This is a genomic window from Acidimicrobiales bacterium, assembly GCA_041394245.1.
Lineage (GTDB): Bacteria > Actinomycetota > Acidimicrobiia > Acidimicrobiales > Aldehydirespiratoraceae > JAJRXC01.
Genome location: JAWKIR010000004.1, coordinates 56,720 through 287,405 on the forward strand (window position 1 = coordinate 56,720; position 230,686 = coordinate 287,405).

207 protein-coding genes and 1 pseudogene (2 of these 208 cut by a window edge) are annotated in these 230,686 nt (G+C 68.5%); 109 read left to right on the forward strand and 99 right to left on the reverse strand.

What is annotated here, in order from left to right:
* Positions 1-1,348, forward strand: the 3' portion of a protein-coding gene (locus R2707_19075; protein ID MEZ5247197.1) for a RecQ family ATP-dependent DNA helicase. Its footprint begins 983 nt before the window's first position; the window shows 1,348 of its 2,331 coding nt (coding positions 984-2,331); its start codon lies beyond the left edge, outside the window; it ends in the stop codon at positions 1,346-1,348.
* Positions 1,349-1,354: 6 nt separating this feature from the next.
* Here R2707_19075 and R2707_19080 read toward each other — a convergent pair whose 3' ends face one another.
* From R2707_19080 to nifJ, 4 genes are all read right to left on the reverse strand, one after another.
* Positions 1,355-1,825: a hypothetical protein gene (locus tag R2707_19080; protein ID MEZ5247198.1), complete on the reverse strand. Its 471-nt coding sequence runs from the start codon at positions 1,823-1,825 to the stop codon at positions 1,355-1,357.
* A gap of 106 nt (positions 1,826-1,931) precedes the next feature.
* Positions 1,932-2,408, reverse strand: a complete 477-nt coding sequence (locus R2707_19085) for a CBS domain-containing protein (GenBank protein ID MEZ5247199.1) — start codon at positions 2,406-2,408, stop codon at positions 1,932-1,934.
* Positions 2,409-2,477: 69 nt separating this feature from the next.
* Complete coding sequence (locus tag R2707_19090; protein ID MEZ5247200.1) at positions 2,478-3,482, reverse strand: dihydroorotate dehydrogenase-like protein; 1,005 nt, start codon at positions 3,480-3,482, stop codon at positions 2,478-2,480.
* Positions 3,479-7,060 (reverse strand): pyruvate:ferredoxin (flavodoxin) oxidoreductase, encoded by a 3,582-nt coding sequence (gene nifJ, locus R2707_19095; GenBank protein MEZ5247201.1) that lies wholly within the window; start codon positions 7,058-7,060, stop codon positions 3,479-3,481. The genes R2707_19090 and nifJ overlap by 4 nt, the downstream gene beginning before the upstream one ends.
* Positions 7,061-7,143: 83 nt before the next feature.
* Between nifJ and R2707_19100 the strand changes: the two genes are divergently transcribed.
* On the forward strand, positions 7,144-7,596 hold the full coding sequence (locus R2707_19100; GenBank protein MEZ5247202.1) for a pyridoxamine 5'-phosphate oxidase family protein: 453 nt from the start codon (positions 7,144-7,146) through the stop codon (positions 7,594-7,596).
* Here the strand turns inward: R2707_19100 and ppdK are convergent.
* The gene (ppdK, locus tag R2707_19105) at positions 7,574-10,303 is read right to left on the reverse strand and encodes a pyruvate, phosphate dikinase (protein ID MEZ5247203.1); all 2,730 of its coding nucleotides are present in this window, start codon (positions 10,301-10,303) and stop codon (positions 7,574-7,576) included. The genes R2707_19100 and ppdK overlap by 23 nt on opposite strands.
* A 134-nt stretch (positions 10,304-10,437) precedes the next feature.
* Between ppdK and R2707_19110 the strand changes: the two genes are divergently transcribed.
* Positions 10,438-10,785, forward strand: a complete 348-nt coding sequence (locus tag R2707_19110; protein MEZ5247204.1) for a hypothetical protein — start codon at positions 10,438-10,440, stop codon at positions 10,783-10,785.
* 102 nt (positions 10,786-10,887) lie between these two features.
* Positions 10,888-11,394, forward strand: a complete 507-nt coding sequence (locus R2707_19115; protein ID MEZ5247205.1) for a hypothetical protein — start codon at positions 10,888-10,890, stop codon at positions 11,392-11,394.
* 46 nt (positions 11,395-11,440) lie between these two features.
* Here the strand turns inward: R2707_19115 and R2707_19120 are convergent, their stop codons facing one another.
* The gene (locus tag R2707_19120; GenBank protein ID MEZ5247206.1) at positions 11,441-12,640 is read right to left on the reverse strand and encodes an amidohydrolase family protein; all 1,200 of its coding nucleotides are present in this window, start codon (positions 12,638-12,640) and stop codon (positions 11,441-11,443) included.
* Positions 12,641-12,744: 104 nt separating this feature from the next.
* On the reverse strand, positions 12,745-13,071 hold the full coding sequence (locus R2707_19125) for an SDR family NAD(P)-dependent oxidoreductase (protein ID MEZ5247207.1): 327 nt from the start codon (positions 13,069-13,071) through the stop codon (positions 12,745-12,747).
* Positions 13,072-13,469: 398 nt separating this feature from the next.
* On the opposite strand from R2707_19125, the gene R2707_19130 reads away from it, so the two are divergent.
* The gene (locus R2707_19130; GenBank protein ID MEZ5247208.1) at positions 13,470-14,984 is read left to right on the forward strand and encodes a cryptochrome/photolyase family protein; all 1,515 of its coding nucleotides are present in this window, start codon (positions 13,470-13,472) and stop codon (positions 14,982-14,984) included.
* Between the two features lie 9 nt (positions 14,985-14,993).
* Here the strand turns inward: R2707_19130 and R2707_19135 are convergent, their stop codons facing one another.
* The 4 genes from R2707_19135 to R2707_19150 are packed head-to-tail and all read right to left on the reverse strand — an operon-like array spanning position 14,994 to position 19,159.
* The gene (locus R2707_19135) at positions 14,994-15,449 is read right to left on the reverse strand and encodes an SRPBCC family protein (protein MEZ5247209.1); all 456 of its coding nucleotides are present in this window, start codon (positions 15,447-15,449) and stop codon (positions 14,994-14,996) included.
* A 51-nt stretch (positions 15,450-15,500) separates the two neighbouring features.
* Entirely contained in the window at positions 15,501-17,417 is a 1,917-nt protein-coding gene (locus tag R2707_19140; protein ID MEZ5247210.1) for a DUF2867 domain-containing protein, read from the reverse strand.
* Between the two features lie 55 nt (positions 17,418-17,472).
* Positions 17,473-18,372 carry an alpha/beta fold hydrolase gene (locus tag R2707_19145; GenBank protein MEZ5247211.1) on the reverse strand — a complete coding sequence of 300 codons (900 nt, stop codon included), beginning with the start codon at positions 18,370-18,372 and terminating at the stop codon, positions 17,473-17,475.
* Between the two features lie 49 nt (positions 18,373-18,421).
* The gene (locus R2707_19150; protein ID MEZ5247212.1) at positions 18,422-19,159 is read right to left on the reverse strand and encodes a DUF2071 domain-containing protein; all 738 of its coding nucleotides are present in this window, start codon (positions 19,157-19,159) and stop codon (positions 18,422-18,424) included.
* 223 nt (positions 19,160-19,382) lie between these two features.
* Here R2707_19150 and R2707_19155 point away from each other — a divergent pair, with 223 nt between their 5' ends.
* On the forward strand, positions 19,383-20,090 hold the full coding sequence (locus R2707_19155) for a M23 family metallopeptidase (GenBank protein ID MEZ5247213.1): 708 nt from the start codon (positions 19,383-19,385) through the stop codon (positions 20,088-20,090).
* Here R2707_19155 and R2707_19160 read toward each other — a convergent pair.
* Entirely contained in the window at positions 20,087-20,479 is a 393-nt protein-coding gene (locus R2707_19160; protein MEZ5247214.1) for a hypothetical protein, read from the reverse strand. The two genes, R2707_19155 and R2707_19160, sit on opposite strands and share 4 nt — an antisense overlap.
* A gap of 108 nt (positions 20,480-20,587) precedes the next feature.
* Here R2707_19160 and R2707_19165 point away from each other — a divergent pair, with 108 nt between their 5' ends.
* The 3 genes from R2707_19165 (at position 20,588) to R2707_19175 (ending at position 24,145) form a co-directional block, all read left to right on the forward strand.
* The gene (locus tag R2707_19165; protein MEZ5247215.1) at positions 20,588-22,144 is read left to right on the forward strand and encodes an MFS transporter; all 1,557 of its coding nucleotides are present in this window, start codon (positions 20,588-20,590) and stop codon (positions 22,142-22,144) included.
* Positions 22,141-22,716 (forward strand): TetR/AcrR family transcriptional regulator, encoded by a 576-nt coding sequence (locus R2707_19170; GenBank protein MEZ5247216.1) that lies wholly within the window; start codon positions 22,141-22,143, stop codon positions 22,714-22,716. The genes R2707_19165 and R2707_19170 overlap by 4 nt, the downstream gene beginning before the upstream one ends.
* Positions 22,717-22,822: 106 nt before the next feature.
* On the forward strand, positions 22,823-24,145 hold the full coding sequence (locus R2707_19175) for an O-antigen ligase family protein (protein MEZ5247217.1): 1,323 nt from the start codon (positions 22,823-22,825) through the stop codon (positions 24,143-24,145).
* Here the strand turns inward: R2707_19175 and R2707_19180 are convergent.
* Positions 24,067-24,675: a hypothetical protein gene (locus tag R2707_19180; protein MEZ5247218.1), complete on the reverse strand. Its 609-nt coding sequence runs from the start codon at positions 24,673-24,675 to the stop codon at positions 24,067-24,069. The two genes, R2707_19175 and R2707_19180, sit on opposite strands and share 79 nt — an antisense overlap.
* A complete protein-coding gene (locus tag R2707_19185) occupies positions 24,672-27,551 on the reverse strand; it encodes a pentapeptide repeat-containing protein (protein ID MEZ5247219.1) in 2,880 nt (959 codons plus the stop codon). The genes R2707_19180 and R2707_19185 overlap by 4 nt, the downstream gene beginning before the upstream one ends.
* 184 nt (positions 27,552-27,735) lie before the next feature.
* On the opposite strand from R2707_19185, the gene R2707_19190 reads away from it, so the two are divergent.
* The gene (locus tag R2707_19190) at positions 27,736-28,743 is read left to right on the forward strand and encodes an endo-1,4-beta-xylanase (protein ID MEZ5247220.1); all 1,008 of its coding nucleotides are present in this window, start codon (positions 27,736-27,738) and stop codon (positions 28,741-28,743) included.
* Between the two features lie 15 nt (positions 28,744-28,758).
* Here R2707_19190 and R2707_19195 read toward each other — a convergent pair whose 3' ends face one another.
* Positions 28,759-29,169 (reverse strand): cyclic nucleotide-binding domain-containing protein, encoded by a 411-nt coding sequence (locus R2707_19195; GenBank protein MEZ5247221.1) that lies wholly within the window; start codon positions 29,167-29,169, stop codon positions 28,759-28,761.
* A 105-nt stretch (positions 29,170-29,274) separates the two neighbouring features.
* Here R2707_19195 and R2707_19200 point away from each other — a divergent pair, with 105 nt between their 5' ends.
* Entirely contained in the window at positions 29,275-31,554 is a 2,280-nt protein-coding gene (locus R2707_19200; protein MEZ5247222.1) for a CocE/NonD family hydrolase, read from the forward strand.
* 18 nt (positions 31,555-31,572) lie between these two features.
* On the opposite strand, the gene R2707_19205 is transcribed toward R2707_19200, so the two are convergent.
* A complete protein-coding gene (locus R2707_19205; protein ID MEZ5247223.1) occupies positions 31,573-32,091 on the reverse strand; it encodes a Rho termination factor N-terminal domain-containing protein in 519 nt (172 codons plus the stop codon).
* 143 nt (positions 32,092-32,234) lie between these two features.
* Between R2707_19205 and R2707_19210 the strand changes: the two genes are divergently transcribed.
* From R2707_19210 to R2707_19225, 4 genes are all read left to right on the forward strand, one after another.
* Entirely contained in the window at positions 32,235-34,277 is a 2,043-nt protein-coding gene (locus R2707_19210; protein ID MEZ5247224.1) for a hypothetical protein, read from the forward strand.
* An 89-nt stretch (positions 34,278-34,366) separates the two neighbouring features.
* A complete protein-coding gene (locus R2707_19215; GenBank protein MEZ5247225.1) occupies positions 34,367-37,720 on the forward strand; it encodes an AAA family ATPase in 3,354 nt (1,117 codons plus the stop codon).
* 20 nt (positions 37,721-37,740) lie between these two features.
* Positions 37,741-38,898, forward strand: a complete 1,158-nt coding sequence (locus R2707_19220; protein ID MEZ5247226.1) for a serine hydrolase domain-containing protein — start codon at positions 37,741-37,743, stop codon at positions 38,896-38,898.
* Positions 38,895-40,079: a serine hydrolase domain-containing protein gene (locus R2707_19225; GenBank protein ID MEZ5247227.1), complete on the forward strand. Its 1,185-nt coding sequence runs from the start codon at positions 38,895-38,897 to the stop codon at positions 40,077-40,079. Before R2707_19220 ends, R2707_19225 begins: the two co-directional genes overlap by 4 nt.
* A gap of 17 nt (positions 40,080-40,096) precedes the next feature.
* Here the strand turns inward: R2707_19225 and R2707_19230 are convergent, their stop codons facing one another.
* From R2707_19230 to R2707_19250, 5 genes are all read right to left on the reverse strand, one after another.
* Positions 40,097-41,230, reverse strand: a complete 1,134-nt coding sequence (locus tag R2707_19230) for a serine hydrolase domain-containing protein (protein MEZ5247228.1) — start codon at positions 41,228-41,230, stop codon at positions 40,097-40,099.
* 43 nt (positions 41,231-41,273) lie between these two features.
* Positions 41,274-41,915, reverse strand: a complete 642-nt coding sequence (locus R2707_19235) for a rhomboid family intramembrane serine protease (protein MEZ5247229.1) — start codon at positions 41,913-41,915, stop codon at positions 41,274-41,276.
* A 97-nt stretch (positions 41,916-42,012) separates the two neighbouring features.
* Positions 42,013-42,444, reverse strand: a complete 432-nt coding sequence (locus R2707_19240; GenBank protein ID MEZ5247230.1) for a hypothetical protein — start codon at positions 42,442-42,444, stop codon at positions 42,013-42,015.
* A gap of 93 nt (positions 42,445-42,537) precedes the next feature.
* Complete coding sequence (locus R2707_19245; GenBank protein MEZ5247231.1) at positions 42,538-43,365, reverse strand: TIGR03619 family F420-dependent LLM class oxidoreductase; 828 nt, start codon at positions 43,363-43,365, stop codon at positions 42,538-42,540.
* Complete coding sequence (locus tag R2707_19250) at positions 43,362-44,375, reverse strand: hypothetical protein (protein MEZ5247232.1); 1,014 nt, start codon at positions 44,373-44,375, stop codon at positions 43,362-43,364. Before R2707_19250 ends, R2707_19245 begins: the two co-directional genes overlap by 4 nt.
* Before the next feature lie 238 nt (positions 44,376-44,613).
* Between R2707_19250 and R2707_19255 the strand changes: the two are divergent.
* Positions 44,614-45,648 (forward strand): annotated as a pseudogene (locus R2707_19255) (CoA transferase).
* A gap of 25 nt (positions 45,649-45,673) precedes the next feature.
* Here the strand turns inward: R2707_19255 and R2707_19260 are convergent.
* The gene (locus R2707_19260; GenBank protein ID MEZ5247233.1) at positions 45,674-45,883 is read right to left on the reverse strand and encodes a hypothetical protein; all 210 of its coding nucleotides are present in this window, start codon (positions 45,881-45,883) and stop codon (positions 45,674-45,676) included.
* 217 nt (positions 45,884-46,100) lie between these two features.
* Here R2707_19260 and R2707_19265 point away from each other — a divergent pair, with 217 nt between their 5' ends.
* Both R2707_19265 and R2707_19270 read left to right on the forward strand, forming a co-directional pair.
* Positions 46,101-47,504: a wax ester/triacylglycerol synthase family O-acyltransferase gene (locus tag R2707_19265; GenBank protein MEZ5247234.1), complete on the forward strand. Its 1,404-nt coding sequence runs from the start codon at positions 46,101-46,103 to the stop codon at positions 47,502-47,504.
* 30 nt (positions 47,505-47,534) lie between these two features.
* Complete coding sequence (locus R2707_19270; protein MEZ5247235.1) at positions 47,535-48,740, forward strand: serine hydrolase domain-containing protein; 1,206 nt, start codon at positions 47,535-47,537, stop codon at positions 48,738-48,740.
* Positions 48,741-48,748: 8 nt separating this feature from the next.
* Here R2707_19270 and R2707_19275 read toward each other — a convergent pair whose 3' ends face one another.
* Complete coding sequence (locus tag R2707_19275; GenBank protein MEZ5247236.1) at positions 48,749-49,561, reverse strand: YihY/virulence factor BrkB family protein; 813 nt, start codon at positions 49,559-49,561, stop codon at positions 48,749-48,751.
* 183 nt (positions 49,562-49,744) lie between these two features.
* On the opposite strand from R2707_19275, the gene R2707_19280 reads away from it, so the two are divergent.
* From R2707_19280 to R2707_19290, 3 genes are read left to right on the forward strand one after another with little or no spacing between them, the layout of a single operon-like run.
* Complete coding sequence (locus R2707_19280; GenBank protein ID MEZ5247237.1) at positions 49,745-51,178, forward strand: cytochrome ubiquinol oxidase subunit I; 1,434 nt, start codon at positions 49,745-49,747, stop codon at positions 51,176-51,178.
* Positions 51,175-52,176, forward strand: a complete 1,002-nt coding sequence (locus tag R2707_19285; GenBank protein ID MEZ5247238.1) for a cytochrome d ubiquinol oxidase subunit II — start codon at positions 51,175-51,177, stop codon at positions 52,174-52,176. The genes R2707_19280 and R2707_19285 overlap by 4 nt, the downstream gene beginning before the upstream one ends.
* A 48-nt stretch (positions 52,177-52,224) precedes the next feature.
* On the forward strand, positions 52,225-54,057 hold the full coding sequence (locus tag R2707_19290) for a M3 family oligoendopeptidase (GenBank protein ID MEZ5247239.1): 1,833 nt from the start codon (positions 52,225-52,227) through the stop codon (positions 54,055-54,057).
* A 1-nt stretch (position 54,058) separates the two neighbouring features.
* Here R2707_19290 and R2707_19295 read toward each other — a convergent pair whose 3' ends face one another.
* Positions 54,059-55,201: a magnesium transporter CorA family protein gene (locus tag R2707_19295; protein MEZ5247240.1), complete on the reverse strand. Its 1,143-nt coding sequence runs from the start codon at positions 55,199-55,201 to the stop codon at positions 54,059-54,061.
* Positions 55,202-55,368: 167 nt separating this feature from the next.
* On the opposite strand from R2707_19295, the gene R2707_19300 reads away from it, so the two are divergent.
* Positions 55,369-55,809 carry a DUF4262 domain-containing protein gene (locus tag R2707_19300; protein MEZ5247241.1) on the forward strand — a complete coding sequence of 147 codons (441 nt, stop codon included), beginning with the start codon at positions 55,369-55,371 and terminating at the stop codon, positions 55,807-55,809.
* A gap of 54 nt (positions 55,810-55,863) precedes the next feature.
* On the opposite strand, the gene R2707_19305 is transcribed toward R2707_19300, so the two are convergent.
* A complete protein-coding gene (locus tag R2707_19305) occupies positions 55,864-56,937 on the reverse strand; it encodes a hypothetical protein (protein ID MEZ5247242.1) in 1,074 nt (357 codons plus the stop codon).
* A 2-nt stretch (positions 56,938-56,939) separates the two neighbouring features.
* Complete coding sequence (locus tag R2707_19310; protein MEZ5247243.1) at positions 56,940-57,776, reverse strand: DUF1932 domain-containing protein; 837 nt, start codon at positions 57,774-57,776, stop codon at positions 56,940-56,942.
* Between the two features lie 81 nt (positions 57,777-57,857).
* Here R2707_19310 and R2707_19315 point away from each other — a divergent pair, with 81 nt between their 5' ends.
* The 4 genes from R2707_19315 (at position 57,858) to R2707_19330 (ending at position 62,063) form a co-directional block, all read left to right on the forward strand.
* Positions 57,858-58,256 carry a hypothetical protein gene (locus R2707_19315; protein MEZ5247244.1) on the forward strand — a complete coding sequence of 133 codons (399 nt, stop codon included), beginning with the start codon at positions 57,858-57,860 and terminating at the stop codon, positions 58,254-58,256.
* 124 nt (positions 58,257-58,380) lie between these two features.
* Positions 58,381-58,539, forward strand: coding sequence for a hypothetical protein (locus R2707_19320; GenBank protein MEZ5247245.1), 159 nt, complete (start codon positions 58,381-58,383; stop codon positions 58,537-58,539).
* A gap of 44 nt (positions 58,540-58,583) precedes the next feature.
* Positions 58,584-60,668: a hypothetical protein gene (locus R2707_19325; protein MEZ5247246.1), complete on the forward strand. Its 2,085-nt coding sequence runs from the start codon at positions 58,584-58,586 to the stop codon at positions 60,666-60,668.
* A gap of 48 nt (positions 60,669-60,716) precedes the next feature.
* Positions 60,717-62,063 (forward strand): hypothetical protein, encoded by a 1,347-nt coding sequence (locus R2707_19330; GenBank protein MEZ5247247.1) that lies wholly within the window; start codon positions 60,717-60,719, stop codon positions 62,061-62,063.
* A 12-nt stretch (positions 62,064-62,075) separates the two neighbouring features.
* Here the strand turns inward: R2707_19330 and R2707_19335 are convergent, their stop codons facing one another.
* From R2707_19335 to R2707_19345, 3 genes are read right to left on the reverse strand one after another with little or no spacing between them, the layout of a single operon-like run.
* A complete protein-coding gene (locus R2707_19335) occupies positions 62,076-63,608 on the reverse strand; it encodes an AMP-binding protein (protein ID MEZ5247248.1) in 1,533 nt (510 codons plus the stop codon).
* Between the two features lie 47 nt (positions 63,609-63,655).
* The gene (locus tag R2707_19340; GenBank protein MEZ5247249.1) at positions 63,656-64,249 is read right to left on the reverse strand and encodes a hypothetical protein; all 594 of its coding nucleotides are present in this window, start codon (positions 64,247-64,249) and stop codon (positions 63,656-63,658) included.
* Positions 64,246-65,193 (reverse strand): carbon-nitrogen hydrolase family protein, encoded by a 948-nt coding sequence (locus R2707_19345; GenBank protein ID MEZ5247250.1) that lies wholly within the window; start codon positions 65,191-65,193, stop codon positions 64,246-64,248. Before R2707_19345 ends, R2707_19340 begins: the two co-directional genes overlap by 4 nt.
* A 24-nt stretch (positions 65,194-65,217) precedes the next feature.
* Between R2707_19345 and R2707_19350 the strand changes: the two genes are divergently transcribed.
* Entirely contained in the window at positions 65,218-65,601 is a 384-nt protein-coding gene (locus R2707_19350; GenBank protein MEZ5247251.1) for an RNA-binding S4 domain-containing protein, read from the forward strand.
* A gap of 204 nt (positions 65,602-65,805) precedes the next feature.
* Here R2707_19350 and R2707_19355 read toward each other — a convergent pair whose 3' ends face one another.
* The 5 genes from R2707_19355 to dinB form a co-directional block, all read right to left on the reverse strand.
* A complete protein-coding gene (locus tag R2707_19355; protein MEZ5247252.1) occupies positions 65,806-68,082 on the reverse strand; it encodes an MMPL family transporter in 2,277 nt (758 codons plus the stop codon).
* A gap of 74 nt (positions 68,083-68,156) precedes the next feature.
* Positions 68,157-69,578, reverse strand: coding sequence for an HAD-IG family 5'-nucleotidase (locus tag R2707_19360; protein ID MEZ5247253.1), 1,422 nt, complete (start codon positions 69,576-69,578; stop codon positions 68,157-68,159).
* A complete protein-coding gene (locus R2707_19365) occupies positions 69,575-70,027 on the reverse strand; it encodes a hypothetical protein (GenBank protein ID MEZ5247254.1) in 453 nt (150 codons plus the stop codon). The genes R2707_19360 and R2707_19365 overlap by 4 nt, the downstream gene beginning before the upstream one ends.
* A 2-nt stretch (positions 70,028-70,029) precedes the next feature.
* Positions 70,030-70,446 (reverse strand): PPOX class F420-dependent oxidoreductase, encoded by a 417-nt coding sequence (locus tag R2707_19370; protein ID MEZ5247255.1) that lies wholly within the window; start codon positions 70,444-70,446, stop codon positions 70,030-70,032.
* A 12-nt stretch (positions 70,447-70,458) separates the two neighbouring features.
* The gene (dinB, locus tag R2707_19375) at positions 70,459-71,736 is read right to left on the reverse strand and encodes a DNA polymerase IV (GenBank protein MEZ5247256.1); all 1,278 of its coding nucleotides are present in this window, start codon (positions 71,734-71,736) and stop codon (positions 70,459-70,461) included.
* Between the two features lie 73 nt (positions 71,737-71,809).
* Here dinB and R2707_19380 point away from each other — a divergent pair, with 73 nt between their 5' ends.
* Positions 71,810-72,361: a hypothetical protein gene (locus R2707_19380; GenBank protein ID MEZ5247257.1), complete on the forward strand. Its 552-nt coding sequence runs from the start codon at positions 71,810-71,812 to the stop codon at positions 72,359-72,361.
* 11 nt (positions 72,362-72,372) lie between these two features.
* The gene (locus tag R2707_19385; GenBank protein ID MEZ5247258.1) at positions 72,373-73,146 is read left to right on the forward strand and encodes an enoyl-CoA hydratase; all 774 of its coding nucleotides are present in this window, start codon (positions 72,373-72,375) and stop codon (positions 73,144-73,146) included.
* A 228-nt stretch (positions 73,147-73,374) separates the two neighbouring features.
* On the opposite strand, the gene R2707_19390 is transcribed toward R2707_19385, so the two are convergent.
* From R2707_19390 to R2707_19400, 3 genes are all read right to left on the reverse strand, one after another.
* The gene (locus R2707_19390) at positions 73,375-73,626 is read right to left on the reverse strand and encodes a DUF2277 domain-containing protein (GenBank protein ID MEZ5247259.1); all 252 of its coding nucleotides are present in this window, start codon (positions 73,624-73,626) and stop codon (positions 73,375-73,377) included.
* Positions 73,627-73,656: 30 nt separating this feature from the next.
* Positions 73,657-76,494 (reverse strand): ATP-dependent DNA helicase UvrD2, encoded by a 2,838-nt coding sequence (locus R2707_19395; GenBank protein MEZ5247260.1) that lies wholly within the window; start codon positions 76,492-76,494, stop codon positions 73,657-73,659.
* Positions 76,495-76,555: 61 nt separating this feature from the next.
* A complete protein-coding gene (locus R2707_19400; GenBank protein MEZ5247261.1) occupies positions 76,556-77,956 on the reverse strand; it encodes an MFS transporter in 1,401 nt (466 codons plus the stop codon).
* 56 nt (positions 77,957-78,012) lie between these two features.
* On the opposite strand from R2707_19400, the gene R2707_19405 reads away from it, so the two are divergent.
* Genes R2707_19405 through R2707_19415 form a run of 3 tightly spaced genes read left to right on the forward strand, consistent with a single transcriptional unit; the run spans position 78,013 to position 79,756 of the window.
* The gene (locus R2707_19405; protein ID MEZ5247262.1) at positions 78,013-78,750 is read left to right on the forward strand and encodes a 3-hydroxyacyl-CoA dehydrogenase family protein; all 738 of its coding nucleotides are present in this window, start codon (positions 78,013-78,015) and stop codon (positions 78,748-78,750) included.
* Positions 78,750-79,010 carry a GlsB/YeaQ/YmgE family stress response membrane protein gene (locus tag R2707_19410; protein MEZ5247263.1) on the forward strand — a complete coding sequence of 87 codons (261 nt, stop codon included), beginning with the start codon at positions 78,750-78,752 and terminating at the stop codon, positions 79,008-79,010. The genes R2707_19405 and R2707_19410 overlap by 1 nt, the downstream gene beginning before the upstream one ends.
* A 56-nt stretch (positions 79,011-79,066) precedes the next feature.
* Complete coding sequence (locus R2707_19415; GenBank protein ID MEZ5247264.1) at positions 79,067-79,756, forward strand: DNA alkylation repair protein; 690 nt, start codon at positions 79,067-79,069, stop codon at positions 79,754-79,756.
* Here the strand turns inward: R2707_19415 and R2707_19420 are convergent.
* The 8 genes from R2707_19420 to R2707_19455 form a co-directional block, all read right to left on the reverse strand.
* Positions 79,743-80,642 (reverse strand): hypothetical protein, encoded by a 900-nt coding sequence (locus R2707_19420; GenBank protein MEZ5247265.1) that lies wholly within the window; start codon positions 80,640-80,642, stop codon positions 79,743-79,745. The genes R2707_19415 and R2707_19420 overlap by 14 nt on opposite strands.
* Positions 80,643-80,667: 25 nt before the next feature.
* Positions 80,668-81,057, reverse strand: a complete 390-nt coding sequence (locus tag R2707_19425; GenBank protein MEZ5247266.1) for a hypothetical protein — start codon at positions 81,055-81,057, stop codon at positions 80,668-80,670.
* 102 nt (positions 81,058-81,159) lie between these two features.
* Positions 81,160-82,236 carry a hypothetical protein gene (locus tag R2707_19430; GenBank protein ID MEZ5247267.1) on the reverse strand — a complete coding sequence of 359 codons (1,077 nt, stop codon included), beginning with the start codon at positions 82,234-82,236 and terminating at the stop codon, positions 81,160-81,162.
* Complete coding sequence (locus R2707_19435) at positions 82,233-82,679, reverse strand: flavodoxin family protein (GenBank protein MEZ5247268.1); 447 nt, start codon at positions 82,677-82,679, stop codon at positions 82,233-82,235. Before R2707_19435 ends, R2707_19430 begins: the two co-directional genes overlap by 4 nt.
* A gap of 84 nt (positions 82,680-82,763) precedes the next feature.
* The gene (locus R2707_19440; protein MEZ5247269.1) at positions 82,764-84,602 is read right to left on the reverse strand and encodes a sensor domain-containing diguanylate cyclase; all 1,839 of its coding nucleotides are present in this window, start codon (positions 84,600-84,602) and stop codon (positions 82,764-82,766) included.
* Positions 84,603-84,675: 73 nt separating this feature from the next.
* Positions 84,676-85,593, reverse strand: coding sequence for a TIGR03564 family F420-dependent LLM class oxidoreductase (locus R2707_19445; protein ID MEZ5247270.1), 918 nt, complete (start codon positions 85,591-85,593; stop codon positions 84,676-84,678).
* Positions 85,594-85,619: 26 nt separating this feature from the next.
* The gene (locus R2707_19450; GenBank protein ID MEZ5247271.1) at positions 85,620-85,877 is read right to left on the reverse strand and encodes a DUF3039 domain-containing protein; all 258 of its coding nucleotides are present in this window, start codon (positions 85,875-85,877) and stop codon (positions 85,620-85,622) included.
* A gap of 57 nt (positions 85,878-85,934) precedes the next feature.
* A complete protein-coding gene (locus R2707_19455) occupies positions 85,935-87,416 on the reverse strand; it encodes an ATP-dependent DNA ligase (GenBank protein MEZ5247272.1) in 1,482 nt (493 codons plus the stop codon).
* Positions 87,417-87,554: 138 nt separating this feature from the next.
* Between R2707_19455 and rarD the strand changes: the two genes are divergently transcribed.
* A complete protein-coding gene (gene rarD, locus R2707_19460; GenBank protein ID MEZ5247273.1) occupies positions 87,555-88,445 on the forward strand; it encodes an EamA family transporter RarD in 891 nt (296 codons plus the stop codon).
* Here the strand turns inward: rarD and R2707_19465 are convergent.
* From R2707_19465 to R2707_19495, 7 genes are read right to left on the reverse strand one after another with little or no spacing between them, the layout of a single operon-like run.
* A complete protein-coding gene (locus R2707_19465; protein MEZ5247274.1) occupies positions 88,438-89,517 on the reverse strand; it encodes a phosphotransferase in 1,080 nt (359 codons plus the stop codon). The two genes, rarD and R2707_19465, sit on opposite strands and share 8 nt — an antisense overlap.
* 10 nt (positions 89,518-89,527) lie before the next feature.
* A complete protein-coding gene (locus tag R2707_19470; GenBank protein MEZ5247275.1) occupies positions 89,528-91,489 on the reverse strand; it encodes an acetoacetate--CoA ligase in 1,962 nt (653 codons plus the stop codon).
* Positions 91,482-92,480, reverse strand: a complete 999-nt coding sequence (locus R2707_19475) for a nucleoside hydrolase (protein MEZ5247276.1) — start codon at positions 92,478-92,480, stop codon at positions 91,482-91,484. Before R2707_19475 ends, R2707_19470 begins: the two co-directional genes overlap by 8 nt.
* A 59-nt stretch (positions 92,481-92,539) precedes the next feature.
* Positions 92,540-92,821, reverse strand: a complete 282-nt coding sequence (locus tag R2707_19480; protein ID MEZ5247277.1) for a hypothetical protein — start codon at positions 92,819-92,821, stop codon at positions 92,540-92,542.
* Between the two features lie 60 nt (positions 92,822-92,881).
* Positions 92,882-94,834, reverse strand: coding sequence for an ABC-F family ATP-binding cassette domain-containing protein (locus R2707_19485; protein ID MEZ5247278.1), 1,953 nt, complete (start codon positions 94,832-94,834; stop codon positions 92,882-92,884).
* Between the two features lie 6 nt (positions 94,835-94,840).
* Positions 94,841-95,665, reverse strand: coding sequence for a 5'/3'-nucleotidase SurE (locus R2707_19490; GenBank protein MEZ5247279.1), 825 nt, complete (start codon positions 95,663-95,665; stop codon positions 94,841-94,843).
* Between the two features lie 44 nt (positions 95,666-95,709).
* The gene (locus R2707_19495; GenBank protein MEZ5247280.1) at positions 95,710-96,435 is read right to left on the reverse strand and encodes a hemolysin III family protein; all 726 of its coding nucleotides are present in this window, start codon (positions 96,433-96,435) and stop codon (positions 95,710-95,712) included.
* Between the two features lie 93 nt (positions 96,436-96,528).
* On the opposite strand from R2707_19495, the gene R2707_19500 reads away from it, so the two are divergent.
* Genes R2707_19500 through R2707_19510 form a run of 3 tightly spaced genes read left to right on the forward strand, consistent with a single transcriptional unit; the run spans position 96,529 to position 99,964 of the window.
* The gene (locus R2707_19500) at positions 96,529-97,206 is read left to right on the forward strand and encodes a response regulator transcription factor (protein ID MEZ5247281.1); all 678 of its coding nucleotides are present in this window, start codon (positions 96,529-96,531) and stop codon (positions 97,204-97,206) included.
* A 25-nt stretch (positions 97,207-97,231) separates the two neighbouring features.
* Positions 97,232-98,629 (forward strand): HAMP domain-containing sensor histidine kinase, encoded by a 1,398-nt coding sequence (locus R2707_19505; GenBank protein ID MEZ5247282.1) that lies wholly within the window; start codon positions 97,232-97,234, stop codon positions 98,627-98,629.
* 21 nt (positions 98,630-98,650) lie between these two features.
* The gene (locus tag R2707_19510) at positions 98,651-99,964 is read left to right on the forward strand and encodes a sulfatase-like hydrolase/transferase (GenBank protein MEZ5247283.1); all 1,314 of its coding nucleotides are present in this window, start codon (positions 98,651-98,653) and stop codon (positions 99,962-99,964) included.
* Positions 99,965-99,968: 4 nt separating this feature from the next.
* Here the strand turns inward: R2707_19510 and R2707_19515 are convergent, their stop codons facing one another.
* Positions 99,969-100,628 carry a CoA pyrophosphatase gene (locus R2707_19515; protein MEZ5247284.1) on the reverse strand — a complete coding sequence of 220 codons (660 nt, stop codon included), beginning with the start codon at positions 100,626-100,628 and terminating at the stop codon, positions 99,969-99,971.
* A gap of 93 nt (positions 100,629-100,721) precedes the next feature.
* Positions 100,722-101,351, reverse strand: a complete 630-nt coding sequence (locus R2707_19520; protein ID MEZ5247285.1) for a hypothetical protein — start codon at positions 101,349-101,351, stop codon at positions 100,722-100,724.
* Positions 101,352-101,535: 184 nt separating this feature from the next.
* Here R2707_19520 and R2707_19525 point away from each other — a divergent pair, with 184 nt between their 5' ends.
* Positions 101,536-102,717, forward strand: coding sequence for a pyridoxal phosphate-dependent aminotransferase (locus R2707_19525; protein MEZ5247286.1), 1,182 nt, complete (start codon positions 101,536-101,538; stop codon positions 102,715-102,717).
* Positions 102,717-103,499 carry a nitrilase-related carbon-nitrogen hydrolase gene (locus R2707_19530; protein MEZ5247287.1) on the forward strand — a complete coding sequence of 261 codons (783 nt, stop codon included), beginning with the start codon at positions 102,717-102,719 and terminating at the stop codon, positions 103,497-103,499. Before R2707_19525 ends, R2707_19530 begins: the two co-directional genes overlap by 1 nt.
* 97 nt (positions 103,500-103,596) lie before the next feature.
* Here R2707_19530 and R2707_19535 read toward each other — a convergent pair whose 3' ends face one another.
* The gene (locus R2707_19535) at positions 103,597-105,318 is read right to left on the reverse strand and encodes a class I adenylate-forming enzyme family protein (protein ID MEZ5247288.1); all 1,722 of its coding nucleotides are present in this window, start codon (positions 105,316-105,318) and stop codon (positions 103,597-103,599) included.
* Positions 105,319-105,398: 80 nt separating this feature from the next.
* Positions 105,399-106,766, reverse strand: a complete 1,368-nt coding sequence (locus R2707_19540; protein ID MEZ5247289.1) for a sulfatase-like hydrolase/transferase — start codon at positions 106,764-106,766, stop codon at positions 105,399-105,401.
* A gap of 99 nt (positions 106,767-106,865) precedes the next feature.
* Here R2707_19540 and R2707_19545 point away from each other — a divergent pair, with 99 nt between their 5' ends.
* The 5 genes from R2707_19545 to R2707_19565 all read left to right on the forward strand — a co-directional run bounded on the left by R2707_19545 (position 106,866) and on the right by R2707_19565 (position 110,704).
* A complete protein-coding gene (locus R2707_19545) occupies positions 106,866-107,777 on the forward strand; it encodes a pseudouridine-5'-phosphate glycosidase (GenBank protein ID MEZ5247290.1) in 912 nt (303 codons plus the stop codon).
* Between the two features lie 71 nt (positions 107,778-107,848).
* On the forward strand, positions 107,849-108,316 hold the full coding sequence (locus R2707_19550; GenBank protein MEZ5247291.1) for a hypothetical protein: 468 nt from the start codon (positions 107,849-107,851) through the stop codon (positions 108,314-108,316).
* On the forward strand, positions 108,313-109,524 hold the full coding sequence (locus tag R2707_19555; GenBank protein MEZ5247292.1) for a cytochrome P450: 1,212 nt from the start codon (positions 108,313-108,315) through the stop codon (positions 109,522-109,524). Before R2707_19550 ends, R2707_19555 begins: the two co-directional genes overlap by 4 nt.
* Positions 109,525-109,543: 19 nt before the next feature.
* Entirely contained in the window at positions 109,544-110,380 is an 837-nt protein-coding gene (locus R2707_19560) for a thioesterase family protein (protein ID MEZ5247293.1), read from the forward strand.
* Between the two features lie 87 nt (positions 110,381-110,467).
* Positions 110,468-110,704, forward strand: coding sequence for a hypothetical protein (locus R2707_19565; GenBank protein MEZ5247294.1), 237 nt, complete (start codon positions 110,468-110,470; stop codon positions 110,702-110,704).
* Positions 110,705-110,711: 7 nt separating this feature from the next.
* Here the strand turns inward: R2707_19565 and R2707_19570 are convergent, their stop codons facing one another.
* Positions 110,712-111,551, reverse strand: a complete 840-nt coding sequence (locus R2707_19570) for an enoyl-CoA hydratase/isomerase family protein (protein MEZ5247295.1) — start codon at positions 111,549-111,551, stop codon at positions 110,712-110,714.
* A 62-nt stretch (positions 111,552-111,613) separates the two neighbouring features.
* Between R2707_19570 and R2707_19575 the strand changes: the two genes are divergently transcribed.
* The 5 genes from R2707_19575 (at position 111,614) to galK (ending at position 116,573) form a co-directional block, all read left to right on the forward strand.
* Positions 111,614-113,311, forward strand: coding sequence for a DEAD/DEAH box helicase family protein (locus R2707_19575; protein MEZ5247296.1), 1,698 nt, complete (start codon positions 111,614-111,616; stop codon positions 113,309-113,311).
* Positions 113,312-113,499: 188 nt separating this feature from the next.
* Complete coding sequence (locus tag R2707_19580; GenBank protein ID MEZ5247297.1) at positions 113,500-113,757, forward strand: hypothetical protein; 258 nt, start codon at positions 113,500-113,502, stop codon at positions 113,755-113,757.
* Between the two features lie 75 nt (positions 113,758-113,832).
* Complete coding sequence (locus R2707_19585; GenBank protein MEZ5247298.1) at positions 113,833-114,621, forward strand: VOC family protein; 789 nt, start codon at positions 113,833-113,835, stop codon at positions 114,619-114,621.
* A 16-nt stretch (positions 114,622-114,637) separates the two neighbouring features.
* On the forward strand, positions 114,638-115,399 hold the full coding sequence (locus R2707_19590; GenBank protein ID MEZ5247299.1) for an SDR family oxidoreductase: 762 nt from the start codon (positions 114,638-114,640) through the stop codon (positions 115,397-115,399).
* Complete coding sequence (gene galK / locus R2707_19595; GenBank protein ID MEZ5247300.1) at positions 115,389-116,573, forward strand: galactokinase; 1,185 nt, start codon at positions 115,389-115,391, stop codon at positions 116,571-116,573. The genes R2707_19590 and galK overlap by 11 nt, the downstream gene beginning before the upstream one ends.
* A gap of 6 nt (positions 116,574-116,579) precedes the next feature.
* On the opposite strand, the gene R2707_19600 is transcribed toward galK, so the two are convergent.
* From R2707_19600 to R2707_19610, 3 genes are read right to left on the reverse strand one after another with little or no spacing between them, the layout of a single operon-like run.
* Positions 116,580-119,336: an FtsX-like permease family protein gene (locus R2707_19600; GenBank protein MEZ5247301.1), complete on the reverse strand. Its 2,757-nt coding sequence runs from the start codon at positions 119,334-119,336 to the stop codon at positions 116,580-116,582.
* Positions 119,333-120,064: an ABC transporter ATP-binding protein gene (locus tag R2707_19605; GenBank protein MEZ5247302.1), complete on the reverse strand. Its 732-nt coding sequence runs from the start codon at positions 120,062-120,064 to the stop codon at positions 119,333-119,335. Before R2707_19605 ends, R2707_19600 begins: the two co-directional genes overlap by 4 nt.
* Positions 120,061-120,624 (reverse strand): PadR family transcriptional regulator, encoded by a 564-nt coding sequence (locus R2707_19610; protein MEZ5247303.1) that lies wholly within the window; start codon positions 120,622-120,624, stop codon positions 120,061-120,063. Before R2707_19610 ends, R2707_19605 begins: the two co-directional genes overlap by 4 nt.
* Positions 120,625-120,735: 111 nt before the next feature.
* On the opposite strand from R2707_19610, the gene R2707_19615 reads away from it, so the two are divergent.
* Positions 120,736-122,067, forward strand: a complete 1,332-nt coding sequence (locus R2707_19615; protein ID MEZ5247304.1) for an alpha-glucosidase/alpha-galactosidase — start codon at positions 120,736-120,738, stop codon at positions 122,065-122,067.
* Positions 122,068-122,125: 58 nt separating this feature from the next.
* On the forward strand, positions 122,126-123,688 hold the full coding sequence (locus R2707_19620; GenBank protein MEZ5247305.1) for an acyl-CoA synthetase: 1,563 nt from the start codon (positions 122,126-122,128) through the stop codon (positions 123,686-123,688).
* A 95-nt stretch (positions 123,689-123,783) separates the two neighbouring features.
* Here R2707_19620 and R2707_19625 read toward each other — a convergent pair whose 3' ends face one another.
* Together R2707_19625 and R2707_19630 are read right to left on the reverse strand one after the other, a co-directional pair.
* Positions 123,784-124,230, reverse strand: coding sequence for a gamma-glutamylcyclotransferase family protein (locus R2707_19625; protein ID MEZ5247306.1), 447 nt, complete (start codon positions 124,228-124,230; stop codon positions 123,784-123,786).
* Positions 124,122-125,453 carry a cytochrome P450 gene (locus R2707_19630; GenBank protein ID MEZ5247307.1) on the reverse strand — a complete coding sequence of 444 codons (1,332 nt, stop codon included), beginning with the start codon at positions 125,451-125,453 and terminating at the stop codon, positions 124,122-124,124. The genes R2707_19625 and R2707_19630 overlap by 109 nt, the downstream gene beginning before the upstream one ends.
* A gap of 65 nt (positions 125,454-125,518) precedes the next feature.
* Between R2707_19630 and R2707_19635 the strand changes: the two genes are divergently transcribed.
* Positions 125,519-126,052 (forward strand): MarR family transcriptional regulator, encoded by a 534-nt coding sequence (locus R2707_19635; GenBank protein ID MEZ5247308.1) that lies wholly within the window; start codon positions 125,519-125,521, stop codon positions 126,050-126,052.
* A gap of 10 nt (positions 126,053-126,062) precedes the next feature.
* Here the strand turns inward: R2707_19635 and R2707_19640 are convergent, their stop codons facing one another.
* Together R2707_19640 and R2707_19645 are read right to left on the reverse strand one after the other, a co-directional pair.
* On the reverse strand, positions 126,063-129,518 hold the full coding sequence (locus R2707_19640; protein ID MEZ5247309.1) for a UvrD-helicase domain-containing protein: 3,456 nt from the start codon (positions 129,516-129,518) through the stop codon (positions 126,063-126,065).
* Positions 129,519-129,520: 2 nt separating this feature from the next.
* Entirely contained in the window at positions 129,521-132,661 is a 3,141-nt protein-coding gene (locus R2707_19645; protein ID MEZ5247310.1) for a PD-(D/E)XK nuclease family protein, read from the reverse strand.
* A gap of 77 nt (positions 132,662-132,738) precedes the next feature.
* Here R2707_19645 and R2707_19650 point away from each other — a divergent pair, with 77 nt between their 5' ends.
* Entirely contained in the window at positions 132,739-133,980 is a 1,242-nt protein-coding gene (locus R2707_19650) for an MFS transporter (protein ID MEZ5247311.1), read from the forward strand.
* A 7-nt stretch (positions 133,981-133,987) separates the two neighbouring features.
* Here R2707_19650 and R2707_19655 read toward each other — a convergent pair whose 3' ends face one another.
* A complete protein-coding gene (locus R2707_19655; protein ID MEZ5247312.1) occupies positions 133,988-136,546 on the reverse strand; it encodes a penicillin acylase family protein in 2,559 nt (852 codons plus the stop codon).
* Between the two features lie 107 nt (positions 136,547-136,653).
* On the opposite strand from R2707_19655, the gene R2707_19660 reads away from it, so the two are divergent.
* Positions 136,654-137,028: a hypothetical protein gene (locus tag R2707_19660; GenBank protein MEZ5247313.1), complete on the forward strand. Its 375-nt coding sequence runs from the start codon at positions 136,654-136,656 to the stop codon at positions 137,026-137,028.
* Positions 137,029-137,038: 10 nt separating this feature from the next.
* Here R2707_19660 and R2707_19665 read toward each other — a convergent pair whose 3' ends face one another.
* The gene (locus R2707_19665; protein ID MEZ5247314.1) at positions 137,039-137,896 is read right to left on the reverse strand and encodes a DUF3097 family protein; all 858 of its coding nucleotides are present in this window, start codon (positions 137,894-137,896) and stop codon (positions 137,039-137,041) included.
* A gap of 119 nt (positions 137,897-138,015) precedes the next feature.
* Here R2707_19665 and R2707_19670 point away from each other — a divergent pair, with 119 nt between their 5' ends.
* The 9 genes from R2707_19670 (at position 138,016) to R2707_19710 (ending at position 148,817) form a co-directional block, all read left to right on the forward strand.
* Positions 138,016-140,082 (forward strand): isochorismate synthase, encoded by a 2,067-nt coding sequence (locus R2707_19670; GenBank protein ID MEZ5247315.1) that lies wholly within the window; start codon positions 138,016-138,018, stop codon positions 140,080-140,082.
* Positions 140,082-141,815, forward strand: a complete 1,734-nt coding sequence (menD, locus tag R2707_19675; GenBank protein MEZ5247316.1) for a 2-succinyl-5-enolpyruvyl-6-hydroxy-3-cyclohexene-1-carboxylic-acid synthase — start codon at positions 140,082-140,084, stop codon at positions 141,813-141,815. The genes R2707_19670 and menD overlap by 1 nt, the downstream gene beginning before the upstream one ends.
* Positions 141,812-143,716: a 2-succinyl-6-hydroxy-2,4-cyclohexadiene-1-carboxylate synthase gene (gene menH / locus R2707_19680; protein ID MEZ5247317.1), complete on the forward strand. Its 1,905-nt coding sequence runs from the start codon at positions 141,812-141,814 to the stop codon at positions 143,714-143,716. Before menD ends, menH begins: the two co-directional genes overlap by 4 nt.
* A 10-nt stretch (positions 143,717-143,726) precedes the next feature.
* The gene (locus R2707_19685; protein ID MEZ5247318.1) at positions 143,727-144,335 is read left to right on the forward strand and encodes a histidine phosphatase family protein; all 609 of its coding nucleotides are present in this window, start codon (positions 143,727-143,729) and stop codon (positions 144,333-144,335) included.
* Position 144,336: 1 nt separating this feature from the next.
* Positions 144,337-145,293: an alcohol dehydrogenase catalytic domain-containing protein gene (locus R2707_19690; protein MEZ5247319.1), complete on the forward strand. Its 957-nt coding sequence runs from the start codon at positions 144,337-144,339 to the stop codon at positions 145,291-145,293.
* Between the two features lie 15 nt (positions 145,294-145,308).
* Complete coding sequence (locus R2707_19695; protein ID MEZ5247320.1) at positions 145,309-145,986, forward strand: pentapeptide repeat-containing protein; 678 nt, start codon at positions 145,309-145,311, stop codon at positions 145,984-145,986.
* 27 nt (positions 145,987-146,013) lie between these two features.
* Positions 146,014-146,505: a VOC family protein gene (locus R2707_19700; protein MEZ5247321.1), complete on the forward strand. Its 492-nt coding sequence runs from the start codon at positions 146,014-146,016 to the stop codon at positions 146,503-146,505.
* A 25-nt stretch (positions 146,506-146,530) separates the two neighbouring features.
* A complete protein-coding gene (locus tag R2707_19705; GenBank protein MEZ5247322.1) occupies positions 146,531-147,376 on the forward strand; it encodes an NTP transferase domain-containing protein in 846 nt (281 codons plus the stop codon).
* 70 nt (positions 147,377-147,446) lie between these two features.
* Positions 147,447-148,817 (forward strand): VWA domain-containing protein, encoded by a 1,371-nt coding sequence (locus tag R2707_19710; GenBank protein ID MEZ5247323.1) that lies wholly within the window; start codon positions 147,447-147,449, stop codon positions 148,815-148,817.
* A gap of 13 nt (positions 148,818-148,830) precedes the next feature.
* On the opposite strand, the gene R2707_19715 is transcribed toward R2707_19710, so the two are convergent.
* Positions 148,831-149,481 (reverse strand): winged helix-turn-helix transcriptional regulator, encoded by a 651-nt coding sequence (locus R2707_19715; protein MEZ5247324.1) that lies wholly within the window; start codon positions 149,479-149,481, stop codon positions 148,831-148,833.
* A gap of 137 nt (positions 149,482-149,618) precedes the next feature.
* Between R2707_19715 and R2707_19720 the strand changes: the two genes are divergently transcribed.
* From R2707_19720 to R2707_19755, 8 genes are all read left to right on the forward strand, one after another.
* Positions 149,619-151,043, forward strand: coding sequence for an OB-fold domain-containing protein (locus R2707_19720; protein ID MEZ5247325.1), 1,425 nt, complete (start codon positions 149,619-149,621; stop codon positions 151,041-151,043).
* 2 nt (positions 151,044-151,045) lie between these two features.
* Entirely contained in the window at positions 151,046-152,239 is a 1,194-nt protein-coding gene (locus tag R2707_19725; protein ID MEZ5247326.1) for an acetyl-CoA acetyltransferase, read from the forward strand.
* A 39-nt stretch (positions 152,240-152,278) separates the two neighbouring features.
* Entirely contained in the window at positions 152,279-153,697 is a 1,419-nt protein-coding gene (locus tag R2707_19730; GenBank protein MEZ5247327.1) for an amidase family protein, read from the forward strand.
* A 90-nt stretch (positions 153,698-153,787) separates the two neighbouring features.
* Entirely contained in the window at positions 153,788-154,678 is an 891-nt protein-coding gene (locus R2707_19735) for an ABC transporter ATP-binding protein (GenBank protein MEZ5247328.1), read from the forward strand.
* A complete protein-coding gene (locus tag R2707_19740) occupies positions 154,675-155,466 on the forward strand; it encodes a hypothetical protein (GenBank protein ID MEZ5247329.1) in 792 nt (263 codons plus the stop codon). Before R2707_19735 ends, R2707_19740 begins: the two co-directional genes overlap by 4 nt.
* 126 nt (positions 155,467-155,592) lie before the next feature.
* Complete coding sequence (locus R2707_19745; GenBank protein MEZ5247330.1) at positions 155,593-157,560, forward strand: S-layer homology domain-containing protein; 1,968 nt, start codon at positions 155,593-155,595, stop codon at positions 157,558-157,560.
* 90 nt (positions 157,561-157,650) lie between these two features.
* Positions 157,651-160,035, forward strand: coding sequence for a CoA transferase (locus R2707_19750; protein MEZ5247331.1), 2,385 nt, complete (start codon positions 157,651-157,653; stop codon positions 160,033-160,035).
* Positions 160,036-160,896, forward strand: coding sequence for an alpha/beta hydrolase (locus R2707_19755; protein ID MEZ5247332.1), 861 nt, complete (start codon positions 160,036-160,038; stop codon positions 160,894-160,896).
* A gap of 8 nt (positions 160,897-160,904) precedes the next feature.
* Here R2707_19755 and R2707_19760 read toward each other — a convergent pair whose 3' ends face one another.
* Complete coding sequence (locus R2707_19760) at positions 160,905-161,861, reverse strand: DUF6174 domain-containing protein (protein MEZ5247333.1); 957 nt, start codon at positions 161,859-161,861, stop codon at positions 160,905-160,907.
* 109 nt (positions 161,862-161,970) lie between these two features.
* Positions 161,971-163,275, reverse strand: coding sequence for an inositol-3-phosphate synthase (locus R2707_19765; GenBank protein MEZ5247334.1), 1,305 nt, complete (start codon positions 163,273-163,275; stop codon positions 161,971-161,973).
* A gap of 82 nt (positions 163,276-163,357) precedes the next feature.
* On the opposite strand from R2707_19765, the gene R2707_19770 reads away from it, so the two are divergent.
* The 8 genes from R2707_19770 to R2707_19805 all read left to right on the forward strand — a co-directional run bounded on the left by R2707_19770 (position 163,358) and on the right by R2707_19805 (position 170,642).
* Positions 163,358-164,221, forward strand: a complete 864-nt coding sequence (locus R2707_19770) for a LysR family transcriptional regulator (GenBank protein MEZ5247335.1) — start codon at positions 163,358-163,360, stop codon at positions 164,219-164,221.
* Positions 164,222-164,267: 46 nt separating this feature from the next.
* Positions 164,268-164,738: a MaoC family dehydratase gene (locus R2707_19775; GenBank protein MEZ5247336.1), complete on the forward strand. Its 471-nt coding sequence runs from the start codon at positions 164,268-164,270 to the stop codon at positions 164,736-164,738.
* 31 nt (positions 164,739-164,769) lie between these two features.
* Positions 164,770-165,573 (forward strand): hypothetical protein, encoded by an 804-nt coding sequence (locus R2707_19780; protein ID MEZ5247337.1) that lies wholly within the window; start codon positions 164,770-164,772, stop codon positions 165,571-165,573.
* The gene (locus R2707_19785) at positions 165,570-167,117 is read left to right on the forward strand and encodes an alpha/beta fold hydrolase (protein MEZ5247338.1); all 1,548 of its coding nucleotides are present in this window, start codon (positions 165,570-165,572) and stop codon (positions 167,115-167,117) included. Before R2707_19780 ends, R2707_19785 begins: the two co-directional genes overlap by 4 nt.
* Before the next feature lie 20 nt (positions 167,118-167,137).
* Positions 167,138-167,926 (forward strand): SDR family oxidoreductase, encoded by a 789-nt coding sequence (locus R2707_19790; protein MEZ5247339.1) that lies wholly within the window; start codon positions 167,138-167,140, stop codon positions 167,924-167,926.
* Positions 167,923-168,522: an NUDIX hydrolase gene (locus R2707_19795; GenBank protein ID MEZ5247340.1), complete on the forward strand. Its 600-nt coding sequence runs from the start codon at positions 167,923-167,925 to the stop codon at positions 168,520-168,522. Before R2707_19790 ends, R2707_19795 begins: the two co-directional genes overlap by 4 nt.
* Before the next feature lie 282 nt (positions 168,523-168,804).
* A complete protein-coding gene (locus tag R2707_19800) occupies positions 168,805-169,464 on the forward strand; it encodes an MIP/aquaporin family protein (GenBank protein MEZ5247341.1) in 660 nt (219 codons plus the stop codon).
* Complete coding sequence (locus tag R2707_19805) at positions 169,461-170,642, forward strand: amidohydrolase family protein (GenBank protein MEZ5247342.1); 1,182 nt, start codon at positions 169,461-169,463, stop codon at positions 170,640-170,642. Before R2707_19800 ends, R2707_19805 begins: the two co-directional genes overlap by 4 nt.
* 25 nt (positions 170,643-170,667) lie before the next feature.
* Here R2707_19805 and R2707_19810 read toward each other — a convergent pair whose 3' ends face one another.
* Positions 170,668-171,546 (reverse strand): hypothetical protein, encoded by an 879-nt coding sequence (locus R2707_19810; protein ID MEZ5247343.1) that lies wholly within the window; start codon positions 171,544-171,546, stop codon positions 170,668-170,670.
* A 214-nt stretch (positions 171,547-171,760) separates the two neighbouring features.
* Between R2707_19810 and R2707_19815 the strand changes: the two genes are divergently transcribed.
* On the forward strand, positions 171,761-172,564 hold the full coding sequence (locus tag R2707_19815; GenBank protein MEZ5247344.1) for a hypothetical protein: 804 nt from the start codon (positions 171,761-171,763) through the stop codon (positions 172,562-172,564).
* Between the two features lie 91 nt (positions 172,565-172,655).
* On the forward strand, positions 172,656-173,396 hold the full coding sequence (locus R2707_19820) for a hypothetical protein (protein MEZ5247345.1): 741 nt from the start codon (positions 172,656-172,658) through the stop codon (positions 173,394-173,396).
* A 4-nt stretch (positions 173,397-173,400) separates the two neighbouring features.
* On the opposite strand, the gene R2707_19825 is transcribed toward R2707_19820, so the two are convergent.
* The gene (locus R2707_19825; protein MEZ5247346.1) at positions 173,401-174,618 is read right to left on the reverse strand and encodes a M20 family metallopeptidase; all 1,218 of its coding nucleotides are present in this window, start codon (positions 174,616-174,618) and stop codon (positions 173,401-173,403) included.
* Between the two features lie 36 nt (positions 174,619-174,654).
* Here R2707_19825 and R2707_19830 point away from each other — a divergent pair, with 36 nt between their 5' ends.
* The gene (locus R2707_19830) at positions 174,655-175,308 is read left to right on the forward strand and encodes a histidine phosphatase family protein (GenBank protein ID MEZ5247347.1); all 654 of its coding nucleotides are present in this window, start codon (positions 174,655-174,657) and stop codon (positions 175,306-175,308) included.
* A 44-nt stretch (positions 175,309-175,352) separates the two neighbouring features.
* On the opposite strand, the gene R2707_19835 is transcribed toward R2707_19830, so the two are convergent.
* Entirely contained in the window at positions 175,353-176,297 is a 945-nt protein-coding gene (locus R2707_19835) for a Gmad2 immunoglobulin-like domain-containing protein (protein ID MEZ5247348.1), read from the reverse strand.
* A 153-nt stretch (positions 176,298-176,450) separates the two neighbouring features.
* Here R2707_19835 and R2707_19840 point away from each other — a divergent pair, with 153 nt between their 5' ends.
* Genes R2707_19840 through R2707_19870 form a run of 7 tightly spaced genes read left to right on the forward strand, consistent with a single transcriptional unit; the run spans position 176,451 to position 182,020 of the window.
* On the forward strand, positions 176,451-177,629 hold the full coding sequence (locus R2707_19840) for an amidohydrolase family protein (protein MEZ5247349.1): 1,179 nt from the start codon (positions 176,451-176,453) through the stop codon (positions 177,627-177,629).
* 1 nt (position 177,630) lies between these two features.
* A complete protein-coding gene (locus R2707_19845; protein MEZ5247350.1) occupies positions 177,631-178,368 on the forward strand; it encodes a gamma-glutamyl-gamma-aminobutyrate hydrolase family protein in 738 nt (245 codons plus the stop codon).
* Entirely contained in the window at positions 178,365-178,772 is a 408-nt protein-coding gene (locus R2707_19850) for a hypothetical protein (protein MEZ5247351.1), read from the forward strand. Before R2707_19845 ends, R2707_19850 begins: the two co-directional genes overlap by 4 nt.
* A complete protein-coding gene (locus tag R2707_19855) occupies positions 178,769-179,389 on the forward strand; it encodes a DNA-3-methyladenine glycosylase I (GenBank protein ID MEZ5247352.1) in 621 nt (206 codons plus the stop codon). Before R2707_19850 ends, R2707_19855 begins: the two co-directional genes overlap by 4 nt.
* Before the next feature lie 55 nt (positions 179,390-179,444).
* Positions 179,445-180,422, forward strand: a complete 978-nt coding sequence (locus tag R2707_19860; protein MEZ5247353.1) for a glycosyltransferase family A protein — start codon at positions 179,445-179,447, stop codon at positions 180,420-180,422.
* Positions 180,415-181,116 carry a hypothetical protein gene (locus tag R2707_19865; protein MEZ5247354.1) on the forward strand — a complete coding sequence of 234 codons (702 nt, stop codon included), beginning with the start codon at positions 180,415-180,417 and terminating at the stop codon, positions 181,114-181,116. Before R2707_19860 ends, R2707_19865 begins: the two co-directional genes overlap by 8 nt.
* 19 nt (positions 181,117-181,135) lie before the next feature.
* A complete protein-coding gene (locus R2707_19870) occupies positions 181,136-182,020 on the forward strand; it encodes a DMT family transporter (GenBank protein ID MEZ5247355.1) in 885 nt (294 codons plus the stop codon).
* Here R2707_19870 and R2707_19875 read toward each other — a convergent pair whose 3' ends face one another.
* Genes R2707_19875 through R2707_19885 form a run of 3 tightly spaced genes read right to left on the reverse strand, consistent with a single transcriptional unit; the run spans position 182,021 to position 185,493 of the window.
* Positions 182,021-183,118, reverse strand: coding sequence for a hypothetical protein (locus R2707_19875; GenBank protein MEZ5247356.1), 1,098 nt, complete (start codon positions 183,116-183,118; stop codon positions 182,021-182,023).
* Positions 183,119-183,151: 33 nt separating this feature from the next.
* The gene (locus tag R2707_19880) at positions 183,152-183,946 is read right to left on the reverse strand and encodes an SDR family oxidoreductase (GenBank protein MEZ5247357.1); all 795 of its coding nucleotides are present in this window, start codon (positions 183,944-183,946) and stop codon (positions 183,152-183,154) included.
* Entirely contained in the window at positions 183,943-185,493 is a 1,551-nt protein-coding gene (locus tag R2707_19885; GenBank protein MEZ5247358.1) for a long-chain fatty acid--CoA ligase, read from the reverse strand. The genes R2707_19880 and R2707_19885 overlap by 4 nt, the downstream gene beginning before the upstream one ends.
* A gap of 89 nt (positions 185,494-185,582) precedes the next feature.
* On the opposite strand from R2707_19885, the gene R2707_19890 reads away from it, so the two are divergent.
* The 6 genes from R2707_19890 to R2707_19915 all read left to right on the forward strand — a co-directional run bounded on the left by R2707_19890 (position 185,583) and on the right by R2707_19915 (position 189,678).
* Positions 185,583-186,206, forward strand: a complete 624-nt coding sequence (locus R2707_19890; GenBank protein ID MEZ5247359.1) for an HAD family phosphatase — start codon at positions 185,583-185,585, stop codon at positions 186,204-186,206.
* Positions 186,207-186,218: 12 nt separating this feature from the next.
* Positions 186,219-186,986 carry an enoyl-CoA hydratase gene (locus tag R2707_19895; protein MEZ5247360.1) on the forward strand — a complete coding sequence of 256 codons (768 nt, stop codon included), beginning with the start codon at positions 186,219-186,221 and terminating at the stop codon, positions 186,984-186,986.
* Between the two features lie 80 nt (positions 186,987-187,066).
* The gene (locus tag R2707_19900; protein MEZ5247361.1) at positions 187,067-187,519 is read left to right on the forward strand and encodes a glycine/sarcosine/betaine reductase selenoprotein B family protein; all 453 of its coding nucleotides are present in this window, start codon (positions 187,067-187,069) and stop codon (positions 187,517-187,519) included.
* A gap of 24 nt (positions 187,520-187,543) precedes the next feature.
* Positions 187,544-188,221, forward strand: coding sequence for a hypothetical protein (locus R2707_19905; GenBank protein MEZ5247362.1), 678 nt, complete (start codon positions 187,544-187,546; stop codon positions 188,219-188,221).
* 8 nt (positions 188,222-188,229) lie between these two features.
* The gene (locus tag R2707_19910; protein MEZ5247363.1) at positions 188,230-188,835 is read left to right on the forward strand and encodes a TetR/AcrR family transcriptional regulator; all 606 of its coding nucleotides are present in this window, start codon (positions 188,230-188,232) and stop codon (positions 188,833-188,835) included.
* Positions 188,836-188,847: 12 nt separating this feature from the next.
* Positions 188,848-189,678: a ribonuclease Z gene (locus R2707_19915; protein ID MEZ5247364.1), complete on the forward strand. Its 831-nt coding sequence runs from the start codon at positions 188,848-188,850 to the stop codon at positions 189,676-189,678.
* A gap of 27 nt (positions 189,679-189,705) precedes the next feature.
* Here the strand turns inward: R2707_19915 and R2707_19920 are convergent, their stop codons facing one another.
* Positions 189,706-190,836 (reverse strand): acyl-CoA dehydrogenase family protein, encoded by a 1,131-nt coding sequence (locus R2707_19920; GenBank protein ID MEZ5247365.1) that lies wholly within the window; start codon positions 190,834-190,836, stop codon positions 189,706-189,708.
* Positions 190,837-190,930: 94 nt separating this feature from the next.
* Between R2707_19920 and R2707_19925 the strand changes: the two genes are divergently transcribed.
* Positions 190,931-192,397, forward strand: coding sequence for an OB-fold domain-containing protein (locus tag R2707_19925; protein ID MEZ5247366.1), 1,467 nt, complete (start codon positions 190,931-190,933; stop codon positions 192,395-192,397).
* Between the two features lie 114 nt (positions 192,398-192,511).
* On the opposite strand, the gene R2707_19930 is transcribed toward R2707_19925, so the two are convergent.
* The 5 genes from R2707_19930 to R2707_19950 are packed head-to-tail and all read right to left on the reverse strand — an operon-like array spanning position 192,512 to position 196,351.
* On the reverse strand, positions 192,512-193,144 hold the full coding sequence (locus R2707_19930) for an MBL fold metallo-hydrolase (GenBank protein ID MEZ5247367.1): 633 nt from the start codon (positions 193,142-193,144) through the stop codon (positions 192,512-192,514).
* 2 nt (positions 193,145-193,146) lie between these two features.
* A complete protein-coding gene (locus R2707_19935) occupies positions 193,147-194,232 on the reverse strand; it encodes an S-(hydroxymethyl)mycothiol dehydrogenase (protein ID MEZ5247368.1) in 1,086 nt (361 codons plus the stop codon).
* A 46-nt stretch (positions 194,233-194,278) separates the two neighbouring features.
* Positions 194,279-194,953, reverse strand: coding sequence for a class I SAM-dependent methyltransferase (locus R2707_19940; GenBank protein MEZ5247369.1), 675 nt, complete (start codon positions 194,951-194,953; stop codon positions 194,279-194,281).
* 25 nt (positions 194,954-194,978) lie between these two features.
* Complete coding sequence (locus R2707_19945; protein ID MEZ5247370.1) at positions 194,979-195,809, reverse strand: TylF/MycF/NovP-related O-methyltransferase; 831 nt, start codon at positions 195,807-195,809, stop codon at positions 194,979-194,981.
* Positions 195,810-195,820: 11 nt separating this feature from the next.
* Positions 195,821-196,351 carry a GNAT family N-acetyltransferase gene (locus R2707_19950; GenBank protein MEZ5247371.1) on the reverse strand — a complete coding sequence of 177 codons (531 nt, stop codon included), beginning with the start codon at positions 196,349-196,351 and terminating at the stop codon, positions 195,821-195,823.
* 40 nt (positions 196,352-196,391) lie between these two features.
* On the opposite strand from R2707_19950, the gene R2707_19955 reads away from it, so the two are divergent.
* Together R2707_19955 and R2707_19960 are read left to right on the forward strand one after the other, a co-directional pair.
* Positions 196,392-197,213 carry a thioesterase family protein gene (locus R2707_19955; protein ID MEZ5247372.1) on the forward strand — a complete coding sequence of 274 codons (822 nt, stop codon included), beginning with the start codon at positions 196,392-196,394 and terminating at the stop codon, positions 197,211-197,213.
* 63 nt (positions 197,214-197,276) lie between these two features.
* Positions 197,277-198,137 carry an LLM class F420-dependent oxidoreductase gene (locus R2707_19960; GenBank protein MEZ5247373.1) on the forward strand — a complete coding sequence of 287 codons (861 nt, stop codon included), beginning with the start codon at positions 197,277-197,279 and terminating at the stop codon, positions 198,135-198,137.
* A 7-nt stretch (positions 198,138-198,144) separates the two neighbouring features.
* Here R2707_19960 and R2707_19965 read toward each other — a convergent pair whose 3' ends face one another.
* Genes R2707_19965 through R2707_19980 form a run of 4 tightly spaced genes read right to left on the reverse strand, consistent with a single transcriptional unit; the run spans position 198,145 to position 201,980 of the window.
* Complete coding sequence (locus R2707_19965; GenBank protein ID MEZ5247374.1) at positions 198,145-199,029, reverse strand: alpha/beta hydrolase; 885 nt, start codon at positions 199,027-199,029, stop codon at positions 198,145-198,147.
* 10 nt (positions 199,030-199,039) lie between these two features.
* Positions 199,040-200,221 (reverse strand): MFS transporter, encoded by a 1,182-nt coding sequence (locus R2707_19970; protein MEZ5247375.1) that lies wholly within the window; start codon positions 200,219-200,221, stop codon positions 199,040-199,042.
* Between the two features lie 17 nt (positions 200,222-200,238).
* Positions 200,239-201,153 carry a tRNA glutamyl-Q(34) synthetase GluQRS gene (gene gluQRS, locus R2707_19975; protein ID MEZ5247376.1) on the reverse strand — a complete coding sequence of 305 codons (915 nt, stop codon included), beginning with the start codon at positions 201,151-201,153 and terminating at the stop codon, positions 200,239-200,241.
* A gap of 26 nt (positions 201,154-201,179) precedes the next feature.
* Positions 201,180-201,980 (reverse strand): Cof-type HAD-IIB family hydrolase, encoded by an 801-nt coding sequence (locus R2707_19980; protein MEZ5247377.1) that lies wholly within the window; start codon positions 201,978-201,980, stop codon positions 201,180-201,182.
* A gap of 89 nt (positions 201,981-202,069) precedes the next feature.
* On the opposite strand from R2707_19980, the gene R2707_19985 reads away from it, so the two are divergent.
* The 4 genes from R2707_19985 (at position 202,070) to R2707_20000 (ending at position 208,512) form a co-directional block, all read left to right on the forward strand.
* Entirely contained in the window at positions 202,070-204,388 is a 2,319-nt protein-coding gene (locus R2707_19985; GenBank protein ID MEZ5247378.1) for a CoA transferase, read from the forward strand.
* Positions 204,389-204,432: 44 nt separating this feature from the next.
* Positions 204,433-205,164: a VIT1/CCC1 transporter family protein gene (locus R2707_19990; protein MEZ5247379.1), complete on the forward strand. Its 732-nt coding sequence runs from the start codon at positions 204,433-204,435 to the stop codon at positions 205,162-205,164.
* A 112-nt stretch (positions 205,165-205,276) separates the two neighbouring features.
* Entirely contained in the window at positions 205,277-206,677 is a 1,401-nt protein-coding gene (locus R2707_19995; GenBank protein ID MEZ5247380.1) for a DUF1800 family protein, read from the forward strand.
* Positions 206,678-206,688: 11 nt separating this feature from the next.
* A complete protein-coding gene (locus tag R2707_20000; GenBank protein MEZ5247381.1) occupies positions 206,689-208,512 on the forward strand; it encodes an S-layer homology domain-containing protein in 1,824 nt (607 codons plus the stop codon).
* Here R2707_20000 and R2707_20005 read toward each other — a convergent pair.
* The gene (locus R2707_20005) at positions 208,509-209,294 is read right to left on the reverse strand and encodes a hypothetical protein (GenBank protein MEZ5247382.1); all 786 of its coding nucleotides are present in this window, start codon (positions 209,292-209,294) and stop codon (positions 208,509-208,511) included. The two genes, R2707_20000 and R2707_20005, sit on opposite strands and share 4 nt — an antisense overlap.
* Before the next feature lie 85 nt (positions 209,295-209,379).
* Here R2707_20005 and R2707_20010 point away from each other — a divergent pair, with 85 nt between their 5' ends.
* Genes R2707_20010 through R2707_20020 form a run of 3 tightly spaced genes read left to right on the forward strand, consistent with a single transcriptional unit; the run spans position 209,380 to position 211,870 of the window.
* Positions 209,380-209,778 (forward strand): hypothetical protein, encoded by a 399-nt coding sequence (locus R2707_20010; GenBank protein MEZ5247383.1) that lies wholly within the window; start codon positions 209,380-209,382, stop codon positions 209,776-209,778.
* Positions 209,779-209,808: 30 nt separating this feature from the next.
* Positions 209,809-210,951: a CaiB/BaiF CoA-transferase family protein gene (locus R2707_20015; GenBank protein ID MEZ5247384.1), complete on the forward strand. Its 1,143-nt coding sequence runs from the start codon at positions 209,809-209,811 to the stop codon at positions 210,949-210,951.
* The gene (locus tag R2707_20020) at positions 210,905-211,870 is read left to right on the forward strand and encodes a pyridoxal-phosphate dependent enzyme (protein MEZ5247385.1); all 966 of its coding nucleotides are present in this window, start codon (positions 210,905-210,907) and stop codon (positions 211,868-211,870) included. The genes R2707_20015 and R2707_20020 overlap by 47 nt, the downstream gene beginning before the upstream one ends.
* Here the strand turns inward: R2707_20020 and hrpB are convergent, their stop codons facing one another.
* The 5 genes from hrpB to R2707_20045 form a co-directional block, all read right to left on the reverse strand.
* Positions 211,871-214,351 carry an ATP-dependent helicase HrpB gene (gene hrpB, locus R2707_20025; GenBank protein ID MEZ5247386.1) on the reverse strand — a complete coding sequence of 827 codons (2,481 nt, stop codon included), beginning with the start codon at positions 214,349-214,351 and terminating at the stop codon, positions 211,871-211,873.
* Positions 214,352-214,361: 10 nt separating this feature from the next.
* Positions 214,362-215,030 carry an alpha/beta fold hydrolase gene (locus R2707_20030; GenBank protein MEZ5247387.1) on the reverse strand — a complete coding sequence of 223 codons (669 nt, stop codon included), beginning with the start codon at positions 215,028-215,030 and terminating at the stop codon, positions 214,362-214,364.
* A 16-nt stretch (positions 215,031-215,046) separates the two neighbouring features.
* Complete coding sequence (locus R2707_20035; GenBank protein MEZ5247388.1) at positions 215,047-215,814, reverse strand: enoyl-CoA hydratase-related protein; 768 nt, start codon at positions 215,812-215,814, stop codon at positions 215,047-215,049.
* 57 nt (positions 215,815-215,871) lie between these two features.
* Positions 215,872-219,018: an EAL domain-containing protein gene (locus R2707_20040; protein ID MEZ5247389.1), complete on the reverse strand. Its 3,147-nt coding sequence runs from the start codon at positions 219,016-219,018 to the stop codon at positions 215,872-215,874.
* 330 nt (positions 219,019-219,348) lie between these two features.
* Positions 219,349-220,080, reverse strand: coding sequence for a hypothetical protein (locus R2707_20045; GenBank protein MEZ5247390.1), 732 nt, complete (start codon positions 220,078-220,080; stop codon positions 219,349-219,351).
* 188 nt (positions 220,081-220,268) lie between these two features.
* Here R2707_20045 and R2707_20050 point away from each other — a divergent pair, with 188 nt between their 5' ends.
* The 4 genes from R2707_20050 to R2707_20065 all read left to right on the forward strand — a co-directional run bounded on the left by R2707_20050 (position 220,269) and on the right by R2707_20065 (position 222,781).
* Complete coding sequence (locus R2707_20050; GenBank protein MEZ5247391.1) at positions 220,269-220,610, forward strand: hypothetical protein; 342 nt, start codon at positions 220,269-220,271, stop codon at positions 220,608-220,610.
* A gap of 243 nt (positions 220,611-220,853) precedes the next feature.
* Complete coding sequence (locus R2707_20055) at positions 220,854-221,309, forward strand: MaoC family dehydratase (protein ID MEZ5247392.1); 456 nt, start codon at positions 220,854-220,856, stop codon at positions 221,307-221,309.
* A gap of 16 nt (positions 221,310-221,325) precedes the next feature.
* Positions 221,326-222,270, forward strand: a complete 945-nt coding sequence (map, locus tag R2707_20060) for a type I methionyl aminopeptidase (GenBank protein MEZ5247393.1) — start codon at positions 221,326-221,328, stop codon at positions 222,268-222,270.
* Positions 222,271-222,370: 100 nt separating this feature from the next.
* On the forward strand, positions 222,371-222,781 hold the full coding sequence (locus R2707_20065) for a DUF4332 domain-containing protein (protein MEZ5247394.1): 411 nt from the start codon (positions 222,371-222,373) through the stop codon (positions 222,779-222,781).
* On the opposite strand, the gene R2707_20070 is transcribed toward R2707_20065, so the two are convergent.
* From R2707_20070 to R2707_20080, 3 genes are read right to left on the reverse strand one after another with little or no spacing between them, the layout of a single operon-like run.
* Positions 222,771-224,225 carry an RNB domain-containing ribonuclease gene (locus R2707_20070; GenBank protein ID MEZ5247395.1) on the reverse strand — a complete coding sequence of 485 codons (1,455 nt, stop codon included), beginning with the start codon at positions 224,223-224,225 and terminating at the stop codon, positions 222,771-222,773. The genes R2707_20065 and R2707_20070 overlap by 11 nt on opposite strands.
* Positions 224,226-224,247: 22 nt before the next feature.
* Positions 224,248-225,753, reverse strand: coding sequence for a DUF3048 domain-containing protein (locus R2707_20075; GenBank protein MEZ5247396.1), 1,506 nt, complete (start codon positions 225,751-225,753; stop codon positions 224,248-224,250).
* 17 nt (positions 225,754-225,770) lie between these two features.
* Positions 225,771-226,229: a cupin domain-containing protein gene (locus R2707_20080; protein ID MEZ5247397.1), complete on the reverse strand. Its 459-nt coding sequence runs from the start codon at positions 226,227-226,229 to the stop codon at positions 225,771-225,773.
* Positions 226,230-226,257: 28 nt separating this feature from the next.
* On the opposite strand from R2707_20080, the gene R2707_20085 reads away from it, so the two are divergent.
* On the forward strand, positions 226,258-226,743 hold the full coding sequence (locus R2707_20085) for a hypothetical protein (protein MEZ5247398.1): 486 nt from the start codon (positions 226,258-226,260) through the stop codon (positions 226,741-226,743).
* Between the two features lie 4 nt (positions 226,744-226,747).
* On the opposite strand, the gene R2707_20090 is transcribed toward R2707_20085, so the two are convergent.
* The 5 genes in view from R2707_20090 to R2707_20110 are tightly spaced (at most 37 nt apart) and all read right to left on the reverse strand, a layout consistent with a single transcriptional unit that may run on beyond the window.
* Positions 226,748-227,146, reverse strand: a complete 399-nt coding sequence (locus tag R2707_20090; GenBank protein MEZ5247399.1) for a hypothetical protein — start codon at positions 227,144-227,146, stop codon at positions 226,748-226,750.
* A complete protein-coding gene (locus tag R2707_20095) occupies positions 227,143-227,862 on the reverse strand; it encodes a hypothetical protein (protein MEZ5247400.1) in 720 nt (239 codons plus the stop codon). The genes R2707_20090 and R2707_20095 overlap by 4 nt, the downstream gene beginning before the upstream one ends.
* Before the next feature lie 4 nt (positions 227,863-227,866).
* Positions 227,867-228,796, reverse strand: a complete 930-nt coding sequence (locus tag R2707_20100; protein ID MEZ5247401.1) for a nucleoside hydrolase — start codon at positions 228,794-228,796, stop codon at positions 227,867-227,869.
* Positions 228,797-228,833: 37 nt separating this feature from the next.
* Entirely contained in the window at positions 228,834-229,742 is a 909-nt protein-coding gene (locus tag R2707_20105; GenBank protein MEZ5247402.1) for a ribokinase, read from the reverse strand.
* 7 nt (positions 229,743-229,749) lie between these two features.
* Positions 229,750-230,686, reverse strand: partial view of a phosphotransferase family protein gene (locus R2707_20110; protein ID MEZ5247403.1) — the 3' portion only. The gene runs 110 nt beyond the window's last position; 937 of the gene's 1,047 nt are visible here — the last part of the coding sequence; its start codon lies off the right edge, out of view; the stop codon is at positions 229,750-229,752.

The following is a 230,686-nucleotide window of genomic DNA, read 5'->3' on the forward strand; positions in this document are numbered from 1 at the left end:
GAACCTGCCGGGCAGTGGGATCGTCTATTGCCTCACGCGGCGTGATGTCGAGGTCGTGGCCGCCTTTCTGCGCGACCACGGCATCCGCTGCGCCCAATACGTCGGCGGTGGACCCGAGGACGAGGTGGCCGAGAAGCGCGCCGTGCTCGACGCGTTCCTCGGCAACGAGATCAAGTGCGTCGTCGCCACGTCGGCGCTGGGCATGGGCTACGACAAGCCCGACGTGGGGTTCGTGGTGCACTTCCAGATGCCGCAGAGCCCGATCGCCTACTACCAGCAGGTGGGTCGTGCCGGTCGTGCGCTCGACGAGAGCTACGGCATCCTCCTCAGCGGATCGGAAGACCGTGACATCCAGGACTGGTTCATCGGCCAGGCGTTCCCGGCCGAGGAGGAGGTCGACAGCATCCTCGCTGCAGTCGAACAATCGGAGGAACCGGTGCGTCGCGGTCAGCTCGCAGCCCGGGTCAACATCGCGACCGGTCGACTCGACAACCTGATGGTGCAGCTCGAGGTCGAGGGCATCGTCGCCAAGGACGGCACCGGCTGGGTGCGCACCGCCACGCCATGGGTCTACCCCCGCGAACGCGTCGACCAGGTCAACGGGTGGCGGCGCGCCGAACAGGCCGCGATGGAGGAGTACCAGCGCATCGACAGCTGCCGCATGCAGTACCTGCGGGCCCAGCTCGACGACCCCGCCGGCGAGCCGTGTGGCGTGTGCGACAACTGTCGTGCCGCCCGGTTCGGCACCGCACCCGATCCTGGCGTGGTGACCGAGGCCGGAGTCCGGCTGCTCCACGACCATGTGGAGATCCCGCCACGCAAGCAGTGGGCTGCGGAGGTCGATGGCGTCTCGGGACGGATTCCGGCCGACGAGCAGGCGGCCCCCGGCTGGTGTCTGGCCCGCTGGGGTCAGTCCGGATGGGGTCCGCTGATCCGGCAGGGGAGAGACGACGGCGAGTACGCCGACGAGCTGGTCGATGCGTTGGCCGCGGCCTGTGTGTCGCAGATCTCGCCGATGCCGGCCTGGTTGACCTTCGTGCCGTCGGAGCGGCGTCCCGAATCGGTGTCTTCGCTGGCCCAGCGCCTCGGGGAGCGGCTGTCGGTGCCGGTGGTCGAAGCGGTGAGGCAGATCCGGCCGACCGAACCTCAGGCGAGCATGCACAACTCGACGGCCCAGCTCCGCAATCTGTGGGGCGCCTACGCGGTCGGTGAAGTACCCGAGGGTGACTGCCTGCTGCTCGACGACCTGATCGACAGTCGGTGGACGGTCACCGTCGTGGCTCGCGAGTTGCGGCGGGCCGGATGCGAACGGGTCGTGCCGATCGCCCTCGCCGCCATGGGGCAGTGAGGCGAGTCAGCCGGTTGCGATGTAGGTCGCGGCGAGTCCGAGCACGCCGGCGAACAGCAGGACGACCGACACGACCACGAGCCGTACTGCTTCGGTGAACCGCAACGACAACCGGCCTTCGAGCCCGACCAGCTCATTGGAGATGTAGCGCTCCATCTGATCGAAGCGATTGTCGTGTTGGCGGAAGCGCCCATCGATCAGATCGAGTCGACCGTCGATCTGATCGAAGCGATCGTTGACCTGTTCGAAGCGATCGTTGACCTGTTCGAAGCGATCGTTGACCTGTTCGAAGCGATCGTCGACCTGTCGAAAGCGGGCGTCGATGCGCTGTTCGAGCGTGGTCAGGTCGCTCTTGGTGGCGATCTCGGACCACGGGATGGGCGGCATGGACTCCATGATGGCATCTGCCAGCTCTTCGTTCATCAGTTCGACGAAGTGCTGTCGGATGAGAAGGCGGGTGCGTTCGTCGGCTGGCATCTCGTACTCCCTCGGGTTCGCCCTGGAGGCGGGTGACGAAGGCTCCTGAGAGGCCGGGAGCGAGCTGAGACGAGCGTAGCGAGGGGGTGTGACGCGGGGAGTGGACTCAGATGTCGGTGTCGATCAACAATGCGGCGAGGTCGAGGGCGCTCAGGATGCCGACGAGCTTGCCGCCATCGGTGACGAGCACCCGGTGGAGGCGCCCGGAGACCATGGCCTCGGCGGCAACCGAGATGTCGTCGGCGGGAGCGACCGTGACAGGGAGCTCGGTCATGGCCTCGGCGACGGTCATCTCGACCATCCGGTCGGCGATGGCGGCACGGTTGCGGGAGATCTCGGCGAGGGCCGGCAGCGGGATGGGGAACGGGCTCAGCAGGAACTGCGATACCTCGGTGGTGGCGACCTGATGGTCGTAGAGCACCCGCACCACGTCGGACTGCGAGATCACGCCGACGACGATCCCGCCATCGAGCACCGGTGCGCCCGAGATGCCGTGGGTGGTGAAGAGGTGGTCGACATCCTTCAGCGTCATCTCGGGTGACGCCGTCACCACCTCGTCGGTCATCAGGTCGGCTACCAGCATGAGAGAACCTCCGGTTCCCTTCCGACACTAGGCACGCGAGGCGTCGTCGACCCGGGACCAAGGGCCCGATCAGCTCGGTGGTGCGTAGCTCGTGAGCGTCTTCATGTAGTTGGCCCGCTCGAATGCGACCGGGTCCGGTACCGACGCCTGGCTGACACTGCCCCGAGCCTGCTGCAGCGAGTCGTAGTCGCGTTCGGTGAACCACCGTTGAACCTCGTCGAGGACGGCCGTCAGGTGCGTCGGTCCATGGCGCAACAGCGCCGAGGTCATCATCGTCACCTGGGCGCCGGCCAGCAGGAGCTTGACCACGTCGTCGGCAGTGTGGACACCGGTGGTCGCCGCGAGGTCGGCGTCGACCCGGCCGGCCATGATGGCGATCCAGCGGAGCGTGAGGCGCATCTCGCTGCTCGTGCTGAGCTCGAGGTCGGACGCGACGTCGAGGGTGCGCAGGTCGATGTCGGGTTGGTAGAAGCGGTTGAAGACGACGAGCGCATCGGCCCCGGCTTCGGACAGCCGCCGGGCCATGTTGGCCGGTGAGCTGAAGTGCGGCCCGATCTTGACGGCCAGGGGGAGATCGACCGCCGCCCGCACCCCGTCGACCAGGCGGAGATAGCGATCCTCGACCTCGCGGCCGGTGGCGTCGGGGTCGGCGGCCACGAGATAGATGTTGAGCTCGAGTGCATCGGCGCCACGATCCTGGAACGCCTTCGCATAGGCGGTCCAGCCGCCGTCGGTCGTGCCGTTGAGGCTGGCGATGACAGGGATGCGGAGCTCGTCCTTGGCGCGTGTCACCAGATCGAGGTGGTCCTCGACCCCGGACTCGTCGCCGCCGATGTCGGGGAGATAGCCGCCCGATGCCTCGACATTGAAGTCGGCCCCGGCGACCGAAAGGTGGTCGAAGGCCCAGGCGTGGTGCTCGATCTCCTCCTCGAACAGCGACGGCAGGACCACCGCGGCGGCGCCGGCCGCCTCGAGCGCCAGGAGCGAATCGATCGAACCGGTGAGGGGCGATGCCGACGCCACGATCGGGTGATCGAGGTTGAGGCCCATGTAGTGCGTGTAGAGATCGGTCACGAGGTCTCCTCCTCGCCGTCGTCGACGATGCCGTAACGGGCGGTTCGCTCGACGTCGACCATCTGCTCGTAGAGGTGCCAACGGTTGTCGATGTCCTGCTGGGCCAGACCCATCAGATGGTCGGCGACGTCGGGCCGGGAACGGGCGAGCATCGAGAACCGTGCCTCGGTCATGGCGAACTCCTTGAACGAGATCGTCGGTCGACGACTGTCGAGGTGCAGACCGTGTTCGCCGGCCGCCTCCTGGCGAGGGTCGTAGCGGTAGAGCGGCCAGTAGCCGCTCGCCGCAGCCATCTTCTGGTGGCCCATCATGTCGCTCATGTCGATGCCGTGGGCGATGCACGGGCTGTAGGCGATCACCAGCGACGGGCCGGGGTGGGCGGCGGCTTCGGTGAGCGCCTTGACCGTCTGGGTCATGTTCGCACCCATCGCGATGTGGGCGACATAGACGTCGCCGTAGGCCATGGCGATCATGCCCAGGTCCTTCTTCGCCGTCGTCTTCCCGCCCGCGGAGAACTTGGCGATCGCGGCGCGAGGCGTGGCCTTCGAGGTCTGACCGCCGGTGTTGCTGTACACCTCGGTGTCGAGCACGAGGATGTTGACGTCGCGCCCTGATGCGAGCACGTGGTCGACGCCTCCGAACCCGATGTCGTAGGCCCAGCCGTCGCCACCGATCAGCCACACGGTCCGCCGCACCAGGTGATGGGCGAGGGTGGCGAGCCGTTCGGTCAGCGGCTCGGGATGCGCGGCCAGCCACGTCTGCAACTGCTCCACGAGGTCACGCTGCCGTTCGATCGAAGCCTCGTCGGCACCGGTGTTGGACAGGATCTCGTCGGCGACGGGTCCGATGCGGTCGGCGAGCTCCGCGACGAGATGGCGGGCCGCGGCCTCCTGGTGATCCAGCGCCATCCGCATGCCCAGTCCGAACTCGGCGTTGTCCTCGAAGAGCGAGTTCGCCCATGCCGGCCCGCGGCCGTCTCCGTTCGTGGTCCAGGGGGTCGTCGGGAGGTTGCCGCCGTAGATCGACGAACAACCGGTCGCGTTGGCGACGACCATGCGATCACCCATCTGCTGGGTGAGGAGCTTGAGATACGGGGTCTCGCCGCATCCGGCGCACGCCCCGGAGAACTCGAACAGCGGCTGGGCGAGCTGTGAGCCCTTCACCGAATCCAGGTGCAGCGTCGTCCGGTCGTGCTCCGGCAGTTCGAGGAAGTACGCGAAGTTGATCCGCTCGGCATCGAGATGATCGGCGATGGGTGTCATGTCGATCGCTTTGTGCTTGACCGCCTCCTTGCTCTTGGCCGGGCAGATGCTCACACACACCCCGCAGCCCGTGCAGTCGTCGGGCGCGACCTGGATGATCGAGCGGCGGGCGGGGCCGCCCTTGTCGGTCCACTCGCGGTGACGGAACGTCGGCGGTGCATCGTCGAGCGCATCCGGCTCGACGACCTTCAGCCGGATCGCGGCGTGAGGACACACCAGCGCGCACCGGGCGCAGTCGATGCAGATCTCCGGATCCCAGATGGGGATCTCCGCGGCGATGCTGCGCTTCTCCCAGCGGGTCGTGCCCGTGGGGAACGTCCCGTCGACGGGGAGCGCGCTGACGGGGAGGAGATCGCCGTCGCCGGCCATCATCGTGGCGGTGACCCGCTGGACGAAGTCGGGCGAATCGTCGGGGATCAGACGCGTCGGCGTGCGGTCGTTCGTCGGCGCCGCGGGCACCGAGAGTGATTCGAGCGAGGCGAGCGCTGCGTCGACGGCGGCATGGTTGCGTTCGAGCACCGCGACACCCCGTTTGCCGTAGGTCTGGTCGATGGCCGACTTGATGGCGGCGATGGCCTGGTCGACGGGCAGGAGATCGGTGAGGGAGAAGAAGCACGTCTGCAGCACGGTGTTGACGCGGCTGCCGAGTCCGTTGTCGCTCGCCACCGCGGCAGCGTCGATGACCCAGACCCGCAGCCCCTTGTCGATGATGGTCTGCTGCACCTCGCGCGAGAGCTGATCCCAGACCTGGTCGGCCGGGAACGGGGCGTTGATCAGCAGCGTGGCACCCTGGGCGGCGACGTCGAGGAGATCGCGCCGGTCCAGCGAGCCGAAGTGGTGGACGGCGACGAAGTCGGCCTCCTGCACGAGATAGGCGGACTGGATCGGCTCGGGTCCGAATCGGAGGTGCGAGGTCGTGGTGGAACCCGACTTCTTCGAGTCGTAGACGAAGTAGCCCTGGGCGAACAGTGGTGTGAGATCGCCGACGATCTTGACCGTGTTCTTGTTGGCGCCGACGGTCCCGTCACTGCCGAGGCCGTGGAACACGGCGCGACGGACGCCGGCCGGTTCGTGCCACGCGTCCGCGTCGTACTCCACATGGGTGTGGCCGACGTCGTCGATGATGCCGACGGTGATCTCGTGGCGGGGTCGGGGCGCGTCGAGTTCGGCGAACACCGCCATCGCCATCGCCGGTGTGAACTCCTTCGACGAGAGTCCGTAGCGCCCGCCGATCACCTCGGGTGCGACGCCGTGCGACCAACGACGGGCCAGCGCGGCGACGATGTCGAGATAGAGCGGTTCACCGACCGAACCGGGTTCCTTGGTGCGATCGAGCGCAGCGATCCGTTCGACGGTCGGAGGGAGCGCATCGACGAGTGCGCCGGTGTCGAAGGGCCGGTAGAGACGCACGGTCAGTACGCCGACGCGCTCGCCGGCGGCGACCATCGCGTCGACCGCCTCGCGCACCGTGCCTGCGCCCGAACCCATGATCACCACGACGCGGGTCGCTTCGGGATGGCCGTGGTAGTCGAAGAGTCGATAGTGACGGCCGGTCAGCTCGCCGAAGCGGTACATCTCCTGTTGGACGATGCCGGGCAGCGCGCGACGGTAGGAATTGGCGGCCTCGGCGGCCTGGAAGAACACATCGGGGTTCTGGGCCGTGCCCCGGATGACCGGACGATCCGGGTCGAGGGCCCGGAGACGATGGCGGACGACGAGGTCGTCGTCGATCATCGCCCGGACCGTCGCGTCGTCGATCTCCTCGATCTTGGCGACCTCGTGGCTCGTGCGGAAACCGTCGAAGAAGTGGAGGAAGGGCACCCGGCTGCGCAGCGTCGCCGCATGACTGACGAGGGCGAGGTCGTGGGCTTCCTGCACCGAGCCGGAGGCCAGCATCGCCATGCCCGTCTGGCGGGCCGCCATGACGTCGCTGTGATCACCGAAGATGCTCAGCGCATGGGTGGCCACGGACCGGGCGGCGACATGGATCACTGCCGGAAGGAGCTCGCCGGCGATCTTGTAGAGGTTCGGGATCATCAGCAGGAGACCCTGTGACGCGGTGAACGTGGTGGTGAGCGCCCCCGCCTGGAGCGCACCGTGGACAGCCCCGGCCGCGCCGCCCTCGCTCTGCATCTCGATCACGTCGGGGACCGCGCCCCAGAGATTCTCGACCCCGGCCTGCGACCACGCATCGGCGTGCTCGCCCATCGGCGATGCCGGTGTGATCGGGTAGATCGCGATCACCTCGCTGACCCGGTGGGCGATCCGGGCCGCGGCCTCGTTCCCGTCGACGGTGATGTGGCGGATGTCAGCCATTCGTGGCACCTCCGGACCTTCGACCCTGTGGTCGGTCGTTCCCGGCGTCTTCACTGGGCTCGTACCGCCAGGAAGGACTCGCCATGGCCCCCGCTCCCACCCCTGATTCCGCCGCCCCCGAGCCGGTGGCGATCGATCTCGTCAACCACACCGGCGTGCTCGATCGGACCACCTGCATCGAGCTGATCGAGTCGACGCCGATCGGCCGGATCGGTTTCCAGGTCGACGGGGCGCCGATGGTCCTCCCGGTCAACTTCGCCTGGTCCGAGGAAACGATCGTGTTCCGGACGTTGGAGGGAATGAAGCTGGCCGCAGCGGCGGACGAACAGGCCGTCTGTTTCGAGGTCGATCGCTGGGACGAATCGGCACGGTCCGGTTGGAGTGTGGTCGTGACCGGCGTCGCGAGGGAGGTCACCGAGTGGGCCGAACGCGAGCTGCTCGAGCAGATCGGACTCGTGCCCTGGGCCCGCGAGGCGTGGCGGACGATGTGGGTGCGGATCGAGCCGAACGACATCAGCGGCCGGGTCCTTCGCTGAGTTCGGCCAGCGCCGCGTGGGCAGCGGCGAGGCGGGCGACCGGCACCCGGTAGGCCGAGCAACTGACGTAGTCGAGGCCGAGGCGTTGACACAGTGCGATCGAGGCCGGTTCGCCGCCGTGCTCGCCACAGATGCCGATGGCCAGCCCGGGTGACGCGGCTCGTCCCTCGGCGATGGCCAACTCCATCAGTCGACCGACGCCGTCGACGTCGATGGTGTGGAACGGGTTGGCTTCGACGATGCCGCGCGACTGGAACGCGAGCAGGAAGCCCGCCTCGGCATCGTCGCGACTGATGCCCAATGTCATCTGGGTGAGGTCGTTGGTGCCGAACGAGAAGAAGTCGGCGTGCTGGGCGATCGCCCCGGCGGTCAGCGCCGCACGGGGCACCTCGATCATCGTGCCGATGGGGATCTCGAGGGATTCGCCCCGTTCCTCGAAGACGACCGCCATCTCCTCTTCGATGAGCGCCCGAGCGGCGGCCATCTCGGTGGCATGGCTCACGAGCGGCACCATGATCTCGGGGATCACGGTCGCTCCGGCGTCGCGTGCGTCGAACGCCGCCTCGACGATCGCCCTCGTCTGCATCCTGATGAGATCCGGCACCCGGAGGCCGAGGCGGACGCCACGCGTGCCGAGCATCGGGTTGCTCTCGCGCAGGTCCTCGACCCGCTCGAGCATCGTGCGCACCTCGGTCAGTTCCTCGACCAGCGCATCGAGGGTGGCGGCATCGGCCGCCCGGATCAGGCGGATCTGCAGGTCGGCGGCTCGGCTCGTGAGCTCGTCGAAGCTCGGCAGGAACTCGTGCAGGGGTGGGTCGAGCAGGCGGATGATGACCGGATTGCCGTCCATCTCGGTGAAGAGACCGCGGAAGTCGCCTCGTTGGAGGGGGAGGAGCGCGGCGATTGCCTCGCGGCGCTCGGCCGAGGTCGGCGCGGTGATCATGCGCTGCACGATCGGGAGCCGTTCCTCGCCGAAGAACATGTGCTCGGTGCGACACAGGCCGATACCGGTGGCGCCGTAGCCGCGGGCCCGAGCGGCCTCGACGGGATCATCGGCATTGACCCGCACGCCCAGCGTGCGGAACTCGTCGGCCCACCCGAGCAACGTCGACAGCCACTCGTTGTCGATGTCGGGATCCGTCGTCTCGAGCCGTCCCTCGTAGGCCTTGCCGGTGCTGCCGTCGACCGAGATCCAGTCGCCCTCGTGGATGACCGTGTCACCTGCCGTCATCGTGCGCCCGGAGATGTCGATGTCGATCTCGCTCGCTCCCACGACGGCGGGGCGGCCGAACTGGCGGGCGACGAGGGCCGCGTGGCTCGTGCGACCGCCGCTCGACGTGAGGATGCCCTTCGCGGCGAGCATGCCGTGGACGTCGTCGGGCTTGGTGTCGGGCCGCACGAGCACGACGTCGCGCCCTTCGGCCGCCCAACGCTGGGCGAGGTCGGCGTCGAACGCGACCACCCCGACGGCGGCGCCGGGCGAGACGTTGAGGCCGGTGGCGAACGGGTGAGCGCCGTCGACCGCCGCCCCGGCGAACTGGGGATGGAGGAAGAAGTCGATCTGGTCGGGGGTGACCCGCAGCACCGCTTCCTCACGGCTGATGAGGCCCTCATCGGCGAGATCGACGGCGATGCGGACAGCGGCCTGGGCAGTCCGCTTGCCGGTGCGGGTCTGGAGGAGCCAGAGCTTGCCGCGCTCGACGGTGAACTCCATGTCCTGCATGTCGCGATAGTGCAGCTCGAGCTGCTTCGCGATGTCGGCGAACTGGCCGGCCACCGTGGGCATGTCGTCGGCGAGTTCCGCGATCGGATTGGTCGGCCGGATCCCGGCGACGACGTCCTCGCCTTGTGCGTTGATCAGATAGTCGCCCTCGAGGCGCGGTTCGCCGGTGGTGGCATCACGACTCATCGCGACGCCGGTGGCGGAGTCGTCGCCGGTGTTGCCGAAGACCATCGTGACGATGTTGACCGCAGTACCCAGATCGTGGGCGATGTGGGCGGCGACGCGATAGTCGTGGGCCCGCTTGCCCCGCCAGCTGTCGAAGACCGCTTCGACCGACATGCGCAGTTGCGACATCGGGTCGGTCGGGAACGGCTGGGGCGACCGCTTGGCGATGATCTCCTTGAACGCCTCGATCACCGTGCTCAGTTCGGTGGCGTCGAGCGAAGAGTCGTCGGTCGCGCCGACGCGCTCGCGGGCTTCGGCCAGAACAGACTCGAAGGCCTCGTCGCTGACGCCGAGAACGACGCCGCCGAACATCTGGATGAGCCGACGGTAGGAGTCGAGGACGAATCGTTCGTCGCTTCCCGCCGCGATCATGGCGGCGACCACCTCGTCGTTGAGCCCGATGTCGAGCACGGTGTCCATCATTCCCGGCATCGAGAACTTGGCGCCCGAGCGACAGGCCAGCAGGAGGGGTCGCGCGGGATCGCCGAACCCTTTCCCGGTCGACCGCTCGAGGTCGGCTACGGCAGCGACGACCTGATCCCAGAGACCGGGAGGGAGTTGGCCGCCGAGGTCGTTGTAGGCGTTGCAGGCTCTGGTCGTGATGGTGAACCCGGGGGGCACGGGGATGCCCAGGCGGGTCATGTCGCCGAGGTTCGCGCCCTTCCCGCCGAGCAGACCTCGGGTGCGGTCCCAGTCACCGTCGACCGCAGCCTGCGCCGCGTCGATCTCGTCGAACGCGTAGAGCCACTTGGTTTCCATTCATCCTCGCAGTGCGGTCGGTCTCCCTTCGATGCTCGACGTCCCGACCACGTGCGGCCAGGGTCGAAGGTCATGTCCGAGGACACGCGATCCGGTGGTGCGGTAGCGTCGAGCTTCGATACGAGGAGACGCGCATGCGGCAGGTTGTGCTCAGGACCGGAGAATTCACGACGGAGGCCGAGGCGATCGCTCTCGCCGAGGCCGAAGGGCTCGTCCCGCTGGCGTTCGACCTCGAGCCGAGCGGGATCGATCACTGGCACGACTTCGGCGCGAAGGTCTTCGTCGTCGACGGGTCGGTGCGGATCACCGACGTCGAGTCCGGTTCGAGCTTCGAGCTCACGGCCGGTTGCTCGATCCAGGCCGACCCGGGCGGGGTGCACCGCGAGGAGGGCGCCCCGTTTCGGGCCGTCGTCGCCTTCGACCGTGATCCCGCCACGCTGACGATGCCGATCGACAGGTCGCCGGCGGATCAACCCGCCTGAGTCGTCACGGCACCGACATCGGGACCTACGGCACTCGCCGTCGCTCCCGCTGGCCGCGACGCTGACGGCAGTAGTTCCAACCACCCCCGAGGGAGAAGCGACATGTCGGTCAAGGAGAGGCTCCAAGAACAGTTCAAGGACGTCGAGACGTCGTACCGCGATCTCGTCGCCGAGATCGAGAAGCAGCTCAGCGAGTTGGAGCAGCGGGCCAACAAGGCGCTCGACGATCTCCAGGAGCAGGTGCCCGAGGAGGTGGCGGAGACCATCGCCCGGCTGCGCGAGATGAACGCCTCGATGCGCAAACGGCTCGCCACCATGTCCGAGCAGGCCTTGGAGACCACCCGTGAGGCGGTCGAGTCGCTCTCCGAGAGCGCCGGTCGGGTGACGGGTCGTGCGCCGAAGAAGAAGCCGGCGAAGAAGGCCGTAGCCAAGAGGACGCCAGCCAAGAAGAAGGCCGCGGCGAAGACGCCCGCGCCGAAGCCGGCCGGCAAGGCCAGCTCGAAATGGAGCAAGGCCGAGCTCTCGGCCGAGGCGACCCGGCTCGGGATCAGCGGTCGGTCGTCGATGACGAAGGCCCAGCTGGTGCGGGCGATCAACACGGCGTCGTAGACGCCCGATCAACCCAGCGTCGTAGACGCCCGGTTGATCCGGGCGCTCAGGCGGGCACGCCGACGCCCATGATGCGGGCGAGGTTGCCGCCCATGACCTTGGCGACGTCTTCCTGGCTCAGCCCCTCGAGATCGTCGACGAACGAGATCGGATCGGACATCCCCTCGGGATGGGGGTAGTCGGACCCGAAGAGCACGTTGTCGGCGCCGATCAGGTCGATGAGGCCGATGGGGTCGTCCTCGTGGAACGGGTGCACGTAGACGCAGCGCTTGAAGGTCTCGAAGGGATGCTCGTCCCAGCTGTGTGGGTTGAAGTCGTAGGCGTCGTGCATGCGGGCGACGAGCGGCCGGACCCAGTTGGAGCCGTTCTCGACGGGGGCGAGCTTGAGCCCCGGGAAGCGGGTGCAGAGTCCGTGTCCGATCGCCGACGAGATCGTGTCGGTGATCGCCCGACCGTGTGAGCCTGACAGTGCCTCGAAGCCGCTGCTGTCGGTGAACGGCGTGAACTCGTCGCGGATGCCTTCCCACTCGTTCGAGTAGCGGGTGTAGCCGCTGTCGCTCGCGTGCATGCCGGTGACGATGCCGGCCTCCTCCACGAGCTTCCAGAACGGATCGAACTCGGGGAGCGCGAACGACCGTGGTCCTTCGAGGCCGAACACGGGCGCAGGACGGACGAGGATGATCTTGGCGCCACGTTCGAGGACCCACTCGAGTTCCTCGATGGCCCGGTCGACGATGCCCAGGTGGATCACGGGTGTGGCGAAGATCCGGTCGTCGAAGTTGAACGTCCATGTCTCGTGCATCCACTGGTTGAGCGCGTGGATGATCACATGGACGGTCGACGGGTCGTTGCGGAGCCGTTCCTCGAGGAGGCTGGCGAGCGTCGGCCACATGAGGGCCCGGTCGATGCCGAGCTCGTCCATCAGCTCGATGCGGGGGCCGGGCTCGAAGTAGGCGGGCGGCGATTCGATCGCCTTGCCGAGCATCTCGCGGCGGGACTTGCCCTCCGGGTTGCCGTTCTTGAAGAACTCCTCCTGCGCACCCGGCGCCGCGACCTTGCGAAATGTCGGGTTCGGGATGTATTCGCTGATCTGGCCCTTGAGCGCGATCTTCGTGCGGCCGTTGACCTCCACGTAGCGCACCACGCCCTGGTACTTGTCGGGGAGGAACTTGGTGAAAGCGTCCGGCGGCTCGTACATGTGGTTGTCGGCATCGAACACCGGGAAGTCGAGTTCTCGTGACGGCATCGTGGTTCCCCCTGCTGAGGCCTCGTCGGCCAAAGGTGACATGACTGTTAGAAGCACTCTAACGGCCGAGCCGGCCGCGTGCGAAGCCGTGGTGGACAGTGTCGTCAGAAGGCGGTGCTCGGAAGGTCGGTCAGACCCTGTTCGAGAGCATCGCAGATCGTCACGGCGACATCGTCCGGGCGCAGCCCCTCCGGGAACGCCGGTGCGGTGCCCTCGATCGCCCGGCTCGCCAGACCCGTCTCCGTGTGGGGCGGCCGGGCATCGAGCACCCGCACCCTCGACCGTCGGAACTCACGGACGAGCGCGTCGTCGAAGGACCGCAGCGCAGCCTTCGACGCACCGTAGGCGGCCATTCCCGGCAGGTTTCGTTCGGCGATCACGCCGGAGATGTTGACCATCGCGCCGCCGTGCTCGATCCGCTCGGCCGCCATGGGCGATCGTCGCGTCGACGGCCCGCACGCATTCCGCCGGGGTTCGCAGATCGGCGGTCACGCGCGCACCGGACACGGGGAGTGCCTCGAGACGGTCGAGGTGGCGCGCGGCCAACGTGAGGATCGCGCCCCGACGATGGAGTTCTCCCGCCAACGCACTCCCCAGACCGCCGGTGGCTCCCGCGATCAGAACGGAGGCACCGGCGATCGGATGGGGGGTGGTGGCGTCATTCGACATGGGTTGGGGTCCGTGCGAGAACAACTCGGTCGTCGAACCGACCACACGGTCCCTGATCCGATCGATCATGTCGCGTCCTCGCCGAGCTCCATGTCCGCGCGACGGGGCGACGATGGTCCACGGATGCGGCACCGACACGAACGCAGGTCAAGATGGGCCGATGGGCGACCTCGATCTTGCGACCGTGTGGGTGCTCGGCGACCAGCTGTCTCGTCGGCACGGGCCGCTCGGCGACTCGGGTCCGGGCGATTGTCGGGTGCTGTTCGTCGAGAGCGCCGCGCTGGTGCGGGGGCAACGATGGCATCGTCAGCGCCTCCACCTGGTGCTGTCGGCCATGCGGCACCTCGCCGAGGAATTGCGAGCCGAAGGGTTCGATGTCGACTACCGCCGCAGTGCGGATCTCGCCGCCGGGCTGGCCGCGCATCGAGCCGACCATCCCGGGAGCCGGGTTCTGGCCGCGCGCCCGTCGAGCATCGACGGCTGCGACCGCCTGACGGCCCTCGGCGTCGAACTGGTGGACCACGACTACTTCCTGACCGCTGCCGCCGACTTCGCCGACTGGGCCGGCGCCCGCACCCAGCTGCGGATGGAGGACTTCTACCGTTGGCAGCGGCGACGTCTCGATGTGCTCATGGACGGCGACGAGCCGGCCGGCGGCGACTGGAACTTCGACCACGACAATCGCGAACGACCACCGAAGGACGGCCGGTCGTGGCCGGGTGTCACGCGTTTCGAGCTCGACGAGATCGATCACGCCGTGCTGGCCGGTCTCGATGCCGATCCCGAGGTGACGTGTTGGGGCGATGGCCCCGACGGCCTCTGGCCCGTGACCCGCGAGCAGGCGCTCGTGCGGCTCGGGGAGTTCGTCGAACACGCGCTCGCTCCGTTCGGCCCCCACGAAGATGCGATGCTCGCCGGCGAATGGAAGCTCGCCCACAGCGTGCTCAGCAGCTCGCTCAACCTCGGGCTGCTCCATCCCGACGAGGTGGTGCGGGCCGTGGAGGTCCGCTACCGGGAGGGCGGGGCGCCGATCAACAGCGTCGAGGGATTCATCCGCCAAGTGATCGGCTGGCGGGAGTACGTGTGGTGCCTCTACTGGTACTGGGGCGCCGACTATCGCACCCGCAACGCGCACGGCGCCCACCGCCCGGTGCCCCCGTCGTTCACCGGCGAGGCATCGACCGAGATGGCCTGCGTCGAGGCGACCGTCGCCGGGCTCCATGCCCGTGCCTACGGCCATCACATCCAACGGTTGATGGTGCTCGGCAACCTCGCCCTCACCGCCGGGGTCGAGCCGTGGGCATTGAGCGAATGGATGCGCGTGACATTCATCGATGGCGCCGAATGGGTGATGGTGCCCAACGTCATCGGAATGGCGCTCCACGCCGACGGCGGGGAAATGGCGACCAAGCCGTATGCCTCGGGTGGTGCGTACCTCAACCGGATGAGCGACTACTGCCGCGACTGTCGGTTCGATCCGGCCAAGCGAACCGGCGAGAATGCGTGTCCGTTCACCTCGCTCTACTGGGACTTCCTTGCCCGCAACGAAGCCGATCTCGCAACCAACCACCGCATGGCGCGACAGCTGGCGGGAATGCGTCGCCTCTCCGATCTCGACGCCACTCGCGTTCGAGCCGCCGAGGTGCTCGAGCGGCTCGATCGCGGCGAGCTGTAGCGCCGACGGCTACTCGAGCGCAGCGGCGAGGCGGTCGAGCGTGGTGGTCATCGTCGAGCGGTTGTGGATGCCGCGGTCGGCAACTCCGGAGATCCCGGCGCTCGCCTCGCGCATCTCCTCGGGGATGAGGTTGGTGCTGTACTCGGTGATCCGGCAGCCGTCGTCGGTCGGCTCGATCGCGTAGCCCCACTTCGCGAAGACGAAGCCGTTCATGTCGCAGTCGAAGAAGAATCGCTCGTTCTCGACCAGCTCGACGATGGTGGCGGTGGTGGACCACTCGGCGTCGCCGTTGCGGTTGTGGCCGGTGAAGGTTGCCCCCATGGCCGGCCCGTCGAACCCCTCGTTCCACTCCGCTGCGTAGGTCTCCGGCGACCACTCGCCCATGCGGGTCACGTCGGTGATGGCGGCGTAGACCGCCTGGGGTGAGGCCTTGATCTCTCGGGTCACTTCGATGTCGAACGTCATGGTGCGGACGCTAGAGCCTGTCGGCGGTCGGATGGAAACGGACGACGACGCTCAGGCGTGTTCGATGCAGCGGTCGGTTGCCGGCAGCGCGGCCTGGCGCTCCGCACCGATGGTCGTTCCGCACACCGAGCACGTGCCATAGGTGCCGTCGTCGATTCGACCGATGGCGCGTTCGACCATCGTCAGCTGGGTCTGCAGCGTGTGGGCCAGCACCTGGTTCTCGCCCTGTTCGCCGGCGACCTGACCTCGATCGGCGAAGTCGTCGTCGAAATCGAGGTCGATCTCGCCGCCGACGGTCAGCTCGTCGATCTGGACCAGCAGCTGGGTCCGCTCGGCCTCCAGCGAGGCACGGATCTCAGCGTCGTTCGAGGGCACAGCGTTCGAGGGCACAGCGTTCGAGGACATGGGCGCAACGTAACCCTTTCGTCGACGGCTGACCCGTGACCTTCGACCCTGTCTGGTGCGACCGGCTCCCGGGTCCGGATGATCGGCCTCCGCTTCGGCATCGGCGGCGATGCCGTCGAGGAGGCCGGGGAAGACGAAGTGGTGGAACGGCGCCACGCTGTACCAGTAGACGCGTCCCCACAGGCCTCTCGGGACGAACACCGCGGTCTGACGGATCCGGCATCGAGGGCCGTGCTCGGAGTCGGGCGCCGGTTCTATGCGCCACTCGAGGGAGGCCACGCCCGGCAGGCGCATCTCGGCTCGCAGACGGAGTTGCGTGTCTGGCTCGATGGCCTCGACCCGCCAGAAGTCGACGGGATCACCGACGAACAGTTCCTCGGGGTCACGTCGGCCGCGGCGCATGCCAGGGCCGCCGACGAGCTTGTCGGCCAGGCCGCGGATCGCCCAGAGACCGTCGGAGGCGTACCAGCCCCGCTCGCCGCCGATCCGGGAGACCACGCGATGGGCGGCCTGTGGGGTTGCGTCGACGAACCGCTCTCGCTCGTCCATCAGCACGGCGCCGCCCGCCCAGTCGGGGTCGGTCGGGAGCGTGCCGGCGAGGGTCGTGCTCTGGGCTCCGGTCCATCGGGTCGCCACCTCGTGGTGGCGGGTGCGGTCGAGGGCTCGGGACACCGCGGTGCGATAGGTCGAACGTTCGCCCGGGCACAGCTCGACGATGGCCGGGTCGTTCACGATGACCTCGTTGACGAGGCTGCCGACGAGTGGACGGGCCAGCGATCGGGGAAGCGGGGTGACAAGGCCGACCCAGTGCGAGGAGAGTCGGGGGGTGAGAACCGGGACGGGGATCACCAGCCGCTTGCGCAGGCCCGCCTCCTCGGCGTAGATGGCCATCATCTCCCGATAGGTCAGGACTTCCGGACCGCCGATCTCGAGGACCCGACCAGCGGTATCCTCGGTCTCGAGCACCTCGACGAGATAACGGATGACGTCGCGGATCGCGATCGGTTGGCAGCGCGTGTCGACCCACTTCGGCGTGACCATCACCGGCAGGACCTCGACGAGGTAGCGCAGCATCTCGAAGCTGGCGCTGCCGGCGCCGATGATCACCGCGGCTCGGAGTTCGGTGACCGGAACCGGGCCGTCGGCCAGGACCCGCCCCACCGCGTGGCGGCTCTCGAGATGGGTCGAGAGTTCATCGCCCGACGCGTCGCCGAGTCCGCCGAGATAGACGATGCGCTGCACGCCGGCCTTCGTGGCCGCGTCGCGTAGGTTGGCGGCACCGGCGGACTCCCGCTTGGACCAGTCGGCGCCCTCGCCGATGCTGTGGACGAGGTAGTAGACGACGTCCACCCCGTCGACGGCGGCCGAGAGGTCACCCTCGATGTCGCCCTCGATCACCTCGACCTCGGATCGCCACGGTGCGCGGTCCAGCTTCTTCGGTGTGCGGGCGAGGCACCGGACTCGATAGCCGGCCTCGAGCAACGCGCCGACGAGGCGCCCGCCCACATAGCCGGACGCGCCGGTGACCAGAACCAGGCCACGGGGATCGGGGGAGGGGTGCACATCGAGTCCTACGTGGTGGAGTGGCACATCGGATGCGCCGATCCGTGCCGGGGTGTCAGCCCGCGGCGTGGAGCAGTGCGTCGCGCAGGTGGGTCTCGGAGACCGGACCGGGTTCGGTCGACGCGAGGAAGTCGCACAGGATCTCGACGAACTGCTCGGGGGCCTCGGCGTGCGGGAAGTGACCGACGCCCTCGAGGATCTCGAGTCGGGATCCGGCGATGGCCTCGTGGGCGGCGTAGGCGTGCTCGAGCGGGATGATGGCGTCGTGGTCGCCCCAGACGATCAGTGTGGGGATGTTGGCGGCCAGGTAGAGCCGATCGAGGGCGCTGACGGTCTGCCCGCCCGGTTCGATCACGCCGCGCATCGTGCGCACGAACGCCTTGCGGTTCTCAGCGCCGGCCAGCGACGCGTAGGCCCGCCACATCTCGCCGACGAGCGGCGCCCGCAGGCCGCGATCGTGCAGGAACGCGCCGATCGCCGTGCCGATGCCGACGACGGGGCGGGGGAAGACCAGCGGCATCAGCTGTTCGGCGCCGGGGAGACTGCACAGGCGCAGGATCCAGCTGACTTCGCGACCGAGTCCGCCGGAGCCCACGAGTACCAGCCGATCGCACAGGTCCGGATGCTGATACGCGAGCTGCATGGCGACACCGCCGCCGAAGCTCTGTCCGACGATCGTGGCGCTCTCGACACCGAGGATGGCCAGAAGGTCACGTAGGCCGCTGGCCATCGCGCCGAGCGAGTAGTCGCCCATCGGCTTGGCCGATTCGCCGTGTCCGAGGAGGTCCGGCGCGATCACGTCGTAGTGCTCCGAGAGCGGACCCATGACGTGCTGCCAGGTCAGCGAGCTGCCGGCGAGCCCATGGATCAAGATGATGGTCTCGCCGCTCCCCGCTCGGCGATAGCGGACGTCGTGTCCGTGGATCCTGACGTGTGAGAGCGCAACGGTCTCCATGGCGCAAGTGTGCATCGGCGGGCCGCGAAACGCTCGGGTCGAACGTCCCTCAGCTGGCGGCGATGCGGCGGGGGAGCCCGACCCGGACGGGCACGCCCGGCGAGTACATCGCATGGGCCGGACCGTCCGGGGCGGGGAGTCCGGCCGCTTCGACGAGCGAGTCCGCGATGCGGTCGACGCGGGCCCGATAGAGCTGCCATTCGGGATGGTCGACCGCCGCCCAGCGGAGGCGTCCGCCCCGTCCGGGAGCGACGAGGCCCCATCGCGACGTCAGGAAGTCGGTGAGCGGACCGGTCGCGGATGCCGAACCGACCACGACCTCGAGATCCGTCGTCGCTCCGGTCGCCGTGCGGGGCCGACGGCGCGACACATGGGTGGTGATCCGGTCGCCGGCCCGTTCGTGGCGGACGTCGCCGACGCAGTAGGGCAGGTGGTACCAGCCTCGGGCGACGAGCATCGGGAGGAGCAGGTCGATGTCGAGCGAGAAGAACCACACGCCGCGATGGTCGCCGGCGCGGACATAGGTGCGGACGTTGACCTCGGGGAACGTGCCCAGGCGGGGGACCGGCGGGAGCGTGCCGAACCCGAGCCGTTCCATGCGAAACGGCACCAGGCCGACCCACGCTGCACCGTCGAACACGTCGACCTCGACCCCCGGTGGTAGCAGCGACTGGACCATGGTCGGGTCGTAGCGCCAGTGGAGAAAGGTGACATCGGCCCAGAACTGGGTCATCACGGGTCGATCGATCGGTGCGGCCTCGAGCGGCGGCAACAGGAGATCGGTCATGTCGAGGCCGTGTCGACGCCGCCGGTCAGGCAGAGCACGAGGGCGGTGGTCGCGTCCATTGTCGGTGACTACGGCAGACGAATGCCGGGTGGATGCGCCGTGTCGTCGGACGACGACGGTTCATGACATTCATGTGACGAATATCACGGCGAGGTGACGAAGAAGCCGTCAAGTCCAGGACGGATGCGGTCGAACCAGCGTGGAACCCCTGGAGGGCCCTGCCATGTCGATCTCATTCCCGCTCCCGCGTGCGCTCAGCGCCGCAGTACTCGTCGTCGCCGTCTCCTTCTCGTCGATGGCACCGGTGGCGGCCCGCGGCGGGCCCAAGACCCCGGTCGACGACGAGCTGCCGCCGCCGACCGGACTCCTCGCACCGTTCGCCTGCGGGACCGAGTGGCAGGGGTCCACGTATGCCGGTCACGGTTCGAACAACTGGAACCTCGACCTCAACCAGGTCGGCGACACCGGCACCGACCTCGGCCAACCGATTCTCGCCCAGGGCGACGGGGTCGTCGTCTGGTTCAAGCAGACCGGGTACAACAATCACGCCGGGACCTACATCGAGATCGACTACGGCGACATCACCGTTCGCTACATCCATCTCGTCGAGAGCTCGATTCCGGAGCATCTCGCCGAGATCGGCGCCGCCGTGACCACCGGAGAGGTCATCGGCCTCCTCGGGGCGACCGGTCGGGTCACCGGGCCGCATCTGCATCTGGAGTACTGGGACAGCGCCGAGTTCGAGGACTCGGCCTGGTACCAACTGCCGAGGTCGAACCACATCCCGGTCGTGCTGGAGGGCCAGGAGCTGGTCGCCACGCCGGGTCATCCGAGCCCGGCGGTCGTCTCGACCAACTGTGGGGCACCGACCGTCTCGCAGCGGTGGAGCGAGGTGCGTCTCTGGCGCCACGCGAAACTGGACGCGATCTAGGTTTCGTTGTCGCCTTCGGCGACGCGGTCGAGAATGGCTGCGACGAGCCCGTCGAGATCGTCGACGGTGACGGTCAGGGCGGAGTGGTCCTTGAAACCGATGACCCGGTGGACCCGTTCGGCGAAGTGCACACAGACGCCCCCGTGCGTCGCGGTGCCGAAGGTGAGACCGTCGTCGGCGAACGACAGGCGCATGCCGACCGCCTTCCACCATGTGTAGTCGTGGGTCGCGTGGGCGCCGGTCACGTTGGTCATCGGCGTCTCGAGCCGGGCGCGGCCGAATGTCGCGACGAATGACGAGTCGGTGAGGGTGACGCCGTCGCGTTTCCCGACACCGAGGGGGCGCAGGAGCACTCGGTAGCGGGGATCGAGTCGGTAGGGGAAGAACACGGCGCACCTCGGGGTCGGCGCGCAGCTTCCCACGCCGGGGCGGCGGTTGCCTTCCGACACAAAACGAAACGTTGGCGTTCAGTATCGAAACGATTACGTTTCACGACCATGACCGTGACCGCAGATATTCCCCTCCACGAGCAACCCGAGATCAGGGATCGGCGGTGGTTCCTGCTCGGCATCATGTGTCTGAGCCTGGTCATGGTCGTCATGGCCGTGTCGGGACTCAACGTCGCCATTCCGTCGATCCAGCGCAGCCTCGGGGCCACGGCGGCCGACCTCCAGTGGATCATCGACTCCTACGCGATCATCTTCGCCGGCCTACTGCTCTCGGCCGGCGCGATCGGTGACCGTTTCGGCCGCAAGCGGGCGCTCCAGGGCGGGTTGCTGCTGTTCGGTGTGGGTTCGCTGCTCGGTACCGTCGTCGATTCCGTCGGGTGGGTCATCGCTGCCCGGATCATCATGGGCATCGGCGCCGCGTTCGTCATGCCGTCCACCCTCTCGATCGTCACCGCCGTCTTCCCGCCCCAGGAGCGTGGGAAGGCCATCGCCGTGTGGGCCGGCTTCGCCGGGGCCGGTGGTGCCCTCGGCCCGCTGGTCGTCGGATTCCTGCTCACCGACTGGTGGGTGTTCCCGGCGTACTGGTGGGGGGCCGCGTTCCTCGTGAACGTCGTCCTCGTCGTCGGCGTGTTCAGCGCCGTGACGATCTGGTCGCCGCGATCGAAGGACGACGAAGCGACGCCGCTCGACCCGATCGGTGCGATCCTCTCCATCGTCGGGCTCGCCGCGCTGCTCTACGCGATCATCGAAGGCCCGGTGAAGGGCTGGACGAGCACCGAAGTCCTGGCCGCCGCCGTCGTCTCGGCGGTCGCGCTCGGCGGCTTCGTGCGATGGGAGCTGCGGGCCGAACACCCGATGCTCCCGATGTCGTACTTCCGCAATCGCAGCTTCTCGATGGGGTCGGGCGTGGTGACCTTCGCGTTCGGCGTGATGTTCGGCTTCTTCTTCCTGATGACGCAGTTCCTCCAGTTCGTGCGCGACTACTCGCCGCTCGACTCCGGCGTCGCCACGCTGCCGCTCGCCGCCATGCTCGTCCTGGTCTCTCCCCGGAGCGCGGCGCTCAGCGAGAAGCTCGGCGCCCCGAAGGTCATGGCCGCCGGCTTCGGGTTCGTGGCGGTGGGCTTCTCGGTGATGAGCACCGTCGACCGTTCGTCGTCGTACCTCCTGATCGCCGGCGCCCTGATGCTGTTGGGGATCGGTATGGGCATCACGGTCGCGCCGGCCACCGGGTCGATCATGTCGGCGGTACCGCTCAACAAGGCCGGTGTCGGCTCGGCGGTGAACGACACGACCCGGGAGGTCGGTGGCGCACTGGGGATCGCGATGCTCGGTTCCATCGCCAACTCGGCATACCGGGCCAACATCGACGAGAACGTGATCGCGGCGCTGCCGGCGGATGCGGCCGCGGCCGCCGGTGAATCGGTCGGCGCCGCGGTGCAGGTCGCGACATCGCTCCCGAACGACATCGGCATCGCGCTCCACGACGCCGCCGGCGACGCCTTCACCATCGCCTTCGGCAACTCGCTGCTCGCCGCGGCGGTCGTCGCCGCGGTCATCGGCGTGATCGTCGTCGTCACGGGTCGTCAGGCACCGGGCGCGCCATGACCGCGGAGCTCGATCCTCGAATCGAGCGGTCGCGGCGGGTCATCGCCGAGGCGGCACTCGAGGAGATGGCCGAGGTCGGCTACGGCGCGATGACCGTCGAGGGCATCGCGAAGCGGGCCGGCGTGTCGAAGGCGACGATCTATCGGCACTGGGCGGGCAAGCTCGAGATCGTCGAGTCGGCCCTCGAGATGGTCAAGGCCACCATGACCTTCGACGAAGCGGCGCCGCCGCGGGAACGCCTGACCCAACTGCTCAGGTCGCTCGCCGACTACGTGGGCGACGACGCCAATGTGGGCGCCTCGTGCCTTCCCTCCATGGTGAGCGCGGCCCGGTACTACCCCGCGGTGCGCGACTTTCTGCATCGGTTCAGTGCGAGTCGTCGCAAGGTGCTCATCGACATGGTGATCGAGGGGCAGGCGGTCGGCGACATCGACTCGTCGCTCGAGCCGGAGCTGGCCGCCGAGCTGCTCGTGGGTCCCATCTTCTACCGACGGCTGATGACCGGATCGTCGTTCCCGGCCGCCGACATCGACCGCGTGGTCGACGCGGTCCTCGGACCGCCACCCGCCTGACGGGTGCCTCGGGCGCGATACTCGGTTCGTGCCGTTGTCCGCGCCAACCCGAAGTCCGCGGTCTGCTCGAAGGCGCAATCGGACGACCGCGCTGCTGGCGGCCGCCGTGGCCGTGGTGCCGTCGGTGTTCTGGATCGGCACCGAGGAGTCGTTCATCATCCCCAAGCTGATCGTGTCGTCGGTCATCGCGGTGGCCTGTGCCCTCGCGCTCGTCGCTGGTCTGGACCGCTCCCGCCCGCAGCCGACGTTCATCGACATCTGCGCGCTGCTCTTCGCCGGCGTCGTCTTCGTCAGCTACCTGGCGTCGGTCGATCGGGACCAGAGTCTCTGGGGCGAGGAGTACCAGCGCCAGGGGTTGTACAGCGGGGCGCTCTACCTCGTCTTCTACGCGTTCGCCCGGACGGCGGTGGTCGATCGCGTGCGGCTTCGGGTCCTGGCGAACGGTGTCTCGTTCGGTGGCATCCCGGTCGCGCTCTACGCCGTTGCACAGCGGGCCGGCCTCGACCCCCTGTGGGACGAGATCCCGGGCGGCCGCGTGTTCTCGACCATCGGCCAGACCAACTCGCTCGGCGCCTATCTCGCGCTGGTGCTCCCGATTTCTCTCGGTCTCGCGATCGTCGGCGGCCGTCGGACGATCGGATGGATCGTGGTCGGCATCCAGGGGGCCGCGCTCGTGCTCACCGAGAGCCGGGGCGGCTATCTCGGCATGGTGATCGGCCTCTCCGTGTTCGCCGTACTGACCGTCCGACTCCAACGTGCCGACCCCCGCCGGGTTCTGGGCATCATCGTCGTGGCCGCGGTCGTGCTCGGCGTCGGGGCGACCACCACACCCGGGCTGTCCGATTCCTCGAGGCGGGCGTGGAGCCGGGCGTTGTCGGCCGACGAATGGACCACCGGGTCGGTGCGGAACCATCTCGACCTCTGGGAGGTCGCCGAGGCCGTTGTGGCCGATCACCTGCTCCTGGGCACCGGTCCCGACACCTTCCCGCTCGTGTTCGGCGACTATCGCGACGATGTGCTGCCGGCCGACAGCGCCGCTCGTCTCCGCATCTATCGAGTCGAGAGCCCCCACAACATCGTGCTCGCCCATGCCGCCGGCTCGGGCCTTCCGGCCGCGGCATTGTTCCTCCTGATCATCCTCGGCCCGGTGATGCTGGCCACCGGGTCCCTCGGCCCTCGCCGGGAGGGGCAGCAACGTGGCGGACCGGTCGATGTCGGCGTGGTCGCCGGGATCTGTGGCGGCTTCGTCGCGTCGCTGTTCATCACCGCCGACTTCTCGACCACATGGTTGATGTGGATCCTCGCCGGCGCACTCGTCGCCATCGCGGCCAACGACGACCGGGCGGAGCGTTATCGAACCATCGCCTCGATCTCGGGCGGCATCGCGACATCGTCCGCCGACGCAGGACCCCACTCGACCAGCGTCTGAAGATAGGTCGAGCCGGTGTCGCGGTCAGTCGTCTCCGTGAGGACGGCGACCCCGGTGTCGTCGTCGGCGCAGCTTCGCCCGGCGATCGGCCCGTCCTCGAACGTCCAGCACGAAGCGGCTCGGCCGGCGAAGGTCGATGCGACGGCGTCCTCGGCTGCGAACGTCAGCTTGCCCGCCGTGGGCACGAGCGGTGACGGGTCCGGATCGACCTCGCACACGGTGTCGTCGCCGGCTGAGTAGCAGAGAAAGGGTGCACCGTCGACGAGGTATCTCCTCAGCGCGCCCTCGATGCGGACCTCCAGCCCGTCGGCGATGATCACCACGAGATCGCTCTGGTCGCCGCGTTCGGTCGTCGTCGTCCACCGCAGGCGGGCCGGCCCGTCGGCGTCGATCATCCGGAAGTCCGGGGCGACTGCGTCCGGTGGCGGCGGCGTCACCGGGTCGGTGCGGTCGCGCAGGATCCGGTAGCCGACGAAGGTGATGACGGCGAGCCCCGCGACGGACGCGATCACCCGCAGCGCCGGTGTCACCCCTTCGCCCCGCCGGCCGCTTCCTCCTCCGTCAGTTCCAGGCGGGCGTGGCGGAACCCGACGAGGAAGAGGAGTCCGATCGCGAGTGAGGTGCCGGCGAACCCGACCGGTCCCTGAAGGATCGGGACGATGTCGCCACTGCTGATGCCGAGGAAGTCGCCGCCCGAACTGGCGGGTGGACTCGCGTTCGGGCTCGCGGTGGGACTCGCGGGCGGGCTTGCTGGTGGGCTGAGTGTCTCGTCGGTGTCGATGGTGATGCTGTCGCACCCCCAGAACCGCTCGCCGCTCAGGGTGCTTCCCTGGGTGCAGGCGACGGTGTCGCCGAGGGACAGGCCCGCCGACCCGACTCGGTACTGGAACACGGCGTCGGCACGCGTGTCGTTGTTCACGTCCGCGACATAGGCGGAGAGTGCGGCTGCCTCGTCGCCGTCCTCGCCGAAGGTCCAGGTCGCGGAATCGATGTCGCCGGCATCGAAGTCCTCGTCGCCGAGGACGGCGACGGCCAGCGGGCGGTCGGGATCGCCGAGACCGATCACGTTGAGCGGCGACTGCGGATCGATGTCGACCGACATCCGAAGGCAGGTACGTCCGCTGAGGTCGCTGAACGCGCCGTCCGGGCAGCGGTTGCCGTCCCATTCCACGTGGGCGAACGAACCGCCGGCCAGGTCGGCGCCGAGCAGGTCGTCGTCGATGACCTTTCCGCCGTCGAGGTCGGCGTTGCGGAGATCGACTCCCGTGAGGTCCGACTGCACGATGGTCAGTCCCTCGAGATCGGCCGATGCCAACGAGGCGTTGGTGAGGACCACGCGTACGAGTCCGCCGGCTCCGCTCAGATCCACATCGGTGAGGTCGGCCCCGGTCAGGTCCGAGTTCACGATGGCGCTGTTGCGCATGCTCGCGCCGCCCAGATCGCTGTTGATGAGCGTTGCGCCCGAGAGGATGCTGCCGTCGAGGTGAGCGCCGGTCAGGTCGGCACCCGTCAGGTCGAGGCCGGCTGCCGTCGTGTTGTCGATGAGTGCGCCGCTCAGATCGGCTCCCGGGAATGCGGCACCCGACAGCGCTGCCGTGGAGAGGTCGGCGCCCTGGAGGACGGCGCTGCTGAAGAACGAGCTGCGGAGAGAGGCGCCGCGAAGCGTCGCATTCGTCAGGTCGGGTCGGATGAGCACCGCATTGTCGAGGAGTGCGCCTCTCAGATCGACGCCGATGAGGACGGCATCGACGATCACAGTGTTGGACAGGACCGCATTCGTGAGGTCGGCCTCGGTCAGATCGACGCCGATCAACACGTGTCCGTCGAGGTCGACGCCGACGAGCGATGCGCCGGGGCCGAGGAGATGGCCGGCCACGAGCTGCCAGCGTGCCGGCAGCAGCGGCGAACCGACGATGCCACCGGAGGCCACACCGGTGAGGGTTGCGCCCGAGAGGTCGGTGTCGGTGAGGATCGTGTCGGTGAGGATCGCGTCGGTGAGGTCGGCACCCGAGAGGTCGAGGCCCGAGAGGTCGAACCCCGTCAGGTCGCATTCTCGGAGCCTCGCAGCGGGTCCGGGGTCGAAGGGATCGCAGTCGAGGCCCTTGTCGTCGTCGAGAATCGTCACGGCGCCGATACCGAAGAACCCGCCGATCGTCGCGTTGGTCGGATTGCCCGTGAGGACCACAGCCCGCTCGTCGATCTCGCTGACGGTGTCGCCGAGGACGGTGATCGGCAGGAGGGCCGACGTCTGCCCGGGAGGGATCAGGACGGAGCCCCCGTCGGCGGTGAAGTCGACGCCCAGCGTCGCCTCGAAATCCGTTGCCACCCACTGGAAGGCCACCGGGAAGCTGGACGGAGCGCTGAGTGTCACCGGGATCTGCGCGACGATGCCGTCGGTATCGCCTTCGAGCACAGAGGTGCTCCCGGGGATGATCACCGGTGGGTCGTCGTCGTCGAGGATCACTCCGAAACCCAGGCCGAGGAAGCCGCCCAGCGACGCGTTCACCGGGTTGGAGCTGGAAACCACGACCCACTCGTCGTTCTCGTCGATCTCGTCGGCGACGATCGGGAACTCGATCGTCGCGTCGGTGGAACCGGGGGCGAAGGTCACCACACCAGAGGCCGGCGGCACGTCGTCGGGCACCTGGGCGTCGTTGGAAAGGACCGTCCAGTCGACGGAGACCGGATTGCCCGATGGGTAGGAGAGCGTCACGGGGAGCACCATGGTCGTGAGACCGCCCGTGCCCTCCACGACGGTGGTGCCGCCCAGTTCCACCACGGGCTTGACGGTGGGGTCGCACGCGTCGCCGATGCCGTCGCCGTCGGTGTCGGCCTGGTCGGCGTTGGGGATCGCCGGACAGTTGTCGCCCCCGTCGCCGACGCCGTCGAGATCGCCGTCCGGTTGGGGGAGCAGGTCGACGACGATGCTGAAGATCGATTCACCGCCGGTGAACCCCGCGAATCCGTCCACGCGGATCCGGCAGGCGAACGCGCCGCCCGCCACGCAGGTCGTGTCGTTGATGCCGATCCCGGTGTTGCCCCAGACGTAGGTGAAGTCGTAGTCGCCCGTCGGGTTGATCAGGATGCCCACTCCCGCAGTGATCGTGCCGCTGCCGCTCAGGATGCTGATGCCGCCCGGGTCGATCGGACCCCAGCAGTTGTTCGGGTCGGTGGCAGCGACCGCCGGCAGCGGGGTGCCGCCGGCATCGGCGTTCCCGCACGCGGCGATGGCGACGAGCGCGGCGCCGTCGTAGCCACCGCTGCCGTCGAGATGGATCTCCAGTCGCGACCCACTGACGATGTCGACAGTGTCGGGTCCGGTCACCTCGACGACCACCGCCGCGCCGGCAGGCGATGTGGTGGCGATGAGAAACGCGCCGACCGCCAGCAACAACAGCGACACCATTCGCGGCCTGCTCCGTCGTGTTCGACTCCGCCCCCGCGTCACTGACCTCACCATCGCCCATCCCCCGCCGTCGCACACGTGTATAGCAAAGGCGCAGCCGTGGTGCCCACTGTCAGTGGTCGGACGCTCCCGGGCGACGCAGCGCGTTCGACGGTGACCGATCCCTCACCGTACGCTCGACCGGGTGAGGGTGCGGTCGGTGTGGCTGTCGGTGGTGTTGGTCGCGGCGGCCCTTCTCGGCACGGCGTGCCTCGACGAACTCGCGGCCGAATCAGGCCTCACCTTCGGCCTTTTCGTGCAGGGTGGCACCGCACTCGAGCGGTCGCTGGTGATCGAACACGCCGATGCGACCACGAACCACGGCCTCTCGTGGTCGGTGATCCAACCCGGACCCGATGAATGGAATTTCGGGCCCGCCGACGCCACCCACGCCTGGGCCGAAGCCAACGGGCTCCACCAGACCGGGTTCCACTTCGCGTGGGACCAGGTCCTGCTCGACGACCTCGCGCCGTGGGTGCTCGGGATCTCCGATCCCGACGAACTCCGGTCCGTGCTGACCGAGCGGGCGGAGGTGATCTTCGCTCGCTATCCCGGCCTCGACCGCATCGACGTGATCAACGAGCCGTTCGATCTGTTGGGAGGTTCGCTCACCGTCAACCACTTCCATCAGGTGCTCGGACCCGACTACATCGCCGAACTGTTCGGGATCGTCGACGCGGCGGCGCCGGCGCAGACCGAGCTGATCATCAACGAGAACTTCGTCGAGTACAGCCAGGCGAAGGCGGACGGCCTCGTCGCGCTCGCCGCCGATCTCGTCGACCGCGGAGTCGCCGTCGACGGGATCGGCCTCCAGTCACACTTCATTTTCGGCGAACCCGATTGGGCTCGCTACGAACAGGTGATGCGCGACCTGGGCGACCTCGGTCTCGCCGTCCACATCACGGAACTCGACGTCCCGGTCGCGCCCGGTCTCGCCGACCGCGACGCCGTGCAACGCGAGCGGTACCGACGAGCGGTGGCGACGTGTCGCTCGGTTCCCGCATGTCGGTCGATCACGGTCTGGGGCGTCGAGGACGGCCACACGTGGATCGACGATCTGCTCGGCCCGGGCTACACGCCGCTGTTGTTCGACGCGCAGGGCGCACCGAAGCCGGCGTTTCTCGGCGTCGTGGAGGCGCTGCTCGCCGAGTGACCTCGGCCCCTTCGTTCAGGCTGCAGGCGAACGCTCGTCCACGTCGGCACGCACGATCGCCGCGAGCTGCGGGCACTCGCGCAGGAGCGACGTGAACTCGCGCCGGTTGTAGGCGTAGACGAGGCTGTCCTCGAGTGCAGTCACCGTTGCGTTGCGGGGCTTGCCGGTCAGCAGCGCAACCTCGCCCATCACCATGCCGGGTCGGAGAACGGCGACGCCGTCGCCGTCGCGCTCGACCGCGAACGAGCCGGTGGCGACGATCATGCACTCACGGCCGACCTCGTCCTCGCGCATCGCGTGCCGTCCGGCCCCGAAGCGCACGGCTGTGCCGCGTCGTTCGATGGCTCGGAGCTCCTTCGCAGGGACGGCGCCGGCAAGCGGGCTTTGTCGAAGAGTCTGGGGAATCGGATCGATGCGACGGAACATGGGGACCTCCTGAGCGCTCTACGGCGCGCGGGGGCTGCCCGGATGCAGGACTTCGGTTCGCGGTTCGGTTCGCACGTTACCGATCGGTCAACTTACGCTGTCCGGATGCATCTCGCCCCTGGCCGCAACCGTCCCGTCCGGCTCCTGTCGTTCCTTTCGATCCTGATGAGCTTGTCCCTCCTGGCCGCTGCGTGCGGCGCCGACGATCCGGCCGCCCCGATCGGCGACGCGAACGGTGACGTCGACTCCAGCGGTGATGTCGACGCGGGTGACGGCGACGCGCCGGTCGAGACCGTCGCCGCCGACTTCTCCACGAACCCGAGCGCCGGTCAGGTCACGGTGACTGCCGCGGCGGCGGGTACCGAGCTCACCCTTCGTGGCCCCGGAACCGAGCAGACCGCCACTGTCGACGACCTCGGCAACCTGATCTTCCGCAACGTCGAACCCGGTGACGGCTGGCAGGTTCTCGCCCTCGGCGCCGACCCCGTGCCGGCGAGCGACACCTTCGCCGTGCCGACGCTCGAGGACCACCCCGACCAGGCGTTCTACGACGCCCAGGAGATCGGTGAGGGGTTCGGCTACATCGAGATGCGCGACGGGACATTGCTGAGCGCGACGGTCCGTCTCCCGGGGCCGATCGAGGACGGCCCCTACCCGACCGTGGTCGAGTACTCCGGCTACGACCCGTCGAGTCCTTACGAGATCGAACCGGCCATCAACATCTATGGCCTGCTCGGCTGGGCGACCGTCGGCGTGAACATGCGCGGTTCGGGCTGTTCGGGTGGCGCGTTCGACTACTTCGAGCAATTGCAGTCGATCGACGGCTACGACGTCATCGAAGCCGTCGCCGCCCAGGAGTGGGTCTACGAGAACCATGTCGGCATGGTCGGCATCAGCTATTCCGGGATCAGCCAGCTCTTCGTGGCGCAGACCCAGCCTCCCAGCCTCGCTGCGATCACCCCGATCTCGGTGATCGAGGACTCGTACCGGTCGGTCGTCTGGCCCGGTGGCATCTACAACAACGGCTTCGCCAAGAGCTGGGGCGAGTCTCGCCAGGGCGCCAACGACGCCTACGGCCAGGAGTGGGTGAACACGCGGATCGACGAGGAGGGCGACGAGATCTGCGACGCCAACCAGTTGCTCCGGAGCCAGAACCGCGACCTCACCGAGGCCGCTGCGGAGACGGCGTTCTGGACCGACGAGGCCGGCGACCCGCTGTCGCCACGGACCTTCGTCGACCGGATCAACGTGCCGACCTTCCTCGCCGGTGCGTGGCAGGACGAGCAGACGGGCGGCCGCTTCCCGACCATGCTCGACGACTTCACCGGCGCGCCGGTCTTCAAGGCCCATCTCTACAACGGCGCCCATGCCGACTCGCTCGGGCCGGAGAGCCTCTTCGCCGCCGTCGAACTCCTCGACGTCTACGTGGCGGAACGGGTCCCCGTGCTCGACCCCATCGTGCGACTCGGTGCCCCCGGCCTCTACGAGGATGTCTTCGGCGTGGCGGGGATCCAGGTGCCCGCCGACCGGTTCTCGACGCTCGAGGAAGCCCGTGAAACGATCGAGAGCGAGCCGGCGATCACGGTGTTCCTCGAGAACGGTGCCAACCCCGACGCCCTCGGCGCGCCGGTGCCGCGCGGGTCGGTGCAATTCGAGTCCTGGCCGCCGACCGATGCGGAGATCCGCACCTGGCAGCTGGGCGATCTCGTCGGCGGCGACGAGACCGTCGAGTTCGCGGTCGACGTCGAACGTTCCCAGGAGCTCACCAAGGCCGCGGAGGACGACGACGACGGCAACGAGTTCGACGATCTCCAATGGGACCTGCTCGACGAGGGCGCGGCCGTCGTGTTCGAGACGGATGCATTCACCGAGGACCTCCTGCTCGCGGGCACCGGTCGGGTGTCGCTCAGCCTCCAGGCCGACGAGGCCGACGCCGACATCCAGGTGACGATCACCGAGGTGCGGCCTGACGGAAACGAGATGTACGTCCAGTCGGGCTGGCTGCGAGCGTCGCACCGGGCCATCGACGAGACCGAAGCCACCGAGATCCTGCCGTGGCATCTCTACACGGAGGCGGCGCAGGCCGATCTGCCGGCGGGTGAGTTCACCCAGGTCGACGTCGAGATCTTCCCCGTCGGCCATGTGTTCCGGGCCGGCTCGAAGCTCCGACTGATCGTCGACAGCCCGGGCGGCAACCGCAACCTGTGGGCCTTCGACGTGCTGCCGTTCGACGGCACCGCGATCCGGATCGACCCGTCGGCATCGTCGCTGACGTTGCCCTTCGTGTCGGGTGTGGACGTGCCCGACGGCCTGCCGGACTGCGACAACACCCGCAGCCAGCCGTGTCGCACCTGGGTGGCCTACGAGAACTCCTCGGCGAGCTGAGCTGCGGCGGGCGAAGGCTCAGCGGTCGCGGATGGCGTCGATCAGCTCGGCCTTGGTCATCGTCGAGCGCCCTTCGACATCGAGCTCCGTCGCCCTGTCGTAGAGGTCGGTCTTGGCCCACCGCTCGTAGCCCGTGGACGCATCGTCATCCGGATCGACCGCACGGATCGCCGTCTTCACGGCGCCGAGCGCGTCGTCGTGGATGTCGGTGGCCTCAGCGGTCACGGCGTCGCCGACCTTCGAGGCCTGAGCCCGGGTCTGGCCGACCGTCGTCTTGGCGCCGACGCGGGCGGCGTCGAACGTGGTGGCGATGGCGCGTCGGCCGGTCCCGACGACGGTGCGAGCGGCACGGTCGGTACGCGAACCAACCGTGTGCAGCGAACCCCGGAGATTGCCCACGGCACCGGCGACGGTGTCATAGGTGCGTCCGGCGATCGACCGCTCCAGACGCAGCAGCGAGGCCGGCAGCGCGGGGAGCCGCTCCTCGATCTCGTCGAGGGTCGACGTGAGTCGGGTTTCGAAGGTGGCGGTGGTCATGCTGACTCCATTCGGGTTGTGTGTGTCGTTCAACGGCCTTCCCGCCGTCGGTGGGGGCGAAACGCGAACAGGGCGGGTCGTTCGTCACACCGTCGTGCGCCTTCGAGCTGATCGGTCCGGTTCGTGGCGCTAGCGTCGGCCCGATGTGGATCGCAGCTCCGAAGGGTCGGCCGTGGCGTCGCCTGGCCTGTGCCGCAGTCGTCCTGGCGTCGGTCGCCGGGGCGTGCTCCGGCGACGACGACGGAATCACCGCGTCGCCCGACCCCGACTCGACCACGTCCGGCGATCCAACCGTGCCGGCGACCAGCACCGCACCGCCGGAAGCGGCCCCGATCGACGCCGCGGAGTCCGGCGCGTGCGACCCGGTGGACGGTGCCGCCTGTCTGCTGCCCTGGCCCAACGACCGCTACACCCGGCCCGATGCCACGACGGCGACGGGGCTGCGGATCGACCTCCCCGCCGACGGCCCGCCGAGCAACGCCGACGGTGTCCCGATCGACGTGGGCGAATGGAACCGCAACGACGGGTTCAGCCCGGCGGCCATGCCGATGACGGTGATCCCCGGCCTCGACCCGGCCGCATCGGGCCTTGCACCGGTGACCGACATCGCGAGGTCGTTGGAGGACGACTCCCCGCTCGTGCTCGTCGACACCGTCACCGGTGAACGGATCCCGGCCTGGGCCGAACTCGACGCCGACGGCGGGTCACCCGACGACACGGCGCTGATCGTCGTGCCCGCAGTGGCCCTGACGGAAGGGCACCACCACCTCGTCGTGCTGCGCGGCCTCGTCGACACCGCGGGTGCGCCGATCGAGCCGACCGAGGCGTACGTCGATCGTGTCACCAACCCCCTCGACCAGCACGACGCCGCGCTGCTGGCGGCCCTCGACGGGGTCGGGATCGACCCGGCCGACACGACCCTCGCCTGGACCTTCACCGTCGCCAGCGGCGAGTCGCTCTCGGGTCGGCTCCGACACATGTGGGCCGAGACCGCGGCCGAACTCGGCGACGGCGCTCCCGAGTTCACGGTCGAGACCGCCGAGATCGGGTTCCCCGGGGTTCGCGGGACCTTCGAGGTGCCCAACTACCTCACCGGCGACGGGTCGACCGGCAGCGTGCTGAACAACGAAGGCGACCCCGACGGCATCCCGGTCCGCAACGGATCGATGACCGTCGACTTCCTCTGCACCGTCCCGCCGACGGCGACCGCTGACGACCCGGCACCGTTCGTGATGTACGGCCACGGCCTGCTCGGCTCCCGGTCCGAGGTGTTGGGGATCGGGACCCTCGGCGGTGCGGTCGGCATCGGGTTCTGTGCGATCGACTTCCTCGGGATGAGCACGGCCGATCTCCCGAGCGTCGCCGCCGCTCTCGAGGAGCTCACCCTGTTTCGCACCCAGCCTGATCGGATGCAGCAGGGGCATCTCGCCTGGTTGCTGCTGGGTCGGCTTCTCGCGAGCGACGACGGTTTCGCGACCGACCCCCGGTTCCAGGACGGCTTCGGCCGCTCGGTCATCGACCACGACCAGCTGTCGTTCCTCGGTGCCAGCCAGGGCGGAATCCTCGGCGGTGCGTCGACGGCGCTCAGCGACGACCTGACCCAGGTCATCCTCGCCGTCCCCGGCATGGGCTACAACCTGCTCCTGCCCCGCAGCATCGACTTCGACGAGTTCGCCCCGTTCTTCGAGGAGAGCTACCCCGACCCGCTCGACCGGATGCTGGCCCGGGAGCTGATGGAGATGCTCTGGGACCGCGGCGAGAACGCGGGTTGGGCGCAACACCTCACCCGCGACCCCTACGACGACGCCACGACGAAGAACGTGCTGATCCTCGCCGCTTTCGGAGATCACCAGGTCGCCAACGTCAGCACCGACAAGCTCGCCCGAACCCTCGGGACGCCCTTGCTCGAGCCCGGCCTCACCGACGGGCGGTCCACCGATGTCGACCCCTTCTTCGGCATCGACCCGATCGTCGACCTTCCCCACGCGGGATCGGGTTACATCATGTGGGACTTCGGTACGCCGGCCCCGCCGATCGCCAACACACCACCCCGGGAGGGCGACGACCCGCACGGCAAGCTGAGCGACGTTCCCCAGGCCCTGCTGATCGTCGCCGACTTCATCGGCGCCGACGCCGTGATCAACGACGCCTGTGCCGGCGAACCGTGCCGAACCCTCGACGAGTAGCTGAACGGACTCCGACCGCCCGTCGACTGCCGCCGTCGGACCGGAACACCTAGGATCACATTCGTGGTGCGCATGGGTGTGGTCCTTCGATGAACGCGGCCGAGATTCCCGAGGGGACCGTCACGGTTCTCTTCACGGATCTCGTGGAGTCCACCAAGCTCAATCAGACGCTCGGCGACGATGCCGCCCGGGAGGTCGGACGCACCGTGGAGTCGATGGCTCGTCGGATCGTGGCCGACCACCGTGGCGTGCTCATCAAGGAGATGGGCGACGGCTTCATGGCCGCATTCGCCTCTGCCCGCCGGGCCGTCGCCGCGAGCCAGGAGATCCAGACCGAGATGGGGCGGCTGCGCCGTGACGGCCTCGACGACAGCGTGGCGATGCGGATCGGTCTGCACACCGGCGAGGTCCTCAGCGAGGACGGCGACATCCACGGGGAAACCGTGATCATCGCCAAACGGATCGAGGGACTGGCGCCCCCGGGCGGGATCCTCGCATCCGACACCGTTCATGGGGTGCTCGGCACAGCCCGCGACGAACTCGTCGATCAGGGCACGACCGAACTCAAGGGCATCGACGACGAATGGCGACTCTTCCTGGTGCCGGTGCCAGAGGACGAGGTCGGCCCCTCCGGCCTGTCCGATGCCGAGCCGACGCCCTATGTCGGCCGGATGGCGGAGCGCGAACAGCTTCAGCGAATGCTCGAAGCGGCAGCCGCCGGACACGGATCGATGGTGCTCATCGGGGGCCCGGCCGGCCTGGGGAAGAGCCGACTCACGAAGGAGGCGGCGGTCGTCGCCGAGCGGCTCGGCATGAACGTACTCACCGGCAACTGTCTCGACATGGAGTCGCCGCCGCCGTACCAGCCGAGCATCGACCATCTCGAGCAGGCGGCGCGGACGGCGTCGCACGACGGTTTCCGGACCGCCCTCGGCGAGAACGCCCCCGAGGTCGCAAAGCTCCTCCCGTCGCTGCGCCAGCGCTACGACGACATCCCCGACTCGCCCGACCTCACGCCCGAACAGGAGCGGCGCTACATGCTCCACGGCGTCGGTCAGTTCATCGAACGCGCCGCGCGCAACCAGCCGCTGATGCTCGTGTTCGAGGACCTGCACTGGGCCGACGAGTCGACCCTGCTGTTCCTGCGTCATCTCGGTGGTCGGGTCGGCGACATCCCCCTCGTGATCATGGGGACATATCGAGACGACGAGCTCGAGCCCGATCGGCCCCTCACGACAGCCATCGGTCCGCTGCTGCGCGATGTCGGTGCGGTCGATCTCCGGCCCCGCCTCCTCACCGAGGCCGAGGTCGAGGCCGTGCTGACCGCGCGGGCCGGTATGCCGGCACCGAAAGAGCTGCTCGATCTCGTGTTCGCGGAGACCCAGGGCAATCCCTTCTTCGTCGAGGAGCTGTATCGGCACCTCCGGGAGACGGGGAAGCTCTTCGACGAAGATGGTGGGTGGCGAGCGGGTTTCGAGATCGGCGAGACCGAGGTGCCCCAGGGTGTGCGGCTCGTGATCTCCCGACGGCTCGAACAGCTCGACGCCGACCACCGCAAGGCACTCGCGGCGGCCGCGGTGATCGGCCGCACGTTCCGTTTCGGTCTGCTCGAAGCCGCCTCGGGGATGGACGAGGACGCGCTGTTCGACGCGCTCGAGGCGGCGGAGCGGGCGCATCTCATCGAGGAGGCCCCCGGTGAGCGGGAGGCGCGCTACATCTTCATCCACGAGCAGATCCGCCAGACGCTGGTCGGGGAGCTGTCACTGGCTCGGCGCCAGCGCCTCCACCTTCGGATCGCGGATGCGCTCGTCGACTCGGGTGCCTCCCATCCGATCGAGCTCGCTCATCACCTGCATCAGGCCGGCCCGTCCGCTCCTGCCGAACGCGTGGTCGCCGCATCGATCGCCGCGGCGATCACCAACCTCGATGCGCTGGCGTTCGAGGACGCACTGCGCCACCTCCTCAACGCCGACCCGCTGGTCGACGACGCCGCCCGTCTCGAGTTCCGTCTCTTGCAGGTGAGCGCGCTGCGGGGCTCAGGTCGTGTCGACGACGCCCTCGTCGTCCTCGATGATGAACTCGGCGTGACCGACGACCCAACCGACCGGGTGACGTTGCGGCTCCAACGGGTGCAGCTCCTGAATGACCAGTACCGGGCCGGCGAGGGCCTCGACGACATCGGTGCCCTCATCGAGGCGGCTGCGGCCGACCCGTCGTTGGAAGTCGCGGTGCAGTTGGCCCGCGGCCGCGCCCACTACATCCTCTCGCTCGACGAGCCGGAGCACGCGCACGAGTCGAGAGCCGCGTACGAGGCCGCCTACGACGCTGCAAAGGCGCGGGGCGACCGTGTGAACATGGCCCGGGCGCTGCTGCCGACGACATGGTTCACCGACTACTGGGCCGACTATCGCGAGACCGCGCAACAAAACGTGGCCGAGGCGCTCGCTCTGGCCGAGGAGATCGGCGACGAGGACCTGATCCTCGATGCCGTCGCCGCGTCGCTGCACCGGGACGGTGCCGGGTTCGACGCGGCCCGCTCGGAGGATCTCCTCGCCCGACTCGAGGCCCGTCGTGATCCGGTGAAGCTCAACGCCCACTGCTTCTGGATGATGTGGCAGTACCTGGCCCTCGGCCGGTTCGACGACGCCGTGGCCACCTGCGACCGAGGGATCGAGCTGGCCGACCTCATCGGGACCGAGCCGGTGCAGTACGGGTCGATCAAGGCCATCGCGCTGGCCGAGATGGGCCGCTTCGACGAGGTCGCCGGTGCCATCGCCCAGGAAGTCACCGACGACGATCACCCCTTCGGGCAGGCGATGGCGTCGCTGGCTCGATCGGTGTATCTGTGCCGCATCGCCGCGTGGGAGCCGGCGGCGGCGTCGCTCGCCGACACCCTGGAGCGGGCCGATGCATTGAGTCGGGTCTGGATGCAGGTCTGGGCCGGCGCCCTCCTCTGGACGGTCGGTGCCCACCTCCAGGTCGAGTCCGGCACCGAGGTCGAAGCCATGACCTTGCTGCCGACCATCATGGGCGGCAGCCCGCGAGGCCTCGCCGCCGCGGAGATCGCGCTCGTCGAGGGACGCGCCGACGACGCGATCGACAGCCTCCGGCCGCTGCTCCCACGCGACGGTGACTGCCCGACGCGCGACACGCTGACGGCGCTCGAGCTGCAGGCCCGGGCGCTGCTGCTCGCCGGCGAAGCCGCCGCCGCAGCCGACGCCGCGGCGATCGGCACCGAGGCGGCGACCGCACTCGGCTACGGCTCTCTCCTGTGGCGGTTCCGGGCGGTGCGGGCTCGGGCGCTGGAGGCGACCGGTGAGGTCGACGCCGCCCGGCGGGAAGCCCGTGCGGCCCGGGTGGCGTTCACGACACTGGCCGACCGCATCGACGAGCCCGAGCTGCGCGAGTGGTTCGAGCGGCAACCCCTGGCGCCGGCACCATGATCCCGCGATGGGAAACCGCGATGCCGGAGAGCGTCGGCATGTCGTCGGAACGACTCGGATGGATGCGCTCGCTGATGGAGCGGCACGTCGCGTCGGGTCGGTCGCCGTCGGCGGCCGCGGTGGTCGTCCGCCGTGGCAAGGTCGTCCTCCAGGAGGCGTTCGGAGTCCAACGGCCCGGCGGCCCGGAGCTGGAGATCGACCACGTCTGGCCGCTGGCATCGGCCGGCAAACCGTTGACGGCCGCGGTCGCGATGACGCTCGTGGAGGAAGGGCACGTCGGCATCACCCAGCCGATCGTCGACTTCTTCCCCGAGCTACGGGGCAGCGGCAACGACGACGTGCTGGTCCACCACCTCTTCACCCACACGGCCGGCTGGGAATCGGCCCAACGCACACACCGCATCGAGGCCATGGTCGCCGATGGCTCGTTGCCGCCGCTGCCCGAAGGTCACAACTTCGTCGACCACATGTTCCGCTCGCTCGCCTTCGATCCCATCCGCAGTGCTGCGCCCGGCGAGCAGATGGACTACGACAACTCGCACTACACCCTGCTCTCGGAGATCGTCCGCCGGGTCACCGGTGACACACTCGACGCGGCGATGCGCACTCGGATCTTCGAGCCGCTCGGGCTCGAACGCAGTGCCGTCATCGTCGACGATGCGCTCCGACCCCACGTCGTGCAGCGTGCCCCGGGTCTGCCCTTCGGACCCGATGCGCTCCTGTCATTCGAGGGCGAGGTGTTCGAGTCGTGCGACTCGGGGGCGGCCGGCGTGTTCATGTCGCCGACGGACCTCGCCGCTTTCGGCCAGGCGATTCTCGAGGGCGGCTCCCTCGGGGCTGCCCGCGTCCTGGCACCGAGCACCGTCCGGTCGATGGTGACCAACCAACTACCCGGAGTCCCCGCCAAGTTCGGCGAGCGCCTGTTGCCAGAGGCGTCGTGGGGTTACGGCTTCACCGTGCGGCAACCACGCGGGTTTTCGTTCTTCAGCGGAGGGTTGACCCCGGACGGCACGGCCATGCACCCAGGCGCCGGTGGCATCAGCTATTGGATCGACTTCGAGAACGAGATCGTCGCGGTGTTCTTCGAGGTCATCACGAAGATGAGCGAGTTCTACGAACCGGTCTCGGGGATCTCCCACCGTCTGCAGGACGTGGTGGTCGGGGCGGTCGCGTCGTGACGCTCGAGGCGGCCGTCCACGATCCGGCCGAGGTCGGGATGTCGAGCGAGCGGCTCGATGACGCAGCGGCGCTGATGCAGCGTCAGTTCGACGCCGGCCGCTCACCGATGATGGCCGCAGTGGTCGCCCGGCACGGCAGGGTCGTCTTCACCAACGCGCTCGGCGACCAGTGGCCCGACGGTCCTGCCGTCACCGTCGACACGGTCTTCCCGATCGCGTCCATGTCGAAGCCGATGACTGCCGCCGTCGTGCTGGCTCTGGCCGAGCGTGGCGTGATCGGACTGAACGAGCCGGCCGCGCTCACGCTGCCCGAACTCGCGGAAGCCCACGGCGACGTCCTCGTCACCCACCTGCTGACCCACACGTCGGGGTGGCACGACGACGACCAGGCCGCCGCGCTCGAGGCCGGAATCGGCGCCGCACGGGCGTCGGTGCCGGCCGGGCGCGACCCGTTGACCCACATCATGTTGGCGTCGGGCTGGGCGGTGCCGCGGCGCTACCCGGCCGGCGAGATGATGTCGTACGGCAACTTCAACTACTCGGTCCTCGGTGAGCTCGTCCGCCGGATCACGGGCGGGTCGCTCGACGCGGCCGCGCAGCAGTACCTCTTCGAGCCACTGGGGATGACGCACAGCTGTGTCGCCCTGCCCGACCGACTGCGTCCCCATCTGATCGAACGCCCATCCGGCATCCCGTACGGGCCCGATCATCCGGGTAGCAAGATCTCGTTCAACGACCCGCTCTGGGAAGCGAGCGACGACGGCGCCAGCGGTTTCTACTCCTCGGTCACCGACATGACCCGCTTCTTCCAGATGCTGCTCGACGACGGGCGCGCCGGTGAAGAGAAGGTCCTGAGCCGCGGCGCGGTGCGGGCGATGACCACCAATCGGGTTCCCCACACACCCACCGAGGCGATGGGGCAGGTACACCGTGAGGCATCGTGGGGATTCGGATTCGCGGTGCCGAGCGGTGAGAAGTGGAAGCAGTTCGGGGGTGGCACCGTGAGCCGGGCATCGGCGTCCCACGGCGGCGCAGGCGGGATCGGTGGTTGGGTCGACTTCGAGCACGGGATCGCGGCGAGCTATGTCGAGATCGCCACCGAGGCCGACGAGTTCAACGTGCCCCTCTCGTGGGCCGCCAACCGGTTCGAAGACGTGATCACCTCCGCCGTGCTCGTCTGAGCTCGGCGAGCCGTTGCTCAAGCCAGGCTGAGGATGCTCCGCACGGTCGCGCCGCCCAACGCGGCGCCGCGGGCGTCACCGCCGCGGTCGGGCACGAAACGATTCGGCGTGTAGGCCCATGTGGTCCGCGAGTCCGGATCGGCGACGAAGGTCGAGCCGCCGTAGCCGCCCCAGTGCACCGAACGGGGGAAGGGGAGCGGCACCTCGTCGCCGGCGAGCGCGAAACCGAGACCCCAGCGGACGCGATCCTCCATGACCAGGTCGTACTCGTAGCGCTGCTCCTGCGCCGTGAGGGCGACCGACTCCTCCGACAGGAACCGTCTCCCACGGCTGGTTCCCGAGTTCGCGAGCACCGCGCCGAGCGTGGCGACGGCGCGGGCGTTCGTGAAGCCGACCGCGCCCGGATTGCATCCGGTCAGCCAACCCGTGGGCATCGGCCCCACCATCCGCGCGTCGAGTGGGTGGTCCACCCGGGCCGCGAGGGACCCGGGCCCGTTCGGGAAGACGCGGCGCTCCCTCGACTCGACGTCGGCGACGCGGGCGCGGTCGCGCTCCGCCACGCCGATCGAGAAGTCGGCGGCAAGCGGCTCGGTCAGCTCGGTTCGCAGGAACTCGTCGTAGGCGCGGTGTGTGGTGCGGCGAACAAGCTCGCCGATCAGATAACCGTAGGTCATCCCGTGATAACCGCTCGCGGTGCCGGGTTCCCACCAGGGTTCCTGGGCGGCGAGTCGGGCGACGCTCGCATCCCAGTCGCCGAGAATGGTCTCGATCGACGTCGGCGGGTCGAACCCGGCCACGCCGGTCTCGTGGCAGAAGATCTGACGCACCGGAATGTCGGCCTTGCCGGCGGCGGCGAATTCCGGCCAATAGGTGGCGATCGGCTCGTCCAGCTCGATCAACCGGCGATCGAGGAGCATCAGACCCACGATCGTCACCGCCACCTTCGACGTGGACGCCACCGAGACGATCGTGTCGCGACCCCACGGCCGCGTCCGCTCGACGTCGGCCCACCCGCCCCACAGATCGACGACCAGCTCGTCGTCGTGCACCACGGCGAAGGACGCACCCAGTTCGTTGCCGGCACGGAAGTTCTCCTCGAACGCGGCCCGAACCGCAGCGAACCGCTCGTCGCACGTGCCGGAGACCTCCACCCGGGGGAGCTTAGGTCGCGTCCCGGTGCCGGGCGGCCCGACCTCAGGCCAACCAGGGTTCGTCGAACTCCCATGGCTCGGGATCGTCGGGTCGTTCCTCGGGGCGAACCCGGGGCTCGGCCAGTGCCTTCGCCGCCACGACGCCGGCGGTGAGCCCGAACAGGTGGCCCTCCCAGGAGATGAAGTCCTGGGGCACCAGCCCGGCGATCAGGCTGCTGTAGAAGCCGAGCGCGATCAGCGCGGCACCCAGGGCCCGGATCCGGCGCTCGAAGACCGCTGCGCCGAGGATCGCCCCGAAGTAGGCGAAGACGACACCGCTGGCGCCGATGTGGATGCCGTCGCCGGCAAGCAACCAGGTGAGGCCTCCGCCGCCGACCACGGCCGCGAGCGTCACCCACGCCCAGTACCGCATCCCGCGCGCGGCGACCAAGCCCCCGAGGGCGAGCAGGGGCACGGAGTTCGACGCGATGTGGCCGTAGTCGGAGTGCAGGAACGGAGTCCACAGCACCCCGTCGAGTCCGCTCACCGTGCGCGGACGGATGCCGTTGCGCTGGAGTTCGTCGTCGAGAACGGTGGTGTCGATGATCTCGATCGCCCACATGGCGAGGAGGCCCATGACGAGAAGGCCCACCGGAGACCACAGCAGTCGCCAACGAGATCCGGTTGACGGGGCCGCCGAGTCCATCACGACACGGTATGCCGTGGAACCCGATCAGTGGTCGGAGCGACCCGTCAGTTGGGCCTGAGCCAGGCGGTGTCAGTTGGGCCTGTGCCAGGCGGTGTCAGTTGGGCCTGTGCCAGGCCTTGATCACCTGACCGCGGTCCTTGCGCAGGGCGCCCACCACACCGCCGACATCGAGACGGAACCGATCGGACTGCTTGACGTACTCGAGGCCCAGGATCTGCCGGTCGCCCTCGTTCGCACGCGTCGTGTAGACGACCCGGCACGTCGCCGTGGAGTCGCCGTCACCGATCGTCACCATCGCACCGACGTAGACCCGCAGGGTCCGGCTGACACAGAGGCTGATCCCGGTGATCGAGATGTTGAGCACTTCGGCCGAGATCGGTCGATTCTGCGGGTTCGGGTGCTCCCCGAGACGGAGATGGACCCGCAGTTGCTGTCCCGCGGAGAAACGCCGGACGAGGCGGTCGTTGCGTCCGGTTCGGTCGCCGGGGAGGCGACCCATCTCGGTGGGAAAGGGGTAGAAGGTCATCGCAGAAGACGGCGCGACGAGCGGCGCCTGTCCTCCTATCGGACCCGCAGTGGGCCGACCTGAGGTGTCGGGGCGCGAACCCCGGGTGCGACGTCACGCCTCCGGCGGGACGATCTCGACGAGGAGTTCCATGGACCGCACCCAGTCGTCGGCCGACTCCCGCCACGGTGCCGACACCACGTGCTGCACGCCGGCCTCGGCGTAGGCGGCCGCCTCGTCCGCGATGAGACCCGGATCCATGCCCTGCGGGTCCCAACCCGTCCGGTACGAGATCACGAAATCGTCGCCGGGCCGATCCGCGCGGAGACGTTCGATGATCGGCGCGAGATCGGCCGGGTCGGTGCTGATGGCATGGAAGCCGTCACCGTGGGCGATCGCTCGACGGAAGGTGGCCTCGCTGCCGCCGCCGATCCAGATCGGGATCCGATGGGCCGGCTTCGGTTGCAGCTTCAGCTCGTCGAATCGATAGTGGTCGCCGGTATGGGCGACCGGGTCCGACTCCCAGACGGCGCGCATGATCGCGATCGCCTCGTCGAGTCGCTTCCCCCGGTTGCCGAACGGCTGGCCGAGTGCGTCGAACTCGGCTTCCGACCAGCCCACCCCGGCACCGAGGATCACCCGCCCCTTCGAGAGCTGGTCCAGCGTGGCCAGCGCGTTCGCGAGCTGGAGGGGGTGGTACTGCGGCACCACCATGACACTCGTGCCCAGCCCGACCCGGGTCGTCGCCGCGGCTGCCCACCCGAGGGTCAGCAGCGGCTCGTAGAGGTAGGCCGACGGGTAGGACTGCGCGACCGGCCGCACGATGTGGTCGCTGACCCACACATCGGCGAAGCCGAGGTCCTCGGCCCGGCGGGCGACCGTGGCGATCGCGTCGGGCGACGCGGCCCGCCCGAACTGAGGAAGATGGATGCCGAGCTTCATGTGCCACCTCCGGGGGGCAGGTTCTCGCCGCGCGCGACGGGGAACCAGTGGTGATGGTGCGCGCCCGTGACCTCGTAGATCGCCGTGCCGGTCCACCCGTCGCCCGAGCGGACCTCCGTCTCCATGAGCCCGCCACCGACCGGCCCGTAGCGCTGGGCCCAGCGACCTTCCGTCTCGACCTCGATCACCCGTCCACCCTCGAGGGTGAACCACGAGGTGCCGGCGATGCCGCGGACATCGTCGCCGTCACGTCCGTACGACACCTCCGCTCCCGACCGGTCGGTCCAGTGCAGGTCGTGGCGGAAGTCGACGACCGGTACGGGATCGCTCATGTCGGACGGCGCGAAGCAACCGTCGGTGTAGACCCGGGCGCCGTTGGGGTACTCCCAGTGCCACACGCCGAGCATGCCCTCGTCGAACTGGATCGCGAACCACATCCACAGCGGGCAGCGGGCGTGATCGCGGATCCCCCACGAGTGGTCGCGCTGTCCCCACCAGTCGTTCACCTCGTAGGTGGTTCCCTCGTGGGTGTAGGTGCCGTTGTAGACGCCGCTCTGGACCATGTGCGACTGATCCCAGATGGTCTCGTGGCCGGCCTTCATGGTGCCGCGCCGGTAGCCGTTCTCCCGGGTGCGGGCGGTGAACGTCAGGTCGAGGGTGACCGGTGCATCGGGATGCTCGTCGACGCGCAGCCGGACCTCCCGGTACGGCTCGACGATCTCGATCGTCGCCGGCGGTACGACGAGCGTGTGCGGGTCGCCGTCGTAGTTCCGCACGTGGCGCGCCGCAGTCATCGTCCGCCCGACCCGACCGAGCTGCAGCACGTCCATGTGCGCGGCCTTCGGGAAGTGCGCCATCGTCAGGATGAGCACGTCGCCGAGCCCGTCTCGAGGGTGGGCGATGAAGAAGAGGCTTTCACGCCAGAAGTCGTGGTGCACCGCCACGTTCGGCAGCGGCTCGGGGATCTGGTGGACGAAGTACTCGTCCATCGCGGTCAACGGCACGCCCATGCCCGAGAACCCTACGGGCCGGTGCGGTTGCGGGCGATTCGGTAGGGTCTGCCCGGGACGCGAACGAGGGGGCCAGGAATGCCGGGACCGTTGGACGGAATCAGGATCGTCGATCTCTCGCAGATGGCATCGGGGCCCTACGCCACTGCACAGCTCGCCGATCAGGGGGCCGACGTGATCAAGGTCGAGGCCCCCGGGCTCGGCGACGGGATGCGGGCGTTCCCCTCCTTCTCGAAAGGGGGGCATGGCCGCCGTCACCGCGTCGTTGAACCGCGGCAAGCGATCGATCAGCGTCGACCTCGCCACCGACGCGGGCATCGGGGTGGCCCGCCGGCTCGTCGCCGACGCCGACGTGTTCCTCCAGAACTTCCGTCCCGGCGTCATCGAGCGCATGGGGCTCGACCCGGCCGACCTGCGGGCGACCAACCCCCGACTCATCACGGTGTCGGTCAGCGGCTACGGGCTCGAGGGCCCGATGCGCGACCTGCCCGTGTTCGACCCGGTCATCCAGGCGATCACCGGCCACATCGCGTTCCAGGTCAACCCCAAGATCCCGTTCCCGGATCTCGTCCGCAACGTGATCGTCGACAAATCGACCGCCTGCTATGTGGCCCAGGCGATCACCGCCGCGCTCTTCCACCGCGAACGAACCGGCGAGGGTCAACACATCGACATCTCGATGCTCGACTCGTCGCTCAACTTCTTCTGGCCCGACGGGATGATGAGCGAGACGTTCCTCGATGATGACGTGGTCGGTGGCATGACCATCGCCGACCTCTACTCGCTGACCGATTGCGCCGACGGCCAGGTCGTCTACTTCGCGGGCACGCTGCCGCAGCGGATGGGGCTCTTTCGGGCGCTGGGCCATCCGGAGTGGTGCGACGACGAGCGGTTCAACGGACTGGACCTCGCCTTGAACCCCGACAACTTCGCCCTGCTCGGCCAGTTGCTCGGCGACGCGTTCGCCGAGACGTCGGCCGCCGATCTGGCCGAACGACTCAACGCGAACGACGTTCCCTGCGGCCTGGTGACAGCGGTGGCCGATGTTCCCCACCAGGTCCAGGTGGTCGCCAACGACTCGCTGATCGAGTTCGAGGACCCCAACGCCGGTCGGGTGCGTCAGCCCCGTCCCGCGGCGCGGTTCCGTTCTTCCCCGTGCGAACCGACGTGGACATTGCCGCTCAACGGGGCCCACACGACCGAAGTCCTCGAGCAGGCGGGGTTCTCCTCCGAGGAGATCACGGCGCTGATGGCCGACGGAACGATCGCCTGAACGACACGGCGACTCCGAGGCGCGCTCAGTCGGTCCGGATCGGGCCGCGACGGGCCCGGGCGTCGGCAAGGCGTTGCTCGTGCTCTCGCTCCCTCGCCGCGGCCAGGAGTGCCGAGATCCGGGTGGTCCCCGTCGCCGGATACCTGGGGTCGGCGATCGCAGCCACGCGTTCGGCCTGACGTCGGTCGTTGACCCGGAGGTGGGGCGGGAGGAGTGTGTTGCGGCGTTCAGACATGGGGCGGAGGCCTGTGGCTCGGGTCGTGGGCGGGTGCCATTCGGACGGGGTGTATGGGTACAACGACCCACGAGCCGAGAAGTCGCGAGATTTCCCAACTTTTGCCGAAGGACCTTCTCGCTGAAGGACTTTCTCGCTGAAGGACCTTCTCGTTGAAGGACTTTGGTCCATGGCCCTTGGGCCCGGTCGGGTCGTACGGTCACGGTGGAGGACCGACATGACCTATCAACGCCTGACGGCGGCCGATGCCGCATTCCTGCATCTGGAGTCGCCCCGCGAGCCGCAGCACGTCGGATCGCTGTCGGTGCTGGAAGGCGGGCCGCTGCGCGACGAGACGGGCCGGATCCGGTTCGACGAGATCAAGGCCCACGTCGAGCGGCGCCTGGCGCAGGTGCCGCGCCTCCGCCAACGGGTGATGGAGGTGCCACTCTCGCAGGGGCGCCCGATCTGGGTCGACGACGAGCACTTCGACATCGACCACCACGTGCGTCTCACGGCGCTCCCGCGCCCCGGCGACGACCGGCAACTGGCGACCCTGATGGGTCGGCTCCAGTCGTTGCCGCTCGACCGCTCCCGACCGTTGTGGGAGCTGTGGATGGTCGACGGCATGGCCGGCGACGACGTCGCCATGATCATCAAGACCCACCACGCGATGGGCGACGGCATCGCCAACGTCGACATGGCGCTCGCGCTCGTCGATCTCGAGCCCGTGTCGTTCGACGGCGACGTCGAGCCGATCGATTGGACGCCCCGGCCGGCACCGTCCTCGCGTCGGCTGCTCGCGGATTCCGTCGTCGATCAACTCGCTCGTCCGCTCGACATCGTCAGGTCAGCGGTCGGCGTCGTGCGCAACCCCGAGCCGTTCATCAGCGCCGTCGGCAACGTGGCCAAGGCGGTGGGCGTCCTCGCGACCCCACCCGACGCCACACCGTGGAATCAGCCGGTCTCGGCCCACCGCCGGTGGACCCACACCGACATCCCGATGTCGTTGGTCGCCGAGATCCGCAAACGGCGTGACGTCACCCTCAACGACATCGTCCTGGCGGCGTGCAGCGGCGCCTTGCGCGAGTTCCTGCGCGATCGCGACATCGATGTCGACGAACCGGATCGCCGACTGACGGCGATGGTCCCGGTGTCGCGTCGTGGCGAGGATCAGCACGGCGACACACTGGGCAACCTCATCTCGGTGGTGATCATCGAACTGCCGGTCGCCGAGCCCGACCCCGCGGCCCGTCTCGAGACGGTGCACCAGCGCTGTGTCGAGGCCAAGGGGTCGGGGGTGGTCGACGGCGCGGAGATGATGGTCAGCCTCGCCGACGGCATCCCGGCGCTCGCGCCCACGCTCACGAAGCTGTTGACCAGGACGATCCCGATGAACCTCGTGATCACCAACATTCCCGGTCCACCGATGCCGCTGTACCTCGGTGGCGCGAGAGTGTTGCGGACATACCCCTATGTGGAGGTCCTGGACAACGAGGGGTTGACCATCGCGGTGGTGTCCTACGACGGCCAGCTGTTCTTCGGGGTGACCGGCGATCGTGACCTGTTGCCCGACCTCGACCTGGTTGCCGGGGGGATCGAGAAGGAGTTCCGGGTCCTCGTCGACGCGGTGATCCGCTAGATGCCGACGCCGGTGGAGCAGAGTTCGGCGATGGAAGGCAGCTACGCGCCCGCATTCGTCGACGTTGCCGAGACGTTCCGTCGTCAGCTCGATCGGGCCGGCGGCGGTGCCGCGCTCGCGGTGTACCACCACGGCGAGCTGGTGATCGATCTGTGGGGCGGCGAACGGACAAACGACGGTGACCCCTGGGAGGCCGACACCCTCGCGATGTGCTTCAGTACGACGAAAGGGGTGGCGTCGTTCGCTCTTCATCTCCAGGCCGAGGCGGGTCTGCTCGACTACGACGAACCCGTCGCCACGTACTGGCCCGAGTTCGCTCAGAACGGCAAGGAGGGGGTGACGGTCCGTCACGTGCTGAGCCACTCCGCCGGTCTCCATCGCCTGCGCAGCGTGATCGACGACGCCTCGGAGATGCTCGACTGGGACCACATGGTCGACCGTCTGGCCCGAGAAGCGCCGGCCTATCCGCCCGGTACCAGGACCGGCTACCACGCGCTCACCTACGGGTGGCTCGCGGGCGAGATCGTGCGACGGGTCACCGGCCGGCCGCTCGGTCGCGTGGTGGTCGACGACATCGCCGCGCCGCTCGCGCTCGACGGACTCTTTCTCGGCTGTCCGCCCGAGGAGCGACACCGGGTCGCTCCGCTCGAACACATGGGTCCGATCTTCGGCAACGCACCGAAGCCGATCCGTCGGGTCCAGAAGATCATCGGCACCCAGTTCGCGAAGACGCTGAGCCTCACCCGCGCACCCGTCAACACCAGACGGATGATCAACGCGCTCCTGCCCCGCGGGATGGAGGACGTCATCGTGTCGCCCGACATCATGGACGCCTCCATCCCCGCCGCGAACGGGTTCTTCACCGCCCGTTCCCTGGCGGCGATGTATGCGGTGTTGGCCGGGAACGGAACGCTCGGTGACGTGACCATGTTCTCGCCCGAGCGGGTCGCCGAGATCGGCACCCAACAGAACAACCGACGCGACCTGGTGCTGGTCATGCCGATGCGGTGGCGACTCGGCTACCACCGGGTGCTGGGAACGGGACGGACCGGCAAGGACGCGTTCGGTCACTACGGATTCGGTGGTTCCGGCGCGTGGGCCGATCCGACCCGTGACGTGTCGATGGCGATGACCTGCAATCGCGGCGGCGGCACGCCCGTCGGTGATGCCCGGGTGGTGAATCTCAGCCGAGCGCTGTTGGGCGCCGTCGACGCCTTGGACGGCCCGCCCGGATGAGTGCAGCCTCAGGCGACCGGCCGGCGGGCGCTGTCGCCGTTGTGGTCGAAGCGGGCCCCGTCGATCTCGGCCCCGATCAGCGCAGCGAGGGCCGTGAGGTACAGCCACGCCATGAGCGCAGCCACGGCGCCGAGTGAGCCGAAGGTCGACTCGATCCGTCCGAAGTATCCGTAGACGACGCTGAGTCCGATGGTGCTGAGGACCCAGATGGCGGTGGCCACGATGGCGCCCCACGAGATGAAATGGAACCGTCCGGTGCGGTGTCCCACGACGGCTCGATAGAAGAGCGCGAGTGCGGTGGTCGAGATGAGCAGGGTCAGTGGCCATCGGCCGATCGAGACGGCCCAGCGGTAGACGCCGCCGACGTTGGCGCCGTCCATCACCGGCGGAAGCACCACGACGAGCCAGATCATCGCGGCCGCTGCGGTCACCGCCACCACGCTCAGCCGTAGCGCGAAGAGGCGTCCCTGGAGCCAGTTGTGCGGGCTGGGGACCTCGTGGGCGATCCGAATCGCCATCACCATCGCGTTGATCGCGCTCGAGATCGCCCACGCGACACCGATGAGGGCGAACGCGAGTCCGACCGTGATCTCGGTCCTGTCGACGACGGTCACGTTCTGGAGTTGCTCGATCAGGAGTTGACCCGCCTCCTCGGGGAGCGCGTCGACGAGCGGTCGGAGGTGCGACTCGACATCGGAAGGCGACGCCACGAGCCCGTAGACGGCCACGACGGCGATCATCGCCGGGATCAGCGAGAAGACGCAGGTGAAGGCAACGCCGCTCGCGACCAGCATGGTGTGGTGCGCGGTGATGTTGCGCACGATCGTGCGCAGTTCGGGACGCCCGGCGCGCGCCCCCGGGGTCGGGACGCGTTCAGTGATGGTCGCGGGTCCGCTCCGTCATGGAAACGACGCTAACGGGCGGTGCGCGCCCAACCAGTGACGCTCACCCGCCGCCGCACGAGACGGACGCCACTGCCGCTCGTCGGGGGGTAGGTGCCGTCCGTGGGCGAACATGGGGGCATGAACCCCGCTGCGCTGCTCTCGGTATCGAACGCCCTGACCCCGGCGCGCAACCAGATGGCGCTGTCCCTCGGATGGCACATCATCCTGGCCTGCTTCGGAATGGCGCTGCCGGCGATGATCTTCGTCCAGCACCGTCGGGGGCTGCGCGGCGACGCCGACGCGCTCGAACTCGCGAAGCGCTGGTCGAAGGTCGGCGCCGTGCTGTTCGCGGTCGGCGCAGTCAGCGGGACGATCCTGTCGTTCGAACTCGGTCTCCTCTGGCCGGGCCTGATGGAGCGGTTCGGCGATGTCGTGGGGCTCGCCTTCGCACTCGAGGGGATCTCGTTCTTCACCGAGGCGATCTTCCTCGGCATCTACGTCTACGGCTGGGGTCGCCTCCCGGGCCGTGTGCACTCGCTGATGCTCGTGCCGATCATGGCGGCGGGGGTCATCGGGTCGTTCATGGTGGTTTCGGTGAATGCGTGGATGAACGCCCCGACCGGCTTCAGGATCGACGAGTCCGGGGAGGTCGTCGACGTCGATCCGATCGCTGCGATCTTCAACGACCACGTCTGGCTCCAAGCCGCGCACATGTACCTCGCCGCGATCATGGTCGTCGGGTTCACGATGAGCGCGGTCTACGCGGTGCGCATGTTGCGGGGCCACACCGACCGTCTGCAGCGGCTGGGTGCGATCGTGCCCTTCGTCTTCGCCGCCATCGCCACGCCCCTCCAGCCGGTGGTCGGGCACTTCGCGGCCCAGCGCATCGCCGACGATCAACCCATCAAGCTCGCCGCCATCGAGGTGTTGGAGGAGTCGGAGGTCAGTGCTCCGCTCCGGATCGGCGGCGTGGTGATCGATGGTGAACTGCGCGGCGCCATCGAGATCCCGATCCCCGGTCTGCTGAGCTTCCTGGCCCAGAACGACTTCGATGCCGAGGTGATCGGTCTCGACACAGTGCCGGCCGACGAACGTCCGCCGGTGGGCATCGTCCACCTCGCCTACACGCTGATGATCGGCATCGGCACGTCGCTGGTGGTCTTCGTCGGCTGGGCGCTCCTTCGTCTCCGGGCCGCGCGGCGGCGCGGGCTCCCGCATCCGTGGACCCATCTCTTCGAGAGCCGCCGATTCCTCCGCGCGATGGTCGTGGCCGGCCCTGCCGCGATCGTGGCGCTCGAGACGGGCTGGATCACAACCGAGGTCGGGCGTCAGCCCTGGATCGTTCACGGCGTGCTCCGCACCGAGGATGCCGTCACCGACGCCGGATACATCTGGGTGACGTTGGCGGTGCTGGTCGTCGTCTACGCGGGCATGACCGTGGCCACGCTCGCCACGATCTTCTCGATGTCGCGTCGTTGGGCCGCCGGCGAGAAGGACCTCGCCACGCCCTACGGCCCTGCCGGTGAGCTGGGCATCGCCGAGGACGATTCGTGAGCCTCGTCGACGCAGTCGCTGCCGCCATGTTCCTCGCGGTCGTCCTCTATGCCGTGTTCGCGGGTGCCGACTTCGGCAGCGGTGTGTGGGACCTCGGAGCCGGCGACGCGAAGAAGGGCGGACGACTACGCCGGGTGATCGACCACGCGTTGGGGCCCGTGTGGGAGGCCAACCACGTCTGGCTGATCTTCGTCCTGGTGTTCATGTGGACCGGCTTCCCCGATGCGTTCGCCCAGCTGATGCGCACGCTCGCGATCCCGTTCTGGCTGGCCGGCCTCGGCATCGTCCTGCGCGGCGCCGGGTTCGCGTTCCGGAAGTTCTCGCCGTCGCTTCGGTGGGCGCGAGTGGCCGGGGTGATGTTCGCGGCCTCGTCGCTGATGACGCCGTTCTTCCTCGGCACCATCGCCGGTGGGGTCGCATCGGGGCGGGTCCCGGCCGAGGGGACCGGCGATCTCTGGTCGTCGTGGATCAACCCGACATCGCTCGTCGGTGGCGTGCTCGCGGTCCTGACGTGCACCTTCCTCGCCGGCGTCTTCCTCGCGGCCGACGCCGCGGGGCTCGACGCACCCCGACTCGCCGATTCGCTCCGGCGCCGCTCCCTGGTAGTGGGGGCGGTGACCGGCGTCGCCGCCCTGGCGGGCATCGTGCCGCTGACCGCTGATGCCGAAACGCTCTCCGACGGGCTCGTCGGCCGGGGCGCACCGGCGGTCGTCGTCTCGGCCCTCGCCGGTCTCGTCACCCTCGTGCTGCTGTGGAGGAATCGTCTTCGGCAAGCGCGTGCGTCGGCGGCGGTGGCGGTCGCCGCGATCGTGATCGGCTGGGGCGTGGCCCAGTATCCGTGGATCCTCGTCGACGAGATGCACCTCGACGACCACGCGGCGGAACCGGCGACGTTGTGGGGACTGATCGTGGCATCCGCCGCGGCCGGGGTCCTGGTCGTCCCCCCGCTCGTCTACCTCCTGGTGCTCGCCGACCGGAACCGTGTCGGGGTCGAGTGAGGCGCCCGCGCAGCCGGTGACGATTCGCCGGGCCTACACTCCGCAGCCATGACGGCAGAGACGGCAGCAGAGACGGCAGCAGAGACGGAGACGGGCGCCGAGGACGTCGCCTGGAACATCGAGACCCTGGTGGCCGACGTCGCCGGCAAGAGCGGGGTGGAGGGAGCCCTTGCGCTGCTCGACCGGGCCGACGAGCTCGCCGCCGCGCTCACCGCCGACGCGAAGGGCAAGCTCGCCGACGCCGAGGCAGGCCAGATCGCCGATTGGCTCGGGACACAGGCCGAACTCCTCGATGCCGCCCACCGGGCCGCCAACTACGCGTCGCTGCGTTTCTCCACCGACGTCGCCGATCCGGCCAACGGCGCCTTCATGGCCCAGATCCAGGAACGCACGGCAGCGCTGAGCGCGGAACTCGTCTGGTTCGAGCTCGAGTGGCTCGCCATCGACGATGAGCGGGCCGAGGCGCTGATGAGCTCCCCGGAGCTCGCCTCGCACCGGCACCATCTCGAGACGTCCCGGCTGCGGCGACCCCATGTGCTCTCGGAGGCCGAAGAGAAGCTGCTGGCCAACAAGGCGCCGACCGGGCGTTCGGCATGGGTGCGCCTCTTCACGGAACTGACCTCGGCGATCAGGGTGGAACTCGACGGTGCCGAGATGCCCCTCGACGCGGGACTGTCGCGTCTCATGCATCCCGACCGTGACGTGCGCCGCACGGCCGCCGATGCGGTGACCGCAGGGCTCGCGCCCGGGCTGCGCAACCGGGCGTTCGTCTTCAACACGCTCCTCGCCGACAAGAGCACCGACGACCGTCTACGCCACTATCCGACCTGGATCTCGGCGTGGAATCAGGGGAACGAGGCGAGCGACGAGTCGGTCGAGGCGCTGGTCGAGGCCGTCGTAGGTCGCTACGACCTTCCCCAGCGCTGGTACCGGCTGAAGGCCCGGGTGCTCGGCGTCGAGCGGCTGGCCGATTACGACCGCGGTTCGTCGGTCGCCGAGACCAACGTGCACGTGCCCTGGGACGAGGCGAAGGCGACGGTGCGCGACGCCTACGCGAGCTTCAGCCCGGAGCTCGCCCACATCGTCGATCGCTTCTACGACGAGGGCTGGATCGATGCCCCGGTCCGAGACGACAAGCGGGGCGGCGCCTTCTGCGCGTACACCGTGCCCGACCATCATCCATACGTGTTCCTCAACTACACGGCGACCCCCGGCGATGTGCTGACCCTGGCCCACGAGCTCGGGCATGCCGTCCACGGCTATCTGTCGCGTCCTCAGGGGATCTTCCACCAGTCGACGCCGCTGACCCTGGCGGAGACGGCTTCGGTGTTCGGTGAGACCGTGACCTTCGAGCGGCTGCTCGATCGCACCGACGACCCCGGCGATCGCTTCGCGCTGCTCGCCCAGCAGGTCGAGGGCAACATCGCGACCGTCTTCCGTCAGGTTGCGATGAACCGCTTCGAGAACGCCGTCCACACCCACCGCCGCGAGATCGGCGAGCTGTCGACCGACGACTTCGCCGAGCACTGGGCAACGACCCAGGGGGACCTGTTCGGCGACACGGTGGAGGTGACCGAGGGCTATCGCAGCTGGTGGTCCTACATCCCGCACTTCATCGGGACCCCCGGCTACGTGTACGCCTACGCCTACGGCCAGCTGCTGGCACTCTCGGTCTACGCCCAGTACGAGGCGCAGGGTGCGGCGTTCGTGCCGAGCTATCTGGAGCTGCTCGGCGCGGGCGGGTCTCGCTGGCCCGAGGAGCTCGCGGCGATCGTCGGATGCGACCTCACCGACCCGGCGTTCTGGTCGTCCGGCCTGGAGATCGTCGATGCCCAGATCGCCCGGGCCGAGGCGGCGGCGGAGGCCGCCGGTCGCGTCTGACTCAGGGGTCGTCGGTTGTGGTCGAAGCCCCTTGGTCGTCGGTGTCGGACGACTGATCGGGCGCCTCGTCGCTGCTCTTTCGGATCGGGCTGAGCGAGATCTCGAGTGCGGCGTTGACCAGTTCGATGGGGGCACGGGCTCCTTCGATGAGTCCACGCCCCACCAGGACGCCGGCCTCGCGCCCCGACGGACGGCGGATCCATCCCAGCGACACGAACACCCCGAGGGAGAGGGCGGCGAGGGCACACATGGCGATCGTCACGATCAGCCAGCCGTTGTCGTTGGCCGTGCCCGGAAGGTTCTGGAAGTTCATGCCGAAGAAGCCCACGATCAGGCTCAGCGGCAGCATGATCGCGGCATAGATGGTGAGGACCTTGCTCACCTCGGTGGCCTTCTTGGCCTCCGCGCCGCGATAGGCCTCGAGCGCCTCGGTGAGCGCGGTGCGTGCGGCGTCGATCCCCGTGCTGACCCGCGACGCCACGTCGAAGACGTCGGAGCAACGCCGCTGCCCCGACCGGGTGATCAGCGGCGACGTCGACACCCGGAGCAGATCGAGTACTTCGCGCTGGGGTTGGACGGCTCGGCGCACGGCGGCGAGGTCTCGGCGGACGAGCGTCACCTCGCGGATGAGCGACCCGTCGGCCTGGAGCGCAAGCTCGATCAGGTGCTCGATGCGGGCGTCGAACACATCGAGGATCGCGACGAGTCGGCGGGTCAGGACGTTGGCGAGCCGGGCGAGGAGCTCGTCGGCGCCACCGCTCGTCAGCTCGACGCGCTCTTGGACCTCGGTCCACAGCGCCTCGATCGCCGGGGAGTGGCGCCGTCGTATGGTGATCAGGACACGCTCCAGCAGGAAGCAGTCGACCTCGTAGGTCGCGACACGGTCCTCGGCCAAGCCGTGGAGGATGACCAGCAGGGACTCGCCGAAGTCCTCGGTCTTCGGCAGGTCGCCTTCGCTCATCGCATGACGGACCGCCAGCGGGTCGAGCTCGAACCTGGCAACGAACGCCACCAACGCCGCCGTGTCGCCCGGCTCGACCCGGATGTCGATCCACCGCCATTTGATGTCGTCGGCCGGGTCGACGCCGATGTCGGCGACGACGGCTGGGTCCGGTCGAGCACACTCGAGTGCGCGGATCTCCATGGCGCAATGATCCCGCGTCGCGACGTCGTGGTCGGTGATCCTGTCGGCGGTGAGTCCGTCGCGCCGGCGCGGGCGGACTGAGTGTCACACGGCCTCGACACACTGATGCTCCGCTCGCCGGCGGCGTGTCGCCGGTCTCTCGAGACAGAGGGAGACCGCGTATGTGCATGCGTTGCGATGGTTACAGCTGGGAGGAGATCGCCCGCCACACCGATCTGGTGATCCGGGTGCACGGCTTCACCACGATCCATGTGGAAGACGAACGGCCGTGGACCTACACGGTCGGTGCCTTCGAGAGCTGGGACCAGCCGGAGTTGATCGTCGTCGACATCGAACCCGCCATCCAGAAGGCGTTGATCCAGGCGGTCGGCGAGGACTATGTCGACTTCGGCGAGATCAGTCCCCAAACGCTCGAGCTGCTCGATGTGGAACTGGTGACCGTCGATGCGTCGCACTTCGACGACGGGTTGGTTGCGGCATGGGAAGGCCGCTATTCGATGGCGGCGTCGACCGGCGACTTCGTCCAGCTGCTTCCCGGGCCGTCATGGTTCTGCGGCGACTGCCGTCCGCGGCAGCGGCGTCTCGACGAGGTTCGTCGAGCATCTTGAGTCGTGCTCGGGCCCGTGCAGGTCGATCGTCGGACGGTGACGAATCGCACGCCGTCAGCGAAAGGTGTCGGCCTCCCGTGGTGCGATCGTCGATCGGATCGCGGCGAGGCTCGCGGGCTCGAGTTCGACCTCGTCGCGGATCGCCGCGGTGGCCTGCCATGTCGACTCGTCGGCCAGTTCGGCAGGCACCGCGTCCAGTGCGACGGCGACGTACTCGCCGACGCACGGCGAGCCGATGCAGATCCACGTGTCCGGTGGGCGGCCATCGTGGTGCAGGCGCGCCACCATCGACGCAGTGGTCGTCGAGATCAGTCGTCCGTGCATGCAGACCGTCACGCCCGACAGGTCGTCGCCGAGTTCGGTCGGGGGCGGTACGGCCTCGGCCTCGTGGCCGGGGCGCCCCCACGGCCCGGTGCCGTGGTCTCGAAGTGTGGCGATCGCGATCGTCGGGTCGAGGGCACGATTCTGGGTTGCACATGTGGTGGTGGCGCGAAGACGGTGGTCCGCCAGGCGAGTGTCGACGCGGGCATCGTGCCAGTCGTGCGTCGAGAAGCCCGCGGTCACACCGGGCGACGCCCGGGTCCACCCGCTGCCGAGGGTGTAGCGGTTGGAGATCGCACCGTGCCCATCGAGGGGCGCCGCCACCCAGTCGGCGCCGAACGTCTCGACGACCCATCCGCCTCGTGCATCGGCGATGAGGAACGAGGAGTCGTAGGGATCGTTCGCCGTGGCGTCGCAGCTCCCGCCCTGGCCGTAGCGAGTGAGCAGGTCGGTGATCACATCGCACGCCTCGTCGGCGGTCGCGCCCCGTTCGAGGCCGAGCCGGACCAGATCCATGCCGATCAGGGCGGGATCATCGTCGTGGGTCCGGGCCGCCCAGAGGCGTTCGTTGCCGATGGCGACGCCGTGTTCGTTGACCCCGTGCTCGGCCCCCCACAGCCACGTGGGCTGCGAGAGCAGCATCCCGTGGGCGCCGTGGTCGGGAATGGTCAGGTATTGCGTCTCGGTCGTGGCGTTGCCCCGTCGGGCCGGATGCCAGCGCACGACCTGGGCCTCGTCGCGGGGTCGGTCGCTGTTCTTGGCGAAGAGCGCGCCGCCGGCGCCGAAGGTCGCGAACGTGTCGCACATGCTCAGCCCTCCACGAGTCGCCGGACGACGTCGTCGACCTCGATGTCGTCTCGGTCGCGGAGATCGGTCAGGGCCCCATAGATCTCGGCCGCCGCCTGGTGGAAACCGGCGGGGAGGCCGGCGGCGTCGAAGGTGGCGGAGATCTCGTGCATCTCGGCGACGAAACGCCAGGCCTTGGGGGTGGTACCCCGAGCAGTGCGGGGCAACTGGTCGACGAGTTCGGGGGTGAGCGTCGACCATGCATGATCCAGCCCCTCGACGACCCCCTCGATCTCGGCCAGCGCCCGGATCGCGAGCAACAGGGCACTCGTTCCCTTCGTCCACGCCGCGAACGCCATCTTCACCGCTGATGCGGCGCCGGGTTCGTCGCCGACATGGTGGGTTTCGAGCGGCCCGCTCGCGAACAGGGCGGCGACGGCATCGCTGCGCGCTCGATCGCCGGAGAGGTAGAGGACCGTGAGTCCGGCGTGTCGGGCCGGTGGCCCGACGATCCCCCCGTCGAGTGCCAGCGCCCCACCGGCACCCACGGTGGCCGCGATGGTGCGCGCGGTCTGGGGAGCGACGGCGTTGGCGTCGAGATAGACACCCGAGAAGCCGAGCGCGGCCACGTCGCGAGCGACGGCGAGCGCGTCGCCGGGCGGGCACACCGAGATGATCGTGTCACTTCGCCCGACCAGGGCATCGAGCGTCCCCACGTCGTGGAGCGCGTCGGCCTCGGCGCGCTCCTGGGTCGCCGGGCTGCGGCCCTGCGATGCCCACACCACCTCGTGACCTGCACCGACCAGCGCAGCACCGAGTGAGGTGCCCATCGAGCCGGGGTGCAGGATGCCGATCGACATGGACCCCAGTGTGGCAGTTCGGATCGCTCGGCGTGTCGCCTGCCGGCGGTGAGTGTCACACCCCCTCGACATGATGTGCACATGCTCACCGTGGTCGCCGCCGGACATCGTGTTCTGGTCGATGCCGTCGCCCAATCGATTGCCGACGCGGAGGAAGCCCGCGTCATGCGTCGAGATGCGACGGCGATGGTCGAACGCATGGCGGCGCAGGCCCGGGCGGCCGGCGTTGTCCATCCGGTGGCGGCTGCGGTGGCACGTGGTGCGCGGGTCAGTGAGCTGATCGGGCCCGAGGAGTTCGCCGAGCGTCACGGCCTCTCGGTTCCCGAACTGTTGGCGGCGGAGGCCGGCGACACGCGCTTCGGTGAGCTGCCTTCGGGCTATGACCGCGTGCTGGCGGCGCTGGGCCTCGACCTGCTGAGCCTCGCCGATCTCGCCGCGTCGTGGCAGCAGCCTGCGTCCGCACAGGAAACGCTCTTCTGAACATCGTTCCTACCGGGTGGTCACATCTGTCACGTTCCGTGGTGGTGCGTGCGGGATGTACCCGACCCTGCCAACCTTGACGTGTGCATCGGGCGGGGTGCGCAAGGTGGGAAGAGGTTTTGGCGTGTTGAAAATCGAGGGAAGGCAGACGAAGGACTGCCCGGAGGCGGCCGAGAGCCACCTCTCCGAGGGCGAGGGGTTGCTCATTCTGGGAGTGCTCACGGGATCGTGGGTGATCGCCATCGGGTTCGGTTGGATCGTCTGGCGATTGACACCGTTCTAGATCGAAGTCGCCGGTAGCGGCGGGGCGCGCGAAACTCGTCGGCCATGAGACGATCTCTTGCCCATGGACTCGCCGTCGTGCTCGCCGCGGCACTTCTCGCCGCGGCGTGCGGGAACGACGGTGATGACGGCCAACCGGCCCCCACGACGAGTGGCACCGCCCCCGTCGCCACCGATGACCTCGAGACCGACGGCAACGGCACCGTGCCCGACGACGGTGGCTTCGCGGGCTCGATCGATCTCGTCGTCGATCAGGACCCCGGTTGCGAACTGATCGGACACGAGTGTCTCCTGCCGTTCCCGAGCGATGCGCTGACCGTGGATGACCCGTCGTCGTCCACCGGGCGCCGCGTCGCGCTCCCCGCCGCGCTCATGCCGCAGAACAGCGCGGGCGTTGCGGTCGACCCTTCTCGGCAGAATCGCGCCGATGGATTCTCGCCGGGCAGCGCCGCGCTGGTCCTGATCCCCGGTGTGGATCCGTCCGGATCCGCGCTGCCACCCGTGACCGACATCGCCCGGTCGCTCGATGCCGATTCGGGAAGTGTCGTGATCGATGCCACCACCGGTGAACGCTGGCCGCATTGGGCCGAACTCGATGCCAACGCCGTCGATCCGTCACGACAGGGGCTGTTCATCCGCCCGGCGGTCAACTACCCCGACGGCCACCGGATCGTGATCGGGCTGCGCAATCTCATCGACGAATCGGGCGCGGCGATCGAACCGACCGACACGTTCCGCGCCTATCGCGATCGACTCGAGAGCGATGTCGCCGAGGTCGAGGCTCGCCGGCCGGCCATGGAGCGGGTGTTCGCCGACCTCGACGCCGCGGGGGTCGCCCGAGAAGACCTCGTCATCGCCTGGGAGTTCACCGTCATCTCGACCGACAGCCTCACAGGTCCACTCGTCCACATGCGCGACGACGCATTCGAGATCCTCGGCGACGCTGCGCCGGCCTTCACCGTCGACTCGGTGAATCGTGACGACGACGACACCTACACCTACATCGAGGGGACCTACGAGGTGCCCCTCTACCTCACCGACGACGGGACCACGGGCAACGGTCTGAACCTGGTCGACGATCCCGACCTGCCCACGGTGAACGGCACGTGGAACGCCGTGTATCGCTGCATGATCCACGACAACACCACGGCCGCCGACCCGGGAGGTGGGGTGATCTACGGACACGGCCTGCTGGGGACGCGCAACCAGGTCACGTCGGCCGGGCCCCGACTCCTCGCCGAGCACCACAACCATGTCGTGTGCGGCACCGATCTGATCGGCATGGCCGACGACGACGTCGTCAATGCGCTCACCGTGCTCGGCGATCTCTCCTTGTTCCACACCCTGAGCGATCGCCTGCTCCAGGGGCACCTCAACACCCTCTTCCTCGGTCGTCTCATGCGGCATGCCGACGGGTTCGTCGCCCACGACGCGTTCCGTGACGCCGACGGAAACGCGCTGCTCGACACCGAACAGCTCGCCTACTACGGCATCAGCCAGGGCGGGATCATGGGGCCCGTGTCGACCGCGGTGTCGACCGACTGGGACCGCGGCGTGTTCGGTGTGCCCGGCATCAACTACTCGACGTTGCTCAACCGCAGTGTCGACTTCGACACGTATCAGCTGGCGCTGAATCCGGCGTATCCCGACAAGCTCGACCAGGCCCAGCTGCTGCTCATGATCCAGATGCTCTGGGACCGGGGCGAGGGCAACGGCTACGTCAACCACTACACGGACCCGTTGGAAGGGCTGAACGAGAAGTTCGGCCTGATCCACGGGGCGTTGGGTGACTTCCAGGTGGCCAACGTGGCGATGGACGTCATGGCCCGATCGATGGGTGCCGCTGCGGTGTGGCCGGCGTTCGGCGAGGGGCGATCGGCCGACGTCGAGCCGTTCTGGGGGATCCCGCGCATCGAGGACTATCCGTTCGAGGGTTCGGCCACTGTGATGTGGGACAGCGGCGCGCCCGTCGCGCCAGTCGAGAACATCTCGCCCAGCGAGGGCACGGACCCCCACGAGGACCCGCGCCGACATCTCGTCGCGGTCGAGCAGATCGATGCGTTCCTGCGGACCGGAACGGTCATCGATGTGTGCGGCGGCGAGCCCTGTATCTCGCCGCCGCGCGGCTGACCGCCGGCGCGGCACGGCCGACCCCGCGCCACGTGCGAACATGGCAGGGTGTTTCGTCGTGTCATCGCCGGTCTGATCCTCGGTCCCGCCCTCCTCATCGGGTCCATCGCGTGGTGGGGGTTCCTCTCCCTGCGGACGGTCTTCGACGAGAGTCGAACCGAGACGATCGCGGAGGAGCTGCTCGACAACGAGGCCGTGGTCGACCAGATCGGGGCCAACATCGGCCGTGCGCTCGAATCGGCGATGCCCGACTCGATCCAGCTCACCGATGCGCAGGTCGATGCCGGCGTGCAGATCATCCTCACCGATCCGGTGGTCCGCTCGCTCATCATCGACTCGCTCGGGACCACGCATCGGGCGTTCCTCGGACTCGACGATGCGCCGGCGACGATCGACCTCGGACCGGCGCTCGCGTCGTCACGTGAACGCATCGGGGCGGTGGCGCCCACCGTCGCCGCCGAGATCCCCGAGGAGTTCGAGGTCGAGCTCCCGACCGAGCGGATCCCCGACGCATCGCCCCTCAAGGGATTCCTCGAACGAACCGTGCCGCTCCTCGCCGCGCTGTCGGTCGTGATGGCCCTGCTCGCCCTGCTGACCACCAGCGATCGTTCGAAGGTGCTGGGGAAGGCGGCACGATGGGCGATCGGCACCACCGCGTTCTATCTCGTCGTCGGCCTCGGTGTTCCCTACCTCCTCCGGGAGTTCGCCCCCGACCAGGCCGAGGTGCTGGCCGCGCTGCTCACGGCAGTTCTGCGGGCCGCCCTGTTCCCGTCGATCGTGCTCGGTGGGATCGGCGCGGTGCTCCTGGCGTTGTCGATGTTCTGGCCCGACGGCACCCGCTCGCGGGAGCGGACCCGCCGCCCCACCGCTGCGCCGGTGCCCGCGGCGGCGCCGAGCGTGCCTCGGCCCGCGCCGGTCGCCATGCCCCGGACGGCGCCCCAGACGGCTCCGCCACCGGCGGCGCCCTCGGCACCGGCGCCGCGGCCGGCGCCCCGGCCGCGGCCGACCGCACCGGATACGACCACGGCCATCCCCACGGCGCCGGCACCGAGTCCGGCACCCGCCGCAGCGCCGATCGTGCGCCCGCCAGTGGCCCCCGAATCGCCGATGGCGCCTCGTCCCACCCTGCCGACGCGAGCCAAGCCGCCCGACCCGATCGTCCTTCCGGCATGGACCGGCGACGGACCGACGGAACTCGGCGATCTTCCCGTGGTCGATCCCGACACCGATCCCGACAGCCATGCCGGCGTCGCCGACCCACCGAAGTGGCGACCGCCGACCTGGGTCGAGGGTCACGGCTGGGTCATGGATCCCGATGATCCCCGCGATCCGCCCAACAACGCCCGCTTCGTCGACGGCGTGGGCTGGGTCGTCCCCGGTCCGCCGCCGGCCTGATCAGGCGAGCGATCAGTTGATGCCGCGGGCCTGACCCTCCCAGTAGGGCGCCCGCAGCTTGAACTTCTGGAGCTTGCCGGTCGCCGTGCGGGCCAGCTCGTCACGGAACTCCACCGATGTCGGGCACTTGTAGTGGGCGATCCTTGCTCGGCAATGGTCGATGATCTCGCGTTCGTCGGCCGTCGAGCCGGGAGCGAGCACCACGAGTGCCTTGACCGTTTCTCCCCACTTGTCGTCGGGGACACCGATGACGGCGACCTCGGCCACCGCCTCGTGGGAGAAGATGCAGTCCTCCACCTCGATCGACGAGATGTTCTCGCCGCCGGAGATGATGACGTCCTTCTTCCGGTCCTGCAGATTGACGTAGTGCTCGGCGTCGATGAAGCCGCCATCGCCGGTGTGGAACCAGCCGCCGGCGAGGGCCGCAGCACTCGCCTCGGGGTTGTCCCAGTAGCTCTTGAGCACGACATTGCCGCGGGCCAGCACCTCGCCGTCGGCTGCCGTGTCGATCGTGATGCCGAGCGCCGGGTTGCCCTGTCGGGAGAGCTTCGTGGCGCGCTCCGCCGGGGTCAGGTCGTCCCACTCCGCCCGCGTGCGGTTGATGGTCAGCAGCGGCGCGGTCTCGGTCAGCCCGTAGATCTGGATGAACTCCCACCCGAGCTCGGTCTCGACCCGTTCGATGGTGCGGGTGGGTGGCGGGGCCCCGGCGACCACGATGCGGACCCGACCACGGCCGGGGATCTCGCCGTCCCATTCGGTGGCGGCGTCGAGCACCGCGGCGACGACGGCGGGTGCGCCGCACATGATCGTGACGCCGTGGCGTTCGACCCGACGCAGGATCTCGGCCCCGTCGACCTTGCGGAGTACGACGTGTTGGGCGCCCATGCCGGTCATGGCATACGGCATGCCCCATCCGTTGCAATGGAACATCGGCAGGGTGTGGAGGTAGACATCGCGATCGCTCACCCCGGTGTGCCATCCGAAGGTCGCGGCGTTGATCCAGAGGTTGCGGTGGGTCATCTCGACCCCCTTGGGCCGAGCGGTCGTCCCGCTCGTGTAGTTGATCGTCGCGGTTGCCGACTCTGACGGTTCCCACGGCTGCGGCTCGACGCCGATGCGATAGAGCGCATCGGATTCCTCGCCGGCGACGAACCGATGAGGCACCTCGATGTCGCCGAGCGTCTCCTCCAGTTCGGGATCGATGATGAGTACCTCGGCACCGCAATGACGCACGATGTAGTCGACCTCTTCACGGCTGAGCCGGAAGTTGATCGGCACCGCAACCCGTCCGAATGCGCTGGTCCCGAACAGGTGCACGAGCACGCGAGCGGCGTTCTGGGAGACGATCGCGACGCGGGCACCGAGCGGGAGTCCCAGCTCGTCGAGGCCCGCCGCGAGCCCACGCGACAGTTCGTCGAATCGTCGATAGGTGAGCTCGCCGAGCGACGGCGCTGGTTGGTCGTCTTCGTCGATGATGCCGATGCGATCGCCGTAGACGAGCGCCGCTCGGCGGAGGTGATCGGCGATGGTCAGCGGTACTTCCATGGAACCCCCTCGAGTCCGCCGAACCTAGCGCGAGCCGCCCGTCGGCGTCAGGGCCGGATCATCCTGCCGCGGTCGAATCTCGGCAGCATCCACTGCACCCCGGGGCCGATGACGAGCAGCCACCAAACGGTGCCCCAGCCGAAGGTCCCGCCGAGGGCGACACCCGCAGTGAACGCGGCTGCCTCGATGAGGAAGCGGGCGACCCGGATGCTGAGCCCGCGCTGGTGGAGCCCCGCCATGAGACCGTCGCGGGGTCCGGGGCCGAAATGCACGCCGAGGTACAGGCCCGACCCGAGGGCGGTGACGATGGGGCCGATGAGGGTCATGGCGGCCCGTCCGGCGGCGGACCCCGGAGTGTCGATCAGCCAGATGGTCACGTCGGTCGCCGGTCCGATGAGGGCGACGTTCAAGACGGTGCCGATGCCGATCGGCACCTTCATGCCGATCGTCGCGAGCAGCAGGATCACGCCCGTGGCGATGGTGGCCGTGCCGATGGACAGTGGCGAGTGGTCGGCGACGCCCTCGTGGAACACGGTCCAGGGCCCCTGCCCGTTGCCGCCCTGGACCACGAGTCCGAGCCCCACCCCGAAGACGACGAGGCCGATGACGAGTTGGGGCAACCGTCGCGCGGTCGGGGTCACTTGCCCCCGTCGAGCAAGGCCGCGAACTCCCGCTGCACCAGCTCCGTGATGGGCCGCTGCGCGCCGAGTCGCCATTCGGTCCATGGGAGCCAGTCGTGCCACCGGGCGACCCGGTCGAAGTCGAGCTCGGCCACGATGAGCTCCTCCTCGGCTCCGGCCGTGGCGAGCGCCACTCCGAAACCGGGGAAATCGGGGCCCCCGATCACGCTGCCACCGGCCCACGTCGACCCGCCGTGGGTGTTGCCGACACGATTGCTCGACGCCGCATAGACCAGGTTCTCCTGGGCCCGGACGAGCGTGGCGTGTGTGAGGTTCTCGCGGGCGTGTGGCAGGTCGGACCGGCCGGTCGGGTTGACGAGAAGTCGGGCCCCCTTGAGACACAGCAACCGGCTGAGTTCGGGGTTGTTGTAGAAGTCGTAGCAGATCGAGATCCCGATCGGCCCGAGCGCGGTGTCGAACACCGGGAGTGCATCGCCGGGGGTGAAGCGGTCCGTCTCGAGCGGGATGCCGAGATGGAGCTTGCGGTAGGTGCCGATGAGGCCGTCGGGTCCGATGAGGTTGGCGCTGTTGTGGATGACGCCGGGGGTGTCGCCGGCCTCCTCGAAGCCGTAGATGACGTGGACGCCGAGCTCGCTCGCCGCGGCGGCGATGCGCGTCGCCGAGGGCCCGTCGGCGGCCTCGGCCTCGGCCAGATGCCATTCGCACGGGCGGTGGGCGGCTGCACAGTCGGTGCACCGACCCCACGAATTGATCGCGAGCTCCGGAAAGATCACCAGGTCGGCATCCCGCCCAGCGGCGTCGTGCGTGGTCGCGATCAGCTTGTCGACGCTGGCCGCCTTCTGCCTCGGCATCGTGGAGAAGTTCGCGCAGGCGACCGAGACCCGCGTCGGCCAGGCAGGGTCGTTGACGTGATGGGACCCGGGTGCGGTCTCGGTGTCGTACATCGGCCCATCCTGCCAGACTCGGGTATGGCCGTTCGTGTCGACAAGTGGTTGTGGGCCGTGCGGGTGTTCAAGACCCGCACGAAAGCCTCGAGTGCGTGCGACGACGGCCTCGTGTCGATCAACGACGTTGTGGCCAAACCCGCGGCCCGGGTCGTGGTCGGCGATGTCGTCACGGCGCGGCGAGGCGATCGCACGATCGTCTATGTCGTCGACGAGACCATCGAGAAGCGGGTGTCGGCGGCACGGGCAGCCGAATGCTTCGAGGATCGGTCCCCGCCGCCGGTGCCCCGAGACTCGCCGGTCGATGCGGTCTTCGCCCGCCGCGACCGAGGAACGGGTCGGCCCACGAAGCGGGACCGTCGCGAGATCGAGCGTCTGCGGGGCCGGGGCGATCAGAGACCGGACTGACGCCGCCGAGCAGTGGAGGTGCCCGCACGGCACCTCCACTGTGGCGTCACGGTCCGAGCAGGTGGAGGGGAACCCGGACCGGAGAACTCGGGAGCGAGCTCGTGCGCACGCCCAGAGAGCAAGCTATGGCGGGCACCTGTCGCAGCCGTGGCCGCTCGGTCTCGTCGGGCTGAACTTCACGTTGCCGGGAGGTGTACTCCGGCGTCAGCCGTGCGCCGCCGGACCCTCGAGCTCGATGCGGGGGAGCAGGCGGTCGAGCCAGCCGGGAATCCACCAGTTGCGAGACCCCAGGAGTTCCATCGTGGCCGGCACGAGGAGCATGCGCACGAGTGTCGCGTCGAGCACGATGGCCGAGGCGAGGCCGGTGCCGAACACCTGGATCACGCGATCGTCCTCGAGCAGGAAGCTGCCGAACACCACGGCCATGATCGCGGCCGCTGCGGTGATGACGCGGGCCGTGCCGGCGAGCCCGTCGGCCACCGACTCGACCGGGTCGCCGGTACGGTCGTACTCCTCGCGGATGCGGGAGATGAGGAACACCTCGTAGTCCATCGACAGGCCGAAGACGATGGCGAACATCATCATGGGGATGAACGGTTCGATCGGCGCAGGCTGCACGTGGGTGAAGGTGCTGAGCCAACCCCACTGGAACACGGCCACGACCACGCCGTAGGCCGCGCTGATCGACAGAAGGTTCATGATCACCGCCTTCAGCGGTACCAGCAGGGAACGGAAGACCGCCATGAGCAGGAGGAACGACACTGCCAGGACCGCGCCGAAGAACACGGGAGTCCGCTCGGCCAGATAGTCGCTGAAGTCGATGCTCGCCGCGGTGCCGCCGGTGAGGTACACCTCGAGCGTGGAGTCGCCGACGGCCGAGGGGATCACCGTGCCGCGGAGGCGACCGACCAGGTCTTCGGTCGCGAGGTCCTGGGGTGCCGTGGTGGGAATCACCCGGAGGATGAAGGCCTCGGCGGCGGACGGGTCGCCGGGGTTGTCGGGGATCGGCCCGAACACGGCGGCAACGCCGGGATCGGCGGCGAGCGTGTCGGCGAGCGCCTGTATCCGGGGCCCGTCGGAGGCGGCGTTGGTCTTCGCTGCGACCAGGAAGGGACCGTTGAAGCCCGGGCCGAACCCGTCGGCAAGTAGATCGTAGGCCCGTCGAGTGGTCGTGTCCTCGGCGAAGTTCCCCTCGTCGGAGAAGCCGAGGCGGAGGCCGAGGACGGGAGCGGTCAGGACCAGGAGCAGCGCGGTACCGGCGAGTGCTCCGGTCCACGGACGTGACTGCACCATCCGGCTCCACCGATACGCGATGGTCTCGCGCAGGGGCTTGACCCGCCGGGGCGGCAGGGGCCGTCGCAGGGCGGGAACGAAGAACCCGGCGACCAGCACCAGCGCGGCGAGCCCGAACGCGGCGGCCAGCGGCGCCGCCCCGAGGCCGATACCGAGCAGGCCCACGGCGGCCAGGGCCGCGGCCATGATGCCGCGCACGCGGGTCTGCTCGAGGCGGCCGGCGCCGAACCCGAGCATGGCGGGGAGGAGCGTCAGCGACGAGATGAGTGCGACGAGCACCGTGGTCGACGCCGAGACCCCGAGCCCGGTGACGAACGGCAGCCCGATCGCGACGAGCCCGAGCAGGGACAACACGACGGTGATGCCGGCGAAGAGGACGGCCCGGCCCGATGTGGCCATGGCCTTCGTGATGGCGTCGACCGGCTCGTTCCCCTCGTGGATCAGATCGCGGTAGCGGTTGAGGATGAAGAGGGCATAGTCGATGCCGACGCCGAGTCCGACCATGACAGCCAACGTCGTCGCGAACTGCGGGCCCTTGGTGATGTTCGAGACGAGCATCGTCAACAGCACGCCTCCGCCCACACCGATGACGGCCGACCCGATCGTGATGCCCATGGCCAGCACTGAGCCCGTGGCGAGGATCAGGATGATGATCGCGAACGCGATGCCGATCAGTTCGGTCTCGGGCGGTTCGAAAACGGCGAGCGCCTCGCCGCCGATCTCGACGGTGAGACCGTCGAGATCTGGGATGAGGGCGGCGATCTCGTCGCCGATGGCGCCGGACTCCTCCTGGCTCACCTCGCGGTCGAGGTTGACGTCGGCGAAGCCGATCGTGCCGTTGGGAGCGATGCCGCCACCGAGGCCCTCGTAGGGAGATCCCACGGTGACGAACTCGATGTCGTCGGTCGCGGCGAACATGGCCGACATCGCCTCGACGACCGCAGGGTCGTCGACCCCCTGATCGGCAACGAAGACGATCTGGCCGCTCAGCCCGTTGCCGACGCCGCCGAAGTACTCGTCGAGGATCTCGAAGCCGTCCTCCGTCTCCGACCCCGGGATCGACTGCTCTGCGTCGAAGCCGTTGCCGAGCGTCACGACTCCGGCGACGAGCAGCAGCAACGACCCGCACCAGATCCCGATCGCTTTCCATCGATTCTCATGACACCAGCGACCGACCCGTGCAACCATCGGACCAGTGTGGCGGTGGTCGCCCGATCAACCGCAGCCCTGACCGGGTGACAACGGGCACGTGGTGCGACGGCTCAGGGCGTGGCGGCGTCGTGCGGGAGCGAGCCGCGGGCGGCCCGAAGGTAGCCGTAGGGGGTCTCGGCCCGGAAGTTGCTGACCCTGCTGGTGTAGACGTCGGCGTACTTCTCGACCTGGCGGGCGAACAGGCTCTTGTCGACACCGGCGCGCATCAACGGACCCCAGACGACATTGCCCTGTTCGGTCGCCGCCCGGGCGAGCGGAGCGATCCGCTCGTCGACCTCGGCGACGGCTGCGGCCGCGGCCTCGACGGCGGCGTCGATCTTGTCGTGTGGTTCTCCGGCGACCACGCGGTGACGGCGGGCCATCCGCAGCCGTGAATGCTCCCGCTCGCGACGGACCTTCTCCTCCATCAGGTTTCCAAGGGCGTGGCTGTCGTCGCGGAACTCGTCGGCCGCGTCGACCTCGGCCTCGAGCTCGCGGGCGATGAGTGTGGTCCGCCACCGGAGGATGTCCTTGGTCACGTGGACATCGCCGAACAGGTGGTCGCCGACATAGAGGAACTGTGACGGATCGTGACCGAGGCTCTGTTCGACCATGCGGGCGTTGCCGCCGTGGTACACGATGCCGGCTTCGAGCGGGCCGAAGTGCGGCTCGAGCAAGCCGCGGGCTTCGTCGACGATTTGATAGATCGGGCCGACTTCGGAGAAGAACCGGGGCTTGGCCGCGGCGACGATCACGACGTCGAACAGGTCGCGCCAGGTCTCGCCTTCGGGCATGAACCGGTCGAACGACCAGCTCATCATGAACTGGGTGTAGCTCCACTCGGAGTTCGTGATGAGGAGCAGTTGCTTGCCCGCGAGGCGCTGGTCCTGCAGCGTCGGCACGAGACCCGGGTCGAGATCGACGAATCGTTCGGGTTCGGCGACGATCGCCGCCTTCAAGGAACCGTCGGTGTGGACGGTGCCGAGTGCGATGTCGATGGCGCGATAGAGGTGGGCGTAGCTGCTGATACCCGGAAGCGGCGATCGGTCGTGGAGGGCCACGAGCTGGCACCACAGCGACGCACGGCTCAGCTCGAACAGCGTGTTCATGAACTCGAAGCGATCCTCGCCCAGCTCGACGACGGTGCCGTAGTACGTGTCGCGCAGCTCCCGGAACGACAGCACCGAATCGCCGTGCTGGGCCCGCACCGTGTAGCCGAAGCGTGTCGCCTTCACGAGGTTGCCGAGTTCGAGATCGAACGTGAGGCCGAGGGTGAAGGCATCGGGATCGAAGGTCAGGTCGGCGACCGGCCATCCCTCGCCGGCCAGTACTTCGCGTGCGTGTTCGAACGCGGCGCGCTCCCACTCGTCGACGAAGTAGTGGATGAGCGTGTAGTCCATGTCGTAGCCGATCGCGCGCACGCCGCGGAGGTTCAGCGTGCGATTGCAGAACAGTCCCCGGGATGGAGGCAGGCGAGGGGTCGGATCGGTCACGGGGTCAGTGTCGCACGCCGCAGCGGCTCGATCGCGTCGACATAGTCGGCGAGGCGTGCTGCGACTTCGATCGGTGCTTCGGGATCGTCGGGGTCGGGTGGCTCCCACACCTCCGAGATGCGGCGCCAGCCGTCCATGCCGAGGAAGGGTCCGGCCTCGGCTTCCTCGCCGAGCGACGTGCGCCAGGATGGTCGGCCGTCGAGCCGGTCCAACGCATCCTGGTTGTCGTCTTCCGAGGGGTACTCGGCGTGGAAGCCGATCTCGAGCGCGGCCTCACCATCGACCCGGATCAGCTGCGCCTCGTAGTGCTCCCGGGCCGCCCGACCATCGGACGGGCCGAACCAGACCTTGATCCCGCGTCGATGCCAGCGGCACTGCGGCTCGCCCAGACCGTCGTCGACGAATCCCTCGAATGCGTCGAGCACGTGCTCGAAGAACGAACGTTCCACGGTCAGTTCAGCTGGCCGGTCACCGACTGGGGGTGGAGGGTGACGATGCATCGGCCGTCGTCGACCATCGCGGCGCGGTACGCGTCCCAGTCGTCGTGTTCGCCGGCGATCGCCCGATAGAGGCCGACGAGGGCGTCGACGGTCGCGTCGTCGGACGCCGCGGCGACCGGTGACACCTCGGCGATCGCGTCGATGGAGAGATACGACCATGAGGCCGGGTCGGTGAAGTGCAGTACCGCCCGGTTGTCGCGTCGGAGGTTGCGCGTCTTGGCCCGATCGTCGGTCGCCGAGATCTTGATGGCCTCGCCGTCGACGACATAGACGATGTCGGACGACTGGGCGCGGCCGTCGCGCCGCAGGGTGATCAACACCGCGTTCTTGTGGCCGGCGAGTCGGTCGAGTGCGGCGGAGATGTCCATGGCGCGGGTCTATCACCGCCGGTGCGCCGTGGAAACGCCCGTGATGCCCGAGGGGGCGTCGAGCGCGGTCGGTCGGATCAGCGACGGCACCCCGTCGGAGTGGTCGATGAGCGACGCGCGGCCGACGGCGCGCCGACCCCACCGATCGCGGATGTCGTCGACCATACGGTCGAGCTCATCGGTCGCCCGACCCTCTTCGGGGAATCGCAGGGCGAGCTGGATCGCATCCGGTCGACCCAGGCCCGAACAGGTGATCCCGATCAGGGTGCAACCCTTGCGTCCGAGCGCGCCGCCGGGGCCGTGCGGCCCGTCGAGGAGGTCGAGCAGCAACTCGTCGGCCGTGGCGACGAGCAGGCCGGAGCGCTGTGTCGGCTCGGGCAGCGTGCGCGACCGACTCTCGTGGACCATGTCCTGGGTGCGATAGCGGACGGTGATGGTGCGGGCGACACGGTCGGCCGTGCGGAGCCGGGCGGCCACCTTCTCGGCCAGGGCGAGCAACTCGCGCCGGAGCTCGTCGCGGGTGCGGACCCGGTTGCCGAGGGCCCGCTGGGCGCCCATCGAGCGGTCGCGGCGCGCCGTGTCGACAGGCCGCGGATCGAGATTGTGGGCGAGGTCGCGCAGGTGACGGCCGGCGTGGGGACCGAGATACCCCTGGAGGTCGGCCCGGCCGCTGCCGGCGAGATCGCCGACGGTGTCGACGCCGTGGTCGTGGAGCTTCGTGGCCGTCACCGGGCCCACGCCCCAGAGCACCTCGACCGGCAAGGGATGCAGAAACTCGAGCTCTCGTCCGGGTTCGACGACCAGCATCCCATCGGGCTTCGCCTGGGCGCTGGCGACCTTGGCCAGGAACTTGGTGCGGGCAACGCCGACGGACAGTGGGAGGCCGACATCGACGAGCACTCGGGTCCGCAACCGGGCGGCGATCTCCGCCGCAGGGCCGAAGAGGTGCTCGGCTCCGCTGACATCGAGGAACGCCTCGTCGATCGAGATCGGCTCGACGAACGGCGTGACGTCGTGGAAGCGAGCGAACACCGCCGCGGACGCCTCGGCGTAGGCCTCCATTCGGGGCTCGACCACGACTGCGTCGGGGCAGAGCAGGCGAGCCTGGCCGCCGTTCATCGCGGAACGCACGCCGCGCTCCTTGGCCTCATAGCTGCAGGCGAGGACCACACCGCCGCCGACGATCACCGGACGTCCCCGCAGTCGGGGATCGTCGCGCTGCTCCACCGACGCGTAGAACGCGTCGAGATCGGCGTGGAGGATGGTGGCGCCTCGTCGGGGTGTGGGCATGCGCGCCAGCATAGAGCGAACAGGTGTTCGCATCCAGGGCGGTGTGTCACACCCGGCGAGGCAGACTGCGATCATGGCAACCCGTCGCTACGGCACCATCGTCCGCCATCTCACCGACGATCCCGACACCGCTGTCGAGCTCGCCGCGAAGCTCTCCGACGAGGTGCTGCACCATCTCGCCGAGGCGCTCCACGACGAGGCGCGGCAGAGGGCGATCAGGAGCGGCGACCACGGCGCGCTGATCGCCGACACCTTCGAGACCGGGTTCGGACGAGACGGGCTCGGCGTCGATCCCTGGATCCAGGGTGACGTCATCGTCTGCCCCGGTGCGATGGTGGCGAAGAGCAAGTCGAATCACCGTTGCCGGTTCGTGAGCGTCGACGACGTGTGGATCTGGGAGTCGGGCGAGCTCCTCCAGGAGGAGAAGCGCTCCAACCCGGGCGCCGACGACGGTTTCCGTGCGGTTGCCCTCCTGCCGATCCTCAACGGGATGACCCTCGATGTCGTCAGTGGACGGGCCCGCGGTGGCCAGCACAGCGTCGATGGGGTGACCAGCTATGCCGTCCGACGCGGCAAGTTGATCGAGGTCAGCAAACGCAATGTGAGCGGACGCGGCATGCAGTGACAGACTCGGGCATGATCAACGACGGCCTCCGGTTCTCCTTCGACGGCGAGATCGAGAGGATCACGTTGGCCGAACCCGACAAGCGCAACGCGCTCGGCCTGTCGAAGATGCAGGCGCTCACCGCGCATCTCCGGGCCATCGACACCTCCGGTTCGGCATCGGTCGTGGTCATCGACGCCGACGGGCCCGCCTTCTCGGCCGGCCACGACCTCGGTGAGATGTGCGGTATCGACCTCGAAGGATCGAAGGCGATCTTCGATGCCTGCGTGGACCTGATGACCACGATCCACGAGATCCGCCAGCCGGTCATCGCCGCGGTCGACGGCATCGCAACGGCGGCCGGCTGCCAGCTCGTCGCGTCCTGTGATCTGGCGATCGCCACCGAGTCGTCCACCTTCGCCACGCCCGGGGTCCGCATCGGTCTGTTCTGCTCCACCCCGATGGTGCCGATCTCGCGGGCTGTCGGGGCCAAGCGCGCCATGCAGATGCTGCTCACCGGCAACCCGATCTCGGCGTCCACGGCGGCCGACTGGGGGCTCGTCAACTCGGTGGTTCCGGCGGGCGAGCTCGACAGCGCGGTCGACGCGTTGGCGGCCGACATCGTCCGCTGGTCGTCGCAGACCGTCGCCGTCGGCAAGGCGGCGTTCTACGACCAGATCGGCCGGGCCGAAGCCGATGCCTACGACGTGGCCAAGCGGGTCATGAGTGCGAACGCGGTCGATCCCGTGGCCCAGGAGGGCATCAACGCCTTTCTCGAGAAGCGAGCACCGGACTGGCCGACATGAACACAGCGCTCGCCCGACGCCGCCGGTAGTCGCGGCGATCGCCGTCGCCTGGAACGAGGGCGGCGAGCCGGGAGCGCCGTGGACCCGGATCGGGGTGGTGAGCTGCTGTCGCCGTTCGTGACCGGACTCGCCGAGCGCATCGCGTTGAGGGCAGCGGTGAGAGACGCGGCCACGGTCGAGGCGGCCCAGACGGTCGCCACCTTCCGATCGCGGCCCGCCCGTGGCGGATCAGGCCGATCGGGCGATACGGCGAAGCGGCGGTTCGCTCTTCGGCGGGACCTTCCGGGGCGGCAGGGCGTCGATGAGGTCGGTCGTGGCCTCGGCGATGACGGCGACGGCCCGCTCGAAGGCCTCCTCGGTCGACGCCGAGACCTTCTGCACACCGCTGACCTTGCGGCAGTACTGGCGGGCGGCGGCGAGGATCTCTTCTTCGGTGGCGACGGGTTCGAGGCCCCGCAGTGTGGTGATGTTGCGGCACATGGGCCGAAACCTAGCCCGGGTGTCGACGCCTCAGGATGCGTCGAGCGCGTTCTCGATGATGGCGAGGATGTCGGCGCCGTACTTCTCGACCTTGACGGGCCCGATGCCGGGTACGGCCAGGAGTTCGTCGTCGTCGATGGGGCGGAGCCGGGCCAGGTCGTAGAGCGTCGCGTCGTTGCACACCACGTAGGCGGGCACCCCGGCGGCCTTGGCGGTCGCGGTGCGCCAGGTCTTCAGTTGCTCGCGCAGGCTCGCCTCGACGAGGCCGCCGACTTCGGGCACGGCGCGGGATCGCGTCGATGGGGCCGAGGACGACCGGGCCGGTCGCAGTTCGGGTTCCGGATCGGCCTCGGGGTCGCGAGCAGTGCGGAGCTGGGCGATGAACGGCGACGGGGGTTGGGCCGAAGTGATCAGCACCCGCTCGCTGCCACGGGTGACCGCCACATGGAAGACCCGCCGCTCCTCCTCTCGGTCGGCGGCGAGGCGGTGGGGCATGAGGCCGGCGGTGGCGTCGTGGACGATGACGTGTGGCCACTCGCGGCCCTTGACCCGATGGATCGTCGACAGGCGGACGCCGGCCCAGTCGGGCTGGGCGGCACCGAGGCGGTCGGCCAGCCACGACGGGAACTCGGTCGGGTCGGGTTGGGCGGCCGCGACGGCCAGCAGGGCGGCCAGGTCGTCGCCGTGGGCACTGCGGTCGACCGAACGCCGGCTGGCATCGAGGCGCGAATCCAGCGCCTGGCCCAGCCCGACACGATCGCGGATCGCCGCGAGCAGACTCCCGGTGTCGGCTCCACTGTCGGCGAGCTCGCGGATCATCCGCACGTCGTCGGCGAACCCGAGGATCTTGTCGGTGTCGCGCGGCTGGTTCAACCGGCCCGCGAGCTGTTCGATCTGGTGGGGGCTGCGCTGCTCGCCGACCCATTCGGCCAGGCGACGGCTGATGCCACGGGGCGGCCGACGGACCGCGGTCTCGAGTGCCGCGGCGGGCAGCGCCTGTTCGGGGGCGACGGCGACCCGCAGCCACGCGAGCGCGCCGGCGACTCCGGTGCGCTCGAGGAAGTGGGCGTCGACGGGCGAACTCGTGGGGATCCCCGCCTCGCCGAGCAGGAGCATGGGGCCGAGCAGTGTGGCGTTGACCCGGGTCAACACCGCGATGTCGGCCGGTCGCACGCCACCCTCGACGAGTTGCACGACCCGCTCGACGGTGGCCGCGAGCGGATCGGTGTCTGTTGCGATCTCGAGCTCCCCTGCCTCGGTCGGACGCCCCGGGGCCGCTTCGATGGTCTTGGTGATGCGCCGCCGGTTGTGGGTGAGCAGCGTCGCGGCCGCGGCGACGACGGTCGGTGGACACCGGTAGTTGACCCGCAGGTCGTGGGCGCCACTGCCGGGGAAGAGGTCGGCGAAGTCGATCAGCCACGAGGGCGACGCCCCTGCGTAGCCGTAGATCGTCTGGTCGTCGTCGCCGACGCCGAACACGTCGGCGGTCGGGCCCGCCAGGAGGCGGATGAGCAGGACATGAGCGGGGGTGAGGTCCTGGAACTCGTCGACGAGGAGGACGCCACACGCCCGCCGAGCCGCCGCTCTCGCCATCGGATCGGTGCAGAGCACCTCGATCGCGCCGAGGATCTGTTCGTCGAAGTCGACGACGCCGGCTCGCGCCAGACGGGCGCGGAACTCGGGAACCACGTTGGCGAAGTCGCGGACGTCGCCACCGAACTCCTGCTCGACCGCACTCGGCGAGCGGAGGCCCAGACGGGTGGCGGTGAGTGCCTCCAGCCAGACCGCCATCGGATCGGCCATCGCCTGGCGGCGACCACCGACGAGGTCGTCGAGCACCCGGCGGATCTCGCGCTCGTCGATGACCCTCGGTGCACGACGACCGGCCGGGGCGACGAACGGCCCGCGGCCGGCCAGGATCGCGAGCGCCAGGGAGTTGAGGGTGCGGATCTCGAGGCCGGGCAGATCGGTGGTGCGCTCCTGCATCTCCTCGCGGGCGCGGACGTTGAACGCGACCATGCAGATGGCCGACGGGTCGATCCCCCGGTCCTTCACGAGATGGCGGGCCCGTTCGGTCAGGACCCGGGTCTTGCCCGAACCGGCCGGCGCGATGATCCGGGCGCCGCCACCGCCGTGGCTGACGGCGGCGAGCTGGTCGGCGGCGAGGTCGGCCTCGGGCCGACCGGTGCCCAACGCCTGCAACGAGCCGATGCGCAGATGGACCGCGGGCACCACGGGTGCTCCCAGCTCGTCGGGGTCGAACCAGTCGAGTGGCCCGCCGTCGACCCATGCCGGACCGTTGGCGGTGTCGATGTCGCCGGGACCGGTCGTGCGCACGGTCGCCCCGGCCGCCACGGCGGCACTCACCTCGGTGATGGTCGGTGCGGAGGGGTCGCGGGCATCGACCGAGTGGCTGAGCACCAGGTGCCGCAGGAGCTCACCGTCGAGATCGGTCTCCGGAGCGAGATGCCAGTAGTCGACGTCGAGCACCGGATCGGCCGGAGGGAGTTCGCTCGCCAGCTCGATCACGACCCGCTGGCGGAGGTGACGAGCGTCTCGGAGCTTCGACAGCGCGTCGGGGGAGTCGTCGACGACGATCCGCAGCGCGTCGGCCCAGGGTTCGGGAGCCGCGTCGCCCGGGAGCACGACGAGGTTGCGGGCGAGAGCGGCCGGCCCGGCGAGGTGTGTCCAGTCGGCGACGAGTGTGACCGTGGGGGCGGTGCGCTGCGGTGGTCGACCGGTCGCCGACGGGCCCGACCTGGTCGCTGGGGCGGACTCGGCAGCGGGAGCCGCGCCGGGCTCGGCCGAGCACGTGCGTACTTCGGCGACGGTGGCGTGGCGTCCACCGCAGTGTCCGCAGGCGATCATGGTTTCGTTCCCGGCATCGGATGCACCGTACGCCGGTCCTCTGACACTCTGGCGCGTCGGGTCAGGCCGGCGCGCGGTGACCCCGGGCGTGGAGACGGGCGGCCAGCGGTGCGCCGACAAGGCTCAGCACCACGAGCAGCACCATGACGGAGCGAAGACCATCGATGACCGACGCTTCCCTCGCGAGCAGGGCGATCACGATCGCCGCCGACACCGTCTGGCCGATGTCCTGTGCGATCCGGTTCATCGCGCCGCCGACACCGAGACGCTCCTGGCCGACGTTGGACAGGGCCGCGGCCTGGCATGCCGCGTGGGCGAGCCCGACGCCCATGCCGTAGATCACGACGAAGGGCACCCACACGGCGAGCAATTGTCGCTCCTCGGTGACGGTCGCGAACATGAAGACCCCGGCGGCCGCCATCAGGAGTGCACCCGGGAGGATCACGTATTTGTGGCCGAACCGGTCGGCGAAACGGCCCGACACGATCGACATCGGACCGGCGATGGCGGGGATCATCCCGACCGCCAGGCCGGATCGGAGCAGCGACAGACCCCAGCCCTCGTTCATGAGCTGCACGAACGCGAGGAACGTTCCGGCGAACGTGCCGGCCACGAGGAACGAGAGTCCGCTGCCGAGGGCGAAGTCGTGGTCCCGGAAGAGCGGCAGATGGAGGATCGGTTCGTCGTGACGGGAGGAGCGGCGGATCAACCCGGTGAGGAGGACGGCGGCGGCGGCCAGCGTCAGCAGGGTCGACGGGGCCGTGTAGCCCCAGTCGTCGCTCTGGACGATGCCGAGGGCGAGCGCCGCCACACCCGCCATGAGGAGTGCCCCGCCGAGGAGGTCTGGCGGTCGGCGACGCGAGACGTCGGGGACGAAGGTCCGTGGCAGCCGCGGGGCGACGAGCGCGAACACGATGATGCCCAACGGCACGTTCAGGAAGAACGCCCAGCGCCAGGTGAGGTTGTCGATCAGGGCACCGCCGACTGCCGGTCCGACCGCGGTGGCGACACCACCGACCGCCCCGAGGGCGCCCACCGCAGTGGAGCGGCGTTCCGCCGGGAACTCGTCGAGCACCAGGGCGAGCGATGCCGGCGATTCGATGGCGAGCCCGGCGGCCTGCACCATGCGTGCCGCGATCAGGAAGTGGACCGTCGGCGCGGTCGAGACCAGCAGGCTCCCGAGGATGAACGTCCCGAACCCGATGAGGAACATCCGGGATCGCCCGAAGCGATCGGCGGCCCATCCGGCGGGCACGAACACCGCCGCAGTGGTGATCGAGAACGCGGTCAGCGTCCAGGACACGGTTCCGGCACTGGCCTCGAACGACTTCTCGATTTCGCCGAACGCCACGAAGACGAGTGAGAAGTTCAGCGTGCCCAGCGCCACCGCGCCGGCGATGAGACCATAGATCCGCCAGGGCGAGCGCGGGCGGGGGTCCGGGTCGTCGGTGCCGATGTCCACCGGGGATGGCTACACCCCTGAGTGCGTCGACCGGAAATCGTGCGAGACTCTGGGCCATGAGTGAACGAATCGGAGTCATGGGAGCCGGAGTGATGGGGTCGGGCATCGCTCAGGTGCTCGCCCTCTCGGGCCACGAAGTCGTGTGCCGAGATCTCACCGACGCGGTGCTCGACGCCGCCCGGGAGGGGGTCGACACCGGTCGTTTCGGTGTGAGGAGCGCCGTCGAACGGGGCAAGCTCACGACCGAGGAAGCCGACGCGGCGCTCGCCCGTCTCACCTTCACGACCGACCTCGATGCCGCGGTCGACGTCGACCTGATCATCGAGGCGGTCCCGGAGAACCTCGGTCTCAAGATCAAGTTCTGGCGCGACCTCGACGAGTTGGCGCCGCCCGACACGATCTTCGCGAGCAACTCGTCGGGGTTCCCGATCGTGGCGATGGCGGCCGGGACCAAGCGGCCCGACAAGTTCATCGGATGGCACTGGGCGTCGCCGGCGCCGGTGATGAAGCTGGCCGAGATCGTGCGCGGCCCCGACACGAGCGATGCCACGGTCGACACGGTCGTCCGTCTCGCCGCAGCGGCCGGCAAGAACCCCGTCGTCGTCCAGGACAACGACCAGAACTGGGGCTATGTCGCCAACCGGGTGTATTTCGCCATGGTCCGGGAGGCCAACCGTGTGGTCGCCGAGGGAGTCGCCGACCGGGCTCAGGTCGACCAGTTGATGCGCGACTGCTTCCGCTGGCCATCGGGCCCCTACGGAATGGTGGCCGGCGCCGGCTCCGGCTGGTCGTGATGGGGTGGCTGTCGTGGATCGTCCCCGGTCTGATCGTCGGGCTCATCGCCCGGGTCTTCGTGCCCACGGGCAGGAACTGGGGTTGCCTCGGCACCATCCTTCTCGGCATCGCCGGATCGTTCGTCGGCGGGTTGATTGCCTCGATCATGGCGGACGGTGAGTTCGACCTGAGCCGCACCGAGAGCTGGATCGGTGCGACCGTCGGCGCCATCGTCATCCTGGTCGTGATCCGGGTCGCCACTCCGCGAACTCCCGAGTGAGCACCCGCGGCGAGCCGGCCGGGGAACCGACGTGGCCGACGGGGTACCGTCAGGGCATGGACTTCGATGAAGTGATGGCCGCGTTGGAGGCCGAAGGCACCGCGCAGAATCGCAAGGTCTACGCCCGCCACGGCGCCCGGGAGCCCATGTTCGGCGTGAGTCACACCGCGCTCGGCCAGCTCGAGAAGACCATCCGGGTCGACCACGAGCTCGGCCTCGCCCTGTGGGATTCCGGCAACCACGACGCTCGCATGCTGGCGGCGAAGGTCGTCGACCCCGACTTGTTCACGGCGAAGCTCGCCGACGCGTGGGCGCGCGATGCCGCGTGTTACCAGACCGCCGGCGCCGTGGCCGATGTCGTCGCCCAGTCGCCCGTGGTCCGCTCGCGCAGCGACGTGTGGCGCGATCGCAGGGGTGAATGGGTCGCCAGCGCGGGCTGGGGAATCGTCGCCCGCACCTGCGAAGACGAGGAGCTGTGGTCCATCGCCGATCTCCGGGCACTGCTGCGCCGGATCGAGGACGAGATCCACGATCGACCCAATCGCGTCCGTCACGAGATGAACATGGCGATGATCGCCATCGCGCTGCGCAACGCGGCGCTCCAGCGCCTCGCCATGAGCGCAGCCAAGCGCGTGGGCCCGGTCGAGGTCGATCACGGCGACACGAACTGCACCACGCCCGACGCCTGCGACTACATCGACAAGACAGTCGGCTACCGCCAGCGGCGGACGGTCAGATCCGGCTGATGTCGTAGCGGAACGGGGCCGGGCGGTGCCGCTCGGGTCCCGCGCCGCCCAGTTTCACGAGGCGCACGATCCGCTGGCGATGGCCGGCGTAGGGCGCGAGCGCCTCGAGCATCGTGTCGTCGTCGCCGTGCTCGTTGCCGGTCAGTGCGTACGTGACCATCCGGGGGATGTGGAGATCGCCGACCGGCACGGCGTCGGGGTCGCCACCGGCGATCGCCGTGGTCAGGCCGGTCGTCCACGGGCCGATGCCGGGAAGTCGCTGCAGCCATTCCGCCGCATCCGCGGTTGGCACCTCGTGGAGCCGCTCGACCCGGTCGGCGTATTTCGCGGCCACCCGCAAGACCCGACCGCGGCTCCGTTCGATGCCGACGCGATGGAGATCGTGGTCGGTGAGCCGCAGGATCGCGGCGGGTGACGGGAACGTGTTCGCCGGGCCCGCAGGCGACGGCGTGCCGTAGCGACGGGAGAGTTGCTCGCGGCTCGCGGTGGCGTCGGCGGTGACGACGCGTTGGCCGATGACGGAGGTCGCCAGTGCCTCGTACCAGCGGCCCGTTGCCCCGAGACGCAGCGACGCGAAGCGGTCCGCCAACCGGCCGAGCAGGGCATCACCGGGTCGGAAGTCATCCACTGCGTCGTCGGCCGCGCCGAGCAGGTACGGGAGTTGGGTGAGGGCCCAGTCGGTCCCCGGCCCCCAGCTGTCGGCCCGCACGAGACCCGTCGCGGTGCGGAACGCGACGGTGGCGTTCCCTTCGGGGGTCTCGGTGGTCCACCAGTGGATGCCACGGCGTCGGCGAACGGTTTTCGCACCCATGAGGGCGAAGTCGACGTCGACGGGGTACGCCGGCCGATAGGTGGTCGAGGCGGTCGGCGAGGGGAGATCGCTCACCGCACCATCATGGCGCGCGGTACGTTCACGAACCGCCGAACAGGGGAGTGCCGTCGGAGCGCTCGTCGGCGAAGGTGAGGAACTCGCGATCGGTCGGATCGTCGAGGCCCCATGCGGCTGCCGCTTCGGCGATGGCTGCCCGGGTCCGGTCTCCGATGATGCCGTCGACCTGCGAGACATCGTCGAGGAAACCCTCCAGCACGAGGTGGAACTGGAGGCGGGCCCGCTCCTCGTCGTCGAGTGGGAGCTCGGGCACGTCGTCGACCACGAGATCGACGACGTCGCCACCGTCGGCCAGCACGGCGCCGTCGTCACCGAAGGCCCGGCTGAGCGTGGGCGATGCGAGCCGGGTCATGCCCCAGAGGGCAGCGACGAGAAGTCCGAGAAGGGCGATGCCTTGGAGATGAGTACGCATGGGGGGAGTGGCCTCGCAAGAGAGGGTCTCACCGTTGGACGCCGCGCGTCACCAGGAAGTTCCCGATCGTCACCAAGCTGCAACGTCGAAACCGCCGACGGTTCAGGGTCGGCTGAGCCCTCCACCGACGACCGGCGGGAGATCGAGCGTTCCCAGGGTCCGGTTCTCGGCCGCGATGACCGCGGGGATGGCGTTGACCAGTCGAGCCGCGGCGGTGGCGTTGCCGCCGTCGGCCGGGTTGTCGCTGCCGTCGGTCGCGTGGATCGACATCTCGATCCGTGGGCTGCCCTCGATGATCAGCCGGTGCTCACCCGTCTTGCCGGGGGCCGGTGTCGGCCAGTCGGGCGCCAGTTCGGGTGAGATACGCGTGATGTGTTCGACGACGAGCCGCGGCACGCCCTCGACCATCCCGGTGACCTCGAACCGGAAGGCTCCCTGGGTGCCGGCATCGAATCGCCCCTGCACGGTGTCGACCGCGGCGTCGAGCTCGAGGCGTTCGATCGACTCGGTGATGTCGTCGACGGTGACACCGAGACCGTCGGCCATCGTGTGGATCATCGGACCCCAGATCATCGTGGGAACCGTCGGGATCAGCATGGGCGGCAGCTGGTCGAGTGGTTTGCCGAACCCGATCACCTCGCGCACGATCTCGGGCGCGTCGTAGGTCGAGTAGTCGAAGAGCTCCTGGACCCGGATCTCGTCGATGCGCCCACCGACACCGCTCACGAGCAGCGGCAGGATGTCCTGGGCCCACCCCGGGTCGATTCCCGAGACGTAGATGCTGCTGCCGCCCTCGGCGCACGCGGCGTCGACGCGAGCCAGCAGCTGCGGGTTCGCCGTGGGCGGGTGGAGCAGTCCGTAGATCGCCGGGGTGACGACGCTCGCCCCGGCCCGCAGGCAGGCGAGAACGTCGTCGAGCGCTGCGTCGGGACGGGTGTCGCCGCTCGCCGCGTAGACGACCGCGTCGGGCCGCCGGGCCAGCACCGCCGCGGCGTCGTCGGTCGCGACGACACCGACCGGGTCGATGCCGGCCAACACCCCCGCATCGCGCCCGACCTTGGCCGGATTGCTCACGATGACATCGACGAGCTCGAGCCCACGATGGGCGAGCACCGTGCGCAGGGCGGTCCGACCGACGTTGCCGGTGCCCCAGACGACGACCTTCTTCGCGTCGGTCACGCGTCCGCCGTGGTGCCGAGGCGGGCTTCCGCGGCATCGAGTGCCGCGACGACGAAGCCGGCGATGCCGGCCGGGAGCTTGTTGCGCTTGAAGACGTTGCCGCCGATCCAGTCGCCGCCGCGCAGCTTCACGACGTCGGCGAGCCCGTCGACGACCTTTCCGGCATGGAGCGCGTAGGTGAGGAAGCCCGCCGTCGGCTTGCCCCAGATGCCCGGGAGGTCGAGGAGACGGCCGGCGTCGCCCGGCCGGTGGCCGCCGATGACGATGCCGTCGGTCCAGGTGCCGACGAAGACCATGTCGGCGTCCTTCAAGAAATCGAGGTTCGCCTTGCGCGACGGCCAGACGCCGACCTCGTGGCCCAGCTCTTGCGCGGCAGCGCCGATCATCTCGGCGGCGCGGGCGGTGTTGCCGGTACGGCTCTCGTAGACGACGGCGACCTTCACGTGAAACTCCTGGGATACCGGTGACGACACGGGCGTGTCGTCCCGTGATCCTGGCAGGTCAGCGGCCCGCGCGCACGGTTCGGTTCACGCGACCACGGCACAGTTGCGGCCGCGTGCCTTGGCGTCGTAGAGCGCCTCGTCGGCCCGGGTCTTGAGCCCCTGGGCGTTGCCGCTCTCGAGGGTGGAGATCCCGACCGAGACGGTGAGCCGACCGCCCGGCTGTGACTCCTCGCCATCGATACGGGCAGCCTCCACGGCGGCCCGTATCCGTTCGCCGACCGCGGCCGCTTCCTCGACGGCGGCTCCGGGCAACAGCACCGAGAACTCCTCGCCGCCGTACCGATAGACGATGTCGGTCGCCCGTACGGTGTCGGCGATCACTCTCGCCACGGTCTGAAGCGCACGGTCACCCGCTTCGTGGCCATGGGTGTCGTTGAAGTGCTTGAAGTGGTCGACGTCGATCATGGCGAAGGCAACCGTGAGATCGGACGCGGCCGCCTCGTTCAAGGTCGTCTCGAGATCGCCGTCGAGTCGGCGGCGGTTGCCGAGCGACGTGAGGCCGTCCACCAGGGCCATGTGTTCGAACGAACCGAGCGTGTCGGCCGATGCGAGTGCACCGCCGAGCGCTGGGGCGAGCAACTCGAGTCGTCGGCGAGCCTCGTTGCCGAAGGGACGTGCGTCGGGCCGCCGCACGACGAGGACTGCCGTGACCCTGCCGTCGGTGACGAGCGGGACTGCGCAGACGGCCGCCGAGCCGACTGCGGGATCATCGTCGAGTACGGCGATGAGCGGTTGGGCGGTCTCGACGACCCGGTGCAGGGCGGAGGAGACCACGACGACCGAGTCTCCGATGCGTCGGAGACCCTCGGACGTGTGGCGGAAGATGGTGGCATCGCTCGCGCCCGTGATCTTCGCTGCATCGATGCCGACGATGTCGGCGATCTCCGCCTCACCGCGGGCGGTGGACAGTCGACGGTGTGCTTCGAACACCTGCTCGGTGACCCGGGAGTCGTCGCGTCGTCGACCGCGACGGAGGAGTGCCCATGCGACGAGGATGCCGACAAGCATTCCGCTGCCGGCGATCGCGCCGATGACGAACCACGGCGAGCCGGTGTCCGACGGATCGTCGACGCCGGTGGAAACGGCCGCCGGTCGGACTTCGGCGATCGGATCGGGCCCACCCTCCGCGAAGGTGTCGACCGTCGGCGCGACGGTGGGCGCCGGGGCGTCGGTCACGAGGCGGTCGGCGCCGATACGCAGTCCGTCGAGCGCGAACGGCTGAGCAAAGGCCGGCAGCACGAACGGGAGCTCGGCGATGACGGCAGCGTTGGGCGCGCCGAGCGCCAAGAGGGCGTCGGCGTTGCCGAAGCTCAGGATCTCGTCGAGTGCCCGGATGTAGGGGGCGACGGGCACGATGCCCCTGTCGCCGCGGCTGAGCCCATCGCGCAGCGCGGGCGCGATCTCGTCCAGCGCCTCGGCCATCGCGGGGACGGCGCCGAGCTCCGCGCCGACCTCGTCGCCGAGATCGGCGAGGTCGTCGTCGACCTCGAACAGGAACGCGGCGGTCGTCGCCGGTGCGACGTCGAGCCAGGGCGCGTAGGCGTCATGGATGTCGTCGACGACGAACAGATCCCTGGCGATGAAGCCGTCGAGATGGTCGATCAGCGCGATCTCGAGCAGGAGCCGGTCGAGGACCTCGAATTCGAGGTCGGGATCGAGGTCCCATGGTTCGGCTGTGAGAAAGAGCTGGTCCATGGCCGCGAAGGCGTCTTCCTCGCTGATGTCGAGGTCGAGCCCGATGGGTGCCGGCGACGGGCCTTCTGCGGCGCGCACGGGACTCGTCAAGGCCGCGAGAAGCAGCAGTGCGAGGACGAGGAACGGGACCGCACGGGAGCGGCCGGTTTCCGCGGTGCGCGAAGACATGTCCTCTCCATCGGCAGCAAACGCCCGGACTCAACCGCCGATCACGGCGGTTCTCGGCCGCGGCACCGTGTGCTCAGGTCGAACGGTTGATCTCGCGGAGCAGGCTGCGGGTGCGGGCGAAGTCTTCGCTGCTGGCTCCGATCTCCGCGGCGGCGAACTCCGTCGCCCCGGCGGCTTCGAGAGCACTGAGCTGTTGGCGTACGGATGCCTCGTCGCCACAGATCATCGCGTCGCCCGGGCCGGCATGGCCGTCGAGATCGAGCATGGCCCGATAGGAGGGGAGATCGCCGTAGTGCGTGAGTATCTGGCCCACGAAGTCGCGCATGGCGCCCTCGTCGTCGGTGACGGCGATCGGGAGCGAGCAGACGACACGGGGCGCCGGCCGGCCCGCTGCCTCGGCGGCTTCGTTGATCCGGGGGGCGACGTGGGTCGCGATCGCCTTCTCGCCGGTCATCCACAGCAGCGTGCCGTCGGCGCGGCTGCCGGCGATCTTCAGCATCTGTGCCCCCATGGCGGCGAGCATCAGGCCCGGGGTCCGGTCGGTCGGCCGCGTGCCGTCGAATCGCGCCGTGTAGTCCTCGCCGGCATAGTCGGCTGTGCCGTTCTCCAGGAGCGGTTGGAGGCACGACAGATAGTCGCGCATGTGGCGGATCGGCTTGTCGAAGTTCATGCCCCACGTGTGGTCGACGACCGGCGCATGGTTGACGCCGAGCCCCAGGGTGACGCGGCCGGCGACCGCTGCCTGGGTGGTGAGGGTCTTGGCGGCGAGGGCAGTCGGATGGATCGGGAACGTCGCGTTGACCGCGGTGCCGAGCTCCATGTCGCCGGTGCGGGCGCCGGCGAGCGCGAGGACGGTGAGCGCGTCGATGAGGCCGACCTGGGCGAGCCACCAGCCCGCCATCTCGTCGGCCGCCGCCTTCTCGGCGTGGGCGACGAGGCGAGCAATGTCGGAATGGATCAGCTCGGAGCTGCCGTTGATCGAGATCTTCATGGTGTCCCCCGTTGGCCTTGTGGCGCCTAGTTGCGCTTGCGGGCGTCGAGTTTGGCCTTGATCTCGGCGCAGGTCTTGCAGATCGGGTACTTCGACGGATCGCGGCTCGGCACCCACACCTTGCCGCAGATCGCGACGACGGGTGTGCCCTCGACCGTCGCCTTGGTGATGTCGGCCTTGCGGGCGTAGTGGGCGAAACGGTCGTGGTCGCCATCGTCGGTCACCGGGTGGGTGACCGTCTCCTCCCTGATCGTCGTCGTTTCGAGCGGGGCGAGGTCCGGCATGGCCCTAGTCTGCCCGCTCCGCGACGATCTCGGCATCGTCGATGTCGATGGCCCGGGTCATCCGAGTGCTCGCACGGTGTCGATGGTGTCGGCGTGCTCCGGCGACTTGTCGTCGCGGTAGCGCACGACGCGGGCGAAGCGCAGGGCGACACCTCCCGGGTACCTGGTCGATCGCTGGACGCCGTCGACGGCGACCTCGACCACCTGCTCCGGGCGCAGGGTCACCTGCCATCCGTCGTCGTCGACGGCGAGTTCTCGGAAGCGTTCGGTCTGCCAACGCAACATGTCGTCGGTCATCCCCTTGAAGGTCTTGCCGACCATCACGAATCCCCCCGTCGCCGGATCCCGCGCTCCCATGTGGATGTTGCTCAGCCACCCCTGACGGCGGCCGCTGCCGTGCTCCACCGCGAGCACGACGAGGTCGAGCGTATGGACCGGTTTCACCTTGCGCCAGGTCTTGCCTCGTCGCCCTGCCTGGTAGGGCGAGCCGATCGCCTTCACGAGGACGCCCTCGTGGCCACGGGCGAGGGCCTCGTCGAGCACGGCCTGTGCGTCGTCGGCCGAATCGGTGATCGTCCCGGGGATCTTCCGTTCGCCGACGGCACGGGCGAGGCGGTGCAGCCGCGCCTCGAGGGGTGCATCGAGCAGGTCGTCGCCGTCGTGATGGAGCAGGTCGAAGAAGAACGGTGCGGTCGTCGACTCGTGGCGCATCGTGTCCTGGAACTTCAACGGGCTGCCCTGCTCGTCGACACCGAGCACTTCGCCGTCGAGGACCAGCGAGTGGGCGGCGAAGCCCTCCACGACCCGGATCACCTCGGGGACACCGGCCGTGATCTCGTTGAGGTTCCGGGTCCACACGCGGACGGTGTCGCCCTCCTTGTGGACCTGGATCCGAACGCCGTCGAGCTTCCACTCCACCGAGCTCCGGCCGACCTCCCCGATCGCCTCGGCGACGCTCTTGGCCGTGCTCGCCAGCATCGGCTGGATGGGCCGCTGGAGCTCGAGCCCGACCTCCTCGAGACCGGTTCGGCCGCCGCGGGCGGCGATCTCCGCCGCAACACCGAGATCGCCCGAGAGCATCACCGCCCGGCGCAGGACGGCTGCGGGAACCCCGGTCGCCTTCGCCACCGCGTCGGTGACGATGCCCGCGTTGGCACCCTGGCGGAGTTCGCCGATCAGCAGGCGGCGGACGAAGTCGGCCTCGTCCGCCGTCGTGCCGGCGAGGAACTCGGTGAGGCGCGAGATGCGGCCGCCCTGGGAGCCCTCGCCGTGCATGTGAGCGATCTCGTCGAGCAGCCCGTCGAGTTCGGCGACGCTGCGGGTCGACTCGAGAGCCGTCCCCGCGGGGACGTCGCGCACGGTCGCCCAACCCACCCCGATCCGTCCCTGGTGGGGTTCGCCCGACACGAGCCCGACCACCACGGCGATCTCGTCGGCCGTGGCCGTGCGGAGCAGCTCGGCCAGCCGGGCGATCTTCTCCGTTCGGGCGCGGGTCGCGGCGACGTCGGCGGTGGCGGCGACGAGGTCGGCGAGTTGCACCCGGGCAGTGTCGCGCGCCGGGGTGTCTCGGTCCGTGCACCGGGTGACCGTGGCAGAGTCGGGATCGCGACAACCTGCTCGTCCGGGATCGGCGGATTCCTGGCCGGGGTGCTCGATCAGCAGCGATAGCGTGCCGGAATGAACCGTGGCGTGGCGCTCGGAGCGACGGCATACGTGCTCTGGGGCATCTCGCCGATCTATTGGCGATCGGTCGACTCGGTCGCCGCCGGCGACATCGTGATCCATCGCGTCCTGACCAGCCTGGTCTTCCTCGTCGCCGCCCAGTTCGCGAACCACACGTTCGGCCGGTTGCGCACGCTGGTTGCCGATCGCCGCGCCCGGATGATGTTCGTGCTCACGGCGACGCTGCTCGCGGCGAACTGGCTCGTGTTCGTGTGGGCGGTCAACGACGACCGTGTGCTCGAGGCGAGCCTCGGCTACTTCATCAACCCGCTGGTGAGTGTGGTGCTCGGCGTGGTCGTCCTGAACGAGCGCCTGCGTACGGGGTCGCTCGTGGCCGTGGCGATCGCCGCCGTCGGCGTGGTCGTACTCGCGATCGACGTCGGCACGGTTCCCTGGGTCTCCCTCTTCCTTGCCGGCACCTTCGCCCTCTACGGGCTCGTGCGCAAGACCTCGCCGGCCGGTTCGCTCGACGGGCTGACGCTCGAGATGTTCGTGCTCGTCCCATTCGCACTCGTCGCCCTGCTCGTGCACGTCGGCAGCGGCGACAGCGTCTTCACGACATCGTCGCCGGGGCTGAACCTCTGGCTCGTCGGCGCCGGTGTGGTGACGGCCGCGCCCCTGTTGCTCTTCGCCACCGCGGCGCGCCAGATCGAGCTGTGGTTGGTCGGCATGCTCCAGTTCATCGCGCCGACCATCCAGTTCGTGCTCGGCGCCGTGGTCTGGCACGAACCGTGGAGCGGAGGTCAGGCCGTCGGTTTCGTCGTCATCTGGGCGGCGCTCGGCGTCTTCGTCGTCGACCAGCTCCGGGTGGCGCGTGGGGCGACGCGTCGTCTCGCGATCAGCTGATCACGTCGAGCGCGTCGAGATCGACGATCTGGGCGGCCGAGCGCTCGGCCATCACCATGAACATGTCGTCGCCGCGATCGGTCTGACCGACGGCGATCGAGCCGAGCATGGTGATGAACGGCCCCTGGAAGGCGCCGTGCCGGTACATGGCCATCACCTCGTCGGTCGAGAGATCGACCCCGAGACCAGCCATGGCGACCCGGTAGCGTTCGAGCGCCTCGGCTTCGTGCCGACGACGATGCTCGGGCTCGGCCGAGTTGCCCAGGAGATACGCCACATCGCGGAGACCGCACCCGACCCCGATGGTCTGCCAGTCGACCGCGGTCACCGGCGCACCGCCGAACGAGGTGCCGAACATGAGGTTGTCGAGTCGGTAGTCGCCGTGGACCAGCGTGGGGATGGACGGCTCGCGTTCGATCCATGCGGCCGACTTCGCGCCGAACTCCTGGAACACCATGCGGGCCCGATCACTCAGCCGGTGCTGGTAGCGATCGATGAACATCGGTGTGAAGAGCTCGACATAGGCGACTGCTTCGCCGCCGCTCGACTGGAGCCAATCGATGTCGGCGAGTGTCGGGTCGCCCCACCGCGGGGCGTGGAGGCCGGCGAGGTTCTCGACCGCGAGCAGGATCTGGTCATCGGATGCGCCGTCGATCTGATCTCCCTGCCGGGCCGGCGCGAGGTCCTCGAGGACCAGGGTGAACGAGGTCGAGTCGTCGGACACGGCGCCGTGGAGACAACCGGGGACGACGACCGAGAGGTCGGCCGCGAGATCGGTGTAGAAGCGCACCTCGTTGCGATAGCCACCGGACCCGCCCGCGGCGCGGCTCTCCTCGCTGGGAGACGGGAACTTGATGACCACCGATCCCGGGGCATCGCCGGCGTCGCCGTCGAAGGTGAATCGGTAGCGTTCGTTGTGGGCCATCTGCCCGGTCCCCACGGACTCACGGTGGATCGACGAGATGGCGACCTCGTGGCCACAGCTCGCCAGGACCTGGCCGAGCCAGAGGGCCGTGACGTCGGCGGGGTCGTCGATGATGGCGGGGCTGACGGATTTCGCGGATTCGGCCATGGGCGAGACTCTACGATCCGGACTCCCGATGCGCCCGATCCCGCCGCAGTGCCGGGTGGTCACGGAACTGCTCCAGCGCCTCCGGATTCGCGAGCGCCTCGGTGTTCGCCACGTCGTCGCCGTGCACGACGGCCCGGACCGCCAGTTCGACGATCTTGCCGCTGCGGGTGCGGGGGATCTCGGTGACCTGGCCGACGACCGCCGGGACGTGGCGTGGCGTGGCTCCGGCTCTGACCTCCGCCCTGATGCGCCGGGTCAGCTCGTCGTCGAGCGTCGTGCCGTCGCGGAGCACCACGAACAGGACGACCCGTGTGTCGCCGTCGATCTGCTGGCCGACGACGATCGCCTCGAGGACCTCGGGCACCTTGTCGACCTGGCGGTAGATCTCAGCGGTGCCGATGCGGACTCCACCGGGATTGAGCGTGGCGTCGCTGCGGCCGTGGATGACGATCCCGCCGGCCTCGGTCCACTCGGCGAAGTCGCCCTGGTGCCACATGCCGGGCATGCGTTCGAAATAGGCCGCGCGGTAGCGACGGTCGCCGGGGTCGTCGTGAAAGCCGAGCGGCATCGAGGGGAACGCGTTGGCACACACGAGCTCGCCTCTCACGCCCACCGGCACGGGGTTGCCGAGCTCGTCGACCACGTCGATCGCGAGTCCGAGGGCGGGACGCTGGATCTCGCCGGCGTGGACCGGCGACGTCGGGTCGCCGGCGACGAGGCAACCGCAGAGGTCGGTGCCGCCCGAGATAGACGCGAGGTGCACGTCGCGTTTGACCGCGTCGTAGACGGTCTCGAAGCCCTCCGGGACGAGCGTCGAGCCGGTGGAGGTGATGGTGCGCACCGTCGACAGGTCGTGCGTGTCGATCGGCCGCAGCCCCGACTTTCCGAGCGCCTCGATGAACTTGGCCGACGTGCCGAAGAGGGTGATGCCGGTCGCGTCGACCAGGTCGAAGAGTCGATTGCCGTCCGGGTGGAACGGTGACCCGTCGTACAACACGAGGGTCGCGCCCGAGGCCAGACCGGAGGCGAGCCAGTTCCACATCATCCAGCCGGCGGTCGTGAAGTAGAACACGCGGTCGCCGGGCCCGACATCGCAGTGGAGTCGGTGTTCGACGAGATGCTTCAGAAGGACCCCACCGGCCCGGTGGACGATGCACTTGGGCTTGCCCGTGGTCCCCGAGCTGAACAGCACGTACCACGGGTGATCGAACGGCAGTGCCGTGAAGACGGGTTCCTGCGGCTCGATCCCGGCAACGAAGTCGTCGAGCATGACCGCGTCCGGAACGTCGCCGGTCGTGCCGCCGCCGAAGAAGGGCACGATCACGACCTGCTCGACGCTCGGCAAGGCAGCGACGATCTCGGGCAGCGAACCGAGTCGGTCGTGGACCTTGCCGCCGTAGAGGTAGCCGTCACACGCGAACAACACCTTCGGCTCGACCTGATCGAAGCGGTCGACCACTCCGTCGACACCGAAGTCGGGTGAGGTCGACGAGAACGTTGCGCCGATCGCGGCGGCCGCGAGCATGAGTGCGTAGGTCTCCGGGATGTTGGGCATCCACGCGGCGACCCGGTCGCCCTCGACGACGCCGACGCGGATGAGCGCCGCCTGGAGGCGACCGACCATGAGACGGAGTTCGTCGCGGCTGAACACGCGGATGATCGAGTCGTCCTCGGAGTGGAACACGAGGGCCGGTTCTGGGCCGCGGTGGGCGAGAAGGTTCTCGGCCACGTTGAGCCGGGCATCGGGGAAGAAGCGCGTGTCGATGAGCTCCGTGCCGCGGACGAGGGTTCGTTCGCCGCGCTCACCGACGACGCCGAGGTCGTCCCAGGCGGCTGCCCAGAACCCCTCGGGATCCCCGACCGACCAGGCGTGCAGCGCCGTGTAGTCGCGATGGCCATGGGCTGCCGCGAATCGGGCCATCTCGGTCGCCGACGCGCGCTCGGGGTCGGGCGTCCAGATCGGCTCAGGCACGTGCGTGGAGCTTCGCGAGGAAGTCGCCGAAGATGTCGTTGCGCTCGACCCGGTAGGCCTCGTGCATCCGGCCCTCGACCGGTTGCCAGGTGTGGCGATCGTCGACCCGGGCCCTCGTCGTCTCGAATGTCGGCACCCAGGCGGGATCGAGCAGCCACGCGATCGCGATGATGTCCCAGAGCACCCAACTCCGTCCGACCCGATCGACATCGCCGTCGATCGGGTTGGTGCGGTAGATCTCGTGGAGGAGGTCGCCGAGCGCCCCGTGGCCCTCGAGCCAGCGTTCGCTGTCGGGGAGCGAGAAGCCGAGCACCTCGGCCACGTGGTAGCCGGGCTGATAGAGGAGCGGCACCCCCGACTCGAACAACACGTTGGACGCGTGCCGGTCCTGGACGAGGTTGAAGCTGTCGTCGGCGTGCGGCGACGCCGACGGATAGCCGGCCAGGAAGATCACGACGAGTTTCTCGGCGATCGACGGGTCGATGAGCAGCGCGGCGGCGACATTGGTCGGCGCGCCGATCGTGGCCACGTAGAGCGGGCCGTCGCCGTGGTGGGCACGGGTGATCAGATTGCGGGCGGCATCGCTCTCCACGATGTCGGTCGGCGACGCCATGAAGCGGGTGCTGCCGGCCACCACCGGGGGCGGCACATCGAGATCCATCGCGTCGAGAACCCGCTGGATCTCCTCACGGGAGCGCCGCTCGCCGTGCTCGGCCGAGCGTTCGTCCCGCATCCTGGACCGTCGCTGGGGGCCGATGTGCGCGCTGAGCCGTTCCATCCGGGTGCGCTCGCCGCCCCGTCGTTGGGCGGCGGCGTCGACGACCTCGAAGTAGTGCCCATGGCAGAAGGGTGCTGCATGGATGGCCTCGATCGACAGACGGTCGGGGGACATGAGCGCCCACGCGAGCGCGAACTGGTCGTCGATCTCGTTGGCGGTGTCGGTGTCGATGATGACCCGGAGTGGCCCGTCCGGCCGCGGTGGCAGCGTCATGGAACGCCACGGTAACCCCTGGGTCGGATGGGCATCGGGTGCCCGCCGCCCGGCCGAGCCTACGAGGCCGACGAGGGAGCGTGGTGCGCTTCGGCGCGGTCCGCCATGATCTCGTGGAACCCGTTGCCGATGAGCGCGCCGGCGAGCGGGCCGGTCCAGAATCCGATCATCGCACCGACGCCGAGCGCCACGTTCCAACCACCGGACGGATCGGCGGTGTGCATCGCGACCGCGACTGCGGCGGCGATGACGAACGCGGAGCTGATCGTGGCCACGATGAAGCGATGCATGCGGAGCTTGCCGTCGTCGTCGAACAGCGGGGTGGAGCGGTTGTCGGTCATGGATCCTCCTTCGGTTCCCACTTGGATGGTGGGCATCGTCGGGAGGGGTCGGTTAGGGACCTAGGTCCCGTTGTCCTCGAGTTGCTCCGCCGCGGCCGTCCACTGCTCGAGGAGCGCAGCCGCTCTCTGCTGGAGGCGCTCGTGTTCGGTGGCAAGCCGATGGACTTCCTCGGGTTGGTCGTAGATGTCGGGGTCGGCGAGCTGGTCGTGGAGTTCGGCCACGCGCGCCTCCGTCTTCTCGAGGTCCTTCTCGAGCTTGTTGACGCGCTTGCGCAGCTCCGACGAACCCTGACGGTTCGGGGCCTTCTGGCGTTGTGGCCCACCCTTGGACCCGTCACTGCGGGCAGCCCGATCATCGGTCGAACTGTTCCCGGTCGAACCCCTGCCGGTCAGACCCTTGCCGCTGTTGACCTTGTTGGGGTCGGGTGGGGTCAAGACGTCGTCGGGCACACCGGTGTGCCAGGTGGCCGTGCCGTCGCGCACCTCGATGAGGGCATCGGCGACATTGCGGATGAGGTGGCGATCGTGGGTGACCAGGAGCACTGTGCCGGGGTAGGCGGTGAGGGCGTCCTCGAGCACGTCGCAGCTCGGCAGATCGAGATGGTTCGTCGGTTCGTCGAGCACGAGGAGATTGACCGGCTCGATCATCGTGCGGGCCAGCGCGAGTCGCGTGCGCTCGCCGCCGGAGAGGTCGCGGACGTGTCGATCGGCGGCGTCGCCCGGGAAGCCGAACGAGCCCAGCACGGTGCGCAGGTTGCGCTTGCCTGCGTCGATCCCGCCGGAGAACGCCTCGATGACCGTCTTGTCGAGATCGAGTTCGTCGGCCTGGTGTTGATGAAACGTGGCGACCGAGACGTTGTTGCCGAGCTCGGCCGTCCCGTCGGTCGCAGCGAGGTCGCCGAGGATCAGCTTGAGCAAGGTCGTCTTGCCGCCGCCGTTGGGCCCGACGAGCGCAACGGTCTGCCCCCGCTCGATCGCGAGTGACACGTGGGAGACGACGGGGACGCCGGTCTCGTAGCCGACCGTCGCGTCATGGAACTCCGCCACGGTCCGCGATGAGCGGGGAGGTTCGGGGAAGCTGAACCGGGCGATCAGCTCCTTGCGGGTCGGTACCTCGATCTTCTCGAGCTTCTCGAGGGTCTTGATGCGGCTCTGGACCTGACGGGCCTTCGTCGCCTTGTAGCGGAACCGGTCGACGAACTGCTCGACCTTCGCGATCTGGCGGGCCTGGCGCGCCGCGGCGGCCTCGATTCGTTGCAGTCGTTCCTCGCGCTGCACCACGAACTCGGCGAAGCCGCCCACGTACTCGAGGGCAGTGCCCTCGGCGAGCTCGACCACCCGGTCGGCGACGGCATCGATGAAATCGCGGTCGTGGCTGACGAAGAGGAGGGCACCGGGCCAGGTCGCGAGCTGCTGTTCGAGCCAGGCCACGGAGTCGACGTCGAGATGGTTGGTCGGCTCGTCGAGGATGAGCACGTCGGGCTTCGCGAGCAGCAGCCGGCCCAGGGCCACACGCATCCGCCATCCACCCGAGAGTTCGCGGACCGGCCGGTTGACCGCCGCGTCCTTGAAGCCGAGGCCGGCGAGCACCTTGTGGGCCTCGGCCTCGAGGGCGTAGCCACCCATCGCCTCGAAACGTCCCTGTACGTCGCCGTAGTCGGAGAGCACCTTGTCCTGGTCGGCCTCGGGGTCACCCATGAGCGCTTCGAGCTCGTGGAGCCGGTCGGAGAGTGCGGTGAGCTCACCGGCGCCGGCCAGCACCTCCTCCATCACCGTGCCGGTGGCGGTGTCGACGAGGTCCTGGGGCAGGTAGCCGAGCACCATGTCGCGCGGGCGCGTGATCGAGCCGGTGTCGGGATCGGCGTCGCCGACGAGGATCTCGATGAGTGACGTCTTGCCCGTGCCGTTGCCGCCGACGAGCGCGATCCGTCGCCCCGCGCTGAGCTGCAGGGTGACGTCCTCGAAGAGTGTCCGGGGACCGTAGGAGCGCGAGATTCCGCTGGCGGTCAGCACTGCGACTCAGGAGAAGTAGGTCTCGAGCGCGGCTTCGGCCTCGTGTGCGGCGCTCGGCTCGGGGGTGACGGCTTCGAGCGCTCCGAGCCAGGTGAGCGACGCATAGCCGTCCATGACCGCGCCGGTGTCGTCGCTCGACGGTGTCTGGAGTGCATCACCCCACGACATCTCGACGTGGAACGCGCCGTCGTGCCCCTTCTTCGGGGTGAGCGACGCCTGGGCCATGGACCGGGGAGGCGCGGTGCCGACATCGGTCCGGCGCCAGCCCTTCATCTCGGCGGCGGGGAGGTTGGGCACGTTGATGTTGGCGACGACGGGTTGGGTGGGCAGGTCGGCGAGGAGCTGCTCGACCACGACGGCGGCGACATCGGCGGCCCCCTGCCACTGCTGGTTCTCGAGCACCGCCTCCATCGCCTGCCCCTCGACCCCCCAGGAGTCGACCGACTGGCTGACGGCGACGGCGCTGATGCCACCGTTGCGGGCGGTGAGGCAGGCGCCGACGGTGCCGGAGTGGTAGACGCTGCGTCCGACGTTGGCGCCCGGGTTGATGCCCGACACGACCAGGTCGATGTCGCCGAAGGCCCCGAGACGGGCGAACATCGCACACAGCGCCGGAGCGCCGGTGACTGCCCACGCTTCGTCGATCCCGTCGATGTGCGTGCGATGCACTTCGGGCTTCATCAGCCAGATCGAACCGATGGCCGCGCCATATCCCGAGTACTCCTCGTCGGGGGCGGCGATCACCACATCGCCGAACGGTTTCATGGCCCGGGCGAGCACATGGAGTCCGATCGAGTCGATGCCGTCGTCGTTGGTCACCAGAATTCGCACCCGCTGACCCTATCGGTGTGCCGTTGGCGCGAGATGACTCCCGGTTACGTCAGGGTTGCCGAGAGACGAACGAGTCCCGCGAAGTGGGCGATGGCACCGATCACGACCATCAGATGCCAGACTTCGTGGTAGCCGAAGACCCGGGGCCACAGGTCGAGATGTCGTCCGGCGAGGATCACGCCGCCGACGGTGTAGACCAGCCCGCCGGCCAGTACCGCACCGAAAACGAGCGGGTCGTCGGCCCGGATGAGGAAGGGGACCATCGCGATTCCCGTCCATCCGAGTGCCACGTAGAGTCGGCTGCTCGCGGCACCGGCCAGGGTGAGGCGGCTGAGCTTGTGGATCATGCCGGCTCCGGCGAGCAGCCAGACGGTGATGATCGCCACGGTGGCGACGACCGGGGGAGCGACGAGCATCCAGTAGGCGGTCTGGGCCCCGGCGATCGCGGCATGGATCATCGCATGGTCGAGGCGGCGCGTTGCGAGCTTGCGTTCGAATGTGTGGGAATGGCAGTGGTAGGTGGCCGACGCCGAAAGCATCGCGATGGTCGATCCCGTGAAGATGGCCAGCGCGACGCGGGAGGCGGCGGTGGGTGCGTCGAGGCCGGCGACGGTCCCCGCGAGGGCGAGCGGGGCGACGGCGATCTCGTGGATCCGGCCCCGAAGGCGGGGCACGGGGAGACCGTCGATACCCAGGCGACACACGGGCGTCGTGATTCCGCGGGACCGGTGCGGCGCCGTCGTCTCGAGCTGCGTCGAGCGCGAAGTCATGGCCAAGGCTCGGCTGTTTCGACGTGACTATGAGGGGCGTTGTCGCGTCGGCGGTCTCACTGTTCTCTCACCATCGTGTGCGACGCTGGTCGCGTGCCCACCATCCTGATCGCCGAGGACGACCGTCGAGTTCGCGACAGCCTCGATCGGGCACTCCAGCTGGAGGGCTACGAGGTGGTCACGGCGAACGACGGCGCCCGAGCCCTCGAGCTGCAACGCGACCGTCGCGCCGACCTGTTGCTGCTCGACGTGTCGATGCCCAACGTCGATGGGCTCACCGTGTGTCGGACGATCCGGGCGCGAGGCGATGACACGCCGATCCTGATGCTCACCGCTCGTCACGAGGTCGGCGATCGCGTGGCGGGGCTCGATGCCGGAGCCGACGATTATCTCGTCAAGCCGTTCGCCCTCGAAGAGCTGCTGGCGCGGGTTCGCGCTCGGCTACGCAGCGCGGTCGTGGACGACGGCGGCCTGTCATTGGGCGACCTGGTGATGGACCTCGAAGGTCGGCGGGTCGACCGTGGCGGTCGGGTCCTCGATCTGAGCCGAACGGAGTTCGACCTCCTCGAGGTGCTGGTGCGCAATGCCGGAGTCGTGCTCGGCCGGGATGTGCTCTACGAGCGCGTGTGGGGTGGTGAGCTCGACTCCGAGTCGAAGACGCTCGACGTCTATGTGGGGTATCTGCGCAAGAAGCTCGAGGCGGACGGCGGTTCGCGTCTGGTCCACACCGTCCGCGGGTTGGGTTACGTCGCCCGGGAGGGCGAGCAATGAGTACCGTCGCCCGGGAGGGCGAGCAGTGAGCTTGCGGGTTCGGATCGTCGTGGTGGTCGCGGTGGTCGTCGCTGCGGTCGTGCTCGTGGTCGGGGTGTTCGTGCATCGCAGCACCCAGTCGGCGCTGGTGGGTGAGATCGATGCCGATCTGGTGGGGCGGGCCGAGGCGCTGCGCCCGGAAGGTGCGCAGGCGCGGCCGATCTCGGACGAGGACCTGGCGCGGCTCCAGCAGTTCGAGCGTTTCGGGGATCTCGGTTCTCGTCTCCGAGGTGGCCGCACCGATCCCTTCGGGCGGACGGTGGGGTTCGATGTGTTGGCGCGGGTGCTCGACGAGTCGGGTGAGGTCCGGTTGGTCCTCGACGCCGCGTTCGACGCGGCGACCGACCCGGCGCTCCTGGAGCAGGCGCGTTCGGGTCCGGTGTTGTCGAACGGCACGGCTGCCGACGGCGACGTCAGGGTGGTCACGAGGTCGTTGCCGAATCTGGGTTTCGTCCAGTACGCGCGTTCGCTCGACGAGGTCGACGCCGTGCTCGCGTCGCTGAGGGCGCGGACGCTCGCGATCGGTCTGGCCGCGATCCTCGGGGCCGGGATCGTGGCGTGGTTCCTGGCCGGGCGGACGGTGCGGCCGATCACGGAGCTCACCGAGGCGACCGAGTACGTGGCCCGCACCGGTGACCTCGATCGGGGGGTGGCGGCGACATCGGGTGGGGACGAGGTCGGGCGGCTGTCGGCGAGCTTCACGTCGATGCTCGATGCGCTGTCGTCGTCGCGGCGCCAGCAGCGCCAGCTGGTGATGGACGCGTCGCACGAACTGCGCACCCCGCTGACGAGCCTGCGGACCAATGTCGACGTGCTGCGACGCGGCCATGTGCTGTCGGACGAGGATCGTGATGCGGTCGTCGCCGATCTCGATGCGGAGCTCGGTGAGCTGAGCGATCTCGTGGCCGAGCTCGTCGATCTCGCCACCGACGTGCGCGATGACGAGGACCTGGCCCCCCTCACGCTGTCGGAGGTGGCGGAGACGGTCGTCGAGCGGGCCCGGCGACGTACCGGCCGGGAGATCGACGTCGTCACGACGCGCTCCGTGGTGGTCGAGGCCCGTCCCGATGCGATCGCGCGTGCGGTGCGAAACCTGGTCGACAACGCGGCGAAGTTCTCACCTCCCGGGTCGCCGATCCGCGTGGAGGTCGACGCCGGCCGACTGACGGTTCACGACCGCGGTCCCGGGATTCCCGAAGAGGACCGGGATCGGATCTTCGACCGGTTCCACCGTCTCGAGTCGAGCCGGACGCTGCCGGGTTCCGGGCTGGGCCTCGCGATCGTGCGCCAGGTCGCCGACGCCCACGGTGGTTCGGTGTTCGCCGGGCCATCACCCGACGGCGGCGCCGCCATCGGTCTCGTGATCCCGACCGTCGACGGATGACCGTGTGATAAGCCACCGGCGATGCCCGATCGTCGCAGCGTGCTGTTCATACTCGCCGACCAACTCCAGGCGTTCGCGCTCGGATGCATGGGCCACCCGGAGATCCGCACGCCCAATCTCGACGCGCTGGCTGCGGGTGGTGCGCTCTTCCGCAATGCCTATGTGGAGTTCCCCGTCTGCACCCAGTACCGAGGGGTGCTCATGACGGGTCGCTATGGCGCAGAGACCGGGATCACGTCGTTCCTGCAGGGCCCGGAGCCGGGCACCCGGTGCCTGGCCGACGCGTTGAACGATCACGGCCTGTGGACGAGCTATGTCGGCAAGTGGCACCTGTACGAGTTCTACGACATGGCGGTGCGTCGCGAGCAGCGTTGCGGCTTCACCCGCTTCGTCGGCTACCAGAGCCACAACGACTATCTCGAGGGGATCCGGTTCTGGGACGAGGACGAGATCTGTCGCGAGTTCGTCGGTGGGCACCGCACCCGGGTCACTGCCGACATCGCGATCGAACGCCTGCGGGAGATCCCTGCGGAACGGGACTTCGGCCTGTTCGTGAGTTTCCTCAGCCCGCATTACCCGCTCCAGCCCGATCCCGCCTTCGAGGCGATGTATCGCGGCGTCGAGATCTCGTTGCGCGACAACGTCACGTCGCCCGAGCAGGTGTTCACACCCACCTACAGCCCGGCCAGTCCGCAGCCGATCGAGACCGATCCCAACTACCACCGCTACGGCACATCGCTCGGATTGTTCTGGCAGCAGTATGCGGCGATGGTCACCCAACTCGATCACGAGGTCGGTCGTATCCTCCGGGAACTGCGCAGCTTGGGTCGTGACGAGGAGACGCTCGTGATCTTCACGAGCGACCATGGCGAGATGGGCGGCAGCCACGGCGCGATGAACAAGGGCCGATGGGAGGAGGAGTCGACCCGCGTTCCCATGATCGTGCGGGCACCGGGCGCGCCGATCGCCGCTGCGATCGACACGCCGGTCGCGGCAGGCGTCGACATCCTGCCCACCGTTTTGGACTGGCTGGACGCCCCCGCCGAGCCGTCGGCGTCGGGATCGTCGATCATGGCGATGGTCCGGTCCGGAGCGAATCGACCCCACCATCCGGTGTTCTCGGAGATGGCGGGCGGCAACGACTGGACGATGGTGCGCGACGGTGACTGGAAGTTCGTCGCCGCACGTGGTTCGGGCGACGCGATCGCCCTGCACAACCTGGCCGAGGATCCGTTCGAGCTCGACAACCGGCTGGCCGACGACCCGGCCGTGCGCATCGACCTCGAGGCGCGGCTGGACGAGTGGCGGTCCCGTGTCGGGTTGCCGGCGACCTGAGCGCTCAGGAGCCGCCCGTCGGTCCCGCCCACGCTCGGATGGCGGCGAAGTGGTCGAGTTCGGCTTGGCGACGGGCGCGTCGGCGTCGGTCGCCGCCCCGCAGCCAGGTCGCGAGGTCGCGGGCGATGTCCGCCGTCGGGCCGTAGAGCCGCCAGGGCACGTCGTCATGGGTGAAGTCGATGACGTCGTCGTGGAAGTCGCGGCCCTCGATGTGGACCCGCAGCGTCTCGTGGTGCGCGTCGTCGGTGATCGCAGCGAGCGGGACCACGGCAGCCGCGCTCACCTCGGCTTCCCGGGGACGTAGGGCGATCGGTCCTCTGGTCGAGGCGACGATCGGCACGATGCGGAACCCGGCGCCGTTCCACGTCTCGTCGAGGCGTCCGTGAATGCTGATGCGGGCCGCGCTGATGCCGACCTCCTCCTCACACTCGCGTCGGGCCGTGTCCTCGGGGGATTCTCCCGGGTCGATTCGCCCACCCGGGAAGGCGACGAATCCCGGATCGGTGCGCAGGTCCGCGCTGCGCCGAGTCAGCACGATGCCGGGGACACCGCCGGGCTCGTGCACGACGAGCAGCAGCACGGCGGCGTCGCCTCGGGGGAACGGAGCGGTGAGTCGCTCCGGGGTGCGTCCGGCCAGGGCGTGGAGGCGATCAGGGAGGCGCACCCGTGCAACGTAAGCCCTCGGTCGATCCGGGGCACACGCGAAGATGCCGGGACCCGAAGGTCCCGGCATCCCGGCTGGGCGGATCAGTCCGACTCAGGCGTCGGCATCCGGCACGGCGATGTCGCCGCCGACCTCGCCACGGGGGCCTCCGCGGCCACGGCGACCTTCGAAGCTCACGTCGCCGTTGACGAGGTCTTCGGCCCGCTGTTCGGCATTGGCAAGGATCTCGTCGGCCTTCTCTTGGTCGATGCGACCGTTCTCGAGAGCGCCGGACACCCGCTCCTCGGCGGCATCGACGAGCGCGTCGATCAGGTCCTGGGTGTCGACGCCCTGAGCGGCGGCGACATCGGCGAGTGACTGGCCGCCGGCGATGGCATCGCGGAGTTCGCTCTGATCGAGGCCGAGGATTCCGGCGATGTCGGCGCCACCCTCGAACCCGTGCCGGCCACCATGCTCGCGCATGCCGCCTTCGGGGCGGGCGGCGAGGAGGGTCTCGACGACGGCATCGAGCTGGGCTTGGGTGATGGTGCCGTCGTCGACGAGACCCTGGAGCGCCTCGGTGATGCGGTCGCCGGCTTCCGGACGAACGGTCTCTTCGACCGCATCCGGGGCGTCGACGTCGTCCTGCGCGCCTGCCAGGCCGGGGGCGAGGAGGGTGGCGCCGGCGAGCGCTCCACCGAGGGTCGATGCAACGGCGGCGGTGGCGAGGGTCTTGTTCTGCATGGTGATCATGTTCCTGTTCTGGGTTGGGCTGATCCGGGGGGATCGGGTTGGGTTGCCTCTCTGGGAACACACTGTGGTGAGCCGAGGTAAGAGCTTCGAGAGATCGATCCGCGTTTTCTGCCAGGAATCTGTGAGGAACGTGTGAGTAGGGCCGTGCTCGCGGCCAGCTCCTACACTTTCGGCCGTGACCACTCCCGGCGAGACGGCGCCATTTCTGACCGAGCGCCTCCAGGGTTTCGGGACGACGATCTTCTCCTCGATGTCGGCGCTGGCCGCCGAGACCGGGGCGGTCAATCTGGGCCAGGGGTTTCCCGACACCGACGGGCCGCGTGAGGTCTCCGAGGCGGCGATCACCGCGATCCGCGACGGGCACAATCAGTACCCACCGCTCGCCGGGATCCCGGCGTTGCGGGAGGCGATCGCCCATCACCGCAGCCATCACCGGGGTCAGGTGTTCGACCCCGACGAGGAGATCCTCGTCACCACCGGCGCCACCGAAGCGCTCGCCGCCTCGTTGTTGGCCCTGACCGGGCCCGGCGACGAGGTCGTCACGTTCGAGCCCTACTACGACAGCTATGCGGCCGGCATCGCCATGAGCGGCGCGTCCCGTCGGGTGGTGACCCTTCGTGGCCGCGAGTTCGCCGTCGATCCCGCCGAGTTGGAGGCGGCCGTCACCCCACGGACGAAGGTGCTGCTCCTCAACAGCCCGCACAATCCGACCGGCAAGGTCTTCGGCCTCGGGGAGCTCGAGACGATCGCCCGCATCTGTGTCGACCACGACCTGATCGTCGTGACCGACGAGGTCTACGAACACCTCGTCTACGACGACCACCGCCACATCCCGATCGCGACCCTGCCGGGGATGGCCGAACGCACCGTCACGATCTCGTCGGCCGGGAAGATCTTCTCGTTCACCGGGTGGAAGATCGGTTGGGCGTGCGGCCCGGCGCCGCTGATCAACGCGGTCCGAACCGCGAAACAGTTCCTCACCTTCGCGTCGGGCGGACCCTGGCAACACGCGATCGCCGTCGGGTTGCGACTCGGCGACGATTTCTTCGACCGCTACACCGCCGAGATGGCGACCAAGCGCGAGCGCCTGTGCGCAGGCCTCGAGGCGGCCGGGTTCGACACGATCCGTCCCCAGGGCACCTATTTCGTCACGGTCGACATCCGGTCGGTCGGCGCGACCGACGGGATCGAGTTCTGCATGTCGCTGCCGACGACGGCGGGCGTCGTCGCCGTCCCCACGCAGGTCTTCTACGACAGTGTGGACGAGGGCCGACACCTCGTGCGTTTCGCCTTCTGCAAGAAGGACGAGGTGCTCGATGAGGCTGTCCGTCGGCTCGTCTCGGTGGAGGTGTTCTGATGCTGCGGATCGCGGCGATTCAGCACGACATCGTGTGGGAGCAGCCGGTGGAGAACTTCGCCGCAATCACCCCGATGATCGACATGGCGGTCGACGAGGGTGCCGGGATGGTGGTGCTCGCAGAGATGTGGTCGACCGGCTTCTCCATGAACTCGGTCGAGATCGCCGAGCGCCCCGACGGACCCACGGCGGCCTTCATGCACGAGACCGCTGCTCGGACCGGCGCATGGGTCGTCGGCTCGTTCCCCGAACACACCGACGGCTACGACCGGCCGACCAACCGGTTGTTGATGGCCGGCCCGAACGGGGAAGACCATCGGTATGCGAAGATCCACCCGTTCACGTATGCCGGCGAGGATGCGCACTACGCGGCCGGGCGCGATCGGCTGACCGTCGAGATCGACGGCGTCCGCATCACGCCGCTCATCTGCTACGACCTGCGTTTCGCGGACCTGTTCTGGGATCCGGCGCCGACCACCGACTGCTACCTCGTCCCCGCGAACTGGCCGGCGGTGCGGCGAGAACACTGGACGACCCTGCTGCGGGCGAGAGCGATCGAGAACCAGGCGTATGTCGTGGGCGTGAACCGTGTCGGCTCAGCCGGCCGGCTCGACTACACGGGCGATACGCGGATCATCGATCCGCTCGGCGCCGTCACCGAAGCACCGGCGAGCGAGATCGCCACGATCTTCGGCGACATCGACCCCGCCGAGGTCGCCCGGGTCCGCGCCGAGTTCCCCTTCATGCAAGACCGCGTCACGCAAGACCGCGGCAACACCTGACCTCCCGGCTTTTCTGACGGCGCAATCGCGCCATACGGGATTCCGACGTCAGAAAAGCCGGGGGGTGGGGTGGGGTGGGGTGGGGGGTTGGGTGGGGTCAGGGGGTGGGGGCGAGTTCTTCGCGGAGTTGGCGCTTGAGGAACTTGCCGTTGGCGTTCTGGGGAAGCGGGTCGTCGCGGAACCAGACGTGTTCGGGGATCTTGAACTTCGCGATCCTCGGTTCGAGGAAGGCGGCGAGTTCGTCGGCGGTGAGCGACGCGCCGTCGGCCAGGAAGATCGCCACCCCGACGGCTTCGCCGAGGCGGTCGTCGGGCACGCCGAACACGGCGGCCTCGGCGACGGCGGGGTGTTCGTAGATCGCTGCTTCCACCTCGGCGCAGTAGACGTTCTCCCCGCCGCGCAGGACCATGTCCTTGGCCCGATCGACGATGTGGACGAAACCGTCCTCGTCGATGTGGACGATGTCGCCGGTACGGAACCAGCCGTCCTGGATCGCTTCGGCCGTCGCCTCGGGGCGATTGAGGTACCCCTTCACGACGACGGGGCCCTTCACGCACAGTTCGCCGCGCGAACCGGCGGGCAGATCGTTGCCGTCCTCGTCGATGACCTTCGCCTCGATCGTCGGCATGATCAGGCCCGCTGACGTGGGGCGGAGGCTGAAGAAGATGTCGCCGACGGCGGTGATGATGCCGCTCGTCTCGGTGAGGCCGTAGCCGGTGCTCGGCTTCACGGCGCCCTTGGCATCGGCGATCTTCTCGACCAGGTCGGGCTGCAGCGCCGCGCCACCGCCGCCCATCGACGCCATCGTCGACGTGTCGCGGATCTCCCAGTCGGGGTGCATGAGCATCTCCCGGCTCATGGTCGGGACACCGGTGAACGTCGCGACCTTCTCGCGCTCGATCAGCTCGAGGGCTCGACCGGCGTCCCACTTGTGCATGAACACGAGCTTGGCGCCGGTGAGGGTGCCGGGATGGAGGACACAATTGTTGGCCGTGACGTGGAACAGCGGTGTGGGGACCATGATCGCAGGGTCGGCTTCGGCGGCCTTTTCGTTGCTGACCTGACCGGCCTCGGCGAGCTTGCCCTTGGCGATCGCGGCGCTCGTGTTGGCGAACGCGAGGTGGAGGATGTTGTGCACCGATCCCCGGTGGGTGAGCTGGGCCCCCTTGGGAAAGCCGGTCGTGCCCGACGTGTAGAAGATGCAGATGTCGTCGTCGGGGTGGATGTCGGCCGTCGGCAGGCTCTCGGGGGCGTTGGCCGGGTCGACGACGTCGTCCCAACGGCTGGCGTCGTCGGGCAGCTCGCGATCGGACCGTACGGCGATGACGTGCATCGGCGCCTCGGCACGAAGCGAGTCGAGTACGGGGATCAGCCGCTCGAGCCGCTCGTCGTCGGCGATGACGACCTTGGGGCGGGAGTCGCTCAGGCCGTAATCGAGCTCGGCGCTGGTCCACCAGGCGTTGACGCCGACGGCGGCCGCGCCGAGCGAGATCGTCGCCCAGTAGGCGCAAGCCCATTCGGGGTAGTTGCGCATCGCGATCGCGACGCGGTCGCCCTTGCCGACACCATGGGTGTTGGCGAGGACGTCGGCGAGTGAGCGCACGATCGCGTGGGCCTGTGCGTACGTGATCATCTCGTCTTCGAAGACGATGTAGGGCTTGTCGCCGAACGCCGCGGACATCTCCCAGAGCACCCGCATGTCGGGCGGCGCGGCGTCGAAGACCCGCATGGTCATGCCGCGCACTTCCTGCTCGGACCAGGCGAACTGGGCGCCGGGCGCAGTCAACTCTTCCCATGTGGACTTCAGAACGTCGATCACGAGCAGTATTGCTACCGCACGGTTGGTGCGACGGCTAGCCCCTGATCCCCGACGGCCGATTTCGTGTCTGGATCTCGGAATCAGGCGAGATGGATCTTCAGGAGCTGGTCGAGCCCGGCCTGTTGTGTCGCCCATTCGGGATTGCCGGCCAGATTCACGAACTCACCCGGATCGGCGGCGAGGTCGTAGAGCTCCATCTCGCCGGAGTCGAGGCGACCGAACTTCATCGACGGCAGTGAGGGATGATCGGGTCCGGTCACCACGCTGTCGTGGCCCGGCCACGGCTCGAAGAAGGTTCGGGCCTGGAGCAGGACGGAACGGTTCGCGAACACCGGCGCGAACTGGCGAACGAGTCGCAGGTCGATGCCGTCGAGTTGGTGCGACGGGACGGCGCCGGCCACACCGACGACGGTGGTGGTGATGTCGGCCTGCGTGACGGGAACGGAGGTCTGGCCCGGAGGGAAGCCGGGACCGGTGACGAGCAGTGGTGTGCGCACGACCGGTTCATAGAGTGTGACCTTCTGGACCGCTGCGGGCACGCCGAAGGCCGCGCCGAACCGGTGTTCGCCGTAGTGCACCCCCTGATCCGACGACAGGATCACGATGGTGTTGTCGAGCTGACCGGATTGTTCGAGTGCGACGAAGAACTGTTCGATCGCGTCGTCGACTCCGGTGAGTACCTGAGCCTGTTGCATCTGTGCCCGTTCGATGTCGGCGCGTATCTCCGGTGTGATCGGCGGGAGCGCCTGGATCCAGGCGGGCTTGCCGGTGACGTCTTCGTCGACCGGCACCGGCGACGGCAGGTCGGTCCAGAGGCCTGTGTGTTCGGGTCGGGGCTGGAGCTCGCCGGTTTCGGTGATGGTGTGCGGATGCTGGGGATTCCATGTCGCGAACCAGGGCCCACCACCCGCCGTCGCGAAGCCGATGAGCGCGTCGATCATGTAGTCGAGGTTGCGCCCGCCCGGTGCATAGGGCTGGGGTGGGACGAGTCCTTCGTCGACCTCGAAGGTGAACTCGTCGTGCCCGTTGGCCGTGTAGGTCGCCCAGGTGTCCCAGCCCGGCTGGATTCCCGTGCTCCAGTGGATCGAGGTGATGTATTTCCCGAAATGGCCCGTCCGATAGCCCGCCGCCTGCATCCATGGACCCCACGTCTTGGCCGCGTCGTGTCGGAGGGCCGTGAGATGCCAGGGCCACGGGTGGTTCTTCAGGTTGGTGCCGGTGAAGAGGCCGAGCCGGGTGTCGGTACACGCCCCGCCATTCGCTCGGGACTGGGTGAAGCGGTGGTTGAACCGCGCCATCGTCTTCGGCATGAACGCGAGCCCGTCCTCGCGCATGTCGTCGAGATACAGCACCGCGATGTTGGTGCCGGGTATCGGTGGTCCCGTGCACGCCGTGAGCGCGAGGAATGCTGCAGAACCCGCCAGGAATCGCCGCCGCGTGATTGTCATCGCGCGGAAGGTACAACGGCGACCCGATCTCCGCCATAGGGAAGAACGGACGGCATTGCAACGGCGTTCTCGGGAGCGGATCACTCGTAGAATCCGCAGATGACGTTGCCGTTCCGGATCAGTGAGGAAGTGCAGTCCGCCCGAGCCGACGGTGTTGCGATCGTGGCGCTCGAGTCGACGATCTTCAGCGGTCTCGGGTTGCCGTCGCCGGCGAATGTCGAGTGTCTCGCACGGTGCGAGGCGGCGATTCGAGCCGGAGGAGCGGTTCCGGCGCTGACCGCGGTGATCGATGGCGCCGGCGTCGTGGGAGTCGCCGACGAAGAGGTCGAACGGGTCCTCGCCGGCGCGACCAAGGTCGCGGCCCGGGACCTCCCGCACGCCGTCGCAGCCGGCCTCGACATCGGGGTCACGACCGTCTCCGCGACCGTGACGCTCGCCGCCGCTGCGGGCGTGCAGGTCTTCGCAACGGGAGGGATCGGAGGGGTGCACCGGGGCGCGGGGCTCACCGGCGACATCAGCCACGACCTCGTCGCCCTTTCGCGTCACCCGGTCGTCACCGTGTCGGCGGGGGCCAAGGCGTTCCTCGACCTGCCGGCGACGCTCGAGTATCTCGAGACGCTCGGAGTCCCGGTCGTCGGCTGGAGGACGGACCGCTTCCCGGCGTTCTACACCCGCGACAGCGGGGTTGCGGTTCCCGCATCCGTCGATTCCGGCGCCGAGGTGGCGGCCATGCTCGCCGGCGCCGTCGCACTCGGGCATCCGGGCGGCGTCTTGGTCGCGAACCCGATCCCGGAGTCTGCCGAACTCGATCCCGCCCGCATCGCCGCCGCACTCGATGCGGCGCTCGCCGAGGTCGATGTCCGCGGCCTGCGGGGGCCGGCCGTGACGCCACTCGTCCTGGCGGCGATCGCCGATGCGACCGGAGGCGACAGTGTTCCCGCCAACCTCGCGTTGGCCGAGAACAACGCGATCGTCGCGACCGAGATCGCCGCGGCGATCGCTGCAGCTTGATGGCCGAGGGTCGCGACTGGACCCGGAGCCAGTTCGAGGCATGTCCCGACTGCGGTGCCGACGCTGCCGCGGTGGACGACCGCGCTCTGGGGCCGGAGATCGTCCGCGAGGTGGCCCGGTGGGGTCGAACGGTGGCGGCGGCCGATCCGGTGATGCTCCGCCGGCGACCGGCTGCCGAGACCTGGTCGGCGCTCGAGTACGCGTGTCATGTTCGCGACCTGTTGCCGGTGATGGCGGCGCGCGTCCAACGGATGCTCGAGGACGACTGCGCCGAGCTCGGCTGGTGGGATCACGAGGCCGCCGCTGTCGAAGACCGCTACAACGAGCAGGTCCCCGTGCTCGTCATCGAGGCGATGACCGCCAACGCCCGCGCCTTCGCCGCTTCGCTCGCTTCGGTCGAGGGCGACAGCTGGGACCGGTCGGCCGAACGTCGTCCCGGCGAGCATTTCACCGTGCGGGGCATCGCCCGGTTTGTCCTGCACGAGGTGATCCATCATCGTGATGACGCGACCCGCTCACTGAAAGGGGTCTTCCCATGACCGCCAGCCCCGACGAACTGCTGCTCAAGGTGATGATGGATCCGGCCGCGATCGCCGATCCGCATGCGATCTACAAGGAGCTGCGGGAGACCGCGCCCATCTTCCGGACGGCTGTCGGCGACACCTGGGTCGTGTCCGGGTTCGAGAACTCGAGGGCACTGCTGCGCGATCCACGCTGTGGCAGCCCGATGGACGACGACTCGTCGGTGTCGCGCATCGCGGTCGACGGGTCCGAACGGCGGTCGCGTGCCGGCGACGCCCGGCCGATGCTCTTCATGAACCCACCTGATCACACCCGCGTCCGCGGTCTGGTCAGTCGGGCGTTCACCCCTCGTCGCGTCGAGCAGCTTCGTGGCGAGGTGGTCGAGATGACCGACGGGCTGCTCGACGACCTCGGTGGTGAAGGGGACTTCGTCGATGCGGTGGCGTTCCCGCTCCCGGCCAACGTGATCAGCGCCCTGGTGGGCGTTCCCGAAGAGGATCGCGACTGGCTGCGCCCACTGATCGCCGACCTGGTCCCGACCCTCGAGCCGACTGCGACCGCAGAGATCATGGAGAAGGCCGACATCGCCGGCGCGAAGGCCGGCGAGTACCTCGCCGAGTTGATCGCCACCCGTCGGGCCGATCCCAGAGACGACATGTTGTCGGCGCTCATCCAGGCGAGCGATGGCGAGGACCGCCTGTCCGAGGCCGAAGTGCAGTCCAACATCTTCCTCATCTACGCCGCCGGCTTCGAGACCACCACCCATCTGCTCGCCAACATGGTGCGCCAGTTCGTCGCTCATCCCGATCAGCTCCGGAAGGTGCGAGCCGACCGCTCGCTGATTCCCAACGCGGTCGAGGAAGTCCTCCGCTTCGATCCGCCGGTGCAGCTCGACGGACGCTACGTCTTCGAAGACATCGAGATCGACGGGGTCACGATCGAGAAGGGTTCGTCGATCATCACCCTCCTGGCCGGCGCGAACCGCGACCCGGCGGTGTGTGCCGACCCCGAGACCTTCGACGTGACCCGCGACGACATCCAGCTCATGTCATTCGGCTCGGGGATCCACTACTGCCTCGGTGCGGCCCTCGCCCGGCTCGAAGCCCAAGTCGTGCTCGACCGCCTCCTCGACCGCTACGAGCACTGGGAGATCACCGCAGAGCCGACGTGGCAGACCCGTATCACCATCCGCGGCGTCCAGGGCCTCGACGTGAAGTTCCGCTGATGCCGATACAACTTCTTCCGTGACCGACTGGCGCGACCAAAGGGTCGACTCCGACGCGTATCTCGTCGAGGTCGACGGTGACATGATCAAACCGACCTACCTCTGCGGGGGGCCGTGGTCGCCCGATGCGCAGCACGGCAGTGCCGTCGCCGCCACCCTGGCCTGGGCGGTCGAGCAGGTCGAGACGCCGGTGCCGATGCGGCCGGTTCGGTTCACGGTCGACCTCCTGAGCCCCGTACCGCTGACGCCCTTGCGATGGGAGACGACCACGGTCAAGGCCGGCAAGCGCATCGCGGTGATCGACTCGGCCCTCTACGACGGCGAGCGGCTCGCCGCGCGCGCCTCGACACTGCTGATGCGCAGCGAGGCGACGATCGAGATCCCCGACGACGCCGCCCAGCCGCCGCCGGTGCCGCTTCCGCCGCGCGAGCCCCTGCCCCAGGACGACTTCGCGGTTCCCGAGGGGTCCGACTGGAGGCCGCCCGGATTCGCGTTCGCGATGGACTACGAGCGCTCGGTGGGTCGGCAGGGCGAGGGCTCGCCCGCCGTGATCTGGATGCGGCTGCGGTGCCGGACCGTCGCGGGCGAGGAGCCGACGCCGTTCCAGTGGGCGGCCGCGGCGGCCGACATGGGCAGCCAGCTCGGCGGGTTCCTGCCGTTCATGCAGTACCGCACCATCAACGCCGACATCAGCCTCCACATCAACCGGCTGCCGACCACATCCTGGATCGGACTCGACGGCGTGCACCGGGTGGCCGACGACGCGATCGGGCAGACAACGGCGTCGATGTTCGACGAGGTCGGTCTCGTCGGGCAGATGCAGTCGTCGGTCCACATCGATCGTTGGGCGACCTGAGCGGTCGCCCAACCGAGGTCAGGGTTGCATGTGATGGTCGGCGTCGGGTGGGAGAGGGGGTACACCCCACCCGAATGACCATCCGGCATGCGAAGAATCCTCGCAGTTCTGTTGTCCGCGTTCTTGGCGACCGGCCTGCTTGCCGTGTCTCCGGCAGGCGCCGTCGGGACCGCCAACCTCTCCGTGGTCCACGGAATCCCGGGCCTGACCGTCGATGTCCATGTCGACGTCTATGTCGACGGTGTCCTCACGATCGACGTCTTCGCTCCCGAAACCGTCGCCGGACCCCTGACCGTCGCCAGCGGCCCCTCCGTCGCGTCCTGAGTGGTCCTCAGTAGCCCTTCCACTCGGGGTTGCGACGCTCGCGGAAGCTCGCAACGCCTTCTTCGGAGTCGGCGGTGTAGGTGTTGAGCTCGACGGCGAGCGCCTCGTTCTCCATCATCGTCTTGCGATCGGTGTCGAGGCTCTGGTTGACCAGCCACTTGGTGAAGCCGAACGAGCGGGTCGGGCCGGCGGCCAGCCGCTCGGCCCATTCCATGGCTGCATCCATCAGCTCTCCCTGGGGGACGACCTTGTTCGCAAGGCCCCATTCGAGCGCCTTCTCCGCCGACACGTCTTCGGCGAACAGCATCAGTTCCATCGTGCGACGCACACCGATGATCCGCGGCAGCAGCCATGGACCCAGTGCGTCGGGGACGAGACCGCGGCGGGCGAACACCTCGACGAACTTCGCGTTGTCGGCGCAGATCACGAGATCGCAGGCGAGCGCCAGGTGGGCGCCCATGCCGGCCGCCGTGCCGTTGACGGCGGCGATGACCGGCACATCGCAGTCGAGCAGGGCCGGGAAGAGTGTGTACTGACCGTCCATCATCATCCGGCGGGGGTCGCCGATCACCCGGTCGGGAATGTCGTCGGCCCGGTCGTTCTCGTAGACGTGGGAGAGGTCGGCGCCCGGGCAGAAGAGCTTCTCTCCGGAAGCGGTGAGGATGACGGCGCGAGCCCGGTGATTGACGTTGAACTCGTTGAAGAGATCGCGGATGCGGTTGCGACACGGGGGGTTGAGTGCATTGCCGACGTGAGGGCGATCGATGGTGATCACCGCCACCTTGCCGTGGTAGTCGAGGCGGATCTCGTCGTCGATCGAACGTTCGGTTTCTTCAGCGTCGGCCATTCGGCGAATCTACCGATCCGGGTGCGCCGCGGTCGCATCGCACGTGGCTATCGTCGGCCGCCGTGCCTGCGCCCCGGTCGATCACGCTTCGGAAATGGCAGCACTCGGCCCTGCGCGATTTCCTCGACAAGGTCGTCAGGGAAAAGGACATCGAGGGTGGGCATCGCGACTTCCTCGCCGTTGCCTGCCCGGGGGCCGGAAAGACGACCTTCGCCCTCACGGCGGTGCGTCACTGGCTGGCGGGGGAACGTCGTCCCTTCGTGGTCGTCGTCCCCACCCGGCACCTGAAGCTGCAGTGGGCGTCGGCGGCCGAGCGGTTCGGGTTCCACCTCGAGCCCGACTGGGAGGGGCGCGAGCCGACGGTGCCGGCCGACATGCACGGCATCGTCGTGACCTACGCCCAGGCCGCCACTTCGTCCCGCCTCCTGCGCACGCTGAGCGAGGGCGGCATCGTCATCCTCGATGAGATCCATCACGCCGGTGGTGACAAGACCTGGGGCGACGGCGTCGAGGAGTCGTTCGAGCGTGCGGGCGCCCGTCTTCTGCTCTCGGGCACACCGTTTCGCTCCGACGATGCTCCGATCCCGTTCGTCACCTACACCCTCGGCGATCACGGCGACGCAGTCGCGGACTACGAGTACGACTACGGAAGCGCGCTGGTCGACGGTGGCGTCGTCCGGCCGGTCTTCTTCCCGCGATTCGACGGCCACATGGAGTGGATCGGGGCGGATGGTTCGCTGAAAGAGGCGAGCTTCGGCGACGACCTCGACCAGGAGGATCGCAGTGCCCGGTTGCGCACCGCCCTGAGCGTCGACGGCGACTGGCTGTCGACGGTGCTGGTCAAGGCCGATGAACGACTGCGATCGATCCGGCGACAGTCGCCCGAGGCGGGTGGTCTCGTGATCGCGATGGACCAGGAGCACGCCCGCGGCATCGCCAATCTGCTGGAACGCTGGACGGGGGAGCGGCCCGCTCTCGCGGTGAGCGATGATCCTCGGGCCTCCCACGTCATCGCCGAGTACGCGCAAAGTGACGAACCGTGGGTGATCGCGGTGCGGATGATCTCCGAGGGCGTCGACATTCCACGCCTGCGGGTGGCCGTCCATGCCACCACCACGATCACGCCGTTGTTCTTCCGCCAGGCGGTCGGCCGCATCGCTCGATGGACTCCTGGGCACAAGTCGCAAAAGGCGTACTACTTCGTCCCCGACGATCCTCGTCTGCGACATCACGCCGCGACCCTCGCCGAGACACGGCGTCACTCGATCGACAAGCGGATCGCGAACGACGCCCAGAAGGAGTCGGCGCTCGACGACCTGACCCGGGCCGTCGAGATCGAGGAGCAGCCGTCGTTGTTCCAGGCGTTGTCGTCCACCGCGATGGACACCGGCGACAGCGGCGATGCGCTGTCGTCGATCGACGACGGCACCGACCCTCACGAAGACGTGGTGGTCGAGATGGACGAGCTCGCCGGCCTGCCGGTCGATCTGCCACCACCGCCTGCGCTCCCGGGCCGAGGCGCCGACCCGCGGGCCGCGCTCGGGGATCTCCGTTCCAAGCACGCGCGCAAGAAGGACCTGCGGCAGTGGAACGCCGACCGGGTGCTCGAGCTCGTGCGGTCCACCGGGATGGACCACCGGTCCGTCAACGCGGAGCTGAACCGCCGGAGCCAGGTCGAACGGGTCGGTGAGGCCGACGAGGCCGCGCTGCGTCGCCGGCTCGACACCGCGAACGCGTGGCTCGAGAGTCTGCGCCGCTGACCGGTCGGTTCGTGGGCCGCGTGGCCCACTCCGCCCCCTCGCGATTGTGCCGAACGTATGGTTTCCGCCCCGGCGACTCAGATCCGGGAGACAATGAGCCGAACCTTGTATGACGGGTGCCACTCGGTTCCTGCCGGGTTTCTTCGGAATTCGGAAACAACACTCGGAGCGGAGACGTTGTGGAGTCCATGAGCGAGTTCGATCTGGAACGCACCATTCAGCTTCTGCGTGACGCCATCGATGGCGACATCTGCAGCCGATCCCGCGTCATCGATGCGTTGCTGGATCTGCGGCTGGATGCGGCTCGGCGCCCCGATGTGGTCGACCTGGTCGACCGGTCGCTGGCCGCCGTGCCCGGCAAGCACATGGTTCCCGCCGAGTGGTGGCGTGACCAGCTCGACATGCTCGAGATGGCGGCCATCAACCCGGCGGAGCCCGTCGGCTGAACCGGCGAACTCACGGCGGGCGCGCCGGCGGACGGACCGTTGACCGCGACCCGCTGCGTGCGTAGCGTCGGCGGCATGCCGGATCGTGACGCCTACCCCGAGGGGACCCCGTCGTGGGTCGACCTCGCGACCACCGACGTCGAAGGATCGAAGGCGTTTTACTCGGCCCTGTTCGGCTGGGAGTGGGAAGCCGACGACACCGACGACCCCGACAGCCAGTACCACATGGCGTCGCTGCGGGGCCGGTCGGCCGCGGGGATGATGCAACAGTCGCCGGAGCAGGTCGCCATGGGGATGCCGCCGGTGTGGAGCGTCTACATCACCGTCGACGACATCGATGCGTCCACGGCCGCGGTCGAACGGGCCGGCGGGTCGGTGATGGTCCCACCCTTCGACGTGATGACGGCCGGCCGGATGGGTGTCATGGTCGACCCGACCGGTGCCGTCTTCTGCCTCTGGCAGGCCAAGGAGCATCCCGGCTGCGGCGTGGTCAACGAGCCTGGCGCGTTCACGTGGGCCGAGCTCGTCACCGCCGATCAGCCGGGCGCGGCGGAGTTCTACGGGAAGGTGCTCGGCGCGACCAGCTCGACCATCGAGATGGAGGGGCTGGGGGCGATGACGACCTTCGAGGTGGCCGGTGAATCCGTCGGTTCGGCCATGCCCATCCCCGCCGAGGGGATCCCGCCGATGTGGACGACCTACTTCGCGGTGGCCGACTGCGACGCCGCATGCGCGACGATCGCGGAGCTCGGAGGGCAGGTGACCTTCGGTCCCTTCGATGCCGAACCGGGCCGGATCGCTGCGGTCGCCGACCCTGCGGGCGCCCATTTCTCGATCATCGCTCTGGCCCAACCACCTCAGTAGCTGGCAGTCTCCGGTCATGACCCGACCGGATCCCTCGCCCACCTCTGCCGTCGTGATCACCGGCGGCGCGTCCGGCATCGGCCGGGCCTGCGCCGACGCGCTCGCCGCGGTCGGCCGACCCGTGGCCATCTGGGACCTGCAGGCCGACGCGGCGGCCGCCGCGGCCGAGTCGGTGGCCGCGGCGCACGGCGTCGCCGCCATCGGCCTCGGCATCGACGTCACCCGGACCGACGACCTCGATGCCGCGGCGGCCGATGCCGCGTCGGCGCTCGGACCCATCGGTGGGCTCGTCCACGCAGCCGGGACGGTCAGCGCCGATGTCATCGGAGCCCTCGACCATCCGGCGTGGGACAAGGTCGTCGACGTCAACCTCACCGCCCACGCGATGCTGACCCAGGCGCTGCTGCCCCATCTGCGGGCCGGCGGACCGGGCGCGGCCGTCGTCGCCATCTCGTCGATCGAGGGCCTGATCGGCCATGCGTTCATCCCCGCCTACTGCGCCTCGAAGGCCGGCCTTCTCGGCCTCACTCGGTCGATGGCGGCCCAACTGGCGGGCGACGGCATCAGGGTCAACGCCGTGTGCCCCGGCTACATCGACACCCCGCTGCTCCCGCAGGGCGACGGTCTCACCGAGATCTACACGCAGGGCCAGCCGATGGGGCGGCTCGGGCGGCCCGAGGAGGTCGCCGCCGCCGTCCGCTTCCTGCTCTCCGACGAGGCATCGTTCATCACCGGGACCCAGCTCGTCGTCGACGGCGGTTCCACCTGTGTCGACTGAGTCGGCCCGTTCCCGGGCGCTCGCCGCCCATCGGTCGGAGTGGGGGGAACCCGACTTCGTCGTCCGGGCACCGGGACGGGTCAACCTCATCGGCGAACACACCGACTACAACGACGGTTTCGTGCTGCCCATGGCGTTGCCGTTCGACACGGTGATGGCTGTGAGCGCGTCGCCCGAGGCGCACAGCCGGCTCCGCTCCGAGGGGTTCGGCGAGGTGGTGATCGGCGAGGTGGAGATCGGCGAGGTGGTGCTCGGCGACTCGGCGAGTGGCGGGGCCGTTGCCCCGGGTTGGGCGGCGCACATCCAGGCGATGGTCGAGGTTATGGCGGCCGACGGGGTGACCGCGCCGCCGTGGCGGGCCACGGTGGCGACCGACATCCCGACCGGCGCCAGTCTCTCCTCCTCCGCCGCCATCGAGATCTGTGTCGGGTTGACCATCGCATTCCGGGCGGAAGTCGACAGAGATGCGGTGCGGATCGCCGAGTACGGCCAGCAGGTCGAGACCCGCCTGCTCGGCGCGCCCACCGGGATCATGGATCAACTCATCTCGGCGACAGCGGTGGAGGGTGCGGCCTCGCTCATCGACTGTCGGACGCTCGCGATCACACCGGTGACGCTGCCGAGCGGGACCGTCGTGGTCGTCATGGACACCATGACGCGTCGCCGGCTCGTCGACTCCGAGTTCGCGGCCCGCATGCACGCCTGTCGGCGGGCGGCCGAGCTGCTCGGGGTCGATTCCCTGCGAGAGGTGGCCGAGGTCGACGATCTGTCGTCGCTCCTGCCCGAGCACGAGACCGAATGGCGCCGTGCCGCCCATGTCGTCGCCGAGAACGCGAGAACGCTCGCCGCCGCCGACGCGATGGCGGCCGACGACGGGCCGGTCGTCGGCACGCTCATGGCCGAGAGCCACGCGAGCCTGCGCGATCTGTTCGAGGTGTCGGGTGCGGCGCTCGACACGATCGTCGATGCCGCAATGCACGCGCCCGGGTGTCTGGGGGCGCGGATGACGGGCGGCGGTTTCGCCGGTTGTGCAGTGGCGCTGGTGGAGGCCGACCACGTGGCCGCGTTCGAGGCCGCGGTGGTGGCGGCATACGAACGAGCGACCGGCACCGTGCCGCGGCTGTGGGCCTGTGGCGCAGCGGGAGGTGCGTCGGTCGAACGATCGACGGCGTAGGGGGCGTCAGTCGCGTCGGGCCGGGGTGGCGGGCCGGAAGTGGTTGGCGAGGCCCGAGACCGTCCATGCGCCTGCGGCGGCCACCGACGGGATGACCACCAGGAGGACACCGACCACCAACCACGGCACCTGGATGTTGTCGGTGGCGTACGAGTCGATGCCACTGTTCGCCACGCGGTCGACCACCCAGGTCGGCGCGAAGCCGAGCGGGATGCCGAGCCCGATTCCGACGAGCGCCAGCACCGCGGCCCGAGCGGCAGCTTGTCGTCGCATCGACGACGGACGCGCACCCACGATCGTGAACGTGTCGCGCTCCTCGCGGCCTTCGGCGGCGGCCAGCGCCAGGCCGATGGAGACGACCAGCAGGCTCAGCGCCAGGGCCGCGCCGAGGATCACCAATCGGGCGATCCAGAGGTCATCGGCCGACGAGGACTGCCAGCGAGGGTCCTCGTACCACATGTCGAAGTACTCGTCCTGCACGGCACCCGGCTGGTCGCTGCCATCGAGACGGGAGGTGTCGCCGGGTTCGATGAACGCATCGACGGACGTCCCCCAGAGCTCGTTCTGGAGTGCAGAGAGCTGGTCGAGCTGTGTCGTTGTGAGGTCGGCGCCGGCACGGATGATGACCCCCGTCTCCACGATGGTGAACCCGGCATCGGCCGCGGCCTGCTCGGTGATCAGGAGCTGGCCCGTCCACGGGTGGTCGAGAGGATCGGCCCCGAACGCGTAGGGAACGGTGATCACTCCGCCCTCCGAGCGATACTCGGCGGTCGGCGACCCCGAGACCGGGTCCTCCGCCTCGTTCGCGAAGCCGTCGCCGTCGGATGTCACGGCGTAGCCGTCGGCGATCCGTGGCTGCATCGCACCGGTCGCGGCCAGCGCCGTCCGGTCGGCGGGCGACACCCCCAAGAGGTCGAGGAGGGCGGGAGTGGCGATCATCGGCCCCGAGGGGTCGTTGTAGTCGACGGACGGGTCGAACGGCGCCGGGTCGAACGTCGCGACCGCATAGGGGAAGACGTCGCCGTCGGGAGCGATCGCCGCGATGGCCGCCATCGTCGACGGACGCACCTCGACGCCGACCAGCGGGCCGTAGTCGGTCAGATCGATCGAGTCGCTCGCCACCGTGAACGACTGGCTCGCCGACACCACGATCGCATCGGCCGGCAACGCCGCCTGACAACAGTTGCTGTCCTCTCGCAGCACCAGCTCGGCGATCGCGGCGACGGCCGTGGCGCCGCCGACGGTGACGGCGATCGCCGCCACGACGGCCGCCGACCGGCTCCGGGAACGGGCCAGGCTGCGCAATGCCATCCGCCACGAGAGCGAAGATCGGTGGCCGAGCCCACCGATCTTCTCGATGACCAGTGGCGCGGCGCAGCAGGTGCCGAACACCATCGCCGTCCCCCCGATCACGACGAGCAGGGCCCAGATGTTGCTGCCCTGTGTGTCGCCCTTGGCTCCGAGTGCTGCGACGGCCACGAGCCCGAGTCCGCCGAAGAGCAGTGCCAGCCCGGTCGGAACGAGCCACGGGGCCGGTGTCCCGGTCGGGCGGCGTCCGGCGAGGGCGGTCATCACCGGAACCCGCGCTGCGGATCGGGCGGGGACCGCAGCGGCGATCGTGGCCGCCACGACCGCGGTGATCGTGATCACGACGATGTCGGTGACCGAGAACCGGAACGCGCGTATCTCGTGTTGCACGATGTGGCGGGCGATGAGCGATCGTGTCAACGGAAGCAGGGCCAGGCCCCCCGTCACGCCGACGATCGCGCCGACGACCCCGGTCCACGACCCTTGGAGCGCCAGGGTCCGACGGACCACCGCCTCCGAAGCCCCGTTCGACCTGAGCTGCCCGATCGTGACCAGCTGGCGACGAGCGCTCGTGGCGAAGGCCGCAGCGACGATGATGCCGACGGCGACGAGGGCCAACACGCCCGCCACGAAGCCCCAGGCCATCCCGGTGTCGAGATCGTCCGGACGGGAGTTCGGGTTGTCGTAGCGGGTCAGACCGCCCCGCTCGGCGGCGATCCTGCGGATCGTGTCGACGGGGGTGCCGTCGGGCAGGTCGATCCATGTCATCGGTGCGCCGTAGTCGGGCGAGATCCGGGCCGTGTCGAACCCGGGGATGATCAGCGGATCCTGGGAGTAGTTGCCGCGGATCTCGCCGAGTCCGGCGACGAGCCAAGTGCCGGACGGGCGGGTCAGCGTGAGCTGGTCGCCGGCTCCGATGCCGAGCCGGCCGGCGAGGTCCGTGCCGAGCAGCACCTCGCCCGGCTCCGGCGCGCGACCGGAGGTGATGTCGATACCCGCGGTTGCCGCCTTGTCGCTGAACGTCATGTTGCCGAACTGGACGTAGGCGACCGTGGTGTCTCCTTCCCTGTTCGATGCGGTGACGGGCGTGCCCGTCCAGAGGTACTCACGGGTCGTCGAGCCGTCCGGCAACGGTGTCAGTGCAGTGGAGCCATCGTCGTCCGATGCCACCGTCGATGTGGACGCGCCGAGCACGATGTCGGTGTCGCCGTAGTCGCGCTGGTAGTCCAGCGACCAGTCGGCGGCGTTGGTGCGGGCGACGATGCTGCCGTTCGTCATCGCGGCAACGGGTACGGCGATCAGGAGTGCCGCGAGGATCGTGCGACCGGGGCGACGACGGACCTCTCGCCGGGCGAGGCGGCTGGCGAAGCGCCACGCAGGGACGGCGGAGCGCGTGACCGGCTCGCAGGCCGGCGGTGGCACGGTCATGGCGGGGGGGTCGTCGACCAGGGTCATGCCATCACCGGGCCTGCGGGTGCGGTGTAGCCGGCGGACGACTCGTCGACGAGCTTGCCGTCGCGGACGAAGACCACCCGGTCGGCCCACGATGCGAATCGCGGTTCGTGGGTGACCATCACGACGGCGACGCCGGAGCGAGCCAGTCCGGCGAGGACCTCGACGACCTGATCGGACGTGAGGGTGTCGAGCGCCCCGGTCGGTTCGTCGGCGAAGATGACCTGTCGCTCACCGACGACTGCACGGGCGATGGCGATCCGCTGCTGTTGACCACCGGAGAACGAGTCGGGGTAGCGGTCGATCTGCTGCTCGATCCCGACCCGCACGAGTGCCTCGACGGCGGCAGTACGGGCTGCCGCTCTCGGGAGCCCGTCCAGTTCGAGCGGGAGCATGACGTTCTCGAGCGCCGTCAGCGAAGGGACCAGGTTGAGCGACTGGAACACGTAGCCGAGGTGACGCCGCCGGATCTCGGCGAGTCGAACGGCGCCCACCGACGAGAGATCCGTGCCGTCGAAGAGGACCTGTCCGGCCGTCGGCAGCTCGAGTCCTCCGCCGAGGTGGAGAAGGGTCGACTTGCCGCACCCGGACGGACCCATGATGGCGACGAACTCACCGGGTCGGATCGAGAGATCGATGCCGTTGACGGCCCGCACCTCGGTGGTGCCGGCGCCGAACGACTTGACGACGTCGCGGAATTCGACGATCGGGATGAGGGACTCGGGGGTCATGACGTTGCCTTTGGTGAGGAGTCGGGAGTTCGAGGGGGATCGGGAACAGCGGCGACGAGGCGCGACTCGCAGAGGTCGAGCCAGCGAAGATCGGCTTCTGCCCGCACCACGAGGGCGTCGACGACGAGTCGGGCGGCAAGCGAGTCGGAATCGACGACGTCGGTCGGGCGGTCGCGCCGATGTCGTTGGAGAAGCCCGAACAGCGCCGTGCGTTGGCGGGTGATGACGGTGAGCGCGTGGTCGTGGCCCTGTTCGATCGCCATCAGTACCTTGAGCATCAGCTCGTCGCGCGGTGGCGGGTCCTCGGCGGGGATCGCCTCCCACCAGGAACCGAGCTCTTCGCGACCGGCGGCGGTGAGGGTGTAGAGCTTCTGGTCGTCGTCGCCGGAGAGCTCGACATCGACGAGACCGTCGCGTTCGAGGCGGTCGAGGGTCGTGTACACCTGTCCGACGTTGAGCTTCCAGACGCCGCCGGTGACCGATTCGAACTCGGTCTTGAGCTGATAGCCGTACCGGGCGCCGGGTTGGAGGAGTGAGAGCAAGCCCTCGCGTACTGCCATAGATACCGAGTATGCATACCGAGTAACTACAGCGCAACCGATTTCTCGTGGAGTTCCCGGCCTTCGTCGGCGACCGAGCGGGTGGTACCGTGCCGCGCCGATGGAGGACGAATGACCAAGATCTGTTTCGTCGGTGCGGGCAGCACCGTGTTCGCCAAGAACCTCCTCGGCGACATCTTGGCGTTTCCCGAGCTCGCCGGTTCGTCGATCTCCCTGCACGACATCGATGCCGAGCGGCTGGCGACGTCGACGCTGGTCGCCAACCGGATCGCCGCGACGCTCGACGTGACGCCGACCATCGAGGCGTCGACCGATCGACGTCGAGCGCTCGAGGGTGCCGACTACGTCATCACGATGTTCCAGGTCGGGGGCTACGAACCGGCCACGGTCACCGACTTCGAGATCCCCAAGCGGTACGGCTTGCGCCAGACCATCGCCGACACGCTGGGCATCGGCGGGATCATGCGGGGCCTGCGCACCATTCCCGTACTGATCGACATGTGTCATGACATGGAAGAGGTCTGTGGCGACGCCACCCTGCTCAACTACGTCAACCCGATGGCGATGCTCTGCTGGGCGGTCGACCGGGCGACATCGATCGACACCGTGGGTCTCTGCCACAGCGTGCAGGGGACCGCGACACAGCTGGCCGAGGACCTCGGCATTCCCGCCGAAGAGATCCGCTACCGGTGCGCCGGCATCAACCACATGGCCTTCTACCTCGAGTTCGAACGCGAGACCGCCGAAGGTCGGGTCGACCTCTATCCCCAGCTCGCCGAGCGAGCCCGGGGCGAGGTGCCGAAGCGCCACGGTTACCTGTCCGAGGCGGTCCGCTACGAGATGTTCCGGCGGCTCGGCTACTTCGTCACCGAGTCGAGCGAGCACTTCGCCGAATACGTGCCGTGGTTCATCAAGGACGGACGCGACGACCTCATCGACCGGTTCGGCATCCCGCTCGACGAATACCCGCGGCGCTGCGAGTTCCAGATCGCCGGGTGGGACGACCAGCGTCGCCGGCTCGAGGACCCCGATGCCCCGTTCCGGGTGCGCCGCAGCCCCGAGTACGGCTCCGAGATCATCCACAGCATGGAGACGGGCACGCCGCGTGTGATCTACGGCAACGTCTCGAACCGCGGCCTCATCTCGAACCTCCCCACGGGCTGCTGTGTCGAGGTCCCCTGCCTCGTCGACGCCAACGGCGTGCAGCCGACGGTGATCGGCGAGCTTCCACCGCACCTCGCCGCGTTGATGCAGACGAACATCAATGTCCAGTCGCTCACCGTCGAAGCCGTGCTGGAGGGCCGCCGGGACCATGTGCTCCATGCCTCCATGCTCGACCCCCACACTGCCGCCGAGCTCGACCTCGACCAGATCGAGTCGCTCGTGACCGACCTCATCGACGCCCACGGCGACCTCATCCCGGCCAACCTCCGGAGCAGATGAGGGCGCAACCTCGCGTGCCGATTGGACCCGGACGGGTGTGAACGCGGATCATCTGCGCATGGCCAACACTGATGTCACCGGTTTCTGGAAGATCGCGGAAGCCGATCCCGACCATCTCGCGCTCGTCGACCCCGACTACAACGAGATGACCTACGGCGAGTTGTACGAGCTCACCAACAAGATCGTCCACGGTCTGCGGGCCCTCGGCCTCCAGAAGGGCGATCAGGTCACCACGGTGCTGCCGAACTCCTTCGAGCAGATCGCCGTCTGCCTCGCCGCCTACCAGGGCGGGTTCTACCTCACGACGGTGAACTGGCACCTGGTCGGTCCGGAGATCTCCTACATCGTCAACGACTCCGAGACGAAGGCGCTGATCGTGTCGGAGCGCTTCGCCGACGAGGCCGTCCGGGTCCTCGAGGACTGTGTGACGCCGGAGACGAATCGCTTCTCGGTGGGCGCAGTCCCGGGCTTTCGCCCGTTCGACGAACTGATCGAGGGTCAGCCCGCGACCAGGCCCGACGACCTCTCGACCGGCTCCTACATGTTCTACACATCGGGCACGACCGGTCGTCCCAAGGGCGTGCGCCGGGGTCTCGTCGAGGGTCACCCCGACGAGACGGCGGCCGGCGCCGGCGGACTGTTCATGTTGTTCGGCACGATGCCCCACGACGACAACGTGCAGATCACCCAGGCGCCGACCTACCACACGGCGGTCAACAACTGGACCACGATGGCGCTGCACATGGGGCACACGGTGGTCTTGATGGACAAGTGGACGCCGGAGGGACTCCTCGAACGCGTCGAGCGCTACAAGGTGACCCATTCACACATGGTGCCGACGATGTTCAACCGGCTGCTCCAGCTTCCCGACGACGTGCGCGAGAAGTACGACATCTCGTCGCTGCGCTCGATGGTCCATGCCGCGGCACCCTGTCCGGTGGAGACCAAGCGCCGGATGATCGAGTGGTGGGGCGACACCATCTGGGAGTACTACGCGGCGACCGAGGGTGGCGGTACCTACGTGGGCGCGGCCGAGTGGATGACCAAGCCAGGCACCGTCGGCAAGCCGTGGCCCGGGGCCGAGATCATCGTCGTCGACGAGGACGGCAACGACCTTCCGCCCTACGAGAGCGGCACCGTCTACATGAAGATGCCGGGCAACGCGTTCGAGTACAAGGGCGACAAGGAGAAGACCGAGAAGAGCCGTCTGCGGGGGTTCTTCACCGTCGGCGACATCGGCTATCTCGACGATGACGGCTGGCTGTTCCTCAACGACCGGGCCAACGACATGATCATCGCCGGCGGCGTCAACATCTACCCGGCCGAGATCGAGGGTGCCCTCGTGCAGCACGAGGCAGTCGGCGACGTCGCCGTGTTCGGCATTCCCAACGACGACACCGGAGAGGAGATCAAGGCGGTGATCGAGTTGCGCCCCGGGTGGGAGCCCAACGACGAGACCACGGCGGCGATCATGGACTGGCTCCGTGGTCAGATCGCCAAGCAGAAGCTGCCGCGCTCGATCGACTACACCACCGAGATGCCCCGCGATCCCAACGGCAAGCTCTACAAGCGCCGCCTGAAGGACCCCTACTGGGAAGGCCGCGAGGGCAACATCATCTGAGAAAGTATCGAGGGGTCAGACACCCACACCTTCTCGCTCCTGCCTTCCGCGGGTCAACGGTGAGAAGGTATGGGTGTCTGACCCCTCGATACTTTCTATTCGGCTTCGGGGTCGGTCTCGTAGATCCAGGCGCGGATGTGGTCGCCGGAGTCGAGGGTCACGTCGCACTGGATCCGGCGGTAGCCCGGGCCCTCGAAGTCGTCGATGTCGCGCCAGTGTTCGTCGAGTCGGTCCGACGTGAGCACGGCCACCGGGATGCTGCTCCCGGCCGGGTCGAGGGTGATGCCCGGGTGACCCTCGGCCGGCCCGAAACCGATCGGATAGGTCCAGCCGACGACGCGTCCGCCACGCCATTCGCCGTCGATGTTGCGGACGACCCAGTGGTTTTGTCCGCCCGGCATCAGTGTGCCGTAGGTGGCGAGATGTTCGATGCTCAGAGGAGGGCTGGGCTCGGAGTGAAGGCGACCGGGAGGTGCTTGATCCCGTCGACCAGGTTCATGCGCAGCCGCTGCGCCGGCCCCGTCCGGTGGATGTCGGGGCAGCGCTTCGCCAGCTCCTCGAAGATGATCTTGATCTCGAGGCGGGCGAGGTTGGCGCCCAGGCAGAAGTGGGCACCACCGGCTCCGAACGCCATGTGGTGGTTCGGCGCGCGGCCGATGTCGAACTCGTCGGCGGTCGGCCCGAACTCGGCCTGGTCGCGGTTGCCCGACGGGTACCACAGCAGCACCTTGTCGCCGGCCTTGATCTCGACCCCGCCGAGGACGGTGTCCTCGGTTGCCGTGCGACGGAAGTAGTTGACGGGACTCGTGAACCGCAGGACCTCGTCGACCATGGTGTCGGCCAACCCTGCGGGATCGGCGAGCCAACGCTGCCACTGGTCGGGGTGGTCGAAGAACGCCATCATCCCCTTGGAGATGGCGTTCCGGGTGGTCTCGTTGCCGGCGATGATCAGCAGCGTGAAGAAGAGATCCCGTTCGAGCTCGGTGAGCTCGTGACGGCTGCCGTCCTCCATGGTGACCACGGCTTCGGTGAGACGGGTCCAGAGGTCGTCGGCCGGTTCCGCCCGCTTGCGGTCGGTCAGCTCGTGGGCGTACATCGCCATCTCGACCATCGCCGACTCCGAGTCGGTGAAGTCGCCCTCGGTGCCGGCTTCGGCGGAGGGGGCGGGCCCCTTGGACTGGTACTCCTCGTCGGCACCGCCGATGGTCCGGTTGCTCCAGTCGAGCAGCTTGTCGCGGTCCTCCTGGGGAACGCCGACGATCTCGGCGATCGCCATGAGCGGCAGCTCGGCGGCGATCGAGGTGACGAAGTCACACTCGCCCTTCGGGGTGACCACGTCGAGCAGGGCCGTGGTGCGTAGCCGGAACGCATCTTCGAGCCGGCGGACCATGCGAGGCGTGAAGCCGCTGTTCACCAGCTTGCGATAGGTCGTGTGCTTCGGCGGGTCGGTCATCACCATCTGCAGGCCGGGGCCGCGCTCAGCCTGCAGGTCGGTGAGGGAGATGCCCCCGGCGCCGTCGCGGCCGGGTCCGGTCTGGTGGCTGAAGAGCGTGCCGCTGCGGTGCACCTCGGTGATCAGTTCGTACGACGTGACGTTCCAGAACGGCTCGTCGCCCGCCTCGGGGGTCGCCTTGTTCTTCCAGACGGGCGCGTTCTCGCGCAGATAGGTGAACCAGTCGTGGGGACACCGCTCGGCGAACACGTCGAGGTTGCTGAAGTCGATGTCGTCGGGATCGACAGTGGTCGCGTCGGTATCGTTGGTCATGGTCACGTGGACAAAATACCTTCCTGAGAAGGAATGTCAACCCGCCAGCGGCTATCGTCGGTGACGTGACCGACACGAACGGCACCACACCGCCGACCGACGAGTCCGCGCCGTCGACGTTGGGGGAGCTGGAGCGCCACGTCGAGCCCCGACACTGGTCGACGGTCGAGGTACTGGTGAGGATCTTCCGGACCGGCCGTCAGATCGAGGCGTGGCTGGCCGACACCCTGGCGACCGAAGGCCTCGACACGTCCGAGTACGCCGCCTTGAGCGCACTCTGGATGCACGGCGAGCCCCATCGCCTGTCGGCAGGCGAGATCGCCGACCGACTGGTGCAGACCACCGGCGGCACGACGAAGACGATCCGTCGGCTCGAGGACCGGGGGCTCGTCCGCCGGGTCGCGGATCCCTCCGACGGGCGGCGAGCGTTGATCGAGCTGACGCCCATCGGCCTCCAAGCGGCCCAGGCGACCCTCGAGCTGGTGCTCGACGCGTTCGATCTCGAGATCGGCGACCTCGACGGCGCGGAACGCTCGGAGCTCGGGGACCGACTCGCCCGGGTCAGCGGCGAGCTCGACGAGCGGCTGCGGCGGCGCTGACCGGGCCGGCTCAGATGCTCGCGTCGGCGTTGCGGGCCGAGGCGTCGGCGAGCTCGGCGGCGCGTGCGTGGACCTCCGCGATCGCGTCGCGGAGGTCGGGGAGCTCGGCTTCGGTCGCGCCGTCCTCGCGCAGGAACGCGAACACCACCCTGATCACCGGCTCACCCGTGGCCGCCTCGACCGCCGCCGCGTAGCTGGCCCCCTGGAGGCGGTAGCGCTCGAGCTTGACTGCCACATCGTCGTCGCCGTCGATGCGGTCGGTCTTCCAGTCCACGACCACGAGGCCCTCGGCCGTTCGATAGAGCAGATCGACGTAGCCCTCGATGAGGAAGGTGCCGATCGGCGCGGCGACCCACAGTTCACGCCAGTGCTCGCTTCGTGCCGCGGCACGCGCAACGCTCGAATCGACTCCGGCCTGTGCGAGCCGGGCCACGATGTCGGTGCGGTTGGCCACACCCTCTGCGGCGGCCTGGGCCCGCGCGGCATCGTCGAGTCCGGAACCGTCGGCCAGGTCGACGACCTGCAGCACGCCGTGGACGGCTCGTCCCACGGCGGTGCCGTAGCGGCCCTTCTGCCATGGCGGAAGGTCGAGATCGCGTGGACGTTTGTCGAGCCCCGGATCGAGTGGGAGGAGACCGGGGACGGGTCCGGGGTCGCTCGGGTCGACTCCCGGATCGCCCGGTGCGGCGGGCACTGGTCGGGGTGGTGGCGCAGCCTCCCGGGCGAGAGTGGTCGCCGCGATCACCGTCCGGGCCGAGGCCCGGGCGAGCGACGCGGTGCGTTCGGCCGTCCAGTCGGGGCGCGCCGGGAGCGGCTGCGGGGTGGGTCGGCTGATCGCAGGCACCCTGGCCGGGTGGGGTGTCCACTCGATGCCGGCGGCGGATGCGAGGCCGGGGGCGGCCAGCAGGCTGGCGCTCGTCGGCTTGCCCTTCGCATTGCGGTGGAGGCTGACCACGAGATGGTCTCGTGCTCTGGTCGCGGCCACGTAGAGCAACCGGACCCGTTCGTGGTCGTCCATCTGGTCGTCGATCGGCTTCCAGTCGTCGTAGCCCTCGGACGTGACGGTGCCCGACAGCCGTACGATCGGGGGACCGCCGTTCGGAAAGGCGATGGATGGCCCCATCGGCGGCTTGCTCAGCTGGGTGGTCATCCCGCCGAGGACGGTGATCGGGAACTCGAGACCTTTCGCGCCGTGGATGGTCATGATCCGCACGCTGTCGTCGTCGGTCTCGGGGAGCACCGTCTCTGAGACACGCGCATTGTCGGCGCCCTGGAGTCGAGCCCACTCGAGATAGGCACGCAGGTCGCGACCGCCGGCGTCGGTCCAGGCCCGGGCCTGGTCGATCACGAATCGGAGGCGCCGCCAGACATCGCGGGGTGCCCGGGTCGCCACGGCGGTCTCGAGCACACCGCGTTCTCGCACGAGACGGTCGAGGAGTTCGGCCGGGTTGGACCACAGTCGCTGTTGGTGCAGTTGCGCGAGATGGCGCAGTCCGTCGGCGACCGGGTGGCTCCCGGCGCCTTCGGGAAGATCGTGCCGCAACGAGAATCGGCCTCCGAGCCCGAGACGCCAGTGCGCGAGGTCGTCGTCGCCGCATCCGTAGACGAACGATCGCAGGGACGCGACGGTCGCCAGCTCATCGGTCGGGTCGGCGACGGCGCGCAGCGCGAGCATGAGTTCGCGGACCTCTCGGGTGGCGTAGACCAACGAACTCGTCTCGGCCCGGTACGGGATGCGGGCGTGGTCGAGGGCCCGTTCGAGGAAGGCGAGGCTCGTGCGGGCGGGAAGGAGGATGCACACGTCGCTCGGTCGGGCCGGACGCCATCCCACGTCGTCGTCGTGGACGCTCCACGGGTCGGCACCATGGAGGGCATCGGCGATCGTCGCCGCGATGTCGCGGGTCTCTCGTTCACGGAGTTCGTCGGCTGACAGCGCAGTGTCGGCGGCGGTCGTGCCGAGGAGTGCGACACCGGGACCCGACGGTGGGGGTTCGCGGCGAAACGCGGTGAGCGGCGCGTAGTCGGGTTGGCTCTCGGGGACGAAGGTGATCAGCTCGCCGAACACGTCGTTGATCCAGGCGATGACCGGTGCCACGGTCCGGAAGTTGACCGTGAGGCGGGGTCCGTCGGGGAACCGATCGCGGGCCGCGAGATACACGCTGATGTCGGCTCGCCGGAACCGATAGATCGACTGTTTCGGATCGCCGACGAAGAAGAGCCGGCCGGGTTCGACGGTGAGCTCGTCCCAGCGCCGTTCGACCACCTCGGTGTCGGTGGCCGCGATCAGGGCGGCGAGTTCGACCTGAATCGGATCGGTGTCCTGGAACTCGTCGAGCAGGAGCCGGGCGTAGCGCACCCGCAACGACGCCCGGACCTCGGCACCGTGGGCGGTCGAGCGAAGCAACCGCCGGGCCTGGACGAGAAGGTCGTGGAACTCGAGCCGTCCGGTCTGGCGGCGCTCGGCGGCCATCGCGAGCACGAAGCGACCGAGCCGGCCGGCGATGTGGGTGAGAGCTCCGGTGGTGACGGCGCGGACTGCCGCGTCGCAATCGCTGCCCAGACCGCGTACCGCGTGGCGGACGTCTTTCACGTCGACCGTCCAGTTCGCGGCGGCGCCGGCGCCACCCGGTTTGATCGTGAGGGTGCCCTTCTCGCCGAGATCGGCGGCGAGCGCCATCGCGTCGATCTCGTCGTCGGCGGCGTCGGCCAAGCGGGTACGTCGCTCGTGCACCGTCGCGAACCAGGGGAGGAGCTTGTCGTCGTCGTTCGTGCAGTGATGGCGGAGCTCGAGGACCTCGTCGAAACGGGCCAGGAGTGCGTCGATGTCGAACGGCGCCGGTTCGGGGGCGTCGAGCGCCAGCCGTTCTTCGACGAGATCCCAGTTGTCGGTCATCTGCAGGGCGAGCTGGCGCAACGAATCGAGACGGACGCGGGCAGCCTCGAGCGCCAGGATCGACCGACCCATGTCGGTGTCGTCCAGCAGTTCGTCGAGGAACTGGAGCCAGTGCGACTCGAACTCGACCTGGGACCCGATCTCGTCGAGCACCTCGACCCCGGGCGGGAGTCCGGCCTCGACGGGGTGCTCGTTGAGGATGCGCTGGGCGAAGGCGTGCAGCGTGCCGACGGCGGCCCCGTCGAGTTGGTCGAGGGCCTGGTGCGCGAGCGCCGCGACCTCGGGATCCTCCGTCGTCGACGCCGTCTGCTCGAACCGTTGGCGGATGCGGTCGCGCAGCTCGGCCGCCGCCTTCTCGGTGAAGGTGATGGCGGCGATGGACTCCATCGGGACACGGTCGATCAGCACGAGCGCTTCGACACGGTCGACGAGGGCACGGGTCTTGCCGGACCCGGCGCCGGCCTCCACGAAAAGGGTCGAGGTCCGCTCGGCGACGATGCGATCGCGGTCGGCCTGGTCGACGGGTTGTTCGATGGTGTCGGGTCCGAAGAGCGGGAGTTGGGGATCGCTCACACCTAGACCTCTTCGGTGACGGCGCGCCAAAGGGCGAGGCCGGGGTGGTCGCTGATCCTCTTGTGGTCGGCGTATTGGTGGGCGGTGCCGAGGCCGTCGGGTTCGCAGAACTCGCATCCCACGAACATCCGCCAACCGGGTTGGTCGGGGACCTGAGGGAAGACGCCGGCGGCGATGCCATCGACGATCGCCTCGACGGTGCCGAGGGCGAGCCGGGCGACCTCGTCGGTGACCCGATAGCCGGCCGTCGAATAGCCGCCCCGCTTGGTCACGAACCAGTAGGCGCCACGGGTCGCCGCGTCGGGGCGTTGCATGACCACCCGGGCTGCGGCTGCGTAGAGGGCGAGCTGGAGGAATCGGCCGCCCGGGGTCGGCGACGATTCCGAAAGATCCTTGTAGTACTTGCTCTGGCCGGTCTTGTAGTCGATGACGATCAACTCGCCGTCGTGGGTTTCATCGACTCGGTCGATCGACCCGCGGATTCGCAGCGGGCGTCCGCTGGGGAGTTCGATCTCGACCGGCGGAGTGGAGGAGTGGGGCATCCCGAAGGGCAACTCGGTCGCCCGGGGCCGTGCCCCGTGGGCGGCCCGCAGTTGATGGTCCATCTCGAGGAATGCGGTCAGGTCGTCGAGCACGACCCGACGATCGCGCGCCCAGTAGACGGCCCTTCCGACCAGACCCTTGCCGGCGATCCGCTCGGCCTCGTCGGTCGCGATCTCGAGGAGGCGATCTCGCTGGTCGGTGCTCCACCTGATGCCCGGCTCGGGAACCGCATCGGAGTCGATTGTCTCCGCCATCCAACGATCGAGGGCGTGGTGGACGAGCGAGCCGAGGTTGAGGGCGGTGATGCGGTACTGCTCCTCGGGGTCCTCGACCGGGTGGATGCCGAGGACGTGGCGGAGGAAGTAGGCGTGGGGGCAGCCGGCCCACGCTTCCAGACGGGTGGCCGACGTGACGTGGTCGGCGTCTCTCGGGGTGGGGAGCCGGACGCCCCGGAGGTCGCCGTCGGTGGCGAGGTTGCCGTCGAAGCGGGTGAAGTCGGTCGAGCCCCGACCCGTGATGAGGTCGACCCCCCGGCGGAGCTCGGGCCGGTCGGCGAGGAGTGCGATGTCTCCGAGGTCGTGGCCCGCGTCGGCGGCGTCGAGCATCGTGCGCACGTCGTACTCCTGGACATGGGCCGGAAAGTCGGTCGAGCGGAGGGCCGCGATGAACGAGGGGATCTCCCGGAACCAATCGCCGGTGGCACGGCCGATGTCGGCGGCGGCCGGCCGCACGCCGTCGTGAGCTTCGACGGAGTCGAGTAGCCAACGCGAGGGGGCGCGTTCGGCGCTGCGCCGAAGGTCGCCGCGGGGGAAGGTCATCGTCAGGTGGCCGGCCGCGGCCATCACGGCGAGGAGCGCACGATGATCGTCGTGGACGCCCTCGCTGCGGGGAGGGAGATCTCGCCCGGTGACCGTCCGCACACGGTCGGGCAGGAGTGGGTCGTCGCGCCGGCGCGCCGGGAAGGAGCCCTCGGCCATGCCCACCACGAACACCGTGTCGAGTTCGAGGCCGATCGCGAGGTGCGCGCTCCCGATCAGCACACCGTTGCCGAAACTGCCGTGACGGCCGAGGTCATCGGCCAGTTGGAGCTCGAGCGCGCGTCGGAACGCACCGACCGACGGCGCCGGGTCGATGCCATCGAGATCTCCGAGCCGATCGATTGCAGCGTCCACCCGTTGCGCGGCGGCCCTCTCGTCGTCGGGCCAACCCTCCCGCAGGGTCTCGCTCCCGAGATAGCTGCGGACGAGAGAACGACACCAGCTCGCGAGCCCGCTCCAGCTCGCGCCTCGACCGCCGGGGTCGAGATCGGCCACCAGCGTGGTCATGAAGGTCGCCAGCTCGCGGGCGTGGGTGGCGTCGCGTCGGAGACGCTCGGCGCGCCATGTCTCCTCGTCGGACATCTCGCTGCGCGTCGCGTCGCCCTCGAGTTCGTCGGCCAGTCGGCTCAGGCGATCGGCCCATTGTGTGGCACCCCCGACGACGCCCGCCGCTCGCGACGCTCGCTCCCAGGCCGCGACCGGCGCCGGTCGGTTGCCGACGCCGCGGATCGGTGCACTCGCCAGCCACGCGGCGACGTCGCGGCGCGAGAAGTCGTGGTCGCCGAGCGCGAGCAGCGCCAACAGCGAACGCCCGAGGAGTGACGCGTCGGCGGTCTGCACCGAGGACCCGAACCATTCGATGCCGGCGGCGTCGAAGGCGTCGCCGAGGAGGCGGGCGTAGGGGTCGCGGGATCCGTAGAGCACGGCGCAGCGCCCGAGGGGTACACCCCGTCGAGCTGCGTCGACGATCGCCCGCACGGCGTGGCGGACCTCGTCGTCGGCATCGGAGACGCTCAGGCCCCGATCCGCGATCGCGACCTCCGGCTCGTCGGTTGCCGTGGGCCACTCGATCCCCAGCCGGTCGACGGCATCTCGAACGGCGGCATCGGCCTGCGCATCGCCGGTGATGCCCGCGATGACGGCGAGTTCGCTCGCCTCACCGAACGCCCGGAGGAGGTCGGTTTGGCTGGTGGACAACCGTTGGGGGAGGAACGCGATCGCTCTGCCCAGCTCGGCCAGGACGGGTGGGCGATCGGCGAGTGCGGCGATCGCGGCGGTGACGAGGTCCTGCTCGGTGCTGAAGTGGGGTCCGAGAAGGTCGCCGACAGCGCGGTGGACCCGCACCACGTCGGCCGCTCGATGCGATGTCGCAGCGATCGCAGCGAGACCGCCGGCGGACACCTCGGAGAGCGCCTGGTGGGCCCTCACCAGCGAACGTTCGGTAGCGGGATGGGTGTGGACACCGGCGAAGTGGCCCGGATCGCTGTGGAGCACGGCGCGGACCGCGCCGGCGAGGATCGGTGTCGAGACAGGACGGCGATCGGTGCTCGCGACGCGGGCGGCGCCGAGCAGTTCGGCCAGGCGGTACGGCGTCAGGAAGGTGACCGCCGCGACACCGCCGCGGCGGCCGAGCGCCCGACGAGCGGCGATGCCGACATGGTTCGACGGCACCACCACCGTGACCGGCTCGAGCGGGAGTCCGGCCTTGGCTCTGTCGATGGCGGCAGCGAGCGCTAGATGGGCGGCCTCGCCGTAGGCAGTGGTGTGAAGAGTGATCGCCATCCGCAGGGATCGTACGCAGAGGGTGTGACGCTTCGCAGAAGGCGCCTATTCACCGACGAGCCGCCTAGGTTCTCGCGGTGAAGTTGCTGACCGACACGGCGCCGCTGCGCGAGTCCCGCCAGTTCCGGCTGTTGTTCATCGGCCGCACGATCTCGGTGGCCGGGTCGCAATTCACCGTGGTCGCCGCGCCGTTCCAGGTCTTCGACATCACCGACTCGACGCTGATGGTCGGCCTCCTCGCGCTGGCGCAGCTTCCGCCGCTCCTGGTCGCCTCGTTCCTCGGCGGGACGCTCGCCGACGCGTTCGACCGTCGGCGGATCCTGATCGTGACCCAGCTGCTGTTGGCACTCGCCTCGGTGGGGCTGGCGCTCAACGCCACGCTGGCCGAGCCGCAGCTGTGGGTCGTCTTCGTGCTGACATCGGTGATCGCGGCGCTCTCGGGGATCGACAGTCCGACCCGCACCGCTGTCGTTCCCACCCTCGTGACCCCCGCCCAGCTCCCCTCCGCCCTCGCGCTCAACCAGTTGAGCTACCAGATCGCGCTGGTCGTCGGTCCGGCGCTCGCCGGTCTCGTGATCACGCAGAGCATCGCCGCCGCCTACTGGGTCGACGTCGTCACCTTCAGCGCCGGTCTCGTCGCGCTCCTGTTGATGCTGCCGATGGTCCCCCTCGGTGGAGGTACCCCACCGGGGTGGCGATCGGCGGTCGCCGGGTGGCGCTACCTCCGATCACAACCCGCGGTCGAGGGCGCGTTCGTCATCGATCTCAACGCCATGGTGTTCGGGATGCCGCGCACCCTCTTCCCGGAGCTCGCGACCCGCGTGTTCAACGCGCCGGGTGCGGTCGGGCTGCTCTACGCGGCGCCCGCCGTCGGTGCGTTCATCGGTGCGGCGACGTCGGGATGGATCAACCGGATCGACCGCCAGGGCAAGGGGGTGTTGGTCTCGGTGATCCTGTGGGGCGGTTCGATCGCGCTCTTCGGCTTCTCGCCCTGGCTCTGGCTCGCCCTCGTGTTGCTGGCAGTCGCCGGCTGGGCCGATGTCATCTCGGCGGTGATGCGCAACACCATCATCATGTTGACCGTGCCCGACGAGCTCCGCGGTCGGCTGAGTGCGCTGCACATCGCCAACGTCACGGGCGGACCGCGATTGGGCGACGTCGAGTCGGGTGCGGTCGCCGCGGCGACGAGCGTGCGTGTGTCGGCCTGGAGCGGGGGGCTGGCCTGCGTACTGGGCGTCGGCGTGGTCGCGCGGGCCTATCCGGCCCTACGCGGCTGGCGGCTGTCGGATCACTCGGCCGAGGTCGAGCCGGCCGAGTGACCGTCGCTCAGCCGCCGTGCACGAACTCGATCACCTGCTGGTAGGTCGGACGGTTCGTGGAACGGAAGTCGTCGGGGATCAGGTTGGGGACGAACGTCGACCGCCGCCCCTCGCGCAACCAGGTCGACATGTCGTCGCCGAGTTCCGCGGCGAGCGCCGCAACCCGGGTGTCGACGGCCGCCCAGAGGTCGCTCTGGCACGTCGCGAGATCGCCGGCTCCGCAGTACGAGAGCTGGAACGGCCCTTCCACCGGCTGACCGAGCAGGGTGCGCAGGTCCTTGTCGATGATGCTTTCCTCGTCGATGCCCTGCAGCCCGATCTCGTCGTCGAACAGCGGCTGGAAGACGGGGGCGAGCGCAGCGGTCCGGATCGGGTCCCACAGCTCTGCGGCGAGGAGGGCGGCCGGGTCGTCGTAGTCGCCGTCGTCGTCGGCGTCGAGCAGCGGAGCGTCGTCGGCGACCCACGCCTGGAGCAGGGCGACGGCCTCGGCGGCCATGTCGGAGGGTGCATCGCCGCCGGCCAGCGCGTCGAGGACCACGGCCCAGACCAGTGCCGAGGTGTCCTCGGTGGCGGCGCGGTTCATGATCGAGACGACGTCGGACAGCTCGGCCTCGTCGGGCCACTGATCGAAGTTCTCCACCCGATGGTGCGAGCCGTAGAGGTTGCCATCGCCGTGCATGAAGCCCGGGGCGGACTGGTTGTTCCAGTTGAGCAGACGCCCGTCGGGATGGGTGTCTGCGTGCGGGTGTTCGTCCTGGCCGATGAAGCCCTGCCACTCGTAGTCGCCGGTTCCGAGGGTCGGGAGACGGCGGTCGAGTCCTTCGGCCCGCTCCGGCAGGAGTCCCGAGGCGAAGTAGGCGATGCCGTCGCGGTTGGCGTAGCCCCAGTTGAAGGTGAAGCCGAACCTGTCGGCCACTTCGAAGAACGCCTCCGGGGTGTCGGCGTCGCCCTCCGTCATGCTCTTGAGCGCCCCCAGATTGAGCACGTCACGGCCGAAGGTCGACCGGGCCCGGCTGAGCGCGACAGGTTCGCCGTCGGAGAGCGCCGTGCCGATGACCGGGCCGTGCACGCTGACCGGGTAGACGATCGGGGCGCCGGCGAGCGTGCCGGCCTCGAAGATCTCGAAGGGGATGCACTCGCCCTCGAAGAGGTAGTGGCCGGAGTCGCGGGTCGGGGTCGACCCGTCGGGCTCGCACAGCACCTCGGCGAACACGTCGCGCACGTCCTGATTGGCCGACGTGAGGCTCCACGCGTAGTCCTCGGTGCGGCCGATGAGGAGATACATGCCCAGGCCGGTGACGGCCGCGCCCTGGGCCTCGAAGTCGGGACCCTTGAGGTGCATCTGCATCACGATCTCGGGGTAGTAGTAGCCGAGCTGCGGGCCCATCACGGCGAGGCTGTTGCCGGTGAGCGACTCGCCGGGCTCGACGGTCAGCCAGTTCGATGCGGTGATGAACGGTGGCGAGTCGACCGCGTCGACGAACGCGGCGTCGTCGAACGAGATGTTCTGGACCCCGGGGTTCGAGCCCGGGGCGGGGTCACGGGCATCGAGCGAGATGACCGACCCTTCGTCGATCGCGACGGACCCGGTCACCTCTCCGCCGGTGAAGGTGCCGTAGTCGAAGCGTTCCTCGATGGTGGTGTAGGCCTCGGGGTCATCCGTTTGCATCAGGTCTTCCCACGCGGCTCGGCCCTGTTCGTCGCCGAGGCGGTTCTGGAGTTGTGAGAGGAACTCGGCGTTGCGGGCCTCGGAGCCGCCGCCGGCGCCGAAGATCGACCCGATGAACGCGGTCGTCGCGATGATGTCGTTCACCGTGTAGGGCGTGGTCGGGAGGTCGTTGGCCTCGATGTAGGCGTTGGCTCCGGCGACGAACGCCTCGAGGTCGGCGAGGATCTCCTCGCCTTCGGTCCCGTAGGTGTCGAGCAGCACCTGGATCTGATCGGTCACGAGCTGCTCGGTCGCTTCACTCGGGACGAAGGGCGTTGCGCTGGTGACGAGGGAGAACGCATCGACGCCCGGGATGTCGGCGACCGCGGCGCGGGCGGGACCGCGGCCGAAGTCGAGCAGGATGCTGCGATCGCGGATGGTCACCCAGCCGGCGCCGAAGGAGACGTCGTCGCGAGTCTCGCCGGTGATGTGGGCGATGCCGAACTCGTCGTAGAGGATCTCGACGCCCGGTCGGCCGGTCTCCTCGACGGTGGTCGCCCCGATCGGGGCGAAGTCCTGTGGGAGGTAGAAGTTCTCGATGTCGTCGTCGGTCACATTGCCGCGCAGCGGTGTGAGGCCGTCGTAGAGCGCGAGCTGATCGAGTGAATCATCGGTGGTCGGAAGACCGCCGTAGTTTCCCGGCGGGAGGATGTAGTGGGCGCGGTCCTCGGTCACGACCGGGATGTCGGCGTCGACGTCGGTGGTCGAGTCGTCCGGCGCCGCCGTCGTGCTCGTCGAGTCGCCGCCTTCGGGCGGCGGGTCGGTCGTCGGGTCGTCGTCGCTGCATGCAGCCGCGACGAGTGCCAGCGCGATGGCGATCGCCGCGAAGCGGCGGGTGCGTGATGAACGAGTCGGCATTGGGTCCCCTCCCGAGTCCGGGGCGAATCCTAGACACGCTGCGGCAGAACCCGCCGCGACCACGGCAACGCGTACATTGGCGCGGCCGACGAACAGCGAGGGCGACCGTGATCATCGTCGATGCGATGAACGTCAGGGGATGCGTGCCGGACGGATGGTGGCGCGACAAGGCCGCCGCCCTGCGCCGGCTGGTCGATGCGATCGCCGAGCACGACTGGCTCGACGAGTGGGTGGTGGTGATAGCCGACGGACGACCGGTGCACGACCTCGCGGCGGGGACCCGGGGGCGGGTCGAGTTGCGCTATGCCGGGCATTCGGGCCGGGATGCGGCCGACGACGACATCGTTGCGTTGGCCCGTTCGCTCGACCCCGACGACGGTCCGGTCGTGGTGGTGACCTCGGACCGGGGGTTGATCGAGCGGCTTCCCGACGGCATCGCCGTGGAGGGCGCTCGCGCCTTCCGCCGTCGACTGGGGTTCTGATCGGTCGCCGTCAGCCTTCCGGCGGTGCGACGAAGTCGATCAATTCCTCGACGGCGCCGAGCATCTGGGGTTCGAGGTCCTTCCAGGAGTTGACCTTTCCGAGCAGGTGCTTCCAGAACTCGCCGGGCGAAGCCGTGAGGCCGAGCGCGGCGATCACACCCTCCTTCCAGGGCTGTCCTCGCGGGATCTCCGGCCATCGGTCGATGCCCAGCACGGCCGGCTTCACGGCCTGCCACACATCGACGAACGGGTGACCGGTGATCACGACGTTGCGATCGCCGATCTCCGACGCGATGCGACTCTCCTTCGACCCTTCGACGAGATGGTCGAGCAGGATGCCGAGGCGGCGGTTGTCGCCGGGGCGGAAGCCGCGGACCCGGTCGGCGAGATCGTCGGCGCCTTCGAGTTGTTCGACGACGACCCCCTCGACACGAAGATCGGCACCCCAGACCTTCTCGACGAGTTCGGCGTCGTGGATGCCCTCCACCCAGATGCGGCTGGCCCGAGCGACGCGAGCGGGCACGTCGCCGAGGTCGATCGAGCCCGAGGCGGTCAGGGTCGGACCGGTGGCCTTCGGTGCCGGGGCGCGCAGCGTGACCGGCACCCCCTTGCCGTCGATCGCGGCGCGGACCGAGCCGTCGGCGTAGCGAAACGTGTGGTCCTTGCCGTGGCGGTCGCGCAGGACGAGCTTCGGCGGGCTGAACTCGACCAGGGCGCCGACGATGCCGCTGCCCCGGTCCTCGAGCACGAGCCCCCGGGTCGCCTCCATGACCGGTCGTTGGCGGGCGCGGGCGGCCCGGCTGCCGGTCGGGTCGTCGAGATCGATCGTCTCGAGACGGGGTCGGGTGCGATCGTCTGGCGGTGACATCGCGACCGACGCTATGTCGAGCGTCCCGCTCACGGGTGGAGGGCAGCCTGCGAATCCTGGGAGCCTTGACTCACGGAGTAAACACTCACAGTGTTTGGCCGACAGAGTAGGTTGTGAGCGTGGTCGAGCATCCCGAGCATCCCGAGCGGTACCGAGTCGAGGAGATCGCCGAGCGCGTCGGGATCGCGGTCGACACCATCCGCTACTACCAGCGCCGCAAGCTCCTGGCCGCTCCCCACAAGCAGGGGCGGGTCGCCTGGTACGACGCGTCGCATCGGCGTCGCCTGGAGGAGATCCGGGCGTTGGCCGACCGGGGGTTCACCCTCGCCCAGATCAAGGACCTTTCGAGCGACGATGCGTCCGGGCTGCTCGCCGACCTCGCCGCGAAGCATGCGGGCGATCCCGATCTCGACAAGGCCGAGCTGGCACGGCGGGCCGAGGTTCCCGAGTTCATCGTCGACATCGTCGTCAGCGCAGGGCTGCTCGTGCCCGTCGCCGCGGCCGGCAGCGACGAACCCCGCTTCCCGGCCGACGCGGTCGACATGCTCGTCGCGGCTCGCACGCTCGTGAGTGAGGGCGTGACCCTCGAAGAGCTCACCGCCCTCGCGATGAGGCATGCCACCCACGTCGAGGACGTGATCGACGACGCCATCGAGTTGTTCAAGCGCCACAGCGACCGGCGCGGCGGCAGCCGCGACGACCTCATCGGGATGATGCACCGACTCGTGCCGGTCGCCTCGGATCTGGTCGGTCGTCATTTCGAACGCACATTGCGGGCGAGGGCGCTTGCCCGCATGGGTGGCGATCCCGCCGATGTCGCTGCGCTGGGGGGCGGGCTCGTCGTGTTGGCGAGGCGCCTCGACGTCCGGGTCGATGCCGTCGCCGTCTTCGCGTCGTCGACCGAGCACCACCGGTCCCTGTGGATCAGGCCCGACCGGGGCCTCGCGTTCGTCGGACTCGGTGCGGTCGAGATGATCAACCCGGTCGGCGACGGCCGGTTCTCCGCGGCGTCTGCGGCACGGGCGGCGCTCGCCGCCCGTGTGCACCGAACCGGTCCGGCCGACGCGCCGGCGCCCGTGCTCATGGGTGGGTTCTCGTTCTCGTCGTCGGGCTGGGGTGCGACCGGGGTCGATACCGAACGGGGTCCCGACTGGTCCGGCTTCCCCGAGGCGAGTTGGGCCCTGCCGGAGCTCACCTTCGTCGATCGTCCCGACGGCTCGTGGATCCTCGCGGCGACTCGGGTCGAGGGAGGCGTCGAGGACTCCGCGGCGATCGATGCGCTCGACCGCAGGGTCGATGCCGTCGTTGCGGAACTCCCCGCCGCGGTCCCCGTCGATCTCGACTTCCGCGACGGTGAGGTCAACACCGACGGTCCCGGCGCTGCGGCCTACGAGGCGCTCGTCGCCGAGGCCGTCAAGGCCATCGCCGCCGGCGAGATGGGCAAGGTGGTGCTCGCTCGCACCCATGAGGAGCCCGACGTCGACGCGACGGCGGTGATCGCCCGCCTCAGGGCCCGGTATCCGACCTGCGCCGTCTTCTCGTTCGCCGTCGGCGAGCGCCAGTTCCTCGGCGCCAGCCCCGAGCAGCTCGTGGCGCTCGACGGACGGCAGGTGCGGACCGCCGCCCTGGCCGGCACCACCGGCGTGGGCTGGGACGACACCACCGACAAGGGACTGGCGGCGGAGATGCTCGCCTCGGCGAAGATCCGGGCGGAGCACCAGTTCGTGGTCGACGACATCACCCAGCGTCTCGCCGCTCTCGGCCTGGTCGGCGAGACCCCGCCGGAGCCCGAGGTGCTGCGCCTCGCCCGACTCCAGCACCTGCGCACGCCGATCACGGCTCGTATCGAACGGCGGGCGGGGGGCGTGAGCGACATGGACGTGCTGCGGGTCGCGGGGGTGTTGCACCCGACACCCGCGGTGGCGGGCACCCCGACCGCCGCTGCTGTCGGTTGGCTCGAGGCCCGTGAGGCGTTCGACCGCGGCTGGTACGCGGCCCCCGTCGGATGGTGCGATCTCGACGGCAACGGTGAACTCCGCGTGGCCCTCCGTTCGGCTCTGGTCGACGAGCACGGCACGGCGATCCTCTTCAGCGGCGCCGGCATCGTGGCCGACTCGGTGCCGCACGACGAGCTCGCCGAGACCGGGGTCAAGCTTCGGGCGCTGCTCGACGTGATGGATCGGTGATGGGAACCGACCCCGTCTACGACGTCGTCGCCGCGTTCGCGGCCGGTCTCGTGGAGCAGGGTGTGACCGACGTGGTCATCAGCCCGGGCTCTCGCTCCACACCGCTGTCGATCACCCTCCATGCCCAGCCGGGTCTGCACACCTGGATCCAGATCGACGAACGTTCCGCGGGCTTCTTCGCACTCGGCCAGGCGAAGGCGACCGGGCGGCCGTCGGTGCTGGTCTGCACGTCGGGGACGGCTGCGGCCAACTACCTCCCGGCCGTCGTCGAGGCCAACCATTCGGGAGTGCCGCTGATCGTCTGTACGGCCGATCGACCTCCGGAGTTGCGCGACTGGGGCGCCGGTCAGACGATCGATCAGGTCGGGATCTTCACCACCAACACGCGGTGGGCGGTCGATCTGCCGGTGGCCGGCGACTGGACCCCGGCGCGGGCCCGCATCGCCGCGCACCGCGCCGTCGATGCCGCGAGGGGGGCCGCCCCCGGGCCCGTCCATCTCAATTGGCCGCTGCGGGAACCGCTCGAGCCGGTCGCGAAGGTGCCGGTCGTCGCCGCGACGGCGCGGCCGCTTCGCCCGTCCGAACCGGTCGGTGCGTCGTGTCCGGCGATCACCCCTGGTCGGCGTGGGGTGATCGTGGTCGGGCCCGACGCGGATGCCGACCCGGGTCGCCGTCGAGCGATCGTCGACGGCGCTCTCGCACTCGGGGCGGCGGCCGGCTGGCCGGTGATCGGTGAACCGATCTCGGGAGTCCGGCGCGCCACCGAGGTGCCCACCGGTGCTGTACGCGTCGCGCATGCCGACCACCTGTTGAAGGTCGACGAGATCGCCACGGAGTTGCGTCCCGACGTCGTGGTCCGCGTCGGCGGCAGTCCGACCACCAAGCCCGTGCGACTGTGGCTCGAACGCCATCGACCCGAGCTCGTGTTGCTCGACCCGGCCCGCCGCTGGAACGACGCCTCGTTCACCATCGCGCACCACATCACCGACGACCCCGGGGCGACCCTCGCCCGGTTCGCGATCGATGCCGCCGACGCCGACGCCGACGCCGACCCGGCATGGGCCGGGCGCTGGCGCGACCTCGAGCGGACCGCGGCCGATGTCGTCGCCGGTCTGATCGCGAGCGGCGGCCTCCTGAGCGCGGCGGTCACCCGCGTACTGGCCGACACGGTGCCCGACGGCGCGCTCGTGATGACGTCGAACTCGATGCCGGTGCGCGATCTCGACTCGTTCGTTCCCCTCGGCGGACCGGTCGTCGAGTTCGTCGGCAACCGGGGCGCCAGCGGGATCGACGGGATCACGTCGACGGCACTGGGTCTGGCCAGCCGCCACGACGGGCCGGTCGTGCTCTACACGGGCGACATCGCGCTCCTCCACGACCTCGGTGCGCTCTTCGGCGCGGCGCGGGCCGGTCTGCGACTCGCCGTCGTCTGCGTCGACAACGACGGCGGCGGAATCTTCTCGATGCTGCCGGTGGCGGCGCGGGGAGCCGACGTCGACTTCGAGACGCTGTTCCGCACACCGCACGGCCTCGACCTCACGGGATTCTCGGGCATCGGCGGCGTGACGGTGAGCCCGGTCGCGAGCGCCGACCAGCTGCGCGATCGGCTCGGGGAGTCGGTCGCCGGCACCGCTCCGGGCATCGACGTGGTGCTGGTGCCGGTCGACCGCGATGCCGACGTCGCACAGCGGCGCGAGATCACCGCGGCGGTGCGCGCGGCCCTCGTGCCGTGACCGTGTCCCGCCATCGGTTCGATCTCGACGGCGGCGTGGTGATGTGCGTCGAGGTCTCCGGTGCCGGGCCCCCCGTCGTCCTGCTCCACGGGTTCACCGGCGATGCGTCCACCATGGGCGTGTTGACCGATCGTTTGGTCGGGACCCACACGGTGATCGTTCCCGACCTCGTCGGCCACGGCGGATCGACCGGTCCCGCCGATCGGCACGGAGTCGACGACATGGCGGCACAGGTCGTCGCGGTGCTCGAGGCGCTGGGGCATCCCGCCCCGCACGACATCGTCGGCTACTCGATGGGCGGTCGCGTCGCGCTCACCATCGCGTGCCGGCATCCGGAGCTGGTCGCGTCGCTGTCGCTCATCGGGGCGTCCGCCGGCCTTGCCACGGAAGCCGAACGGGCCGCCCGTCGCCGGGCCGACGCCGAGCTCGCCGATTCGATCCTCGCCGACGGTCTCGCGTCGTTCGTCGACCGATGGATGGCGAACCCGCTCTTCGCAACCCAGGCACGACTCGGTGACGAGTTCCTGGCCGAGGCTCGGGCGCAGCGGATGGGCAACGATCCGGAGGGCCTCGTCCGCAGCCTGCGCGGCGCGGGCACCGGCACGATGCAACCCCTCCACGAACACCTGGGGCGGTGTGCGATGCCCATCGGTCTGGTCGTCGGCGGCGACGATGCGAAGTTCCGCACCATCGCCGAGGAGATGGCCGGGTCGTTGCCGGACGCAATGGTGTCGGTCATCGACGGTGCCGGTCACGCCGCCCATCTCGAACGGCCCGACGACGTCGTCGCGGCGATCCGCCGCACCCTCGCCCGTGCCACCGTGCGATCGCTCCCCTTGTCGATCCCGCTGCGGGGTTCGCACACGACGGGACGCGGCACCGCCCGGCGTCGCGACAGCGTGCTGGTGAGCCTCCGCGCCAACGGCCACACCGGATGGGGTGAGGCATCACCGCTCCCGGGCTGGTCGATCGAAGACCTCGACGCCGTTCGGATGGCTCTGGGCGCCGGCGCACCGGTCGAGCCGGGCCACTCCGGGTGGGATGCAACGGCGCCGTGGCGAGCGTCTCTGGCGCAGTGGCCATCGGCGCGAGCGGCGGTCGCCGGCGCGGCGCTCGACCTCGACGCGAGGCGGGCCGGTCTTCCCCTCCACCGCCACCTGGCCCGCTGGCACCCATCGCTCGACCCTGCCGGGGCGCTCGACGTCGTCGTCGTCAACGCACTCGTCTCCGCGTCGGACCCCGCAAGTGTCGCCACCGAGGTGCGCCGTCATCGCGACGCCGGCACGACGACCGTGAAGTTGAAGGTGGGTGCACTCGAACCGGACGCGGATCTCGAACGCGTGGCCGCGGCTCGCGCCGCCGGACCCGACCTCGCGCTGCGGCTCGATGCCAACGGCGCGTGGGACCACGACACCGCGGTGTCGATGCTCACGCGGGCCGCTGATCTCGGCATCGTGCTGTGTGAGGAACCGGTGGTCGGCATCGAGGCGATCGCCGCGGTCGGGCGGGCCGTCGCCGTGCCGGTCGCGGTCGACGAGTCGGTCCGTTCGAGCGTCGACCTGGAGACGGTTGCGGCGCATGCCGATGCCATCGCCGCGCTCGTGGTCAAGCCCCAGGCACTCGGCGGACCCGATGTGGCGATCGACGTGATCCTCGCCGCGCGACGGGCCGGGCTGGAGATCATCGTCACATCGATGATCGACAGTGCCGTGGGCCTCGCCCATGCCGCCCATGTCGCGGCCGCGTGCGGCCTGGGCTCGGCGCACGGATTGGCGACGGCCTCGATGCTGGCGGTCGACATCGCCGCGGGCCTCCCGGTCGTCGCCGGGCGCATCGAGATGCCGACGGAGCCCGGGCTCGGAATCGGCCCCGTTTCGCCGGGGTCCGGATCGCCGTCGTAGCCTCGGCGGCGTGGATCTCTACATCATTCGACACGGCCGTCCCGAACGTCAGGTGCTCGCTGCCGGCGCAGGCACCGCCGATCCGGGACTCTCCGAAACCGGACTCCTCCAGGCGGCGAGGGTCGCCGAGTTCCTCGACGGCGAGGGGATCGATCACATCGTCTCGTCGACCATGCGGCGGGCCTACGAGACGGCGCTGCCCCTCGCGACGAGCCTCGGCTACGAGATCGAGCAGCTCGACGACATCAAGGAATCGGACCACAAGAACAGCGTGTACATCCCCGCCGAGGAGATGTCGCCCGACGACCCCGATGCCGCCCACTTCTTCGAGGGCGACATCCACGACCACGTCTTCAGCGACGGCATCGAGCATTTCACCGAGCGGGTGAGTCGGGGCTTCCAGCACATCATCGACACCAACAAGTCGAAGAAGGTCGCCGTCTACTGCCACGGCATGGTGACATCGATCTTCCTGCGGACGATCCTGCGCTTCGAGGATCCGCTCTCGCTCACGCCCGACTATTGCGGCATCAGTCGCGTCCGGGCGGCGTCGAACGGCATCCGGTCGGTGCGGTCGATCAATGAGACCCACCATGTCCGCGATCTGATCGAGTGGTGACATGAAGTCGATCCGGGTCATCGACGGGGTGCCGACCATCGAGGACGGCGAGTTCGTCCTTCACGACGGCGACGTGCGGGTGAAGGTGGCGGCGGTCGGCATCTGCGGTTCCGATCTGCATCTCCTCGATGCCGGGTGGGCCGAGGGACGGGTGCTCGGGCACGAGATCTCCGGCTACCTCGACGACGGTCGGGCGGTGGCGATCGAGCCGTTCCGCTCCTGTGGCCACTGCCTTCCCTGCATCGCCGGTGACCGCCACGCCTGCGCCGCCGGGGCCGAGGTGATGGGCATCATGGCCGACGGGGGGATGGCCGAGTACCTGAGCATCCCGACCGACGCGCTCGTGCCCCTGGCCGCGGGAATCGACGTCGGCGATGCGTCGCTGGTCGAGAACCTCGCCGTCGCCGTGCACGGGCTCAATCGGGCCCGGCTCTCTTCGGGCGACAGGGTCGCGGTCGTCGGCGCCGGCCCGATCGGACTCGCACTGGCCGCGGCACTGGGTCGGGCCGGATTCGCGGTGTCGATCGCGGCCCGTCACGAGCACCAGCGGGTCGCCGCCGAGCGGATCGGCGCGTCGATCATCGACGACTCGACAGGCTTCGCGGCAGGATTCGATGTCGTGTTCGATGCCGTGGGCAACACCGCCTCGATCAAGGAATCGGTTCGCCGCGTCGTCCGTGCCGGTCGGATCTGCATGGTCGGATCGTTCTGGGATCCGGTGGAGATCGACATCGGTCTCCTCATGCAGGAGGCCGAGCTGATCCCGGCGATGATGTACGGCCGCACGCCGAGCGGGCGCGAGATCGACGGCGCCGCTGCGCTCCTGGCCGAACTCCCCGAGCTGGGCGACACGATGATCACCCATCGGTTCCCGCTCGACGGTGCGGCCGATGCGTTCGCCACTGCTCGTGATCGCGCCGCCGGCGCGCTCAAGGTCGTCTTCGAACCCCACGCCTGACCACCACGCTGCCCGATGCCCTGGATCGATGTCACGGAGCCGTACGCCGATCCGCCGAAGGCCGTCGGCCCGTTGACCGAACCGGTCGACGCCGACGGCGTCGACCTCGACGACCGTTGGGGATCGATCGTCGGATCGGTGCTCACGGGCGGCGTCGATCTCGGTTCGTGTGCACAGGTCGAGGTACGGGGTTCGGTGTTCCGGGGCGTGAGCTTCCGGGCCGATCCCGAGGTCGAGTTCGATGTCACCGCGTCGACCTTCGTCGACTGCGACCTGAGCGCGTTGCGGTTCACGAAGCTGACCAACACGCGGTTCGAGGGATGCAAGCTCTCCGGTGTCGACGTCAGTGCCGGTCTTCTCCGCGATGTCGTGTTCGAGCGCACCCTGCTGAAGCTCAGCGTGCTGCGCATGGCCGAACTCGAGCGGGTCGAGTTCCGCGACGCGACGATCGACGACGTCGACGCCTACGAGGCGAGTCTCGCCCATGTGTCGATGCCGGGCAGTGTGCTGCGGGCCGTCGACCTCGACAAGGCCCGCTTCCAGGCGGTCGATCTGCGGGATGCCGTCGAGCTCGACATCCGTTCGTGCCGTCGGTTCGACGGGTGCCTGCTCGCCCCCGAACAGCTCCCGGCGCTCGTCCACCTGTTCGCCGAGGCGGCGGGTGTGTCCGTCGTTCGTCCCGGGGAGGAATAGCGTCGTTGCGGGTAGGTTGACACCACCATGACGGACATCGCCGACGACCGATCCGCCGAGTGGGCCCGCCTGCGCGAGGCTCATCTGCGAGATCCCGACGACCGCCCTGCATCGACCGCTCGGGGGGTGCACCACGTGGCGCTGCTGTGCACCGATGTCGAGCAGACGATCGCCTTCTACCAGGGCATCCTGGGCTTCCCGTTGACGGAACTCTTCGAGAACCGCGACTACGAGGGCTCGACCCACTTCTTCTTCGACATCGGCAACGGCAACGCGCTCGCCTTCTTCGACTTCCCGAAGCTCGGCCTGGGTGACTACGCCGAGGTCCTCGGTGGTCTGCATCACCTCGCCATCTCCGTGTCCCCCGAGTCGTGGGCGCAGCAGAAGGCAGCCCTCGAGGCGGCGGGCGTCGACCTCCACATCGTCGACAGTTCCATGTATTTCCGAGACCCCGACGGCGCCCGCGTCGAGCTGATCAACGACCCGCTCGGGGAGATGTACGGCAACCGCGTGATGTAGGCGGGTCGGTCCTACCCTTGGCGCCGTGTCCGATCCCTCTGCGCTCACTCTCGTCGTCATGGCGGCCGGCCTCGGCTCCCGGTTCGGCGGCACCAAGCAGCTTGCCGAGGTCGGCCCCGACGGCGAGGCGTTCCTCGACTTCTCGATCATCGACGCGGCCGCGGCCGGTATCGAGCGCGTGGTCCTGATCGTGCGCACCGACATCGAGGACGACGTCCGGCGTCACATCGAACGTCGCCACGCCGATCGCGATGTCGCCTTCGTGCGTCAGGACGAGCACGGGCCCGCCCGCAAGAAGCCGTGGGGTACGGGCCACGCCGTGCTCACGGCGGCACCGGTGGTGCCCGGGCCCTTCGTCGTCTGCAACGCCGACGACTACTACGGCCGGTCGACCTATGCCGCCGTCGCTCCTCTGGCCGCCGAACTGCCCGACGACCGGGCCCTGCTCGCCGGCTTCCGGATGGACCACACGCTGCCGGCGACCGGCGAGGTCAGCCGCGGGGTCTGCGAGGTCGACGGCGATCGGCTCACGTCGCTCGTGGAGACCCACGGCATCGGCCGGCGAGGCGACGGCACCATTACCGCCACCGACCCGCCCGGAGCGCTGGCCGACGACACGGTGTCGTCGATGAACTTCTGGGCATTTCCCCATCGCCTGTTCGGCGAGCTCGAGTCGGGTTTCGCCGCGTTCCTCGCCGATCACGGGCACGAGGAGAAGTCCGAGTACCTCCTGCCCAGCGTGGTCCACGAGCTGATGGCACGGGGTGAGATGACGGTCGGTGTCGTCCCCACCGACGAGGCCTGGGTCGGCGTCACCAACCCCGACGACCTCGAGATCGCCCGAGCCCAGATCGCCGCCCTCCGCACCTGAGAAAGTACTGGGGTCAGACACCCATACCTTCTCCGGGAACCGGAGGCGCCCGAGGGTCGTCAGAGTCCACATGAAGCTCCGCACGCTCTCTCTCGTTCTCGTGGTGATCCTCCTCGCGGCTGCCTGCGGTGACGACACCGAGGCCACCGGCCCCGAAGGCGCCACGACGACACTCGGCGGCGACCGCGGCTGGCTCGAGGGCGACGGTCTCGAGTGGCTCGGCGGCAGTGACCGCGCCGGCGGCGACCTCGACATGGCGAGCGAGGCGGATCTCGCGACGGCCGACGGCGAGTTCACCGACATCGGCCCGATCGAGCCGCCGATCGACGACTCGCCGCTGCGGGCCGGTTCCATCGACGACGGCGACGACGTCGACGCGTATCTCGACTACCGCGCTCGCATCATCGACTCGGGTATCGACGTGCGTGAACTCGACCTTCGTGATTCGACGGTGTTCACCGTCGTCGGCAACAACGGTCTGCCGGTGCTCGACGCGGTGATCGAGCTCTGGGATCCGACCGTCGACCGGGCCGTCGAGGCACCGATCGTGACGCTGCGGACCACCGCAGACGGATCCGTTCGATTCGCCCCGGGCGCGATGGCCGAGGGGTCGGATGCGCTGGTCGCCGTCGTTCGGGTGGGCGACACTTCGGTCGACGTCGAGTTCGAGCGGGGTGCTCCGTCGGTCGATGTCACCGTCGACGCCCCCGGCGGTGTCGACGGCTCGGTGCCGCTCGACATCCACTTCGTCCTCGACGCCACGGGCTCGATGGGCGACGAGATCTCCCGCCTCCGCGACAACATGACCTCGGTCGCCACCCAGATCGCCGCCCTTCCGAGTGCGCCCGACGTGCGCTTCGGCATGACCGTCTATCGCGACGAGGGTGACCTGTTCGTCACCCGCACGTTCGACCTCACCGACGATCTCCAGTCGTTCCTCGACGCGCTCGCCGACGTGCAGGCCGACGGCGGCGGTGACTACCCCGAGGCGCTCGACGAGGCCCTGGCCGACGCGCTCGACAAGCCGGCCTGGCGTCGGGACGGTGCCGTCGAGCTGGTGTTCCTCATCGCCGATGCGCCCCCGCAGATCGACCGCGCCGTCCAGCAACCCTCGTCGGCGTCGGCGATTGCCGCGGCCGAGGCCGGCGTGAAGATCTTCCCGGTCGCGGCCAGCGGCACCGACGATCAGGCCGAGTACGTGATGCGGGAATTGGCCTTCGTCACCGGTGGACGCTTCGTGTTCCTGTCCTATGGCGTCGACGGCTCGTCGACCGCTACCGGTGATCGCACCGACATCACCGCCGACGACTACGACGAACTCCCGCTCGACGCCCTCGTCGTGCGCCTGGTGCAGGACGAACTGTCGGCCCTCACCGGCGACGATGCGGCGCCGGTACCGACCACCACGGCACCGATCACGACCACGACCTACGAGCAGTAGACACGCTGCGAGATCAGTAGATCGTCGGCAGCAGCGTCAGCAACGTCTCGAGGGCGTCGGGATCTCCCTCGGCGCGGATGCGACCGTCGGCGCGTAGCTCGTCGGCACTCGCCGAACCGCCGATCAACGCCGCCAGTGCGCTCCCCGACATGGCCACGGTCGCGTCGGGTGTGTGGCCCTCGACCACCCGGAGCAGGCCGGGGGAGATCTCCACAGAGAGATTCGCGTCGTCGATGGTCATGCGGACGATCGACCGCTGGGCGATCTCGAGGAGATCGAGTCGCTTGCGTCGAGAGCAGTCGGCCAGGGCGTACGCGAGCATCCAGTCGTTGATGGTGACGTCGACGAGCATCGGCAACCCGAAGTCGAACAGCGCGCTGATGACGGGCGCGATGCCCTCGCCCCGTTCGGTCAGCGCGTAGCGAGCCTTGGGCTCTTCGAGTTGATGGACGATTCCGTACGCGGTCAGCCGGTCGGTCGCGTCCGAGAGCTCGGTGTCGGTGAGCCCAGGGTTGCGTTCGATGAGGCCCTGACGGCTCTGCGGGCCGGCCCACAACATGTCGCGCAGGAGCAGCAGTGACCAGCGATCACCGATCGCATCGAGCGCCACCGCCACCGGACAGAACTGATTGAACCCCACTGCCGGTGTCGCGTTCCCCGCCATTGGGCCACAGTACGCGTTCGGCGGGTGATCTGGCGCATCCCTTCCACTTCTTGCGTTCCGGTCGGGATCGTCCGCTTTCGGCGCCCGAGCGACACCCCGGTATCGTGCTCACGGTTCGTCCGAGTCTCAGGAGTTTCATGCGCGGCATCATCGCCAGCGGGGCCTACATCCCTCATCGTCGTCTCGACCGCGCAGAGATCACTGCGCTCTTCGGAAAGGGTGGAGGCAAGGGAACCCGGGCGGTCGCCGGCCACGACGAGGACACCACCACGATGGGTGCCGAGGCCGCCCGCATCGCCCTGTGCACGGCGGGCGACGTGGCGATCGATTCGATCTGGTTCTCCACCTCCACACCGGCGTATCTCGAGAAGACCAACGCCACCGCGATCCACGCCGCGCTGCGGCTCGAACCATCGGTCGGCGCGCTCGACATGGGCGGTGCGCTGCGGTCGGGCATCGGTGCGCTGCGGACGGCGCTGCAGGGTGGCGGAACCACTCTCGTGATCAGCGCCGACATCCGCGATGGCATGGCGACCTCGGCCGACGAGGCCAGCGGCGGTGACGGCGCAGCAGCGCTGATCATCGGCGACGACTCCGCCGGTCCGGTCATCGCCGAGTACGTCGGTGCCGGCATCGCGACCGACGAGTTCCTCGAACGTTGGCGCGTGCCGGGTGGTGAACGTTCCCGGGTCTGGGAGGAACGCTTCGGCGAGGTCACCTACGCCCCGCTGATGAAGGCCGCGTTCGAGGCGGCACTCACGAACGCCGGCATCGCGGCCGACGACATCGACCACCTCGCGGTGGCCGGCATGCACATGCGGGCGATCCAGCGCGGGAGCAAGGCGTTCGGGGCGGCGGCCGAGAAGATGGTCGGCGATCTGTCGTCGACGGTCGGCAACACCGGCACCGCCCACCCCGCCATGCTCCTCACCTCGGCGCTCGAGGCCGCCGGGCCCGGCGAACTGATCGCCGTCGTGATGTTGGCCGACGGTGTCGAGGTCGTGATCGTACGGACCACGCCGGCGATCGCCGACTACCGGCCCTCGGCTCCCGTGGCGGCCCAGGCCGCGGCCGGCGCGCCGATCAGCTACGGCAAGTTCCTCTCGTGGCGCGGAATGGTGGCGGTCGAGCCACCGAACCGGCCGGCCCCGAACCGGGTCTCGGCCAGCGCCGCCCACCGGCGCGAGGACTGGAAGTTCGGTTTCGTCGGTACCCGTGATCGCAGCAGCGGCATGATCCACCTCCCTCCCGCCCGCGTCTCGCAGAAGGGCGGCGCCGTCGACGACATGGAGCCGGTCGCGATGGCCGACACCCAGGGAACCATCGCCGCGTTCACCGTCGACAAGCTCGTGTACTCGCCCAGCCCGCCCGTCGTGTTCGCGGTCGTCGACTTCGACGGCGGCGGGCGTGCTCCGCTCGAGTTGACCGACGTCGACCCCGACGAGGTCGAAGTCGGTGGCCGGGTCGAGCCCACCTTCCGGCGCCTCTCCACGAGCGACGAGATCCACAACTACTTCTGGAAGGTCCGACCCGTCAGGGACGGACAGGGAGGCGAGGGCTGATCATGGGTTCACACGGCATCAAGGACCAGGTTGCGATCATCGGAATGGGATGCACCCCGTTCCTCGAGCACTGGGACAAGTCGCTCGACGACCTGATCATCGACGCGGCGCAGGCGACGTATGCGTCTGCGGGCATCGCCCAGGAGGACGTCGACGCCTTCTGGTTCGGCACCTCGCAATCGGCGGCGTCGGGGCTCGCGCTGGCCGGGCCGCTCAAGATCCAGGGCAAGCCGGTCACCCGGGTCGAGAACTATTGCGCGACGGGTTCCGAGGCGATGCGCAACGCGGCCTACGCCGTGGCCTCGGGTGCCTACGACGTCGTGATGGCGCTCGGCGCCGAGAAGGTCAAGGACGGCGGCTACCAGGGACTCAACGCGTTCCCGATTCCGACCGACGGGACCCAGCGGACCCTCACCGCCGCGGCGATGTTCAGCCTGATCCTCCCCGCCTACTCGGAGAAGTACGGCGTCGACGAGGACGAGCTTCGCTACGTCGTCGCCAAGATCGCCGAGAAGAACCACTACAACGGTGCCCGCAACCCGCTGGCCCAGTTCCGGCGGGAGACCAGCGCGGAGCAGATCTGCCAGATGGCCGCGGTGGCCGGTCGGCTGTCGGTCTTCGATTGCGCGGGAGTGGCCGACGGCGCCGCAGCGGTGATCATGTGCCGGGCCGAGGACGCCCACAAGTACTGCCCGAACCCGCTCTACATCAAGGCGCTGTCGTTCGTCGCCGGCACCGGGGCCGGTTCGCTCGATCCCGACTACGACTACACGACGCTCACCGAGTCGAAGTGGGCGGCCGACGATGCCTACGCCCAGGCCGGCGTGACCGACCCCAAGGCCGAGATCGCCATGGCCGAGGTCCACGACTGCTTCACCCCGACCGAGTTGGTGCTCATGGAGGACCTCGGGTTCTCCGATCCGGGCGGTGCGTGGCAGGACGTGCTCGACGGCGCCTTCCGGCTCGACGGACGGCTCCCCGTCAACACCGATGGCGGGCTCAAGTCGTTCGGTCATCCGGTCGGCGCGTCCGGGCTCCGGATGCTCTACGAGGTCTGGCTCCAGCTGCGGGGCGAGGCCCCCGAGGAGCGACGCATCCCGGTGACCGATCGCAACCTCGGACTCACCCACAACCTCGGCGGCTACCCCGGCGAGATGGTGAGCTTCGTCGGCATCTACGGCCCCGAGCTGGGCTGACACTCCGCCCGATCCTCGCGCGGCGGGTAGCGTCGGCCCATGGATGCCGATGACCTCGCCTTCGCAGGGATCGCCGCGCAGGCGGAACTCATCCGCACGGGCGAGATCACCTCGCGCGAGCTCGTCGAGCTCTACCTCTCCCGCATCCAGCGGATCGACCCGGAACTCAACGCCTTCCGTGAAGTGTTCGCCGAAGAGGCCCGCGCCGCTGCGGCCGATGCCGACGAACGGATCGGCCGAGGCGACCAGGCGCCTCTCCTCGGCGTGCCCGTCGCCTTCAAGGACGAGCTCGACATGGAGGGAAGGGTCGCCCGTCACGGCACCAGCGCCTACGACGAGCCGGCGACGGCGAACGCGGTACACGTCCAACGGATGCTCGACGCGGGTGCGATCGCGCTCGGCAAGACCGCGCTGCCCGAACTCGCCGTCTGCGGCTTCACGGAGAGCATCACGTCGGGCGACACGCGCAACCCATGGGATCTGTCGCGCACGCCGGGCGGGTCCAGCGGTGGATCGGGTGCGGCCGTCGCGGCCGGACTCGTCGGCGCAGCGTCGGCCAGCGACGGCGCCGGTTCGATCCGCATACCGGCCGCGCTCAACGGTCTCTTCGGGCTGAAGCCGCAGCGCGGGCGCGTGTCGCTCATGCCCGAGGCGGAGCACTGGCACGGCATGTCGAAGACCGGGTGCCTGACCCGCCGGGTGGCCGATGCCGCGCTCTGGCTCGATGTCGCCCGGGGACCGGCTGACGGAGACGCCCACCGACCGCCGCCTCCTGACGGGTCCTACGTCGAGGCTGCCCGGACACCCCCTCCCCGGCTTCGCATCGGTCGTTCCCGGGCGACAGTGCGGGCCCTGGTGCCGCCGCTCATGGAGGCGGAGGCCCTGTCGGCCCTCGACCGGGCCACCGCGGTTCTCGAAGGTCTGGGTCACGGCGTCGAGGAACGAGACCCCGACTACGGCAACGCCGGCAACCCGATGATCGCGCTCTATCTCTCGGGCGTGCGCGAGCACCTCGACACGGTGCCGCACCCGGAGCGTCTCGAGGCGCGGACGCGGGCCTTCGGACGGCTCGGAGGGATGATTCCCGACCGGGCGGTGCGCAGCGCGTTGCGAGATCAGGACGCGCACGCGGCGCGTATCAACGAGGTCTTCGACCACGTCGATGCCCTGATGACGCCGGTGACGTCGACCTTGCCGGTACCGGTCGGCCGGTGGCGGGGCAAGGGAGCGGTCCGGACGCTCATCGGCATGAGCCGCGTCTACCCCTACACGGCGATCTGGAACTACACCGGCCAGCCCGCTGCGGCGATACCGGTGGGCTTCACCGACGGCGGGCTGCCGCTCTCGGTGATGCTGATCGTGCCGCCCAACCGGGAGGACCTCATCTTCTCGCTGGCGGGTCAGATGGAGGCCGTGATCGGCTGGCCCGACCGGCGACCGCCGCTCGACGGGACCTAGTACCCGGCGCGATCCGCTGCCGCCCGGCTAAGAACTGGTGGAAGACGTCGGCAGAGGAGTTCCATCATCATCTCGCCGCAACCGGTTCCCGTGATCGAGGCCGTCGGGCTCACGAAGCGGTTCGGCTCGCTCACGGCGGTCGAATCGCTCGATCTGCGCGTCGAGCCGGGAGAGGTCTTCGGTTTCCTCGGTCCGAACGGCGCCGGCAAGTCGACCACCATCCGGTTGCTGCTCGACCTCATCCGGCCGACGAGCGGTGCTGTTCGACTCTTCGGACTCGACAGCCGCGCGGACGCGGCGGCCATCCATCGTCGGATCGGGCTGGTGCCGTCCGAGGTCTCGATGCCGCGCGACCTCACGGCTGAGCGCTACCTCGCCTTTCGCGACGATCTGCGCGGTATCGACACCGGAGCCGCCCGGCGGCGGCTGGCCGACCGTCTGGGGGCGACGCTGGAGCGTCGGCTCGGCGAGATGTCGACGGGCAACCGCCAGAAGGTCGCGTTGATCCAGGCGCTCGCCCACGATCCGGAACTCATCATTCTCGACGAGCCGAGCCGGGGACTCGATCCCCTGGTGCAACACACGCTGCACGACCTGCTCCGGGACCGGGTCGATGCCGGGGCGACCGTGTTCCTGTCGTCACACAGCATCGCGGAGGTCGACCGGACCGCCGACCGCATCGGGATCATCCGCGACGGTCACCTGATCGCCGTCGAGCAACTGGCCGACGTCAAGGCCCGCACCGCTCGCACGATCGAGCTCGATTTCGCCGTCCCGATCGATCCGGGAGTCTTCGCCGCGCTGCCGGGCGTCGACGGTGTCGTCGCGTCGGACGCTCGCATCTCGGCTCGGGTTCGGGGTTCGGCCGACGAGTTCCTGCGCACGGCGCTGGCCACCGGCGAGGTGCTGTCGGTGCGCAGTGCCGAGGCCGATCTCGAGGACGTCTTCTTGCAGTACTACAAGGCCGTGGACGAGTCGTGAGGGCATCGTTCGTCATCGCTCGCCGGTTCCTGACGGAGCGTCGCCTGCTGGTCGGCGGGGTGTCGGTCGGGGCCGCGCTGACGTTGTCGCTCCAGATGGCCATGTACCCGAGCATTCGCGACAGCCTGGGGAGCATGACCGAGGGTCTTCCCGACGCCTTCGTCCAGCTCATCGGGAGCAGCGAGTTCGCGTCGCCCGAGGGATTCCTCCAAGCCGAGGCCTACGGGACGATGGGGCCGATCCTGGTGATCCTCGTCGCCATCTCGATGGTGTCGTCGAGCCTGCCCGGTGCGGAGGCATCGGGGCGGATGACCATGCTCGCCACCTCGTCGGCGACCCGGCGAGCGATCGGTGTCGGAGCGGCCGTCGCGGTTGGCGGTGCCGTGACCATGATCACCACCGTCTACTGGCTCGCGACGATCGTGGGGTCGTCGATCGCCGGCCTCGACATCGCCGTCTCGCGTCTCACGGCTGCTGCATTCTCCCTCTGGCTCCTCGGTCTGGCCGTGGGGGCCATCGCCTTCCTGGTCGGCGGGGCGACGGGCGCGCGCGGGGCGACGATCGGCGTCGCCGGCACGGTTGCCGTGGGCAGCTTCCTCACCTACGGACTCCTGCCGCTGTCGGAACGCCTCGCGTGGGGGCGTGGCATCTCGCTGTGGTACCCGTATGCCGAGCACGAACCCCTCGTCCACGGGTTCGATCCGTGGAACTCGCTGCTGCTCGTCGGGGTCATCGTGATCGGCACGCTCGGCGGGTTGTTTTGGTTCGGTCGACGCGATCTCGGCTAGGAGGGGGTGGGCCGACCCGGGCGGCGGGGCATGTTACGGTCTCGTGACGAACGCGGCGCGGGCTCGGAGTGTCACGTGTTTCGAACCAGATCTTCATTTTCGACCCCACCGCGCCGACCGAGTTCTGTGTTGAGACGTTTCGCCTGCCTTCTCGCGGTCGTCGCCGCGGCGACGGCGACGGGCGCGGTTCCCGCCGGTGCCGTCGCCGGTTTCCGCGACGTCGCCGCCGGCGACTATTGGGCGCGGCCCGTCCAGTGGATGGTCGACAACGGCATCACGACCGGCACCGCGGAAGGCTGCTTCTCCCCGAGAGCGCCGGTGACCCGCGGGCAGGCCGCCGCCTTCATGTGGCGGATGGAGGGAGAGCCGTCGCCCGATGGCTCCCATGGTTTCGCAGACGTCGCGGCCTCGTGGCAGAACGACGCCGTCGCATGGATGGTCGACAACGGCATCACGACGGGCACGTCGCCCTCGCGCTACTCGCCCGACGCATCGTTGACCCGGGGCCAACTCGCAGCGTTGCTCCACCGCCTCGCCGGTGAACCGTCGGCGGCGGGCCATCCGTTCCGCGACGTCACCGCTGCGTGGCAGCAGACCCCGGTGGCGTGGATGATCGACGAGGGGATCACGACCGGAACATCGCCGACGACCTTCTCTCCCGACGACGTGGTCTCCCGGGGCCAGCTCGCCACCTTCTTCTACCGCTACAAGGGCTCGCCATCGGTCGTGGTGTCGCCCTTGTCGCCGGCCTGCACGGGACTTCCGCCGGTCGACACGCCGACCATCCCCGTCGTGTCGGGGTCGGTCGATTGCACGGCCACCACGTCCGATCCCTGGGCCGAGGTGTGGTTCGACCTGCACTACAGCGACCGCGCGGCGAGCTGTGACCGCCCCGACTTCGAGGCTTCCGGTGCCACTCGCATCGTCGATCGCAACCACCCGAACGCCAGTGACGCCAACGCGGGCACGGCATCGGCGCCGTGGAGGACGATCGTCCACGCGGCGGAGGCGGCGAGGTCGGGTGAGGTGGTTCTCGTCAAGGCGGGAACCTACGACGACGGACGGATCGAGCCTCGCACCAGCAACGTGATCTTCTCCGCGTTCCCCGGTGACGAGCACGAGGTCGTCATCGAGGGATTCGGCATCCGTGCCGTCGGCGCATCGGATCTCATCATCCACGGCTTCGCCTTCCGCAACATCGCCAACAACGCCATCCAGGTCGTCGGCCCCGATGTCCGCAACGTGGTCATCGCCGACAACGACACGTACGAGACCGAGGAATCCGGTGTGAGCGTTCGTGGCGTCTTCCCCGCACAGGACCCGGGCAACTTCGATGGCATACGAGACATCCTGATCATCGGAAATCGTCTGCGCCGAGGTGCGCTGCGCACCAGTGAGGTGCTCTCGATCGGCAGCGGCGTCGTCAACATCGACATCGTCGCGAACGAGCTGGCCGAGGGTGGGCCGGTCAGGAACGGTGGCGACGAGGGCATCGCCCTGAAGGAGGGGGTGCGCTACGCACGCATCTACGGCAATGTCGTCCACCATCTCGCCGATCGCGGCATTCACATCGACGGCGGCTCCGCGAGCTGGGACGCGCTGATCACCGGCATCGAGATCTTCGACAACATCCTCTACGCCAACGAGAACCAGGGTCTCTGGGTGACCACCGAGGGCATGGGCGATGTCGACGGCGTCTACATCCACGACAACGTGGCCTACGACAACGCGACCTACGGGTTCCTCGTCTACGACCATCCGCACGGCAACGAAGCGGGCGGCACCGTGAAGAACGTCGTGTTCGAGCACAATGTCGCATACGGCAACGGCGACGACCCCTGGTTCGGGGGCTTCCGGGTCGACCATCCGACCGCCACCGGCATCGTGTTTCGCGACAACATCTCCTGGGGCAACAACGGGACCGACATGCGAGGCGAGCCCGGAACCGTGTTCGACAACAACCTGTGCGCCGACCCGGTGTGCGAGATCCGAAGCAACCCCCGGTTCGTCGATGCTCCGTCGGACTTCCGTCTGGCTGTCGGTTCCCCGGCGCGTGGGGCGGCCACGGATGGTTCGGATCTCGGACTCCGCTGAACCCGACGAGTCGAGCACATCGGTGGGGTAGGTCCACGGGGCCGAGCCGATCTAGCATCACCCTCGTCCGGGCAAGCCACAGGGGGACCAGTGCCGCGTCGACCACTCGTCGGAATCCGAGTCGTAGATCTGACCATCGAGCGAGGTGAGCTCTGCGGGCGTTTCCTGAGCGACCTCGGTGCCGAGGTCGTCCGCGTCGAACCCGTCGGCGGCTCGCCGTCGCGGGCGATGGCGCCGATCGTCGGTGACCTCTCGCTGTTCTGGGTCTACCGCAACGCCGGCAAGCTCGGCGTCGAGCTCGACCTCGGTTCCGCCGACGGCCGAGAGCGGCTCGACGAGTTGCTCGCCCACAGCGACGTCGTGGTCGTCTCCGACGAACCCGGTACGCAGGACGGCACCGGCCTCGATGCGGCCGACCTCGCCGCCCGCCATCCCCACCTGATCGTGACGAGCATCACGGCCTATGGCCGGACCGGTCCCTACGCCGGGCGCGATGTGCCCGACGCCGTCATCGAAGCCACGGGTGGAATGGCGTTCAAGGCCGGCACCCATGAGGGCGGACCGATCCTGCCCCCGGGACTGATCGGCGACGACACCGCCAGCCTGACTGCGACATGGGCGGTGCTGTGCGCGCTCTGGCAACGCGAAGACACCGGTGCCGGCCAACTCATCGACCTGTCGGCCAACGAGGCGCTGGCGCAGATCACCGACTGGTCCCTCTCGAACTGGAGTCGGTCCGCCGATGCCGGCACGCCCGGACTGGAGATGCGAGCCGGACCGGGGCCCGTCTACACCATCATTCCCTGCGCCGACGGCTACGTCCGCCTGGTGGTGCTCAGCCCGCGTCAGTGGCACGCGATCCGCGCCTGGTTGGGTGAGCCCGACTATCTGCAGGACCCCGATCTCGACAACTTCGTCGGGCGGATGATGATCGCCGACGCCGTGCTCAACCCGCTCTACTGCGAGCTCTGGGCGCAGATGTCGATGCTCGACGTCTGCGAGGAAGCGCAGCGTCGCGGGATCGTCTGCACACCGATTCTGAAGCCCGACGAAGTGCTGTCCAACCCGCACCTCGAGAGCCGTGGCACGTTCGACGACGTCGTCCTTCCCGACGGTCGGACCATGAAGCTCCCCTCGGGCTGGTTCGAGTTCGACGGGGAACGGGTCGGGCCCACCGGTCCACCTCCCGCGGTCGGCGAACACACCGATCAGGTCTTCGCGAACCTCGGCGCACGCCGGCCGGCGCCCTCGGCGCCGCTCGAAGCGGCGAAGCCGCTGGCGGGAATGAAGGTGATGGACTTCGGCCACGGCGGCGTGGGCGTCGAGACCGGCCGGATGTTCGGCGAGTACGGGGCCGATGTCGTGAAGATCGAGAGCCGGACGTATCCCGACTTCATCCGGGTCGTTCTCGGCGGTGAGATGTCGCCGTCGTTCGCGTCGTCGAGCCGGAGCAAGCGCTCGCTCGGCATCAACGCGAAGACCGATCGGGGGATCGAGCTGCTCCATCGGATGGCGCGCGACGCCGACGTGATCATCGAGAACAACTCCACCGGAACGATGACCGCCATGGGGCTCGGGTTCGACGCGATGAAGGCCCACAATCCCGACATCGTGATGATGTCGAGCCAGCTGATGGGGTCACGGGGCCGCTGGGCCGACTGGCTCGGTTACGGGCCGAACACGCAGGTCACCGGCGGGATGACCCATCTCTGGAGCTACGAGAACGACCCGGCTCCCGCCGGCAGCCAATCGATCTTCCCCGACCATTTCGCCGGTCGCACCGGCGCGGTCGGGGCTCTCGCCAACGTGCTCGGCAACCGCCGCAACGGTGATGGGGGAGTGCACGTCGAGGTCTGCCAGGTCGAGCAGGTCGTCGGCGTCATGGGTGATCTGCTCGCCCAGGAGTCGCTCGTCCCCGGCTCGGTCGTGCCCCGTGGCAATCACTCCGACCACGGCACCCCGTGGGGCCTCTTCCCTACCTCGGGCGACGATTCGTGGGTGGCCATCTGCGTACGCAACGACGCCGAATGGGTCGCGCTCGTCGAGGTGATGGGTTCGCCCGAGTGGGCCGATGCGTCGATGTCGACCACCGACCGTCGGGCGCGTGAGAACGAGATCGAGGCGAGGATCGCCGAATGGACGGCGACGATGACCAACGCCGAGGTGACCGACGCCTGCCTGGCCGCCGGCGTGCCGGCCGGCCCGATGCTGACCGGCGCAACCATGTCGGTCGATCCCCACCTCGAGGCGCGCGGGTATCTCGTGCATCTCCAGCAACCGCCCATCGGCGGGATGATCTTCGAGGGCGGAGCGTTCCGGGCGACGTCGATCATCGGACCCGACATCTTCCCGGCGCCGGGCCTCGGCCAGCACACCCGCGAGGTCGCGTCGGGCTGGCTCGGTCTTCCCGACGACGAGATCGAGGCCCTGGTGGCCGAGGGCGTGTTGGAGACCGACCCGCCCTTCGCCGGCTGAGTGCGTGCCCGAGCCGCGTTGCTCGTCCTTGCCCTGACTGCCACAGCCTGTGGCGACGACGGAGGATCACCGCTGGCGGATGCACTCGATCCGCCGACATCGTCGGTGGCGGAGCGGATCGCCTACGGCGACGATCCCGTCCAGTTCGCCGACCTCACCGTGCCCTCTGGGGAAGGACCCTTCCCCGTGGTCGTGTTCATCCACGGCGGTTTCTGGCGCAACGCCTACGGCCTCGACCTGGCCCGACCGCAGGCGGCGGACGCGGCGAACCGCGGGTATGCGACGTGGAACCTCGAATACCGGCGGGTCGGTGACCCGGGCGGCGGCTATCCGGGGACCCTGGCCGACGTCGCCGCAGCGGTCGATCGACTTGCCGGCATGGCCGAAGAGTTCCGTCTCGACCTCGACCGGGTTGCCGTGGTCGGCCACAGCGCCGGTGGGCATCTCGCCCTCTGGGTCGGGCAACGCGGCGCACTGGCGGACGGCGCAGTGGGTGCGAGCCCCGCGGTGCGGCCGTCGATCGTGGTCGGTCAGGCCCCGGTCGCCGATCTGACGGGGAACACCGATCTCGGCGGGGGAGCGGTCGCTGCGTTCATGGGCGGTTCGCCGACCGACATCCCCGCCGCCTACGACATCGCCGATCCGGTTCGGCTGCTCCCGGTGCTCGTGCCACAGCTGCTGGTGCAGGGCCGCGACGACCGGATCGTGCCGCCCGACCGGGCCGATGCATATGTCGAGCGTGCCGATTCGTCATTGGTCGAGCTGTCGATCTTCGACGGGGCCGATCACTTCGATGTGATCGACCCCGCCCACGAGAGTTGGCTCACGGTCGTGGATCGATTCGCGGCTGAGTGGGGCTGAGCCCGGGCTCATCCGGCGAAACAGCCCCAGCCGGTGTTGGTCAGCGCGATGTCGTCGAGGGGGATCTGCGTGCCATCCGCCGATTCGGCGACGGCACCCACCAGCGTCGCGGTGACGACGTCGCCTGCGCAGTCCGCGGGGGTCGGGGGTGTGACGGTGAGCGTGCCGCCGGCAACCTCCCATGTCTCGTCGACGATCGGGGTCGGCTCGTCGATCTCGATGACGTCGTCGCACCAGTTGGCAAACAGGTCACTGCCGGTCTGGACGGCTGCGTACCAGTCGTCGGAGGGCAGCTCGATTGGTGTCGTCACATCGGGGCCCCCGGGCACGTACTCGCCCTCGAAATAGATGATGAGGCCGAGCGTCTGCTCGGGGTTGCCCTTGGCGAAGCCGTAGCCGCAGCCGTAGTCGTCGATCAGCGCGGCGGCCTCGACGGTGACGGCCGGAGCCTCGGGGTCGTAGGGCGTCAGCGAGGTCACCCGCACGCCGTGTTCCTCGTCGGCCATCATGGCGTCGACATCGACGTAGTAGCTGATCACCGCACCGGTCTCGGGGTGGTACTCGACATCGAGGGTTTCGTAGCCGGCATCGATCACCGCGGCGATCTCGTCGAACAGGGTTTCCATCGATCGCGGGCCCGGATCGAAGAACGATTCGTCGTCCGCAGGCTCGTGGGTCACGACCACCCCGTCGACGATCGTGTTGACCCATCCGGTCTCGGGACAGAAGCAGATCTCGGTGGTCGCCAACCGGTAGGAGGCGAGGCCGTTCTCGGCCCAGCGCTCGCGGGCCGCAGCCAGTGCCCCCGCCGGGGTGTCGGGATCGAGGGTCGTGGTCGTCGCCACGGTGGTCGTGGTGGCGGAGCCGCCGTCGCCGGGACCGCCGGCGTCGGTCGAGCTGCTGTCGTCACCGCATGCCGCGGCGACGAGAGCGATCGTGAGTACCAGGGGGATGAGTCGTTTCATGCTCGTTGGGACGCTCTGTCTCCCCGACAAGTTCCCCCCAAAATCGAAATTGAGGCGAGTTGACCACCGTAGAGGGGGTCAACTCGCCTCAATTTGCGGGGTTGGACGGTCAGCCGGCTTCGCTGTGGGTCACGGCGGGCTCGCCCATCCACTCTCGCAGCGTGTTCTTCAGCTTGGTCTGCTGGATGAACAGATCCTGTTCGGCCGGCACGCCGTCGACTGCCGACTGCGGCGCCTTCAGGTAGAACGACAGCCACTCCTGCACGCCGGACTCGCCGGCGCGGTGGGCGAGGTCCATGAAGAGGGCGAGATCGAGCACGATCGGGGCGGCGAGGATCGAGTCGCGGCACAGGAAGTCGATCTTGATCTGCATCGGGTAGCCCATCCATCCGAAGATGTCGATGGCGTCCCAGCCCTCCTTGTTGTCGCCGCGGGGCGGGTAGTAGTTGATCCGCACGACATGGTCGATGTTGCCGTAGAGGTCGGGGTACACCTCGGGCTCGAGGATCTTGTGGAGGACGCCGAGCTTCGACTCTTCCTTGGTCTTGAAGTTCTCCGGAGCGTCGAGCACCTCGCCGTCGCGGTTGCCGAGGATGTTGGTGGAGTACCAGCCGCGTAGACCGAGCATGCGGGCCTTCAGGCCGGGAGCGATGAGCGTCTTCATCAGGGTCTGGCCCGTCTTGAAGTCGCGACCGGCGATGGGCACGCCGTTGCGATGGGCGAGTTCGATCATGCAGGGCAGATCGGTCGACAGGTTGGGGGCCCCGTTGGCGAAGGGCACGTTCGACTGGAGCGCGGCGTAGACGTAGATCTGGCTGGGCGAGATGTTGTCGTCGTTCGCCTTGAGACCGGCCTCGAACGACTCGATCGAGTCGTGCACCGCACTCGCCTCCTGGAACGCCTCGGTCGAGCCGCACCAGACCATGACCATGCGGTCACAGCCGTTCTCGGTCCGGAAGGACTCGATGTCGGCCATCAGGGCCATGGCCTGATCCCACATGTTGGTCTCGCTCTTGACCCGGGTGCCGTCGAGGCGGCTCACCCACTTCTGGTCGAAGACGGCCTCCATGGCGACGATGCCCTCCATCTCGCTGGAGATCGGGGCGAGATCGCGTTCCTCGAGCACCCCGCAGGTGCGGGCGGCCTCGAGTGCGTTGGCCGAGATCGGGTCCCAGCCGCCGAAGACGATGTCGTCGAGTGACGCCAGCGGCGCGAAGTCCTTGATCAGGGGGTTGTTGCCCTCGTCGCGGGTGCCGAGCCGGATGTGCGCCATCTGGCTCACCGAACCCAGGGGCGGCTGGCCGCTCTGGCGGGCGGCGAGAACCCCGGCGATGAAGGTGGAGGCCACGGCGCCCATGCCGGGGGTGAGCACACCGAGCTTGCCGGTGGCGGGGGAGATGTCACGTGCAGTCATGGGCAGAACAATAAGCACTGGTTCATCGTTGAAGATGAAGGTGAAGCAAGACTGAAGTATTGTGCAGGGGTAGCCTGTGGTCGTGCACGCGTCGCTCCCCGACCTCTCGATCCGTCAGCTCGAGTATCTGGTGGCGGTGGCCGACTCCCCGAACTGGGCAGTGGCGGCCGATCGCGTCGGAGTCAGTGCTTCGGCGCTCTCACAGGGGTTGGCCGAGCTCGAACGCAGGGTCGGGCTGCCCCTCTTCGACCGGGAGGGTCGCCGCCGGGTTCTGCGCCCCACCGCCGCCGAGGTCCTGGCCCACGCGCGCCAGGTGGTGGCGCTCACGGGCGATCTGGCCGACTGGGCCGAACGCACGCGGGCCGGTGGATCGGGCCGCCTGCGCGTCGGCATGATCGATGCCGCGGCCGTCGGGCACTTCTCCACCCAGCTGCGGGAGTTCCGTGGCGATCATCCCGACCTGGAACTGATGCTCACGGTCGGCCCATCGGGACAGCTGCTCGACGACCTCGAGTCGGCACGGATCGATGTTGCGATCTGTGTCGCGCCGACGACCACACGCCGCGGCGTCGAGACCGCGCCGCTGCTCACCGAGGACATCGCCGTGTACTCACCCGACGGGAGTCGCCCTCGTCGGCCTGCGACCTGGGGACCGTGGGTCGTGTTCCCCGAGGGGTCGCACACCCGAGCCGTCGTCGTCGACGCATTGCGCGAACTCGGGGCGCCGATCGAGATCGTTGCCGAGTCGCATCAACCCGATGTGCTCCGGGCGATGGTCGGTCTCGGGCTCGGGTGGACCGTTCTTCCCGTCGTCCAGGCCGAGATGGGAACCGACGCGCTGTCGAACGGTCGGGTGATCGGCACTCGCGATCTCGTGGTGGCGACCCGCTCGGGTGCCGCGATCGACCCGGCTGTCCAACTGTTGCTCACCGCACTGGAGGCGTAGAGTCCCGTCGTTCCCCAGTGGCGCGACAGAGATCCGGAGACGAGTGATGAGCAACGCAGCGAAGGCTTTCGAGGTCATGAAGGCCAGCGAGGGCAAGGACGAGGGTCACGGCGACTGGTTCGAGATCACCCAGGACCAGATCGACCAGTTCGCCGACGTCACCCACGACCACCAGTTCATCCACATCGACCCCGAGCGCGCCGCGCCGCTGTTCGGCGGCACGATCGCCCACGGTTTCCTCACGCTCTCGATGCTGGTCCACCTGAGCGCCTCGATCGATCAGGAGCTGCCGCCGCTCGAAGGCGTCATGATGGGTATCAACTACGGCTTCGACAAGGTGCGGTTCCTGAACCCCGTCAACTCGGGCAAGCGGGTGCGGGCCCACAGCGTGATCAGCAAGGTTGAACTCAAGGGTGCAGCCATCAACACCACCCGCACCATCAATGTCGAGATCGAAGGCGTCGAGAAGCCGGCACTCATGGCCGAGTGGATCGGCCGAATCGTGTTCGACAGCTGATCCTTCCGGTTCGAGAAAGGGACCCCACAACATGAACGACTATCCGATTCGCGTCGGCTCGATGCTCTTCACCATGGTCGACCCCGAGAAGGGCCATGAGGTCGCCTACAACCGGTGGTACGAGCGAGATCACTTCTATGCGGGCTGCATGATCGGGCCGCAGCTCTTCGCCGGCAAGCGGTGGGTCGCCACAAAGGAGCTGAAGGATCTCCGGTTCCCCAAGGGCGACACCGTTGTCGCGAGCCCGGTCGAGAAGGGTTCCTACCTGGCGATCTACTGGGTGCTCGAGGGTGGTCACGCCGAGCACTTCAAGTGGGCCTCCGACCAGGTCGTGTGGCTCTACAGCAACAATCGCGGGTTTCCGAACCGGCACCACGCCCACACCGTCCTGCTCGAGAAGCCGACGTCGCACTATCGCGACGAGGATCCCGTCCCGATCGAGTTGGCGCTCGACCACCCCTACAAGGGTCTCGCGGTGGTCACGGTCGACCCGGCTGACGGGGTCTCCGACGAGCAGCTGAAGGAGTATCTCGCACAAACTGCCCTCCCCGCGCTCATGAACGACTCGGGAGTGGCCAGCATGGCGTCATGGCACTACCAGCCCTCGGAGAGCGGCGACACCGCGAACGCGCCGATGGACCTCGGGATGCCGCCCGGCCCGACCGACCGCAACGTGCAGCTCTTCTTCCTGGACCAGGAGCCCACCGCCGTCTGGGACCGTTTCCACGCCTACGCCGACGCGCTGGCCGAGAGCGGCATGGGCACGGTGACCTTCGCCGCGCCGTTCCTCCCGACGATCGTCGGAACCGACACGTACACCGACCAACTCTGGTGAGTGTTCGGGTCGCCACCCTCCTCGTGGTGGCGACCCTCCTCGCCTCGGCGTGCGGCGACGGCGACACGTCTGCGCCGACCCTCATCACCACCACCACGACCACCCCCGTGCCGAGTTCCACGGTGGGGACGTCGACCGCGCCGGTCGACCCGCCGGTTCGGATCGAACAGGTCGACTGTCCGGACCGGCTCGACCGATCCGACGGCCTCGCGTTGGCGTGCGGTGTCGTGACCGTCCCCATCGACCGGACCGACGCGTCGGCGGGCACGACCCGCATCACGGTCGCGACACTGGCGGGCTACGACACCGGCTTCGACACTCCTGTCGCCGTGCTGCAGGGGGGTCCGGGCGGTGCCAGCTCCGAGATGGGTGGATGGTTCCCGCAACAGCCGTTCACGCAGGTCTTCGTCGACCAGCGCGGGACCGGTTTCGTCGGCCCCGACTTCGACTGTCCCGAGATCGTCGACGCCCTGGGCCGGGTGCTCGCCACCGACTCGACCGAGGGCGGCGATCTGGCCCAGGTCGCGTACGACGACTGCGCCCGTCGACTCGACGACGACATCGTGCTGCGCCACACGGACAGCGAGTCGCACGCAGCCGATGTCGTCGACGTGATGGTGGGGCTCGGCTACGGCCGGTGGGTGGTCTACGGCGTGAGCTACGGGTCCACGATCGGTCTCGAGATCCTGCGCGACGAAACCCCGGGGGTCGTGGGGGTCATCCTCGACGGTGTGTATCCCCCCGAACTCGACACCGACGCCGGCATCGTGGCGTCCGCCGAACGAGCGGTCGACCAGATCGACGCCGCCTGCGCGGCCGATTCGGCGTGCCGGGGCTACCTGGTCGACGGCTCGTTCCGCTCCACGGTGGAACGGGTCATGGCCGACCTCGACCGCTCACCGATGATCGTCTCGGTGACCGGCGACGAGATCGGGTACGACTCCGGGATCGACGTCGTGCTCGACGGGCATCGCGTCGCTGAACTGTCGTTCCTGCTGATGTACAACGAGTCGCTGTTGCGCTACCTGCCGGCGGTCATCGGCGGGCTCGACGAGCGCGACGCCTCGGCGGCGCGATGGCTCGCCGTCACCGGGTCGCGGCTGTTGGTGTCGTCACAGTTGTCCAACGACGAAGGCACCTACTTCGCCGTGCAGTGCCACGACCGACTTCCGTTCACCGACGGGCCCGGCGACGACGCTCTACCGTTCGGCGCGGCCGTGGCGGCGAAGGGCCTCGACGCCGCGTGTGTGGGATGGGACCGCGAGGCTGCGGTGCCGGCGGTCGCCGCGCCGGTCACCGCGTCGATCCCGACGCTGCTGCTCTCCGGTTCGTTCGACCCGATCACCCCGTCGGACTACGCCGACGACGTCGCCGCCCGCCTCGGCTCGGCGACCGTGGTCGAGCAGGGAGGTCGGGGCCACGGCATCTGGTACGGGAGCGACTGCATCGCCGGGATCGTTCAACAGTTCGTGTCCGATCCGGCCCGCGTGTTGGACACGAGCTGCGCCGACGATCCCGTTCCGGTGGAATGGGCACGCCCCTGAAGGCGTGGCAGGATCGCTCCATGATTCTGGATGGCAAGACAGTGATGGTGATCGGCGTGGGTCCCGGCCTCGGGTACTCGTGCGCAAGCGCTGCGTTTCGCGACGGTGCCAACGTGGTCATCGTCGCCCGCAACGAGGAACGCCTGATCGCAGCAGCCGACGCGCTCGACCCCACCGGTGAGCGTGTCGCCGCGGCTTCGGCCGACATCATGGACCTGGCGTCGTTGGAGGCCGCGGTCGCCGTCGCCGTCGACAGGTTCGGCACGCTCGACGCGGTGATCAATGTGGCTGCGCTCGACACCGCCCATGCGCCGTTCGCCGATCTCGACGACGCGACGCTGCTGAAGAACCTCGAGGTCAACGTGCTGGGCGCGGTCCATGTCGTTCGTGCCGCGACCCCGGTGTTCGAAGCCCACGGCGGAGGGTCGGTGGTGCTCATCGGATCCCAGGCTTCGCTCAAGCCAGTCGACCAGATGCCCCAGTCCGCCTACGCCTCGGCGAAGTCGGCCCTCCTGGCGATGGCTCGCGACATGGCGGCCGAGCTCGGTCCGTCGGGCATTCGGGTCAACACCGTCATCCCCACGTGGATGTGGGGGCCCAACGTGAAGATGTACTGCGAGTGGCAGGCCGCCGAGCGGGGCTGCACCGCAGAGGACGTACGCGACGAGATCGCCCAAGGCATGGCCCTGCGCAAGATGCCGACCGACGCCGACGTGGCCGAGGCCGCGGTGTTCTTCGCGAGTGATCGCTCGAGCATGATCACCGGCCAGCGGCTGTTGGTGAACGCCGGCGAGTTCTACGACACGTGACGATCCCGGCGCTGCCGGCGGCGTCGGTGCTGGTGATCGACGACCGTCCAGACCTGCACGTGGTCATCGGGCGTCGTCGCCCGGGCTCGATCTTCGTGGGCGGACTCATCGTCTTTCCCGGCGGCGGGGTCGACCCGCAGGACACGTCGGCCGAGGCTCGCCGGCTCGTTCCGGCGGCCTCCGTGCCGGATCTGAGCAGCGAGGAGGGCGCAGGATTTCTCCATGCCGCCATCCGTGAGACCGACGAGGAGGTCGGGCTCGACATCGCCGGACCGGGTCCGGTCGATCCGGACCACTTTCCGCATGTCGGCCGCTGGATCACGCCGGAGGGCGCACCCCGGCGGTACGACACGCACTTCTTCCTGGCGCGGTATCGAGGCGGAACCGTCGCAGCCGATCAGATCGAGCTCACCGATGCATGGTGGGAGCGACCGGCCGATGCCCTGCAGCGAATCGACGACGGCCATCTCGAGGCGATTCGCCCGACGATCGAGTTTCTCCGGTCATTGTCGAGATATCGCAACGTGGACGACGCATTCGCCGGCACCGGTTGTGGACAGCGTCGGGTGGAAACAAACGGGTGGACGAGCTTCTGAGCAAGGCTTTCCCGACCGTTTTCCCCAGATCTTTGCTGTTGTGTTGCAGTTTGTTTGCCGAGCATTGGGAATTCTCGTAGGGCGTCGACTAAGGTCGCCCGTGGGTTGGATGTCGCACGGATGCAGGGCCGGGCGGCATCGATCCGGGAGCTTGCTCCCGTCCCCCTCCAGGGAAACTGGGGCCCGGTCGACGGCACACGCCGGCCGGGCCCGAGCCTTTTTGACCGAACCCGAGAGCCACACTGGATCGACGTCATCATGGGAACGGATACGGAGCGGGACGTGAAGTCGGACATGGGCCGGCGCCTTCTCGCCGAATTCATCGGAACGGCATTCCTTCTGGCCGCCGTGATCGGTTCGGGGATCATGGCCGTCGACCTCACGCCGGACGACGAGGGTCTCCAGTTGCTGGCGAACGCGGGCGCCACCGTCGGGGTCCTCTACGTCATCATCATGATGTTCGGGCCCGTGAGCGGCGCCCACTTCAACCCCGTGGTGACGATCGCCGACGCCTGGCAGGGCAACCGCCCGTGGCGCGACGTCGGGCCCTATGCAATCGCACAGATCTCGGGCGGCGCGGTCGGAACCGTCCTCGCCAACCTGATGTTCGAACTCGACGCGGTCGATTTCAGCCACAAGGTCCGCGACGGTTACGGCCAGTACCTCGGGGAGGTCGTCGCAACCTTCGGTCTCGTCCTGTTGATCTTCTCGCTCGTTCGCAGCGGGCGCGGTCACCTCGCAGCGGCCGGAGTCGCGGCCTACATCGGTGGCGCCTACTGGTTCACCTCGTCGACGTCGTTCGCCAACCCGGCCGTCTCGCTGACCCGCACCCTGTCCGACACCTTCGCGGGAATCGACCCGGCCTCGGCCCCGATGTTCGTCCTCATGCAGCTTCTCGGAATGGCCTTGGCCGTCGGCGTGGTGCGAGTCTTGTATCCGTGACCGCCACCGAGAACCCACCGGACCTCTTCGACCGTTTCGAGATCATCGACGTCGACACCCACGTCACCGAGCCGCCCGACGTGTGGACGGCCCGAACCCCGGCGGCGATGCACGATCGTGTCCCCCACATCGAACGGATCGATGGCCAGGACGTGTGGATGTGCGACGGCGATCGTCTCGGCCACCCCGGCTATTACTCGATGGCCGGCTTCGACGGCCTGATGCCGCTGAAGGTCCCGCAGACGTTCGACGAGATCCATCCGTCGATGTACGACAGCCACGAGCGGTTGAAGTTCATGGACGAGCAGGGCATCCGCGCCCAGGTCCTGTATCCCAATGTCGGCGGCTTCGGCAATGCCTACTTCATGAAGATGGGCGAGCCCGACGTCGTGCGGGCGTGTGTCCAGGCGTTCAACGATTGGATCACCGACTGGACGTCGGCCGACCCGAGCCGACTCGTCGGCGTGACCGCGGTGCCGTTCTGGGACCTCGAGTTCGCCGTTGCCGAGATCACCCGCGGGATCGAGGCCGGCCACAAGGCCATCAACTTCTGCAACCAGCCCCAGGACCACGGCCTCCCCCCGCTGGCCTCGACGCACTGGGATCCGATCTGGGCCGTCGCCCAGGAGGCCGGCGTGTCGGTGAGCTTCCACGTCGGAGGCGGTTCGATGGGCACGCAGTTCGTCGACACGGCCGACATGGGATGGATGACGAATTTCGCCAAGGTCTCGTCGCTCATCTTCCTCGACAACATGCGCTGCATCGCCGACCTTCTCTTCGGTGGCGTCTGCCATCGGTTCCCCGACCTCAAGCTGGTCTCGGTCGAGTCGGGGGCCGGTTGGATCCCCGGCGCCATGGAGTCGTTCGACTGGCAGTGGCAGAACGGCGGAGTGCGGGTCGAGCATCCGGAGTACGACCTGTTGCCCTCGGAGTACTTCCGTCGTCAGATCTACGGTTGCTTCTGGTTCGAGCAGGAGGCCGCCCGCTTCGCGATCGAGCGGTTCCCCGACAACATCCTGTTCGAGACGGACTACCCGCACCCCACCTGTCAGCACCCCGGTCCGGCCACGCCGGCCCAGTTCCCGCGCGACTACGCGACCGGCGCGCTGTCGTCGCTCGACGACGCCACGCTGCAGAAGGTCCTGCACGACACCGCGGCTTCGCTCTACCGACTCTGAGCGAGCCCGTCGGGCGCCGACGGATTCAGATGGCGACGGATTCGATGTCGAACGCGTCGAGTACGGCGTCGACGATCGTCGCTCGAAGTGCCGCCCGCTCGCTCCCGGTCAGCTCGATCCGGGCCTCGGTCCGATCAGCCACCGTGGTCGCCAGCTCGGTGAGGAGTGCGAGAAAGCCGGCGTCGTCGAGCGAGTCGTCGAAGCCGCGGGCGGCCTCGTCGAAGACCGCCTCGAGTTCCTCGCGGACGACCGCCTCGAGACCTGGCTCCGGCACCGACGGCGGTGTGGGGGGTTCGACGGTCAGCTGGGGCACGTGGTCGGGGAGTGTCGGGTCGGAGGTGCTCGGCGCCCGGTGGATCCGGTCACGCACCCGGTTGCGTACCAGCACGAGCCCCAGCTGGATCAGGACGAGCAGCGGGAGAACGAGGGCGAGCCATGGGATGTGGCTCGTCTCGGCGCGGAACCCCACGGGTATCGCCAGATCCGGGAACGATCCCTCGACGGCGTAGGTGCCGACGGCGAACACGGGAAGGTCGAGCTCGACTCGTATCGAGGTGGATGCACCCGGCGCGAGGGTGCCGAGGGGCGGCGCATCCACGGCCTCGGCCGGGTTCGCTCCCTTGCCGAACTGCAGGAGCAGTTCGGGATCCTCGATCGTCGTGGTGCCGATGTTGACGACGGTGACGACGAGTTCTCGATCGGGCGCGGCTCCGAGCCATGAGGTCCACGGGCCGGATCCCTCGATCGATGCATCGGTGACCGCGAGCTGAGCGCCCGCTTCGTCGGGGTGCGTCTCCTGGGCGCCGGCGGCCACGAAGGCGCCGGCCACCGGTGTGAGCGCCAGCGCCAGGAGCAGCGCAAAGGCGACCGTGCGGTCGCGACGGCGGAGAGGGGTGTGCGCCACGAGAGCCGGTATACCAGCGGGCGGCGCCCTGGCACCACAAAGAGGGACCAATGGCCTACTCCGAGCGAGCAATCGTCGGGTTGTGGCGTGAGATCGGCGCGGGGTGGTGCAGTTGCACGCTGAGCGTGGGGGCCGGTAGCGTCCCGGCGAGGGAACTGCGGGGTTGGTACCGCAGGGAATGGGCGCGGTGAACGACAATCGAGTACGAGGTGCAGTGAGGCGTCGTCGGGTCGGGGCGCTGCGGCGCCGGGTTCCCCACTTCCTCGCCCTGATGGTCGTGGTGCTGTCGTTCGCGGCTCCGAGTGTCGGCGCGCAGGACGCGGGTCGCGTCGAGATTCCGGTCGGCACCGTCGTGCGGACGGCGCCAGGAGTGGAGACGCTCCTGGGCGTGGCCGCGGTCCCGCCGGAACTGGTCGGGACGGCATGCGGGGTCTCCACCCGTGCGGAGAACAACCAGTCGGTCCACCCCGGCAACAACCTGGTGGTGGCGAGCGGCGGCGCAAGCGTCACGTTGGCCGATGTCGAGGGCAGCAGTGGCAAGGTCACCACCGCGAACTCGCGCCTGACACTCGGCGTCGAGGTCACCATCACCTTGGTCATGGGTGCCGACGGAGTGTTCAGCGGCGGCGCGTCCGCCTTCGTCGTCGTCGACTGTGCGCCGGCGACCACCACGACGACGAGCACCTCGTCGTCCACGACCACGACGACCGCCTCGTCGTCCACGACCACGACGACCGCCTCGTCGTCCACGACCACGAGCGTGGCGCCGACATCGAGCTCCACCGTGCCGCCGACGACGCCGACGGTGAAGCCGACGATCCAGATCAACGGGCCGACGACCACCGTCGACGGCCCGTCCTCCACCACGACCTCGCCGCCACCGGAGCCTCCGACCCTTGCGGTCACCGGTGCCGGGGAGACGCTGATGCTCGCGATCGTGGGACTCCTGCTGCTCGATCTCGGCTACCTGATCTTCAGCACTCGACGACCTGCGGCCTCGTCCACTCGCGACGAGTGACCCCGCGGCGGCCGTGGACATCGGCTGCTCCACTACGGTACTCTCACTTTGAGTGGTGAATCAGTCACTCGATGTGTCCGGAGATGGCGTGATGGTTGAAGAGGAAATTGCGGTTGACGCCACGGCGGATGATCCGGACGCGCTGCTCGACGCCCTTCTCGCCGCCGCGCAGGAGCAGCTCCGAGAGGTCGTGCAACAGGCGACGGCGGCCGCCCGCCAGGACGTCGAAGCAGCTTCGGCCGCAGTGGCCGCCCGCGAGATAGAGATCGCCTCACTGCAGACCGCTCTCGCCGCGGAGCGTGCCCATCTCGTGGCCGACCGCGAAGCGCTCGAGCGGCGAGCCGCGGAGATCAACGAACGCCAGCGGGCCGTCGACGCGGCGGCGGCAGAGGTGTCCCAGCTGCGGGAGCGGGCCACCATCGGGCTGGCGAGCGCACTCGAGCGGTCAGCCCAGCTGGTCGAACAGGCCGAAGCGAAGGCCGCCACCCGGCTCGAGGCAGTGGGGGTCGAATCGGAGGCGATTCTCCAACGCGCCGTCGAGCGCGGCCTCGCCATCGTGTCGGATGCCGAGGCTTCGGCCGAACGATCGAAGAGCGAGCTCCGTCACCTCGTGGGGCAGATCAGCGAGTACCTCGAGCGCGAGAAGCTGCAGATCGAACTCGAATCCGAGACCCACATCGACCTTCGTGGACCGACGGGTGTGCTCGTCGACCCGGAGGTCGACGAGGCCGAGTCGGCCGTCGAGAGCGGCGACGGTGCCGAGCACCGGGTGTCCGAAGCCGTTCGCCGCGCGGTTCGCAGCTGGTCGGTGTCGCGCCAAGACGCCGACTAGACCGTCAACCTCGCAGCTCGGCGAGCGCCGCGATCGCGGTCGCCGCGTGGACGGCCATGCCGTTGGCCATCGCCGGCTCGTGCAGCATCATCTTGTTGCTGTGGCACGCCGGGGCCTCGAGGGAGTTCTGGATGTGGTCGGGGCAGACACCGAGGAGACTCATCGCACCGGGCACCTTCTCGAGCAGGTAGCTGAAGTCCTCGGCCCCCATCACCGGGAACGGGAGTTCGAGGAAGCGGCGTTCCCCCAGGACCGCTTCGGTGACCTTCTTCACCAGCTCCACGGGCCCGGCATGGTTCACCGTGACCGGGTAACCCTTCTCGATCTCGACATCGGCCGTCGCGTTGAACGTTGCAGCCACGCTGTGGGCCACACGGGCGACGGCCAGGTGCACCTGATCGCGGGTGTGGGCCGCCATGCTGCGGATCGTGCCGGCGAGGTGGGCCTTCTCGGGAATCACGTTGGTGGTGGTGCCCGCTTCGATCTGGGTGACGGTGACGATCGCCGGTTCGAAGGCGTGGATCTCGCGCGTCACCATGGTTTGGATCGCAGTGACGATGTGGGCCGCGATCGTGACCGGATCGGTGGTGAAGTGCGGCGTCGATGCGTGGCCACCGGCCCCGTTGACGGTGATGCGAAACACGTCGGCAGCCGCCATGATCGCTCCCGCGCGTCCGGCCACGAAGCCACTCGGGCAGTTGGGCGTGATGTGGAGCGCGTAGGCGGCCTCGACCCCGTCGAGCACGCCCTCCTCGATCATCAGCGCGGCCCCGCCCATGCCCTCCTCGCCGGGTTGGAACATGAAGCGAACGGTGCCGGCGAAGTCGTCGCGACGGTTCGCGAGGATCCGGGCGGCGCCGACCAGCATGGCGGTGTGGGCATCGTGCCCGCAGGCGTGGGCGCGGCCATCGATCGTGCTGCGGAAGTCGAGGTCGGTGTCCTCGGTCATCGGGAGGGCGTCGGTGTCGGCTCGGAGCAGGACCGTCGGCCCGTCCGATGCACCCTTCAGGTCGGCCCAATAGGACGTGATCTCGCCCTCGCCCCGGTGCACCTCCAGCGGGAGGTCGGAGAGCGCGTCGCCCACCCGTCCGATCGTGATCGGGTTGGCGATGCCGAGCTCCGGTTCGCGATGGATCGCTCGCCGCAGGTCGATCACCGGGTCGAGACCGGCCTCGGCTTCCTCTCGGATCGCGGCGGCCGCCAGATTGTCCAACATCGTCATGGGGACAAAGCTAGACGGCGGCTACGGTGCCTGCGCATGGAGCTGATCATCGTGCGTCACGGCCGCCCACACACTGCGGTCGACGTCGACGGCATCGCTGATCCCGGTCTCGACGAGATCGGGAAGTGGCAAGCCGATCGGGTTTCGGAATGGCTGGCGCACGAGGCGATCGATGCGGTGGTGACCAGCCCGAAGGCGCGCGCGATCGAGACGGTGGCGCCACTGATCGCGTCGACCGGCCACCGACACGAGGTCGTGCCCGAGTTGGACGAGGTCGATCGGTTCTCGTCGACCTACTACCCAACGGAGATCGTGCACACCCATGGCGGTGCCTACTGGGACAAGATCATGGCACAGGACTGGGACGGCCTCGGCTGGGACGATCCGGCGACGTTCCGGGCCCGCGTCGAGGCGGCGTGGGCCGATCTGATCACGAATCCGCGCGGCGAGCGGGTCGTGGTGGCGTGTCACGGCGGGGTGATCCGCATCATCCTCGGGGCCGTGGCCGGTCCCGATGTCGGGTTCTTCCCGCTCAACGTCGACTACGCGTCGATCTCTCGCGTCGAAGTCGGCGCCGGTGGCAAGCAGCGCTTCATCTCCCTCAACGAGACCGGGCACTTCGACGCCGACCGAATCGGTGTACGCGGTGTGATGAACGACGGCGGTCGAGTCGCCGACGCCTTCCACTGAGGTCGCCGCGCCGTTCCGCTCGGCCGTCACCGTCGGTCGGGTGGTCAGGTCGGCTCGTCGAACATCACGGGGACTTCGACGATGTTGACCTGGCGCCCGTCCTCGGCGGAATCCTCCCAGAGGATCAGGGCGCCTAGCCCGGCCCGGTCCACCGGGCCGACCGGAACCGTGAACTCGAAGGTTCCCCAGGTCCCGCTGCCACTCGTGGCCGTGGTGAAACCTTCGTCGAGGATCAACCCGTCGGGGTCGGTCAGCGCCCAACGGACGTTCGCCTCGAACGTGTTGGACTCGCCGCTGACCTCGAGCGGATCGCCGACGACGGCACCGGCGGCCGGGTGTTCGACCAGGATCGGTGGGCGGGCTTCGGGGATGTCGTCGCGAACGGCTCCGTTCTCGGCATCGACCTCCACGCCGTGGGTGCCGATCACGTCGCGCACCACACCGTCGATGCTGAACCGCACGGCATCGATGCCGTCGACTGCGGTGAGCGTGAACACGACCTGCGCGACCCGCAGCGTGTCGGTGAAGGCGCCCGACGGCGCTTCGAAGTCGCCCGAGAGCTCGATCGTTGCGACGCCGTCGGTCACCGTGACGCCACCGAGCACGGTGGCGGCCGGAACCGTCGTCCCGTAGCCGGTCTCGGCCTCCAGCTCTGTCGGGCCGTCGAGCACGGCGGCGAACGCCGCTTCGGCGAGCATGTCAGGAGTCGCGTCGCCCTCGAGCTCGACCGTCCGCAGCGAGGCGACGAGCGCATCGACGACGCCGCCGGCGGCCGGCTCGCCGACCGGGGCGACGAAGTAGACGCCGACGTCGTGGGATGCGGCCGCGGGAACGGTCGAATCGGGCGGAATGGAGTCGGTCGTGGTGGGGGCGACGGTCGATGTCGTGGTGTCGGTCGCCACATCGCCGTCATCGCCGCAGCCGGCGGCGAGCAGGGCGACGACGGCGCACGCGACGGTGAGTCTTGCGGCAAGGCGGGGGTGCAGCACGATGTCTCCTCGGGTGTGGGTCGCGCTCGAAGCGGCGACCGACTCCATCCTCTTCCGTCTGCCGCAAGTCGGCCAGCGACATAGGTCCCGAGTCGCCCGCGCGGCGCGTGCGCTGGTTCGCCCAGCGGAGCGCGGCGGTCCTAGAGTCGAGCCATGGCTGCTCTCGACTACATGGCGTTCGACGCCGACAACCACTACTACGAGGCGGAGGACGCGTTCATCCGTCACGTCGACCCCAAGATGCACAAGCGGTGCATGCAGTGGGGCGAGATCAACGGCCGCAAGCGACTCCTCGTCGGCGGCAAGATCAACCGGTTCATCCCCAACCCGACCTTCGATCCCATCGCGAAGCCCGGCTGTCTCGACGACTACTTCCGGGGCAAGGTCGCGAGGGACAACATCGTCGAGGCGTTCGGCGAGCTCGAGCCGATCCCGGCCGCCTACCGCGACCGCGACGCCCGCCTCGAGGTGATGGATCGCCAGAACATGGAGTCATGCTTCATGTTTCCCACGCTCGGTGTCGGCATGGAGTCGGCGCTCGAGCACGACGTCGAGGCGATGTTGGCGGCATTTGCCGGCTTCAACAAGTGGGTGGAGGAGGACTGGGGCCTCAACTACAAGGACCGCATCTTCACCGCCGGCTACATCACTCTCGCCGATGTCGACTGGGCGCTCGACCAGCTCGATTGGATGATCGAGCGCGACGTGCGCGTGGTCAACATGCGTCCCTCGTCGGTGCCCGACGGCAACGGGGGCCGCCGCTCGCTCGGCCATCCAGCCCATGATCCGTTCTGGAAGAAGATGAACCAGTACGGCATCACGCTCGCAATGCATTCCGGGGACTCCGGCTACGAGTTCATGAGCGACTACTGGGGTATGACCGACTCGTTCGAGGCCTTCCGGCAGAACGCGTTCAAGTCGCTCCTGACCTACTCGCCGATCAGCGATGCGCTTGCGTCCCTGATCGCCGAGAACGTGCTCAGCGAGCACACCAACATCCGGGTCGCGACGATCGAGACCGGCTCCGAATGGGTGCAGCCGCTCGTCAAGAAGTTCGAGAAGACCTACAAGCAGCAAAAGCACATGTTCGCCGAGGATCCGATGGACGTGTTCCGCCGTCAGGTCTGGGTGTCGCCCTACTACGAGGACGACCTCGTCGATCTGAAGGACAAGATCGGCGCCGAGCACATGATCTTCGGTTCCGACTGGCCCCACGCGGAGGGCCTGCCCGAGCCGACCGATTTCATCGACGACCTCCAGGACTTCAGCTCCGACGAGATCGAGAAGATCATGCGCACCAACGGGTTGGCCCTCACCCAGCGAGCGGTCTGAGTTGGGCCGGCCGCGGGTTCTCCTCACCCCGTGGCGGCGCACGCTCCCGACGGCGCTCGACCCGGAGTGCGATCTGCTGACGATCGCGCCCGACTACACCGATGCGGTTCGCCGTGCCGGAGGTCTGCCGATCGTCGCGGCGCACGTCGAGGGTGAGGAGATCGACGAACTCCTCGATGCGGTCGACGCGCTCCTGCTCACCGGCGGGCAGGACGTCGATCCCGAGCTCTACGGGCAGGCCAAAACGTCGAGTTGGCGGGTGGCGAGGGTTGCTGATGATTTCGACGTCGCTCTCGCTCGCGCCGCCATCGCCCGGGGACTTCCCGTGCTCGGTGTGTGTCGTGGCGCACAGGTGCTCAATGTCGCGCTCGGTGGCGACCTCCGTCAGGAGATCCAGCAGCAGGGCGGCGGCCCGCACCCGACGTACCGGGAGATGGGTCCCGATCCGAGGAGTCACCGACACGATGTCGTGGTGCGGTCCGGCACTCGGCTCGCGGCGCTCTACGCGGAAGGGCCGCTCGTGGTCAACTCACTGCATCACCAGGCGATCGGCGCTCTGGCACCCGGTCTGGTGGTCTCCGCCGTCGCCCCCGATGGTGTGGTCGAAGCAATCGAGGGGGAGAGCATCGACGTGCTGGCTGTGCAATGGCACCCGGAGATGCTCCGGAATGAGGGTGGGGACGTGTTGTTCACCGATCTCGTCGCGCGGGCCCGGATGAGTGCGACGATGACGACGTGAACGACTTCGATCTCGACACCCTCCGCATCTCCCTCCACATCCTCGCGGCCAGCGTCTGGGTGGGGGGCCAGATCGTCCTCGCCGCGCTCGTGCCCGTGCTTCGCCAGATCGGCCCCGACGCGCCCCGCCAGGCGGCCAACCGCTTCGGCCGGGTCGCCTGGCCTTTCTTCGCCCTGGCGGTGCTCACGGGGATCTGGAACCTGCTCGAGATCGACGTGGGCGATCGCTCGACCGAATACCACGTCACCCTCGCGGTGAAACTGCTCGCCGTCGCGGTCGCCGGCACCGCCGCAGCCGTGCATTCGCTGACGCCGTCCGTGGCGGTGCGCGCCCTCACCGGCGCGTTGGGGCTGGTCGGTTCGCTCGCCGCGCTCGTGCTCGGCGTCATGCTGGTGTTCGGATGACGCAGTGGCTCCAGACCGATGACGACGGCGTCACCCGGTGTTGGTGGCCGGGGACGGCCGACGACTATGTCGAATACCACGACCGAGAATGGGGTCGGCCGGTGGTCGACGATGTCCGGCTGTTCGAGAAGATCTGCCTCGAGGGTTTTCAGTCGGGTCTCTCGTGGCTCACGATCCTGCGCAAGCGCGAGAACTTCCGCGCCGCGTTCGCGGGGTTCGATCCCGAGAAGGTCGCGTGCTTCGGAGAGCCCGACGTGCTGCGAATGCTCGACGACGCAGGGATCGTTCGTCATCAGGGGAAGATCCGGTCGGCGATCAACAACGCCGTGCGAGCGGTCGACCTGATCGAGGAGCGGGGCTCCCTCGCCGCCTACTTCTGGAGCTGGGAACCGACGGGGGTCGAGGGCGTCCGTACCGACGACTCGCCGGTCCCGGCCACCACGCCGACCTCGATCGCGATCGCGAAGGATCTCAAGCGACGGGGTTGGAGCTTCGTCGGGCCCACGACCGTCTACGCGTTCATGCAGGCAATGGGTCTGGTCAACGACCACATGCCGGGATGCAGCGCCGGTGTCGCCTGCGCTCGGGAGCGAACGGCGTTGGTCCGCCCGGTCTGAAGGGGGGCTGTTCGGCCGATTGCGTCGCGGTGATCGGTTGGTACTCTCGGTCCTCGTGCAGGAGTCGGACCTCGTCTTCAATCTGGTGTGGACGGGCGGCGTCTATCGATACCTGCGCTACTTCGTGTTCAGCCTGCTCGACCAGACGCAGTGCCGATTCCGTTTCATCGCGAACAATTGCACGCCCGATTCCGTTCGCGAGATGCAGACCTTCGCCGCGGCTACCGACCGCATCGTCGAGGTGGTCGTGCTCGACGTCGCGCGGATGGTCCCCCACGGGACGGCGCTCGACCCGATCTTCGACGGTCGCGACGACGGCGATCTCTTCTGCTTCATCGATGTCGACATCAAGGCCACGCGTCCGTTCCTCGCCGACTTCGCCGCCGCGACGGCCACACATGATGTGGTGACGTCCGGTGTCGAGGTGTGGACCGACGTCAACACCCTCGCGGCCGACGAGGTGGGTGTCGGCGGGCGCCACTTCTACGCACACGACGGGTTCGTGTTCGGCAGCCCGCACATGGCGATCTATCGCAAGGCGATCGTTCGGGAGACGTTCGAGAAGTGGGGGATCCGCTTCCACTGCGGAGGGAAGACCGAGATGTCGTCCGCCGCCTGGGCGACCCTGGAGCGGATGGGAAAGGCCTACATCGCCTACGACACCGCGAAGGTGCTCAACATCCTCCTCCAGGCCGACGGGCATTCGTTGACCCATCAGGAACACGATGCGTTGGTGCACATCGGCGGGCTGTCGCACTATCTCGCACCGCCGCAGTTCGACTTTGCGACCGATGTGACAAGTGGCGACATCGAGGGTGAACCGATGTGGACGACGTATGGCGGTGTCGAGTTGCGGGCCGCGGTGGCGCGGTTCACCGCGATGATGCTGAAGGAGTTGGCCGCCGGCCGTCGCGCACCCTCCATCCCGGATGGGCTCGACGACGACACGACGGGCAAGCTCGAACTCGTGCGAACCGAGGTGATCACGATGGTCGAGGACGCGGCGCCGTGGCTGGAGTTGACCGGTGGGTGACGGCCCGACGACCGATCGTCCGTTCTTCTTCGTTCACGTCATGAAGACGGCGGGGATGACGTTCAATGCGCACATCCACAACAACTTTGCACGGGCCGCGATCTATCCCGGTGCCGATGACCTGACCGGGGTCGACTACTGGGTCGTGGATCGGCTTCGTGAGGCAGTGCGGACACGTCGGCACGAGATCCGGCTCTGGCACGGCCACTTCCCCTACTTCGTGACCGATCTCGTACCGGAGTCGATCACGCTCTCCGTCTTGCGTGAGCCCGTCGCGCGCACCATCTCTCTGATCGATCAACACCGCCGACTGCAGGCACCCGAGAAGACGATCGAGGAGATCTACGAAGACCCCCTGGTCTTCAGCCGAACGATCCTCGACCACCAGACGAAGATCTTCTCGATGGCAGAGTCCGACAACATCAACGCGTGGACCCAGTCGATCGATGTCGACGAGGCCCGTCTCGAAGCGGCGAAGGCCCGGCTCGGCGAGATCGACGTGCTCGGCTTCCAGGAGACCTTCGACGAGTTCCTCGCCACCCTCGACATGCGTTGGGGTTGGCGCATCGAGCCGGTCGACCGGGTGAACTCCGCCGACGAGAAGCCGGTGGTGTCGGAGTCCTTTCGGCAACGCATCATCGACGACAATCGGTTCGACATGGAGCTCTACGAATTCGCACGGTCGAACTTCTGACCACCGGTAGCGTGCGGCAGTGACCGCCACGGCCCTGCGCCCCGAAGACGCACCGTTCGCCCCGCTCGATTGGGGCTTCGTGTTCGGCGCAGCGTCCATCTGGGGCGGTTCGTTCCTCTTCATGGCCATCGGACTCGACGCCTTCGAGCCGGGAGTCGTGACGCTGCTACGAGTCGTCTTCGGCGGGCTCGCACTCCTGGCACTGCCGGGTTCCCGCGTGGCGGTTCCCAGGGAGGACCTTCCGAAGATCGCACTCCTCGGTGTGACCTGGATGGCCTTCCCGCTCACGATGTTCCCGATCGCGCAACAGTGGATCGACTCTTCGGTCGCCGGAATGCTCAACGCGGCGATGCCGCTGTTGACCGTCTTGATCTCGTGGTCCGTCTTCCACACGCCGACCGGTCCCCGACGGCTCTTCGGGGTCGGTGTCGGCCTGATCGGCATCCTGCTCATCAGTGTGCCGGAGGCATCGACCGCGGGAACGAACGCGATCGGCGTCGGTCTCGTCGTGCTCGCCGTCGCCTCCTACGGGGTCGCCGTCAACATCGCCGGACCCCTCCAGCAACGTCATGGTTCGTTGCCCGTGATCGCTCGAGCGCTCGCGGTCGCCACCGTGCTCACCCTTCCCTACGGCCTCGCCGGGATCCCGGCGTCAACCTTTGCGTGGGACTCGCTGATCGCCTGTGTCGTGGTGGGTGCCGGAGGGACCGGTATCGCGTTCCTCTTCGCGGCGAACCTCAGCGGCCGCGTGGGTGCGGTGCGAGCATCTCTGGTGACCTACGTGATCCCGATCATCTCGATCGGGCTCGGGGTGATCTTCCGCGACGAGACGGTCACCGTCGCGGCGATCATCGGGACCGGCATCGTGTTGTTCGGCGCCTATCTCTCCAGCCGGGTCGACTGATCAGATCCGCGTGTCGGGTCGCTGGTAGCTGGTGCCGGGTCCGGCGTAGGAGAGCCCGTAGCCGGGTGGTGTCGACCACTCGAGCGATGGCGGTTCGGCGATGGACGCCTTCCACCAGGCGATGAGCCGATCCTCGTTGTCGTAGTCGAACGGATCCTCCATGATCCGCTCGACGATGTCGCCAGGCGGGTGGGGGTTCTCGGCGAGCCAACGCGCGGTACGGGCCACCGCTTCGCGTGCGGGCACGACATCCCGGTAGCCGAGGACATGACGCAGCGAACTGATGTCGAAGGCACGGTGATGGGTCGACGGCTGCATCATCAGCGGTCGGGCGGGCACGGCCAACTCGACCGGCATCGACACGATCTCCCATTCGTGACCGAGTTCGGCGGCGCAGATCTCGATGACCTGGCGCACCGTCAGCAGCTCTTCGTCGGCCGCGTGGAAGATCCGCCCGGCCGCGGCCTCGGGCTGGTCGACGGCGAGATGGATCGCATGGGCGAGATTCTCGACGAATCCGAAACTGTGGGCGCTCTGGCCGCCGTCGGCGACAACGATGTGGGGCCGATCGTCGAGGATGCGCTTCACGATCAACCACTCGCGCGGGGCGAGCTGGCGAGGGCCGTAGACGTAGGGGTAGCGGAAGTGCGTCGCAGTCGGGTGATGCTCGAAGACGTACTGCTCGGTCCGGGCGATCCGATACGACTTGCCGTCTTCGGCCTCGGTTGCGGTCGGTGCGGTTTCCGGTGTGGGCAGCGGGAGCCCGGGAGGCTCATGGGCCCATGGGTCGAAGTAGCCGCGCAGGGCGGGGCCGCCTCCCACCGAGATGAAGTGACCGACCCGGCCGCGCAGCACCTCGGCGATGGTGCGGAGTCGGCCGTAGGTCACCACGGCGACGTCCCAGTCCTGCCCGCCGATCGCGTCGGCGAGCGCGTCGTGGTCGCGCACATCGCAGTGGATGTGGGGGAGGTGCATGACCTCGTCGACCTCGTGACCTCCCGTGTGGCAGACGGTGACATCGTGGCCCCGGGCCTCCAGGCCCGCGATGATCGGAGGTCCGGTCGGGCCGGTGCCACCGATGACCAACGTCCGGTTCACGTCGGCATCACGAGGTTCTCCGGTGATGCCGACTCACGTCGGCATCACGTTGCCGCCGTCGACGCAGATGGTCTGGCCGTTGACCATGGCGCTGTCGTCGCTGGCGAGGAAGAGCACCGGGCCGACCATGTCGTCGGCCTGGCTGTTGCGCTTCGTTGCCGACATGTCGGCGAAGATCTGATCGAACCCGCCCGGCACCTGCTTGTCGGTCGCCGGTGTCATCACCAGACCGGGGGCGATCGTGTTGGCGGTGACGCCGTACTTGCCGAGCTCGCCGGCCAGCTGCCGGGTGAGGCCGAGGACCGCGAACTTGGTCTGCTGGTATGCGTAGGAGCTGAGCGACCATGTCGTCGGATCGCCCGGTCCGCCGAGCGCCCCGAGCGGGAGGTAGCCGGCGATGGAGCCGATGTTGATGATCCGGCCCCAGCCCTTGCGGACCATCGTCGGCGCGAAGGCGCGGCACATCAGCCACTGGCCGATCACGTTGACGTCGTAGACGTGGCGGAGGTAGCCCACACTGTTGTCGCCGAGGTCGAGTTCGCCGTAGAGCGCCGCATTGTTGACCAGCACGTCGATGGTGCCGAAGGTCTCGAGCACCGCATCACGGCACGCGTCGACCGACCCCTCGTCGGCGATGTCACAGTGCACGAACACGGCGTCGTCGCCGAGCGAGTCGGCGACCTCCTGACCCTGCTCCCGCCCGATGTCGACGACGGCGACCTTGGCACCCTCCGCGACGAAGCGTCGGCAATAGGCCTCGCCGATCCCGCCGCCACCGCCGGTGATGACGGCCACTCTGCCGGCGAGCCGGCCCGTCGTGTCGCTCATTGTGTGGCTGCTCCTTCGTACTGCTCGCGCAGGACTCGCTTGAGGACCTTGCCGGTCGGGTTGCGGGGGATGACGTCGGTGAACTCGACGAGCTTCGGCAGCTTGAACCGGGCGAGCTTGCCGTCGCAGTAATCGAGCACCTGCTGCGCGGTGATGCTCTCGTCGGACTTCACCACGACGGCGAGCGGGGACTCGCCCCACTTCTCGCTGGGCACGCCGATCACCGCGGCCTCGGTGATGCCGTCCATCGACACGAGCACGTTCTCGATCTCGGCCGGATAGACGTTCTCGCCCCCCGAGATGATCATGTCCTTCACCCGGTCCTGGATGTAGACGAAGCCGTCGGCGTCCATGATGGCCACGTCGCCGGTGCGGAACCAACCGTCATCGTCGATCGACTCGGCGGTCGCTTCGGGTCGGTTCCAGTAGCCGGTCATGACGTGGGGACCACGGATGAGCACCTCGCCGGGTTCGTCGGCCCCGCAATCGTCGCCCTTCTCGTCGACCACGCGAACCTCCGTGTGGAAGAACGCCTTGCCGGTGGACCCGGCGCGGACGAGCGCATCGTCGGGGGAGATGAGGCAGCCGGGGCCGCAGGTCTCGGTGAGGCCGTAGACCTGATGGATCTCGATGCCCATCGCGGCGTAGGTCTCGATGAGCGACACCGGGACCGGTGCTGCACCCGACATCACCCACCGCAGGCTGGAGATGTCGTGGGCGTCCTTGTCGTAGGTGAGGAGCATGAAGTTGAGCATCGCCGGCACGGCGAGGGTGACCGTGATGCGCTCCGAGCCGAAGATCTCCCAGATCTTCACGGGATCGAACTCGGACATGATGATCGCGCTCCCGCCCTTGTGGAACGTCGACAGCAACGGGTTGAGCGCGCCGACGTGGAAGAGCGGCAGACAGATGAGGTAGCGGTCGCCATAGCGAACGTCGGCCGTGGCGTTGGCGGTGATCACCGACCAGATCGCGGTCTTGTGGGAGTGCATCACCCCCTTGGGAAGGCCGGTGGTGCCCGACGTGTACATGATGAAGAGCAGGTCGTCGTCGGACGCGATCACATCGGGTTCGTCGGCGGAGGCGCGGCCGAGGAGGTCCTCGTAGCCGGTCGCGAACGACGGCCGATCGGCGGCGTCGCCGACATGGATCCAGTTCGTCACCTGGGTGCCGTCGGTGCCACGGCTGTGGAGTTCCTCCACCAGCTCGTTGAACGCGGTGCCGAACACCAGCGTGGTCGCGCCCGAATCGGTCAGGATGAACGACAGTTCGTCGGCGACCAGCCGCCAGTTCAGGGCGACGATGACGCCGCCGGCCTTCGCGGTACCGAAGAACGTCTCGACGAACTCGGGTCCGTTCATGAGCAGTGTCGCGACACGGTCGCCCAGCTGGAGGCCCTCGCCGGTCATGGCATTGGCGACCCGGTTGCACCGCTCGTTGAGCTCGACATAGTTCTGCCGGCGACCGCTCGCGACGTCGAACACGGCGTCGACGTCGGGACTGAGCTGGGCCCGCTTGGTGATGAAGAGGCCGATGTTGTTCTTCATGGTCGACGTGGACTCCTGTCGGGGTCGATCGGTGCCGGACGGCCCGGCATGGGTACGGGAACGCAGATGGTAGGGCCTATGGTGCCCGAGTGCCGATCGACGCTGTCGTCTTCGATCTCGGGAACGTGCTCGTCCACTGGGATCGTCGCCTGCTGTTCGAGAAGCTGATCGACGATCCCGCCGAGCTCGACAGGTTCCTCGACGAGGTGCTGACGCTCGAGGTCAACGCCGATCTCGACCGGGGCGTGCCGCTCCCGGAGGTGACCGCCGCCCTCGCGCAGCGGTTTCCGGCCGATCGCGTGCTGATCGAGGCGTTTCGCGACCGTTGGCCGGAAACGCTCGGCGAGATCCTGTGGGATTCCGTGGCGATTCTCGAGGAGCTCCGATCGTTGCCCGTCACCCTGCTCGCGCTGAGCAACTGGGGACGAGACACGTTCGCGGTCGCGGAACCGCAGCTGCCGTTCCTGCATCTCTTCGACGGCCTGGTCATCAGCGGACGCGAGGGGGTGGTCAAGCCCGACCCGGCGATCTTCGAGCTCCTGTGCCACCGCCATGGCGTGGACGCCTCGTCAACGGTGTTCATCGACGACAGCGCCGCCAACATCGCGACGGCCGACTCGCTCGGGTTTCGCACCGTGCGCTTCGCTGATCCGCGCCAGTGCCGCCGCGAGCTGATCGATCTCGGTCTCGACCTCGCACCGATGGGGTCCTAGCCTTCACCATTCATGGACGACGTCTTGCACATCGAGGTTGTCGACGAGGTCGCGCTCGTGGTCATGAACCGGCCTCACCGGCGCAATGCCCTCAACTCGCTGCTCGTCGGCGGCCTCCGCGCGACCATGGTGTCGCTCGACGAACGTGACGATGTTCGAGCGATCGTCCTCACCGGCGCCGACCCTGCGTTCTGCGCGGGCGTCGATCTCAAGGAGTTGGCCGAGGGCGGGAGCGTGTCGGCGGGTGCCGGCGACGGGCACCCGTTTCCTCCGGACATGTCGACGCCGGTCATCGGTGCGGTCAATGGCCCCGCGGTCACCGGAGGGCTCGAGCTGGCGCTCGCCTGTGATCTTCTGATCGCGTCGGATCGGGCATCGTTCGCCGACACCCACGCCCGCGTGGGGATCCTTCCCGGTTGGGGCCTCACGGTCGAGCTGCCCCGCGCCGTGGGCGTGCGGCGGGCGCGTCAGATGAGCTACACGGGCAACTATGTCGACGCCGATCAGGCGCTCGCATGGGGATTGGTCAACGAGGTCGTACCCCACGCCCAGCTGCTCGATCGGGCTCGGGCGCTCGGACGCGACATCGCCGAGGTCCCCGCCGCGGCATCGGCTGCGATGAAGCGTCTCTACTGGGCGACGCACAACGTGACCGTCGCCGACGGCACGCTGGTCGAGCGGGAGGTCTCCCGACGTTGGCTGGAGTCGGGAGGGTTCGATCGCGAACAACTGGCCGAGTCTCGCGAGGCGATCCAGGCCCGGGGTGCCGCGCAGCAATAGTGGTTCGCCGCACGCCAACCTTGTGTCATCAAGACTGACACATGTAGGGTCGGCATCGAACCACACCGAGGAGTCACCGTATGTCCGGCGATGCGCCCATGCGATCCCATGCCGCCACGTTGACCGCACCCGAGTTCTCCGACCCGGCGTTCGTGACGCCTGTGCCGCTGGCCGAGGCAACGGTCGCCATCGTGACCTCGGCGGCCCTGCATCGGGCGTCCGACGAAGGCTTCGCGCAGAACGACGCGAGCTATCGCGCCATCCCCCGTGCGGCGCGGGATCTCGTGCTCGGTCACTGGAGTCCGAACTTCGACCGCGCCGGGTTCACCGCCGACCTCAATGTCGTCTACCCGATCGACCGTCTCGAGGAGTTGGCAGCACGAGGTGTGATCGGATCGGTCGCCGAGCGGCACTTCTCGTTCGCCGGCAACCAACCCGATGACCTTGCGACGATCATCCACGACTCCGGGCCGGCCGCCGCGGCGGAGCTGAAGGCCGATGGTGTCGACGTCGTGTTGTTGACGCCCGTTTGACCGCTCTGCACGCGCACCGTGTGTGTGCTCGCCCACATCATCGAGGCCGCCGGCATCGCCACGGTGACGCTCGCCTCCATGCGTCCGGTCGCCGAGAAGATCGGCGCGCCGAGGGTGCTCCACGGCGAGTTCCCGCTGGGACGCCCACTCGGCAGACCCGGTGATCCCGATTTCCAGCACGATGTCCTGGCCCGTGCGTTCGCGCTGCTCGACGCGCCGTCGGGTCCGGTGATCGAGAGCCACCCGGTCGTGATCGAGGAGAGCGCCGACGCGGTGTCGTGCCGGCTTCCCCCCGCCTACGACGCCGACGCGTCCCCGGCGGTCGCCGAGGCTCGGGGTATCCGCAACGCGTACGACCGCATCGTCGCCCGCCGCGGCGTGACCACGGTCGGACGGGCCATCGACGCCGACACGGTGCCCGACGCGCTCGAAGCGCTCGAGCGGATCGCCGCCGGCGCGGCTCTCAAGGACGCTGCGCTGCCCGGGAAGAACACCGTCGCGGTCTGTCACGACATCCGCACCTACTACGAGGAGGCCGCCATCGAGCTGGCCGACGGACCGGTCGCCGGCGGTCGGGCGATCGAGAACTGGTTCTTCGAGGAAACCCAAGCGGGCAAGGTCGTCCTGGCTGCCCGCAAGGCGCTCTCGGACCAGGACGTGCCGTTCCCGTTCTGGTTCTACATGGCACCGGGGCACCGATGAGTGCCGACATGATTCCGACGATCGACGGTCGGCGGGCCCGCCGCGATCAGAACCGAGATCGCGTCGTCGACGCACTTCTCGACATCTACCGCGAGGGCAACCTCCAGCCCTCGGTCGCCGAGGTGGCGGAACGCTCTGGAGTCTCGCATCGGAGCGTGTTCCGCTACTTCGAGGATCTCGACGAGCTCTACCGGGTGACGGTCGAGCGGCAGCTCATGTCGATCTTCGACCGGCTCGTCATCCGCGCGATCGGGGAGGGAAAGCTCGATGATCGCGTCGACGCGATCATCGAGAACCGCCAGGAGATCTACGAGGTGGCCGGCCAGGTCGCCCGAGTCGGCCAGATGCTCGCGCCCGTCGAGCCGATCATCGCCGATCACCATCGCGACATGGCCGGCCGGGCCGTGGCCCAGGTCGGCCAGCACTTCGCGGAGGAGCTCTCGGCGTTCACCGAGGATCATCGCGCCGCCACGCAGGAAGCCCTCGCCGTTGCGTTGTCGCTCGATTCCATCGACTATCTCCGCCACGTTCGCGGCCTGACCCGGCAGGAATCCTCCGCGGCGATTCGAGCGACCCTGCTCGGGCTGCTGACCGTTCCCACTTCTGCAACCTAGGAGCTGACCGTGATGGACGTCGTACTGCTCGGCACGGGTTCACCGATGCCCGACCCCAACCGGGCCGGGCCCTCGACACTGCTGAAGGCAGGCGAGGGCGGACTCGAACAGGTGCTGGTCGACACCGGCCGGGGCTGCATCATGCGGATGGCGGCAGCGGGTTCGCTTCCGGGGTTCCTCCAGGGAGTCCTGATCACGCACCTGCACAGCGATCACCTCACCGATTTCAACGACGTGGTGACCACCCACTGGATCATGTCGCAGCAGCCGACCCCGCTGAAGGTGTGGGGACCGCCGGGCCTGCAGCGCTATGTCGACCACATGATGAAGGCGCTCGAGCCCGATGTCGGCTACCGCATCGCCCACCACGACGATCTCACGTGGGCGCCGATCGTCGACGTCACCGAGGTGTCGCCTGGCGACGCGTTCGCGGTCGGCGCGATGAGCGTCTCGGTCCATCAGACCATGCATGCGCCGGTCGAGCCGACGATCGGCTTCCGGGTCGAGCGCGAGGGCACGATCGTCGCCCTTGCCGGCGATACCATTCCGTGCGCCGGTCTCGACGAGCTCACTGCCGGCGCCGACGTCTACGTGCAGACCGTGATCCGCGACGACCTGGTGAAGCTCGTGCCGATGGCGCGGCTCCAGGACATCCTCGACTACCACTCGAGCGTCGAGCAGGCGGCCCGGACTGCATCGAACAACGGCGTGAAGACGCTGCTCATGACGCACTACGTGCCCGCGCCGCAGCCCGCCCAGTACGACGAGTGGATCGCGATCGCGGCCGAACACTTCGATGGCGAGATCGTGATGGGCGACGACCTCACGACCGTCACCGTCTGAGCTTCGCGCGACAGCTGTCGGCGGCGATTACCAGTCGACGGCCGACTCGGGCGCGGCACCGAGGATGCCCTCGGCGAACGCGAACGTGTGTGCCGGGCTCACCATGGCGTGCTGACTGCCGGCATGGATGTCGCGGAACGCCCGCTGGAACGCTCCGTCGCGCAGGGCCGTCGTGCCGATGTGGCGGTAGAGCTTCTGGATCGCCTCGGTGGCCTGTTGGGTGAACCACGTCGTCGCCTGCAGGGCCTCACCGACGAGGCCCTGGTCGGGATTGTCGTCGAGGGCGGACTTCTCGGCCTTGGTGAACGCGGTGCGGATCCACAGGTCGCCCGAACGGTAGAGGCTCTCGGCCTCGGCCAGGTCGTACTGGAAACGGGGGTCGTCGGCCAGGCCGGTCTTGCCGGTCATCCGCTGCTTGGTCTTGGCGATCACGGCGGCCTCGTCGATGGCGCGGCGCATGACACCGAGTGCCCAACCGGCATGGCCGATCTCGGTCAGGTGGAGAATGCCGAGATCGAACTGCTTGCCACCCCGATGGCGGGTGAAACCGAACATCGAGAATGTCCGGTCCGCCGGCACGTCGCTGTCGATCCGGTAGTCGTAGCTTGCCGTGGACCGCAGACCCATCACGTCCCAGTTGCCGATCACCTCGGCCTCGGCCTTCGGTACGACGGCGAAGATGTAGTCGGGATCGCCCTGCTCGGGTTGGGTGAACGAGCCGCTGCCGGCCCAGTCGGCGTGCTCGAGGCCGGAGCCGAACGAGTAGTTGCCGGTGATGTGGAAGCTGTCGCCCCGGGGCACGGCGGTGCCGTTGGGTGCGAACTGGCCGGCCACGAGCGGCACGCCGTCGGCGAACATCTGGTCGGTGAACGAGTCGGGGCAATACGAGCTGAAGTACGCGGTGGCGGTGCTGCCGGCCATCACGACCCAACCGATCGAGCCGTCGGCCCGGGCGAGTTCGGTGAACACATCGAGGCTGTCGACCGCATTGAGCTCGGCCCCGCCGACGTCCTTGGTGACGAGAGCGCCGTAGAGGCCGGCCTCCTTGCAGAGCCGGACTGCCTCGTCGGTCATCGGTGATCCATCGGCCTCGGCCTTGGCGCCTTCCGCGTCGAGAGCGGAACGGAGGTCACGGGCGGCGTCGAGCAGTTGGTTCATTGGTTCTCCTAGCGTCCTTCCGAGAGGCTAGAACGCGTTCTCGTTTCCGTGCGAGTTCGGACTCGTCGCAGGCCCGGAGCTAGGTTCCCGCTCGATGAGCGAGGATTCTTCCCCACCGGTCCTGATCGGCGTGGGCGCGGCCCACCAACGCATCACCGAGCCCGGGGGCGGCCTCGACACCACGGCGCTGATGGCCGACGCCGTGATGGCGGCGCTGGCCGACTCGGGTGCCGCTGCCGCGACCGCGAACGTCGACTGGATCGGGGCGACGCGCGGTCTCTCCGGGCTTCCCGATGCCGCCCGTCGGATCGCCGAGGCACTCGGCGTCGACGCATTCACCGTTGCCGCCGACGTCGGCATTCCGCAGCAGACGCTCGTGAACCGTGCCCTGGAGGCCATCCGCTCGGGTCGGGCCAAGATCGCCGTGGTGTGCGGCGGTGAGACCAAGTTCCGCGACGACACCGCTCGCCGCGCCGGAGTGGAGTTGCCGGGGCACGATCAGACCGGGCTCGTGCCCGATCTCGAGATGTCGCCACAGGGCGAGATCGTCGCCCGTCCCGAGATCGAGATCGGGGCGGTCGCCCCGGTGCAGCAGTACGCGTTGATCGACAGCGCCCGCCGAGCGGCGCAGGGATGGACGCTCGACGAACACCGCGACGACATCGCGGCGCTCTGGCATCGCTTCAACCGGGTGGCGCAGACCAATCCGCGAGCCGACTTCGGCGCCCCGATGTCGGCTGAGGAGATCCGTGAGCCCGGACCCGCCAACCGGCCGATCGCGTTTCCCTACAACAAGTGGCACAACAGCCAGTGGGGCGTCGACCAGGCTTCCGCGATGGTGTTCTGCAACGTCGCGCTCGCCGACGAGTTGGGGGTCGACCCCGAGCGTCGCGTGTATCCCCACGTCGGGCTCGAGTCGTCGCTCTCGCTGTCGCTCAGCCGTCGGGCCGAACTGCACCGCTGGCCGGCGATGCGGGTGCTCGGCGAGGCTGCGGCAGCCCATGTCGGCCGGCCGGTGGCATCGATGGACTTCGTCGAGCTCTACAGCTGTTTCCCGGTCGCGGTTCGGGTCCAGCAGCAGGAGCTCGGCCTCGATCCCGATGGCACGCCCACCCTCACCGGCGGTATGGCCTTCGCCGGCGGTCCGTTCAACAACTTCGTCTATCAGGCGACGGTCGACATGATCGAGGCCGTCCGGTCCCAGCCTGGCTCCTATGGTGCCGTCACTGCGGTGAGCGGCCTGCTCACCAAGCCGGCGCTCGCGGTGTGGTCGACCGAACCGCCGGAGCGAGGGCTCCTGATCGCCGACCTGGTCGACGATGCCCGCGCCGCGACCTCGGAGGCGCCGCTCGACGAGGATCCCGCCGGCGACGGCGTGGTTGCCACCTACACGGTCGTCTACGCCGGCAACGAGCCGGCGCGGGTGTGCGCCATCGTCGACCTCGATTCCGGCGAACGCGCCGTCGCCGCCGTCGATGACCCCGACCTCGCCGCAACCGCTGTCGTCGAAGACCTCATCGGTACCCGCGTCCGTGTCGACGGCCGCGCCCTGCGCCCCTGACCCGCCACAGCGGTGTCAGACACCCGCTACAGCGGTGTCAGACACCCGCTACAGCGGTGTCGGACAGCGGCAACGCGTCGCGTTGCTCCGAACTCGGCTTCGCCGAACTCCGGACTACGACTCCAGACCGAGTTCGGCGATGCGTTCGAGGACCCGCTCGCGTTCGTCGTCGATGACCGTTGTGTCGCCGTGGCCGGTGTGCACGATCGTGTCGCCGGGCAGGGTCAGGAGCCGGTCGCGGATCGAGCGCAGGATCGTCGGCTCATCGGAGTAGCTGCGACCCGTCGCGCCGGGACCACCGCAAAAGAGGGTGTCGCCGGAGACGATCCGACCCGCGGCGACGTCGTGGAAGCAACAACAGCCAGGGGAGTGGCCGGGGGTGTGGATGATGCCGACCTCGTGGCCGCCGGCCGACAAGGTGGTGCCGGGCACCACATCCCCGTCCGGACTCGATTCGGGATAGACGACGTCCCACAGCATCCGGTCGGCCGGGTGCAGCAGGATCGGTGCGTCGACTGCGTCGCGCAGTGCCTCGGCGGCATTGATGTGGTCGTTGTGCCCATGGGTGAGGACGATGGCGGTCACGTTCCGGCCGTTGATCGCGTCGACGATCGGTTGGTGATCGTGGGCCGCGTCGAAGACCATCACCTCGCGGTCGTCGCCGACCAGCCAGATGTTGTTGGTGACCTCCCACTCGCCGCCATCGAGAGCGAAGATCCCGTCGGTTGTGACCAGTTCGATGGCCATCGTCAGATCTCGACCACGGAACGAAGGACCTCGCCACGCTCCATCTTGTGGAACGCCTCCTCGACATCGTCCAGCCCGATGGTCTCGGAAACGAATCCGTCGAGATCGAGTCGGCCCTGCTGATAGAGGTCGATCAGCATCGGGAAGTCGCGCGAGGGAAGGCAGTCGCCGTACCAGCTCGACTTCAGCGCCCCGCCGCGGCCGAACACCTCCTGGAACGGCAGCGTCACCTCCATTTCGGGGGTGGGCACGCCGACGAGCACGACCGTACCGGCGAGATCACGTGCCTCGAAGCACTGCTTGTAGACCTCGGGCAGGCCGATGGCATCGATCGTGACATCGGCCCCGAAGCCGCCGGTGTACTCCCGGATCTTCTCGACCGCGTTCTCGTTGCGGGAGTTGATCGTGTGCGTGGCGCCGAAACCCTTGGCCCACTCGAGCTTCTGATCGTCGAGGTCGACGGCGATGATCGTCGATGCCCCGGCCAGCTTCGAACCGGCGATCGCAGCGTCACCGACGCCGCCGCAGCCGAACACGGCGACGCTGTCGCCGCGGCTCACTCCGCCGGTGTTGATGGCCGCACCGATGCCGGCCATCACTCCGCACCCGAGAAGGCCGGCCGCCGCAGGCGAGGCCGAGGGGTCGACCTTGGTGCACTGCCCGGACGCAACCAGTGTCTTCTCGGCGAACGCGCCGATTCCGAGGGCCGGCGACAGCACCGTGCCGTCCTCGAGGGTCATCTTCTGTTCGGCGTTGAACGTGCTGAAGCAGAGGTGTGGCGAGCCCTTCTTGCAGGCGCGGCAGGTGCCGCACACCGCTCGCCAGTTGAGGATGACGAAGTCACCGGGTTCGACATCGGTGACACCCTCGCCGACCGATTCGACGATGCCGCTGGCCTCGTGGCCGAGCAGGAACGGGAACTCGTCGTTGATGCCGCCCTCTCGATAGTGGAGGTCGGTGTGGCACACACCGCAGGCCTGGATGGCGACGACTGCTTCACCGGGTCCCGGGTCGGGGATCACGATGTTCTCGATCGTGACCGGCTCGCCCTTTGCCTTCGCCACCACTCCCTTGACCGTCTGCGCCATTGCTCTGCTCCTGAACCTGTCGTCGGACGCGGTCAGGGTAGTGCCGTCAGCCGGCGAGGAGTAGCGGCTCGACGCGGTCCCACGTGCCGGGGATGACGCCGAGCATCTCGTTGCGGCCGACGGCTTCCAGATCGTCGAACCCCAGGCCGGCGAGTTCCTCGATGATCGCGTCGTAGTCGTCGTGCAGGATCGTGTTGTCGGGATCGAGGCCACTGACGATGGCGAGCCCCGTCGGCTCGACGTCGACGGTGGTGACGGTGAGATCCGGACGATGATTGCGCAGCGCGACCACGACCTTCCACACGTCGCCCGACCAGACCACGGTGGTGCGATCTCGCGCCGCCGTCTTCGCGTCGATGGGAAGGCAGTCGTGGATCATGATGATCCCGTCGGGGTGGGAATGGCGTTCGACGTTGGCGACGTCGCGCAGCGTCTGTTCGTGGAGGTGCAATCCGTCGACGAAGGCGAGGTCGATCGGTCCTCCCAACAGGCCGACGAGGTCGGGATCGGCGAAGAAGTCGTCGCTGGTCGCCGCAACGATGACGGTGTTGTCAGGTGGCGAGTCGACCTTCGGTTCCGGGTCGACGCCGACCGCCCGCGTGCCAGGACGCACGAACGACAACGAGTGACCCTCGTGAACGCCGATCTCCAGATAGCGCTCGGGCCTCACGACTTCATGCGCTCGGCGCAGCAGTCCGTAATACGTGGAGATGTCGTTCATGAGCGTCCTCGAACGGAGGTGGGCGTCACGCGGTTCGGCGCCAGTGCACGCCAGTCCAGTCGATCGGGACGATCTCGTCGGTGATGCCGTGGCGCTCGCGGTAGTCGGTGCAGGCCTGGCGGCACGGCTCCCACGCGCCGTAGTCGTCGACGATCACGTAGCCGCCGACGCTCAGTCTCGGGTAGAGCGCCTCGAGCGCGTCCATGGTCGACTCGTACATGTCGCCATCGAGACGCAGCACCGCCAGTCGCTCGATCGGGGCGGTCGGGAGCGTGTCGCGAAACCAGCCCTCGAGGAATTGCACCCGGTCATCGAGCAGCCCATAGCGATCGAAGTTGGCCCGTACCCGATCGGCCGACACTGCGAGGGCGGGGACATCGGACATGTCGTGGCCCACATCCTGAGGGAACGCGTCGGCATCGGGAGCGGGGAGGCCCTGGAAGCTGTCGGCCACCCACACCCGCCGATCGGTGTCGCCCCACGCCTCGAGCATCCCGCGCATGAGGATCGTCACCCCGCCGCGCCACACGCCGGTTTCGATGAGATCGCCCGGCACACCGTCGGCCATCACGGAATCGACGCATCGACGGACGTCGGCGAGACGCTGCCGCCCCACCATGGTTTCGGCCGCCGGTGGCCAATCGTTGCCGTCGTCGCGTTTGTGGGCGTCGCCTCCGCGCCGGGTGAGTCGCCACCCGTTGTCGCGGAGCGTGGCGCGCAGTTCGTCGGTGTCGCCGGGCCATTCGGCGAGATCGATGTCGTGCGTCTCCTCGTCGAGGAAGAGCTCGCGGGTGAGGCATCCCATGAGGAGGTCGACGTAGCGGTCGCGAAGCTCGGCGGCAGTGGTGGTGGACATCGGCTGGCAGCCTATTGAGGACGACGAAGAACCCAGATGCCGTGTGGCGCCGCCGGGAAGAAGGTGAGGGTCCGTTCCTCGAGCAGTGTGAAACCCAACCGGACGGCCACGGCCTGTGACGCAGCGTTCGTGGGCAGGATCACGCTGTAGAGACGGTCGTCGTCGTGGTTCGCGAACGCCCACTCGACCGTCGCCGCTCCGGCCTCGGTCGCGTAGCCGTTGCCCCAGTGGGCGGGATCGAAGGTCCAGCCGCACTCGAGGCCGGGCCAGTCGTGGCGCTCCGGTCGATGCGTGCCGGCCCGCCCGATCAATTCGCCGCTGGACTTCAGTGTCACCGCCCACTGTCCTGAACCCCGCAATGCCCACTGTCCACGATGGCTCGCCATCTGGGCCCACGCGTCGTCTCGCGAGAACGTGTCGGGGATGTGGAGCGACGCGCGGACCTCGGGTGTCGCGTGGATCTCGAAGAACCGGGGGAGGTCGCCCTCGGTGAACGGGCGAAGGATGAGCCGGTCGGTCTCGACGGTGGGGCAGTCGGGCATTTCGCCATCCTCGCACGCGGGCATCTACCCTCCGCTCCGTATGTCGTGGCTGCTGGACGAACGCACGGAACTCGAATCGCTCGGCGACGGGCGCTACCGCCGACAGATCGACAGCGGCGAGTTCTGGGGCACGGGCAGCCCCTTCGGTGGCTACTTGATGGCGATCACGTTCCAGGCGATGCGCATGGAGGTCGACGATTCGACCCGGCTCCCGCGCGTCTACTCGCATCAGTTCTTGCGGCGAGTGCCGGTGGGGCCGCTCGACATCGTCGTCACAACCGAGCGGGTGGGTGGGCTGGTGCACTCCGTCACCGCTCGCCTCGACGTTGCCGGCGATACGGTCGGTGTGGCGGGTGGGCTGTTCGCCGGTGATCGTGAAGGGCCCACCTATCTCGACGAGCCGATTCCCGACGTCGATCCACCCATCGAGCCGGATGGTACCGACGTGCCGGGCTGGGCCACCAACGTCCACGGCCGATTCGTGCCCCACCGGCGTTTCGGTGAGGACGGCGATGTCGTGCCCAACGAGGACGGCGGCTGGCTCCGGATGGTCGAACCGGGTCCGTGGGACCACCGCCTTGCGCTGATGGCAAGCGACGTGTGGCCGCCGCCGGTGATCCGTCACCCGGATCGCATGTGTGCCACCCCGAGCCTGCACCACGTCGTGCATTTCGGGCCCGACGTCGGCGGTTCCGCGGATCAGGCATTGCTGGTGCGCCATCGCGCGACGCGCGGCCATGGAGGCCTGACCGACGAGGACATCACCCTCTGGGCCGACGATGGGCGCTTGTTGCTCAAGGCACGTCAGCTCCGCACCGTCATCGACCTCAGCAGGATCGACACCACCTCGTTCACTCCGTAGCGGGTGTCTGACACCGCTGTGGCGGGCAGAATCGTTTCTCATCGGATCGACAAGGGGCCACACATGAAATTCGGAATCGGTTTCGCCAACACCGTCACGTTCGTCACCGGCGATGGTGCCGCGGAGCTCGGGAAGGCGGCGGAAGCCGCGGGGTTCGAGTCGCTCTGGACGGTCGAACACATCCTCTACCCGGAGGGCTACGAGTCGACCTACCCGTACGCACCCGACGGCAAGATGCCCGGCTCGGGTGACAGCCCCATCCCCGACCCGCTGATCTGGCTCGCCTACGTCGCGGCGCACACCACGAACCTCAAGCTCGCCACGGGCATCTCGCTGTTGCCCGAGCGCCACCCGGTCACCTACGCGAAGGAAGTCGCCACGCTCGACATGATGTCGAACGGGAGGGTCATCCTCGGTGTCGGTATCGGCTGGCTGAAGGAAGAGTTCGCCGCGCTCGACGTTCCGTGGGAAGGGCGCACCCGGCGGACCGAGGAGTACGCCGAGGTCATGCGAGCACTCTGGGAGAAGGACGACGTCTCCTTCCACGGTGAGTTCATCGACTTCGACCACATCTCGTCGAACCCGAAGCCGGCGAACGGCCGGGTGCCGATCCACATCGGAGGCCACAGCAGGGCGGCCGCCGAGCGGGCCGGCCGCATGGGCGACGGCTTCTTCCCAGCCAAGGGCGACATCGCTGAACTGTTCGAGATCGCGCGCCAGACGGCGGCCGACAACGGCCGGGATCCTGCGGCGATCGAGATGACCAGCTCCCACCCCGGGATCTTCGGCGACGACCCGGCCGCCGCGATCGAGGAAGCGGCGAGCTGGGGGATGCACCGCATGATCGTCCCGGGTTTCCTGTTTCTCGGCAGGCCCGCCGAGAAGATGGCGGCGTTCGCGGAGCTCATCGCCGCCCAGGCGTAGGCGCCGGTCAGGTCCGGTCGAGCGGCCGGCTGTGGTCCCAGTCGGCGATGAGGCTGCGGATCGCGGTGATCAGGATCAGCGGCACGTCGAGCATCGGGTGGTGGCCGGCGGTCGGCAACTCGATGACCGGTGCGACCCGACCGAGTTGCTCGTACATGTAGGCGCCGATGTCGGGGGTCACGAGCCCGTGTTCGCAGCGCAGCAGTGCGACCCTGCAGGTGATCTGGGGGAGGTACTCGGCCGCATCGCGTCGCGGCGGGATGAAGATCCGAGAGTCGAACTTCCATCGCCACAGGCCGTCGGCGTCGAGCCGAAGCGAACGCCGCGCGATGTTGTCCTTCACGTACGGGAGGTAGACGTCTTGCTCGGGGATGGTGCGGAACCGTTCGATCGGCCCCGCCGGGTCGTCGTACTCCCGCTCCTTGCGGAAGGTGTTGGTGGCCCGGCCGACGTTGACCTCGGGGTCTTCGTCCATCACCGGCGAGTCGATGATGACCGCGCCGGCGAGAAGGTCTGAATGGCGCGCCGCTGTCGCAACGGTCACGAAGCCGCCCATGGAATGGCCGACGAGCACGGGCGGACGATCGAACGCGGCATCGTCGATCACCGCGGCCACTTCATCGCACCAGAGGTCGAGCGAGTACTCGTCACGCCGGTCGCTGTCACCGTGGCCGGAGAGGTCGATGGCGGCCACCGAATGGTCGGTGAGAAATGCCGGTGCGATGTGGCTCCACCAGTGGGCGTGGGCGGCGCCGCCGTGGACGAACACGATCCCCGGCCGGCCGGGCTCGCCCCACGAGAGGTAGTTGATCCCTGCGCCGGCGACCTCGACCGTGCGTGGGGTCGGCCCGTTCTCGATCGCCGCGGTGAACCAGCCGGGTACGTCGCTCATGGCGCCGACGCTACCGGCGACTACGGAGTCCGATGTCGTCGATCGTCGTCTCGACCAGGGCATCGCCGAGGAGGCGTCGGGCCGAGAGGAGCGCCAACGCGGCGACACCGGCGCACACCAGGAAGCCGGTGCCGAGGTCGGTCCAGTCGCCGATGGCGCCGATGAGGGGGCCGCCGAGACCGAACGCGAGATCGAAGAACATCGAGAAGCTCCCGATCGCCTGGCTGCGCTCTTCGTCGGGGGCGCGATCGACGACCAGTGCGAACAGGGCGGGGAACAGGAACGTCTGGGCGACCGCCAGGACCGCAGCGGCGAGATAGACCCCTGCGGGTTCCTGCCAGAGAAAGAGCGTGAGGAGGCCCGCCACTCCGAACGAGAGGGAGATGCGTGTGGTGCGCAGAGGCCCGAGCCGGTCGGGGAGCCTGGCTGCGAAGAGTCGCAACGTGATGATCACCGCGCCGAAGACGACGAAGATGCGCTCGGGATTCTCCATCCCGATCCGCTCGCCGTGGACCACCGCGAACGCAAGGAAGCCGGTGTAGCCGAGAAGGCCGGCGAAGAGCATCATGCCCGGTCGCACCGATGCCGAGTGGATCAGCCGCCGGAACGGCGGGAAGGGCGGCTTGGTCTCGGGAGGGCCCGGTGCCGACAGGCCCACCAGTGCGGCGAGCCCGGCCAACATCCCGGCGGCGAGCCACACCCAATCCGTACCGTGCTCGTCGCGGAGCCAGCCGCCGAGCAGCGGTCCGACCAGGAGTGTCCCGTAGATGGTGAGAGAGAAGTACGACGCGGCTTCCGCTCGACGATCATCAGGGGTGAGGTCCTGAATCGAGCTCGCGATGCCGACGAAGACGGCCGCTTCGCCGACGCCGGTCACCGCGCGTATGGCGATGACCGCAGGGATCGAGGTGGCCAGCGCCGTGGTGGCGGTTGCTGCGGCGGCGAGCAACGTGCCGCAGACGACGAGTGTGCGGCGGCCCATACGGTCGCCGAGTGGGCCGATGAACGGGCGGATGAACGCCGCCGCGATGCCGAACGAGCTGACGGCGAGGCCCACCTCGATGTTGCGCCCGCCCAGCTCCTCTTCGACGAACAGCGGCAGCACCGGGATGGTCATGTTGAGGCCGAGGAAGTAGAGCGACGCGCCGGCACACAGCGCGAGGAAGCGCGGGGACAGGAGCGGAGCCGACATCAGGGGAGCCTGGCCCCTCAGCCGCGAAGCGACAACTCGGGGCCGTCCGGGAAGAACACCGTCGGTGCGAGTGGCACTCCCTGCGGCTCGAACTCGGAGATCATCTCGCGCAGTGACGATCGCTCTCCCGCGATGCCGAGCGTCCGGCCGAATGCGGTGAGAAGTCCGTCGACCGTGCCGCCACGGTCTCGCCACGTGGCGAGACCGGCCGAGCCGTCGCGCTTCGAGAGCCGTTCGTTCCGCTCGTCGACGACGAGCGGCACGTGGGTCCATACCGGCTCTCGGAAGCCGAGGAGGCGTTGGAGGTAGGCGTGGCGCGGGGTCGAGTCGAGCAGGTCGTCGCCCCGCACGACCTGACCCACGCCCTGGAACTCGTCGTCGATCACGACGACGAGGTTGTACGCAGGAGTGCCGTCACCGCGCTGGAGCACGATGTCGTCCATGCGGTGTCGCACATGGCCGTGGAGCGAATCGACGATGTCCACCTCGGCGAGCTCCGTGCGGAGCCGCAGCGCCGGGGGTCGGCCGGATGCCTCGTGCGCGGCGATCTGCCCCCGGGTCAGTTCCCGGCACGTCCCCGGATAGAAGCCGGGGGAGCCGTGCGGCGCCACCGCCGCACCGAGGATCTCGCGGCGCGAACACCAACACGGGTAGGTGAGCCCCCGCCCGGCGAGGTCCTCGACCACCTCCCGGTAGGCCTCGGTTCTCGTCGACTGGCGCACGGGTTGACCATCGAAGTCGATGCCCAACGCCGCGAGGTCGGCCAGTTGGGTCACCTCGTGACGAGTGTCGGCGGTCGCGTCGAGGTCCTCCCAACGGAGCACGAACTCGCTGCCGCTCGTGCGGGCGAACAGCCAGGCCGCCGCGGCGGTGCGCAGGTTGCCGAGGTGGAATGTCCCGGTCGGGCTGGGTGCGAAGCGTCCGGTCGGCATCGTCGCATCGTGCCATGTGGAGGGCTTCAGCCGGTGACCACCCGATTGATCACGTTGGCCACGCCGAACTCCAGGTTGGTGCCCGTCACCTCATCGGCGACCCCCTTCACCATGTCGAGCGCGTTGCCCATGGCCACCGCGTGCCCGGCCCACCTGAGTAGCGAGAGGTCGTTCTGGTTGTCGCCGAAGGCCAGGACGTGTTCGGCCTCGATGCCGAGGGTGTCGGCGAACCGGGCGACCGCAGCACCCTTGTCGGCGCCGGGCGGTGTCAGCTCGATGAATGGAACGCCCGAGGTCGTGACGTTGGCCTCTGCGGGGACGAGGGGATCCACGAGCCGGACGAGGTCGACGTCGCTCACGTCGGGGTGGGCCACGAACATCTTCCCCACCTCGTGGAGACGGCCGAGCGGGGTCGGAGAGGCCGGACGTCGGTCGCCGTCGAGACTCACCGGCGTCAACTCGACGAAGCGCTCGGTCCATGTCATCCCGTCGGCAAGCTCGAAGCCGAACCCGACGTTGCCGAGGGCGGCGGACACCGAGTCGATGATCTCGTGGACCACATGCTCTTCGAACGCAAGGCGCTCCTCCAGCGTTCGAGTGGCCACGTTCATCCTGTGGCCCCCGTTCGACCCGATGAACTGGTGGAGGCGAGCGCCGGTGCTCGTTGCGAGTTCGAGCCCTCGGAACCAGCTGCGGCCCGTCGCCGCGACCACGACGATGCCGGCCTCGACCGCAGCGTTGACCGCCTCGACGGTCGGTGGCGCGGGGCGATGGTCGGCGCCGAACAACGTTCCGTCGAGGTCGGTTGCGATCAGTCGTACGTCCACGGGGCGGGTCTAGCAGCCGATCGGACGGCGGTCGGCCCAATTCGACGCGGGCTGGCGGCAATGCCGGTGGAACTGATGAAGTGACGCCTGTGACTCTTGTCGATGTACGTCTCGTCGATCTCTCGCACGGCATCGCCGGTGCGTATCTCGGGCGGCTCTTCGCCGATGCCGGGGCCGATGTGGTCCGCGTCGAACCCGATGGCGGTGTGATGTTGCGGCGCCGCTCGGGACGCCCGCTCGAGGCGTCGGAATCGGGTGCGCTCTTTCGATTCCTGGCGGCCGGTACCCGGTCGATCGTGGGTGAACTCGGCGACGATGAGGTCGAGCAACTGCTCGGCGGCGCGACCGCAGCGGTTGTCGATGGTGCGTCCGCGACCGGCGACGTCGCCGCTTTGGCGGCGCGGCATCCACACCTTGTGGTCGTCTCGATCCGGCCATACGGCTTGAAGGGGCCGTGGGCCGACCGGACACCGAACGAGTTCCTCGTACAGGCCGACAGCGGATCGGTCCTGTGCCGCGGCCACATCCGCCAAGTGCCGTTCGCTGCCGGCGGCAACATCTTCGACTGGACGGCCGCGTCCTACGCCGCCCCTGCTGCTTTGGCAGCGATCGACCGAGCCCGACGCTGTGGACGTGGCGATGTCGTCGATGTCTCGATGGCCGAAGCGGCTTCGATCGCAGCGTCGACGTTCACCGATCTGTCGGTGCAGATGTCAGGCCGCGAGGAGCCGCCGCTGCGTAGCGTCGAGGCGCCCTCGATCGAGCCGGGATCGGATGGCTGGGTGGGCTTCAACACCAACACCCGCCAGCAGTTCCAGAACTTCTGTCTGATGATGGACCGGCCGGACCTCATGGAGTCGGAGTGGGTCGACCTCCGGGAGCGGACCGCCCGCCTCGAGGAGTGGAACGCGATCGTGGCGGAATGGACGACCGTCCACGCCGTCGAGGAGATCGTCGAGCTCGCCAGTGCCCTTCGGGTTCCGGTCGCTCGGGTCAACGACGGCGCAGGCGTGCTCAGCGAACCCCACCTCGTCGCCCGTGACTTCCTCCCGGAGCAGGCGGAGGGTTTCGCGGCGCCGAGATCGCCACGCCTGTTCGACGGCTCACGCCCGCCGCTGCCCGGTCGGGCGCCCAGGGTCGGCGAGCATTCGGGAAGGATCGAGGTGCGTGAACGGCCTACGCCGGGAACGGCAGATCCGGAGGCCCTACCGCTCGAGGGTGTGCGTGTGCTCGATCTGACGAGCTGGTGGGCCGGGCCGTCGTCGACCCAGGTGCTCGCCGCGATGGGCGCCGATGTCATCCATGTGGAGTCGGTCACCCACCCCGACGGGATGCGGCTCACCGGGATGATGTTCGGCGCACCGGACTGGTGGGAGTGGGGTCACATGTTCGTCGCCGCGAACAATGACAAGCGCGGCATCACGCTCGATCTCGGGTCGCCGGTCGGGCGCGACCTCCTCCTGCGTCTGGTCGACTCGGCGGATCTGCTCGTCGAGAACTTCAGCCCTCGGGTCATCGAGCAGTTCGACCTCGACTGGGATGTCATCCATCGTCGCAACCCGGCGTGCGTGATGATGCGCATGCCGGCGTTCGGGCTCGACGGCCCGTGGAGGGAACGCGTCGGGTTCGCACAGACGATGGAACAGATGTCGGGCATGGCCTGGCTGACCGGTCACCCCGACGACCAGCCTCGGATCATGCGCGGGCCGTGTGATCCGATCGCCGGAATGCACGGAGCGTTCGCTGCGCTCCTGGCGCTTCGTCAGCGCGACGAGACCGGTACGGGCGTGTTCGTGGAGTCGCCGATGGTCGAGGCGGCGATCAGCTGTTCGGCGGAGATGATCGTCGAGTGGTCGGCGAACGGTGTCGAGTTGGAACGGTTGGGAAATCGCAGCCGATTCGCAGCACCGCAGGGCGTGTATCCCGTCGCCGGTGAAGAACAGTGGCTCGCGATCTCGGTCGAGACCGACGATGAGTGGCGGGGCCTCGCCGCGATCATCGGCGTCGACCCCACCCGCTTCGCATCCGAGTCCGATCGGCGAGCGGGCCATGACGAGATCGACGCCGCCATCGTGAGCTGGGCGGCCTCGGTGTCGATGGGCGAGGCGACCGGGCGTTTGGCAGCAGCGGCTGTGCCGGCGTTGGAGTGCCGGAACCACGGGATGCTGCGCTTCCATCCGCAGTTCGAGGCCCGTGGGTTCTTCGAGGAGGTCGCGCACCCGGCCGTCGGCACCCACTTGATGCCGGGCCAGCCGTTCCGGATGCGGGGAGTCGAACGGTGGGTGCGATCACCCACTCCCACCCTCGGTCAGCACAACCACGAGGTGCTCGGTGAGTTGGGACTGACTCACGACGAGATCACCGCGCTCGAAGCGGACGGGCAGATCGGGACATCGCCGGTCTTCTGACGCAGCACGGACGCCCCAGGTTTGGAACACTGCAGGCAATGGGAATGAGCGACCGCGGAATCGACCACGATCACGACCACCACATGGTCCATCGTCATCGCGACGTGCAGGGCGGCGAAGCGCGTGCGGCTGTGTTCGGGGTCAGCGACGGCTTGGTGTCCAATGTCGCGCTGATCCTTGGCATCGCCGGCGCGAGCACCGACGGATCACTCGTCAGGCTTGCCGGGGTGAGCGGCCTTCTCGCCGGGGCGATCTCGATGGCGGCAGGTGAATGGGTGTCCGTGCGGGCGCAGAACGAGCTCATCGAACGCGAACTCGAGATCGAGCGGCGGTCCCTGGCAGAGAACCCGCAGGCCGAGCGCCGTGAACTCGCGGCGATCTACCGAGATCGAGGGTTGAAGCCCGAGACTGCGGCTGAGCTGGCCGACGAGATCATGGCCGACCCGAACGTGGCACTCGATGTCCACGCTCGCGAGGAGCTGGGTATCGATCCCGACGGCGTCGGCCGTCCGTTCGTCGTGGCCACGGCGTCGTTCTGGGCGTTCGCGCTCGGCGCGTTCCTCCCGCTGGCTCCGTGGCTGGTGGCGGAAGGAACGGGTGCAGTCATCGCGTCGGTCGTGCTCGGCATCAGCGCCGCCGCCGTCGTCGGCATGGCAATCGCCGTGTTCACCGAGCGATCGAAGGTTCGTACGGCCTTTCGTCAGGTGCTCGTGGCCGCGGCAGCGTGTGGCGCCACCTACCTGATCGGCTCCGTGTTGGGCGTCTCGGTGGCCTGATCCCGCGCCCCGGTCAGGTCCTCGTTCGTTCGGCCTTCAAGCGCGCGCCCTTTTGGGCCGAAAGGACTGTGTCGGCGAACGTCGGCCGTGTCGCGGATGGAGACGGGGTGCCATGCCAGCAACGGACACACTGTCCCGGCAGGACGCTGCACATCTCTTGCGGCGCACGGGGTTCGGAGGCAGCAACGCCGAGATCTCGGCGTTGACGGGCATGACCCGTCGCGCTGCTGTCAACGCAGCGATGGGGTTCACCTCGACAGACGCCATTCCACAGGGGCCCGACGTCGGGGTGCCTGGGTGGGTCAACAATGCGTCACAGTGGGAAGCGCACACCGACGGGATCGCCTGGTGGATCCAGCGAATGGCCGATCTTCCCAACCCGACCTCCGTCCCCGGTTCGCCACCCGGCGTTGCCGGCTCGTTGCCCATCTACGAGAAGCTGACGCTGTTCTGGCACGAGCACTTCTCGTGTGCCCAGGACAAGATCTACGACTTCCCCGAGTTGTGGGACCAGATGCGGATGTTCCGACGCATGGCCATGGGCAACTTCGACGCCCTCGTGCGGGCGACTGCGGTACACCCGGCCATGCTGGTGTTCCTCGACAACCAGTCGAACGTCGCGAGTGGGATCCAGGAGAACTTCGCCCGGGAGCTGATGGAGCTCTACACGTGCGGTGTCGGGAACTTCACCGAAGCCGACGTGGTCTCCATGGCGCGGGCGTGGACCGGTCACAACACGGTCGGCTGGACAGGGAGCCGCTGGGATGCGACCTACGTCTACCGTTCCGATCAGCACGATCACGGTCAGAAGACGCTCTTCGGCATTCGCGCCAACTGGAACGGTGTCGTCAAGGCGCCTGGCGAGCGTGACACGATCGACGAGCTCGTCTATGGCGTGAAGCAGCAGGCGACCGCTCGATTCATCGCCCGCAAACTGTTCCGCTACTTCGCGCACCTCGAGCCATCCGACTCCACGGTCAACGGTCTGGGCGCGGCGTTCATCGCCGGCAACATGGACATCGCCCACCTGGTCCGGGCGATCCTCGAGCACGACGAGTTCTGGGGCGCCACTGCGCGGTTCGGCCTGGTCAAAGGTCCGGTCGAGTTCGTGGCGACCATGATCCGGCGCGCCGGCTTCTCCGCCGACGACATGGGGCTGCACTGGAGCATGGCGCCGATGGGTCAGACACTGTTCGATCCGCCGAGCGTGGCCGGATGGGGTCAGGGCGAGTACTGGTTGGGCACCGTCTCGGCATGGGCTCGGGGAAGCTTTTCGCAGGGACAGAGGTGGCGTTCGCAGGAGGCCGGCCATCTCGCGGGTCTCGACGACAGCGACGACGACGCTGCCGCCGCCCAAGCGATCTTCGACCTCTTCGGCCTCGAAGAGGTGTCCAGCCGCACCCGCAATGCCGTGGAGCGATGGCATCGCCGTACCTACGCCAACGCCAGGTGGTCGACCGTGCCGCAGGGCTTTCTCGTCGGGGCTGTCTGCCCCGAATTCCAGGTCTACTGAGGGAGATGGCCATGCGTTCACTGATCCGGCCCCATCGCCGTCTGGTCCGCCCCACCGAAGCCGACATCGCCCTCGCTCGGCTCTCGACCGATGGCGGCGCCGACGGGTTCGCCCGCCGTCGCTTCCTTCAAGGGGCGCTCGCCGCCGGTGGCGCCGTCGGCATGATGCCGAGTGTCTTCGATTCGATCGCCGCGGCTGCCGCCCCGCTCGGCCCGTCGGATCGGGTGCTCGTCACCGTGTTCCTCAACGGTGGAAACGACCACCTCAACACGATCGTGCCCGCCGACGATGGGGCCTACCACGCAGCCCGCGGAGGTCTTGCTGTCGCCGTCGACGGTTCGAACTCCGTCGGCAACGGCTTGTACCTGCATCCGAGACTGTCTCGGTTGAAGGCCCGGTTCGACTCGGGTCAGGTCGCGCTGATCGAGGGCGTCGGCGAGGAGAGCGACGACCACAGTCACTTCACCTCGACCGCGACATGGTTCGCAGGGATTCCTGCAGTGCCGAACCCGACTGGATGGCTCGGTCGCTACGGCGACGGCATGGGACTCGACGGCGTCGGGATGGTCCACATCGGATGGGGCGGGATACCGATGCTCCTCCGCGGCAGTCAATCGTCGGCGGTCGGCCTGCCCCCGAACGGTGATCTGTTCGGAGCGGACCGCTCCGAAGCATGGGAACGGTACGCAATCGAGGCGGTGTCCGACTTCGGCGCCGGTGGGGTCGGCGGGGAGTGGGGCGATGCCGTCGGCGCATCGTTCCGGGATGCGGTGGACACCGCCCAGCAGATCCAGCCTGCGTACACCGATGGCCTCGCCAGTGAAGGTCTGGCCCGCGAGCTGGGTCTCGCCGCCGAGGTCATCAATCTGAATCTCGGGACCAGGATCGTCTCCGTTTCGCTCGGTGGGTTCGACAGCCATGATGGACAACGCCCGGGCCACGACGACCTCCTCGCGGAACTGGATGCGGGAATCGACGCGTTCTTCACGAGACTGTCGCCGGCCTTCGCAGGCCGGACCGCGATGCTCGTCTTCTCCGAGTTCGGCCGCCGCGTCGAAGCGAACAACTCCGCGGGAACGGACCACGGCACGGCCGGAGCGATGATGTTCATCAGCGCTCGTGCCGCCGGCGGTCACCACGGGCAGCAACCGTCACTGACCAATCTCGACTGGCGGGGCGACATGCACCACCATGTCGATTTCCGATCGGTGTACGCGACCGTGCTCGACGAGTGGCTCGATGCAGACTCGCGGGAGATCCTCGGTGCCAACTACAGCCCGCTCAACATCATCGGTGAGAGCGGCAGCGCGTTCTTCGACGTTCCCGCCAACGCGTATTACACGGCGGCGGTCGGGTGGCTCGCCTCGACTGGCATCACGACCGGTACCGGGGCCGGGACGTTCTCGCCGAACGACAACGTCACGCGCGGTCAGATGGCTACCTTCCTGCACCGCTATCGCGGCACTCCGACGGGTTCCCCGGCTGCCGGGTTCTCCGATGTGCCGGCGGGGCGCTTCTACTCCGCTGCCGTTGACTGGCTCGCTCACGAAGGCATCACGACCGGTGTCGGTGGGAACCGTTTCGCTCCCGACGATGTCGTGACCCGCGGCCAGATGGCGACGTTCCTCTGGCGTCTCGAAGGGGAGCCCGGGGGTTCGCCTGCTGCCGGTTTCAGCGATGTGAGAGCCGGCGCGTTCTACGCCGATGCAGTCGACTGGCTGCTCTACCGGGGAATCACGACCGGTGTCGGTGGCAACCGCTTCGCGCCGGACGATCCAGTGTCGCGCGCTCAGATGGCGACGTTCCTCTGGAGGCTTGCGGGCAGTCCGGTCTAGGGGGACTCCAGATCGGCGTCCGGGTCGATCTCTAGGAACGTGTTGAGCAGGGCCCAGTAGCCCGCTGCGAACGCGGTCCAAGTCTGTTCCTCACCGTCGAGCCCGGTCTTAAGTTCGATGTCAGGAAGCTCGCTTCCGTCGAACCGCATCCTGATGGTCGCTCCTTCGGCAAGCGTCAGCCCCACTCGGGCAATGAAGAGATATCCCTCATCGGCGTCGCGGAAGAGGTCTCGACGCGGCGCTACTCCAATTGCGGTGGCGAGAAGCCTGACGAATTCGGCGCCCTTGACTTCGGTTTCGGAATACTCCGCGGCGGTCCGTTGAGCCAACTTCTGTCGGGTGCTTGGCTCCGTCGCCGAGTCCTTCGCGAGGCTCAGCGTGAATCCGACCCAGCTATAAAACAGCGGGTCTGCCGCCGCAATCTCGAGCACAGCCGTTGGGGCGAGGCGTGCTAGCTCGCGCATGCGTACCTCCGGAGGGAGAGAGCTGGTGGCGGCGAGGCTCTCGGCGGCTACATCCGCAGCGGCCCCCAAACCGGTCTCCATCCGGCTGACGCGGAGGAGAACGTCCACCTGAAACTCCTCCTGACTTGCCCACAGGCGTTCGTGGACCGACGCTCGGGTAATCCGCACTCCGGTCGTCGCCTCAAGGTGATCGAACACTCGCTGGTACGTGATGCTCGTGGGTTCAACCCCGAGGCCATGCTCTCGAACGAGCTCGAGAGCGGCCCCGACAACCAGTTCTCGGGTTTCGTTGCGTGTTCGTCGCTTCGGTTTGGTCATGGTCCTCATTGAGTAGGGCTTGTAGGACCCTAGCCCAACCAGTACGGTGCAACGCAAAGTCGCAATTAGAAGTAGCAACCTATGGTTGCGAATCGAGGAGCAGATGGTGACGTTGGAGGAGTGGAAGAGGGATGTGGCGGAGGTGGTCAAGGCCAGTTCACGCCAAGTTGGGGCCCAAAGCCTCCTCGAGTCGAAGGGGCGCGAGGTGGAGATAGAGGTAGTTGACGGGTCGGCGATTTGGCTACACGTGCCGACGGAAGGCACTTCGGCGGAAGGCACCGCGTTTGAACCTTTCCTGCTTGACTTCGGCAACGGCGTCTGGCTCCAGGGGTGGGCCGACGGGAAGACGCTGACAATCGCCTCATCCATGGGCGAGTCACTGGTTGCGCTCGGACTTGTTCGAGCGGTCCTGGGTGTGTCGACCTCGGGGGTTTCAGCGGCAAGTGGGGGCGCAGTTCCCGACGTATCGGAGCTACCGAGCTAGCGTCTGCCTTTGCCGAGCGGAGGTGGGGGCATGGCCGGGCCATTGACAGGTGTGAAAGTTGTCGAGCTGGCAGGGCTCGGTGCGTTGCCGTTCGGGTCGTTGAAGCTGGCCGACATGGGTGCAGAGGTCATCCGTGTCGATCGACTCGCCGACGTCCCTTCCGACAGGACGCCGAAGCCGCACTCGTCGTGGGACCGGGGTCGGAAATCGGTGGCGGTCGACCTGAAGAACCCAGATGGCGTTGCGACAGTCCTCGAGCTTGCGGCCCAGGCCGACGTCTTCCTCGAGGCGTTCCGGCCGGGTGTTGCCGAGCGTCTCGGCGTCGGACCGGAGCACGTCATGGATCGCAACCCGGCGATCGTCTACGGCCGCTTGACCGGATGGGGACAGACGGGTGCGCTGGCGAGCTCCGCTGGGCACTCGCTGAACTACGAGGCAATCACCGGTGTCATTCGGTCGGTCGGTCCCGTGGGCGGCCCCCCTGTCCCGTTGCTCCAGTTGCTCGGTGACTTCGCAGGGGGAGGACTCACGCTGGCCTTCGGTGTGGTCTGTGCACTGTGGGAGGCGAAGCAATCGGGGCGTGGGCAGGTAGTCGATGCGGCGATGACCGATGGCGTCGCGTCTCTCGCGAGCGTGTTCTATGGCATGCAGGCAAGCGGCATGCACACCACAGAGCTCGGCACCAACCTCTTCGACGGGGGAGCGCCGTTCTACGCCATCTATGAATGCGCAGACGGCGGCTACATGTCGATCGCCCCGATCGAACCGCACTTCTATTCACTGATGCTGAAGACGATTGGTATCGAAGAGAGTTCGTTGCCTCCTCAGTACGACCGCGAAAGATGGCCGGAGGTGAAGGAGACGCTCGCAGCGAGGTTCCGCGAGAAGACGCGCGACGAATGGTGCGATCTCCTGGAAGGCACGGATTGTTGTGCTGCTCCTGTGCTGACCTATGACGAGGCACGCCGATATCAGCACCATGTCGATCGAGGAACATTCGTCGGAGAAGACCACACGGAGGTCGTGCCGGTTCCGGTGCTCTCGCGCACACCCGGCGAGATCCGGCCGTCACCTTCGTGGACTGGTGCCGACACCGACGACGTGCTCCGGGCCGCAGGTTTCGACGATGAGTCGATTGCCGCCCTCCGAGCTGCCGGTGCGGTCGGGGGCTGATGTGGTTCTCGACGTCGACCGGGTCGAGCAGGCCGCAGCGGCTATTCCCCGGTCATTCGTGGCGACCCCTCAGTACCGCAGCGAGGCGTTGAGTCGCCTCCTCGGGGTCGAACTGATTCTGAAGGTCGAGACCGTGAGCCCGACGGGAACGGTGGCGAGCAGAGGGGCGGAATGGTGGTTCGAGTGCCACCCGCATGTGCATCGCGTGGTCTGTCCGAGTGCCGACGACTTCGGAACCGCGATGGCCCATGCCGGCCGCTCGAGAGGTATCGAAGTGGAGTTGTTCGGTCCGATGGATGCCGATCGGAGCAAGGTCGAAGTGCTGCGCCACGCAGGCACGATCGTACGGCTCGACGGGAACGACGCCGATGAGGCGCGAGCGGAAGCGCAGCGCTACTCAGCGATGGTGGACGGGCTGTTCGTCGACGATGGCGATCACCTCGAGTTGGCCGAGGGAGCGGCGACGATGGCTGCCGAGTTGCCGCGGCTCGGGATCGAGATCGAGGCGGTTTTCGTGCCGATCGGGAGAGGCAGCCTCGCGCACGGAACCGGTGCGTGGTGCCATACGCACATGCCTCGGACGAGGGTGGTCGGCGTTGGCGCCGAACGGGCGCCCGGCACCGTGCGCAGCGTCCGTGAGGGTCGTGTCGTTCCCTTGCCGGTGGGGCCGGGCACTGCTCCGGAGATGTCGGTGTCCGCTCCCTCTGCCGCAGCCGTGGTCTCCCTTGCCGATTCGCTTGATGACACTGCGCTCGTCAGCGACCGTCACCTCGAGCAGGCGGCTGCGGCGTTGCTGCGGCACGAAGGTATCCGAGCTTCGATGGATGGTGCCGCTGCTCTTGCCGCCGCGGCACTGGCAGCACCGGAGATGAGGGGGGCTTGCGTCGTGGTACCGGTGACGGGTCGGATCGCCGGCTGATCAGCGCTGCTTCTTCGCCCGGTTCGTGGGTCGAGCTGTGGTGGGGTCTTCAGGCCACTCGTGCTTGGGATACCGGCCGCGAAGCTCGCGTCGTACCTCCGCATAGCCGTCGGCCCAGAAGGACGCGAGGTCAGACGTGACTTGGACGGGTCGGTGGGCAGGCGACAGGAGATGGACGACGATCGGGACGGTTCCATTCATGACCGTCGGCGTCGTCGTGAGACCGAACACTTCCTGAAGGCGGACCGCGAGGACGGGGCCGGATTCGGCGCCGTAGTCGATTGGGATTCGTGAGCCGCTGGGGACATCGAGGTGGCTGGGGGCGAGGCGATCGACATCGCGCACCCTGCGCCAATCGAGCCGATTGTTCAACGCTGCCTTCAGATCGATCATCTCGAGATCGGCCCGTCGTCTCGCGTTGCCGAGCGATGGCTCCAGCCATTCGTCGAGCGAATCCACGAGCGTGACGTCGTCGACCGCAGGCCAGGCGTCCGGGTCGTGATCGTGGAGGAACGCAAGGCGTTCTCGCCACCTGACGTCGCTCGCACTCCAGCGCAGGAGCGACAGTCCCTCGCGGCGGACTCCGGCAAGAAGGGCGTGGTTCAACGCTTCCCTGCTCGGATCGGGGTCGGGTTCACGACGGAGAATCAGGGCGCCGATCCGCTCCTGCCGTTCGAACACCACGTCTCGTGCGCGTCGGTCCCACTCACCGCGTACCCGAGTCTCCAACCGGTGTCCGTGCAAGCGCTCGAGGTCGTCGCGCTCGATTGGTGCCGCAGTCACGATCCGGGCCTCGGCCCCGATGCCATCGGTCTCGGCGACGGCGAGGAGTGGCGCGCCCGAAAGGTCGTCCGCGTTGTTGACGGTGGCGCCGGACCCAGATGCGAGCAGGAAGCTCCCGGGTTCGGATCTGCGTTGTGCGATGCGTTCGGGAAACGCGAGCGAAGTGAGCGGTCCGACGACTTCGAGGTCGACGGGCTCGTCGACGCAATCGAAGAGGCGACGCCACCGTGCGGCCGTCTCACGGGCCCGTTGGATGCGGGCACGGTCGACGCCGCGCTCCGGACTGGTGAGTGCGGATACCCGAAGGCGGAGGTCGACCGGTCGATCCCGGCCGGACAGCACGTCTCGGTCGGAGAGCACGGCTGCGAGGTCGCACGCGGTGCCTGACGCCCCCAACTCGGTGGCTCTCACCATCATGTGGGCGAGCCGCGGCTCGGCTCCGATCGCCGCGATCGCTCTACCGTGATCGGTGAGCCGTCGTCCGTCGTCGATCGCTCCGAGCGATGTCAGGACGCCACGCGCCGCAGAGAGCGCCGCCGCAGGCGGGGGGTCGATCCAGGGAAGCTCAGCCTCGTCGACGACACCCCACGACGCGATCTGGAGTGCCAGTGAGGTCAGATCAGTCGTGAGTATCTCAGCCGGTTCGTCCTGTCGGCGCCGCTCCTGTTCGATCTGGGGCCAGAGCCGGACACAGATCCCCGGCCCCTGCCGCCCCGCTCGACCCCGTCGTTGGTCGGTTGCCGCCTGGCTGGCGTTGACGGTGCGCAGACGACTCATCCCTCGACCAATGTCATGCTCGGGTCGTCTTCGGCGTCCGGAATCGATCACGACATGAACGCCGTCGATGGTGACGCTCGTCTCGGCGATCGGCGTGGCGAGTACGACCTTTCTGCGTCCCCGCGGATCCGGCTGCAACGAGCGATCCTGCTCGGCCGGCGGGAGCGACCCATGGAGCGTTGTGATCACGACGGCATCCGGCAGCCGGGGGAACAGGGCCTGCTCGACTCGGGCAATATCACCGGCGCCTGCCAGGAAGACGAGCACATCGCCTGCTGTCTCCGGAAGGATCTCCATCACGGCGTCGGCAATATCGTCGTGTTCACGGCGACCGGGTGTCGGCGTGCGATAACGAGTCTCCACGGGATGAAGTGGCGCGTCGACCCTCACGATTGCGTCGGTTCCGAGGCGGTGAGCGAGTTGCGTCGTGTCGAGCGTTGCCGACATCACCACGATCCGCAGATCGTCGCGGAGCGCGCCGGCGGTCTCCCTCGTGAAGGCCAGGCTGGTGTCGGCATGGATACTGCGCTCGTGGAACTCGTCGAACACGACGGCACCCACGCCGGCGAGTCCAGGGTCGTCGAGGAGCATTCGGGTGAGTACACCCTCGGTCACGACCTCCAGCCGGGTCTCGGGCCCGACCCTGGTGTCGAATCGTGTGCGTAGCCCGACCAGACCGCCTACCCGTTGGTTCATCTCGGATGCGATCCGTTCGGCCGCCGCTCGTGCAGCGACACGGCGAGGTTCCAGCATCACGACCTTCGCGTCGCCGAGCCACGGCGCTGCGAGCAGGGCACCGGGTACCCGGGTCGTCTTGCCGGTACCAGGAGGGGCGTCGAGCACCAGTGTTCGGTTGTGCTCGAGGAGCTCGACGACGGCTGGCAGCACGTTGTCGACAGGGAGCGTGACCCTGTTCGCCACGGCCCCGGCGTCAGATCCGCGGCGTCGAGGTCATCGTGCGCACCGCGTCGGCGACGGACTCCGGGTGGGAGCGCATCACATAGTGGCGGGCGCCCGGCACCGTCGTGCGCGTCGCGTGCGGGAGCTTCTTCTCGAGATAGTCGTTGGCCCCGAGGTAGGTTCGGTCCCCGTCTCCGATGACGAGTGCGACCGGGAGCTGGAGTTCGGTCACCCGATCGATCACCATCGAGTCGACGTGGAACGCCACGGCCGCAGCGATGTCGGGGATGCCGTAGCCCGGTGCATTCTCTCGAACCGTGGCATTCCACTTCTCTCGTGCGTCCGGATCACGAAAGCCCGGGCCGGTGGCGACGAGTACCAAGCCGGCGAGGGTTTCCGGATGGGTCAGGGCGAACGCCATGCCGAGGTAGCCGCCGAGTGAGTGACCGACGAAAACCGTGGGCCCGTCGAGAGTCTCGATGATCGTGGCGATCTCCTGCAGCAGGGTCTCGCGTTCGTAGGCGCTCGGATCGTCGCTCGCCGGGGACTTGCCATGTCCCGGGAGGTCCACGGCGATGCAACTGTGATCCGGCAGCAGATCGATGACGGGGGCCCAGACGGCAGCGTCGCTATCGAGGCCATGGACGAACAACACGTTCGGACCGGACCCGGTGGTCTCGACGTTGAGATCCGATGACATGGGGAATGGGCTCCTGTCAGCGGCCCTCGAAGACCGCATGTCGTTTGTCGAGAAACGCCTGCACGCCCTCGCGGTAGTCGGAACTGGCGTAGCAGGCGCGCCGAGATTCGGACGCGCGGTTCGTGAGATCGTGGCGCGACAGCGCGTCGACCGAGAGCTTTGTCGCCCGATGGCTGAGTGGAGCGAGGCGCGCGATCTGACCGGCGATCTTCTCGACGTGGGAGTCGAGCGCGGCCTTCGGCACGACCTCCTGCACGAGTCCGATGCGAAGGGCGTGGTCGGCGTCGATGACTCTCGCACTGAACAGAAGCAGCTTGGTTTGCGCCGGGCCGACCAGTTCGACGAGACGCTCCAGCGCTTGCTCGGGGTACGCCAATCCGAGTCGGGCGGGAGGAACGGCGAATGTGGCGTCGTCGGCAGCGATCCGGATGTCGCAGTGAAGCGCCATCGCGATGCCGCCGCCCATGCACGGCCCGTGGATCGCCGCGATCACCGGGATCGGGATCTCGGCGAGGGCATCCCACGCGTCATGCTCGACCGCGTCGAACCGTTGCGTCTCGTCGCCCATTCGCCGACTCGGGAACTCTGAGATGTCGGATCCGGCGCCGAATGCGATGTCACCGGCCCCGCGCAGGATCACCACTCGTGTCTCATCGTCCAGCAGGTTCTCGACTGCGGGTCGAACCGATTCGTACATGTCCGCCGTCATGGCGTTGCGACGTGTTGGATTGTCGATGATCAGCGTCCCGATGGCGCCGGTTCGTTCGCCCCTCACTCCAGCCATACCCGCAGCCTGCCAGACCGGACACCGACATGCGGGTTCGGGGCGGGGGAGATGGGATCAGTGCGAGTGGCCGGCGAGCGCTTCGCCGTCGAGCTCGCGATCCAGAAGCTCGCCGATGACATCGGCTGGAGCTGGTCGTGCGAAGTAGTAGCCCTGGCCGAGGCGACAGCCGAGCGACAGTAGGCGGCGATGTTGGTCTGGTACCTCGATCCCCTCTGCAACGGTCTCCGCACCCATGGACTGAGCGATCGCCAGCACCGTGGAGACGATGGTGGAATCGTCCTGGTTCTCGAGTCGAGCGACGAAGGTCTGGTCGATCTTCAAGATGTCGGCGGAGAACTCGTCGGCGTACCGGAGCGTTGCGTAGCCCGTACCGAAGTCGTCGATCGCAACACGCAGCCCTGCGGCGCGTAGCGCGTCGATCCGTGAGACGACGAGGTCGAAGTCGTTGATGAGAGCCGACTCGGTGAGCTCCAGGACAACGGCGCTGCGTTCGAGGCCTGCACCATCGACGATCTCGAGCACCTCGCCGACGATGCCGTCACGCTGCAACTGGACCGGCGAGATGTTGACGCTGGCGTAGATGTCGTGACCAACGGCTCTCCACTTCGCAACCTGTGTCGCAGCCTTCTCGAGCACCGACCGGCCGAGTGGGATGATGAGACCGTTTCGTTCTGCGAGCGGGATGAATGCTCCGGGGTTGACCATTCCTCTGACCGGGTGGTTCCAGCGCACCAGAGCTTCGACCCCTGCCGTGCGGCCCGACCCCAGGTCGAGAATTGGCTGGAAGTACACCATCAACTCGTCGTTCTCGATTGCTGTCGCGAGCGAGTTCGAGATCTCGAAGCGTTCCACCGTCTGATCGGCCATCCCGGCCTCGAAGATCGCCCACCGGCCTTTGCCCTTGGCCTTGGCGTCATACATCGCAACGTCGGCTGCTCGAAGCAGGTCTTCCGGAGTCTGGGTGCCGTCGTCGTCGATCGCGATGCCGACGCTCACGCCGAGGCGCACTTCATGGCCCATCAGGTCGACCGGCAGCGACAGTTCCTCCACGATCCGGTCAGCAACGAGCGTCACGTCCGAGTGGCTGTAGACGTCGGTCAGCAGAACGGCAAACTCGTCGCCGCCGAAGCGCGCCGCCCGATCGTGGAGACGGAGACGACCCTGGAGCCGACTCGAGATCTCCACGAGAACCTGATCGCCTGCTGCGTGACCAAGTGAGTCGTTGATGTTCTTGAAGTCGTCCAGATCGATGAACAGCGCGGCGACGCTGCTTCCCGGTCGACGAGCCGACCCGAGTGCCTTCTCGAGCTGGTCGGTGAACTGCACGCGACTCCCGAGTCCAGTGAGGTCGTCGTGGAGAACCTGGTGTCGAAGGTCGTTCTCGAGCCTCTTCCGATCGGTGATGTCGCGCATGTTGAGCACGAGACCCTGGACGGACGGGTCGTTGCGAAGATCGGTCACCGTGACTTCGGTCGTTCGTTGGCCGCCATCAGCGCGTTCGAGCACGACCTCGACGGTGCGACTCCCGGGTGTTGTCGCCATCAGCGCATGCCTGACATCGTCGGCGCCGGTCGTCTGATCGGGGGGCAGAAGCTCGAGGAAGTTGCGACCCCGGAGTTGTTCGGGCCTCGCATCCAGGAGGGCTTCCGCCGAAGGGCTGATGTAGGTGAAGACCCCGGTCTCATCGAGTACCGCGATCACGTCAGAGCTGTTCTGGACCAGGCCGCGGAACCATTGCTCGCTGCGCTGCAGGCCGAGTTTCGCCGCGCGCTCCTCGTTCACATCGCGGGCCGTCACCACAACACCGCCTACCTCGGCATCGTCGGAGAAGTCTCGCGTCGTGACATCGAACCAGCGGTACTTGCCTTCGGAAGTGCGCAGTCGACACTCGATTGCGATCGGGATGTCGTCCGCCTTCGATGGCGAGTTGATGAGATCGCGAAGGGCCTTGGCTTCGTCCGGGTGTGCGAGCTCCACGGGGTCCGAGTTCAGCAGTTCGCCGGCATCGAGTCCGAGGACGCGGGTCATGTTCGGAGAGGTGAACTGGGCGAGACCGTCCTCGCCGACAACCAACACAAGGTCGGCGGACTGCTCCACCAGTGCGGTGAGGCGCTGTTCAGCCCTCCGAGCAAATCGCGCTTCAGCGAGCCGCATCGATGCGAGTGCCTGAGTGATCTGAGCCGACATCGTCTGGAGCGCCAGATTGAACGCGGTGTCGAGGTTGCCCGTCACTTCGACGATCATCTCACCGAACTGCCCGTGATCTCCCAGTTCCAGAGCTACGAAGTCAGGGTGAGCGCGCTCGAGGGCGAGGCAGTCCCATAGGTCAGGCGACTCTCGATCCATACCCAGTGGTTCGATGTGTGCCGTGGAAGTCGCATCGAGACGGACGACAAGTTGACGGGCCGCTTCCGGATTGCCGACGATCGCGGCGTAGCGAGCGTGCTCGCCCACAACCAGACGGATCGTCTTCGAGGCGGCTACGGCTACTTCCATGCCGGTGGACGCGTCCAACAGCTCCCGGCCCGACTCCGAAAGAGCAGCGTCCAAGTCCGCCACGCGTTCTTTGGCCCGGAACAGTAGGGAGATGCGGACCAGGCTCAGTAGAGCCAGGGCGCCCGAGCCGATAACGAGCACGGGCAAGTCCGGATCTGTGTTGCGGACCAGCGCAGCCAGCAGCGCCGCCGGCAAGGTGAGGAGCGCTGCCGCAAGCATGACGATCCTTCCCTTTGTGAGGATCGGGGACGCGTACATCGGTGTCCGAGCGATATCGCCGGCCTCTGGATGTTGGATCGCAGCAGCGGCCAGCACGAATGCGGTCGGGGAGGCTACATAGGCCAACGTCAGGCTCCATTCAGAACCGGTCGTGTTCAAGAGGAAGAAGAGGTCGTTGAGCAGAATGAGGACTGTCGCTCCGGCGATCAGTCGCCATGCCGTATTGCGCACGCCCGGTCCAACCGCAAGACGGGCAACGAAGCCGATGAGGGTCAGGTCGAGAATCGTGTAGGCGACATTTCCCGTCCTAGCCCAGGCGTCGATCGCAGAGTCTCGGATGTAGTCCGACAAAATTGCGGAGAACACGACGACGGAGGCAGCCGCAGCGACGAGGAGTCCATCAAGCGCCGAGTCAATGTCCCGCCGCTTCGCTCGATGGTTCCAGAAGCTTCGCGCGGCGAGGATGATGAATACATACCCGACCATTCCGGGGACCTCTGCCGGGCTTGGAAAAGGACCGTGCACGTCTACCACGAAGCCGTGCACGACTCGCACAAGCGCAGAGAGGAGCGCGAGGGAGCCGCCAACGAGGATCAGCAGCCACGGGCTGCGTTGGAGAGACTCGTCTTTCCGTAGCCGCACTGAGTAGATGACCAGCAGGAAGATGCCCGCGACGGCACGCGCGGCAACGAGCGCTGCGTCGCCAACCAATGTCGCAGCAACCACGCATGTAAGTCCGACGGCCACTGTCGTGGACCAGGCCTTTCCCATAGTCCGATGGGTCGGCCGGAACGAGCGAAAAGTAAGGGGCCTGGGTTAGGTAGCGCTTATCGGAGCCCGCAGCTCAATCACGTTCGACCGATGCTCAGGCACGTTGGTTCGAAGGTCGATCGCGACGTCGTTGAGGTGATCGAACGGGATGTCTCCCGAGAAGAACCTGAGCGCGTCGGGGTTCGAGGAGCGGAGGACTTCGATGGTCCGAGGGAGGTACATGGATACCGGCGTCGACTCCGAGCCCATGTACATGGACGACTCGCCCAGTGGCTCGAAAGGAAATTCGAACCATCGGCGCATGATTCGCAGGAGACGATTGTCCATCACTGCGAGCATGTACGCGCGGCCGTGAAGAATCGACTCCTGCCAGACCAGGCCATACAGCGACGCGGAGATGGCCATGTTCTGCGCTCCGATCCGCGGTGTCGCCAACGCGGACACCTCGACACAAAGCGATGGGTCCAGGCGGGAGAACACCTCTAGGGCCTCGTCGCTCGTGGTTGTTTCTTGAAAGGCTGGAAAGCCCCTGACCGACGGTCGGATTATCCGGCATGTACCGACGATCTCGTCGTCGGAGGTCGTGTCGTGGGCGGCGTAGTAGTCGCTGTAGGGCACCCAGGGGTCGTCGATGTACCCATCTGCATCAAGGCTGTCGGCACTCACGTACCCTGCCGCCACGTAGCACTCGGCGTGGAGTCGCCGAACGGCGACCATCTCTTCGTCGGTCTCAACAGGCCGGACAACTAGGCCTGGCACACTAGGGACTAGGGCCATAAGGCCTAGAGGCTAGCTCCCTTCGGTGGGGCTGGGTCAACTCACGTCCAGCGCGAGGGGAGAGCGAGCCCACACTCTTCGTGGTGACACGGGTGGTCAGGATCCCCTAAGGTCGTGCGGTGCCGGAGCAGGGCAGAGTTGGTTTCGTAGGAAAAGCCTGGATCGTTGGAGTCTTCGCGTACGCCATCGTGCGCGCTCTGATCGTGTGGCCGACGCTGGGCGACTACGGGATCAATCCTTGGGCGTTCCTGGTCGTCGATGTCGGGACCGCGTGGCCGTACGCGTACGGTCAGGTCCGGGTCGTCAACGAGGCGCGGATGAGGAACTGGGGAGGGACGCAGCTCTGGGCGGCGATCGCGCTCCTGTCGTTCATCGCCCCCTACGCGTACATCGCAGGCGCTGGTTCCGGAGAGATGCCGCTCATCGCCTGGATCGTGATCGGTCTCCTGATGCTGTTCTTCGGAATCGCCTCGCTCGTTCGCATCATGAAGCAGATCCGGAGCCCGGAGCCGCGGGCCGAGTCTGCATAGTCCGAGTGGCTTTGGTGAAGGCCAACGAAGCCGCGAGGACGGAGGACTCGACCCGCTAGAGCACACACGCCGAAGTTGCTCGCGGGCGTTTCCAGCGTTGACGACGACGGCGTTGATGGTCGAGGTCGAGTGTGTGGGGAGACATCCCCGAAGCCGAGTGGGTTGCCCTGCCACCCCCGCTGCGAGGTGGGGATCGTCGAGGTGCCGTCGTCCTCTGCGGGGGCGCTCCGATAGCGTGGATGCATGACCACGGTCTTTGCCAACCCTGACGAACTCCTCGATGCGGTGGGGCGAGATCTCGGCGCCAGCGAGTGGATCACGATCGAGCAGGATCGGATCAACCAGTTCGCCGAGGCGACGGGCGACCACCAGTGGATTCACGTGGATCCGGTCGCCGCAGCCGAGGGCCCGTTCGGCGCCACGATCGCCCACGGCTACCTCACCTTGGCGCTGACCAACCAGTTCCTCCCCGAGGTCATGCGGGTCGACGGCGTCTCGATGGGCATCAACTACGGGACCAACAAGGTCCGGTTCCCGCAACCGGTCACCGTCGGGAGTCGCGTGCGGGCAACGGCGACGGTCACCGAGGCCGAGGAGATCGCCGGCGGGGTGCAGGTGGTCGTCACCATCACTGTCGAGATCGAGGGTCAGGCGAAGCCTGCATGCGTGGTCGAGTCCGTGAGCAGGTTCCTCCGATGAGTGAAAGGGTTGGCTGATGGCAAAGCGAAAGCGCCGCAACGGCCCCGTGTCGAGAGTTGCCCCCTCGTTGCCGCCCGTCACTGCCGGGCTCCTGAGTGCGACGCGTCGGGTGCCCGCCGAGATCGCCCGACCTCCCTACGCCGTGTCGGGCAACCCCGGTCCGTCCGTGAGCCCGCTGACCCGCACGCCCGAGGAAGCCGAAGCGATGCGCCGCACCGGTGCTACCGCGGCCGAGATTCTCCTGCGGGCCGGCGAGATCGTCAGGCCCGGGATCACCACCGACGAGATCGACCGGGTTGTGCACGATCTCAGCATCGAGGCCGGTGGCTACCCGAGCCCGTTGAACTATCGCGGCTACCCCAAGTCCGTGTGTACATCGGTCAACGAAGTGATCTGCCATGGCATCCCCGACTCTCGCCCCCTCGCCGACGGTGACATCATCAACATCGACGTCACCCTGTATCGGGAAGGTGTTCATGGCGACACGTCGGCGACCTTCCTCGTCGGCGATGTCGATCCCGAGTCGGTGCGTCTCGTCGAGGTCACGATCGAGTCGCTGAACCTCGCTATCGCTGCGCTCACTCCCGGCTGTCCGGTCCGTGACATCGGCCAGGCGATCGAACGCCATGCGTCCAAGCACCGCCTCGGTGTCGTTCGTGAGTTCATCGGTCACGGCGTGGGGACCGAGTTCCACACGAGCCTCCAGATTCCGCACTACTACGACCGACGGTTGACCACGCCGCTCGAGGTCGGCACATCGTTCACGATCGAGCCGATGCTGACCCTCGGGGATCCCGAGGGGGTCATGTGGGACGACGGGTGGACTGCGGTGACCATGGACGGCACGCGCACCGCTCAGTTCGAACACACCCTGTTGATGACGGAGAAGGGGGCCGAGCGCCTGACCGTCACGGCCGCCGGCGAGTGCGCTCACGACCGCTGGCGCACCGCCACCGTCTGACACCTCGCCGGAGCCGCAGGTGACACCGGACGCGCGACTTCTCTGCGCGACCTAACGTCGAGGCTTGTGGGACGTCCCCCATCGCGACAGGAGAATCCACATGGCCAAGATCGAGACCATCGAAGGAATCGGTGCCAAGCACCGCACGCAGCTGGCCAAGGCCGGAGTGTCGACCACACAGGGTCTGCTGAAGGCCGGCGGCGACAAGAAAGGCCGCAAGGCGCTGTCGGCGGCCTCGGGCTGCACCGAAGCGCAGATCCTCGGGTGGGTGAACCGCGCCGACCTGATGAGGGTGCGAGGAGTGGGAGAGGAGTACAGCGATCTTCTCGAGGCCGCGGGGGTCGACACGGTCAAGGAACTCCGCACCCGCAAGCCGGCAAATCTCCACGAGAAGATGCTCGCGGTCAACACGGCCAAGAAGAACCGACTCGTGCGGCGCCCGCCGTCGCTGTCCGAGGTCGAACGCTGGGTGGCTCACGCCAAAGAACTGAAGCCTGCGGTCAGCCACTGACCAACGAGAAGCGGACGACCCGCTCGTCGGGCAGCGCTTCGTCGAGGCGGACCGTGATCTCCGAGCCGAGGGCGAGACCTTCGGCGGGGAGCCAAGCGACCACTGCAGGGTCGCGCAACTGCACCCGCCCGCGCCCACGGTCGCCGTCCACATCCGTGACGATTGCGTGGAACTGGTCGCCGACTCGTGGCGCGAGCACCGTCGCTTCGACGAAGTCGATCACCGCCCGCTCCAGATTCCGGTCTCGCTGACCGGCTGCGCCCATCAACTTCGGTAGCTCCTCGAGCGCCTCCACCGCCCACGACGGCGGCACGCGATCAGCACAGTGCGCCACCACGATCTCGTTCGCGAACCGATCGCACAGGCGCCGCAGCGGAGCGGTCACATGGGCATAGGTCGAGGCAATCGCCGAGTGAAGCGGATCTGGGGGGAGTTGGTGGTCGTCGAACGCCACATAGCCGGCACCGCGAAGCCCACGCGCAGCCTGGCTGAGCAACGCGGCTCGCCCCGGTGTGTCGGGTCGTAGTTCCCGAACCCGTTCTGCGTAGCCGACATCGTCGGGCCACTCGACGCCGAGGGCCCGTGCCGTGCGGCGAATCTGATCGACCGTCCCCTTCTCCGGCACGGGGAGCGTCCGGAGAAGACCCACACCCGCGTCGATCATGATGCGGCTGGCAGCGATTCCGGTCAGCAGCGAGACCTGGGCGTTCCAGTCTTCGACCACGAGGCTCTCGTCGTACTCGAGTGCAAAGGTCCCGTCCGGGTGATGGACGACCTCCTGCGCCGGCAACGCCAGGCTCACGGCGCCCCGCTCGCGTTCGAGGGAGAGTCGGCGTTCGCCGATCGTCTTCAGGAGTCGGAGTGATGCCGACGCGGATCCGTCGTCGATGCGTCGTTGCGCTTCGGCATAGCTGAGCTGAGCGGTGTTGACGACCCGCGCTCGTTCGAGATGGGCGTGGACGAGCTGACCCGATTCGTCGAGGTCGATGGTCCACAACAAGGCCTGGCGTTCCTGTCCTTCGAGCAGGCTTCCGGCGTCCTCGTTGATGGACTCGGGGTGCAGCGATGTGCGCCTGTCAGGGCTGTAGAGCGTGAGGCCACGGGACCGGGCTTCGAGATCGATCGGCCCGCCCGGTGGCACCAACGCCGCGACATCGGCGATCGCGTAGTGGACGCGGTGCCCATCACCACGAGCCTCGGCCGCGAAGGCCTGATCGAGATCGCGTGACCCTGGCGGATCGATGGCGACCAGTGGGATGTCGCGGGCGTCCCGAACCGAGCCGGATGCGCCGGGAGGGATTCCCGGCCCGGCCTGGCACGCGTCCGCCGCGGCTTGTTCGACATGGGTAGGAAAGGCCGGCGGTATGTCGAGTTGTTCTCGGATGCGACGGAATCCCGAAACCATCGCCGGGTCGGGCGGGCATCGGACTGCTTGGCTCGGCACGGCGGCGACACTAGCGGCCGACTCAGCGGGTGTTCGCCCTTCCGGGTCGAGGCAACTCGATCCAGATCTTTCCGGGGAGGATGGCCGCTTCGCTGCCGCTCGACAGCGTGAAGTCGGTCTGGTCGGCGAGGCTCTGGCGGGTCCATGTGGTCGGCACGAGCTGTCCGGCGGTGAGCACCCAAGCCTGGCCGTCACCGACCGTGACGGCCTCGGGTGACGCTGCATCGGCACTCGACGCGACATAGTCGACGAATTGGACGACGACGGTGGTCGGAGCGACTCTGACGCCATCGGCGTCGACGGTCGGCTGCCCGTCCTGCGAGCGCTCCCAGCCGGTTCCGTTCCACGAATAGTCGACGCTCGAGTTGCCGTAGTTGATCGTCGCTCCTGCGATCGGCCGAGCCTCCGACGGCAACTCCTGGCCGGCAGGGCGGAACTGGAAGATCGGGCTCGGTGTGCCTGCGCCCTCGAGATCTCGACCGACCACCCAGAGGTTGAACGCGTTGGTGAAGAGGTTGTGCGGTGCCTGGCGGCTCGACTCGCGGTAGTAGGAGCCGCTCTGTGCGTTGACCCCGACATCGACGAGGGTCGAGTTTGCCAGCGCGCCGCGTGCCCCTCGGTTGCCGCCCGAGTTCGCGAAGAGGGGGCCGTTGAACTGGGCGAGAAGATCGAAGTCGCCAGTGCGCATCGATCGAACCGGGCCGACGACATCAGCACCTTGGGAGTGGAAGACGGCAGCGAGCCGAGTGAGGCCGCCCTCGACCTCCTCGACGAACACGATGTCGGCCTGGTTGATGCCCGCCTGGGGGCGAGCAGCCGAGACATTGTCGATCTTGACGGCGAGGGCTGGTCGCGTCGGATCGTCGAACGTGCTCATGCCGGTCAGCACGGCACGCGCTTCGAGCGCCTTGAGCTCGTCGATCCGACGTTGGATCTCGGTCAGCTCGTCGGCGAGCTCGCTCCGGCGGACACCGCCGGTGCGACGTGCCTCGATCGCGTCGGCGAGGGCTGCGCCGGTCGCGCCGAGTCGATCGCGGGTGGTCGCGAGATCGTCACCGAGGTCGGCGAGCCGGGCATCGATCACCGCCAGCCGGTCCATGGTGTCGTCGATCACCGACTCGTAGAGGGCGCGGCGGCGGCTCGGCTCGTCGTCGCCCTCGAGCGTCAGGATCTCGTTGAGGAGCTCGTTCTGGCGTGGATCGCCGCGGGTGAAACCGAAGATGGCGATCTGGACCCGTGTTGCTGCCGGTTCCTCTCGGGTGAAGGCGGTCCACTCGATGTCGTCGGCGAGCAACTCGACCTCGACGCGTTGGGTGGCCTGTTCGTCTTCGAGGGCCTTGATCTCGACGGCGAGCACCTCGAGTTCCGCGTCGATCTCGCTGATCTGGACGGTCAGCTCATCACGGCGACGCTCGAGCTCACCGAGTTGCCCCGGGTCGATCTGTGCCCGCGCGGGAGTGGACGCGAGCAGCGCCCCGATGGCGCCGACGCACAACGCGCCCAGAAGTGTCCGATGGTGTCGACGCATGTGGATTCAGCGGTTGGTCAGCGCCCCGCAGGCTCAACCGTACCGGGCGGACTCCAGCCGGTGGGCGCGAGCTCGAATCCGGAGAACTCGAATCCGGGCGAAACCGTGCAGCCGACCAGCGTCCACGCGCCCAGCGATGCGGCCGACTGCCATTCGTCGGGGGCAACGACCGCCTGCGGACGTTCGCCCGCAGCGAGGTCGGGGCCGAGAATTCGACGCTCGCGGCGACCTTCGCCATCGGCCGTCGACAACGCGAGTGGGGCACCGGCGTAGTGATGCCAGATCTCCGTGGCGTCGACGCGATGCCAATGGGAGGTCTCTCCCGCTCGGAGCATGAAGTAGATGGCCGTACCGCTCGCTCGCTCGCCGTCGGGTGCGGGGGCCCGCCAGGTCTCAGCGAAGCGGCCGCCCTCGGGGTGCGGTTCCAATCCGAGGAGCGCGATCACATCATCGGGGCCGAGGCGCGGGTCGCTCATGCCCCGATCGTGGCAGGTACGGTCGGGCATGGCCACGACCGCGCACGTCATCGAGTTCACGAGGGACGACACGTCACCGGTCATCGCCCGCATGCAGCAGCTCGAATCGCTCGGATCCGGTTGGATCAATCTCGGCCCCGGACTCACCCCGGAGGACTTCTCGACGCTCCCGACGCAGTCGACGGTGGGGAAGTGGATTTCGGGTCGGGGGCCGGCGGTCCCGATGGCGACGTGGACGCCGGCATCGCCGAAGGGGCGAGCCCGTTCGGCCAACATCGGGATCGCCCACGGAACCGGACCGAACGCTCTGGACCGTTTGGCCGACGCAGGCGTCGCACTGCCGTCCGGATGGCAGAAGCGTCAGGACCACGCCAAGAACGGCATCGTCGCAGCGTTGCCCGACACTGTCGACCACGCCGGGGTCGTCGATTGGGCGCTGCGGGCCATGGTGGTGCTGTCGCCGCGGGTCGCGATCGGTGACGAGTGGATCGCAGAGGTGTTCGGCGCGGATTGAGGGGTCAATCGTCGGTCGGTTGCGTCCACGCCCGATCGAAACTCACCCGGACGACCAGGTCCGGTCCGTCGCCGTCATGGCCGTCGTGACAGGCCAGACCGAGGTCGTCGCCTTCGTCGTCGACATCGATCCAGGCTTCACCATCCCAGGCCTGCATGAGATCGCCGTCTTGCCAGACATTCCACATGCGGAGATCGCCGGCCTCGCTGGTCGCGAGCGACACCTCGGCGGGGGCGGTGTCGGCCCAGAGCACGATCCTCGTCGACGTGACGTCGCCGACAACGAGTTCGTGATCCGCATCCAGCACCAGTCCCTGCGGCCGTTCGTCCGACGCCGACGCGCGGGTCACCGTGATGGTCGTTTCGGCCGCCGTGCCGACCACGACGAACTTCCGGGGGTTCATGTCGATGTTCCGAACGGGTCGATCGGTTCGCTTCCCCAGCTCGCTCGACCGGTCTCGATGTCGACCGCCGCGCGTTCGTGGCGGCCCGTGATCGGATTGACTCGCCGTGGGGCCTTCCCCGCAGCGAGCCGGGAGCGGTTCTCCTCGCTCCATGCCCCCACCAGCCCGTGGTTCTTCCACACGCGGGACCGGATCGTTCCTGGGGCGGGTTCGGTGCCGCGGGCCGTGAGTGCCAGCGGATCGCCACCGACACTCCATCCCGGAGCCGGTTCGTCGTCGTCGACGTCGTCGTCGGCCTCGTCGGCCTCGTCGTCGTCAGGCTCGTCGGCCCCGTCGATGTTGGGGAGGGGGTCGCCGATGATGGCGGTGCGATCGATCGACGCGATCTCGCGGGACGTGACATCGACCGCGATGCGCTCGTCGACCACGAGCGCATCGTCGAGTTGGCGAGCGCGAGTCTCGTGCTCACTCGTCCAGGTGAAGCGCAGGCTCGAAGCGCCGTAGGCGTCTCGGAGCGCAGCGCGCACCGAAGCATCGTCCTCGAGTCGACGTCGAGCGCGTTCGGCCTTTCGCGTCGCTCGGTCGTTCGGTGGACGCTCACCCTTGGGTCGGAAGGCGCCGCGGTTCGGGTTGCCGAGCCAGTCGAGCGCGATCAGGACCGCGAGAAGCACTATCCATCCGAGCACGAACGAATAGACGACGCGATCGGGTGACATCTGGTCAGCCGCTCCCGAGTGAGGTGACGGCATCGACGATGATGTCGATCACGGCGGGCGCATCGACACCGCGCAACACGTCGATGTCGGCCGGGCCCGGTGCGTCGTGTCGGATGTCGACGACCGTCATCCCGCGGGTGTGGGTTCCGTGGAGCTCCACCTCGACGGTGTGGCGCGAGCCCTCGAAGAGTTCGGGATTGGTGACGGCGATGACCGCGCACGCATCGTGGATCGGCGCGCCCGCCCACCCCCGGATCTCGCCGGCGCGTTCGACGGCGTAGTCGAGGAGATCGGCGGCCAGTCGGGCGGGCGCGGTGTCGGCCGCTCGCATCGCGTCGCGTTCGCTGCTTCCGAGCAGGACCTGGTGGGTCACGTCGAGTCCGACCATGGTGATCGGCCCTCCGTCCCGAAAGACGATGGCTGCGGCCTCGGGATCTGCCCAGATGTTGAACTCGGCCGCCGCGGTGACGTTGCCGCCCGTGGCCGCTCCACCCATGATGGTGATCCCGCTCAGCAGCGACGGCAGTGACGGGTCTGCCTGCAACGCCAGAGCGATGTTGGTGAGCGGACCGATGGGCACCAGGTGGAGACCGTCGACCGATCGGGCCATGTCGAGAATGAACGTCACCGCGTCGTCTGAATCGATCGAACGGGAGACCGTCGGGATCGACACCGACCCGAGTCCGGTGGGTCCGTGCACGTGGGCGGCGTCCATCGGATCGTTGACGAGGGGACGAGCCGCCCCGCGATGGACGGGCACGGCGAGGCCGGCGACCTCGGCGACGGCCAAAGCGTTGTGCGTCGTGTGATCGATCCCCACATTGCCGTTGACGGTCGTGATGCCCACGAGGTCGGCGATGTGCGCGGCGGTCAGCAGGGCGATCGCGTCGTCGAGACCCGGGTCGCAGTCGATGAGCATCGGCACGTGGGACATGGGGAAAGGGTACGTCGCGTCGGCGGTTCGACGACCGTCAGCTCAGGAGCGCATCGACCTCGGCCGGGGTCGGCAGCGATGGCTGGGCCCCGGGGCGCAGCGTCGTGGCGGCTCCCACTCTGACGGCCCAGCGCACCGCGTCGACCACATCGAGACCTCTCACGAGGCCGTCGGCCATCGCTGCGCAGAAGGAGTCGCCGGCCGCGGTCGTGTCGACCGGGTCGACCTCGGGAGCAGCGACGTGTTCGACGGCGTCGTCGGTGACCACCAGCGCGCCAGCGGCTCCCAAGGTGACCACGACGACGGGCGAGGGGAGGCGACGGGCGAGCCGCGCGGCAACGGCAGCGTCGACGGGGCCGCTGTGGCCGGTGAGTGTGGCCAACTCGGTCTGGTTCGGAACGAGGATGTCGACCGCGTCGAGGAGTTCCCGAGGAAGCGGGGCGGAGGGCGCCGGTGCGGGATTGAGGATGACGGTGCCGCCGGCGGCGAGCGCGGCCGCTGTCACCGCGCCGACGGGGACCTCGAGCTGGAGCAGCAGCACGGCGGCCTCGGAGACGAGCGTGCCGGCGCGAGCGACGTCGTCGGCGTCGACTCGCCCGTTCGCGCCGGGGCTGACGACGATGGCGTTGTCGCCGTCGGCATCGACCGAGATGAGCGCCACACCGTTGGGTGTGCCGACTGTGGTGATGAGTGCGCTCGTGTCGACCCCGTCGGTTTCGAGGGCGGTGCGCAGCGTGGCGCCGCCCTCGTCGTCGCCGAGCCGCCCGACCATGGCGACCCTGCGCCCGAGGCGGGCCGCGGCAACGGCCTGGTTGGCGCCCTTTCCTCCCGGGATGCGGCGCAGGTCGCCGCCGAGCACGGTCTCGCCGACGAGCGGTACGCGCTCGACGTCGACGACGAGATCGAGGTTGGCGCTCCCGACGATCGTGATTTCCGGGGTGCTCATGGTTTCCTCAGTCGAGCGCGCCCACGAGGGCATGGGCGCGGTCCAGCAGCAGGTCGGCTCGGTCGGCGATCTCCGAGGCCGGTCCGGTCTGACGCATGCCGCCCTGGCTTCCCTGGAGACGGCGGGCGTAGACCCCCTCGACGATGCAGCCCTGCTTCCACCACGAGAACGCCTCGTAGAACGGATAGTCGGACAGGTCGAAGCCGGTGGTCGACGCATAGCGGCCGATGATGTCGGCTCTTCGCGGGAACGCCGCAGCGGTGGTCGGCGGGTCGGTCAGCCAGGTGATGTCGTCTCCCGGGTCGGCCCAGTACTGCGTCGACCACGCGAAGTCGGCGATCGGGTCCCCCGTCGTGCACAGTTCCCAGTCGAGCACTGCCGCGAGCGAGAAGTCGGCGCCGAGCACGACATTGTCGAAGCGGTAGTCGCCGTGTGCCAGAGCGGGGCTCGCCCGTTCCTCGGGGATCCGCGCCGACAGCGCGGCATGGAGCTCGTGAACGACCGGGATCGGGCGGGCGTCGGCCCGTTCGATCTGCGTCTTCCATCGCTTCAACTGGCGGGCGATGTAGCCGTCGTGTCGACCGAGACCGGCGAGACCGACCGCGTCGAGATCAAGTGTGTGGAACGCGACCTGGCCACCGATGAGCGCCTCGGTGGCCCGTTCGGCATCCGCCGGCGAGAGCCGGGCCGCGTCGTTCGCGGTTCGCAGGATCGTGCCGTCGACGAATCCCATCACGTAGAACGGCGCCCCGGTGACACCGACGTCGTCACAGCGTGCCAGGCAGGCGGGTACGGGCACGGCGCCACCTGCGTCGAGGGCGGACATGATCCGCCATTCCCGATCGACATCGTGGGCGGTCGCGAGCGTCGTGCCCTCCGGTGGTCGTCGGAGCGCGAACACCCGACCCTGCGCGTCGAGCACGCGATAGGTCAGGTTCGATCCG

Coding starts and splice junctions, on each gene's coding strand:
- R2707_19080 (MEZ5247198.1), bottom strand. CDS start 1,825: ATGCCAGCCGACGAACGCACCCGCCTTCTCATCCGACAGCACTTCGTC.
- R2707_19085 (MEZ5247199.1), bottom strand. CDS start 2,408: ATGCTGGTAGCCGACCTGATGACCGACGAGGTGGTGACGGCGTCACCC.
- nifJ (MEZ5247201.1), bottom strand. CDS start 7,060: ATGGCTGACATCCGCCACATCACCGTCGACGGGAACGAGGCCGCGGCC.
- R2707_19100 (MEZ5247202.1), top strand. CDS start 7,144: ATGGCCCCCGCTCCCACCCCTGATTCCGCCGCCCCCGAGCCGGTGGCG.
- ppdK (MEZ5247203.1), bottom strand. CDS start 10,303: ATGGAAACCAAGTGGCTCTACGCGTTCGACGAGATCGACGCGGCGCAG.
- R2707_19110 (MEZ5247204.1), top strand. CDS start 10,438: ATGCGGCAGGTTGTGCTCAGGACCGGAGAATTCACGACGGAGGCCGAG.
- R2707_19115 (MEZ5247205.1), top strand. CDS start 10,888: ATGTCGGTCAAGGAGAGGCTCCAAGAACAGTTCAAGGACGTCGAGACG.
- R2707_19120 (MEZ5247206.1), bottom strand. CDS start 12,640: ATGCCGTCACGAGAACTCGACTTCCCGGTGTTCGATGCCGACAACCAC.
- R2707_19125 (MEZ5247207.1), bottom strand. CDS start 13,071: ATGGCGGCCGAGCGGATCGAGCACGGCGGCGCGATGGTCAACATCTCC.
- R2707_19130 (MEZ5247208.1), top strand. CDS start 13,470: ATGGGCGACCTCGATCTTGCGACCGTGTGGGTGCTCGGCGACCAGCTG.
- R2707_19135 (MEZ5247209.1), bottom strand. CDS start 15,449: ATGACGTTCGACATCGAAGTGACCCGAGAGATCAAGGCCTCACCCCAG.
- R2707_19145 (MEZ5247211.1), bottom strand. CDS start 18,372: ATGGAGACCGTTGCGCTCTCACACGTCAGGATCCACGGACACGACGTC.
- R2707_19150 (MEZ5247212.1), bottom strand. CDS start 19,159: ATGACCGATCTCCTGTTGCCGCCGCTCGAGGCCGCACCGATCGATCGA.
- R2707_19155 (MEZ5247213.1), top strand. CDS start 19,383: ATGTCGATCTCATTCCCGCTCCCGCGTGCGCTCAGCGCCGCAGTACTC.
- R2707_19165 (MEZ5247215.1), top strand. CDS start 20,588: ATGACCGTGACCGCAGATATTCCCCTCCACGAGCAACCCGAGATCAGG.
- R2707_19170 (MEZ5247216.1), top strand. CDS start 22,141: ATGACCGCGGAGCTCGATCCTCGAATCGAGCGGTCGCGGCGGGTCATC.
- R2707_19185 (MEZ5247219.1), bottom strand. CDS start 27,551: ATGGTGTCGCTGTTGTTGCTGGCGGTCGGCGCGTTTCTCATCGCCACC.
- R2707_19195 (MEZ5247221.1), bottom strand. CDS start 29,169: ATGTTCCGTCGCATCGATCCGATTCCCCAGACTCTTCGACAAAGCCCG.
- R2707_19200 (MEZ5247222.1), top strand. CDS start 29,275: ATGCATCTCGCCCCTGGCCGCAACCGTCCCGTCCGGCTCCTGTCGTTC.
- R2707_19205 (MEZ5247223.1), bottom strand. CDS start 32,091: ATGACCACCGCCACCTTCGAAACCCGACTCACGTCGACCCTCGACGAG.
- R2707_19210 (MEZ5247224.1), top strand. CDS start 32,235: ATGTGGATCGCAGCTCCGAAGGGTCGGCCGTGGCGTCGCCTGGCCTGT.
- R2707_19215 (MEZ5247225.1), top strand. CDS start 34,367: ATGAACGCGGCCGAGATTCCCGAGGGGACCGTCACGGTTCTCTTCACG.
- R2707_19220 (MEZ5247226.1), top strand. CDS start 37,741: ATGCCGGAGAGCGTCGGCATGTCGTCGGAACGACTCGGATGGATGCGC.
- R2707_19235 (MEZ5247229.1), bottom strand. CDS start 41,915: ATGGACTCGGCGGCCCCGTCAACCGGATCTCGTTGGCGACTGCTGTGG.
- R2707_19240 (MEZ5247230.1), bottom strand. CDS start 42,444: ATGACCTTCTACCCCTTTCCCACCGAGATGGGTCGCCTCCCCGGCGAC.
- R2707_19245 (MEZ5247231.1), bottom strand. CDS start 43,365: ATGAAGCTCGGCATCCATCTTCCTCAGTTCGGGCGGGCCGCGTCGCCC.
- R2707_19250 (MEZ5247232.1), bottom strand. CDS start 44,375: ATGGGCGTGCCGTTGACCGCGATGGACGAGTACTTCGTCCACCAGATC.
- R2707_19260 (MEZ5247233.1), bottom strand. CDS start 45,883: ATGTCTGAACGCCGCAACACACTCCTCCCGCCCCACCTCCGGGTCAAC.
- R2707_19265 (MEZ5247234.1), top strand. CDS start 46,101: ATGACCTATCAACGCCTGACGGCGGCCGATGCCGCATTCCTGCATCTG.
- R2707_19270 (MEZ5247235.1), top strand. CDS start 47,535: ATGGAAGGCAGCTACGCGCCCGCATTCGTCGACGTTGCCGAGACGTTC.
- R2707_19290 (MEZ5247239.1), top strand. CDS start 52,225: ATGACGGCAGAGACGGCAGCAGAGACGGCAGCAGAGACGGAGACGGGC.
- R2707_19295 (MEZ5247240.1), bottom strand. CDS start 55,201: ATGGAGATCCGCGCACTCGAGTGTGCTCGACCGGACCCAGCCGTCGTC.
- R2707_19300 (MEZ5247241.1), top strand. CDS start 55,369: ATGCGTTGCGATGGTTACAGCTGGGAGGAGATCGCCCGCCACACCGAT.
- R2707_19305 (MEZ5247242.1), bottom strand. CDS start 56,937: ATGTGCGACACGTTCGCGACCTTCGGCGCCGGCGGCGCGCTCTTCGCC.
- R2707_19310 (MEZ5247243.1), bottom strand. CDS start 57,776: ATGTCGATCGGCATCCTGCACCCCGGCTCGATGGGCACCTCACTCGGT.
- R2707_19315 (MEZ5247244.1), top strand. CDS start 57,858: ATGCTCACCGTGGTCGCCGCCGGACATCGTGTTCTGGTCGATGCCGTC.
- R2707_19325 (MEZ5247246.1), top strand. CDS start 58,584: ATGAGACGATCTCTTGCCCATGGACTCGCCGTCGTGCTCGCCGCGGCA.
- R2707_19335 (MEZ5247248.1), bottom strand. CDS start 63,608: ATGGAAGTACCGCTGACCATCGCCGATCACCTCCGCCGAGCGGCGCTC.
- R2707_19345 (MEZ5247250.1), bottom strand. CDS start 65,193: ATGTACGACACCGAGACCGCACCCGGGTCCCATCACGTCAACGACCCT.
- R2707_19350 (MEZ5247251.1), top strand. CDS start 65,218: ATGGCCGTTCGTGTCGACAAGTGGTTGTGGGCCGTGCGGGTGTTCAAG.
- R2707_19355 (MEZ5247252.1), bottom strand. CDS start 68,082: ATGGTTGCACGGGTCGGTCGCTGGTGTCATGAGAATCGATGGAAAGCG.
- R2707_19370 (MEZ5247255.1), bottom strand. CDS start 70,446: ATGGACATCTCCGCCGCACTCGACCGACTCGCCGGCCACAAGAACGCG.
- dinB (MEZ5247256.1), bottom strand. CDS start 71,736: ATGCCCACACCCCGACGAGGCGCCACCATCCTCCACGCCGATCTCGAC.
- R2707_19380 (MEZ5247257.1), top strand. CDS start 71,810: ATGGCAACCCGTCGCTACGGCACCATCGTCCGCCATCTCACCGACGAT.
- R2707_19385 (MEZ5247258.1), top strand. CDS start 72,373: ATGATCAACGACGGCCTCCGGTTCTCCTTCGACGGCGAGATCGAGAGG.
- R2707_19390 (MEZ5247259.1), bottom strand. CDS start 73,626: ATGTGCCGCAACATCACCACACTGCGGGGCCTCGAACCCGTCGCCACC.
- R2707_19395 (MEZ5247260.1), bottom strand. CDS start 76,494: ATGATCGCCTGCGGACACTGCGGTGGACGCCACGCCACCGTCGCCGAA.
- R2707_19405 (MEZ5247262.1), top strand. CDS start 78,013: ATGAGTGAACGAATCGGAGTCATGGGAGCCGGAGTGATGGGGTCGGGC.
- R2707_19410 (MEZ5247263.1), top strand. CDS start 78,750: ATGGGGTGGCTGTCGTGGATCGTCCCCGGTCTGATCGTCGGGCTCATC.
- R2707_19415 (MEZ5247264.1), top strand. CDS start 79,067: ATGGACTTCGATGAAGTGATGGCCGCGTTGGAGGCCGAAGGCACCGCG.
- R2707_19425 (MEZ5247266.1), bottom strand. CDS start 81,057: ATGCGTACTCATCTCCAAGGCATCGCCCTTCTCGGACTTCTCGTCGCT.
- R2707_19440 (MEZ5247269.1), bottom strand. CDS start 84,602: ATGTCTTCGCGCACCGCGGAAACCGGCCGCTCCCGTGCGGTCCCGTTC.
- R2707_19445 (MEZ5247270.1), bottom strand. CDS start 85,593: ATGAAGATCTCGATCAACGGCAGCTCCGAGCTGATCCATTCCGACATT.
- R2707_19450 (MEZ5247271.1), bottom strand. CDS start 85,877: ATGCCGGACCTCGCCCCGCTCGAAACGACGACGATCAGGGAGGAGACG.
- rarD (MEZ5247273.1), top strand. CDS start 87,555: ATGAACCGTGGCGTGGCGCTCGGAGCGACGGCATACGTGCTCTGGGGC.
- R2707_19465 (MEZ5247274.1), bottom strand. CDS start 89,517: ATGGCCGAATCCGCGAAATCCGTCAGCCCCGCCATCATCGACGACCCC.
- R2707_19475 (MEZ5247276.1), bottom strand. CDS start 92,480: ATGACGCTGCCACCGCGGCCGGACGGGCCACTCCGGGTCATCATCGAC.
- R2707_19480 (MEZ5247277.1), bottom strand. CDS start 92,821: ATGACCGACAACCGCTCCACCCCGCTGTTCGACGACGACGGCAAGCTC.
- R2707_19495 (MEZ5247280.1), bottom strand. CDS start 96,435: ATGACTTCGCGCTCGACGCAGCTCGAGACGACGGCGCCGCACCGGTCC.
- R2707_19510 (MEZ5247283.1), top strand. CDS start 98,651: ATGCCCGATCGTCGCAGCGTGCTGTTCATACTCGCCGACCAACTCCAG.
- R2707_19520 (MEZ5247285.1), bottom strand. CDS start 101,351: ATGCAGAACAAGACCCTCGCCACCGCCGCCGTTGCATCGACCCTCGGT.
- R2707_19530 (MEZ5247287.1), top strand. CDS start 102,717: ATGCTGCGGATCGCGGCGATTCAGCACGACATCGTGTGGGAGCAGCCG.
- R2707_19540 (MEZ5247289.1), bottom strand. CDS start 106,766: ATGACAATCACGCGGCGGCGATTCCTGGCGGGTTCTGCAGCATTCCTC.
- R2707_19545 (MEZ5247290.1), top strand. CDS start 106,866: ATGACGTTGCCGTTCCGGATCAGTGAGGAAGTGCAGTCCGCCCGAGCC.
- R2707_19555 (MEZ5247292.1), top strand. CDS start 108,313: ATGACCGCCAGCCCCGACGAACTGCTGCTCAAGGTGATGATGGATCCG.
- R2707_19565 (MEZ5247294.1), top strand. CDS start 110,468: ATGCGAAGAATCCTCGCAGTTCTGTTGTCCGCGTTCTTGGCGACCGGC.
- R2707_19570 (MEZ5247295.1), bottom strand. CDS start 111,551: ATGGCCGACGCTGAAGAAACCGAACGTTCGATCGACGACGAGATCCGC.
- R2707_19580 (MEZ5247297.1), top strand. CDS start 113,500: ATGAGCGAGTTCGATCTGGAACGCACCATTCAGCTTCTGCGTGACGCC.
- R2707_19585 (MEZ5247298.1), top strand. CDS start 113,833: ATGCCGGATCGTGACGCCTACCCCGAGGGGACCCCGTCGTGGGTCGAC.
- R2707_19590 (MEZ5247299.1), top strand. CDS start 114,638: ATGACCCGACCGGATCCCTCGCCCACCTCTGCCGTCGTGATCACCGGC.
- R2707_19600 (MEZ5247301.1), bottom strand. CDS start 119,336: ATGACCCTGGTCGACGACCCCCCCGCCATGACCGTGCCACCGCCGGCC.
- R2707_19605 (MEZ5247302.1), bottom strand. CDS start 120,064: ATGACCCCCGAGTCCCTCATCCCGATCGTCGAATTCCGCGACGTCGTC.
- R2707_19610 (MEZ5247303.1), bottom strand. CDS start 120,624: ATGGCAGTACGCGAGGGCTTGCTCTCACTCCTCCAACCCGGCGCCCGG.
- R2707_19615 (MEZ5247304.1), top strand. CDS start 120,736: ATGACCAAGATCTGTTTCGTCGGTGCGGGCAGCACCGTGTTCGCCAAG.
- R2707_19620 (MEZ5247305.1), top strand. CDS start 122,126: ATGGCCAACACTGATGTCACCGGTTTCTGGAAGATCGCGGAAGCCGAT.
- R2707_19630 (MEZ5247307.1), bottom strand. CDS start 125,453: ATGACCAACGATACCGACGCGACCACTGTCGATCCCGACGACATCGAC.
- R2707_19645 (MEZ5247310.1), bottom strand. CDS start 132,661: ATGGCGATCACTCTTCACACCACTGCCTACGGCGAGGCCGCCCATCTA.
- R2707_19655 (MEZ5247312.1), bottom strand. CDS start 136,546: ATGCCGACTCGTTCATCACGCACCCGCCGCTTCGCGGCGATCGCCATC.
- R2707_19665 (MEZ5247314.1), bottom strand. CDS start 137,896: ATGTCACCGCCAGACGATCGCACCCGACCCCGTCTCGAGACGATCGAT.
- menD (MEZ5247316.1), top strand. CDS start 140,082: ATGGGAACCGACCCCGTCTACGACGTCGTCGCCGCGTTCGCGGCCGGT.
- R2707_19690 (MEZ5247319.1), top strand. CDS start 144,337: ATGAAGTCGATCCGGGTCATCGACGGGGTGCCGACCATCGAGGACGGC.
- R2707_19695 (MEZ5247320.1), top strand. CDS start 145,309: ATGCCCTGGATCGATGTCACGGAGCCGTACGCCGATCCGCCGAAGGCC.
- R2707_19700 (MEZ5247321.1), top strand. CDS start 146,014: ATGACGGACATCGCCGACGACCGATCCGCCGAGTGGGCCCGCCTGCGC.
- R2707_19710 (MEZ5247323.1), top strand. CDS start 147,447: ATGAAGCTCCGCACGCTCTCTCTCGTTCTCGTGGTGATCCTCCTCGCG.
- R2707_19715 (MEZ5247324.1), bottom strand. CDS start 149,481: ATGGCGGGGAACGCGACACCGGCAGTGGGGTTCAATCAGTTCTGTCCG.
- R2707_19720 (MEZ5247325.1), top strand. CDS start 149,619: ATGCGCGGCATCATCGCCAGCGGGGCCTACATCCCTCATCGTCGTCTC.
- R2707_19725 (MEZ5247326.1), top strand. CDS start 151,046: ATGGGTTCACACGGCATCAAGGACCAGGTTGCGATCATCGGAATGGGA.
- R2707_19730 (MEZ5247327.1), top strand. CDS start 152,279: ATGGATGCCGATGACCTCGCCTTCGCAGGGATCGCCGCGCAGGCGGAA.
- R2707_19760 (MEZ5247333.1), bottom strand. CDS start 161,861: ATGAAACGACTCATCCCCCTGGTACTCACGATCGCTCTCGTCGCCGCG.
- R2707_19765 (MEZ5247334.1), bottom strand. CDS start 163,275: ATGACTGCACGTGACATCTCCCCCGCCACCGGCAAGCTCGGTGTGCTC.
- R2707_19775 (MEZ5247336.1), top strand. CDS start 164,268: ATGAGCAACGCAGCGAAGGCTTTCGAGGTCATGAAGGCCAGCGAGGGC.
- R2707_19780 (MEZ5247337.1), top strand. CDS start 164,770: ATGAACGACTATCCGATTCGCGTCGGCTCGATGCTCTTCACCATGGTC.
- R2707_19790 (MEZ5247339.1), top strand. CDS start 167,138: ATGATTCTGGATGGCAAGACAGTGATGGTGATCGGCGTGGGTCCCGGC.
- R2707_19820 (MEZ5247345.1), top strand. CDS start 172,656: ATGGTTGAAGAGGAAATTGCGGTTGACGCCACGGCGGATGATCCGGAC.
- R2707_19825 (MEZ5247346.1), bottom strand. CDS start 174,618: ATGACGATGTTGGACAATCTGGCGGCCGCCGCGATCCGAGAGGAAGCC.
- R2707_19830 (MEZ5247347.1), top strand. CDS start 174,655: ATGGAGCTGATCATCGTGCGTCACGGCCGCCCACACACTGCGGTCGAC.
- R2707_19840 (MEZ5247349.1), top strand. CDS start 176,451: ATGGCTGCTCTCGACTACATGGCGTTCGACGCCGACAACCACTACTAC.
- R2707_19855 (MEZ5247352.1), top strand. CDS start 178,769: ATGACGCAGTGGCTCCAGACCGATGACGACGGCGTCACCCGGTGTTGG.
- R2707_19880 (MEZ5247357.1), bottom strand. CDS start 183,946: ATGAGCGACACGACGGGCCGGCTCGCCGGCAGAGTGGCCGTCATCACC.
- R2707_19885 (MEZ5247358.1), bottom strand. CDS start 185,493: ATGAAGAACAACATCGGCCTCTTCATCACCAAGCGGGCCCAGCTCAGT.
- R2707_19895 (MEZ5247360.1), top strand. CDS start 186,219: ATGGACGACGTCTTGCACATCGAGGTTGTCGACGAGGTCGCGCTCGTG.
- R2707_19900 (MEZ5247361.1), top strand. CDS start 187,067: ATGTCCGGCGATGCGCCCATGCGATCCCATGCCGCCACGTTGACCGCA.
- R2707_19910 (MEZ5247363.1), top strand. CDS start 188,230: ATGATTCCGACGATCGACGGTCGGCGGGCCCGCCGCGATCAGAACCGA.
- R2707_19915 (MEZ5247364.1), top strand. CDS start 188,848: ATGGACGTCGTACTGCTCGGCACGGGTTCACCGATGCCCGACCCCAAC.
- R2707_19920 (MEZ5247365.1), bottom strand. CDS start 190,836: ATGAACCAACTGCTCGACGCCGCCCGTGACCTCCGTTCCGCTCTCGAC.
- R2707_19925 (MEZ5247366.1), top strand. CDS start 190,931: ATGAGCGAGGATTCTTCCCCACCGGTCCTGATCGGCGTGGGCGCGGCC.
- R2707_19930 (MEZ5247367.1), bottom strand. CDS start 193,144: ATGGCCATCGAACTGGTCACAACCGACGGGATCTTCGCTCTCGATGGC.
- R2707_19935 (MEZ5247368.1), bottom strand. CDS start 194,232: ATGGCGCAGACGGTCAAGGGAGTGGTGGCGAAGGCAAAGGGCGAGCCG.
- R2707_19940 (MEZ5247369.1), bottom strand. CDS start 194,953: ATGAACGACATCTCCACGTATTACGGACTGCTGCGCCGAGCGCATGAA.
- R2707_19945 (MEZ5247370.1), bottom strand. CDS start 195,809: ATGTCCACCACCACTGCCGCCGAGCTTCGCGACCGCTACGTCGACCTC.
- R2707_19950 (MEZ5247371.1), bottom strand. CDS start 196,351: ATGCCCGACTGCCCCACCGTCGAGACCGACCGGCTCATCCTTCGCCCG.
- R2707_19955 (MEZ5247372.1), top strand. CDS start 196,392: ATGTCGTGGCTGCTGGACGAACGCACGGAACTCGAATCGCTCGGCGAC.
- R2707_19960 (MEZ5247373.1), top strand. CDS start 197,277: ATGAAATTCGGAATCGGTTTCGCCAACACCGTCACGTTCGTCACCGGC.
- R2707_19965 (MEZ5247374.1), bottom strand. CDS start 199,029: ATGAGCGACGTACCCGGCTGGTTCACCGCGGCGATCGAGAACGGGCCG.
- R2707_19970 (MEZ5247375.1), bottom strand. CDS start 200,221: ATGTCGGCTCCGCTCCTGTCCCCGCGCTTCCTCGCGCTGTGTGCCGGC.
- gluQRS (MEZ5247376.1), bottom strand. CDS start 201,153: ATGCCGACCGGACGCTTCGCACCCAGCCCGACCGGGACATTCCACCTC.
- R2707_19990 (MEZ5247379.1), top strand. CDS start 204,433: ATGAGCGACCGCGGAATCGACCACGATCACGACCACCACATGGTCCAT.
- R2707_19995 (MEZ5247380.1), top strand. CDS start 205,277: ATGCCAGCAACGGACACACTGTCCCGGCAGGACGCTGCACATCTCTTG.
- R2707_20000 (MEZ5247381.1), top strand. CDS start 206,689: ATGCGTTCACTGATCCGGCCCCATCGCCGTCTGGTCCGCCCCACCGAA.
- R2707_20005 (MEZ5247382.1), bottom strand. CDS start 209,294: ATGACCAAACCGAAGCGACGAACACGCAACGAAACCCGAGAACTGGTT.
- R2707_20015 (MEZ5247384.1), top strand. CDS start 209,809: ATGGCCGGGCCATTGACAGGTGTGAAAGTTGTCGAGCTGGCAGGGCTC.
- R2707_20020 (MEZ5247385.1), top strand. CDS start 210,905: ATGAGTCGATTGCCGCCCTCCGAGCTGCCGGTGCGGTCGGGGGCTGAT.
- R2707_20030 (MEZ5247387.1), bottom strand. CDS start 215,030: ATGTCATCGGATCTCAACGTCGAGACCACCGGGTCCGGTCCGAACGTG.
- R2707_20035 (MEZ5247388.1), bottom strand. CDS start 215,814: ATGGCTGGAGTGAGGGGCGAACGAACCGGCGCCATCGGGACGCTGATC.
- R2707_20040 (MEZ5247389.1), bottom strand. CDS start 219,018: ATGGTCGGGTATGTATTCATCATCCTCGCCGCGCGAAGCTTCTGGAAC.
- R2707_20045 (MEZ5247390.1), bottom strand. CDS start 220,080: ATGGCCCTAGTCCCTAGTGTGCCAGGCCTAGTTGTCCGGCCTGTTGAG.
- R2707_20055 (MEZ5247392.1), top strand. CDS start 220,854: ATGACCACGGTCTTTGCCAACCCTGACGAACTCCTCGATGCGGTGGGG.
- map (MEZ5247393.1), top strand. CDS start 221,326: ATGGCAAAGCGAAAGCGCCGCAACGGCCCCGTGTCGAGAGTTGCCCCC.
- R2707_20065 (MEZ5247394.1), top strand. CDS start 222,371: ATGGCCAAGATCGAGACCATCGAAGGAATCGGTGCCAAGCACCGCACG.
- R2707_20075 (MEZ5247396.1), bottom strand. CDS start 225,753: ATGCGTCGACACCATCGGACACTTCTGGGCGCGTTGTGCGTCGGCGCC.
- R2707_20080 (MEZ5247397.1), bottom strand. CDS start 226,229: ATGAGCGACCCGCGCCTCGGCCCCGATGATGTGATCGCGCTCCTCGGA.
- R2707_20085 (MEZ5247398.1), top strand. CDS start 226,258: ATGGCCACGACCGCGCACGTCATCGAGTTCACGAGGGACGACACGTCA.
- R2707_20090 (MEZ5247399.1), bottom strand. CDS start 227,146: ATGAACCCCCGGAAGTTCGTCGTGGTCGGCACGGCGGCCGAAACGACC.
- R2707_20095 (MEZ5247400.1), bottom strand. CDS start 227,862: ATGTCACCCGATCGCGTCGTCTATTCGTTCGTGCTCGGATGGATAGTG.
- R2707_20100 (MEZ5247401.1), bottom strand. CDS start 228,796: ATGTCCCACGTGCCGATGCTCATCGACTGCGACCCGGGTCTCGACGAC.
- R2707_20105 (MEZ5247402.1), bottom strand. CDS start 229,742: ATGAGCACCCCGGAAATCACGATCGTCGGGAGCGCCAACCTCGATCTC.